The following is a 230686-nucleotide window of genomic DNA, read 5'->3' as shown; positions in this document are numbered from 1 at the left end:
TTGTTTTGCAGAATGGATCTGCTTCAAACGTATCTAGATGGATCACGAGCAGCAGCAGCAATCTACAACCTGGAACGAATCTCACTGTATCAGGCAATCATTTTTGGGCCCATCTTCCAGCTCAAAGCGTAACAACATTTGTTGTAAATCGTTAAGAGCACAAAGACACACATAAATAATAGAGTGTCTAATAATAGAGTGTCTGAATTGGCGATTTTCCGATTGGGAAATCGCTTTTTTATTTTGTTGCTGAATTACAGGAAGAAGAAAGGAGTATATAAAAACAGCAAAGCTTTAATCTTCATCTTTTTTAGTTTACATAATATATATTCTAGGAAGTAAACAAAATAAATAAATTTCTGTCTCAATATCAAAGTATACTTAAGTTAGTGAGACAGAAATTGAAATTTTGAAATTTTACTGCTGAATGACAAATCAAAAAAATGGTGTTGTCAATCCATAATAAACGGCTTCTAAATCCTCCAGCGTCATATCGCCATATGCGCATTTGATAACAGAATCAGCAAACACATCATAGTCATAATCTGTAGAAAATCCTTGCTGCAACTGTTTTTCGTAAACTTCGATCTGATCTTTTTGATGCTGGATGTCTTTTTCCTTACCTGGATAGTCCGGACCATTTATCATATTACTCATTTTTTTGTACAGCACCATATACTGTTTCAGTATTTCATCCACAACGCAAACCTCCTATTAGATGATAAAAACGGACATCGTTACTGATGTCCGCCAAAAAAAGCTTAACTAATTTGGTTCTGTTCCCCAAATCAGTTTTCCTTGATCATATAATGTGATTTTTTTCGTTGTTTTAAACGTATTTGATTTGAAAAAGGAATAATCGCCGCTTTGTGCATAATTGCTCCAGTCATCATTGTGAAGACGGAGCTGAATATTCCCTGTGCTTGCTCCCGGTGCCAACGTTCCGTTTTTAAATCCAAGTTCCAGATAGGTATCTGCACCTTGCTTTGGTTTATGCAACGTCACAAACTTGTGTGTCACATTGCCGCATCCAATCTGCGCGTAGTCACAGTCAAAGTTTTGGCCTTTGTTTTTCGCTTTATACCAGTAACGGGCAGTGACATCTTTTAAATCAACCGTGGTATTGCCGTTATTTTTTATTTGAAGCTGCGGACGGATTTGGTTGCTGTTCATACTCCCATCCCCTGCTCTGTACTGTACAGAAATACCATTTTCCTGTGTGGGTTTATCTTTTGATGGCGTTTCAGGAATGTCCTTCGTCGAATCTTTGGTGCCGAGAATGTTTTCTCTAACGAATGTTCCTGAAGCAGATAAATCTGACAACCGCCAGCCGCCTGTTTTAGATGCCCCCGGCTTTAAAGCTGAGGATGATTCCTGCTTATCAGAAAGATTCCAGTTCACCCAGCTGATGGTCTTGCTGTCGAGATATTTCAGCCATTCCCTCGATTGATCAAGGAATACACCGCCATTGCCAGACGCGTCGCTTGTTCCCCACTCTGTCACAAAAATAGGTGCTCCTTTGCTGAGTGCATAGTTTGCTTTATCCCGTAAAAACTGGCCGTGAGTACCGGCGTAAAAATGAAGCGCGTACATAACATTTGCATCTTTTAGCTGGTCATCGGCAGCATCATTCACATCCTGGCTCCATGTACCGGTTCCGACAATGATGATGTTGTCTGGATCATTTTTGCGGATAACGGAAATCACTTCTTCCGCATATGGTTTAATATCACGCTTCCAGTTCACATCACCGTTTGGTTCGTTTGCAATTTCATAAATGACGTTTGGCGTGTTTCCGTAAAGGCTTGACATTTCCTTGAAGAATTCTTTTGCCTTCTCTTTATTTTGGTTTGGATTACCGTCATTTAAGATATGCCAATCAATGATGACATATATCCCAAGCTCTTTTGCCGCTTCAACCGCTTCTTTTACTTTATTTTTCACGGACGGGTTGTCAATATAACCGCCATCTGCCGTATACATCGCTGCACGGAAAACGGTGATACCCCAATCGTCCCTCAGCCATTTTAAGCTGTCTTTATTGACATATTCTCCATACCATTGCAATCCGTGTGAACTGATCCCCTTCAGCTGTACCGCTTTACCGTCTCGGTTAACGAGCTGTGTACCTTTTATGCTAAGCTGGCCATTCTTGGCTACTGGCGTTTTTGTCCCTGCTGCTGATGCCGGCGAAGCTATCATGCCGCCCATTGTCAATAACGTAATCAATAAACACGTAATAAAAATAGAGATTGACCGTTTCATATCTGATCTTTTCCTCCTTCGCATCATTTTGGCTCTCCACTTCTTATGAGCACGAACTCATTGTAAAAATCTTTCTCATGATTGTCTATCAACCTAATTTCTTGTTTTTGGGAGGTTTAAAAGCCTGTCAATTTGCTCTACCTCCAATGAATAAGACATACATGACACATATAGAACAAAGAAAACTGGACTGAATTGGGACTTTACACGTCATTTTTCATTCGAGTCGAAAAATTAAATTTATTTCCAATAATGAAAAAGCTGCATTCAACTATTGAATGCAGCTTTGTTTTATATTTAAATTATGCTTCTTGTTTCTCATCTTCCCATGTTTCAGCGTTTTTCAGCCCTGGGATGTTTTTCGCTTTAAACACAGGATCAAGTCCTTGCTTACGCTGTTTCGCGTAATCTTTATACACTTTGTAAGCAACGTTTGACAGCAGCGTAATCACAATTAAGTTGATCAGCGCCATGATACCCATAAAGAGGTCCGCCATATCCCAAACGATTTGGAAGCCTGATAAAGATCCATACACAACCATAGCAATTACAGCGATACGGTAAATGTTCAGCCATGTTTTGCTTGTTTTAATAAATTCAATGTTTGTCTCGCCATAATAATAGTTGCCGACAACTGAACTGAATGCAAACAAGAACATTGCGACTGCGATGAAAGTCGGCGCCCAGCCTCCAATATGATGGTTAAGAGCAGCCTGTGTGACTTGGATGCCGTCGCCTTTTGGCGTTACACTGTACAGCAAAATAATAAATGCTGTGGACGTACATATGATAAATGTATCGAAAAATACGCCTAATGTTTGAATAAAGCCTTGCTTTGCCGGATGGGATACATGAGCCGTCGCAGCCGCGTTTGGTGCGCTCCCCATTCCTGCTTCGTTTGAAAAAAGTCCGCGCTGCGCACCGATAACGATGATGCCGCCTATTCCGCCGCCGACGACTTGTTCAAAACCTAAAGCATTTTTAACAATTGTAGCGATAACGCCAGGGAAAGCCGTAATATTCGTGATGACAACAAATAAAGCGATAAGAATATAAATGCCTGCCATAACCGGCACAATTAGCTGTGAAACAGCGACAACACGTTTTAAACCGCCGAAAATGATAAACGCAGTTAAAACCGCCAGAACTATGGCTACAACTATTTTATTCACATGGAATGCGCCATCCAATGCTCCAGCAATTGTATTTGTTTGAACAGCGTTAAAAATCAAGCCGAATGAGACGGTAATTAAGATTGCAAAAACGATGCCAAGCCATCTGGCTCCAAGACCCTTTTGAATGTAGTAAGCCGGGCCTCCGCGGAAATCCTCCCCGTCTCTCACCTTATAAAGCTGCGCTAACGTACTCTCAACAAAGCTTGAAGCCATGCCTACTGCAGCTACTACCCACATCCAAAATACAGCGCCTGGTCCGCCTGTCGCAATTGCTAAGGCTACACCAGTCAAATTCCCTGTGCCGACTCGGGATGCGGCCGAAATAAAGAATGCCTGCATAGATGAAACACCTTTATTTCCTTCCGGCTTCTCCCCTACTATTCTGAACATTTCAATAAAATAACGGAATTGGATAAAACCAAAACGTATGGTAAAAAATAATCCAAGCCCTATTAAAATATAAAATAGGTAATTCCAGATGAAATCACTTGGAATATTAATTAAACTATTGAAAAAAGACTCCATATTTACCTCCCGTTTTCATCAATTCAACACGAATTCGATTTTGATGTTAGATTTTTTAACATAACGAGTTTTATTATATCACAATATGACGAATTAGGAAGTTTTTTCGAGAAGAATATTGTCGTAGCCAGATGTTACTCTGTCGACCCCTTCTCTATTATTTTCCTACGAATAAAAACATTCCTTGCAAGCTGGCTTTTAAAAAAGAGTGCCCTATTAACAATGTAATCATTTCTTCTCATTCTCTTGCCTTTCCCTTTGATTTAACACATAAATAAAGTAATAAACCCTAAACAACAAACATATCATTTAAAATATGTTTTTATTCACACCATAAACCGGGTATACATACGCTAATAAAAGAAGTTTTCTCTTTCAAAAATAAGCAAAAAGATATATACTTAACAAGGTTAAATTTATTTTTAAATTTAATAAATCACGTTTACTTTTAGGATGGATTGGGGTATTATTATAAAAATATTCAGTAATATTAAAGGAGGGGGAGATCATTTGAAAAAAGTAACGATATTGAAAGCATCCATCTTATTCTTGGCGATTGCCAGTTTTCATTTGTTCTCAATTCCCCACGCCTTTGATATCGGCCATCATTATAAAGCCGTAGCCGACCAGCAGGAAATGCATGAGATGAAAGTCGGCCAAAATGCTGATGATGAGAAGAAATCCATCACAGGGGCATTTACGCTGACCGCTTTATGGGCAATGGCTGTTCTGCTGCTGACCGCTGAAAGCAAAAGTACGGGATACTCCCGCAGACGTCAGCGGAAAAAAAGCTTTATACTGGCCAAATTTTATCAATCGTCTTATTTCGGCAAACTTCATGTTCAACATCACCCGATTATGTAACGAAAATATGAGGAGGCTGTTAAACATGTTGTTTATCTTAAGAATGGTGATTTTAGGCTTATTTTCTTTCACAGCGCTGAATTTATTTGTATGGCAGGGAATTGAAGTCATTCATGCTGTAACAGATCTATTCACCAACCATGAAAGCTGATAAAAAACAAACGAAACCCGCTCATATAGTATGAGCGGGTTTTTTATTATTGTTCTGTATGAAGGCGCCAAACAGCTGTAACCTTACCTGATTCCTCTTCATCAAAAAAGAAAGAGCCATTGCTGTATCTGTCGTTTGTCCGCAACTCTTTTGCCTGCAGTTCTTTTCTGTCGCCTTTTTCTGTTTCTGCCATTAGCCGCTGTTCAAGACCGCAAGCGAACAGTGCTACAACACGGTGAGGATTCTTTTTCAGTTCCCTTAGCATTACGACACCGCGTTTTGCGCGGGATGTCTTCTCGAACTCAGAAAGACTCATGCGTTTTACCGCTCCCCGCTGTGTGAACAAGACAATTGAATCAGATTGCTGAAGGATCTCACCGGAGACAACAAAGTCATCCTCTTTTAAGTTAATCCCTTTGACACCTGCCGCACGTGCGCCAACTACATTCACTTCGTCTTCTCCAAACCATAGGCCGTACCCTAAGTGAGTGGCCATAAAGATCTGGCTTTCCCCATTTGTTACATGTACATCAATCAGTTCATCTTCACCCTTCAGATTTAAGGCCACAAGCGCCTTAGAATAACGCTGTGCTTTATAATGGGTGAGCTCTGTCTTTTTCACCATCCCGTTTTTCGTAAAGAATAGAAGATATGCCGACGGATCAAATTCTTTTATCGGTATGGCCTTTACAATCGTTTCATCACGGTCAATAGTGATCAGATTTGAAAAATGCTGGCCCATGTCCTTCCATCTGATATCAGGCAGCTGGTGAACAGGACAATAGATGTAGCTTCCTTTGTTCGTAAAGAGCAGCAGCACGTCTGTCGTATTCATTTCAAACTGATGCAGCATCCTGTCCGTATCTTTCATTCCGAAGTCCTGACCGTTGGAAGCGGCAAATGAGCGCTGGCTCGTCCGTTTTAGGTAACCATCCTTCGTAACGGTTACATATACATCCTCAGATGCAACCATGACTTCGAGATTGATTTTAATTTCTTCAATTTTTTCTTCAATCACGGAGCGTCTCGTATCTGCATATTTCTTTTTCAGTGCTTTTAAGCTGTTTGTAATCACTTTTAGCAGTTTTTTATCATTGCTCAGAATAGATTCGAGCTCTTCAATTTTTTTACCGAGCTCTTCTGCCTCTTCCTTAAGCGCTGTGATATCGGTATTGGTTAAACGATATAGCTGCAATGACACGATGGCTTCAGCCTGAGGCTCTGTAAATTCATATTTGGCGATCAAATTGTTTTTAGCGTCACGTTTATCGCTAGAAGAACGGATTGTTGCAATCACTTCATCCAAAATAGACAAAGCTTTCATGAGCCCTTCTACGATATGATGTCTGTCTTTAGCTTTTTGAAGCTCGTAAACGGACCGGTTTGTGACAACTTCCTTTTGGTGTCCGATATATGCATCCAAAATAGACGGCAGGCTCATCAGCATCGGACGGCGGTTATGGATAGCCACCATATTGAAGTTATATGTGATCTGCAAATCAGTATTTTTATATAAGAAATTCAAAATGCCTTTGGCATCAGCTTCTTTTTTCAGTTCAATGACCACTCTCAGCCCTGTTCGATCCGTTTCATCACGAACCTCTGAGATGCCTTCAACCTTTTTATCAATACGGAACTCGTCCATTTTTTTTACAAGGTTTGCTTTATTTACTTCAAATGGAATTTCAGTAATGACAATTTGTTCTCGTCCGCCTCTGATTGTTTCAATTTCAGCCTTTCCGCGGATAATGATTTTTCCTTTTCCGGTTTCGTAAGCTTTTCTTATCCCGTCAACGCCCTGAATAATACCGCCTGTCGGAAAATCAGGCCCTTTAATGACTTCCATGAGTTCATCAACAGAGCAAGATGGCATTTGAATACGCTTAATGACAGCATCAATGACTTCTCCCAGATGATGAGGGGGAATGTCGGTCGCGTATCCTGCTGAAATCCCGGTAGATCCGTTGACCAATAGGTTAGGAAACATCGCCGGGAGTACGACAGGCTCCTTGCTTGTATCATCAAAGTTCGGCACAAATTCAACCGTGTTTTTGTCAATATCCCGAAGAAGCTCAGATGCAATCGGAGATAATCGTGCCTCTGTATAACGCATGGCTGCCGGGGGATCTCCGTCGATACTTCCATTGTTTCCATGCATTTCGATTAACACATTACGAACTTTCCAATCCTGGCTCATCCGCACCATTGCTTCATAAACCGAGCTGTCACCGTGCGGATGATAGTTACCGATGACATTACCGACCGTTTTGGCCGCTTTTCTGAAGTTTTTATCAAACGTGTTTCCATCTGTATGCATCGCATACAGAATTCTGCGCTGTACCGGCTTTAATCCGTCTCTCGCATCGGGCAGCGCCCTGTCTTGAATAATATATTTACTGTAGCGTCCAAAACGGTCGCCGATCACCTCTTCTAATGGTAAATCATGAAATAATTCTGGCTGTGACAATCATTAAACCTCCTCAGCGACCGATAAGTTTTCATTTTCTAAAATATTGCTTTCTTCATCTAAGCCAAAAGCGACGTTTTTCTCAATCCACTTTCTGCGCGGCTCTACTTTGTCTCCCATTAACGTCGTCACACGTCTTTCTACACGTGCCGCATCGTCAATTTTGACCCTAACAAGTGTGCGGGACTCCGGATTCATCGTCGTTTCCCACAGCTGGTCTGCGTTCATCTCTCCAAGACCCTTATATCGTTGAATGGTATAGCCTTTGCCGACTTTTTTCAGGACATCACCCATCTCTTCATCAGACCATGCATATTCAATGATTTCCTTCTTCCCGCTTCCTTTACTGACCTTATATAAAGGTGGCAGTGCAATGAACACCTTGCCATGCTCAATGAGCGGTTTCATATAGCGATAGAAAAAGGTAAGAAGCAGCACTTGAATATGGGCGCCGTCAGTATCGGCATCGGTCATAATGATGATTTTGTCGTAGTTGATGTCATCGATTGAGAAATCTGCTCCGACTCCTCCGCCGATCGCATGAATGATCGTATTGATCTCTTCATTTTTAAAGATATCAGCAAGCTTAGCTTTTTCTGTATTAATGACTTTACCGCGTAAAGGCAGTACCGCTTGGAATCTGCGGTCTCTTCCCTGCTTGGCTGACCCGCCTGCTGAATCTCCCTCAACGAGATACAATTCATTTTTTGCCGGGTTTCTTGAACCCGCAGGCGTCAGCTTTCCGCTTAAAGTCGCTTCTGATTTTTTTCGTTTTTTGCCGCTTCTTGCTTCTTCACGGGCTTTGCGTGCCGCTTCGCGCGCCTGGCTCGCCTTGATTGCTTTTTTGACAAGAAGCGTTGCGGTGTCCCGATTTTCCTCTAAAAAGTAAGCAAGCTGCTCTGAAACAATCGCATCAACTGCTGATCTTGCTTCACTGGTACCGAGCTTTCCTTTTGTTTGTCCCTCAAATTGAAGAAGCTCCTCAGGAATGCGGACAGAAATAATGGCTGAAAGCCCTTCCCTTATATCGGTGCCTTCAAGGTTCTTATCCTTTTCTTTCAGCAAAGCCACTTTTCGCGCATATTCATTAAAAGCACGCGTCATCGCAGTTTTTGCACCTGACTCATGCGTCCCGCCGTCTTTTGTTCTGACATTGTTGACAAACGACAAAATATTTTCAGAATAACCATCGTTAAACTGGAACGCAAAGTCCACTTCTATAGAATGATGCTCACCCTCAAACGAGACCACTTCAGACAAGACGTCTTTTTCTTCATTTAAGTAAGCAACAAACGCTTCTATGCCGTTTTCATAATAAAAGACCTCATGCTGGTCATTGCGTTCATCAATCAGCTCAATTTTCAGTCCTTTTAACAAAAACGCAGACTCTCTTAAGCGCTCAGAGAGCGTTTCAAAATTATAAGTGGTTGTGCTGAACATCGTTGGATCTGGCTTAAAGTGTGTAAGAGTTCCCGTCTTTTTTGTTTTGCCGATCTTTTCGAGAGATGTAACCGGTTTTCCTCCATTTTCAAATCGCTGCTGATAGACAAAACCGTCCCGCTCAATGGTAACCGTCAGCCATTCAGATAAAGCATTCACGACTGATGCACCAACTCCGTGGAGCCCGCCGCTTGTCTTATAGCCGCCTTGGCCGAATTTTCCTCCGGCATGAAGCACCGTTAAAATCACTTCAGGGGTTGGTTTGCCGAGCTTATGCATTCCGGTCGGCATGCCGCGGCCTCTATCCTGTACAGAAATACTATTGTCTTTATGTATTTTGACGATTATGTGATCTCCATGGCCGGCAAGCACCTCGTCGACAGAGTTATCTACAATTTCATAAACCAAGTGGTGCAAACCCCGCGCGTCAGTAGAGCCAATATACATACCCGGCCTTTTCCTGACAGCCTCAAGGCCTTCGAGCACCTGTATGGCATCTTCGTTGTAATCAAATTGCTGTTTTCTAGCCAAACGTACAAACCCCTTTCAAAAACTAACATTGTCTTTCTCTTTTTCAGTGTTACACATCATTTGTATATAAGATATTTTTTATAAACCTCGCCTCGAGCCAGTACTGCCTTGGACTCCTCATTATAACCAATATGTTTGCAATCGCAACATAGAGCTAACGAATCAGTTCTTCTCAAAACATCGGCTAGTGCTGTTTTTACACCATAAGAACGTATGTTTGTTTATTATATATAAAGCAGCAGACCTTCGCAAATCGAACGGCCGAAACCCAGCTGGACAAGGTATTCAAAAAAAGCTGTTCAAGCTTTATTGTATCTGTTTCACCGTAATACGCAAACAATATCTTAAAATTAAAAAGCAAAAATCCTTGAATTTACAAGGATTTTTGCAGTTCTGCACCTATTTTGTTACAGCGTGTGCCACTTTTATGCACAGATCCATGATAACCGTTCTGCCTTTTTCTTTTAGCATCTGGTATGCTTCCTCATTAACTAGCCCTTGCTGTGCCCAAAATACTGGCGCATCTGTCTCTAAAAAATCTTCCGCCACTCCAGGAAGCTGTTCTGAGCGCCGGAATACATTTACGATGTCAATCGGACCGTCAATCTCTTTTAAAGATGAAACGGCTTTGACACCTAGGGCCTCATCAATTGTCGGGTTCACAGGGATAATTTCATAACCCGCGTCCTGCATTGCTTTTGAAACCATATGTGATGTTCTATCCGGACGGTCTGAAAGCCCTACTACCGCTATACGTTTGCTTCTTTGAAGAATCTCTTTAATTTCCGCTTTAGAAGGGTTTTGCATCGTGTGTCACTCCTTTTTTACTTATTTTACACGATCAAAACAGGAGAAATCAAAATATGATGCATGTTTGATTGGATTTGTAAGCAAACTTTACAAAAAAACTTATCATCAGATCATGACATCTCATGTTAAAATAAAAAGAAGGGAATTTGAAAAAGGAGAAATGTAGATGTTAATTGCTTTATTGATTATTTTGGCCTACTTGATAGGTAGCATTCCATCTGGCTTAATTGTGGGCAAGCTTGCCAAGGGAATTGATATTCGGGAGCACGGAAGCGGCAACTTAGGCGCTACCAATGCATTCCGTACATTGGGTGTAAAAGCTGGTTCGGTCGTCATAGCCGGAGATATTTTGAAAGGGACACTGGCAACTGCATTGCCTTTTCTCATGCATGTTGATATTCACCCGCTTCTTGCAGGAGTCTTTGCGGTTTTAGGCCACGTGTTTCCCATCTTCGCCAAATTTAAAGGCGGTAAAGCCGTGGCGACATCAGGAGGCGTTTTGCTATTTTACGCACCCCTGTTATTTATCACGATGGTTGCGGTATTCTTCATCTTTTTATACTTGACTAAATTTGTTTCTCTCTCATCGATGTTAACAGGGATCTATACTGTTATATATAGTTTCTTTGTCCATGATACGTATTTATTGATTGTCGTTACCCTGCTCACTATTTTTGTGATATACAGACACCGAGCGAACATTAAACGAATTATCAATAAAACAGAACCTAAAGTAAAATGGTTATAAGCTTAAAAAACTTCTCTTTTGACACAGAATAGCCTAATACGTTTATAATAGAGAAAATTCAAATGAAGAACAAAGGGGTGTTCTGTTATGAATATGACAATTAACGAAGACGCATTGAACTGGTATAAAGAAGAACTCGATTTGGAAAGCGGAGACCAGGTTCGCTTTTTCGTCCGCTATGGTGGCTGCAGCAACGTTCAAAAGGGTTTTTCTCTCGGTGTAGCGAAAGATGCCCCACAAGAGGCTGGAGTCACTGCAGAAGCTGACGGCATTACCTTCTTTATTGAAGAAAGTGATTTATGGTACTTTGATAACCACGACCTTCTCGTCAGCTATTCAGAAGACGCTGATGAACCGGTTTTTGAATACCAATAAAAAAGAACGCACATCATGTGCGTTCTTTTTTTACAAATGAAATCGTATAAGATGATCGGTTAGGTTTTCTTGTTCCAAAATATATTTTTGGGTCTCACCCAATAGATCAAAGTGAGGAAATTCACTTTTCTTATGGATCCATTCTTTTTTTAACCCGTATGCCGCTCCCCACTGAACCAGCTTATCAATGTCTGCACAGCCGACTTTTGTCACAGTCCTTGCTTCTGGAAATCGGTCATCCAGCCAGTAATGTGTTAAAAATGCGATTTCTCCTCTTTTCACTGCTTGTTTCCACCGGTTAAGTTCCTCCCGTTTCACACCAAACGCCATATCCCATTCACTTCCCTATTTTTTGGCCTTTTCATATGATGTGTGCCAATCAGGAAAAGCTTTGCGGAATTGAATTGGCTTAAAGCTTTCTTTATCCACACAAATATGAGATGAGGTGGCTTTGATGGAAAGCTCACCGGCCGGATTATAAATGTGATAACCATAGACGGTTTTAAAGCCGTTATATTCCTCTATCCATGTATGTACAACCGCGGTTTCTCCGTAATGAAGCGGCTTTTTATAGGAAATGTTGATATCAACGACTGGGGACAGAACGCCTCTTTTTTCCATATCACTATATAAAAAGCCTAAGTCCTTAATCAAGGCCGTTCTGCCGACCTCCATCCACACAAGATAATTTGCGTGATAGACAATTCCCATTTGATCTGTTTCTGCATAACGCACTTCTATTTCTTTTATTGATACATGCAAGATTACTCTGCTCCCTTAACGTCAATTTAGCCCCATTTTACCATAATCAAATCAGAAAGAAAAAAACCAGGTTTCCCTGGTTTTTTAAGAACGGTATCCGTTTTGTCTCGCTGCAGATTCGTCCTGTATTTCATTACGAAACGCTTCAATGCTCTGTTCGCGTCTTGCATTTTTTTCTTTGATACGCTGTTTATCTTCTCCTGAAGCAAACTCCATTGATGCTTCTGCTTCTTCTATATTTTCAATTGTATTTTGAACCATATCCTGCAATTTTTCCACATTGTCAGAGCGATCATCAGGATTAGGCTGCTGATATTGATTTTGGTTCTTTGTCATTCGGATGTACCTCCTAGAAATAAACTCGAATTTTCGCTACTCGCCTTTTGTCTGCATGATAATCGGCCGCTGTCCTGAAGTATCATGCATTTTTTCCCCTTTATTGGCTTTATATTTTACAGGCTTTGTACCCAAGTGGCTTGGAGCATATTGAGGCTGACCGTTTTTCTTGTTGTTTCCCATGTTTATCCCTCCTCAACAGATAGGTTTCTCAAAAGGAGGGGTAAACATGAATACAAATTAAAGGTTATTTTTGCTTAAATCGCTGTTCAAGCTTTTCCTCAAGCTGATTTAAATACTCTGTATTGGTCATAAGCTCTTTTTTGTTTTCCATGACGAGCTCATGAAAAGAACGTTTTCTCATCTTCTTCACGCTTCTCACCTCCGCATATTCTTTTATTTTTTCCAATTCTGAAAACTTGTAAGCATATCTGAGCATAAAAAAAACTGAATCTAATCAAGATCCAGTTTTCGTTCCATTTCTTTTTTTGTCATGGTGCCAACGTGTATGTCTTGGATAACACCTTTTTCATCTAAGATATATGTCGTTGGATATGACATCACGTTATAGTCAGCATTGATCCCTTTTTTATCAATCAGAATGGGGAATGTTAAATCATACGTATCAGCAAACGCTCGGACCTGTTTCTCACTTTTCTCAGCTGAAGTGAAATTTACCGCAACAACCGCAAGTTTGTCGGCGTACTCTTTTTGCAGCTTTTCCATCGCAGGCATTTCCTGACGGCACGGTTTACACCAAGTTGCCCAAAAATTGAGCAGCACTTTTTTGCCTTTTGCATCCTGTAAAGAGCTTTTCTCTCCTGACAGCGTTTTCAAAGAAAAATCAGGTGCTTGTTTCCCCTCTTGAATTCCGACTTCTTTTTTGCTGTATGTTTGATATAAATTCCATCCCGTATAACCGGCAAGCATGATAAGCAGGATCCCTGCGAGCCATTTTTTCAGCATATGCCACCTCCGCAGCACATTGTGTCATAAAAAGAAGAGAAAGCGAAATGCCTTCTCTTCCTATTGATTCATCAGGACTGCTTCATTTTTTCACGAAGCACCATTTGAAGGATGCCGCCATGGCGGTAGTAATCAATTTCAACTTCACTATCAAAGCGGACGACTGCTTCAAAAGTTGTTACATTGCCGTCTTCATTGATTGCTCTTACAGTTACAAGGTCACGAGGACGAACTGTTTCATCAACATCTACCTCAATGACTTCTTTACCCGTTAAGCCGAGTGTATCCGCATTTTCACCTTGTTTAAACTGAAGCGGCAGCACACCCATGAATACAAGGTTGCTTCTGTGAATTCTTTCGAAGCTCTCTGCAATGACCGTTCTGATGCCGAGAAGGTTTGTTCCTTTTGCAGCCCAGTCACGTGAAGATCCCATACCATAGTCTTTTCCTGCTAATACAACAAGACCAGTTTTATCTTCTTTGTATTTCATGCACGCATCATAGATGGATGTTACTTCACCAGTCGGCCAGTACGTTGTAAATCCGCCTTCTGTACCCGGTGCAATTTGGTTTTTGATGCGAATGTTTGCAAATGTTCCTCTCATCATGACTTCATGGTTTCCGCGGCGGGAACCGTAGGAGTTAAAGTCACGAGGAGAAACACCTTTTTCTTGCAAGTACTTTCCGGCAGGCGTATCTTTTCCGATTGCCCCCGCAGGAGAAATATGGTCAGTTGTGACTGAATCACCGAATTTACCGACAACACGCAAACCTTTTAATGGTTCAACCTTGCCCGGCTCAACAGACATTTCTTCGAAGAATGGCGGATTTTGAATGTAAGTTGACTCGCTATCCCATTTATATAAAGCTTCATCTGTTGTTTCAATTTCGTTCCAGCGCTTGTTGTCATCAAATACTGTTTCATACTCTTTGCGGAATAGCTCTGGCGTAACAGTTTGCTTAACAAGTGCATTGATTTCGTCCATTGACGGCCAAATATCATTAAAGTATACGTTTTGACCATCCTTGCCCACACCGATTGGATCGGTTTTCAAGTTAATGTTTACCGTTCCAGCCAGCGCATATGCCACAACAAGCGGCGGTGAAGCAAGATAGTTGCCTTTAACAAGCGGGTGAATACGTCCTTCAAAGTTACGGTTTCCGGAAAGGACAGACGTAATCAGAAGATCATTTTTCGCAACCGCTTCTTCAATTTCCGGTGAAAGCGGGCCTGAGTTCCCGATACATGTTGTACAGCCGTACCCAACGAGGTTAAAGCCAAGCTCTTTCATGTATGGAAGAAGGCCTGAATTCACAAGATATCCTGTAACAACTTTAGAACCCGGTGCAAGTGACGTTTTCACGTAATTAGGCACCTTAAGCCCTAACTCAACCGCTTTTTTCGCTACCAGTCCGGCGCCGATCAGAACGTATGGGTTTGATGTATTTGTACAGCTTGTAATCGCAGCAATGGCGATCGCACCCGTTTTCATAACTGTTTCTTCACCGTTAAGGAGTTTAAACTTAATTTCTTTATTTTCTTCCTCAGCATTTAAACCGAATCCTTGGTTACCTGCAGGGCTGACTAAGTGCTTTTTAAACGTTTCCTGCATAGCAGATAGCGGGATCAAATCCTGAGGACGCTTTGGACCCGATAAGTTTGCTTCAATTTGAGACAGGTCAATTTCAACCACATCAGTAAATTGAGGGTCTTCCGCATCTGGAGTGTAGAACAAGCCATTGCTTCTGCAGTATGCTTCAACAACATCAATATGTTCAGGATCACGGCCAGTCAGGCGCAGGTAGTTAAGCGCTTCTTCATCTACTGGGAAGAATCCGCATGTAGCACCGTATTCCGGAGCCATATTCGCAATTGTTGCGCGATCTGCAAGCGGCAGTTCAGCAATTCCCGGTCCGAAGAATTCAACAAATTTACCGACAACGCCTTTTTCACGCAGCACTTGTGTTACTTTTAACGCCAAGTCAGTAGCTGTTGTTCCGTTTGGAAGCTTGCCGACAAGTTTCGCGCCGATTACCTCTGGAACTGGGAAGTAAGAAGGCTGTCCAAGCATTCCCGCTTCAGCTTCAATTCCACCGACACCCCAGCCGAGAACACCGATACCGTTAATCATTGTTGTGTGTGAGTCTGTTCCGACAAGCGTATCAGGATACGTTACAAGCTCGCCGTCTTCTTCAATGGCATGGACAACACTTGCCAAGAACTCAAGGTTGACCTGGTGCACAATACCTGTTGCAGGCGGTACTGCCTGATAATTGTTAAACGCTTTCTTTGCCCAGCTTAAAAATTTGTAGCGCTCTGCATTTCTTTCGAATTCCAAGTCCATATTTACTGCTAATGCATCTTCTGTACCCGCTTTATCTACCTGTACAGAGTGATCGATAACGAGATCAACAGGAATTTCAGGGTTGATTTTATCAGGATCTCCGCCGACAGCTGCCATTGCTTTACGCAGTGAAGCCAGATCTACTACTGCCGGAACCCCTGTGAAGTCTTGTAAAATAACACGAGACGGTTTGAACGGAACGTCGATATCCTTTAATTCGGCAGTTCCCCATTTTGCCAAATTTTCCACGTGTTCTTTTTTGATAACGAAGCCGTCAACTTGACGCAATACTGATTCTAAAAGAACTTTGATGGAATAAGGAAGCTTCGAAACCTTTCCTATACCTGAATCTTCTAACGCTTTTAAAGAGTAGTAATGATATGTTTTCCCATTTGTAGTAAACGTTTTTCTCGCTTGGAAAACGTCTTTTGCTGCAGTTTTTTGCTCGTTTGCCATTCTCCAAAATCCCCCTTCAGATCAGATCATTCTCAGATGAACATTACATTCCATCACAATTTTCTCACAATTTCATATTAAAACAAAATCATACATAAGTAAATATCAATGTTTTTATTAAATACAATAAGTTCGACTTATGAGAAAAATGTACCGGTAATTTTTACTGTTTACGCTCTCTCATATAACACAATAAAAGAAGCCATATTATGATTGAGGTGATAATGATGGTCAAAAGAAAAGCGAATCACGTCATTAACGGAATGAATGACGCAAAAAGCCAAGGCAAAGGCGCCGGCTATATTGAAAACGACCAGCTTGTACTGACTGAAGCAGAACGCCAAAATAACAAAAAAAGAAAAACCAATCAATAACACCGAACTCTTTTAAGGAGGTTCTCATTTTATGACCAATAAGAATACAAGTAAAGATATGCATAAAAACGCCCCCAAAGGACACAATCCCGGCCAACCTGAGCCTCTAAGCGGAAGCAAAAAAGTAAAGAACCGAAACCATACAAGACAAAAGCACAACTCAAGCCATGATATGTAAGAAAAGCAGACCTTAGTGTCTGTTTTTTTATGCGTTCACCCATTTATAATCCACCGCATATGATGTTAAGCAAGGTTGATATGTGGAGGAATGCTTCCATGGACCATTCAAAACGCAACGATGCAAATGATTTCGATAGTATGGATGAATGGCTTCGGCAATTTTTTGAAGACCCCTTCGCCTGGTACGACGAAACATTGCCTATTGATTTATATGAAACAAGTCAGCAGTATATTATAGAAGCGGATCTGACTTTTTTACAGCCTACACAAGTAACAGTTACCCTTTCTGGATGCGAGTTCATCTTAACTGTCAAATCGTCAGGACAGACTTTTGAAAAACAAATGATGCTTCCTTTTTATTTTAATGACAAAACCATTCAAGCCGAATGCGAAAATCAAATACTCACAGTCGCCGTCAATAAAGAAACAGAAGATGGCTCTTCTTTTTCTCTTCAATTTCCTCTCAGCTAAACATAAAAAGTCACTTTCATCCCCTATTATGAAAGTGACTTTTTTTTCCGTCCATTTATCGTCAAATACCCTCTAGTGACTCTCCCATGGCCAAATAGCAGATTCACTATACAATAGAATATGATCTACTATCTCTTTTGACTAGACGTCTATCACTTTTTTCTATTCTTTTTTTACTGTGTTCTTCTAATCTCTCTTCGTATACAATATGGTTAGAATAAGGGGGAATGATTGATGCTGGAAGGATGGTTTTTATGGTTTATTCTGTTTTGGGTGATCATGATGGTAGTCTTATTATCAATCGGCGGTTTTTTCATGTTTCGAAAGTTTTTAAAGCGTTTACCAAAAGAGGACGGCAGATCAGAGCTTGATTGGCAGGATTACTATATTGAAAACAGCAGACATTTATGGAACGATGAAAACAAACAGTTTCTAGATGAATTGACTGCGCCGGTGCCAGAGCTGTTCAGAGATGCAGCAAAAGCCAAAATCGCAGGCAAAATCGGTGAGCTTGCAATAAAAGAAAAGGTAGCAAAGATTGATCAGCAACTTATGATCAAAGGCTATATTCTCGCAACTCCTAAAAGAGACCATACCTTCTTAAAAAGGCATCTGCGGGACAAAAAAATCGATTTGGAACCTTATCAGACCCTTCTCAAATAAAAAACCTTTCCTGACAAGAGGAAAGGTTTTTTAATTCATTTGAATATTAGATGACTGCAGCTCGTTATGAAGTTTTCGATATGATAAATACATGGCGATTCTCCAAGGCACAATCATACCGAAAGCCAGAATCCAAAACATTCCGCTCAGTGCACCATAATCAATTGATGTGCTCAAGATCGATTTCATCACGATTCTGATCACCAAAAGACCGACTAATATAAAAACAAATGCTTTAGAGCGTTTCATGTAAATTTCATTATTTTTAATTTCGAACTTAGAAGTTTTGATTAGAAAAATAGAGAAAATCACACCTAAAGTGAATGCTTCCAAAAACTCTGCACCAGTTACCCAAAATACCGGAAATAAAAACATTAACGCTCCCGTACTCATAAAAATCGGCGGGAGAATGATTTTTTTTGGTGAAACAGGCTTGTCAGAGGACTTTATTCTGACCACCATCACAGCTACAGCCATTAACACAGCAATAATCGATGAAACTATAATCATCATACTTATCATTCCTTTGTTTCTCGGAGTGTTGATACTATATACTATACTCCAAAACAATAAAAAAAACCATTTTGAAAAGAAATGACTTTAATGTCCCATAACGCGGCTTACAGCTTCCAGCACTTTTGTTTCCTCAAACGGCTTAACAATAAAATCCTTTGCCCCCAGCTCAATTGCTTCCGTTACAATTCTTTGCTGGCGCATGGCGGTGCACATGATGACCTTCGCTTTAGGATCAAAGGTTAAGATATCACGAAGCGCTTTTATGCCGTTTTTCACCGGCATTGTAATATCCATTGTCACAAGGTCCGGGCGCAGTTTTTTATACAGGTCAGCTGCTTGTTCACCGTCCGCCGCTTCGCCTGCGATTATGTAATTTGCCTCTTCCAAGATCTCTCTGATTTTCACTCTCATGAACTTGGCGTCGTCTACAACTAAAACTCTTGTCATATTCCCCTCCAACAATCGATTTCCACAGATAATAGTCTTATTGTACCAAAAACAAAAGGATTAGTAGTAGTACGAAAGTAATTTACCGTCAAAAACCAGTAAAGCCTCCAAAAAGATCTGACAGCAAAATAATGATCAGGCTCATCCAATTAAAGAATAACAGCACACCAATCACAATCATCAAAACGCCGCCAGCTTTCATAATGAAAAGCTGGTTCTTCCTTATCCACTTCAGCTTTGTGATAAAAAAAGACAATAAAAGAAACGGTACCGCAAAACCGAGTACATATAACATCATGTATGGCACCGCTGAGCCCGGATTGGTGCCTGCAAGTGTGATAACAGCAGCTAATATCGGACCGGTACATGGTGTCCATCCAGCTGCAAATGCCATTCCGATTATGACCGAACCTAAAAACCCGCTTGGTTTATGCTTAAAATGGATTCTCCGCTCTTTCATCATAGCCTCAGGCCGGAACACCCCGAGTGTAATGAAACCGAACAAAATAATAAGCAACGCGCCAATTTGCCGAATCGCATCGTGATAATCCCTAAACAGGCTGCCAATAAAAGATGTTCCATAGCCTAAAGCAATAAAAATGACTGAAAAGCCAAGCAAAAAACACAAAGTATGAAACAAGCTTCTTTTCTGCAGCAGCAGCTTTTCAGTTCTTACATCGTCCATGCTGACCCCTGTAATATATGACAAAAAAGCTGGGTAAAGCGGCAGGCAGCAAGGCGAAATAAAGGATAAAAACCCCGCTCCGAATGTCAAAAAATAATTCACGTCTCCCATGTCATCATCCCTTCATGATTTGACATTCCTTCAAGTTATGACAAAATCATTTCATTTTTTTAACACTTTCACTTGAAGGATTTCTATTTTCAGAAAAAACTTATATAATTTAATTTGACATTGAGACATTATACTCCTTCTCATTTGAAAATTAGTATAAATATGGATATAATATAAACATTCACTTTGAAGATCTAATGTATGAAAGGATACATCCCTGTGATTAGAGAGCATCTATTAAAAGAAATTGAAAAAAAAAGAGCAGAGCTGCTGCAAATTGTCATGGCGAACGGAATGACATCTCATATTACGATAGAGCTCAGTCAGGAGCTTGACCATCTTCTCATACAATATCAAAAGCAGCGCCTTCGAGCAGTAGCGGGTGATGAATGATTGCAAAATAAAAAACCCGTATAAGGGTTTTTTATTTTATAACCATGTTTCTCTATATCATAATCTTTACGTATTATTTCGTTTGATTATTCATGGCTTTCATCATTTGATTGATTTTCTTTTGAGAAGGTTTCATTCCCATTTGCATCATCATCATGCGTAACATTTGTTCATTAATAGGCGGATTCTTTTTCAGGTAGCTCATCATATATTTACGAGCAATAAAAAACCCGAGTGCAACACCTATGAGCAATGCAACAACGCCCACTAGGATGCCAACCCATAAAGTCATTTTATTTCCTCCTTCATGTTGTCTAGTTTAAAGTGTACTAAACCAAAAGCTATTATACAACATTTACATCTCTTTTTCTTCGGTTTTAGACAAAATTTCTTTCTTTCACCGGATTTAGCCATCCGTAACGCTTCGAATTGAAATCCATTGCTAAAAAGCAAGGGCTTACTTTTCTTAACACTTCAAAGAATATCGTTTCTGCCTCGTAATCTCCCGAAGCCACAATTTCTATCATGTGCTCCTTCATCATAAACGTCGCGTGGCCTTTTGCTTTCGGCAAAGCTATTCTATAAATATAATCCAGCTGCCTGTAATCCGTCTTGTTTAAATTCATTTTTAACCGCTGATGCATATGTAAAATAGGGATTGGCTGTGTAATATATTGAATCTGTTTCTCTGTCATTTCATACTGCTGCTTTTCAAGGCTTGTCCAATGATAGTCTTGAAACAGCTCAAACATAACCGATTCCCGGCCGAAATAGTGATTGGCAAATTCCTCTTTGATCAGGTACGTATAGTAGTGACGTTCCATCTTTTCATCCCCTTTTCCAGCAGCATTTCATTTGCTCTCTATTATACAAAAGAAGAAAAGAAAGAATTGTCTATTACTGTTAAACAGCCAATACTATTTTTGTCGGATAAACAAGAAAAAGAGGATGATTTGACTCATCCTCTTTCAAAAGCTTACTTATTGATTAATGCCTTAACTCGATTCACTACGTTCGGAACTGAGAAGCCGTATTCGTTAATGATGGTTTCACCAGGAGCAGATGCACCGAATCGGTCTATGCCGAGAACGTCACCTTCAAGCCCCGTGTATTTGCCCCATCCAAATGATGAGCCCATTTCAATTGCAAGACGTTTTTTCACATCTGCAGGAAGGACTTTGTTTTTGTATTCATCAGATTGTTTCTCAAAACGGTCCATTGAAGGCATGCTGACAACAGAAACATCGATATTTTCTTTTGCCAATTCAGCCTGCGCTTCAATTGCAAGACCTACCTCGGATCCGGAGGCAATGAGAAGAGCGTCAGGTGTTTCGTTTTTAGATTTAGAAACGACATATGCACCTTTTTCTACTCCTGCCAATGCTTCTTCAGCTGTTTGATCGATGGTAGGAAGGTTTTGACGTGTAAGCACTAGCGCTGTTGGGTGGTCAGTGCTTTGCACTGCAAGCTTCCATGCTGCTGCTGTCTCATTGCCGTCTGCTGGACGGATCAAAGAAAGGTTTGGCATCGCACGGAGTGAAGCAAGCTGTTCAACAGGCTCGTGCGTCGGACCGTCTTCACCAACCGCAATACTGTCATGTGTGAAGACATATGTCACAGGAAGGCCCATTAACGCTGCAAGGCGAATCGCAGGACGCAGGTAATCAGAGAAGACAAAGAAAGTTCCGCCGAATACACGAAGACCGCCATGAAGCGCCATACCGTTTAAGGCTGCACCCATCGCAAATTCACGTACACCAAACCAGAAGTTTTTGCCTGAGTAATCAACCGCTGTAAAATCACCGGCATTTTTAATAGTCGTTTTGTTCGATCCCGCTAGGTCAGCAGAACCTCCGACAAAGAAAGGAATTTTTTTCGCAAGTCCGTTGAGAACTTCACCGGAAGATGCACGGGATGCCAGGCTGCTTCCTTTTTCATACACAGGAACCTCTTGATCCCAGTCCTTCGGAAGCTCTCCTTTGATTGCCAGTTCAAGCTGTTCAGCAAGTTCAGGATAAACTTCTTTATATTTAGCGAATTGAGCATTCCATTCTTGTTCTTTTTTCTCACCTGATTCTTTAACAGCTGCAGCGAAATGCTCATAAACTTCTGACGGAACGTAGAAGTCTTCTTCATATGTCCACGCGTAAGCTTCTTTTGTTAATTTGCTTTCCTCTTTACCAAGCGGCGCACCGTGAACACCGGATGTACCGGCACGGTTAGGTGAACCGAATCCGATTGTCGTTTTCACTTCAATTAATGTAGGTTTCTTTTCATTTTGGCGTGCTTTTTCGATAGCCGCTGTTAATTCTTCAATATTGTTTCCATCCTCAACATAAAGAACTTCCCAATTCATTGCTTCAAAACGCTGTTTCACGTTTTCAGAGAATGAACGGTCGAGGTCTCCATCAAGAGAGATGTCATTAGAATCGTATAGTACGATCAGACGGCCAAGCTGAAGATGGCCTGCGAGTGAAGCGGCTTCAGAAGAAATACCTTCCATTAAATCACCATCACCGCAAATACTGTATGTATAATGATCGACTACGTTAAATGAATCGCGGTTGTATGTTTCCGCTAAATGGCGTTCAGCAATTGCCATACCGACTGCCATGGCAATTCCTTGGCCAAGCGGACCTGTTGTAGCATCAACACCGGCAGTATGTCCGAATTCCGGATGTCCTGGTGTTTTGCTGCCCCACTGGCGGAATCCCTTAAGATCTTCAATACTAAGATCAAACCCGCTTAAATGAAGCATGCTGTATAATAGTGCTGACCCGTGTCCAGCAGATAAAACAAAACGGTCACGGTTAAACCAGCCAGGGTTTGCCGGACTTACGTTCATAAATTTTGTCCACAGCGTGTATGCCATTGGAGCGGCTCCCATCGGCATCCCTGGGTGACCAGAATTTGCTTTTTCAATAGCGTCTATTGACAGTGTGCGAATGGTAGCAACTGATTTCTTTTCAATTGTATCCATAAAAATCCCCTTCCTTATGTGTTGTACCCTTACATCATAAATGTCTGACGACTTTTTCTCAACTGTTTCAGCTTAAATTTGAGAGAAACTTGTTGAATTTTGTCACATAAGAGTTTTGATTATAGTATATGCAAAAGAGGAATACGATATTGCCGTATTCCTCTTATATTAGTGAAGTTTGTTATTTCTTTGTTCTCTTTTTAGCTTTTCTGGTGTAACATCATTGCCTTCTGGGTCAATGATTTTCACACTTTTTAACGTGTTCTTCATAGAAGAACGAAAACCTTTCAAGTACTCTTGACGGAGCTTTTGCTGTTCGGCTTTTTCTTCTTCTGTAATAACGCCAGCTTTAGCTTTGGCAGCAAGTTCATTAATTCTGGCAATTTTCGCGTTTGAAATCATGTTAAACTCCTTTATTGCATTTTGTCTATATAGTACTAGATCAAAAAAAGTTTTACAACTGATTCACTCTGCTGTCTCTTCATTCTCTATGTATTCCTGAAAACGCCGGTGAACGGTTGCTTTAGAGACATCATAGCCAAACCCTCTTAGGGTAGCCGCGATTTCAGCAAACGTCAGTTTATTCGCTCTTAGGCGGACGATCTCAGAGATTGGCACCTCTATTTTTTCTTTTCCACTGTTCCCATGTTGGTTTTTTAAGTTTTTTTGCGGTTTAAAACCGTTTTTTACTGCACGTTTCATTCCCCGTCTGATTTTCATGTTGTGAATCTTTCGCTGATACTCTTCCACAATGCTAACGATTTCCAAGACCATTGAGTCAGCCTCCGATAACTCCAGTTCACCTCTATGAGCCGTTGTATAGACTTTCACACCTTCTCTATAAATACAATGAAGCAGTGCGATTTTTGCGTTTCCCCGTCCGAGCCTTGTCTCATCCTGAACCAAAATGACATCAATTCCAGCGTTCTTAATCTCATCAAGCAGCTCAAATACACCATCCCGATCCATTTCATATCCGCTGGCTTTTTCTGAAATCACTTTGACCACTTCCATGCCGTTCTCCGCTGCAATGGCCGTAAGCTCCTCCTCCTGCCGCTTTAATGACGTTTCCTGCTGTTCTTTATTTGTGCTTACACGGGCATAAATGAGTGCTTTCATTTTATCTCTCTTTCCTCTCTATCTTACAGTTGCTAATTCATATGCATCCTGATGCTTCTTTTTCAATGGGATCACTAACTCATCACCCGGCTGGATATCAGAGGTTTGAAGTTGATTTTTATCAGCTACCCATTCAATAAAATCATTTTTGTTTATCTTTTTTGTATCTGCTACCTGATCAGCAATTGACCAGAGTGTGTCGCCTTGCTGGACTTCTATTTTAACATACTGATTAAGCTCTTGGCCGCTGCTTGTATATGACAGCATAAGGATAACCGCGCTCAAAATCACTGTGAACAGACCGACAAAAATAATAGATTCTTTACTCATGATCATAACCTCCAACAGGAATGTTTGTTCGCATTTTTTATAATTTCAGTATATACGAACAAACGTTTCTGTCAATTGTTTTTTCGAACCTATGTTTGTACTGTAAGGAAAATCATGCTATAATCTTCTTAAAATCGACGTTTTGAGGTGCGAAAAATGACGAAGCTATCAAAAAGGCAACTTGATATCCTCCGTTTTATTAAAGCAGAGGTTAAATCAAAAGGATATCCGCCTTCCGTGAGAGAGATCGGAGAGGCTGTCGGGCTTGCGTCCAGCTCTACTGTCCACGGCCATTTGGCCCGCTTGGAAACAAAAGGGCTGATCAGACGGGATCCGACAAAACCAAGAGCAATAGAAATTCTTGATGAAGAAGTAGACATTCCGCAAAGCCAGGTCGTTAATGTACCGGTCATCGGGAAAGTCACGGCGGGATCTCCTATTACAGCAGTAGAAAATATTGAAGAATATTTTCCGCTCCCAGACCGCATGGTTCCTCCAGACGAGCATGTATTTATGCTGGAGATTATGGGAGACAGTATGATAGATGCTGGTATTCTCGATAAGGACTATGTCATCGTTAAACAGCAAAACACAGCGAACAATGGGGAAATTGTAGTTGCGATGACAGAAGATGATGAAGCAACTGTAAAACGATTCTATAAAGAGGATACCCACATTCGCTTGCAGCCTGAGAACCCAACGATGGAACCTATCATTTTGCAGAATGTCAGCATTCTAGGGAAAGTGATTGGCGTGTTCAGAACCGTCCATTAATCTATTGATCTATCAGATGCATAAAATAACCCCCTCTTCCTTTACGGAGAGGGGGTTTGTTGTTCAAAAAAAGCAGGCTCGCCCTGACTTTTGGGTGCGAGCCTGAATAGGAGGAAAAAGAACATCATGTTTACACCATAATTATCCACCAAAATATTGTTGAAGTCAAGAAATTTTCTTTCCTTTAGGAAACTTTTATCAAAATATGAACATTTAAAATATTAGACGCCATCTTCTTAAAAACGTTTCATTTTTTAGGTCGTGGAAGGATACGGTTTCATATTTATTAAGGGGCGAAGCAATTGAAATAACTGAAAATTTAGTACATAGTTTAGGTAGTTCAACACTCTGTTAAAACAGCTTGCTTTCTTCATATAAAATGTAATATGTATTTCAATTTCACCTTCACCCAATCACTTGTACAGTTCAAAAGATATGGCATCGTTGAACAAGTCGGGTAGAAACCTTCCCCAAACATAAAGTCTCCACCAACACCCTTCTTTAAATTTAACCTTATATGAAATATGGTTGTGATATCAAAAGGCCGTTTCATCATAAAAGTGCATATGCGTTTTTTCTTGTTTGTAATATCGAAGCCTGTCTTGAAGGGTTCCGGTATGAAACTCAAATTTGTGGCCGTCAGGGTCGGTAAAATAAATTGATTTTCGATCGCGTTCATCTCGTTCTCTGCCAGGCAGAATATTGACATGAAGTCTTTTTAATTTAGCTGACATCTCCTCAAATTCATGATCTTCAATTGTAAAAGCAATATGGGTATAAGAAAGCTTAATGTCATTTCTCGGGATGTCTGGTTCTTCATTAAGCGCTAGCCAGATGCCGTTCATATCAAAATATGCAGTTGTTCTTCCCTTTACCAAAAGCTTTGAACCAAACACTTTTTGATAAAAATCAATCGATGTATCCAAATGCGAAACTGAAAATAGCAAGTGATTGATTCCTTTTATCTCCACAAATCATTCCCCCCTTGAAAGCTGATCATCCACATATACGACTTTTTTCATAAGAAAGTTTCATACAGCTGAAAAAAATACCAGTGTAAACAAAAACGGACTGTTTAAAATAGTAACATGACCATTATGAATGGTTTTGAATTGCATTATTTATCATTTGTTTACGCCCAAGAATTTTCTTCAAAAAATAACAATTTAGGTGGTCAAATGAAACATATCATTGCGCTTGCTTCAAAGATTGCTTTCACTCTCGCCCTTTTATATGTGATTTTGGACAGAGTCTATCACGCATCCTTCTTAAGTGTGATGTTTATTGCACTTTTCTTAGGTTTTGTTTCCTATCTTTCTGGTGACATGCTCGTCTTACCCAGAACAAACAATATTACAGCTTCATTGGCTGACTTTGGCCTTTCATTCGTTATTCTTTGGGTATTTGTTTTAACCCAAACAAGAAACGATTTCTCACCATTTGGAGCGGCTCTCCTTTCCGCTGCCTGTCTTACTGTTTTTGAATACTTTTTTCATCGGTATTTACTGAAAAATGTGCTTGATGAAAATTTCCGAAATGAACTGTCAGCGAGAGATAACACGTTGCAGTATCAAACGGAAGCCGCGGACGAGCTGTTTCCCGAAACGAAAGAGAAGCATAAGGAATAGGAGGCTGTCTTATCGCCTCCTATTTTTCAGTAGCTATTTTTGAGAAAACGGAACATCACTTCTGTAAACTCATAAAACCTCTCATTTTGAGTAACAGCTCTGCTTTTTAAAGAAAAGATGCCGAACAAAGACTTTCGAAACCCTGTGCTCATTTCTATCTGAATACTTAAACCTGTTTTTGATTTATTTGCAATGTTATTCGGACTAACGCCCGCATGTGGATGGTCCGTATTGAGCAATACAGCAGGAAAACCGGCATGCTGCAATTTCTCAACTAAATCTGCCGCTCTTACGCGATCTGTACCGCCGACTTCGATCTGCTGATCTTCTTCTGCGTACCCGTGTAATGAAATGACATATTCATGATTTCCCGTCATTTTAAGGGCCCGAGGTTCATCAAAGTGCGTGCTCGTAATGTGCAGGACTGAGTTTCCTGCCGATTTTAAGCCTTCAAATAAATACATCGAGTACTCTTTGCTGAGCTCTCTCGCTACTTCACTTGTCCCGCCTTCAATACCTCCTCCGTGAATGGCTAAAACAAGAACAGGGCTTCCGGTTTCTTTCGTAACAACGCCGTAATCAGAAGGATCTTCATTGCTTTTTAATTCCTCAAAATTCTGATATACATCTTCAGCATAAATTGAAGAAATCGGAGTAAACACCATAAAAACCAACAATAATTTTACAATTTTAATAGTTGATGGAAAACGTTTGGCTATGTTACAATCAACATGCTTCAAGGAATGGAGCAAACGGCGGAGCAGGGATACTTTGGCCGGTTTCATCTACTCCGCCTCTAAGTCCAAATCAACAGGATGTAGGTCTCTTTGAGGCTTTAGCACGAATTCTCTCGTCCTCCTTGTTAAATTTTTGTTAAATTCACAATATTATATACCATTAGCCCGGGCGCTGTTCTTCTCATTTTTGAATTTATGAAAAGTAAGCTGGCACCACCTCTCCCATTTCCATACAAAACAAAAATGCACCTGCCCTTTGGCCTGTGCATTTTTTATTTTCTCTTCATTCTTCGTTTTTTTGCTTGATTTAATTTCATGATGTTTTTTTCAATTTTTCTTATGTTTCGCCTTTGCGGGATTGTTTTCATTTCATAATAAACAGAAATAAACCCGCTTACTGTCACTGCTGCAATATAAAGGACGCGCTGTTTGATCATCCGGTCAGCGTGTCCATGATCATTCGCTTCTTTTTCCAGTCTTTCGATCACAGCTTTATCAAACAGCTGATCGACATACACTTGTTTCATTCCCACTGCAAACCCCGCAGCCAGCCAAAGAATCAGAAATAAACTGATATAAAACACCATAAACCCTTCCTTTCCTGTCTTGATGCGGTGCAGAATTTTGAAATGCAGCAACTGGCAGACGAAGCTTCTTCTTTGTGTTAGGTTCTTTCAATAGGCTGGTTAATATGTGTAATGCTGTAATGAACAGTTAGAAATTTTAATCCAAACAGCCACATATGATGAACAGCGGTTAATTTGTTGTCATGTGCAGCTTCTATCAGAAAGGTTTCAGATAAAGGAAGCGGACAAGTTCCCGCTCTTGTTTGCAGATAAATCCCCTCATCCCCCGCTCTGCTTTTTCTCCGGCTGCTTGTTAAAACCAGCTTCTCCTGATGATGATATGGTTTTAAAACACCTGTCATGCTGCTGAATGGAAGCGGTAAAGAAATATTCATATACCCCTCTCCATTTGAACGATACACTGAATAAAGAGCGGTAAAAATGGTTTCGTTTTTTTCATTTGTTCTAATCCAGGCACGTACTCTTTCCCTTCCGTCTTTTTTAGAATGAACACCTCTTATCTTGCTGTACATCCTATACCAGTCAGGGTTCGTCGAAAGATGTATTTGACCGATTCTTCTGCTGAACCATTCGTAAATAATTGCAAGCGGCCGAAACCACGTGCTCCATGTTACTTTTGCTTTAATATTGTATTCGATGGTTTGTTCATAAAACGAAAGAATGAGCGGCGCCAGTTTTTCTGGTGAAAAATCTTTTGAACGCAGGCTGCCCATATCATCCACAAGTCCGCTGTACCGAGCGTTATTTTCAGCTTGAATACTAGCTAAAAATTCTTCTCCAATCTTTCTTTTTCCGTAGATACGGCTGAATGTCTTTACACTGTCTGCATCAAAAGGTTTCGCATCCTCTATTCTCCACCCTATGAGAGCGGGCAAGATAACACCAAACGCATTGACAAAACCGTGAATCCAAATCATCTGATTGATGGTCAATGTAACTTCTTGCCGAAATACACCAAATGAATAAATCATCGAGAAAGCAATCGTTATCATTAAAACAGCGGAAGAAAGCCGAATAAGAAATGTCCCCGTCTTGGTGCGAAAAGCTGCCGTGAACACCAAAAATGCATGAAGATAAATCGCCGCCATATAAATGCTAACCGCAATGACATCAAGTGTTTTTGAATATGTGATGCCCAGTGCGATAAGAAGGGGCGAAAGCAAAATCACCCATGTTATCCAACTGTACAACATCCGATGTTTTCTAATGGTTCTGCCGAGTAAACCGTTGAAGATCGGGATCAGAAAAGCAGAATAGTGAAAGTGGACAGCAGTCAGCAAAATGATGAGAGGGCCAAATTGCATGATCTGCAAATGGGCAGCATAAGCAAAAAACCAAAATCCTCCTCCCGCCAAATAAATAAGGCCGAACAAAACTGATGTCTCTTCGATTCTATGTATCTTTGTTTCCCAAAGGCGGAGGATCGCATACAATGCAATAAAAACTGTGTACATCCACCAGATAAGTGCGAAACCCCCAACCTCCGTCACTAGAGCCAGCACCGCAAAGAATGCGGCTGCCGGATACCACTGGATTAGCCCATATTCCATAAACTGAGCAGCACGAACCGGAGATTGACGAAAAACAAAAGGAAAAATTCCCGGCACGAAAAATAGAATGGATAACAAAACGAGTGCCTCTGCCACTGAAATATCCGGTGCTTCTGCTGCAAGAAATCCAATAAAACAAAGCGCACTGACTATGCCATTTCGTTTCATGATTCTCTCTCTTCCTCCTGAAACGTTCCTTTATAAAAGAAAAGAGTGCCAAGAATTGTATTTTGCACATGCACTTCAATGGTGAAACAATTCTTTTTTTCATCAAACGTTTCGCAAACTACGGATGTACCGGTCAGCCATTTCGGCAGCGGGATTCTTTTTCCGCATATTAATAGCCATTGCTTTCCCGATGTGATCGTAAGAGAGCCGTCATGAGATGCCTCGAACGTCAAAACAGACAGCAGCAGATGAGGTTTGCCGAAGAAATCAAGTATTCTATTTTCTTTCTCGTCATATATCATTAACGCATCAAAGAAACGTTTTTTGCCTTTAAAGAAAAATGTACGATTCCATTCTATTCCTGTATGTTGCGATTTCAAAAGACAAGTTCTATTTTGTATTGTAAATGGAATGTCTTTGCCTCTTTCTGAAAAGAAGCATCTGAAAAAAACACCCAGCTTTAACAGCATTCTAACCAGAAAAGAGCCTCCGCTTATTTCTGACATCGTTCCCGTCCCGCTGAATGTATGAGACCCGTCTAATTGGTACCGTTTCTGCAGCTTGGGATGCAGCAAATGATAGTTAATAATTGATTTTTCATAAATCGAACTCACAATGTCACTTCTTTCTCTTTCGTTTTGTGCGCCTGGCACTGGGGAGCTGCAGGCTAAGAGCGCCGCTTGCAGCGGAAAACACACTCAATAGAACCCACATGAATATTTCGGAACCTAGACAAGCAAACCCAGCAAAAATACAAGCCTGGACACCATGAATGATCCATTTTCTTTTTAAAGGAATCAGCCACAAAATAGCTAAGCCTATCTCCGCTGTTCCTGCCAATATGCTTGTCTCAACACCTGCAAAGCCTTGATAGAACCAAAACAGGCTGAAAAACAGACACATGAACACATAGATGATAGCGGATCGAATAAAGCGCTTCGGATGTTTATTTTGCTCTACCCAAAGCCTTAATGCATCAAAGCTCCAGGCAGTCGCCCAGCCAAGCAGCGGTCGAAATAATAAACGATCGATCCATCTTCCCGGCAGTCCGTAGGCTGTTTTGTATTGGTACTGTGTTAAAAACGTCATTTTCCCATTTTCTCTCTGTATATACTTCCAGTAGCCGCTTCCATGCCGAATCAGAGATAACGGATGATTAGAGCCAAAAGCCAGTGAAGAAGACCTTTCAGATGAACATTTGTTGAAAACACCGACGGTTTCTCCTGTACCTGACACCTTTAATCCAAAGCCTACCCTTGTTTCGTAAAGAAACTTCTGTTTTTCGCATGGCTGACTATTCAAATACGTAATATTTGAAAACCGGAGATCCCATTCCTTATGCAGTGATGGGTTTTGTGTATATTCCCAGAGTGTATCCAGATCAGATTTCATTTCGATTTCTACATAAATCGGTTTCTGCCTCACAGCCCCTTCTCCCTTCTATTTCAAGCAATTCCTATATTAGCATATTGGTCGATTCGAAAAGGAAAAGTGTATATCTCTCCAAAAAAAGTATCTTTATCCTAAAAAATGCATAAAAAGAGAAGAGAGGTTTCCTTCTCTTCCTTGGGATTCATTACTGAGTTTTAACCGTGCCGAAATGAGTAATTGTGATGTTCACACTGTATGTGATGTCGGCTTTACTGAAGGTGTCATCCCAGTTATTTTTCACCCTTTTCCATAAGTGAGGATATGTAAGTCTAAAAGATTCATCAAAACCCGCAACATCTGCTTTATAATCATGCTGAATTTTTTTTAATACCTGACCAACTATTTTCTTTACCTCGTTTTCAATAGTCGTTTCGAGACGATCTATAAACTGGGTGTCCAACGCCTCTTTTGTGTTCCAGTTTTCAACCAAATCGCCTTCTGATTCAATATCGACATGGAATGAAATATCTTTCCCTTTTACGATTGGCTGAATTTTGCTTTTGATTTTATTGATATCGTACGCTAATGTCTGTTGGCTCTTTTTATCATGGCTTTTGACAACTCCGCCTTTCCCTTCTCCTCTAATCCATGTAATCCCCTCAGTTTCATATTCATTTAAAGTGCCGATCATTTTTTTCGATTTTCCGTTGATTACAGCTGCTCCGGAATACTTGACCGCTCCATTGGCCGCAACCACATTTTGCAGTAAAAAGCTGCTGCCAGAATGCAGTTTTCCAATTAGTTTCGCGAGTGTTATAGGGGGAAGTATTCTGGAAACTTTATGTTCATTTTCACCTAATCCAATCAGCCGAAAAGCCGGGATTTCTCCGTTCTCTTTCAGCTGGAGAGCGTCTCTTGCTTCCCCTTTAGCAGATAAAACAAGACAGCTCAGCCTGATTTCATTATCACGAAAAAATTGATCCAGCATTTCGTCGATAGGAAATGTGTGCAGCACATCTTCACTCATGACAACAACTTTTAAATGCGGGCTAAACACTTCTCGGTCCCGTCTTAATGCAACCTCACTTCCGATCTGCTGTAATGAATCCCCTGTTTCACTTATATTAATGTACGCTTTTTGCGCTCCTTGTCCGCTACCGCCTCCCCCGCTTGTGCCCGCGCCTGCCGCTTTTTCATTAACAAATTGATAGGTCAGCGTAATGTTGTCTTTTTTCGGATAGCTCCCGCCCTCTTCTTTTAACTCTTTTTCAGTGTTCGTTTCTTTTCCTTTATCAATTGCGATAGCGAATGTGAGACCCAGATCTTCTATTTCCCGACTGCTCCAGCATCCTGTTACGCAAATCATCAGCAGACATACTATGACCATAGCAGGCAATTGACGTTTTAGTTTACTTTTCACCTCTTTTCCTCCATTTCGAAATGACTAACAGCAAAATCGGCAAAGCGCCAAATATATACAAAGCGATATGACTGACCGTATCGCCTAATATAAAGACGTCATTTTCATTTTTCGGCATGCAAGAGAGGATATATATAACAGGAAGCAGCCCAAACATACATGAAAGGGGTTTCTTTTTAAAAACTTGTGAGACTCCCAGGGAAGCTGCATAAAAAGTGATAATAAACGTGGCAAAAAGCTGCATAATCCAAATCACAAGCAGAAATGATTCAAACCGTTCAAATATTAAACCAGGTATTTCAAAACTTCTCATCAGGTCAAGCCCCGGCCATGTTCTCGTCACAACTCCCTCAACTGATAGTGCACCGATGACCATAATCATCGTAATCATATAAAAACTGGTCACAACGCTTGTCCCGATCACAACTGCTTTCACCGCATTTTTCGGCTTTTTCATAAATGCTACTAAAATGAACATAATTTCTGAACATGTAAATGAAAGGTTCGTTGTCTTTACACCTCTAAGAACCGGCATGATTCCATCACCTAATACAGGGCGCAAATTGTTGATCTCAAATATGCCTAAACTCATGAGGGCTATCGTTAAAAAGATGATGACCGTAATCGGAAAAATCATTTCAAAAAGCCGTGCAATCGGATCTAGGCCTTGTGTAATTGAATAAAGCCCAATCCAAAGAACTGTCATAATGATGGCCCAAGACGGTGTCCCTTCGAGGAGAAAAAAATCCACGATTTCGGACATGACTCTGACTTCAAATGCACCGAGTGCCAGAAAATAAGTAATAAAAACAATACTGATCAGATGCCCGAGCCATTTTCCTACAATATGTCGGGAGTATTCATAAAAGGTCTCCTTAGGATACTGCTGACTTAATTTAACTATCATCATCCCGGCTATTACCGCTAGGACCCCGCCTAATAAAACTGAAATCCATCCATCAGGAGATTGTGTTTGTTCTGTTACTGTCCGAGGGAGCGTAAGAACTCCGGCAGCAAGCATATAATTAATGATGATAATCGTTGCCTGAGCGGTTGTGATTTTACTGGTTGGGCTGAACATGAGACTTTATCACCATCCTGTCGAGTTCATCACTTCACCCGTTTTGTATTATCTGTATTCATCATTTTAGGCCGGCGCTTCATGACTAAAAGAGGCATTCTGATAACAAAGTCTTTCCAATCTTTTAAGTGATAGGGCACTGCCGGACTTGCGTATGGCACACCAAAGCTCTTTAGCTTTACGACATGGCTGCTTAGCAGCAGATAATACATAATGACTCCAAACAATCCAAACACCGCCGCACAAAACATCGCGCCAAACCGAAGCATCCGAAGTGCTATACCTGTGCTATAATGCGGGATGGCAAATGAAGAAATTGCTGTGAGCGCAACAACAATGACCATGATTGGACTGACAATCCCCGCCTGCACAGCTGCTTCCCCGATGATTAATCCGCCCACTATGCCTATTGCGGGTCCAATCGGTTTTGGCAAACGAAGCCCCGCCTCTCTTAAAATTTCAATCGCGACTTCCATAAATAAGGCTTCAATCAGAGATGGGAACGGAACACCTTGGCGCGTCCCGGAAATTGAAATCGCCAGCTTGGTCGGAATTAACCCAGGATGAAAAGAAATAAATGATATATATAAAGCGGGTGCGAATAACGTTATCATTGCTGCGATGAACCTCAGCAATCTGATGAGCGAGCTCGGGAACCACCGTTCATAATAATCTTCAGGCGATTGAAGCATCATGCTGAAAGTGACTGGAACAATCAAAGCAAACGGAGTGCCGTCAAGCAGAATGGCTACTCTTCCTTCCATTAATCCGCTTATGACGCGATCAGGACGTTCTGTACTCTGTACTTGCGGGAACGGGCTCAAATAATTATCCTCAATTAACTGTTCAACGTAGCCTGACTCCGGCAAATGATCGATCTCAATCCCTCTCACTCTTTTTCTTACTTCCTCGACTACTTTTGGATCTGCAATGTCATTCATATAAGCGATAATTAAATCCTTTTTTAATCGTGTTCCTACTTCAAATCTCTGCAATGTTAATTGATCATTTTTTCCTTGCTGTCTCAAAAGAGCTGTATTCGTACTCAACTCTTCTGTAAAGCCTGTGCGCGGCCCTCTGACAAGCGCTTCTGAAAGCGGCTCCTCGATACTTCGATTTTGTTTTTTTACAGTTCCCAGAAGAAACGCCTGCGGTATTCCATCAATGAGAAGCGCTGTCGAACCCATGAAAACATTCAACACGATATCACTGATTTTCTCTGATTCTATGACATCACCGATTGATACGATTTGATTTTTTATCTGTTTCGAAGTTAAAATACCTTTGCCGGATTGAGAAATTTCATCGTTTACCTGATTAGGTTGATTCATGACTAACACTGATAATCCTTTATTAATCAAATCCTGATCAGACAGTCCTTCAACAAAGATCAATGCCGCTTTCACATGTAAATGAGTGATTTCAAGCTCACGGAAATGAACGTCCCCGTTATGTCCTATTTTTCTTTTTACATGTTCTAAATCGTATCCGATGTTACCGGTTAACACATCCTGATCCTTTTCAGCTGTTGAATGATCTGATTTATGCTGCTTCTGTGTTTTGTACTGATTGCTCCGCCACCTCATCATTGCACCTTCTTATACATGAATCCAAGTAAACACTTTATAGATTGCATATGGAACGAGAAATACTACTAGCGCTTGAAACCACACATTCCAGTCAGTAAGTGTTGATATCATGTTATTCATCTGTCAGTTCCCCTCTCTCTAATAGGATTATTTTTCCCGTATACCTATTTTTTATGTTCGTCTTTTTTCTCAATAAAAAAAGCATGATGAACATTTCATCATGCTTTTAAAGAAATCAACCTGACCATTTTGCATAATTAAACACAAAATGAGCCTTTTAGCAGTCTGGGATAAACTAAAATTCCAGCTTGAAGCTTTCTGCCTGATCTGAAACTTCCACAGGAATCCCCATTATCGTTTTCGGTTTGGATACGTAAACAAAGCGCATTTCTTCCTCTAATTGCTGAAACGCTTTTTCACTAACTAAAATTCTGGCCGGCTTCCCTGGACTGTTATCAATGGCTGCTTTGATTTTTCCAAGCATAAAAAACCTCCTGTTTTAGAAAATGGATCATTTACTATTAAAACAAAAATCGCAAAATAAATTGGCTAAACAGGAATTCCAGTTCAAACATAACAGTTGCGGCTGAGCAAACAAGCATGAACGAAATGACAACATACACATCTCTCTCTTTCTCGAACATGCAGAATTCTCCCATTCACAGATCAGACTGGCAACTGACACGCTGTTGAACAGCAGCTCTAGCATAAATAATGCACGCTATGGACATGATCTTATTAGTTATTATATGATTGAATTGAAAAAAACATCATATGTCAAGAGGTAAACGAAATGGCTCAAAACAACGAAAATGCATTACCGGATATTACAAAAAGCATTACCCTGGAGGCTCCCATTCAGAAAGTCTGGGAGACAGTCTCTACTTCAGAAGGCATTGCCAAGTGGTTTATGCCCAATGACTTTCAGCTCAAAGAAGGACAAGAATTTCACTTACAATCGCCGTTTGGGCCGTCCCCTTGTAAAGTTTTGGCTGTTCAAGCTCCAACTGAACTTTCTTTTGAATGGGATACAGAAGGATGGGTCGTTACCTTTCAATTAGAAGACTTGGGGGAAAAGACAGGGTTTACCCTTATTCACAGCGGCTGGAAAGAGCCGAATGAAGTGATCGGCAAAGCAAACGAGAAAAGCTCCGTCGTTCGCGGTAAGATGGATGGCGGCTGGACCGGCATTGTAAATGAACGGCTTCGTAAGGCTGTCGAAGAATAAAAAAGAGAGAGGTATCTCTCTCTTTTTTATTTTTCCCAAGAGTTATACTTCACAATTTGAGTCCATCAATCATAAAACGTAACAGTTTTAGATTTACCAGAGTAATCGGTAACAAAGAACTCTGCCTTGTTATTGCTCCCATCTACAAATTTTCCAATACTGCCAAAGGTGTGGCATTCTCCGGGTGAAAAATAGTTTGCCCCTACATAATCATCAGGATTGTCACCGGGATCATCCTCATATAAGTGCAGTGAAACAGAAAAAGGAGTGCTTCCTGAAAGGCACACTCTAAAATCTCCTCCGGTCGAGTATACCGTCGGACTTGAGTAAGTATATGTGTAAGTCCCCAACTTATCCCACTCTCCAGCCCCCGCAGTTCCGGCTTTTTCTGCTTGTGCCGTTAATGGAAAAACCGCAGCCAACCCTAAAACAGACAAAAATCCAACTACCTTAGTGAATCTCATCAGCTACACCACTCCTCTATTTCAATGATAGCCGCAGATACGTTTGTATCATTTCCGGCAGAGCTACATAATTGATCCAGCCTGCCTCCCTGCTTCTTAGGCAGGTGGCATTGGACATTATATTCAGCAGCAGCCGTTTTATGAATCCGTCTTTGTCTGGTTTTAAAATGTTCAAAATAAATGCATTCCCATTTGTACTGATATCTCTTATAATTTGTTTAAAAGGTTGTACTTCAATCAGGGGGAAAAGGAAATGGAATTAAGCTTCACAAAAATACTCGTTATTTTGTTTGTGGGTTTTTTAGTATTTGGGCCTGATAAACTGCCGGCGCTTGGCCGTGCAGCAGGAAAAGCCTTATCAGAATTTAAACAAGCAACAAGCGGACTGACTCAGGATATCAGAAAAAATGACTCAGAAAACAAAGAAGATAAACAAATGTAGGATAAATCGTTTGGGCCGATGAAAAATCGGCTCTTTATTTTGTTTTGTTTCTGTGTCATCTGTCTTTTTTTATCATTTGGACAGCCCTTTTTTCCTTCTATGATTTTAACTGTCCAAGCCGCAAAATCTACTCGCCGTATAATAAAGCGTAGTAAAAATAAAGGAGGAGTATATATGGGTTATTACAAAAAATACAAAGAAGAGTATTATACGGTCAAAAAAACGTATTATAAGAAGTATTACGAATATGATAAAAAAGACTATGACCATTATGATAAAAAATATTATGACTGTGATTACGACAAAAAATATGATGACTATGATAAAAAATATTATGATCACGATAAAAAAGACTATGATTATGTTGTAGAGTATAAAAAGCATAAAAAACACTACTAAACGCCATTAACATCTCCTCGTTTTTACTTTCCCCCGGCTATTGCCGGGTCTTTTTTGTTTATGCACTATATGTATATTTTTGAAGCTTCCCTTTCTATGAAAACCTTGGTAACTGAATCTGAAAAAGAATAGTGAATATTTAGTACATAGTTTAGTTAGTTCATAAGTGAGCACATTCAATTTATTGCAGTTACAAAGAAACTTTTATAAACTCTTTGAGGATCCTACATAAAAGGAGAGGTTTTTTGTATAGAAACATCGTATTTTATCTCATTTTACTTTGTCTATTTATATCAGTTGTCATGAAAAGCTTTGAGGTGATTAGAACAATAGCCAATGTTATCTGCTTTGTTTTCGTATTGCTGTATTTTAAAGATGAAATGAAAACATACTCACGTAAAGCGTTAGCAATCCTAAGTATTTGTTTTCTTTTCTTAGTCGGTATCTGTGCTTTTATCATTTTACAAGGACAGACATTGATGAAACGTCACCTCTTTTTTACAGGATGGGAAACGATAGCGGGCATTCTTTTAATAATCGTTTCTTTAAGCATTTGTACTTTTATTTTGAGGAAAATTTCAAATCGGCTAAAACGATTGTGATCTCATTCTTTCCTCTGATAAAGGTATATAGCTTTCAGATTGGCGAAGCGTTTCGTCCCTTACTTCACTCAAAATGAAATATTTTGTCGATTTATATACATTAGTCCAGTTCCAAAATAAGGTATAATAAATGGCGAAACCACTATCTAAAGGGGGAATTTGGGTGAAAAAAGTATTGATTGCAGGTGCAGTAGGAACAGCAGTTCTTTTCGGAACCTTTTCATCAGGTATACCAGGCTTACCCGCGGCAGACGCTCAAGTCGCAAAAGCAGCATCCCAGCTGCCTAACGGAATCGGCGGCCGTGTCTACCTGAACAGTACGGGCGCCGTTTTTACAGCTAAAATCAATCTTCCTGACACTGTAAAATATGATACGGTCTCTACTCCTTATATTTATTCAGGATTTAGGGCAACAAGCGGAACTGAGGCCGATATCGGGCTTCAGTACAGCAAACAATACAACGTCTGGAAGCCCCTCATGAAGGTTGGGTCCAAAAATGAAGAAACGTACATCGAAGGAAAAGACAAATTCACATACAATAAAGGCTTCCGCCCTGGAAGCACAGTCCAAATGACAATCTATAAAAATTTAAGCGGCAATACGCGCATGACCCTTTGGGGAACGAACAATGACGGCTACACCGGACGGATTATCACAGAAATTCAAGGAACCAACATCGGCACGATTTCAAAATGGAAAACCCTTGCTACCGCGGCTGTTTCGTATGAAAGCCAGCGTGATGCGATCAAAGCAACCTTTTCGACATCTTTTAACAACATCACAATCGACAATAAAGCCGTCACTCCTGTGGTAGATACACAGGATTTCGCAAAGGTTTCAGTTGCAGGAAATAACGTTACGATCTCTGTTAATAAATAAACGAAGCAGCAAAAAGCCGCCAGCATTGTCTGGCGGTTTTATAATTAATTTTCCATCTCCATAAAAAACCGTGTCGGAATCCACTCCCTATATAGATTTACGAATAGTAGTACTTCCTTTTTATATGAAACTTTATTTGAACAGCGTTAGAATTAAGACATTTTTGTTTCGATGATAAAAACATCATAAGCAAAAGTTGAAATTTTGAAATAACTTTGGTATGATTAATTCAATTACTATAGAACTACATAAATTAAAAGCCCCTTATTTATGGGGCTTTCAATTATTTTTTAATTACAAAAATAACTAACTTGAAGCTTAAGTTGACAATTACACCAACAGAGGTTCAATGTTGGTCATTGCTTGATGATTGTAAAGTGAATTATCGAAATCTTCAGCTCCTTTGGTTATTTATCATATTTTAATATAGGGTGGAATTTGTATGAAATACGGAAAAATAGGTCTTTTTGGAATTATTTTAGTTATTATTGCTCTTCTGGTATCAATGTATTTTATGTTTAATACAAAAGCTTTGATACCTGCTGGATATGATTTGGCTATTCATGGAATTGTTATATCGAGAACATTAATGATTGCTTTCACTTTGTATCTCGTTTCAAAATTAGGATATTTTCTTCTTAATAAAAAAGATTAGCTTTTATAGCTAATCTTTTTTATATAAAATTAATAGTTTTTCAGTGCATATTCTCCATACATAGGTTTTTTAACTACGTATTTTTTCTTTGATACACATTTACCAGTAACTATATCCTTACGACAATTGTACCCTTCTTCTACATTATACCTAACTCTATATGCCATATAGACTCTTTTATTCGCTCCAACATTTAGAGTGTATCCTTTAGAACTAGCTACAGAGCCTGCAGTGGATATTCCTAAACCACTTATAGATCCGCTGACAGTTGTTGTAAAAGTAACTGTTTTGTTTGCAGTAATAGATCCTCCTTTACTCCCCGTTGCTATATTATCAGAAACTCTTTTAAAGCTAGACCAGCTTTTATATGTTTTTACATTCATCTTAACATTACGAAAATCATTCACAAATTGCGCAGTAAACTCCCCTCCTCCTAAGTTGCTTTTTACCCCAGTTGTCTCGTTTGCAAATACAGTATGCACTTGTGACTCAACGCCTTTAATTGAGACAGGTTTTTCTTCCCCTTTTTCAGCAGCTAATACATTGCCATTAGGAAGAGATAGGGTAAATAGAGCTATAGAACTAATGGCTAACTTACAAAAAACTTTTTTCATCGACAACAGTCCTTTCTATGTATTCATTTAGTACCATATAAGTATACAATTTCTAGAAATATATTTAAATGGTTATTTTAAAATATTATGAATTTTTCTAATAGAAATTCATTGGTATAGTATTATTTAATATAGTGCTTGTTCATCCCTACCAAATTTTAAGGCAATCCATCGCAGAAACACAATCATGGATAATTTCAATCTTTTCATTTTTAAGTTGAATTTTAGCCAGGGACCAAAAAGTTTCATAATAAAAACAAATAACCTAGAACTGCACAAAGTAATTGTATTCATTGCACGATGCTGGTCTTTTAAGGTGAAATATGTATATGTTAGTATTAGGTTTACAATTAAGCTATTCAAGTGTTTAAAAAACCTAGAAAGGTTGATGAAAATGAACCTTTATTTAATTATAGCTCTTGTTATTTCAGTTTTTTTTAATGTGATCTTATGTATCCAGTTAATAAAATACAAAACCAATCGATCCACTAATATAAATTGGAAAGAAAGGATGGGACTCAACAATCCTTTTACAGCTATAGTATGGGCTTTTCTTTTCATTACAATTTTCTTGAGCCTTATGATATTAATAGGAGGAATTAACACCTTATAAAACCAATGGCCTTTTCATATCGTTCGTTTAATTTTTCAGACCACGCAATCGTTGTTCACTTGTACTAAGAGAACCCAACGCTTCTAACAATCCTTTTGTTTCGCGTTGGGCTCCAATTTTGTTTACTATTTGTTTATAGAAATATGAAGAAGAAATTTCTTCATTTTTAGCCTAATGCCAGCTTATATTCTGAAAAATAACAATAAAAAGGCAGCATTAAACCGCTACCTCAAATAAAAGCTTGTCCCCATGTTTATAGTTGATTAACTTGAAATCATCGATGGTAAAGTCATAAAAATCTTTCACTTCAGGATTGATCCATAGTTCAGGTGCTTCAAACTGTTCTCTTTCCATTTGGATTTTCAAATTGTCTATATGACGTGTGTACACATGGCAATCCCCAATGTTAAAGATATATTCACCAAGCTCATAACCAGTCACTTGAGCAATCATGCGCTGCAACACATTATACTGGAATACATTGAATGGATTTCCCAATGCCATATCATTGCTCCGTGCTCTTACCTCAAGGTGGAGTTTCCCATGTTTAACGTACCATTGTGTCTCGTATACACATGGCGTTAAGGCCATTGCGTCTAATTCATCAGGATTCCACAGCATTGTAATGTGTCTGCGTGAAGATGGATTGTTCTTCAATTGATGAAGAAGATAGTCTACCTGATCCACTTTTTCTCCATTTAGACTTCTGTTTTTCTTCCCCAACTGAAATCCATATGCATGTCCGATGGTGCCGTCTTCTTGTTTCCATTGATCCCAAATATGTACGCTCATCTTGTTTAAATCATTAACATCATTAGATTTCAGCTGCCAAATCCAGAGCAACTCTTTAATGGCTGTTTTCCAGGCAAGCTTTTTTGTCGTTAAAATCGGAACCTCTGAGTTGTCGAATCTCATTTGCTTACTGATTACACTTAGAGTATGTGCCGGTGTTCCATCTGAGTCCCACTTGGTTCTTACATCAAACTCTTCGTCTGAGATTCCATTATTGATAATATCCTTTATAATTGAATTGTATTGTTTATCGAATTGCGTCATGACTATTCATATCCTTCTTTCATTTTCAGTTGCTAAGCATAATTTATTACGAATGCAATATTATCGCAAATACTAAGCACTTGCAGATAAAGTGAGGATCTTATTCCACTCACTGTGTGTTTAAAGAGGAGTTAATCCCCCCTCTTTTACACCTGTATTTCTCCATAACATAGTCTGTCACATAGCTCATAGTTACCGCCAGTTTGGTACATACACCGTTGATAACATTGTTGAGGATTATACGAAATGGTTTGATATTGCGGTACATAAAAATTCAAATAGTCAGGTGTTTGTGTATACCAAATTGGAAATTGTCTAAACACATTAAATCCTCCAATAGCTTTTTCTGATTTAATGCATTGTATTTTACCTCAATATCAATTGTCATTTGTCCATGTGCAATTGGGCTTTCTTTAAAATAAATTCTCTCTAATTTCATTCATTTGATCATTAACAACTTTTTTATGATATTTGGCAGCGGTTCATTCCTTATATGATCTGTTTCTAACCGGTTTTGCTGTTTGTTTTTGATGTCTAACTTTAAATCCTTCAAAAGCAGTGTTAAAAATCACATCATAGAGCTCTGAATCTTAACCATAACGTTCAAATATTCTTCAATGAGAAAGTCCCTTTTTACGTATATTAATCCTCTCTATACACTTTACTATTATTTTACAGTGATTGAGTGCTTTCTCTCGCTCTTGTTTTAATAAACAGCTATCCGTTTTGTTTTTCAGAAAGTGTTTTAAACAGCCTCTTTTTACTATTCTTATTTCATTTGACCATACCATATCATTTAAACTTCATAAATTAAATTCGAATAACATAAAGGAGGAATTTAATTGGGTTATTATAAAAAATATAAAGAAGAGTATTACACTTGGAAAAAAACATATTACAAAAAGTATTACGACAATGATAAGAAGCATTATGATTGCGACAAGTATTATGATCATGATAAAAAACATTATGATTACGACAAAAAGTATGATGACCATGATAAAAAGTATTACGATGATCACGATTATCATTACGAAAAAAAGTATTATGATGACGATGATCATTATTATGATTTTGTCGAATCATATAAAAAACATCACTAAATCTCTTAAACGTCTATTTATTCCCCGGCGACATACCGGGGGCTTTTTTATGATATTTATTGACGATACTCAGATTTTTTTGTGCTCATGGCTGCTGTAAATTCAATTATTAATGAACACATGTCATTTAACTTGGCTTATTATTAGTGGCATTACTAGTTTTTAGTTGCCTTCCCCTATTTATAAAAATTTAGATAAAAGTATTTCTTTATAGAGATGCTTGTTTCATCGACAACTCAATCCTAAATGTGGTAAAATCGATAAAAATGTAAAAACTGTAAATATAATAAAAGGAGCATCTTTATGTATATAAGTATTATAATTTTAGCATCCATGCTTTTATGGGGGGCAGTTATCCACGAGCTAAGTAAACCTTCAAAAAAGCAAAGCACCAGAAAAATTGTTTCTTTGACATCTTTAGGTTCTTTATCGACTTTAGTTATTACTATTTCACTTTTTCAAAACTTCCCTTTTTAAACTTTGTTTTTAATTAAATCCTTCGTATTAAAATATTCATTTTATACATAATATTTATATGTACCTTGGCTGAAACCTCCATTGATCAATCACACAGCATGAAGACAGCCAAGGATTTATTTTGTTTACTTAGTACCTGTTGAACCGAGTCCTCCTCTATCCTCGTTTCCCAAATGCTCGACTTCAACCAATTCAACCGCCGGCATTTTCTTCATGATTCTAAACTGGCAGATACGATCACCCTTCTTAATTTCAGTATCACGCAATGCATAAGCAGGAAAGAACCAGAAATCGTTGTCTCCGTTATATGACTCATCGATAACACCCATTGAATTTGTTTGAATAACGCCAAAGTTCTTATATGTACTTGAACGAGGGGCGACATGTGCTTCGTAACCTTCAGGCAGCTCCATTGCAACACCTAATGGGACAAGCTTAAATTCATCTTTTTTGATTGTTACATCTTCAGCTGCCCGAAGATCAATCCAGTCTCCCTGCTCAATTTTGCTGATCCTTGTTTGTGTTTCATCTAGATACTTGATTTTAATTTGCATTGTCATGTACTAGCTCCTTTAATTTTTATTGACTATCATACAGTAAGGCTTGTTCTTGTATCATTTTCATCAGTTATAAATTGAACGTCTTCAAAATCATTCTGTAAAGCATTGAAGTACAGTTTTTCAATGATTTTTTTGTTTTTACAGTAAATCGAAACGTAACTATTATCTGCTATCAAAAGGACAAGTTCGCAATCACTGTCAGCAAACTCTTCATATGTATTGACTTGATTAACCATTTTTCCATATGGGAATGCTTTCAGTTCAACGAAAATGGTATAGTACTGATTCGTTTTTAATTGTTGCTCAAAAACTGCCCCTTCAGCAATTGCGTAGTCATGAAAAAGCTCCTCATCCTCGAGCTCTCCTTCTACAACAAAATAAGATTCCCCACTCGTTTGCCACCTATAATTAGCTATTTCTACCGGCTGCAGTATTCTCCATAGAAAATTTCCATATTCATTCGGTATTTGAAAACTAACTCCCCTATCCATGTATACCCCTTACTTAAACGATTTTTGTGAATACGAGTTTAATTATATACTCTGATGTTAGGTTTATGGAACAAGGAATCGACTGCCTTTTCAACCGATTATCTTTTACAGAATTTCCTCAGCCCTTCTCATTTAAAAGGTTCTTCAATGTTCATAACAACGGTAAGTATTTCCTGATTAGATTTCTCGTTATCATCTACCCTTAGAAAAAAATGTCCCAAAACAAATAATCATTTTTGTAATCCTCGGTCGCCGCATCCATTAACACCCACTTACAAGCCTCATGTATCCCGTACTTGCTATTATTCGAACATTGATAGGCACCTTCTCGTATCACATGGATTTGCTGTTGAATGATTTCAAATAAAGTTGAATAAAATAAGATCGAATCATCCAACAATTAACATTTATTCTTGCGGCAATAGGTGGTATTTATAATCCATAAGAAGGAAGGAAGCGTTGATGATAAAGCTTTGCCGAGAAGTTTGGATCGAAGTCAATCTTGATGCCGTTAAAAAGAATTTGCGAGCGATCCGCCGTCATATTCCACATAAGAGCAAAATTATGGCTGTTGTAAAAGCGAACGGTTATGGCCACGGGTCTATAGAAGTGGCACGCCATGCACTGGAACACGGGGCGAGTGAGCTCGCTGTTGCCAGTGTGGAGGAAGGAATCGTTTTACGTAAAGCTGGGATTACAGCACCTATCCTTGTGCTTGGTTTTACATCCCTTAGTTGTGTAAAGAAGTCAGCAGCTTGGAATATAACATTATCAGCATTTCAGGTTGATTGGATGAAAGAAGCAAACGAGATATTGGAAAAAGAAGCGAGTGCTAACCGGCTGGCCATTCATATTAACGTGGATACCGGCATGGGACGATTAGGTGTACGCACAAAGGAAGAACTTTTAGAGGTAGTGAAAGCCTTAAAGGCAAGTAAATTCCTCAGATGGACAGGGATTTTCACACATTTTTCGACAGCTGATGAACCGGACACAACACTCACAAAGCTGCAGCATGAAAAATTCATCAGTTTTCTCAGCTTTTTAAAAAAACAGGGGATTGAGCTGCCCACCGTGCATATGTGCAACACGGCTGCAGCTATCGCTTTTCCGGAATTTAGCGCTGATATGATCCGTTTAGGTATCGGCTTATATGGTTTATATCCTTCAGCCTATATTAAACAACTAAATCTCGTTAAGCTTGAACCTGCGTTAAGTTTAAAGGCGCGCATCGCTTATGTGAAAACCATGCGGACAGAACCCCGAACCGTTAGCTATGGTGCTACATACGTCGCAGAGCCTAATGAAGTAATTGCTACACTCCCGATTGGCTATGCTGACGGCTATTCTCGTGCCCTTTCCAATAGCGGGTTTGTTCTTCATCGCGGAAAACGAGTGCCAGTGGCAGGAAGAGTAACAATGGATATGATCATGGTCAGTTTAGGAGAAAACGGTGAAGGTAAACAAGGAGAAGAAGTCGTGATTTACGGTAAGCAAAAAGGAGCCGAGATTTCCGTTGATGAAGTGGCTGAAATGCTCAATACGATTAACTATGAAGTCGTGTCTACATTAAGCCGCCGCATCCCTCGTTTTTATATAAGAGATGGCGAGATTTTTAAAGTATCAACTCCAGTATTATACGTGTAGAACATCTTAAAATGCTGAATCAAAATCCCTCTACCAGAGGGATTTTGTTTTTTCTGAAACTAAAAAAATCCCTCCTATAAGAAGAGAGATTTTCAACATATTTATACCTCAATAATTGATTGTTCAGGAGTATTATGATCGTGTCGAGAACGAAAATGCTCTTCTAATTCTTCAAGTGTACGCCCCTTTGTTTCCGGCATGAATTTGTATACAAAACCGATTGCCAATACACCTAAAGCCACAAATATAAAGAATGTAAAAGACAAACCTACAGAGCTAAGCAAGATCGGGAAAGCAAAACCGATCACAAAGTTTAATATCCAAAGGAAAAAAACACTTATCCCAGAACCAAGTCCTCTTAACCTTTGAGGGAATATTTCCGCTATGACAAGCCAAGTCACAGGTCCTACACACCCTTGCATAAAGGCAAGAAATAAAACGGTCAAAGAAAGCACTACATAAGGAAGTGCCATAGATCCATCAAGCACAATTGAGAAAATCGCAATCAATAGGAGCGCTGTAGTCGTCCCTGCCAAACCAATCAATAATATTGGACGCCGTCTCACTTTTCCGACCAGCCAAATCCCAAATATAACTGCAATAACTGATATCAGCCCATTTCCAATATTAGCGATTAAAGCCGCTTTTGTACCAAAACCAGATTCTTTAAGGATTTGTGTGCCATAATACATAATCGAGTTCACACCTGTAATTTGATTCACGATGGCAACACCGATTCCAATCCATAAAAGACGGCGCAGCCATGGTGTAGAAAAGTCCTTGAGTGATGCCTTTTCTAGTGCTGTATCTTTTTCTACCGCTTCTTGAATTTCTCTACATTCAGCTTCTGCACGTTTATCTTCTCGAATTTGTTTAAGAACTCGCAGCGCCTCACTGTTTTTGCCTTTGGAGATTAGCCATCGGGGGCTTTCTGGTACCTTAAGCATACTTGCAAATAACATGATAGCCGGTACAGCACAAATGACTAGCATGTATCTCCAAACATGTCCCGTATTTGCCATTGTTACACCGAGGATCGCATTAAAAACATATGCTAAAAATTGCCCGCCAACAATCATTAGTTCATTTTGGGTTACCATACGCCCTCTCTTTTCATGCGGTGCCATTTCTGCTAAAAAGGCCGGCACCATCGCCGAGGCTCCTCCAACAGCCAGCCCCAGTAAAAAACGAAAGACCGCCATGATGAAAACGTTAGGTGCTAACGCTGTTCCCAGTGATGCCAGGAAAAATAAAAAGGAAAGATTAAGGATCATTTTACGGCGGCCATATCGATCAGCCAATCTTCCGCATAACAACGCTCCAAACGCGGCACCTAATAAAAGAATACTCGTAACAAGCCCTTCTGTAACCGGTGTTAAATCAAGCTGATCTGGCCTTGCCATAAAAGGTAAAGCTCCATTTATAACTCCGGTGTCATATCCAAAGAGAAGCCCTCCAAAAGTTGCTGAAATCATTATTAATTTCAACCTTCGATTTCGATGTTCATTCATATCCATTTCCCCTGCCTTTAAGAATACTTAATAAGCTCTTTCAGTGTGGATATTGAGTCAAAACTAAAGTCATCTCTATCTTAGATTTTCGCCTCTGGATTTGTAACCGTTTACATTTTTAGCCAATAGAATAAACCTAAGCTATTAGTTGTTATGTTGTAGTAATGTCTTTGTCACATTATTGTCATTTCTCATATTATCATAATTCCAAAAGCATTTTCAGTCAATATTATTTTCAGAATTATTTATTTCCGCTATGTGATGGTTATGTTTTGATCACCTCGTTGTGAAGTTAACTATTGGCAATTTGGAGTGTTATAAGTTCCCTTGAAGTTTTCCATTCACAAAAAATGTCCATATCGTTATAATGATGATGTTTAATCGCAAAAAGAGAAAATGATAAAGAGGGAATCAATATGAAGAAGATTTTGATCAGTATGATCGCAATCGTTTTAAGTATTACTTTGGCAGCTTGCGGATCAAATCACGCAGCCAAAAACCATTCAGATTCTAATGGGACGGAGCAAGTCTCTCAAGATACTCAATCTAATGAATATAGTCAGACAGAACAAAAGGCTGGCACGCCTCATTCAAAAAATCATAAGAAATTGATCGATGTTACATTAGATAGAGCAATAGATGGAGATACGATTAAGGTTATTTACAACGGAAAGAAAGACACAGTTCGCCACTTGCTCGTTGATACACCTGAGACGAAGAAACCAAATTCTTGTGTTCAACCATACGGTGAGGATGCGTCGAAACGAAATAAAGAATTGGTCAACAGCGGTAAGCTACAGCTGGAATTTGATAAAGGCGATCGCAGAGATAAGTATGGAAGACTGTTAGCATACGTTTATGTTGACGGCAAATCTGTTCAAGAGACATTATTGAAAGAGGGATTGGCCAGAGTAGCATATGTATATGAGCCTAACACAAAATACATAGACCAATTCAGACTAGATGAGCAAGAAGCAAAATCAGATAAACTGTCAATTTGGAGTAAGAGCGGTTATGTGACGAACAGAGGATTTAATAGCTGTGTGAAATAGAAAAACACTGTTTGTTAAAAAAAGCAGCAAACCTAGCAGAATGCAGTTTCCAAAGAATTAGAAAGAGATGATGGCGTGTCTAGTTTCCATTCTGCTTATCAAGCTAAAATCATGCAACTAGCCTGTAAAATTCCCGCTGTATAGTAACAATAAAAAACACCCCTTCACGTCAATGTGAGGGGGTTATTTGTGTGTAAACATCCTTCCTATTTCATCATAAATCAAGAGATCCCTCTACCGTCGTTAGCGCAGTTTCATATATCTTACCCATTGGCATTCCTAAGCTTTCTCACTTCTTGAAGTGTTCGCTGACAGAATACGGTTCCGCTCGTTCGTTTTGTCTGCTGGACACTCCAATACTGTTTAAAGGTTGCGATACCTTATTCTCACCATCTTTTCAAAAGAAGGCAGCCATGTCATCAAAGGCCTTTGATGATGATTGATCATTAATTGTTCTTCGGTTGATCTCCAGACAATAACATCATTAGTTTTTTCGAAAGCTCTTCAAAGCTTGATTGAGATCCTTTGTGTGAGTATAAATGTTCTTATACAAATCAAATAGTGTTTTATATTTTTGAACATTTTGCGCCTTTGGATAAAATGCAGCAGCCTCACGAATGAACTGCTCTGCACATTCTTCAAGGGATTCAAACCATCCGCTTCCAAAGGCAGCCAGCATTGCAGCCCCCATAGCTGGCCCTTGTTCATTTTCTAACTTAATTACCCTCGTATTGAAAATATCAGCTTGCATTTGCAGCCACGTATCATTTTTAGCTCCCCCACCAATAGAAACAACAGTATGAACTGATTTTCCCGCTTCGCGGAATAGCTCAATTGATTCATGTAAAGAGAATGTGATACCTTCCATTATTGCCCTCAAAAAATGCTTTCTATTATGGGCTCCATCCATTCCGATCAAGCTTCCCCGAATAGAAGAATCAGCATGCGGCGTTCTTTCACCAACCAAATAAGGAGTGTATAGCAGTCCATTGGCTCCTATCGGAATAGCTTCCACCCCCTGCAATAATTGCTCAAACGATTCGTTTGGTGCAAACGTTTTTTTAAACCAGTCCAAGCTGTAGCCTGCAGCGAGCGTGACGCCCATCGTATAAAAAGAATCCTTTTTTCCATGATTAAAAAAGTGGACTTTCCCTTTAAAGTCTCTTTCTTTTTCTTCTTCGTAGGAAAGTATGACCCCTGACGTCCCAATACTGCATAAAGTTTTTCCAGAAGAAAGGATACCTGCTCCAATAGCGCCGCAAGCATTATCTGCTCCCCCAGCGTACACTTTTGTTTTTTCTAATAGCCCGGTCTTCGCGGCAACGTGCGGAAGCAGCGACCCTACACAATCATGAGATTCAACAAGCGGAGGACAAATATCTGCAGAAATACCAATTTGATTGCAAATATCATTGCTCCACTTCTTGCGAGTAATATGTAAAAGTAAAGTTCCTGCTGCATCGGAGTATTCCGTGTGAATGGCACCGGTCATACGGAATCGCACATAGTCTTTCGGAAGCAAAAACACAGCAGTTTTTTTAAAAAGTTCAGGTTCATGTTCCTTTACCCATAACATTTTAGGTAATGTAAACCCTTCTAAAACACGGTTTTTTGTGATGTCAAGAAGATGATCGCCAAATTTCTCGGTCATCCTTATACATTGAGGCGTTGTTCTGGTATCATTCCAAAGAATTGCATTACGTAACACCTGACGATCTTGGTCAAGCAGTACTAATCCATGCATTTGTCCCGAATAGCTTATCCCGTCAATATCCTTGGCTTGAACATTGGATATAGAAACCAATTCAGCCAATGCTTCAATTGTTTGCTGCACCCAGTCTTCAGGATTTTGCTCACTATATCCCGCCTTCTCTTGGATGAGCGGATACCTTTTGGACGTTTCTGCACAAACCTTGCCGTTTTGGTTAACTAAAATGGTTTTAACAGCACTCGTTCCAAGATCTATTCCAATGACATACTTCATTTTTTCACTCCTTGCCCTTTTAAAAAACCATTCACTCTAAATAAATCCTAATTATAGAAGTTACCCGTCATAACAACAAGCAATAGGAAAGGAATCATGACGGGTAATTCAGTGACTTGGTATTGATAGCAGGATCTGGAGCTTATCCTGTTATACTTCCAAAATGTATTGGTTCAATATCGCTTTTAATTTTTCCTGTCTTCCAGATTCGTTTTTAATTGATTTATGATTTAGCGCATATTGCTCAAGTGTGTGGAAATTAGCTCTTCCTTCTATAATTTCAAGACCAATCCCTTCAGTAAAGCTGCGGTAACGATGTTGAATCACATCTTCAAACACACGATCTTCGATTAATTTGTGGGCAACTTTCAATCCTCTTGCAAATGCATCCATCCCTGCAATATGGGCATATATTAGATCATCAGGCTCAAAAGAAGATCTTCTGACCTTCGCGTCAAAGTTTAATCCGCCGCTTCCTAAGCCGCCATTTTGCAGGATTTCGTACATTGCTAATGTCGTAGAATATAAATCCGTCGGAAATTCATCCGTGTCCCAGCCTAAAAGAGGATGACCCTGGTTTGCGTCAACAGAGCCAAGCAGACCATGTACTCTTGCCATGCGCAATTCATGTTCGAATGTATGCCCAGCTAATGTGGCATGATTGGCTTCAAGATTTAATTTAAAATGATTGTCTAAGCCATATTGTTTCAAAAAGGCAATGGTTGTTGCTGCATCTGTATCGTATTGATGGGTGGTCGGCTCTTTTGGTTTTGGCTCAATCAAAAACTGCCCTGTGTACCCGATTTCCTTCGCATAATCCACTGCCATATGCATAAATCTAGCCAAATTATCAAGCTCAAATTTTAAATCGGTATTTAACAATGTTTCATATCCTTCACGGCCGCCCCAAAATACATAGTTCTCAGCGCCAAGCTCTTTTGCTGTTTCTAACCCTTTTTTCACTTGTGCTGCAGCATACGCAAACACATCTGCATTGCAAGAAGTCGCGGCACCATGGACGAAACGGGGATTCGTAAACATGTTTGCGGTATTCCATAATAGCTTAACGCCGCTATTTCTCATGTAATCTTTAATCATGCCCACGATCATATCTAAATTTTGGTTTGTCTCTTTTAGCGTACTGCCTTCTGGTGCAATATCCCGGTCATGAAAAGCAAAGAATGGTGCATCTAGTTTTTCAAACATCTCAAATGCTGCTTCTACTCTCATCTTCGCTAGATCCATGCCTTTATAGTGATCCCATGGTCTTTGCATCGTAGCTGCTCCAAAAACGTCTGTACCATCAGCAGTAAATGTATGCCAATAGGCAATAGAAAATCGCAAATGCTCTTTCATCGTTTTTCCGCCGATTACTTCTTGAGGATTATAATATTTAAATGCTAAAGGATTAGTCGAATCTTTCCCTTCGTAAACCACTTTGTTTGCGCTTCCAAAATAGTTGGTTGAACTGGAATGAGATTGAGCCATGTGATTTCCCCCTTAAAAATAAATTCAAAACATGATCATTCAAATACAAATGCATTTTATTTCATATTGTAAGTTACCTATTAGTTTGTTGTTTAAACAAACTAACTTATTTTCATCTTATATAACCTCATCAGTATTTTCAATATTTTTTTTAGTTTTTTATGAACACATTAGATATAATAAAGGGAAGATTCGCTATGTACTATGTTCATACTTAATTTAAAGATTAAACAAATGGAGTGGATGAAGTGGATATCGCTGATCAAACCTTTGTCAAAAAAGTAAATCAAAAGTTATTATTAAAAGAAATTCTTAAAAATTCACCTATTTCAAGAGCAAAATTATCTGAAATGACTGGATTAAATAAATCAACTGTTTCATCACAGGTAAACACGTTAATGAAAGAAAATCTGGTATTTGAAATAGGTCAAGGACAATCAAGTGGCGGAAGAAGACCTGTCATGCTTGTTTTTAATAAAAAGGCAGGATACTCCGTTGGAATAGATGTTGGTGTGGATTATATCAATGGCATTTTAACAGACCTTGAAGGAACGATCGTTCTTGATCAATACCGCCATTTGGAATCCAATTCTCCAGAAATAACGCAAGACATTCTGATTGATATGATTCATCACTTTATTACGCATATGCCCCAATCTCCGTACGGGCTTATTGGTATAGGTATTTGCGTGCCTGGACTCATTGATAAAGATCAAAAAATTGTTTTCACTCCGAACTCCAACTGGAGAGATATTGACTTAAAATCTTCGATACAAGAGAAGTACAATGTGCCTGTTTTTATTGAAAATGAGGCAAACGCTGGCGCATATGGAGAGAAAGTATTTGGAGCTGCAAAAAATCACGATAACATTATTTACGTAAGTATCAGCACAGGGATAGGGATCGGTGTTATTATCAACAATCATTTATATAGAGGAGTAAGCGGCTTCTCTGGAGAAATGGGACATATGACAATAGACTTTAATGGTCCTAAATGCAGTTGCGGAAACCGAGGCTGCTGGGAATTGTATGCTTCAGAGAAGGCTTTATTAAAATCTCTTCAGACCAAAGAGAAAAAACTGTCCTATCAAGATATCATAGACCTCGCCCATCTGAATGATATCGGAACCTTAAACGCATTACAGAATTTTGGATTCTATTTAGGAATAGGCCTTACCAATATTTTGAATACTTTCAACCCACAGGCCGTAATTTTAAGAAATAGCATAATTGAATCGCATCCTATGGTTTTAAATTCAATGAGAAGTGAAGTATCGTCAAGGGTTTATTCCCAATTAGGCAATAGCTATGAATTATTGCCATCTTCCTTAGGACAGAATGCGCCGGCATTAGGAATGTCCTCCATTGTGATTGATCATTTTCTGGACATGGTTACAATGTAATTTTTATGGAATGTACAGCTCATCTTTAAAGATGAGCTTTTTTATTCAATAGTGACATAGGCACCTTCTCATATGAAAAAGGAGTTCTAAAATAGAAATCTCCTTTTTCATGTGCAAATTATTTTTCTTTATAACGAAAATATCTAAAGTCGGCCGGAATATGATTACCACTGGTATCTTGGCATTGCATCCCTACAAAGGCCCCTGTGAAGAATCCTCCCCCACGGATGTAATCATCTGATAATTTTTTCGATTCCAGTGCTATGTCAATTTTGTGCCAATCTTCTTTGTTAAAAGAATAGAAATAATAATATTTGTCTTTTTCAATATTTACTCTTAAATATACATACTTTACTTCACGAGGAATAACAATTTTATTATTTAATGGCTGTGAAAAAGAAAAGTTGTCACATATTGTTAATTCAAGAATGCGGCCAAGTTCTTCATCATGCGTGACTTGAAGAGCCGTCCAGTTCTCTGTATTGTAGTAATTCACCAATCCAGCGGCTTGTTGAAAATTTTCCGGATAAAACTCAACAGCAGTTTCGGCTTCAAAATGGAGACTTTGCCAGCGTCTGGCTACAAATGCCTGAGTAAATGTCGAGGTCAAAGATTCATGACCGAATAATCGTAAATGATTTGGCGCTTGAGTCAATGAACCTAATTCATTCGTGAATGGAATCCTTAAAGTTTGAAAATTTATATTTAATGTTGAATCCTCAAATTCATCAACTTCCGGGTACGTTGCTTCAAATATTGTTTCGGGTATAGAAGGTGCATCTACCTCCAAGCTTCCTTCTTTTCCACCTACTACATAGGGCCATTCATCTTTCCAGTAAAGTTTTTGAATAGCTGTTTCTCTGCCCAAAGGACAGTATCCTCTCTGCTGAAAAATTGAATCATCGTCAGGATGAATAGGACGTCCCGTTAAATGAGCTAAATACCACTCATCTGTATGTGTTTGAACAATGGAGGCATGACCGCATTTTTGCAATGGATTTCTTGGGTCATGCCATGACGTTAAGATTGGATTATCGGGATGAACTTCATATGGCCCCTCAATATTTGCAGAACGGGCAATTGTAGCAGCATGTTCGTACCGTGTTCCTCCTTCTGCAGTTAATAAATAATAATAGTTCCCGATATGATAAAGGTGCGGAGCTTCTGTCAGTTTTCTATCCGTTCCTTCAAATATAACTTTTGGTTTACCGATTAATTTTTGCTCTTTATCAGAATATTCCTGTATAACAATTCCTCCAAATGAGTGCCGATCAATACGGTGATCCCATAACATATTTAATAAATACTTTTTTCCATCCGTATCATGGAACAAAGAAGCATCAAACCCCGAGCTATTTAATGTAATCGGCTCACTCCAATCACCATTAATCGTTTCACAAGTAACTAAATAATTGTGACAATCTTTCCATGCGCCATCTACTACCTTAACATCCGTATAGATCAGCCAAAACTTCCCATCACTATAGCTTAAACATGGTGCCCAAACCCCACCTGAATTTGGATTTCCTTTCATGTCTAATTGTGAAACTCTCTGTAATGGATGTGCAACTAAGTGCCAATTTACTAAATCTTTTGAGTGGTGTATCTGGACTCCCGGAAACCACTCAAATGTAGATACAGCGATATAATAATCCTCTCCTGCCCTACAAATACTTGGATCGGGATTGAATCCTTTGAGTACTGGATTGGTAATCTTCATTTGGGACTCCTCCTCAGTTTATTTTCTTTTTTAAGCCTTGAAATCATCAATATGATCCAAATAAACTTTGTCTCTATTCTCTAATTCTCGAACCATGTTTTTATATTTTTTCTCATCTAAGTTATAGAAATTAATATCAATTAAAGCTAGAACAAGCAAGAACACGGGAATAATGGTTGTTGTAATTAAAATCCCCATTAATGCCGTCGGGGTTTGTGCCTGATTTGCTACATATCCAAACTTATCAAGAACCAGACCCGGAACAACTCCTCCTAAGGCCATACCAAACTTAAAGAAAAATCCGATTATAGCGTAAATGAGCCCACCCATTCTTTTCCCAGTCCTGTACTCTCCATATTCTATTGTTTCAGGAATAAGCGCCCACATATATCCCCCGGCAGTGAGACTTCCAGCAGCAGCGATTAATCGACAGAAAAGTATGAGGTAAACATTACTTGGCGGAACAAACAGTAAAGCTAAGAGGCCGATAATATTCAGTAATAATGCATAGTTTAGTAATTTCTTTTTCCCCAAAAATTGATGAAGCCTTGGAATAAACGGTAAAATGACCAAAGCGGGCAAACTTCCTATCAAACCGTACCACTTCACCAAATCCTCTCTTTCTACGTTATACGTTACGTAATAAATGCCAACCGAATTACTGATGGAATTCACTCCAAAAATAATAATAAAGAAAATACTTAATACAACAAGTGGACGATTAACACGAAACTGCTCAAATATATCCGTAAATTTAATTTTTTCTTCGGATTTTTGAAGAGTGACCCGCTCTTTTGTGGTTTTAAAACAAAAGATTAAAAGGCACCCGCCTATCATTCCCAAAATACCCATGGTTAGTTGCCAGCCAAGAGACTCGTTGCCGGAAGTATCGCTTAAATAAGCAGCCAGTAAGGGAACAAAAAATGCAACGACAAGTCCCCCAAGATTCGCAAATAACATGCGAACAGAAGTTATACTAACAACTTCTTGATTATTTCTAGTCATTGCAGAAGTTAACGCGCCATATGGAACGTTTATCGTTGTGTATGTAAGCGACAAGCCAACATAGGTTATATAGGCATATACTAATTTCCCCATATCCGAAAAGTCTGGGGTTGTAAAACAGAGTATTGCCAGTATGACAAATGGAAAAGCTCCGAATAAAAGATACGGTCTAAAGCGTCCAAATCTGCTGTTCGTTCTGTCAACTATTGTTCCGATAAAAGGATCAGCGAGAGCGTCGATTATTCTAACCACTAAAAACATAGTACCGGCTGCTGCTGCCGATAAACCAAAAACATCTGTATAGAAGAACAAAAGATACGTAGACACTGTTGCATAAATTAAATTACAAGCAAAATCTCCAGACGCATATCCAACTTTTTCAACCATGCTAATCTTCTTTACATTTTCACTGAGCATGATTTCTCCCCTTTTCGATCCTTTAATATGGAACAGTGTGAAACGGTATAACAATTTCTCGAATTTACGGTCAGTAAACTTTTATAAAAGCGCTTTCAAAACAATGCAAAAAAATATGGTGATCAGCAAGCAGAAAATTCATCTTTTTTGGTCATACCTTATATACCTGGAAAAGGATAAAAGCCTCATTCTTTCGTTTCTTATATTGTTTAGCTCCATTAAATCGATCCTCTTATCCCCCTTCCATCCATATTCAGTAAGACCTTATCTTGTGGATAATGAAAGTTCATCTTATTAGTTTGTTGATCAAACAAACTAACTTGTTTTAATATTATAAAATCCTTTCAACTTTTTCAACATCTTTTTCAGAAAGTTTAAACAGAATGAATTAAATATTGATTTTTGACTGTTTCGTTATATTCAGTGTCTCAAATATTTGCGAATGTCATGTATCAGTTAACGACGATTAGTCCAAAACAGATTCTTGTGTAAACACATGACAAAGATGATCTATGCGAAATAAGGAATTGGTTAGTGGTAAGTTGCATTTAAGAGTTTGATAAAGGTGATCACAGGATGTATGGAGACTGTTAGCCTAGATTTATGCTGATGGCAAGCCCGATCATGAATTGAAAGAACAGGAATGGCAGAATAGTTTATGTTATAAGTCCAACCCTACATACATATATCAATACAGGAAAGATAAATAAGAAGCAAAAATTGAGAAGCTTTTAACCGGAGTAGAAATGGCTATTTGACTGTCTGAGGATTAATGGCTATGTTAAACACTATGATTTATCCTTTCAAACTTATTTTAATCTTAAAAATTTTAATTGAGACTGGAAACCAAAAGAGAATACAGAAATTAATTTCGTATTAATTTATTCAATATGTTAATTTTACTTTGGTCTTTATGATTCTTCTTCCTTCTTCTATAACCATCTAATAAAGACTTTTTATAAATCTTGAGGTAATCATCAATCGTTAGCAAATGATATTTCGCTCCGCCATCTTCAAAAACCTTAGTCTACATCTGCAAATGGTTTTAAATCCTCAATGTAAGCAATGCCTATTTTTGTATTAGTTTTCTTAAATTCATGCTCATGTAAATCAACCATTTTGTATCCATGCAGTTCCATCACTTTTTTAGTTTTTCCCACTTTTCCTCTAAAAAAATTAAAGGAATAAGGAGATCAATATCTTCTGGAGAAAAGTCTAACCCAGTTACCTTTTCAAGACCTAAAGATCCATATAATAATGGAATTATGTCTAACTCTTTATTAAACGTTTTAGCTATATTGATAAATTCATTATACAATTTCATTTTTCATCCCCATTATTTGGTGATTAATTATTAAGATTCAACTGGCTCTTGAATTTTCATAAGTCCTTCAATACTTTCATGTGGTATATATCTCAAAGGGTTATTTTTTCAAACATCCTGAAAGTCATCTGTACAATATCTAAAAAGCCTTGAAAACTGAATTAAAGAAAAACATCAAAATGATAATGGCTAGCACAACAACAATTTCAAAAGTATGTGAACTGCCATCTTCTTTTTCTTGTTCTTTCTTCTCCCTCATTTGTTCCCTATATTTTCTTTGTATTTCATCCTTTTTCCTATCCACCTTACTCGACCCCTTTCAACATAAAGTAAAGCCAAGCAATTCTGAAATTCCTTCTTTTGACAAGTTCGAAAATACCAATGTATAAGCGTAATGCCTAATGGATTTTAAACTCAAAAAAACAAAGCCCCTCCGATAAACCAGAAAAAAGGAAATGGAAACATAATTGCATTTAAGACAATCCCATATACTGCACACCGTTTATTTGTCTTTATTGAAACGAACGCTAAAATGATTCCTATAGGAGAAAGTAATAATGGAAAAAACACCGGCATTCCTTGCCATGGAATTGACATAACTCCCGTAAAAAAATTAATAATTAAGATAGCTGAGATAATTGGAATCGTGATTGAAAAAATAGCTGCAGCTTTTCTAACATTCATATTGAAAGCAAGTCTCCGTTCTCTTTAAAATCGTAGTTTTATTTAGTCTTGAGAAAGTTGTCAAAATCTCTTTCTTTCATTTCAGGCAGAGTTATATCAATCCCTAACATTTTTATTAATTCTTGTACGTAGCTTTTTATTGCAAGCATATTAAATGGGAAATCGAAATCAAATTCCTCTTTAACGCTTAGAATATCCATTGCATACGAACAATTATGCTTCATACCCAAAAGATCATCATTAAAGCTTAATACATCTTTATACGACTGATCAGATAACTCAAAGTGAGTAACTAAATAAACACTAATATGGTTTCCACCTTGAGCATCAAAATCCACTAATCTTTCATCAAGTACTAATAAAAATGCAGATCTCTCAATAATCTAATTCTGCCTTTCCTGATATAAATCGTTTTATAAAAGAGTATTACATGCACTTATACTCTTCTACCCAGTCGTGATATTTTTCATAAAGTGGACGTATTCGTTTGAAATCAAGAGCTATGACTTCACATCCACGGTCATCATAGATAAAGAAAATAATGTTTTTTGTAATGTTCACAAAGAAAACATCAGGGTAATCAATAGAATAGCCTCCGAATTTCGGTTTCAATGGAAAATCTTCATTACTGGCTGCTTTAAGTAATTCAGTTACACGTAAGTCTCGAGGTTTGCATAACAAGGAAAATTGTTGCATCTCGTATTCTTCAGCTTTATTGATTTCGAAAGGGTAGGGATATGTCTTCACCAGAATTTGATTCAAATGATTTTTACACTTTAGAAACGGTTGATAGACCTTTAATTTTCTTATACATTTCTCTTTCTTGTGCTTATACATATTCGTCACAAGGAATATGTCATCGTTTTGTTTAAATAATTCATTAAAAATGATTGTTATTTGCTCATATACAACTTGGAACCTCTTAAGATTCAATTCTTCTTTCTCTTTGAGTTCATAGATATTTTCCCCAAGACAAAAATGGATTCCTATGCCCCATTGATTATAGATGCTAGGAATAAATTCGAGGTTTTGAAACCTTTCCTCCATATACTCCATTATCTTCATTTAGACATTCTCACTTTAGGAATATGATCTTTTTGGAATATCAACAACTCATGCAGTTCGATGTTTTGATAGGGCCAGACTTTATCAAACAGCTCTCTCGGATACCGCTCCATTTCGTTATTATATAGCTTTCTGACAGTTGGATACTCATGATCAATATCTCTGGAAAGTTTCCGGATACTGATCTTTCTTTGGTCTATAATCGTTTTTAACTTTGATTTAATCATATTCTCACCTTTTAGTTATTTTTGATCACTTAAAATGATCATTAAGTTTATAATGGATCCTTGACCTCGCTGAATTTAATAATCCCGCTCTTCATGTTCAAATCCATAAGTACCTTTTATCCACACATCGCCGCAGCCTGGACTTTTTGTTATTTCCAACTGATCACCTTCTACTCGGTCTGCTGCACTGTAGTCCAAATAACTTCCTGTGAATTCTTTCTCGCTCCTTGATAATATCCATCAGTTAGAGCTATTCTGCTAAGTTTCATATTTAGAGTACAGTCTTTATTATTGTGTATTGTGAATTTATAACCAAGTGAGGTCAAAATTCCGGTCGATCAAAACAAAGTCTACATTTGTTTAATCCACCGTTAGCTTTGCTTCAGCATTCGGAAGAGTAAAACTTGAGACTAAGCCTAAGCAAACCAAAGTTAAACGATTAACCCTTTTCATCCCTCTCTCCCTTTACCCTGTTGTGTCATAATTTGGTAAATGAAAGGGATTTTTGACCGTGCATAAGGAAAAGGATTGTGATGATTTAAGCTACGCTGCTACCCTCCCAATGTTTTGCAGAAAAACCGAGTCCCAGATCCAAAATATTACAGCAAATGAGACACTAAACAAGTATATTTCATATCCCATCAGAAAGTTTAAGGTGTTTTTTGGATCAGTAATGAAAGCGAAGAATAACCATACTAAGAAGGAAAAGAATATGTATATGAGTAAATATTTCGCGTTAAACCTTTTTGGATTGCGATTTAAGAAATATTGAACAGGTGCAGCAAAGATTAAATAAAAGATAAAGAGAAGAACACTTATTAGGAAGTATGGTATGTAGCCGTCATAACCAATGCCAAAAACATAAACAACAGCAGCTGATAACGCGGACAAGACATGAACAAATATGATCCTTAAAACTTGCATGTTTATAACCTCTTTCTTAATGAATGATTCTTCAACATTGTCTAGATCCTCCTTAAAATCACTTTAAAACTACTGTTCTACTCAGAAATTAAACATCTTGGTCGCATTTCTCATTCTTCCGCCATGGATTAGTATTTCGGCGAGTTATCGCAACAGGTATTAAGAGTAGAGTACCGACAATAAGCAACATAAAAAAGATCACAAACAGCGCACCTGTTCCCGGAACAATTTCTTCATAGGTAATAAAGCGCTTCTCTCCCTGCAGGACGAAGAACCGAGAATTTTCGAGAAAGACCAGATGAAAAGCGATAGACGTCCATAAGCTTCCTGTTACAATACGCAGGAGTTGAAGGATGCATCCAAAAGTCAACAATAAAACGATGTAATCTAATGTGATAGCAGGTGATTCAATTCCAACTATATATTGCAAAACACTTACAATTATTGGTGCAAGCACAAACAGGATTGGTTGTAGGAGTAAGGCCATAAAACAGTTCCAACGCTTATTTAGAGCATAGTACACCGTCCCGCGAAAAGTTAATTCCTCTGGAAAAGCTTCATAAAAGAAAGCGATAATCATATTTAAGAGCAATGCTGTCACTAAATGGACAGAGAAGTGGAATTGTGTAACTTTGATCCAGCCTAATAAATGGGCGATAGCGAAACCAGACCCGGATAATACAATCACATATATTGCTCCTATTATGGCTTTCGGAATGGCTTGCCGCCACTCAGACAGTCCTATAGAATAAAAGGGTCTACTAGACATCCGTTTAAGAAGAATGTAGAGCAACGGGACAGTTATTAATGTGACTAAACCTGCTTGGATGCCTTGCTTCAAAAGCTTGGAAGCTCCTGCTTGGCTAGCCATTGAACCGACTAAAGTAGCAAAAAACAAAGCAAATACGAATGTTCCCCAACTGAGCAAGACAGTTCCTAACCATTTATGATGATTGTCTTGTTTTCCGCTTTTGGTGAGATGAATTTGCATTTGGATACCCCTCTCACATCATTCATATTAAGCACTATAAGCCCTACTATCACTATACGTTCTATAGCTGTTATGGTTTCAAATTCCTGCATTACCCCTCTTACAATTCCACTCTTCCTCTAAAATAGCGTAATAATATTCATCCCACCATTCATTGCCTTTCGGAATACATTTTTTAAAAAATCCTTCTCTTCTCATTCCGATCTTCTCCATAACTCGGTATGAAGGAATATTCTCAGGTTGACACGTAGCTATAATCCTATGTAAGTTCATTTCTTTAAATCCATATTCCAAGATAGCTTGGGCTGCCTCAGAAGCATACCCTTTATTTTGATAATTGGGATTAAACACCCACCCAATTTCGTATGTATGTTCACCAAAATACTTATAAAAAACAATATGACCTATAAGAAAGTCTTCATCTATTAGTATGACAGGGAATTTTTCAGCGTTATCACCTTTGTTTTTATTTACAAATGCCTTTGCATCTTCTTCAGTAAAAACCCCTTCAGGTATATACTTCATTACATTACTATCAGATGTATACTCATATACAGCTTGCCAATCTTTGAATTCAAATTCACGTATCAATAACCTTTTTGTTGTGATATGCATTAAAGCAACTCCCCTCTAATATACTTAATCTTTATTTCAATATGAAGACAACAATAACCTCTTTAAAACTATCCTTATTCAACAATATTGCCTCTTACTAGAACAACTCAAGGATTACTGACTGTGAACAAGCAATGGAATATGATTCTCAAAAATAATTCCCTTATCCTTCTCTTAATTTTAACAGGAGGCTTTTTTGTTTTTTAAGATAACATTAATCTTCCTTATTCATTTAAATATGATAAAATATTACATATTTAATATAGGAGGGCTTGTGTTGGAGCAAATGATCTCTTCTTCTAAAGTCAGAGTAAAAATATTGGATATTTTATTGAGAAAGGCTCATTTGAAGTTGAAAGTAGAGGTCACACTTCTTAAATATGTATTATTCCCCCTCAAAAATTTTGAGGGGATTATTTTTATGATTTGTGTCCTCCAGTAAGCTTTACCGGCTTATAAGAGACTTAAATGAATCACTTAAATTGATTAACCATTTTAAGAATTAAACATTTCTCAAAAACAGATTTTATTTGTGGATTTACGACGCATCTCAAATAGTCTCGATAGCAATTCTTTGTTAAATTCAAGTGCCTCATAGACTAGAAGATCCATCTCTTCAATATGTTGCTCATCTAAGGACGGTTTTTCAATTTCTGATACTTCAATCAAATCTTATTTAAACTACGTTAAATGTTCTGGAAACACCATTGATGTCCATTTCATTAAATTATCATTGTTTATATGTACACGATGATTCTTTCTAAAGTAGTACCCAACTAGTTTGAGTTACAAAAAACATTCTATAAATCATAATTGATCCCTTTAAAGTCACGAAACCTATATAAAAATTTCTATCTGACCGATATTTCGTCCTTCTCCCCATCGGTATTCTCCTTTAAATATATAACTCCTAATTCACCATTTAATACAGAAAGAATTAAATATAACTTTCATACAAACTGGTTAAGGCAACTTCTCATCCCTATTCCCCTGAATTCCCCAACCTTGTTGATCCCCTTAAGGGAAAACTAAAGTAAAACAAATTCATCGACTTTTTCTTTAAAAAACCATTCACATTTTTACGTTTAAGCAGCATTCTCCTTTTTACAGGAAAGAATCATTCCGTCTGAACATTACGATATACATATAGTATCCGAATGATATGGCGAAGGGCGGAGGTTATAGTGAAAACGAGTATTATTGTTCTAACTTATAATCAATTAGCTTTAACAAAACAATGCTTGGAGAGCATATGGAAGCATACGAATAATGACTGTATAGAAGTAATTGTTATAGATAACGGCTCTCATGACGGTACACGTGACTACCTCAAACAGATAACTTCAATTAAGGCGATTTTTAATAAAACGAACGAAGGTTTCGCAAAAGCCTGTAATCAGGGTCTTGAAGTTGCCTCAGGGGACAATATTCTTTTTTTAAACAATGATACTGTTGTAACAAATCAATGGCTGGAGCCAATGATCAAGCTGCTTTATCAGGATGATAAAATCGGCATGGTCGGGCCTGTAAGCAATTATGTCAGCGGTCCGCAGCAAGTTCCCGTTAACTACACAAACGTTGAAGAAATTGAAGATTTTTCTCGTCTTTACTGTTTGCAGCAGCGAGGCAGGTCAAAAGCTGTATTGAGACTGGTCGGATTTTGCCTGCTTGTCAAAAAGAAGGTGTTGGATCAAGTCGGCGATTTTGATGAACGTTTTGTAGGCGGTTCATTTGAGGATGATGATTTAAGCCTCCGCGTACTGCAAGCGGGGTATCAGCTAAAAATCGCTCTTGATTCGTTTGTCCACCATCACGGTCATGCAACGTTTACAGGCAATCCAGATTTAAGCATCAGTCAATTATATGAAGAAAACCGGCAACGCTTCATCGATAAATGGAAGGTGGATGTAACAACATTCTTTGACTCCCAGCCCCAGCTGACAGCACTTGTGCCAGCGGAAGCCGACTCTATCTTACATATCGGTTGCGGCACGGGAGCTGCGGGGACAGAGCTTTTGAACCGGCAATCCTGTTTATTGTATGGGATTGAAATGGATGAGTTATTACAGACCATTGCAAGCCCCTATTACGAACAAGTCATTTCGGCAGATGTGGAAACATGCGACCTCCCTTACCCTGAGTCCTTTTTCGATGTCATTTTGATCGGTGACCTTTTAAACTGCTCAAAAAATCCCAGACATACAATTGAGACTCTTGCCGTTTATCTAAAGCCTTCTGGCTCGCTGATTTGCAGCATCCCAAATACTGCCTATGCAGATACATTTTTCTCTTTATTATGTGGTGCATCGACGTACACACATTTCATCACACCTCGCAACGTAAATACCCTATTTCCTGAATATCTTTATGACATAAAATCCATCACCTCCCATTCCTCCGATACTGAATCAAACATACAGCTCTTTTTACAAGAACTTCAATTCCTTGCCGGGCAATTTGGTTTGTCTTTGGATCACTTGTCAAAACATGCCCATATTGATTACATGTTTGTCCATGCCATAAAGAAAAAACAGAATAAAACGGAGGTGGCGATGTGATTTCAATCAGTTTATGCATGATTGTAAAAAATGAAGAGGCTGTTATTGGCCGATGCTTAGATTCTGTGCAGGAGATAGCTGATGAGATCAATATTGTGGATACCGGGTCAGTTGACAAGACGAAAGACATTGCTGCTCGCTATACAGACCGAATCTTTGATTTTAAATGGATTGACGATTTTGCGGCAGCCCGAAATTTTTCGTTTCAGCAGGCGACATCCGACTATATCTTATGGCTTGACGCGGACGACGTGTTTACCAAGAAAGATCAAGAGCTGTTATTGGATATAAAAAGAACGCTTGATCCGGATATAGACGCGGTCTCAATGAAATACCATTTGGCTTTTGATGAAGAAAATAACGTCACATCCAGCTTAAGGAGATACCGGCTCGTAAAACGGGAAAAGAGCTTTAAATGGATCGGCGCGGTTCATGAATACCTAGAAGTATATGGGAAACTTCACCACAGTGATGCAGCGGTTTCTCACCTGCCACTTAGTCATGACGCAGATCGCAACCTCCGAATTTATGAAAAAATGGCCTCGTCAGGAAAGGATTTTTCTCCAAGAGATTTATTTTACTATGCGAACGAATTGTGTGATCACGGAAAAATGGAGCAAGCGATTGAGTACTATTTACGTTTTTTACAAACGAAGCAGGGATGGGTCGAGGATAATATCAGAGCGTGCAATAAATTAGCAGACTGCTACCATTCACTGGGGCTGAAGGAAAAAGAATTAAGCTGGGTGCTCCACACGCTCGTCTATGGACCGCCTAGAGCAGAAACCTGCTGCAGGCTGGGATACTCTTTTTTAGAAAAAAACGATTTTCAGAGTGCGGTCTATTGGTATGAAAAAGCAATAGAAAACAAAGGAGCAGAAAACCTGGCTTTTCAAAACCGCGCCTGCGCGACCTGGCTTCCCCACCTGCAATTAGCCGTCTGCTACGATAAACTCGGCCAGCATCAGCTTGCCTATCAGCATAATGAATCGGCATTGCAATACCGTCCCCATGATTCAAGAATGCTAGCCAACAAAAAATATTTTGAAGATATTCTAAAGATGCAGACCGGCTCCGGGGGTGAACATCATGGAAATCAATAAAAATTCACTTGCTGATTCTATGAAAGAGTATGAGCTAAAAGATAAAGAGTATTACAAAGGCATCAACTGGCAGCTATTTGATCTGATAGAACCGCATGCGAAAACCATTCTTGAAGTCGGATGTGCTGAAGGCTTGTTTGGCGCAGCTGTGAAGGAAAAAACGAATTGCTCCTATTATGGGATCGAGTCTTATCCACCAGCTGCCGAAAAAGCAACACATTATATTGACGAAGTAATAACGGGAGACATTGAAACACTGAAGCTGCCTTTTCAAAAAAACACATTTGATCACATTATCTTCGGTGATGTTCTGGAGCACTTAATAGACCCGTGGGCAGTTTTAGGTAACATCAAGCCTTATGTAAAAGAAACAGGGAGTATCTTGGCAAGCATCCCGAATATCGGACATATCTCGATTTTCGAAAGTCTGCTGTCCGGCAAATGGACGTATATACAGGCAGGGCTGCTCGATAAAACACACTTCCGTTTTTTCACCTTGGAGGAAATGAAAAAGATGTTTCATGAAACGGGCTACAAGATCAGCCAAATCGAGCCTATTGTTTTTACGACTCATTATTATGAAAAAATGATCAGCAAACTTGCTTATGTCAGATCATGCATGGGAATTCACCATGCAGATCTTGAGGAGGAGGCCAGAGCCTATCAATATGTCATAAAGGCAGAGAAAAGATGAATCAGCATACAAACGAAAATTCAATTAGCTTCATTACATGCGTGAATGACGATACCCTTTATGATCTCTGTCTAAGACATATTCAGTCTCTTTCTGTACCGCCGCATATGAAGGTAGAATTAATCAATATCCGAGACGCAGACAGTATGGCGTCCGGCTACCAGGCGGCAATGGAGGACTCTGACTCAAAATATAAAGTGTATTTACATCAGGACACATTTATCATCAATCGTTCCTTTATTTATGATATTCTCCATGTCTTTCAGCAGAATGATCAGCTTGGCATGATAGGTGTCATAGGAGGTGAAGAAGTGCCGCAAAGCGGGATTTGGTGGGAGGCTTCTAAAAAAGCCGGAAAAGTCATTGAATACCGCAGTACTTACAGTTATTTATCATTTGATGAAATAGATGAAATTGTGAAAACAGTTCAAGCATTGGATGGTTTATTGCTAGCTACTCAGTACGATGTTCCATGGCGAAAAGATATTTTTGACGGATGGCATTTATATGATACTTCTCAATGTTTTGAGTTCAGAAAAAAAGGATATATAGTGGGCATCCCTCATCAGAAAGAGCCTTGGGTCTTACATGCATGCGGCAACGAGTTTGATACAAACCAGTATTCTTATTACCTCAAAAAATTTTTGGAGGAATATTCCGGAACATGATAAGGTTTCAATACCACGACAAAGAAACCTACTGTTTAAAAGTAGGTTTCTTGTTTCATATGCTTGAATTTTTTAAAAAGTGATTTTTTAATTCTCTATTATTAAGGGAACCTAATAGCATTTATATCTAGGTTTAGTGCGCTGCTGCCACTCACATTACTTACTGTTGTGAAGATTATCCTAATCTCATAAGAAGTCGTGCCTGTGACCGTTGTAGCATCTACATACGTTGTAGCAATTGGAAATCTTGACGTAATTGCAGCGTTGATATTTCTTTGGACGGAGCGTGTATCTACTAATACTCCATTTCTATAAATTCTGGTTTGAAAAGTAAAGTTTGAGTTAGCTGTCGTTGTAACATCTACAGAAATGGCAAGGTCTAATTTTATTAATTGTCCTGCGACTGTTGGCACACTTAAAGTACCAATCGACGTTTCAGTACCGTTAATAGCAACCGGAACGGGGCCTGCTATTTCACTGTAAAACAGCTGTGGATTTGCCCCGGTTGAACCGGTTGGTCCTGTTACTCCCGTGGCACCTGTTGCTCCGGTTGCTCCGGTTACTCCTGTTGCTCCGGTTGCTCCGGTTACTCCTGTTGCTCCGGTTGCGCCAGTTGATCCGGTTGCGCCAGTTGATCCGGTTGCACCAGTTTCTCCGGTTACTCCTGTTGATCCGGTTGGTCCTGTTGGTCCTGTTGCTCCCGTTGCACCAGTTAATCCTGTTACTCCTGTTACTCCGGTTGCTCCGGTTACTCCCGTTGCTCCGGTTACTCCTGTTGCTCCGGTTGCGCCAGTTAATCCTGTTGCACCAGTTTCTCCGGTTGATCCAGTGGCTCCGGTTACTCCTGTTGCACCAGTTTCTCCCGTTGATCCGGTTGCTCCGGTTGCTCCGGTTACTCCCGTTGATCCTGTTGGTCCGGTTGATCCAGTGGCTCCGGTTGCTCCTGTTACTCCCGTTGCTCCAGTTGATCCTGTTGATCCAGTGGCTCCGGTTACTCCTGTTGCACCAGTTTCTCCCGTTGCTCCGGTTGCTCCGGTTACTCCCGTTGCTCCTGTTGGTCCGGTTGATCCAGTGGCTCCGGTTGATCCTGTTACTCCCGTTGCTCCGGTTGATCCTGTTACTCCCGTTGCTCCGGTTGATCCTGTTACTCCCGTTGCTCCGGTTGATCCGGTTGCGCCAGTTGCTCCGGTTGCTCCTGTTACTCCTGTTGGACCGGTTGGTCCTGTTGATCCTGTTACTCCAGTTGATCCTGTTACACCTGTTACTCCTGTTGCACCAGTGGCTCCGGTTACTCCCGTTGCTCCAGTTGATCCTGTTGCGCCAGTGGCTCCAATTGCTCCAGTAACTCCGGTTGATCCTGTTGGACCGGTTACTCCTGTTGCGCCAGTTAATCCGGTTACTCCCGTCGCACCAGTTTCTCCTGTCGCACCAGTTTCTCCTGTCGCACCAGTTTCTCCTGTCGCACCAGTTTCTCCTGTCGCACCAGTTTCTCCAGTTGATCCTGTTAATCCTGTTGCTCCAGTTTCTCCCGTTGCTCCTGTTTCTCCTGTTGGACCGGTTGGTCCTGTTTCTCCCGTTACTCCGATTGATCCTGTTACTCCTGTTGATCCTGTTACTCCCGTTGATCCTGTTGGTCCGGTGGCTCCAGTTGATCCTGTAGCTCCAGTTGATCCGGTTGGTCCTGTTGGACCTGTTTCTCCGGTTGATCCTGTTGATCCTGTTACACCTGTTACTCCTGTTGCGCCTGTTGATCCTGTTGCGCCTGTTGATCCAGTTGATCCTGTTGCTCCAGTTGATCCAGTTGATCCGGTTGGTCCAGTTGATCCTGTTACTCCTGTTGCTCCCGTTGACCCAGTTACTCCCGTTGCACCTGTTGATCCTGTTGCGCCTGTTGATCCTGTTGGACCGGTTGATCCTGTTACTCCTGTTGATCCTGTTGATCCAGTGGCTCCGGTTACTCCCGTTGCACCAGTTACTCCCGTCGCACCAGTTTCTCCTGTTGGTCCTGTTGGACCGGTTACTCCTGTTGCACCTGTTACTCCAGTGGCTCCAGTGGCTCCGGTTACTCCCGTTGATCCTGTTGCTCCAGTTGATCCAGTTGATCCGGTTGGTCCTGTTGGACCTGTTTCTCCGGTTGATCCTGTTGATCCTGTTACACCTGTTACTCCTGTTGCGCCTGTTGATCCTGTTGATCCGGTTGGACCGGTTGGTCCTGTATCTCCAGTTGCACCAGTTACTCCAGTAGCTCCTGTTTCTCCTGTTACTCCAGTAGCTCCTGTTGGACCGGTTACTCCGGTTGATCCAGTTTCTCCTGTTTCTCCTGTTGCTCCCGTTGATCCGGTTGGTCCAGTTGATCCTGTTACTCCTGTTGCTCCCGTTGACCCAGTTACTCCCGTTGCACCTGTTGATCCTGTTGCGCCTGTTGATCCTGTTGGACCGGTTGATCCTGTTACTCCTGTTGCTCCTGTTGATCCTGTTGATCCAGTGGCTCCGGTTACTCCCGTTGATCCTGTTGGTCCGGTTGCTCCAGTTTCTCCGGTTGATCCTGTTGATCCGGTTGGTCCTGTATCTCCAGTTGCACCAGTTACTCCCGTTACTCCAGTTGCTCCCGTTGCACCTGTTGGTCCCGTTGCACCTGTTGGTCCAGTCGGTCCAATTCCCCCAGCAGACTCTATTAAAGAAACATCATCAATTAGAACAGACCCAAAAGTAGTTTTGCTTATTACCACTACTGCGTTTACTGCTTCAGCGGGGGTTTCAATTGTTCTATATATTTCATTCCATGTATTAAATGAGACATTTGGCAAATTTCCGGAAGCAATGATAATTTCCTGTCCGCCTTCAATCTCTTCGCCTTCACTGTTAACAAATAAAATTTGTATAGTTACTTGGGGACTTGAATTGTTTCCAATTCTCCCAAGCGAAACGATGAATATCAGAGATTGTCCAGAAACGACAGGCACGATCTGCCCTAAAAAAGCATACGGCTGGTTACTGAAAAACTGTGCGGAATATCTTCCAGAATGGGCAAAAGTATTAATAACGGACGTATTTGCAGAAGCCCAGCCCGTCAGATTGCCTGTTTCAAAACCTCCATTTACAATCACATCATTCACTCAACTTCATTCCCTGCCTTTTTGAATAGTTCCAGCTATTATATGCAGGAAAAATGCCATCGGTCTTTCACTTCGCTAGCTGAAATAAAAAAAAGATGAATGCCCCGAATCACTTTTTCTCCCAGACACTGTAAAGACCGGTACATGGAACCTGAAAAGAAGAAGCAGTAAATTAGCTTCTTAGACGGCCGAGAGAATGAAGTTTGGACTTGATTTAAAGACAGAAAAAGCTTTTCGGGAATTTGCAATGCGATTGAGGATTTCACATATCCTAGATTGAGAAGCGGACGCTAATGAAGAAGTTTTATCAGACTAAGAAAGAGCAACTCAAAGTCAAAAAAACGTTTTATAAAAGCTGCTGGCAAGGGTACCAACAGATTAGCTACTATTATCACAAGATTGCTATTTTATTTATTTAATTAAAGTTGCGCCTAACAAATCTTTGCTTGTCCCATTTCTTATATATTGGTGACTAGGAGATATCATAGTTCTTTCCCCTATTAAACGGGACATTAAGGTTTTTCTCTCTGGATTATCAAATGGATATAATTTTAAGTATAGACATAGTTATCACTAAACCTGAAAACAAATACTTAAACATTCATTTGGATTTTTAAATCTTTTGCAAACGTTTTGGAGCCTAATAGCCCTTTTAAATATTTCAATTCCTTTGACCAATTCACTTTTTTATCCTCTTAAGCTATTTATTCAATGATGTTATTCAGAATGTCTTTCATCGTTTTCTTTTGTTCAGACATAATGAATTTTGATTTTGTGTAATCGTTAGCCAGCTCATGTTTTAAAAAGGACTCTTCTATGTAAGCATCTTCACATCTTTGCACTTACAAGTTTTGCAGAAATGATGCTTAAGAAAGCAATTTCCATGTCAATCCGATCGATACATTGATCTGTAATGCCGGCATGATCAAGATAAAATGCTTTAATGTTGTCTGCACCCTTCCCGGAAAAGTAATTCTTAAACGCTTTTCTTAGCTTCATCAGTTGATTGAAAGCTCTTTGCGGCTTTCTTTTTTATTTCTCGAATTGTTTGTCATTGAGCAAAAATATTAGCGTCTCTTCAATTTCTTTTTCTAAATCATTATTATTTAAATCGAATAATGTTCCACAACCCGTCCCTTTATATCCACCGTAGTAATACCACAAATCCGTTGTGAAACAGTCTAATTCTTCATCACAGACTATTGCAGGTTGATAGTAATTAATTGCTATTTGTGAACGGTATTCTTTTTCAAAACTCTCTCAGCTGTAAAATCATTTAGCACATCTCCATCTATGTCTCTACAAACTTTGATGCTGAGATTTGGTTTATCCTGAGCTTCAAAAACACCTGCATACTTATTCTGCAGCTTTTTCGATACTACTTCCCCCAGGCTCTCCAACTCAAATATTACTTGCTTTAATTCTTGAGTTATATCCTTTTCTGGAATCTGTATATAACCCTCATCGAGTGGACTTTGATTTTTCTGTTTCTTGAGTAATTGACTAAAAGCTTTCCACACAGTATTGTCCTCCTATGATAGCTTCTTTAGACGTGCCTCTATGAAAATGGTCATTTGGTGATCAGCTTCACGAAATGTCTCAGCAAATGTTTCAATTCCGGTATCCTAGAAACATGGCGTTCGATAATCATGCCCACGGAAGCCCCAGCTGTGTGGACCAGTTGCAAGCATAAGCATTCTGCGATTCATTACCGACCTTGTCAAAGAAATACTAAATAAAAAAAGAACCTTTATTTTACCATTGGCTTACTTTTGAAAATTTATAAATTATTATTATATTGAAAAGTGTTGGTATGATGTATACAAGACCAGTTCCAAGTAGACCTATTACTGAACTAGCAATTAATAATATGCTGAAGACTGGTTTATTATTTGTCTGGATTGAAGCAAGCATGGTTATAATTCCCGCCAAAGCACCTAAAAACCATAAATTCCCCAAAGTGTAAGAGTCATCTATAACCGCAAACAGTTGAGCCAGTACAGAAAAAACCACTCCTAATCCCCCGGAAAAGATAGTCAATTTTTTCATAGAAATCTCCTTTTTGAAAATTGATTTAGATTTCAACGTAATTATGGATTTTTTTGGTTATGATGTCAATGATAATCATCCACCTTGCTCATCTTATTATTGCTGGTAGAAGTATTGAACAATGGAATTATCACAGAATTTGTCGAATTATTTATGCGTATTGCTTCCTTAAGCGTGGAATTATTTCCCTAATTGAAAATTTAGTACATAGAATTATTAGTGACATAGACTAAAAGTGACCCTGCTTTTTAGCAGTGCCGCTCCATAATTTATTACCTATTAACATAAAAAATCCCCTGACACCTTTAGTGCCAAGGGATTGAGAGATTAATACTGAGACATATATTGCTCGCGCTCCCAAGGATGAACTTGTGTGCGGAACATATCCCATTCGATTTCTTTTGCTTCGATGAAGTGTTCGAATAGGTGCTCGCCCAGCGCTTTTACCATGACTTCGTTTGATTTGAATTCTTCTAGCGCTTCCGCAAGTGTTGCTGGAAGGTCAACGATTCCGTTTTCCATGCGCTCTTCTTTGCTCATCACATAGATGTTGCGGTCGATTGGAGCCGGCGCTTCCAGTTTGTTTTTGATTCCGTCTAATCCTGCAGCAAGCAATACGCTAAGTGCAAGGTACGGGTTAGCAGCTGGGTCTACGCTGCGTACTTCAACACGTGTGCTGATGCCGCGGGAAGCCGGGATACGGATAAGCGGGCTTCTGTTTTGCGCGCTCCATGCTACATAGCAAGGTGCTTCATAGCCAGGAACAAGACGTTTGTAAGAGTTTACTGTCGGGTTTGTTACTGCTGTAAAGCTTGTTGCGTGCTTCACGATACCTGCAATGAAGTGTTTCGCTGTTTCACTTAACTGAAGATCTGCGTTTTCGTCAAAGAATGCGTTAACACCATTTTTGAAGAGTGATAGATTGCAGTGCATACCTGAACCGTTCACACCGAACAATGGTTTTGGCATAAATGTCGCATGCAGGCCGTGTTTGCGGGCAATTGTTTTAACAACTAGTTTAAATGTTTGGATGTCATCACAAGAGCGGACTGCTCCAGCATATTTAAAATCGATTTCGTGCTGACCAGGTGCTACTTCGTGGTGAGACGCTTCGATTTCAAAGCCCATCTCTTCAAGCTCAAGTACGATATCGCGGCGGCAGTTTTCTCCTAAATCAGTTGGAGCTAAGTCGAAATAACCGCCTTTGTCGTTTAGTTCAAGCGTTGGCTCGCCTTTTTCGTCCAATTTGAATAAGAAGAATTCAGGCTCAGGCCCAAGGTTAAAATCACTGAAGCCGAGGTCTTCCATTTCTTTCAGAATCCGTTTTAAGTTGTTTCGCGGGTCACCTTCAAAAGGTGTGCCATCCGGATTATAAATATCACAGATGAAACGTGCTACTTTACCTTTTTCAGCTGTCCATGGGAAGATAACAAATGTATTTAGATCTGGATACAGGTACATGTCTGACTCTTCGATACGAACGAATCCCTCAATAGAAGAACCGTCAAACATGACTTTATTATCAAGCGCTTTTCCAAGCTGGCTTACAGGAATCTCAACATTCTTGATTGTTCCAAGAATGTCAGTAAATTGAAGACGGATATACTTCACGTTTTCTTCTTTTACTAATTTTTCGATATCTTCTCTAGTGTACTTTGCCATTTGGTAAAATTCCTCCTCTTAAAAGGTAAATGTATATAGCAAAACAGTTGCTAACGGATTAATGAAAGAAGCGGGACATGTCGCCTTGACGGAATGTATTCCCTCTTTGAAAACGGCCGGCTTGCATGAGCTCGTTTTTCAGGAGCTGTCTCAGTTCGTCATCGGACAGATCATGTTTCATTGGTTTTTTCGTCTTCTCGTTTTGTTTTTGTTCTGGCTCGGCTTCGGCTTTCGCCAGAATCTGTTTAATTCCTGCCATGTTTACACCTTGTTCTATCAGGTGCTTGATTTCTAACAGTTTATCTACATCATGAAATGAAAATAATCGTCTATTTCCTTCACTTCTGGCTGGAAATATCAGTCCATTTTCCTCATAATATCGAATTTGTCTTGCTGATAACTCAGTTAACTGCATGACAATTCCTATTGGAAATAAAGGCATTGAGCGGCGAATATTATCACTCATCTCAATTTCCTCCTTTTCTTAACTTAGTTTCATTATAGGTGATGTTATATTATGTGTCAATATGATGTAAGGATTCTTAACATCAAATCCAGAGAAATTTTTAAAAAATTTAAATTAATTGCTTTTCCATCAATGAATCCACTGCACTGCATATGGCATTCTTCACATGCGAATAGGTTAATCCTCCCTGAACATACGCTACATACGGCGGGCGGATAGGGCCATCAGCTGATAATTCGATGCTTGCTCCTTGAATAAACGTCCCTGCTGCCATAATGACATCATCCTCGTATCCAGGCATGTAGGCTGGATAAGGCGTCACATGAGCATTGATTGGCGATGCAAATTGAATAGCCTGGCAAAAAGCAATCATCTTTTCTCTGTCAGAAAACTCAACGGATTGTATTAAATCCGTTCTTTTCGCATCCCATTTCGGGTTTGAAGTGAAGCCGAGTTTTTCAAGGAATCTCGCTGTAAACACCGCTCCCTTTAGACTTTGAGACACAACGTGAGGCGCCAAAAAGAAGCCTTGGTACATTTCTTGGAGCGAGTAAAGAGATGCCCCCGCTTCTCTGCCGATGCCGGGTGACGTCATACGGTATGAGCAAGCTTCAATCCATTTCGCTTTTCCGACGAGGTAGCCGCCTGTTTTCGCAAGGCCGCCGCCGGGATTTTTAATGAGAGATCCCGCCATCAGATCGGCTCCGACATGGCAAGGCTCAAGCTCTTCCACAAATTCTCCGTAACAGTTGTCCACAAAGACGATCAGGTTTTCATTGATTTCTTTTACAAAACGGATCATTTCTTTTATTTCACTAATTAAGAAAGAAGGGCGATTCGCATATCCTTTTGAGCGCTGAATGCCGATTACTTTTGTCTTCGGATTGATCGCAGCGGCGACTGCATCATAGTCTATCTTTCCGTCTTTCGTCAGATCAACCGCATTATAGCCGATTTGAAAATCCTTTAACGAACCAGCGTTTTCTCCACCCCTGACGCCCACAATTTCCTCTAGCGTATCATACGGCTTGCCCGTGATATAAAGGAGCTCGTCCCCCGGTCTGAGGACACCGAACAAAGCAATTGAGATGGCATGTGTGCCTGAAATGATTTGCGGCCTTACAAGCCCCGCTTCTCCGCCAAACACATCCGCATATATGCTTTCAAGCGTGTCTCTTCCGATATCATCATAGCCGTATCCAGTAGACGGCGTGAAATGAGTGTCGCTTACTTTGTGTTTTCTATAGCTTTGAAGCACTCTCCACTCATTTCGCTCGCTGATTTCTTCTATTTGTTTATGAATGCCGGCAATGTCCGCTTCCACTTCCATTGCCGTTTTCTTCAATAATTCTCCGTGTGTTAATGTGTCAAACATGTCTTTATATTCCCTTCCTACATATACTTCTTTAATTCACCGATGATACTTTGCTCTTCTTGGACATAGCCGGATATGTCATACTGTTCATTTTCTTCATTAAAATAGAAGCGGTCTACCATCGTTTCCGATTTGATTCTGGAAAGGAGCTTCCCTTCACTTGCCGGCACATGTGCTTCAAAAGACGTTAACAGTTCTTGGCGCAAATAGCGCTGAATCGCTTCTTTAAAGGCTGCAGCGTCGTCCTCAAATTTCGCACTGACCATAATGTGATCCCTTCCGGCGGACGGTATAAAATCAGGCAGTTTTTGATCACGTTTATTGTAAGCCGTCAGCATCGGGATATCATCTGCTTCAAGCTCCTCGAGAAGCCGAAGCACTGTTTTTTCATGTCCCGCATAATCCTCATTTGAAGAATCAATTAAATGCAGGATCAAATCCGCTTCTTTTACTTCCTCAAGCGTTGAGCGGAATGCAGCAATCAATGTCGTCGGAAGATCCTGAATAAATCCTACTGTATCTGAAAGAAGAACACTGTAGCCGCTTGGCAGGACCATTTTTCTGGTCATCGGGTCCAGCGTGGCAAACAGGAGATCTTCTTCATAGCTGTCAGCACTCGTCAGGCGGTTGAACCATGTTGATTTCCCTGCGTTTGTATAGCCGACAAGCGCAATTTGAAGCACACCGTTTTTCTTTCTTCTTTCACGGTATCGGCTTCTATGGCGAATGACAGTTGAAAGCTGTGTGTTGATTTCATGAATGCGATTTCTGATATGGCGGCGGTCGGTTTCCAGTTTCGTTTCCCCGGGACCTCTTGCCCCAATTCCTCCGCCTTGCCGGGAGAGATTGATCCCTTGTCCCGTCAGACGCGGCAGTGCATATTGCAGCTGAGCCAGCTCAATTTGAAGTTTGCCTTCTCTCGTTCTCGCCCGCTTTGCAAAAATATCTAATATCAATTGCGTACGGTCAATCATCTTCACTTCAATTGCTGTTGCCAATGACTTCAGCTGACTTGGCGACAGTTCATCATTAAAGATGAGGAGATCAGCTTCAAGCTCTTCCACCAGTGCCTTCAGCTCTTCTACCTTCCCTTTTCCTATATATGTAGCGGCGTCAGCCCTGTTCCGTTTTTGTATGACGCTGGTCAGTACTTTTCCGTCTGCTGTTTTTGTCAGAGATGCTAGCTCTTCCATAGAATTTTCAAAATGCTCATCCGTGATATGCGGCAGCTGACATCCGACTAAAATGGCTTTCTCCTGAATCGTTTCTTGTTCGTTCAAATGGATGTTCCTTTCTTTTGCATATTGGGCAGTAGTATTATCATACCAAACCCTGCATGTGTATACCACAAATCGATTGCTTTGAAAAGCGGAAATACGAGCAAAAAACAGACCTCTCAAAAACTGAGAGGTCTATGCAGATCCAGATGCTTCTTCTTTAATGGAAAGATCTTGGCTTTTGATGGTCATCAAGTCGCTTTTTAAGTATTGGTCTCCCATTAAAAGCCTCATGGCTTGTGCTCTGATCGATTTTTCGATCACATTTCTGACAAAACGTCCATTGCTGAATTTAATGGGACTTGTCGTGCTTTTCACTGTCATTAAGTAATCTTTCAATTTCCATTCCGCTTCTTGACTGAGCTGGTATTCCCTTTCATCGATCATTCGTTTCGCAATCTCCATGAGCTGGGTCACAGAGTAATCCGGAAAATCAATGGAGATGGGAAATCTTGATTGGAGTCCGGGATTTAACGAGAGAAAATGATCCATTTCCCGTGAATATCCGGCGAGTATCAAAATAAACTCATGCTGTTTGTCTTCCATATGCTTTACAAGTGTGTCGATCGCTTCTTTCCCAAAGTCCTTTTCGCCGCCTCTTGCCAGCGAGTAGGCTTCGTCTATAAACAAAATGCCACCTAATGACTTTTTGATTAAATCTCTCGTCTTTTGGGCGGTGTGTCCGATATACTCCCCGACCAGGTCAGCCCGCTCCGCTTCAATTAAGTGGCCTTTTGACAGGACATTCATTTCAAAGAACAGCTTGCCGATGAGCCGTGCAACCGTCGTTTTTCCCGTTCCCGGATTTCCTTTAAACATCATGTGCAGCGCTTGCTTTCCAACCTTCAAGCCTTGCTCCGCGCGTTTTTGGTTCACAAAAATCCAGGCGTATATTTCCTTGATGTTGCGTTTCATTTCCTCCATCCCAACTAATGCGCTCATCTCTTTTTCGATTTCCTTCAAAATGCCGTGCTTTGCTTCGTTTTTTTGCAATGCAGCCTGATATTCCGCCTCTGCCTCAGCATTCGTCAGCACCTGCTTTTGCCCGTTCAGAATAATGTTGATCTGTCCGTTGTTTTTATAAGTCACAGCGCGCTCCAACATCTTCACCTCTCTGTTCTCTCTATATGATATTCAAGCGGATGCCGATTGTGACAAACGCCTATCATGTGTCGAAACAATTGCTTTTTTCGGGAACAATAAGGAATCCTGCGCTTTCCCGAGAAATACTTTATTTCTTATTGTATTCACGGATATGGGGTGGACAAACCATGAGATTTTGTTTTTAATCATTTTGTCAGAGTATTATGGTGAACTTCTTTTTCATTATTTTCTCCATTCGCCAATCCTTTTTTCATGCAACGGGCTGTTTTTTGTACGAAGCGTATTACCCGCCCTAAGATACCTGAAGTGTTTTTCTTTTTTTCGATTTATAAAGTGGTGTCTTTAATGAAAGGAGCTTTTCTCATCAATTTACGTTTCAAATGCTTGATTTAATATGAACGCAAAGCTTAAAACCAACAGGAATCAGTGCAGGTTAACCGAACTCAAAGTACATACAAACATATGGCGTATGCACAGATTTCATGTCGGACCGTATCTGTTGTCGCTTCATGTTGAATTGTGCGCTTTCCCGAGAAATAATTTCTGGATGTGAAAGGGTTATTTCCTCATTTTTCAGTTGAATGATAATCGTACAAGCAGAAGCTGTGTTTTTTCATATCCTGTAATGAGGTGATGAAAAATGGTTAAAATTTTTATTGATCCTGGCCATGGCGGGTCTGATCCAGGCGCAACAGGTAATGGCCTTCAGGAAAAAACGTTAACCCTGCAAATCGCTTTAGCCTTACGTACGATATTAACTAATGAATATGAAGGCATTTCTTTGCTGCTGAGCCGGACAAGCGACCAATATGTCAGCTTAAACGACCGGACAAATGCCGCAAATAACTGGGGAGCAGATTTCTTTTTGTCCATTCACGTTAATTCCGGGGGAGGCACAGGTTTTGAAAGCTATATTTATCCAGATGTAGGAGTCCCGACGACGACTTATCAATCGACAATTCACTCTGAAGTGATACAAGCTGTCGACTTTGCCGATCGCGGCAAAAAAACAGCGAATTTCCACGTCCTAAGGGAGTCGGCAATGCCTGCCCTCTTGACCGAGAACGGTTTCATTGATACCGTTGCCGATGCAAATAAGCTGAAAACGAGCAGTTTTATTCAAAGCTTAGCGAGAGGACATGCAAACGGGCTGGAGCAAGCCTTTAACCTTAAAAAGACTTCAAGCTCAGGGTTATATAAGGTTCAAATCGGCGCATTTAAAGTCAAAGCGAATGCCGACTTGCTCGCAAGTAAAGCCGAAGCCAAAGGTTTTGACTCGATTGTCCTTTTAAAGGACGGATTATACAAAGTGCAGATTGGCGCATTTTCATCCAAAGACAATGCAGACACCCTCGCTGCCAGAGCGAAAAATGCCGGCTTTGAGGCTATTGTGATCCTAGAATAGCCGAGACGGGGACGAGCGTCTCATAAAAAAACCCGGCTCCTCATCACGAGAAACCGGGTTTTTTTATTCAAGAATATCAACAACAAACTGTGACCATGTTTCCAGACGGTTGTAGATGTCATCCTGTTTTAATTCAGAAACTTTCATCCATTTACCCGCAATTTGTTCTTTCTCCTTCACTTCCACTTGTGCGCCAGGCTTTAATTGAAGCGCAGAAAGAATACCGATATGCACTTTGCCAACACTGTTTTCATCATCATTGATCAATCCCAGTGTGACAATCGCCTGTTTATCTTCTTCATTTATTTGCAGTTCTTCCTCAAGCTCACGGTCTGTGTTCAGCTTTAAGACTTCAGCAAATGAAGCTGCCCCTTCGATGGCGTTCATATGACCGCCAAAGCCGAGAGAAAGCTTGTTGTGCAGTCGTGATTCACCGCCGCCAGCCAGCCGCTCGTAAAGAAAAACTTCATCTTCACGCTTAATGACGACATAAGGTATCGGCTGCTTGAAACGCGGATCTTCTTCTGCGTCCCCTCTTCTCATTTCACGATAGGCCGCTTCAATCTGAGCCATGATTTCGGCTACTCTGCTATCTTCACTGTACACGCCCTGGAAGGTTAAGCTTTCTTTTTTAAACACATCATCGCGTGGGGCAACTAAAATCATTTCGTCCATTTTTCCCATGGGTACTGCGTCCTCCTCATTTGAACCTTCAAGCCGAAAAGAGCAGATATTATATCTGCTCTTTTTCATCTTCAAAATAAAAGTCATCATCTTTGAGCGGCTCAACTGTCGCTTTTTTATAACCATTCCCCTTCATAGAGAAGAAGTCATGTGATTTTGTTTTTGTGTTTAATCCGTTTAAAACGATCGGATTAATATCTTCCTCTTCGAAGTATGGATCAAATCCAAGATTCATCAGCGCTTTATTCGCATTATAGCGGATGAATTTCTTTACATCGTGTGAGAGTCCGACTTGATCGTACAAGTCCTCTGTATACTCAAGCTCATTTTCATATAACTGATTCAGAAGGTCAATCGCAAATTCACGAAGCTCTGCTTTTTTCTCTTCTGTCTGTTTATTATAAATTTCCTGAGCAAGGAGACCGACATACACGCCGTGAATCGCTTCGTCACGAAGGATCAGGTTAATGATCTCACCGCTTTGCATCAGTTTTCCTTGTCCGTAGAAATATAACGGATAATAGAAACCGCTGTAGAAAAGGAAGCTTTCCAGATAGACGGAAGCAACCATCGCTTTGAACAGTGAAATTTCATCATCTTTTTGAATGGCTTTGTAAAGCCCGACAATCATTTGCGCTTTTTTCTGCAAATATTTATTTTGTTTAACCCATTCAAATACTTCATTGATCGTTTCAGTCGGTGCAAGGGTCATGAAAATATTAGAGTACGACTTCGCATGGACAGCGTTCTCCATCATCGCCATAAAGTTCAGCACCGCTTTCCGCTGGTGGCCGTCTACGTGTTCAGCCACGATCGGCATCCCCGTATTCCCCTGCTCTGTATCAAGAAGCGTAAGTCCGGCCAGTACCTTCATATAAGTATCCTGCTCATTTTTTCCGAGGTACTTCCATGTGAGGAGATCGCCGTTTAAAGCAATCTCTTCCGGAAGCCAGAACTGTTTCACGTTTTGGTTATAGAACATTTGGGTAAAATCGTCTTCATGCTTTGACCAGTTTGCTGCGTCATAAATTTTTGTCACTATAAACTCTCCTTTAATCAAACAACACAAGAAAGGCAGCTGTCTTGTCCAGTATCTTTCGTTCTTGCATAGTAAATGGTTTTAATTCCTCTGTGATGCGCATACAGATCGATTCGGTTTAAATCACGGGTCGTCATTGTGTCTTTTAAGAACAATGTGAAGCTGATTCCCTGATCAATGTGCTGCTGGATAGTGGCGATCATATCCACAACCTTGAACATGTCCATATCGTAGGCTTCTTTATAGAAGAACCAGTTATTAGATGCAAGCCCAGGCATTGGGTAGTACGTTTTTGAGTTGCCGTATGTTCGTTCTTCAATGCGTTCCATAATCGGCATAACAGACGCCGTACTTGATTGGACGTATGAGATAGAGCCTGTTGGCGCAATGCATAATCTGTAGCTGTGATACATACCGTGTTCAGCCACAAATGCTTTTAGCTTTTTCCAGTCCTCTGTCGTCGGGATATGCATACCTTCAAACAGATTAGCGATTTTTTCATATTTCGGTGAGAAATCAGTAGAAACGTATTTATCAAAGTATTCACCTGTCGCATAGGTTGAGCCTTCATATTGATCAAACGTTTCGCCCTTCTCTTTTGCGATTTCCGCAGAACGCTGGATGGAATAGAAGTTCACCATCATAAAGAACGTGTTTGCAAAGTCACGCGCTTCCGGACTTTCATACGCAATGCCGTTTTGCGCAAGGTAGCCGTGAAGGTTCATAGCGCCGAGGCCGATTGATTTCATCGCTTTGTTTGCCCGTCTTACAGCAGGCGCATTACGGATGTCAGTTGTTTCAGACACGTGTGTTAAAGAGTCTGTCGCAAGCTTGACTGTCTTTTCGATTGATTTATGCTCCATGACGTTCAGAATGTTAAGCGAACCCAGGTTACAGGAAATATCCAAACCGATTTCATCTTCTTCATCATAGTCTGTGTATGAAGAAACTTGAGATGCCTGCAGCACTTCAGAGCAAAGATTAGAAAATTTGACCTTGGAAATATGGTTATTCGCATGCACTTTATTGACGTTATCTTGGAACATGATGTATGGATAGCCTGATTCAGAACGAAGCATCGCTAATTTTTCAAGCAGTTTCCGCGGGTTGATTTTTTCCTTTTTCACCCGAGGGTTGTCGACAAATTTGTCGTACATTTCGTTCATGTCCATCTCATCCATGTGCTGGCCGTACTCTTTATAAATCGTGTGCGGGTAGAATACATAAGCCGCTTTGTCCTCGCGTGCAAGCTCAACGAACTTATCCGGAATGACAACACCGATCGAAAGCGTTTTGACACGTACATCTTCATCCGCAGAAATCTTTTTCGTATCAAGAAAATCATTGATATCGCGGTGGAAAATGTTTAAATACGCCGCGCCAGAGCCTTGTCTTTGTCCCATTTGGTCAGCGTAACGGAACGCGTTATCAAGAAGCTTCATGACGCCTACAACGCCTTTTGTGGCATTTTCAACATCTTTAATGGCTTCACCTTTCGCGCGAAGCTTGGACAGGTTAAGAGAAACCCCGCCGCCAAGCTTAGAAAGCTGCATGGAGATATCGATTGCTCTTGAAATGTCATTTAAAGAATCATTAACTTCCAGCAAGAAGCAGCTCACAAGTTCACCGCGGCGTTTTCTGCCGGCATTCAAAAATGTCGGTGTGCTCGGCTGATATTCTTGATTGATCATCAGGTTTACATATTCTTTTGCTTTCTCAGTGTCGCCGTTAGCGAAGAACAGCGCAACAATTGAGATCCGGTCCTCATAACGCTCGAGGATTTTTTTCTTGTCATTCGTTTTCAAAGCATAGTCATTATAGAATTTAAACGCACTCATGAAGGAAGGAAAACGAAACTTCTTAGCGTAAGCTGTCTTAAACACTTCTTTAATGTCTTCAAAAGAATAAAGGCTTAAGAATTCCTCTTCGTAGTATTGGTTTTCAACCAAATAATCCAGCTTCTCTTTTAAATCGTGAAAGAAGACTGTGTTTTGATTGATATAATCTACAAAATAGCTATGTACAGCCTCTTTATCCTTATCAAACTGGAATTTTCCATCTTTTTGGATCATGATTTCGTTATTTAACTGGATCCATTTTGGCACTTGATTTTGTGACAACTCTTTCTACCTCCTGAGTAAACAATTCAACGTCTTTAGATGTGCCGCTGAGTTCAAATTTGTGCAAGATCGGCACCTGATATTGTCTTGAAATGGTATCGGCGCTTTTTGCAAAGTTATCGCCCCATACTTTGTTGCCGCTCGCAGCGACTCCTAATAAGAGATGGGCATATTTTTCGAGAAATGATTGTGTTGATGCCGGTACCTGACCGAAGTTTGTCGTGTAGGTGACCAAAACAAACGGAGTGTCCACGTGGTCCATTTCGTCCACCTTGCGTATCTGCTGAAAGCCTGTTTTATTCACAAACCGCTGAACATTCCCTGTTTTCGAATCAAATATGATTTGTACCACGTTTTATCACGACCTATCAAAAAATATGAATCTCTCATCACTAACACTATATATAGTATACTACCCTCTAGCAAAAACACAATATATAGATTCGTTTTTATGAAAAATTCATATTTTGATCAAATCAGGCAAATGGGCAGACTCATTAGGGCCCAAAAAAGAGAGCAGAACGAGAATCATCTCTCATCCTACTCGGGGTGTCGTTTTTTAGCCGATGTTTATCATAACATGAAAAAAAACTGCTTAGTAGTCTAGATTTTTTTTTCTTAAGCTATCACAGCATTTTTCGCTCTCTACTGTTTCTTCTATTTCAACATCCGCGCCGATCTCTTCTAAAACCGCCTTCAAAGCAGTGATAATTGACGCTTCTCTGATTAATTCTTTTCCGTTCACAATGATACTTGTTCCGTATTCATAGCAAGAATCATCTTCGCAAATTTCTTCCCAATGATTCACGATCACTTTATGCTTCATGTTTTCACCCTCTGTTTGATCTGTGTCTGTATTTAGTTTAGCGGCTGGAATCCGCTTTGTAAATTCGAATGCTTGTGAATTTTATTCAAGCTCATCATCCGCGTATTCTTTCTTCAGCTTTACCTCATTGCGGGACTCATTATACTCATAAATTTTGATATAGCCGTCCTCCATAACGCCAAAATGGTTATGTTCAAGTGGAAACGAGGTGGGCTGAGGCGTTTCATAGTCTGAATTGCCGCTGTCTGTTTCAATAATGGTATCTTGATTCCCGCACGCCCCGAACAGTAAAAAGACAGCTATCCATACAAGTGCAATCCTGATTCGTCTCAGTTCTGCTTCACTTTCAAACAAGGTCGATCACTCCCAAATTCATTTTATACATAATATACCATTTTCACTTCCGTATGTTGTTCTCATAAAAAAAGACCGTGCCTTGGCATGGTCAGCTTACACAAAAAGCTTGGAGCAAAAGTGGATTCATGTTAAAAATGGCCGCCGGGAACCCCCGGCAGCCTTTCCTCATGTCTTGACATGGCATTTTTTGATCTATTCGAGTTCAAGCTGGACGTTTTTTTGCGGCGCAAACGTTGAGATCGCATGTTTATATATAAGCTGCTGCTTACCTTCCGATTCCAACAATACGGTAAAGTTATCAAAGCCTTTCACCTGGCCCCGCAACTGAAAGCCGTTCAGCAAAAAAACAGTGACATACGTATTTTCTTTCCGGATTTGATTCAAAAACTGATCCTGAATATTAATCGGTTTCATGTTTCGTCCTCCTTGATTCTCTATATCATACATTTTCGATTAAAGTTCGAGTTTTCCTGCTATATGTGTGAAAATTCCCTTTTTTTTCAGCTCCATATCAACAGGCGGTGTCATATCGAACCATGTGACCTGCATTTTGTTGCGAAACCACGTCAGCTGGCGTTTCGCATACCGCCTCGAGTTCTGCTTTAGCTGTTCGACAGCATCGGAAAGTGTCACAAAACCGTCAAAATATGCATACAGCTCTTTATAGCCTATCGCCTGTATTGATTGACAGTCTCTCACGTTCTTGTCGTATAAGCGTTTCACTTCCGGAAGAAGGCCTGACTCCATCATCATATCGACCCGCTGATTAATTCTTTCGTAAAGCGTGTCTCTATCCATTGTCAGGCCAATTAACACTGCATTGTACAGAAGTTCTCGTTTTTGTTCCTTCAAATGCTGGGACATCGTTTTTCCGGACGTATGTAAAATTTCCAGTGCGCGAATGACTCTTCTTGTATTATTCGGATGAATCGCAGCTGCTGCCTCGGGATCTGCTGCAGCAAGTTTGGCATGAAGAAAGTCAACGCCTTCCCGCTCAGCGGCCATTTGCATGCTCTCTCGAAACACGGGATCATTTGCCTCTTCCGTAAATGTATAATCGTAAAGCACAGATTGTATATAAAGCCCTGTACCGCCGACAATCATCGGAAGCTTTCCTCTATTTGCAATCTCGCTGATTTTATTTCTTACTAAGCTTTGATAATCGGCAGTAGAGAAAGAGTCTTGGGGATCTAAAATGTCAATCAGATGATGGGGCACTCCCTCCATCTCCTGTTCGGTAATTTTAGCTGTTCCAATATCCATCCCTTTATAAATCTGCATCGAATCTCCGCTGATAATTTCCGCGTTTAAGGATTTGGCTAGCTGAATACTTAAATTGGTTTTCCCCACTGCCGTCGGTCCGACTAAAATGACAACGGGCTGCTTCGTATTATTCAATATGTATCACTCTCTTTTATAAATCTCCCCCCATTATAGCATTCAACATGGACAACCACCTATCCATTTTGCCCTTTTTTTGCATCGGTAAACATCCTTCTACCAGCCGAGCGGCTCATTGCCGACAATTTCCCTTGTCTTTCCTTTCAGGGTATGACGATGCGTTTTTCTTCTGTCATCTCCGGGATCGTACACAACCCCTCCGTACTGGATCTCAATCGGCTCGTTATAGGCCAGATATGTCGTTTCTTCGATTTCATGATAATGTGTGCCATCTGCTAAGGGAATCGCCGGCCCTGAGATTCCGTAATACCGATGAAAATGGCCGTTTTCAAATGAAGTGATCCCTGTATAGTAATGTGTATGCTGATCGGTATTTGATCCGTTTGCCGGCTGAGTAAACCCTTCAATGAGATGATAATGGCCCTGTTCTCTCGTTGTTTTGACATGATAGGCATGTGCGTGGGGCGGTGCTTTTGACCAGTCAGACTGATACAGGCCCAATGTGTTCACATCCTCCTTTTTCTCGATTCGCCCAATCAAATCCGGGCAGGGTGAATACACTGCATCATCTACACTTTATTACAGGAGGAAAGAAAACATGAACGAGTTAGAGCATTTCAGCCCTGAAGATACAAGAATATTTGGAAGACCGTTCGGATTCGGGAGACCATTTGGGTTTGGAAGACCGTTCGGGTTCGGTTACGGGTTTGGAAGACCCGGATTTGGTTATGGGTTTGGCCGGCCATTCGGATTTTTTGGAGGACCGTTTATCGGCGGCCTTGCAGGCGGGCTTATAGGAAGCGCTTTATTTAATCCTTATTTGTATGGCGGATACCCCTATTATCCGTATGCCCCGTTCCCTTATTATTATTAAACGCAAAAGGCCCCTTAAAAAGGGGTCTTTTTAAGTGTGTGAAAATGAATCTCTTGACTCATACATAGGCATACACTAATATTTTTCTAGCTGAAGTTTTTTTTCTAATCTAAAAATATAGTGAGGAGAATTCATGATGTTGATAGGATATATATTCCTCACGATTGCCATATGTTCGGAATCGATAGGAGCAGCCATGCTGAAAGTATCTGATGGCTTCAAAAAGTGGAAGCCAAGTGCTTTGGTCGTTATTGGCTATTCCCTCGCCTTTTATATGCTGTCCCTGACTTTAAACCATATTCCCCTGAGCCTCTCCTATGCGACTTGGAGCGGGGCGGGCACGGTGCTGACGACAGTGATCGGAGTAAAATGGTTCAAGGAAGATCTGAATGCCAAAGGGCTTCTCGGAATTCTTTTATTACTATCAGGAGTCGTGTTACTTAATTGGCAGTAAAGGAGTGATGAAGATGAGAGGATTGCTTTATTTGGCTCTCGCCATTGTATCTGAAGTGTTTGGGAGCACGATGCTGAAGCTTTCAGAAGGATTTACACAAGCCTGGCCCATTGCCGGAGTCATAGTCGGATTTCTTTCTGCTTTTACGTTTCTAAGCTTTTCTTTAAAAACAATTGACTTATCAAGCGCGTATGCAACATGGTCGGGCGTTGGTACCGCGCTTACAGCAATTGTCGGGTTTTTGCTTTTTGGCGAAACCATCAGTTTAAAAGGTGTATTCGGTCTCACGCTTGTCATTGCAGGCGTGGTCGTGCTAAATCAATCGAAAGCCCACGCTGAAGATAAAAAACAGACGGTCTGTGAGTGACCGTCTGTTTTCTTTATTCTCCACCCAGTTTCACAGAGGCTTCAAGCTGCAGTTCGACATTTCCTTGAATTGCACGCGAAATCATGCATGACGACTCCGCTTTTTTACAAAGCTTGTGCGCCAATGCGACGTCGTCTTGTGAAGCATCATGTTTAAGCACGACAGAGGGACGGTGAATGATCTTTTTGTATGTAAAGACTCCTTTTGTGACGTCGACAATGCCTTCTGACTCCATCTGTAAGTCTTCTTTTTCCAGCCCGCTTCTCTCCATCATCGCTGCAAGTGTAATAATGTAACAGGTCGCTGCCGCCCCGAGAAGCATTTCATCTGGGTTGGTCCCTTCTCCCGGGCCATCCATTTCTTTAGGAATGGAAATCGATGTGATCAGGTTTCCGCTTTCAATCGTACCGACATCATTGCGGTTACCCGGCCAATTCGCTTTTAAATAAAAATGATGATCTGCCATTGTTTCGCCTCCTTTTTTATCCTATTTCAGTCTACTGATCTTCTCTTATTTTGTCTTCTGATCTGCTTGTTACGAATACTCTTTTTCCAGGACACCTTTGATCGCACTGACATAAGCATAAAATTCACTGTTCTTTGTGTATTTTCTATTTTTATAATAAAAATCATCAAAAAATGCTTCTCTCTGCTCACGGCTGATTTCCAGCTGGATACTTAGCCCCGTTTCCCCTTGGTTATTAATGTTTTCGGCATTCAATCCAGCAAGACCGCTTTTAGACGACGCTAACTCAGCGGAAAACCCTCTCCGCTCAAGGGCTCTCACAATCATTTTCGCCCGCTTTCGGTCTGTTCCCCCTACAAGGGTATTCTTGTTCTCTCCTTTATATCCGTGAAAAGCCACCACATATTGATGCTCCTTGATTTTCTTTTTTGCCAATGGCTCATCAAAGTTGGTGCTTGTAATGTGCAGCGTTTGGTTATCGTGGGACTTCAACCCTTCAAACAGGTATGTAGAGTATTCATTATTGAAATAACGAACAAGCTCACTTACTCCGCCTTCAATTCTTCCGCCATGCGGAGACATAATTAAGACTTTGCTTCCTTTTTTCTCATTATATGAAATATCGTAATCGGCTGGGCTCTCATTCTCTGCCAAGCTGCTGAAATTTGAATATGTATCTGGCTGATTTGATGGTTCAGGTTCCAATGAGTAATGAACATATCTCAAGAACAAGACAATGGCTAAGACTAATATGACATTTAGTAAAAATCTTCTCATGTTTAACTCCTTTCATAAGAATGGCGCGGTTCATTATATGAGGTTTAGCCAATAGGTTTTATCTTACCATTATATACACAATATCATCAGTGAAAAAGTTCCCGGTTTCAAAAAATCAATTGATTGTCACGGTTATTAGCGGTTCATTTCAAATAAGAGTGAAAAAAGGTTGAGAGGAAAGACAAAAAAGGTAGGAACAACCTCACTTGGCAAATAAATGTATATAGGTTTAAGGAGGGTTTTAGTAACAGGCTGCCCGGTTGCTGAGACGGACAGCTGTTACCGGCCTGCAGAATAGAGATTTTGCTTATTTGTTCTCACAAAATCACAGGAGAGGATAGAGTCCAATAAAAATGTTCTGATCTGTTGTTTCGAAAAACAAAATGCTTTGATTTTCGTTTTGCTTTTCTGTCTCACAATAATCGTTCTTTTACTAATCGTTCCGTCTTTCTTCATATATATAATGCTGATTGGCATTTGGCTTTCCAAAGAACGGTGCAAGTAGAAATTCATACGGTTGCTCTCCCCTTCCCAGTTTGATATGATCACATTATAATACGAACAAATGTTCTTTTTCAATCCCCAATGATTTCCTCAACTTCTGAATCTATCGTATCTAATGCGAAAGATTCAGAAAAACAAACTCTTGTCTGTCTCTTACAGAGGACAAACAAACTTACCAAACCTATCATCTGTTCATAGAGTATACAGAGAACCTTATAATAGGAGGAAAATACATGTTTGGGTACTCTATGGTACGAATGGTGAGAGCAAATGCTCACAAGCTAGATTGGCCGTTACGGGAAACCGTATTGCAGCTTTACAAGCCCTTCAAATGGACTCCTTGCTTCTTGCATAAATTTTTCGAAACCAAATTGCAAAACAGAAAAAAAATGTCAGTCATTATCGAATTTGAGGAAGGCTGTCACGAGACCGGCCTTCAAATGGCTGGAGAGGTGCTGCAAAAAGAAAAACGCAGCAAGCTAAAAAGCCGCTTCAACAAAATCAACTGCTGCAGCGCCGAGGTTACTCCTTCAGCATTACATTCCCTTCTCTCTGAATGCAGCAATATCCGTAAAGTGTATTTAAACCGCGAAGTCAAAGCGCTTTTAGACACGGCAACCGAAGCAAGCCATGCGAAGGAAGTCGTCAGAAACGGGCAAACCCTGACAGGAAAAGGTGTTACTGTCGCTGTTGTCGATACAGGAATCTACCCGCATCCTGATCTAGAAGGCAGAATTATCGGATTCGCGGACATGGTCAATCAAAAAACAGAGCCGTACGATGATAATGGTCATGGCACACACTGTGCAGGTGATGTCGCAAGCAGCGGTGCATCCTCTTCCGGTCAATACCGCGGACCTGCACCGGAAGCCAATCTCATCGGCGTAAAGGTATTAAACAAGCAGGGTTCAGGAACGTTAGCAGATATTATAGAGGGTGTTGAGTGGTGTATTCAATACAATGAGGACAACCCCGATGAACCGATTGATATTATTAGTATGTCGCTCGGGGGCGATGCCCTTAGATATGATCATGAACAGGAAGATCCGTTAGTCAGAGCGGTTGAAGAAGCGTGGAGCGCAGGGATTGTCGTCTGTGTCGCTGCCGGAAACTCAGGCCCTGATTCGCAGACCATTGCAAGCCCGGGCGTGAGCGAAAAGGTGATTACAGTAGGTGCGCTTGACGATAACAATACTGCAAGCAGCGATGATGATACTGTCGCTTCCTTCTCAAGCCGCGGCCCGACAGTATATGGGAAAGAAAAGCCCGATATTTTAGCGCCGGGTGTTAATATTATTTCCCTTCGCTCTCCGAATTCTTATATTGATAAGCTCCAAAAGTCAAGCCGTGTAGGGTCTCAGTACTTTACAATGTCAGGAACCTCGATGGCAACACCGATTTGCGCAGGAATCGCAGCTTTAATTCTTCAGCAAAACCCGGATCTTACCCCTGATGAAGTAAAAGAGCTTTTGAAAAACGGCACGGACAAATGGAAAGATGAAGATCCGAATATCTACGGAGCGGGCGCTGTCAACGCAGAAAATTCCGTTCCCGGCCAATAAACATCATCAAAAGCCGGCAATTCTCTCTCAGCAGAACTGCCGGTTTTGGTTTGAATATTCATAATCATAAGGTAAAATAATGGAAAATAGATGAAGGAAGTGAAGAAAGTGCCATATTATATCTGCAACACATGCGGTGTGCAACATGCACAGACTGTAGATCCGCCCAACTCGTGTCTGATTTGCGAGGATGAAAGGCAGTATATTCATCCCGATGGACAAAGTTGGACAACCCTTGAAGACATGCGTGAGAAAGGAAACCTTCAAAACATCCTCAAAAAGGAAGAAGAGCATCTTTACAGCATCAAAACTGAACCAGAGTTTGCGATCGGACAAACAGCCCATCTTATCCGGCATAAGGGCTTCAATGTGCTGTGGGATTGCATGACATATCTTGACCAAAATACAATTGACCAAATCAACGAATTAGGCGGTATTCAAGCCATCGCCTTGTCTCATCCACATTATTACTCTACTCAAGTTGAGTGGGCTGAAGCGTTTCAGGCGCCGATCTATATCCATGAGGATGATAAAGAATGGGTGACAAGGCCAAGCAATCACATTCACTTCTGGTCAGGGGAAACGCTCAACGTGAAGCCGGGACTGGACCTTTACCGACTGGGCGGACATTTTAAAGGCGGTGCTGTTTTGCATTGGAGCAAGGGCAATGAAGGGAAAGGCTGTCTATTGACCGGAGATATCATTACGGTTGCGGCGGACCGAAACTGGGTCAGCTTTATGTACAGCTACCCAAATCTCATTCCCCTTCCCGCCTCCAAAGTTGAAGAAATAGCAGCCAAAGTAAAACCGCTTCAATTCAACCGGCTTTACAATGCTTTTTCTAAAGTTGTCAAAGAAAATGCCGACGAAGCGGTCCAGCGTTCTGCCGTACGCTATATCAAGGCTCTCAACAGCGAATTGTTTCATACATAAAGAGTGAGGCGGCTCTTTCCCGTGTAAAAGATGCAGCAATTGGGAATAGTATCGTGTAGATCAAAAGGAGGAATATTGATGGCACACACGAATACACAGCTTTCTCAATGGCTGGAATCAAAAGTCGGCCAGACGCTTGATATTAGAAAAGGTGAATTGACCCATGATGAAGAGATATCAGACTTGGATCAGATTGTTCTCCACCTTCAAAAAGTGGCTATACGCAGTACGAATCATCCTGATGATTATGTTGCGAAAGAAGAGCTTGTTTTAGAAGGCGAAGGAACAACATTCACTGAGGACGGAAACGTACCGCTTCCGCAAAATGCCTATGAGATTCCTTTATTAGGTGACATTCATATTCACCAAGAAAACGAAGGATTGAAGGTCGTAACAGATCGTGCAGTATATACAATTGATATCCAGCACAGCTGAAAGCCACTTTCATCAAAATAATACAGCGTAGCGCCTTTGAGCTTTCGTTCAAAGGCGCTGCTTTATATCGAGCCGTTTTTTCACTTTTTTCGTTCTTCACCCTATTGAATGACTCCTAAAATAGATATATAGTTTTAGAGACAGGATTACATTTCAAATCATTCTGTTTTTTGTAAACTAGTTCAGCAATTTGATTCATCTATTTACCCTATTAGGCGAGGAGAATGCAAATGGAAAAATTGATGTTTCATCCGCATGGTAAAGAGTTTCATCACAATCCTTTTTCAGTTTTAGGACGATTTAGAGAGGAAGAGCCCATTCACCGATTTGAATTAAAACGGTTCGGAGCCACATATCCGGCCTGGTTAATTACCCGATACGATGATTGTATGGCCTTTTTAAAAGACAATCGAATTACAAGAGACGTAAAAAATGTGATGAACCAAGAACAAATCAAAATGCTCAACGTTAGTGAAGATATCGATTTTGTATCCGATCATATGCTGGCAAAAGACACACCTGACCATACCCGCCTGAGATCACTTGTTCATCAAGCATTTACTCCCCGAACCATTGAAAATCTGCGCGGCAGCATTGAACAAATTGCTGAACAGCTTTTAGATGAAATGGAAAAAGAAAATAAAGCGGATATCATGAAATCCTTCGCTTCCCCTTTGCCTTTTATTGTTATATCTGAATTGATGGGAATCCCAAAAGAAGATCGGTCACAGTTTCAAATCTGGACCAATGCGATGGTTGATACCTCTGAAGGTAATAGAGAGCTGACAAATCAGGCTCTTCGTGAATTTAAAGATTATATCGCCAAGCTGATCCATGACAGAAGAATAAAGCCAAAAGACGATTTAATCAGCAAACTTGTGCATGCTGAGGAAAACGGCAGCAAGTTAAGCGAAAAAGAGCTCTATTCGATGCTGTTCTTGCTCGTTGTAGCCGGCCTTGAAACAACTGTTAACTTACTCGGCTCAGGCACCCTCGCATTGCTGCAGCACAAGAAGGAATGTGAGAAGCTCAAGCAGCAGCCTGAAATGATCGCTACAGCGGTTGAAGAATTGCTGCGATACACCTCACCTGTCGTTATGATGGCAAATCGGTGGGCCATCGAAGACTTTACATATAAGGGGCATTCGATCAAAAGAGGAGACATGATTTTTATAGGCATTGGATCGGCCAATCGCGACCCGAATTTTTTTGAGAACCCCGAAATATTAAATATAAATCGGTCGCCTAACAGACATATTTCTTTCGGTTTTGGCATTCATTTCTGCTTAGGAGCGCCTCTTGCCAGGCTGGAAGGCCACATTGCATTTAACGCACTTCTGAAGAGATTTCCTGATATTGAACTTGCGGTTGCACCTGATGACATTCAATGGAGAAAAAATGTCTTTTTAAGAGGATTAGAAAGTCTCCCTGTTTCACTTTCAAAATAACATTCAAAACGCCCCCTTTTAAAAGAGGGGGCGTTTGTGTTTTCTCAGCGCTTCACCAATTCATCTGTTTCTTTTTCTTCCCTCGCTTCATGTTTCTTCCGAAAAGCCTTAAGGAAATTCGCATTCACTACTCCCCTGTTTGAATAGAGCTTTTCGCAAAATTCTAACATGGCTGTTGACGCTTTCGGTTCGGTTAATATCATGAAGTGGTTGCTTGAATCGACATCCACCAGGTGGAAATGAGGAATTTGCCGCTCCCATTCCTCCCAATAGGCAGCTTGATCAAACGGTTCTTTTTCATTTGATAAAGTGAAATAAGTGTCTAAATCACCAAAGAAAGACCTGCTTTTGTTGCGGAAATAATAACATTTTACCGTCTCAGGATCAGGGAGAGGCTTAACAGTGTACGACTCCAAATCATAGGCGCGCTGTGTTTTCATCATTTGCTGAGCCTGCGCACGTATTTGCTTATCTGGTTTGTTTAGCCCTCGTTCTTTTGCCAAGTCAATCAACTCAGACAGGAATTCTTCATCCTCTAAGCTTATGTCCACCTCTTCACGGCTGATGAGAACATCCGTAAGCTTTTCCCGTTTCGCAATCGATGCCAGCATCGTATTAATTGTTTGCAGCATTGACGTTTTCATAGATGCCTCATTCTCTTTTGTCTCGGAACGATATGGGGAGTCAATCATCACCATGCTTTTGACAGCAAGGCCTTGGCTTTGCAGCTGGCGAGTGACTTCATATGCAATCATCCCGCCTAAGGAATATCCGCCTACATCATAAGGACCTTCAGGCTGTATGGATCGAATGATCTCTATATAATAGGAAGCCATTTGTTCAATTCCGTGCAAAGGAGCAGAATCAGTCATGAATCCTCTGGCTTGAATGCCGTAAAAAGGGCGCTGGCTCTTTTGTGCAAATTGCTGATAGATTTCAACTCCTCCTACTCCGCCATGGAACCAAAAGACAGGGCGCCCCCGCTTGCCGTCATTTAACGGTATTAATTCCGGAAACGTGCGAGCTTGATCATTTTGTAAGGATGTATCCTCCTGTTTCTTTTTGATCAAGTCCATCATGTCCTGAACAGTATGGCATGCTTGAAGCTCCGTTAAGGCAATGAGAGGGTCCACCTTTGATTGCAATTGCTGTAATAACTGTATGCAAGAAATTGAATCAAATCCATACTGCTGCAATGGCTTATGAGACTGCAGTTCATCCGGAGCCATCCCTAGTACATTTGCTAATATGTGATGATCGCTGCTGTTGTTGATACGCTCATCCTGTGAAACAGAAGGCGTATTCTCTACTGCTTGAAAGCCGTTCCAGCAGCTTCTCTTTTCAAATGGATAGGTTGGCAACGGTATTCTGCGGGCACCTTTTCCTTGATAAAGCTTTTCCCATGGGATTTGCACCCCTTTTGTCCAGCAAAACGCGATCTTTTCAAGGTTGTTTTCAGACAACAAAGTCTCGATCACCATTTCTCTTAATGGACCATCCAGCAAGGCTTCGAGATCTGACGAGCCATTTTCTGCATTTCCGCTAAAGACAGGTACAGAACTCTTCGGCTTATCGCCTTTTTCTGCTAAGCAGGCTTGCAAGCCGATTACCAGTTCTTCTTTACTGCGGACGACGAGCGCCAGGCGGTCTTCCATTTCCTCTCGGCTGGTTTGAAGTGTATAAGCATAATCTTGTAATGACAGTTCTTGTTGTTTATTCACATAGTCAAGCTGCTGTTGAGCAATTGCTTTTAGCCTGTCTTGATTCTTTGCAGAAAGAACTACAATGTGGGCACCATTCTCACTCATACTAACCGGTGGTTTTGGTAAAGGAATATATTCTTCTAAAATGACGTGCGCATTTACGCCTCCAAAGCTATAGCTGTTGATACTCGCTCTGCGCGGAATTTTTTTGCCTGCATCGTCACTTAAATCCCTCCATTGCTGATTCTCGGCAGTCACTCGGAAACGGGTGCCCTTTATTGACACCTGGTCATTCAAAGACGAAAATCCGGATATGCCTGGTATTGTTTGATGCTTCATCGCCATGCTGACCTTCATAAGAGCAGCCATGCCTGAGACGAGTTCACCGTGTCCGATGCTCGGCTTTAAGCTGCTGATATAACATGGCGCTTCCTCCCGTACTTCCTGTGGAAGTTCCAATTCGAGTTGACTGCAGCCTGACTTTAACGCCTCTATTTCTATCGCGTCTGCCAATGGAGAGGCGATCCCATGCGCTTCTATATAGGTCACCGTTTTGGGATCAATTTGCGCTCCTTGATAAGCCTTCAGCATTGCATCCTTCATGCCGGCCGGATTTGGCGCGTGAAGTGACATTCCCCTGCCGCCATGCGATACACCTGAACCTTTAATAACCGAATAAATATAATCAGAATCTTCAATGGCTTTTTGCAATGGTTTAATGATGAGAACTCCTGCTCCTTCACTTCTGACAAAGCCATTTGCATCTGCTTGAAAGGATTTGGCCTGCCCTTTCTCACTCAAATAGCCCATTGAGTCGAAGCCAATAAAGCCTTTTGGTGAAAGCAGCAAATTCACAGCCCCGACAATGGCTTGCTCACATTCACCGTTTCGAATGGATTGTATAGCTCTGTGCAAAGCCACTAGAGTTGAGGAACAGGCAGCTTCATAATATTCACTTGGCCCTTTTACATCAAGTGCATAGGATATACGGTTTGGAATTAGGGAAGGAACCACAGCTGTATCGGTATTGCCGGCTGCGACAAATACACCTGTCGGGCGGCTGGATACAACCTGCCCTGTTAAGCCTGCATCTTCCATCGCCTTCCATGCATGTATCAAGAGCAGAAACTCCTGTGGGTCCATATGCGCCGCTTCTTTAGGCGATATGCCAAAAAACAGGGGATCAAACTCACCTATTCCTTCTATAAAACCGCCCCATTGAAGGCTTGATTGCCCTTCCTTATCGGCTGCGGCATATTTGCGCCAGTCCCAGCGTTCTTTCGGCACTTCAGAGACACAGTTCTTTCCTTGGATAAGGTTATCCCAAAATTCCGTTACGCTGTTTGCTTTCGGAAACTGTCCCGACATGCCGATAATGGCTATGCCGTCTGCCGCGTGTTCGATTGTTTTATCCGTGTTCGTCTCGTATGCCGGAATCTGTTTCATTTGGTTTTCGATTTGAGCTGGGCGTTCTTCCTGCTGATGAGCTTCACCAAACAGCTGAGCAAAAGATGCTTCATGTTTGTCCGCAAAAAAGGCGATTAACTCTTGAATAGTCGGATATTCAAAAAACAGAGTCGGATTTAATTCGATCTTTGTCTCTGCTTCCATCTCCCTTGTCAGTGCAACCAATTGAGAAGAATCAATTCCAAAATCCATGATATGCGCTTTTGCAATTGACAATTTTGACGGATCGGCCATGTATACTGCCAGTTTATCTGTTACATAGCTTCTGATACGATCTTTCAGATTGCTGGCTTTGATGGCCTTATTTTGATTTCCTCTTTGATTCGAAATACGAAGCTGTTTAAGCGAGTAGCCCGAGTAGTGCAGCACTGTTTCTGACGACTCATTGATCACATCTACATCAAACAGCAGCATGTCACCTGTATTCTTAACCAATGTAATCAAAAGCCAGCAATCCCCTTTTATCGTTTGCTTTGTAAACTGGATATCATTGATTCCAAACGGCAGGAAGCCGCCTGTCATGTCAAACTGCTCTAAGAAACTGAGGATAGCCAAGTACGCGCTGTTTGTCATCAATGGGCTTACAGTGTAATGGTGCCCGTTTGCCAGCCCGCTTTGGGGCAGGCGAATTTTTGCCAGTATAGACTTGTGATCTCTGTAGAGATGAGTAATTGTCTTAAATAACTCTCCCCATTCAGGACCGTTTCCGGTTTTATACATCTGATCGATGTGATGAAGCTTAGTTAATGAATGCTTAACGTTCTCGATATTGACTTTTTTGGGCTCAAAAGAACCGATTCCGCATTGTCCGATTGCGGCAGGCTTCCACAAACCAGAGGACGGCTCGCGATACATGATTTGCAGTTCTATGACTTGATCTTTTTGCAGCGGCTTTGCCTGAAGTTCAATGGTCTCGCCTTGTTTGATGACAATTGGACTGATATAACTTAATTTGCTGATACGGCCGCTGTTTTCCTCAGGGAACAGGTTAAAAAATGCTTCAATGGCCAGACTGCCATATGTGGCACCGACAAGCACCCGTTCATTGTTGAAGACGTGTCCTTGAACGTAAGGCTCATCATAAGTGAATTGATCTTGAATGACCGGCTGATTGATATTGTCTTCAACATCTGACGATTTCTCATTGATAGACGATACATCGAAATGAAATGATGTATTATGGTCAAATGCATAGTGAGGCAGATGAACCCAGCCTGTTCGGTTCCCTATATCAGCTTCTTTAAAAGCAATCGATGCCCCTTGTGCCCATTGCTCTGCTGCGTTTATTTCTCTATCCCTAGATGCTGATTCCGCACATGGCTGTAAATCGAATGATGTATAGATGCCTTGCTGGAGTGAGCTTTCTCTTGATGTTCGGAACACCTTTAGTTTTTCGATCAGCTCTTGAGTCGATGCCACTGTAAATGCAGCCCTATGCTCTAAATTATGGTTTCTCCTGTGTAAAGCCTGTACAACGGGTTCAATATCCAGAGAAGCTTCCTTCTCTAAAAACAATTGCATATTTTCTAGATAGCTAAGCAGGCTCCATTTTGTTTTGGCTGAAAAAACGGCAGTGAATTCCTGCTGGCGGGGAGCGATATGTTCTTTCTCAGGGGCCGTCTCCATATATTCTTCTATAATAAGATTGGCATAGGCTCCCCCCGCTCCGAAGGAATTGATCATGCTTCTGCGCGGCAATTGTTTTCCAGTTTCAGGATCATTCAAGCGATGCCATGGCTCTGTTTGTTCCTGAAGATAGAAAGCCGTGTGTTCCAGCTTAATATTTGGATTGACAGGCATCGCGTTAATTGTCGGCACCAGCGTCCCTTTCTTCATCTGCAGCAGCACTTTTGTCAGCTGAGAAATACCGGAAGCCGCCTCTAAATGCCCCAGATTGGATTTGACAGAGCCTATCGCACAAAACTGTTTCTTGTTTGTATATTGTTGAAACGCGTTTGTTAAGGCAATTACTTCAATAGGATCGCCCAGCGCCGAACCATTTGCCGCCGATTCAATATAGCCGATAGTCTCTGGATCAATGCCCGACTGCTGAATCGACTTGACAATTAACTTTGCTTGCTGCTTCGGGTCCGGAGCTGTATACATCTGTCTTCCGCCGCTATGGTTAGCAAAACTGCTTTTGATCACAGCGTAAATATGATCCTGATCTTCCATCGCCTTCGAAAGTGGTTTTAACAGGACAGCTCCGACGCCTTCCCCGGGAATAAGCCCGTTTCCGGTGCCAAAACTTTTGCTTTGATTGCCGCTTCCCAGCAGATTGGCACGCTCCAAAGAATCATATTTAGAGAGATCGAGTGTTAAATTGACACCTCCAGCAATCGCCATTGAGCAGTTTTTCAATTTCAGGCTTTCACACGCAAGATGTATGGCGTTTAATGAACTAGAGCATGCTGAGCTGACAGCGATACTCGGTCCGGTCAGGTTAAAAAAGTGGGAAACGCGATTTGCAATGTGCCAGTCTCCCCCATTTGAGCTGAGGACTGCCTGCTCTAAAGATGGGATATTCCAAAAATACTGGTTATACATATTCCCTATAAAAACACCTACTCCGTCATCATCCCGCAATTTATCCAGCCGGGTTCGCGTATAGCCGCCGTCCTCAAACGTTTCCCAGACGGTTTCTAAACATAAACGGAGTTCAGGTGTCATTTCCATCACCCGGTTTTGCTCCACCTCAAAAAGCTGATGGTCAAATGCCTCTATATCTTGTAAAAATCCGCCATAGCGTTTCTTATTTGCCGGCTTTTTTGGATCTTTTGATAATGTTTTCAATAAAGATGTGCGCCATCTGGATTCCGGTGCCTCTGTAATACAATTGTCTCCGGCGATTAAATGCCCCCAAAGCTCTTCTAAACTGTTAGACATCGGATAGCGCCCGCTCACCCCGATTATTGCGATATCTTCTCTACTAGAATCATTAAAATGTGTTCCTTGCAAATTACTTGTCTTTTCTTTTTTTGATGGTTCGGTATTTGCTAGCTGAGTTTCAGTGACTTCCTGCTCTGTAACAAAGCGGCGTGTATGAAAAGTAAATGGCTTATTAGGATCTGTACGCTCTGTTTGAAGTGGAGCTTCATTTTTTGCAGGCTTCGTTTTTTCCTTTAACAATGCTGTCCGGAGCTTATTTTCATGCCCCTTTACTAAATATTCGACGAGTTCTTTTGTGTTGTTATGTTCAAATAAAATGGTTTTTGGAAGCTCTCCCGTCACTTTTTCTAATTCACGAATGAAATTCACCTGCAAAATCGAATCAATTCCATACTTCTCAAATGTCGTATCTTCGTGAATACGTTCTGATGATAGTTTGATTGATTTTGCCAGCGTATGCTTCACAAATTGTGCCGTTTGTTCGATGAGAGAATCGCTTTCCTGTGAATGATCGATTTCAGCATTCATTTGTATATGGCTTGGATCTTCTTCTGCCCCCGTTCTCTTCTTTTGACGGACGACTCCGTTACTTTCAGCGGCAATGATCTGCTGGCCGAGCTGATGCGATTGTTCAGCCATAAAGGAAACATAGCGAAATCCTTCACTCTCAAGCACCATTTTCCAAGTGTCTGGATACAGGCCCGGGCAGCCCGGTATGCGGAGATCAGGATCCTCATACAGCCACCAGCCCTCTAAAAGGCCGAACGTCAAATGCGAATATATATTATGATTACTTATTTCATTTAAAAGGAGCAGCCCGTTTTTTTTCAAAACTGCTTTTGCATTTCGCAATGTCTGCCGGATATTTTTTGTGGCATGAAGCACATTTGCCGCGATGACCGCGTCGTAGCCTCCCGCATCAATATGCTGTTCAGACGCCGGCTCCTCGACATTAAATCGTTTATATGTCAAATATGGATTGTCAGGACCATACTTATTTTCTGCATGCATTAAAAAAGCTTTAGACAGATCTGTATAACAATATTCTTTTATATGTGTCTGCCATGCTTTCAATTTTTGAAAAACAGCCGCGCTTGTCCCGCCGGTCCCGGCTCCGATTTCTAATATTCGAATCTTCGCCTCAGGCTCTTGCTTCAGGCGTTCTTGCAGATAGGCTGTTAACGTATCTGCAAGCACATCATTAAAATAGTCTGCGACTTGATTGTTTTTATAGACCCCTTCTACTAAATCCATAGATGAATTCGGAAACAGGATATCGGTGGCTGACGCCTTGCCGGTCAGAATCTCCGGCAAGGCTTTAAGTGCTGTCTCCACCAATGTCACCATGGCTTTCATATTATTGTCTTGAAGCAGGTCAGATTTTTGTTCATTCCATTCTTTCCACAGCTCGCTCATGGTGCCTATTGAGCGTGTTGGAACATGTCCGTTCTCCGTTCGCTTGAGAAATTGATGCCGTTCTAAAATCGATTGGCTTTCTTCAAACCATCTGCCATAGAAATTCTCCAATACCGGCTGGGATTTACTTTCTGTGAAAAACCCTATGGACTGTAATTGTGCGAAAAGCATTTTACAGAGAATGTCTTCTGTGTTCAGCATTGGCGCTTCTCCTCCTATAACAGTTGTTGAATCTTTGTGCTGTCACCCGGGTGATAGCTTCGCAGCTTTTGCATGGCGGAGCCGTGAGTTTCCGGGTACACTTCAATCGTTTCTTCTGTCTGTTCCGCTTCATCATTCGTTTCGTTTGCCATTTTCATCATTACTAGCTGCTTCAGCGGTCCCCCGAGCAGCAATTCCAAAGCTTCCATTGCTTCAGGGGCTTCAATTGAGCCTATGCCTGCCTGAGCCATTCTCTTTTGGTAATCCGGTGATGAAACAACACCAATGCTTCCCCAATAACTCCAATTCATCACGGCTACTGTACAAGGCCATACGTGAGACAGCCGCTGTGCAAAAGCATCCTTAAAACTGCAGCCCGCAGCGTAATTGCTTTGTCCGGAAGCTCTTGCAAACGATTGTACGGAAGAGAAAAACAAAACAAAATCCAGTGGTTCATGCCGGAAAACTTGGGCCATTCGCACGCTTACATCAACCTTTGCAGCAAGAACGTTTCTGAAACATTCCTCACTCATATTCATCAGGCTTCGGTCTTGTAAGACAATCGCAGAATGGATGATGCCGTTGATTTCATGATGCGTTTGTTTCATTGTTTCATACGCGCGTTCTAATTCCTCTCGGTTAGCCGCATCTGCTTGAATGTAATACGGGGCTGGCCCTAGACGTGCAAGTCTGTCCAGCTTGCTTTGAATGGCTGCATCCTTTTTCCTTCTGCCAATCCAAACGATCTGCGCCTGATATGTTCTGATCATATATTCACTCCACGCCTCACCAATACCGCCAGCTCCGCCTATGACAACATAAACACCTCCGTGCTTATACTTCGTGTGCACCGGTTGATTGTTGTGTACTGGAATCAAACGAAGCTTATGCCAGACCTTGTCTCGATAGGCCCACGTATTCCCTTCTTGATCGGCAGGCAAGGAAAGGAGTTGAGATAACGGCAGGTCTTCGTATTTTTTAACATCGATCAGCTTTGTCTGCCAATTTGGATATTCTTTTGACATTGAACCGATCAGGCCGTGCACCCCGGCATCGACCGGATCGACAATATCATGCTGATCAACATATTGTGTGTTCACCGTCACGACCGTCCAGCTTATCTCCTTCTGTCCATAGCCTAAAGAAAGCATTGCCTTAATGAGCCTATACATTTGAATGACGTCTTGATCTTGGGCTTCAATCATTTCATCGCCGACTTCGCACTCTGTCACACGAGAAGGAGACATCCACACGATGTGGTCAAACGATCCGAGTGCTTCAAGCTGTCCTGCAATTCTATGAATTGATGCGTTCGGCTCAATGTACAGCTCCTTGGCAAATGGGATCTGCCTTTGAACAGCTTTTCTGCTGTTGTCATCCCCTCCGAGGATGACAACACGCTCATCAGCAGGCGAAATGATCCTCTTCTCCAGCTGCACTCGATCCCATATCGGCGCCATAAGAAGCGCTCCGTTAAGAGTTGCTTTGGAGTTTCCTAGTGATGTCGGCCCGTCTGGCGGTTGTATGCCTTCTTCCAGCAGCCTTGAGGTAATCCCCTTGATTCTTACACACACTCGGCCTTGTTCATCACACAAATCAATATCCAGTCTCTGTATTTTGTCCTCATTAGGACGAGATGTCACAGACACCCACATTTTATTTGTACACGGGCTGAATATTTCTAGCTCTTGCAGCGCAAAAGGCAGAGAAAGCTGCTCGTCACCGGAATTCAGCTTTAGCCCGATCGACGCTTGTAAAGCAGAATCGGCCATACTTGGATGAAGAACGAATTCATTCAGTGTGTGAGTTACACCAGCAGGCAGAGAAAGCTCTGCCAAGGCTTGATTGCGGCCGATGTAAAGCCGATCTATCCCTTGAAAACCAGGTCCGTAGTCAATGCCGATCGCCTTAAACAATTCATAACATTGGTCGTGTGAGAGTGTGCTTAAACTGCATTGGTCTTGAAGCACGCTGATATCCTGGACTGGAATGTCTCCTGCCCCGCGGATTGAAGCACTGCCTTGACAATGTATCTTTCGATCATTGTGTGCAGCCTCTGTATAGACGTTAAAAGCAATCTCGCCGTCCTGCTGGGGATTTAGACTGATATCCACTTGAACAGGCTGGCCATCCGCCACAATCGGCTGCACCCACACAACATTTTTGATGTGAATAACAGATTGTTGATCTTCGGTTCTTCTCACTGCTCTTGTAACGGCAGCATGAACCATCTCAAGATATGCCACGCCCGGCATAACCGGTTTTCCCTTCACCTTATGATCGGCGAAAAAGAACTCAGCACCTGTAAAGGCCGAGCTGAAACGCTGCTCTGACAAATCAGATGTGTTGACATGTATCAATGGATGCAAAGCTGCTGATTCGACTGTTTTTAAAGCTGTTTGATGGGCGGCTGCCTCCTCTTTCGTATCCGTTATCCAGTAGCGTTCTTTCGCAAATGGATAGGTAGGGAGGCTGATGCGTTTCGGCTGTTTGCCGTCATACAGTTTACTCCAGCCTATTTCCATGCCTTTTACCCATAAATCAAGCAGTCTTTCATATATGTGAGGCTCCCAGCTATTGTTGAGCGTTTTCTGTACTTCGTCATCTGATCTCAATGTTTGTGCGATACCTTTTTCTGCTCTGCCTCTGTACATGTACTTCGCATTGGTGCCTCCTTCTATAAAGAGGTTTAGTTTTTCCAGCAAGTCCCCAGTCGAGACAGCGATGATCCCTAATCTCTCCTCCATTGCATCACGCCCCTCTTGGAGTGTATAAGCAATATCAGTGAGGTCACGAGCAGTGATAGATCGCTTGCTGATAAAGTCTGCTAATTGCCGGGCTTGGTCTTTCAGACGATCTTCATCCTTTGCCGACAAAATAAAGATGCCCGGGTGCTGTGCTGTCACAGCTGGTGCTGTTGCAGGATGGGTTGTTTCTTTCGGAATATATTCCTCAATGACCACGTGGGCATTGACGCCGCCTATCCCGAACGAACTGATGCCTGCGCGGCGCGGCAGCTCTCGGCCGGCTTCATCCCGAAGCGCCTGCCACTCTCTCGATTCCTGCACAATATAAAACGGGCTGTCATCCAGTCTGATATATGGATTAACAGTTTCACTGTACAGACTTTTGACAAGCGTTTTATGCTTGAGCTGCAATAACACTTTAATGACACCCGCCACACCGGCCGCCAGCGATAAGTGACCGATGTTTGTTTTCGCTGATCCAAGTCCGCAATGGCTGCCATGAACAGCCGGGTCCCCCGTTTTTTCATACAGCTCTTTAAATGCCGCTTTTAAGCCGTTGATTTCTACTGGATCGCCCAGCTCGGTTCCAGTCCCATGCGCTTCAATATAAGTTACGGTTCTTGGATCAATTCCCGCTTTTTCATATGCTGTTTTTACGACATCCGCCTGAGCTTTCGGATTAGGAGTCGTTAGAGAATTTGCGCGGCCACCGTGGTTTACCGCACTTCCTTTAATGACACCGTAAATATGATCACCGTCTCGTTCAGCCGCTGTCAGCTTTTTCAGAAAGAGAATGCCGGCACCTTCACTGACTGCGAATCCATCGGCTTTGTCAGAAAATGTTTTGCATCTTCCTTCTTTGCTCAGCGCCCCGGCCTTATCATAGGCGATATGGCCTTGCGGAGTTACGACCGTGTTGACCCCTCCCGCAATCGCCATTTCACAGTTTCCATTTTCAATGGCGCAAACCGCATGATGAATGGCGACCAAAGAGCTTGAGCACGCAGTGTCGATCGGTTCACTCGGCCCATGAATGTTCAGGAAATAACTGACTCTATTCGGTCCTGCAGAAGGACTCATATTCGCAGCCGCTGAGCCTTCGATGTCTACATTTGACAGAAGTGAACTGTACCCTGTGTTTCCTGTCCCGATGAAGATGCCCGTTTTGGTTCCTGCCAGGCTTCTCGCTGAGTGTCCCGCTTCTTCTACCGCCTTCCACGCATAGGTCATTAACAGGCGCTGCTGAGGCTCCATCTGCTCAGCCTCCAGCGGAGATATGCCGAAGAACAATGGATCAAAGTCAGCTACTTCATCAATAAAACCGCCCCATTTGACGTTTGTTTTATTCGCTTCTTTCAGAGGGTCTCCGTAATACTCCTGCCAATCCCAGCGGTCTTTTGGAACCTCTGTAATACAATCTGTGCCCGATGACAGGTTCTTCCAATATTCCTCAACGTCTTTTGCCTTTGGGAAAACCCCGCTCATCCCAACAATCGCAATAGGCTCAGGCTTGTGATCAGCTTCCTTTTGCATTGGTGTTACCGAAGGTTTTACAAAGCGGTTTTCAGTCGAAAACGTCATATTTTTTATATTCTGTTCGACAGGCTGCATCAGCACCCCAGCTTTGGCAGGCGTTTGAGCTGTAAAAGCATTTGGATATTCTTCTGACAGATACCCTGCAAATGCATAAACAGTTGCGTGCTCAAAGAAGATCGTAGGCGTAAGATCCAGCTTGTACTTCTCATTCAGTGTATTTGCGAATTCAGTTAACGTAATCGAATCAAATCCATATTGATTAAACTCCATGTCCGGGTCGATCTCTTCAGGTTTGATTTTGAGCAATTGAGAGATTGTTTGCTTTAAAACTTCTTGAATGTGATCGAACATATTCCCTTGATCCATTCTTGCTTCAGATGTCACCGGTACTTGCACTGTTTTCATTGGCACTTCATCAGAAGACGGCTTTTGAGTCAGCTTTTCCCTCATCATGTCTTTGAATCCTTCCATGACGATGACTTGATCTTTGCCAAATGCCAAACCTTTATACAGCGCTTGAATGCCGGTCTCGGTCCGCATTGGAGTCACACCTGTGTTTTTCAACGTCATGTTTTCAATTTCTTTATTCGCGCGCATGCCGCCTTCTTTCCAGAGCGGCCAATTGATTGACAACGTTTGTCCGTGCCTGTACATGGCGGTTACAAGCGCATTTCGATAAGCAGCATAACTGTCCATAAATGCATTAGCCATTGCATAATCGGCCTGTCCCGCGCTGCCGGCAACACTTGATATTGAAGAAAAGAGGATAAAGAAATCTAACGCAAGATGCTCGGTTGCCTCATCCACATTCACAAGCCCTTTCACCTTAGGAGCGAGAACTTGTGTCAGCTCTTCATTGGTTTTGCTCATAAGATAGTTATCTTTAATCAGCCCAGCGCTGTGAATGACACCATTCAAGTCTTCGTAATCAGACGTAATGCTTGTGATAAGCTCGGAGGCTGCTTCCGTTTGTGTCACGTCAACCTGCCTGTATTCTGCGCGAGCCCCTAATTGCTGAAGTTCGTTAAGCTCCGCCTGCTGATCCGCATTCAACTCGGATCTGCCTGTCAGAATGAGCACAGGCTGTTCGGCTTGACGAGCAATTTCTTTTGCAAAAATAAACCCAAGTCCTCCTGCGCCGCCCGTGATGAGGTAAACACCTTTATCTCTCCACGGCATGCTTATTTCCCGATCATCTATTTGCATTTCATCCAGATCATTGATGTACCGTTTGCCTTTTTCATATTTGATGTGCTGATCTTCTGTGTGCCTTTTATTCTCTTTCAGTTTTTCTATTACACTTTCAATATTTTCATGTGAATCGATTTCAATCGTCTGGCCGATTAGTTTTTTATTCTCCAGGCCGGCGGTTTTAAGGAGCGCCGATAGCCCTGAGAATGAGTACTGCTTTCTTTGTGCAGAGGTAAGTAGCTGGATCAGAACATTGCCCTGAGGTCTGCTTTTGAGAAGACCCTGGACCGTCTCAAGCGCTTGTTCGGCATAATCTTGGAACCTCTCTGCAAGTCCTTCGCGGAATGACTCCAAAACGATGCATTCCGCTCCTGTCATTCTTGATTCAATGCGATCTTTTGAGAGGCCATTCATGTCGCAAAGCATGACAATGTGCCGTTCGTAATGAGGCTCAGGACTATCTTTTTTAAAATCCTTAGGCACCCATTTTTCTTCAAACATCAGGGTTGCCAGCGTTTGATCAGATTCCGCCGATCCAGAGCCGCCTTCTGCTGCTCTGAAAGATAATCCTTTCATCCGTACGCAAACATTGCCGCTCTCATCTAAAATATCAATATCGCGCTTTTGCACCTTATCAGTTGCCTTGCTGCCTTGGCTGTATCTTGCGTATACCCACATTTCTGACGAACATGCTCCGAAGACTTCAAGCTCCTGGACCGCAAAAGGCAGTGTCAGCTGGTTATCCCCGGCGCCTGTCAAAATGCTTGACGCCTGCAAAGCAGAATCCATCAGCCCAGGGTGCATTTTGTATTGGCTGAGCGTATCTGCAGCTGACGGATGCAATGACAATTTTGCCAAAACAAATTGTTCAGCTGTATAGATTTTTTTCACTCCGCGATAAGCAGGACCATATTCAAATCCAATCATTCGATAGGTGTCGTATACTTCGTTTACGCTGAAATGGCTTTCCTGACACTGCTCCCGCAGAGATTGCAAATCAACCGCCGGCAGATTTTCAGCAGGATTCAATACCGCGCTGCCTTGACTGTAGACGATTGACTGTTCGCCAGTAACGTCTGAATGACCATAGATTTCATAAGATATCTCACCATTTTCTCCCGGTAAAAGCCTAATGTGTACTTGCTGCGGCTGATCCTCTACAACAATAGGCCGCACCCACACCGCATTCTTTAGCTTCATGATGCGTGGTACACCTTGTACCTCTGCGGCCTGCTCAACAGCTGCCCGCGCCAATTCAAGATGAGCCACTCCCGGCAAAATCCGTTGGCCTTTCACAACATGATCAGCGAGGAAAAACTCTTCTCCCGTATAAATAGAGCTAAACCTTTGTTCCGAGAGATTCGATGTGTTTTGATGCATTAATGGATGCAGCACGGCTCCGCCAAGGCGGGAGGCTGCTTGATTTGCATCAATGCTGCTGCTTTTTTCAATATGATCAGAAATCCAATAACGGTCTTTTGCGAAAGGATACGTCGGCAAGCTGATGCGCTTTGGCAGATTCTCGCCATACAATTTCGTCCAGTCTACATCAAGCCCCTTTACCCATAATTCAAGCAATTTTGCATACTTTCCCCGTTCCATCCATTTCTCGACGGCTTCTTGAATCTCTTCGTCCTCTGTCAGCATTTGGAGTGTGCCTTTATCAATCCTGCCTTTAAATACATCCTCCACACCGCTTTTGCCTGCTGCAAATTCTTTTAACTTTTGCTGTACATCCTCAATGGAACCGGAGATAATCCCGAGACGTTCTTCCATCGCATCCCGTCCGGCTTGCAGTGTATAAGCGACTCGGGCGAGATTTACGTCACTATATGATTGCTTATCAAGCGCATCTGCCAGCTGCTGTGCATGTTCTTTTAGCCGCGCTTCATTTTTAGCCGATAAAACGAAGATACCCGGATGTTCCGGCGTGATGGATGGTATATTCTCATCGGATGCTTCCGGAATATATTCCTCGATAATCACGTGGGCGTTTACTCCGCCGATTCCAAATGAACTGACACCTGCCCGTCGAGGAAGCTCTTCTCCCCGTTCATTTTTCAGCGCTTTCCATTCTTCCGTTTCCCGTACGATATAGAACGGACTGTTTTTCAGCTGAATGTATGGATTCACGTTTTCGCAATGCAGACTTTTCACTAAGGTTTTATGCTTAAGCTGCAATAATATTTTAATAACTCCTGCTGCACCGGCTGCCAGCGATAAGTGGCCAATGTTTGTCTTTACAGAACCTAAACCGCAGTAAGGATTGGCTGATGTGTCTCCCTCATTTACACCCAATGCTTTAAAAGCTGATTTCAAACCGTTAATTTCAACCGGGTCTCCAAGCTCCGTCCCGGTTCCGTGGGCTTCAATGTAGGTCACGGTTTTCGGATCGATTCCCGCTTTTTGATATGCCGACTGAATAACATCTGCCTGCGCCTTCGGATTGGGAGTCGTTAAAGAGGCTGCACGGCCGCCGTGATTGATTGCACTGCCTTTTATGACTCCGTAAATGTGGTCTCCCGCTTCTTCAGCCGCTTTTAATTTTTTCAGGAACAGTATGCCGGCACCTTCCCCATGCGCAAAACCATCAGCTTGATTTGAAAACGTCTTGCATTTTCCTTCTTTGCTCAGTGCTCCCGCCTTATCAAAGCTGATATACACCTCAGGAAGGATAATCGTATTTACACCGCCGGCTAATGCCATGTCACAAGTGCCTTCCTCAATTGAAGAGATGGCATGGTGGATCGCCACTAGTGAACTAGAGCACGCTGTATCAATCGGTTCGCTCGGCCCGTGCAGATTAAGGAAATAACTGACACGGTTCGGACCGACCGATGGGCTCGTATTGGCTGCCGCTGATCCTTCTATTGCCGAGTTCGCTTTAGATAGAAGAGAGCTGTATCCTGTATTTCCCGTTCCGATGAAGACGCCGGTTTTTGTGCCTGACAACCTTTTCGCCGAATATCCTGCATCTTCGATCGCTTTCCAGGCGTAAGTCAGCAGTAAGCGCTGCTGAGGTTCCATTTGTTCAGCTTCACGTGGGGAAATGCCAAAGAATAATGGATCAAAATCTGCAATACCGTCAATAAAACCGCCCCATTTCACGTTCGTTTTATTGACTTCCTTCGCCGGATCACCTTCATATTCACGCCAATCCCAGCGATCTTTCGGGATTTCCGTCATGCAGTCTTTGCCCTCTTTTAAGATGTTCCAGTACGCCTCAACATCTTTCGCCATAGGAAAAATCCCGCTTATGCCCACAATGGCAATTGGCTCAGGCCCTGCATCACTCTGTATGGCGTTTGGCAGCATGACTTGCTGCTTTCTGCGTCTTTTAGCTTTGGTACGCACGGCTTGTTCCTGTCTCGCAGCAGGCTGAAGCTGAGCCGATGCAGCGCGCACAGCAAATGTCTTCGCAAATACCGATTGATATTCTTCTGACAAATGCTTACCAAACGCATGAATCGTCGGGTGGTCAAAAAATACGGTTGGCGTCAGCTCTAACTGATAGGCGCGATTGATATGGTTGGTGAATTCAGTCATGGAGATAGAATCAAAACCATACACCGTCATCTCGGCATGATCATCAATCGTTTCAAGCTTGACCTTTAACAGCTTGGCGATCTCTCGCTTTAACATCGCCTTTACTTTATCCAGCAAACTGTCTGTATCAATGCTATTTATTTGTTCAGTCATGTGTTCTGCTTCCTTCTTTTCCATAGGTGCTGAGGCGTTTTTGGCCAGCATGTTTTGTTTTATTTTCTGCACATCGCCTTCGATCACCATTACTTGGTTTGCCTCTGAATGAAGTGCTTGATATAATGCCTGAATTCCTTTTTCCGCCCTCATAGGAACAATACCGGCCAGTTGCACAAGCCTTTTCTCAGTTTCTTGATCGACCTGCATGCCTCCATCTCTCCATAAAGGCCAGTTTACAGAAAGCGTCTTCCCATGCCGCTGGCTGAGGTCGGCAAGCCGATTTCGATAGCCTGCATACATATCCATAAATACATTGGCTGCCGCATAGTCAGACTGACCAATGCTCCCTAAACTTCCTGAAAGAGATGAAAAGAGAATAAAGAAGTCTAAAGGCAAATCCTTACTCGCTTCGTCTAGATAAACAAGCCCTTTTACTTTAGGCGCCAGTACATCGTGCAGATCTTTTGCCTGTTTATTAACCAGGTAGCTGTCCTTGATGATTCCGGCACTATGAAGAATACCGTTCAGACGGCCATATCTTTTTTGAATGTCGTCAATGAGCTGATAGACTTCAATTTTATTGGTAACATCTGTTTGCCGGTAGGTGATGTCAGCCCCCTTGCTATGAAGCTCTTTCAGCTTTTTGCTTTTGCTTTCGCTAAGAGGTGAGCGGCCCGCCAGAATGACTGTCGCATTTTTCGTTTGTTCCGCAATTTCCTTTGCAAAAATATGACCTAGTCCGCCGGCACCTCCTGTAATGAGATAAACGCCATTGTCTTTCCACGGTTTGCTGCCGTCTCCTTTTGCCTGTTTGATTTCACGCCAATCAGCAATATACCGTGTCCCGTTTTGATATTTGACATATGAATCGCTGCTCATTTGATTTTCTAACAGTTTGCCAGCAATGCTTTCTCCACTTTCTTCACTGCTGACTTCAATCATTTGGCCGGTTAGTTTGGCATTTTCCTGACAAGCTGTTTTCAGCAGTCCTGTCAATCCTGAAAACAATTGCTGTTCTCCCTCTGCAGAGGTTACGATCTGAACGAGAATGCCGTCTTTCGGTTTCGTACGAATGATCTCTTGTACCTTTTTAAACACTTGTTCTGTATAAGAATGAAAACGCCCATCTACTGAAGAAGGCCTTGCTTCCAGGCTGTATACATGGACATCCTCGATAGCTGCTTCAATTTGTTTTCTCGTCTCATGATCATATTCACATAGGAATACGAGATGCTCTGCATATTTTTTTGCAGCTAAGCTGTCAGCAGCCTTTTGTTCTTGCCAAACGGGCTGAAGCAATAAAGTTTCAGCGTTGATTTTTGATGGTTCGGTTTGTATATCTGCCTCCATCACTCTCGTCGAAAATCCTTTCAGCCGCACGCAGATCATGCCATGCTCATCACATAGGTGAATATCGACTTTCTGTATCAAATCTCCTGGTTTGTTTTTCGAGTTGAATTGAACATAAACCCACATGTCAGAAACGCACTGACGAAAGACCTCAAGTTCCTCCAGGGCAAATGGCAGTGCTGCCTTAAAGTCTTCAGTGTCTGAAAGTTCCGCTCTGACGACATTTTGCAAATATTCAGCCGCCTGTAACGCCCCGTCCATTACACTTGGATGAAGAACATAATCGCCCAACGTATGTGCAACAGATTCTGGCAGTGATAATTTGGCAAGCAGCTGGCCGTCGCCTTTATATACGGCCTCTACACTCTTGTAACCTGGACCGTAATCGGCGCCGATCATCCCTTCATAAAACGAGGCAGCATCCATTCTGCTTTGATCACATTGTTTCTTGATCTTAGAAAGATCCAGTGCTTTTTCTCGCTTTAACTGAATCAATTCCGCTTTACCTTGGTTATATACAACTGGTTCTGCATCAGCGGATTCCGGATCACCATACATCCGATAAGCAATATGTTCGCCATCTTCATCGTAAAGTCCGATATTTACCTGAACCGGCTCACTTCCTGCTACAACCGGGCGAACCCACACGACATTTTTCAGCCTGATTCCAGTTTCATGATCCTCCAATCCGCCAATTCCTTGTTCTATAGCGGCTCTTGCCATTTCAAGCGTGACCGCCGCCGGCAAAATCGCCATGCCTTTAATGATATGCTCGGCAATAAAATACTCTTGTCCTGTGAAAATGGAGCTGAAACGCTGCTCTGACAGAACCGATGTATTATGGTGCACCAAAGGATGCAAGCGAGATGGTTCAATTGTTGTGATAGCGCCGGTGCTGCTTTCAGGCCAGTATCGTTCTTCGGCAAAAGGGTATGTCGGCAAGCTGATGCGGCGTGGCTTTGTATTTGGATAGAGCCTGCGCCATTCAACATGAAAACCATTTGCCCACATCTTGGCAAGCTTTCTCAATTCTTCTTTTGATATTCGTGATGAAGCCATATCATCTGCTTCAGCATTTCCAAGCAGCTGTTCAGCGGATGTCATTCTCGTTTTTTCTCCTTGAATACAGTCTTCTATGAGCGGCTTTCCAGTCACAAAAGCTTCCAGCTGATGTTTCCATTCTTCCAGATCGTTCACTATAAAAACGATCCTGTTATCCATTGCTTCACGGCCGACTTGGAAGGTATATGCAATATCTCTTAAAGAGAAATACCTTTGCTCGTCTTGCCTGATATAGGACAGCATTTCCTTCGCGTATACTTGGAGCCGTTCACTATTTTTAGCTGATATAGGAATGATGTAAGGCTGATTGCCTTCGTTTTCGGTACCTGCATCAGAAGTGTTTTCATATTGCTCAAATATTGCATGGGCGTTAGTTCCGCCAAGGCCGAATGAGCTCAGAGCCGCCCGATGGACACCTGCGTGTTTCTCTAACGATTTTCGTTCACGGACAACATAAAAAGGAGAGCTTTCAAACTTTATATCCGGATTCGGCTCCGTACAATTGATGGTCGGTGCAAGTTCATTATGGTATAAACTCATCGCAACTTTAATGCATCCGGCTAACCCCGCAGCTGTATCCAAATGGCCGATATTCGTTTTCACTGAACCGATTCCGCAAAATTGTGTTTTGTCGGTGTATTGCTTGTACACTTTATTTAGTGCAGACATTTCAATAGGATCGCCTAATTTCGTTCCCGTCCCGTGCGCTTCAATATAACTGACCGTTTCAGGATGGATCTTGGTTGTATCCAATACATGCTGTATTACTTCTGTTTGGCCTTTTACACTAGGCGCATAGAAGCCTGCCTTCTCTGCCCCATCATTATTGATGCCTATTCCGCGCATAATGGCATAAATATGGTCTCCGTCTTTTACGGCATCCACAGCTTTTTTCAGCAGGATGACTGCTACGCCTTCACCTCCGGCCATTCCGTCCGCCGAAGCATCGAACGCCTTCACATGCCCGTCGCTTGAAAAATTCAACCCGTTTTGGTGCACGTAGCCGATCGCTGATTGTGCGTGCAATGTTGCGCCCCCGACAAGCGCATATTGTGATTCGCCCGATGTCAGGCTTTTGTATGCTTGATATAAACCGACTAGTGATGAAGAACAGTTAGAATGAACAAAATAGCTTGGCCCTTTTAATCCGAGCTTATGTGAGATCATTGTGGGAATGGTTCCGCTTTGGGCTAAAACCCATGAGACATAGCCATCCGGTGATTCATGTCCTTCTGTTGTCTCCTTCGGCAATAACGTTCTATATGAATTGCTGCTTGCAGACATATATACACTTGTTGCCGGAATCTCCTTAGCCACATATCCTGCATCTTCAATCGCTTTCCAGGAGTGCAGCAATAAGAGGCGGAGCTGAGGGTCCATATACTCAGCATCTTTTGGCGAGATTTGAAAGAAACCGGGATCGAATAAGTCTTTCCCTTCGATCACAGATTGCACAGGCACATAGTCAGGATGCTGTATCAATTCTTCGGGAACTCCATTTGCGCGAAGCTCTTCTTCAGAAAAGAATCGTATGCTTTCTTTGCCTTCTTTGATGTGGTTCCAGAAGTCATGATGATTTTTCGCACCCGGGAACTGGCAAGATATCCCCACAATCGCAACACTGTCATCAAAATAAGGGGGAATCTTCTGTTCTAGGTGTTTTCTATCTTTTTTGATATCATAATGATCTTCATTTTGTGTCCCGGCTAGATCTGAGTTTTTCATCTCCAAAATATATTCACTGATTGCACGGATCGTGGAAAACTCAAACAGCTCAGTAACATGAAACTCACAATCGAATTCTTTTTTGATTCGTTCAGCCACAGCTACAGCCAGAAGCGAATCGCCGCCCGCATCGAAAAATCCGTCTTCCGGCCCAAATCCGCTGACCTTGAGCGTTTCCTCCCAAATACGCAGCACCTGATCCTCTATTTCCGTTAATTGCAAGTGATTTGGTTTCCTTCTGTTGAACACGATCTCGCGTTTTTCTAATTCTTTACGGTTCACTTTTCCGCTGGGCGATAATGGAAGCTCATCTAAGCGGATAAAGTGTGAAGGTATCATATATTCGGGCAGACTCGATTTTAGATGAAGGCGCAAATCTTTTGGATTGGCAGAGGCATGTCCGCTTTCCTCTGTATAATAAGCAGCGAGCTGTTGATGGCCCTCAAGCTGCTTCACCACTACCGCCTGATCTAAAATGCCCGGAAATTCACCCAGCTTTGTTTCTATTGCGCCCAGCTCGACGCGAAAACCGCGTATTTTGACTTGGCTGTCAATCCGTCCCAAGTATTCTATGTTGCCGTCAGGAAGCCACCTTGCTGAATCACCCGATTTATATAGCTTCGTCCCTGATTCAAAGGGATTATCAATAAATTTTTCAGCCGTAAGCCCCGGCTTTTTAAAGTAGCCTCTTGCTAAGCCGGCTCCAGCGATGCAAAGCTCACCTGGCTTTCCGATCGGGACAGGCTTCAAATGCTGGTCCACAATATAAATTTTCGTGTTGGAAACAGGCTTTCCAATCGGTGTATGGTGACTTGCGATATCTCCTTTTCCGCATCCGAAATACGCAGCGTAAATGGAGGCTTCCGTCGGTCCGTATATATTTTCAACACGGCAGTTTGTAAAGAGCGATACCGCCTTTTTCACTAATTCTTTAGGGAAGGCTTCACCTGCAACCATCATATACTTCAGCGGACCGTCCTCTGTGAATCGCTTGTTGTCTTTCGCCATTTCTAAAAAAACATGCAGCATGGCCGGCACAAAATTAATGTGAGTCACTTTATATGTTTCAATATAATCCATGCAAAGCTGCGGTGATTTCTCCCCATTAGGCGGAAGAATCACTAGACGGCCATCTCCAATAAACCATCCGAATAATTCTGAGATCGATACATCAAACACATAGTTCGTCTTCAATAAATATGCATCCTCAGCCGTTACAGGATAGTGAGATTCAAGAAAATTCAGGGTATTCATAATGCTCCGATGCTCTACCATAACCCCTTTAGGCTCTCCAGTGCTTCCCGATGTATAAATAATATAAGCGAGGTGTTCCGGTTTTACTTCCCGCTTTAAACCGCTGCTTTGCTGGTCTGTATAATCGTTTCGGCAAGCTAACTCGATATTGATCGCTTTTACACGGCTGCCAGTTAATCCGTTGATCCTATCATGAACGTTAGGTTGGTTGAGGACAATGGATGCCTGACTGTCTTTGAGCATGTACTCTAATCGTTCTTGCGGAAAACTTGGATCTAACGGCACATACGCTCCGCCAGCTTTCAGTATTCCTAAAATTCCGATGATCATATCAAACGAACGCTCTGCACAAATGCCAACGGGCTGTTCAGGTCTAACACCCTGATGTTGAAGGTAGACTGCCACAGATGTGCTTTTTTCATCTACTTCTTTATATGTAAGTGATCTGTCTTCAAACATCACAGCAACCGCATCGGGGGTTTGTTTCGCTTTTTCCTCAAACACCTCATGTATACACTTGTCATTTGCGATGTTTGTCCCTGTCGCATTCCATTGTTCCACCAAATTAGTTTGTTCTTGATTTAATCGCAAAGAGTAGGCTTCAAGCGGCAAAGACGGGTCCTCCATCATGTGCTGCGCGAGCTTCATATAGTTCTCCATCATGCTTTCAATGGAGGACAGTTCATACAAATCAGGGTTGTACAGAAGATGAAGCACTGTTTCATTTTCTTGCTCATATATTTCGAGCGCCAGCTCAAATTCACCCTCTTGCCGAATGTCTTCAATATATTCGATGCCAAGCGTTTGATACGGTTCGAGCACTTTTTGCAAGCCTGTTGCTTGAAAAAAGTTTTGGTACAGAAAAGCTGTTTGAAAAACCGGAGAATCCGCGGCCGAGCGGTCTACATTCAGCTCTCTTACCAATGCAGGGAACGGAAACGCCGCATGATCCAGGCCGTCAGCCACTGTCAGCTGCAGTTCCCGAATAAATGCTGTTAATGGCTGAGATCCGATATTCTTGCTCCGAACAGCCATCATATTGATAAAATAACCGATTAGGGTTTCAAATCTGTCTTCTTGCCGACCCATTGTCGGAACGCCAACAATGATATCCTTTTGTTTTGTATAATGATGCAGCAACACTTTGTAAATGGAGAGAAACACAACCGATTCATTCACATGATTGGTGCGGGCAAACGATTTAATTTGATTGCTCAGGTGATGAGGGAGCAAGCTTTTATAAGCTTGCCCCTTGAATTTTCGTGCTGAAGACCGCGGACGGTCAGCAGGCAAATCAAGAACTGGCAGACTCCCAGACAACTGTTCTTTCCAGTAAGCGAGATGCTCTTCCCCTTCTCTGCCAGTCAGCATCCGTTTTTCCCAATCGACAAAATCGTAATAATCAGCTGTTAATGGCTGCTGCAAGGGCTCAATCCCATTCAGCAATTGTTGATACGCTTCGAATAGCGCCGATATCAATGTCAGCATCGACACACCATCAAATATGATATGGTGAATTGTTATAAGAACAATGCATTCTTCTAACCGATGAAAAAGGTGTGTGCGCCATAACGGACCAGCATCCAACTGGAAAGGTTCTTTTGCTTTTTCTTTTAGAAAAGGAAAGATATCTGCTGATTTCATTGCTGATATATTCTCTTCCACAAAATAAAGATCCTTTGATAACTGAACCGATTGAAATGGAATGCCATTTTCTTCTTGAATCACACTGGCTAAGATCGGATATTGTCTCTGTACAAACAGAAGGGCTTTCTTGAACATCTCTGCATGTATTGGTTTGCTGAAGCGAAAGCATAAAGGAATATGATATGCACTCATCCCAGGAGACATTTTTTGAAGCATCCACAGCCCTTTTTGCCCTTCTGAAAGCGGGCTTTTCAACTGCCGCTTCATGCCTTTAAGATGTTCTTCCACCTCAGAAATGGTTAATTCTCCTGATCTGAAGGCATCGAGAATTTCTTTATGATTCATACGATTTACTCCCTTCTATGATGTTTTGCACACTCTTAAAATCCAATTTCCCTAGCGCCACCTCTTGCATCAATCCGATGATTTGCTCGTCTGTATACGTGTCCTTTATTTGATGTGCTGCTGCGCTATGATTTTGTTTTTCCGCTTTTAAGGCCAAATGGTCAGATAGAGCTTGGACTGTCTGACATTCAAGGATTTCCCGGCCGGCCATCTTCAGCTGCGTGGTTTTTTCGATATGCCGCATCAATTTTCGGCCAAGAATTGAATCCATCCCATAATCCAGGAAGTTTCTTTTGAAATTGATTCGATCCTCAGATATGCCCAATTCTCGTGCTAAAAATTGAACAATGATCTTTTGAATGTGGGTTTTGCCATTCGGCTCGTCAATCTCTGTTTTCATATCTTGTGAATGCTGTTTAACGGCCTCTGATTGCTGAGTGCCTGACGAAATCCAATACCGTTCCCTTGCAAATGGATAACCAGGTAAAGAAACCATCCGAACGTGATCGCCATCATGAAAGAGTTCCCAAGGAATCTGATATCCTTTCACCCAGCATTCCGCGATGTTTTCCAAATTTTTTTCTTTTGCGAGAGCTTGCAGAACTGCTTCATCTTGTTCTTCTAAAATCCCTTCTGTATATCCTGTATAAAGGGATCTCTGTTGGCCTGATACCCCACCATTCTTCATTGCTTCCACATATTCCTTCAATTTTCGCACCAATTGCTTCTGATTGTTTGCAACGAGCGCGAGCCTTGCTTCCATGGCTTTTCTCCCAACCTGAAGCGTATATGCCACATCAGGTAAAGAAAGGTTATGATTCTGCTCCAGATACGCAATCATGCGGCAGGCAGCATCCTGAAGCCGATCGTCATTTTGGGCTGAAAGCACAATGATCTGCGGTGACCCTTGATGCCGCTGTGTGGACGGCTGATCATCCGGGATGTATTCTTCAATGACTGCATGTGCATTGGTGCCGCTGATTCCAGTCGTGCTGATCGTTCCCATCCTCGGCTTCTGATTTTTCCTGATCCACGAACGGTTTTCTTTGCAAAGCACAAATGGGCTTTCTTTAAACGGAATATACGGGTTTTCCGATTCACAGTGATGAGTGGCCGGAATGATCTGGTTTTTCATAGCCATCAGCATACTGATTAAAGCAACCGTTCCTGACGCTGCAAATGTATGTCCGATTAAAGGTTTAATTGAGCTGATCATACAGAATTGCTTCTGCTTCGTATATTTGCTGAACACGCTCGTTAACGCTTGGACCTCAAGCGGATCACCAAGATTCGAGCCGGTACTGTGCGCCATCACATATTGAATATCGAGCGGATTGATTTCATTTTTTTCATAAATGTTTTCGATCAATTCTGCCTGGCTAAAAGGATTTGGCGCAGTAATGCCGTTGGTTTTGCCATCGTAATTCACACCGCTGGCTTTGATGCAGCCATAAATATGATCTTTATCTTCAATTGCCTTTGATAATGGTTTCAAGAGAACAGCAGCCACCGCTTCACCTGGCACAAGACCATTGGCATCCTGGTCAAACACTTTGCATTGTCCGTTCGGAGACAGCATTTCGGCCCTTGTCAGCGCCTCAAAAGACATGTGAGAAATATTCAAGCTGACGCCGCCGGCTAAAGCCATTTCACAATCCCCCTGACGCAGAGCTGAACATGCCTGGTGAATCGCCACCAGTCCAGATGAACATGCTGCTGTCAAAGCCATATTAGGCCCTTTTAAATCCAATGTGTATGCGATTCTCGCAGACAATGTGGCGTTTTGTGTTCCGTTAATGTAATCCGTATCTCCGGTTAGATGCGCATATTCCCCTTCTTCCACACCTACATAAACACCGCAGGATTTTCCTTTTATCCGATCTCCCATATAGCCGGCGTCTTCAAACGTGTGCCATGCTTCCTCTAGAAAAATGCGCTGGCGCGGATCCATGCTTTCGGCTTCTTTAGGCGATATTTGAAAAAACAGCGGATCAAACCGGTCTATGTCCTTCAAAAATGCACCCCACCTTGGCACTGCTTTTTCTGGATCTCTGTTAGCTCTCCCCCAGTCCCGGCGTTCGCCCGGAATGTCAGAGATACACGATTTACCGTTTTTCAGATTATCCCACAGCTCATGGACCGAATCAGCTTGAGGGAACCTGCCGCTCATGCCGATAATGGCAATAGGCTCATCGTGAACCTGCCGAATGCTTTTTTTACTGGCTTCTGGTTCTAAAGCTACAGGAATTGCTGCATAATCTTCAGGGGGCTTTTGCGCCTCTGATGCATCATCCCGGTAAAATGCTTCAATCAGCTCTTTATGATCGGTTAAGAAAAAGCCGATCAATTCTTGTAAAGTCGAATAGCCGAAAAATAAAGCCGGTGTCACTTCGATGTTGAAATGCTTTGATAACACATTCGAAAATTTAGCCAAATAGATTGAATCAAATCCGAAGTCGGCCCAATTTTTGTTCAAATTCAGCTTGTCCTTTGAAATCTTAAGCAATGTGTGAATATGCTCTTTCAAGTCGTGTTCTAAACGCTTTTCAATGCTTAACGTTTTTACCTCATCCTTGTTTTCTTGTGCTAGAGGGGCTTGAGTGGCCGGTTCTGGAATAGCTGGTTCAGTCATTCCTAAAAATCTGCTGACACGGCTGGGCTGACCGGCTATCACGAGATGCTGAGCATCCTGCTGAGCTAGGATGTGCTCAAACATACGGATGCCTTCCTCGGCTTCTAGGAAGCGTTGGCCGCTTGATTTCAGGTACATATCCGTTGTTTCCTCATCACCGATCTTCATTCCGCCATCCTTCCATACAGGCCAGTTGATGACAAACGTTTTACCGTTATGCAGCTCATTTCTGTATTGTGCGTAAGCCATCTGAAACCTATTGCCAATCGCATAATCACAACATCCAAAATCCCCTAAAACCGCAGAAGAAGAAGAAAAATAACACATAAAATCAAGGTCTTCATTTTTAAGCCATTCATCAAGCGCTATCGTGCCGTTGATTTTCGGTTCAATGATGCGCTGGAAGCTTTCGATCTTTTTGTCAAAAATAGCAGAGTCGCTCTCGATCCCGGCTGCATGAATGACACCGTTGATGGCACCGAATCGGTCTTTCCCTCTTTTTACGCAGTCTCCCATTGCGATAGGATCAGACACATCTGCTTCTGCATACATCGCTTCGCCGCCTAGATCCTTTAATTCTTTTATTTGCTTTTGCTTTTCATCATTAAAAGGCGACCGCCCTGTCAAAATCAGGTTTGCGGCATAGTTTTTGGCCAAATGCTTGGCAAATAAATAACCAAGCCCTCCTACACCGCCTGTAATCAGGTAAGTACCGCCAGACTTCAATTTGCTGTCGTCCGGTTGTATCGTTGTCTGTTCAATGTGATTTACATATCGTTTCGCATTCTGATACAAAACCGTTTGTTCAGCTGAAGCCTGTAATTCTGCCCATATATTACGTGTCCAATCATCCATCGATCCTTGTTCCGCGGGCTGAAAGATTCCAGTTACTTTTGTGTGCGGAAGGACAAGCCCGAGTGAACGTTCGAAGCCAATCCATGATTCCAGATAACTTCGGTCAAGACTATCTTCAAAACATCCTGCCAGCAGCAGCCGTGAAGGATGAAGCTTTGCTGCGGACATACCTTGTAATAGGTAAACAATACAGGAATGGTCCTTTATACAGCGCTTGTCTTCCATAGGCCACATATAGAGGATTGCATCTGGCTCTCCAAGTTCTTCTTTAATGCTCTGGAAGGCCTTTTCAAAAGTAACGGGTTCTTGCCGCACAATCTGGTAGCTATATTCAGACTGTTTGCTGTACACTTCGCCCTGTGATATAAAAATGACCTTGGTGTCTTGATCAACGTTTTTCAGGGCTGAAGCAAATGCGTTTTGCTTTTCTCTTTCAGTCAGAAAACAGATGAGCGTTTTGATACGTTTCGATGTGAGAGTCGCCGCCTCTTCTATCCACACTTCTTGAAAAGTCATAACCTTGAAAGGTTCTTCTGTTTGCTGATCATGATCCTGTTCTATAGACGCCGGGACCTTTGCCGCGCCTGGTGCCCAGTAACGCTCTTTCGCAAATGGATATGCCGGAAGACTGATCCGGACAGGCGTTTGGGTGCCGTACAGCATGCCCCAGTCGAAAGACAAGCCTTTCACCCAAAGATCCAGCAGTTTCGTGTATTTCCCTTTGCTCATCCATGCTTCTATGATTTTTTCCGTATCCTCATCCGCTGATAAGACTGCTAACGCTTTTTTGTTATCATCGATGCGATCCAGATACAGGCTGTCTGCTTTGTTTTCGATAAAATCGTTCAGCTTTCTCTCAAGATCCTCTAGTGATTCCGCTATAAAGGCCAGCCGTTCCTCCATTGCTTCACGGCCTGTTTGCAAGGTATAGGCAATCCTGATCAGGTCTGTTTCGCGGTACCTTTTTTGTTTGATGGCTGTAAGCAGCTGTTTCGCTTTTTCTTGCAAGCGTTCCATGTTTTTGGCCGACAGCACAATCAGCGCTGGAGGATGGTCTTTCGGCGTTTGCGTCCCCGTTCTTGGAATATATTCTTCCAGGATGATATGGGCATTGGACCCTCCGGCGCCAAAACTGCTCAAGCCAGCGCGCCTAGGCACCTCTTGCCCGCCAATCACCGGGCGTTTCCATTCACCAAGTTGCTGCTGAACGACAAATGGCGTATGGCTGAACTCGATGTTCGGATTCAACCGCTGAGCATGCAATGATGGTGCAATTTGGCTATATTTAAACTGAAAAAGTATTTTTGTCAGCCCTGCAATTCCGGCTGCACTTTCACAATGACCGATATTTGATTTGCTGGAGCCGATCGCACAAAACTGTTTCTCCTGCGTATCTTTCTCAAATGCTTTTGTTAACCCCGCTATCTCAATCGGATCTCCTAATGCAGTGCCTGTTCCATGCGCCTCTAAATAACTGATGGTTCGGGCAGGAATGTCGGCGCGCTCCATTGCTTCTTTAATTACCTGTGCCTGTGCATGAGGATTTGGAACCGTGTATCCATTTGTTTTTCCTCCGCTATTAATGGCACTTGCCTTTATCACACCGTAAATATGGTCACCGTCCGCTATTGCTTGCTGCAGCGGCTTTAACACAATGGCGCCTACGCCTTCACCGTCGACAAATCCATCTGCATCATCGCCGAATGATTTACATGTATCACTAGCAGAGAGCATATTCATGACAGATAAATTCTGATAGTGAACCGGGTCGACAACTAAATTGACACCGCCGGCAATGGCACAATCACTCGATCCGCTATAGATGCTTTCCAGCGCTAAATGAATCGCTGTCAGGGAGGATGAGCAGGCTGTATCGACTGCAAGACTCGGGCCTTGGAAATTCAGTAAATAGGATATTCTGTTGGCGATAGACCAATAGCCGTAGCCGGTCGGATAATTTTTGTTCATGACTCCGGCAAAGACGCCGATTTTTCTGCTTGAACAGAGCGAGTCAGGCGTGTATCCCGCGTCTTCAATACTTGCATAAGCGGTTTGCAGAAATAATCGCTCCTGAGGGTCCATTCTTTCTGCCTCAAGCGGAGAAATCTGAAAGAATAATGGGTCAAACTTGTCCATATCCTTGATAAATCCGCCCCATTTCGTATAAATTGATCCTTCTTTTCCTTTTTCTTTATCGTAATAAGCTTTCCAATCCCAGCGATCTTTCGGAATTTCCTCAATACAATTTCTTCCTTCTTTTAGGTTGTTCCAAAAGTCTTCTGCTGTTTCCGCCTGAGGATAGCGTCCAGAAATGCCGATAATGGCAACGTCACGGCTTACAAGAGTGTTTGTCGGTGTTTCTTTCTCCCCGCTGAAGCCAAGCTTGCGATAGCGCCGTGTTCTTTTAGCGGCCTGATCAGGTTTCTGTGAAGATTGGGTTCTGCTTTCGGCCGGTGTCTGTTGTAGAACTTGACGGTCAAGACCTGTTAATTTCATCAGCGCTTCTGTTTTTGTTTTGATGAAATGCTCCACTAATGCGTCAATGGTCTGGTACTCGAAAAATAAAGTGCTGCTTACATGGTCAAATTCTTTACGCAATGTATTCGTCAGCTGGACAACAACGATAGAATCAATCCCGTACTTTTCAAGCGGTTCAGATGACTCAATCTTTCCTGCAGGAATTTTCAACGTTTCCCCGATTAGTTTTTTCATATATTCTGTGCTTTTTACTCTTAGGAGAGCATGTTTTGATTGTCCAGCTTCCTCTGAATCTATGGTATGAATGTAGGCTGGCTCCTGATTAGACGCTTGTGAAACATCCTTCTCTGGCAAGACCACATTTTTCATCATACGGCGAACCAGCCCGTTGCTTGAGGCTGCGACGATTTGGTGACTCAGATCATGTGCCGCCTCGGCCGGGAAAAAGACAGATTCAAAGCCTTCGCTTTCAAGTGCCGCTTTCCAGCTGTCAGGATGTAAGCCTGGACAGCCGGGAATCCGCACTGCAGGATCTTCATACAGCCACCAGCCTTCCAAAAGACCAAAGGTGATGTGAGGGAACAGGCTGTTTCCCGCCATTTCATTCAGCAGCAGCATTCCGTTGTTTTTCATTACCGCTTTTGTATGCCGCAGTGTTTGACGGATATTTTTTGTTGCGTGAAGGACATTAGCGGCAATGACGACATCATAGCCTCCCGCTTCAAATTCCTGCTGATCAATCGGTTTTTCCACATCAAAAAGCTGATATGTCAGGTACGGATTTTCCGCCCCATATTCCTTTTCTGCATGCAGCAAAAATGCTTTAGACAGATCTGTATAGCAATATTCATTGATGTGCTTTTGATATGGTTTCAGTTTTTCAAAGATTCCGGCACTCGTGCCGCCTGTGCCTGCGCCTATTTCCATAATGCGAATCGATGCCTCAGGGTCGTGCTTCAGACGTTCATCCAGATAAGCTAATAATGTATCGGCAAGCACTTTATTAAAATAGTCTGCCACTTGGTTATGCTTATAAATGCCTTCCACCAGTTCCATCGAGGAATGCGGGAACATGATATCTGTTGCAGGGACTTTCCCTGTCAAAATATCCGGTAATGCTTGCAGCATGGCCTCTGCTAAGACAACCATCGCCTTTGTCTCGCTGTCTTTAAGCCACTTTTCTTTTTTCGCATTCCATTCTTGCCAAAGCAGCTCGATATCCTCTGCTTGGTCCTTCCTCACCAATGAATCTCCAACTTTCTTAAGATAGCCATGCTGCAAGAGAAATTCGCTGCTTTGCCGAATCCATTTTCCATAAAATTCACGAGTCTTATATTGTTGAAGACGTTCAACCGATAATGTATAACCATCAAACAGCCCGGCTGTTTGCAGCTGTCCTAACAACAGCCTGTAAAGAAGATCATCAAGCTCTTCAAGTGTCACTCTTTGAAATCGTGCCGTAGTCGGCAGACGCTCCATCAGGCTCTCTGCATCTGCTGAAGGTTGCTCTGGATAAAGAGTGATGAATTCATTCTGATTCACACCTTCGACTGCTACAGGCTTTGTCGTATGAATGAAAGCTGTTTGGCTGACTGGCCCAGAAAGCAGGGCTTCCAGCGCCTTCATAGCCTCCGCAGGCTCAATTAAACCTAAGCCGATTTGATTCATGAGCTGTACATAATGTTCATCCTCAGCCGCTTCACTATTCCCCCAATATCCCCAGTTCATGACTTTTACAGGGCATGCCCAGCTCTGAGAAAGCCGGTGAGCAAAAGCATCTGCAAATGTACAGCCAGAGGCATAATGGCTTTGCTTCACATTTTTGATATGGGCTACAAGCGAAGAGAAGAATAAAACAAAATCTACATTCTCCTGGCGGAACACTTGGGCCATCCGAATACTGACATCGATCTTCGCCGCCAGTCCAGCGGTGAATTCTTCCGGCTTCATTTTTTCCAGGCTTTGCTCAAATAAAACCATCGCAGAGTGAACAATCCCGTGAATATGAGGATGGCGCATTTTCACTTGATCATAAGCCTGCTGCAATGAATGCTTATCAGCTGCATCGGCTGCAATGTAGAAAGGCTCAGGGCCAAGCGCCGAAAGTCGGTCTATTTTTGACTGGATGGCAGCATTAAGTTGACTTCGCCCAATCCAAACGATTTGCGCCTGGTAGCGGCGGATCATGTACTCACTCCACGCCTCTCCGATATACCCGGCTCCTCCGATGACCACATAGACTCCGCCTTTCCGATATAGCGTGTCGCCTGACAGTGAGTGCCGATATGGGATCAATTGCTGCTGATGCCATTGCTGATTACGATAGGCCCAAGCATGGCCAAGGCGGTCAGCTGGGAGCGCAAACATGTGATTTACCGGCCATGTGCAGCCTTTTTCAAGATCGAGAAGACGGATTTTCCAGTGTGGATATTCCTTTGCCATTGTGCCGGCAAGCCCATGAATGCTTGCATGAGCGGGTTGTACTGCCTCATGTTGCGTAACCGGCTGCGCTTGGACGGTCACAAGAGACCATTCAAGTTGTTTCTCGCCATAGCCTAATTGCAGGCATGCTTTCAAAAACTTAAATAAGTGAAGAACAGCTTCTTCTTGTCCATCACTACCTATACTTCTCCGGTGTGACGGGGCAATCCACAATACATGGTCAATGCTTCCGTACGCTTGCAGTTTGACCGCTATTCCCTCAATGTCATCTGCAGGCCGGATATCGATAAAGGAAACTTGCGGATAATGATGCTTTATGAATGCCCGATCAGCTTCAGCAGCACCGCATAAAACAGCTCGTGTACCAGCAAACGAAGCATTATCCTCCGCTTCTAGAGAGACTGGTTCCCAGACGGGGATCATCATCGTATGCCCGGTCAGCTGAGAATCAGTTAATAGTTGCGGCTTTGAATGCTGCTCTCCATCAAGTGCCCGCATCGAGGCACCCTTCATTCGCACACAAACATGTCCGTTCTCATCACATAAATCAATATCATACTTTCTGACTTTGTCCTCCGCTTTACTGTCTGAACTGTATCGAATATAAGACCATATCTTCTCTGGACATGGGCTGAAAATATCAACCTCCTGTAACGCAAATGGAAGAGACAGCGTCTGAGCTTGTCCAGCGGCATTGACTGAGCTAACGATAAAACCGACTGTGGCATGGAACGCGGAATCCATCAAACTCGGGTGGAGCGCAAAATGCTGCTTGTCGTTTTTTAGAAAAGCGGGTAACGAGATTTTTGCAAGCAATTGATCTTTGCCGACATAGACTTTTTCAATCCCTTGATAGCCCTCTCCATAGTCAAGCCCAATCTTTCGAAACGCTGCATAGCATTGTTCTGACGTCACTGTGTCCAGGCTGCATTCTGTCTGTATTGATGAAAGGTTTAAAATGGAAGTGTCCGCTTCATCTGAAATGACAGCGCGGCCTTGGCAGTGTATCGTCAGGGCTTCTTCTTTATGTTCAGAGCTGCTATAAATGTCAAAGGAAATGTCCCCGTTATCCTCAGGAAAAAGGCCAATATGTATTTCTTTTGGTTCACTTTCTATCGTGATAGGACGCACCCACACAATGTCTTTAAGCGACACCACTCTTTGTTCGCCGTCCAGATCGCCTGCAGCTTTTTCCGCTGCTTCCCTTGCCATTTCTAAATAGGCAACGCCCGGCAAAATCTTCTGTCCCTGTACAACATGATCTGACAGGAAAAATTCCGTGCCTGTAAATACAGAGCTAAAGCGCTGCTCAGTAAAGTCTGATGTATTGCGGTGCACCAGCGGATGTAAGATATGATTCACAGTGCTGGTTTTCATTTCAGGAACCGGGATCCAGTAGCGCTCCCTTGCAAACGGATAGGTCGGAACACTGATCTTAAGCGGCTTGCGATCGCCGTATAGGTCGTCCCAGGTGACCCGCTTTCCTTGAACCCATGCTTTCGCCATTTCCATCATTTCACTGTCTGTTATCAAATTGTTATTCAGCGCATTTACCGATGCTAGCCCAGCCGCCTCCTGATTCTCCTTGGCTCGTCCGGTCCAGCAGCCCTCGATCTCATCTTCTCCATTGGCAAACGCCCGAAGTTTAGCCGTTAAATCTTTTATGTCTTTTACAATGAAGGCCGCACGCTCCTCCATTTCAACCCGTCCTGCCTGCATAGTATAAGCTAACGCTAAAAGATTGACGTCCTCGCTAAGAAAATCAAGAAGTTTAAGAGCGTAAGCCTGCAGACGATCTTTGTTTCTCGCAGACAAAGGTATCACTATTTCTTCATTTTTCGTTAAAATCGTTTCTGAATGGCTCTCGGCCGGAATATATTCTTCCAAAATAAGATGCGCATTTGATCCTGAAGCGCCAAACGAACTTAAACCGGCACGGCGGGGATATGTGACGTCCACCCCGTTTTCTGTAAAAGATGGCTGCTCCCATTCCTTTGTTTCATGCTGGACAAAAAATGGGGTTTGATCAAGCTTCAAATAAGGATTCAGCTCTTCTGAATGTAATGACGGCACCAAGGTTTTATGATGCAGCTGCAGGACAGTCTTCGTTAAGCCGCTAATGCCGGCTGCAGCTTCAGCATGGCCAATATTCGATTTAACAGAACCGATTGAACAGAATTGCTTGTCCTGCGTATTGCGGCTGAAAGCTTTTACTAACCCCTGTATTTCAATCGGATCTCCCAATGAGGTGCCAGTGCCATGGGCTTCAACATAGCTGATGGTGCGCGGATCAATTCCTGTTTTTTCTAGACACGCTTCGATAACATCAGCTTGAGCTACCGGGCTCGGTACTGTAATTCCGCTTACTTTTCCTACATGATTTATCGCACTTCCTTTGATGACAGCATAGATTCGGTCACCGTCCTGTTCAGCTTTTCGCAGCGGTTTTAGCAATACTGTCCCGACACCTTCTCCAGATACGTAGCCATCTCCGTCTTTGCCGAAAGTATGGCAATAGCCGTCACTTGAGTGCATTCCTACACTGCCATAGCTGATATATTTAGCCGGATGCAATGACAAATTGACGCCTCCGGCAAGCGCGGCCTCGCATTCTCCATTCCGGATGCTCTCTATTGCCAGATGAACCGCAGTTAATGAGGAAGAGCAGACCGTGTCCACCGCCATGCTTGGGCCGTGGAAATTACAATAGTAAGAGACCCTGTTGGCGATTTGCGCATAATTCAGCGATAAAGGAAATGGATTGTGTTCTGATAGAGCTTCAGCCCCTATAAGGGAATAGTCCTTATGCATTACGCCGGCAAACACACCGACATGCTGTCTTTTATTTTCTCCCTGCGGTGAAGCAATTGTCTCTGGTGTATAACCCGCATCTTCAATAGCTTCCCAGCATGTCTCTAAAAATAACCGTTCCTGAGGGTCCATCATTTCCGCTTCACGCGGAGAGATTCTGAAAAATTGAGGATCAAAGCAATCAGCCTCCTCGATAAACCCGCCCCATTTCGAGAGTGGCTTGCCTGCAGGTGAATCCTGTCCATTGTTTTCTTTCCACTCCCAGCGTGAGTTTGGAATCTCTGTGATGCAGTCGGTACCCGCTTTAAGATGTTCCCAAAATTCCTGTATGTTTTTTGCCTTAGGATAGCGTCCCGCCATTCCGATAATGGCAATGTCCTCCCCGATCTCTGGTGAAGAGGTAACACCATCAGGAGAATCCTTCATTGGTGAAGGAGATTGGCGGACAGCATCGTCCGCCTCTCCAATTGAATAGTGATCAGCAAGATGAGCAGCTAGTTCTGCAATTGTTGTAAATTCAAACAGCAGTGTCGGAGCAAGATCCGCTCCAATCTTATCTCCAATTTCCTGAACCACGGTAAGCAATGACGGAGAATCCAGACCAAGCTCATAGTACCCAGCGTGGATATCCATTTGTTCTGCCGGCCTTTCAAGCTGCTTAGCAAGCAGCTGACGCAAATACATTTCAAATGCGGGATAGTCCCGACTGATGTTCTGAGAGACAGCAGCTCTTTCTTCTTGAATTTCTTTTGCAGAATGAAAGGCTGACATATTCCGTACAGACTTGCCTGCAAATTGTTTCAGCTCGGCCACTTTTTGTCCTGCTGAATTAAAATATTCAATCGTCATATAAGTGAGTTCTTTCTTTTGGCGCACAGATGAGGAGAGGATCCGTGCTGTACATCCTTTTTGCAATCGTTCTGAAGCAGAAAACGATTCATAATACAATGGCAGGTACATCGTTTGATCTGAGATCAGGCAGCTTGAACCTATGCCGCTGCCGTCAATAAGCGTCGGATGAAACAGAAAAGCTTCAGAATGACACAACGCTTCCTGTCCGACTGCTAAATCAATTACAGCCCCCTCTTTGGTTTCATAAATCCGCCCTTTTGCCTTCATCATGCCGGTATGCACTAACTCCTTAGAGCGGCATTGTTCATATATTTCATCTAAATTCAGAATCCTGTCAGCTGTATTTTTCCACTGATTAAGGTCTATTGATTCGGCAAAAGAAGTTTGCTCTTTACGATGCATGTCAGCAGTCACATATTGTCTCTTGTCAGATAGTGATTCTCCATGCTGTTTTTGTCCGTCGATGATGATAGACCATGTCCCTTCCTTTCTTTCAGACACGTGAATGGTCAGGGCAATGTCATATGACTCATCTGCGATCAAAGGGTAAAAAATGGTCAGGTTTTTTAATTCAAGCTCTTGGTATGCATAACCATGTTCCTGGAATACTTGGTAGATTAAATCTATATAAGCAAGGCCGGGTAATAACGCTTGTCCATATACCTTGTGGTTGGACATGATTGGATTATTTAATGAAATGTGCAGTTGTTCAGTTATCATTTTCCCACTCCTCTCTTATTTGAAAGTTTTCCAAAACATATCTTTAGAAGCCCCCGTGTCTGAATGCACTTTTTTCTGCACGTTTTGAGCTGATGGTTTGATTAAAACGGGCTGCCTATTTAATTCCGGTAAAGGCAGAGGTTTTCTTCTAATTGAACGATCAACCAATTCTCTCCAGGCTTCTACAATGAGATGGGCGTTCGTTCCGCCATCTGCAAAACAATTAATTGCCGCAGCCGGCGTTGTCTCCTTCCACTCGGCTTGCGATCTGCTGAAATACAAATCTGTTTTTTCTATATCAAAATACGGCATATTTTCATTACCTGACAGGAACGGAACCAATTGTCTATGCTTCAGCATTAAAGCTACTTTAATCAGGCTCGCAATCCCCTCTGCACATAATGGATGGCCGATGTTAGGTTTCACCGATCCCAGCCCTAACGGAGCCTTTGATTCAGAACGGTAAATGGACTGGATTGCCTTTAATTCAAGTAAATCTGTTACTGCCGACCCCGATCCGTTCGCTTCAAGATAGCTGATCTCTTCAGTCTTTTTGCCGCTTTTTTCAAGCGCTGACAGCATGACGTCCTTTTGTGCCTCGAGATTCGGAGATGATGGGCCTGCCGTTCTTCCGTCATTATTAATCGCAGCGGCTTTAATGACTGCATATATGGAATCTCCGTCTTCAACCGCTTGGCTGACGGTTTTGACGAGAACCATGCCCACGCCTTCTCCTAAAATGACACCGTCTGCCCGCTTATCAAAAATATGGAATGACGGTTTGTCACATAAAAGTCCGCGCTCATAAAACATTCGATGCGCATCAGCATCAAGCAAACTGACGCCGCCTACAACCGCTGCCTCAATATCTCCGCTTCGCAGAGCCTGAATGGCCATATTCAGCCCCACCAGTGCAGAGGAACAAGCGGTATCCAGGACAATACTCGGCCCCTTCAAGTCAAAAAATTGTGAGATGTTAGCCGCTAAATAGTTTTGTCCGCCAGCGACTATCGGATTTCTTGCTTTTGAAAGACTGGCCGGATCAGGCTTGTGCTGGCTTCGGCCTCCTATATAAACACCAGCCCTCATGCCTTTCACTTCTTTCTCTGTATAACCGGCGTGATACCACAGCTTCAAGCTTTCCTCCAATACAGCCAAAGCTTGAGGGTCCATCGCTCTGACATCGTTTTCGGACATCATGAAGAAATCATGATCAAATCGGTTCATTTCATCAATGAGGCCCGCGTAATTTGAGCTGGAGTTCCCGAATCGTTCAGGCGGAACAGGCGCAATCGCAGACCGTCCATCACGTATTAGTTCCCAGTATTCCTCTAGGGTTTCTGCTCCTGGGAACCTGCAACTAAGACCGATGATAGCGATGTCCTCAGCAAGAAGTGCCGTTTTTTCATGGCTTATCTGTTGCGGCCGCTGTTCTGGCACCAGCTTCTGTTTCATCGCTGATTGCGGCTTGAGCGATGGCTGTTTCTCAGGAACAGATGGCTGTAAAACAGCTGATATGTCATATTTCGAAATGAGCCAGTGTGCAAAGGATTCTATTGTCGGGTATTCAAACAAAATTGACGGATCAATATCTCCATTTAATTGTTGGTTCATCTGCTGTACCAGCTGGGCCAATATAATCGAGTCGATTCCGTATTCTTGGAAAGGTTCATCCGTTTCAAAGTCTTCTGCAGCTATTTTCAGTTCATCTGAAAAAAGAGTTACGAGCCAGTCGACTGTTTCAGGGAACAGGTTGCGAGTGCTGGTTTGCTCTTTCATCTCAGGATGCGAGAGAGCTTCGACAGGCAATGACGGCTGCATCAGCTTATCCGGCTTCCAAACGTTTGTATCTGGTACTGCCGGCAGCACGACAGCATACTGTCTGTCTGATAGAATCTGGTCAAGCAGCTGTAATCCCTCGTCGTTTGTCAAACTGATCAATCCAGTTTGTTCTAAAGCTTTGCTTCGCACCTCGCCTAAACCGGTCTCCTTCCAGTTAGGCCACTGAATGCTTACAATGGGACATTTATCTTGATGAGCCTCCGCAAAATAATCCATAAAAGCATTTGCCATCGCGTAATCAGCTTGTCCTGCTGCTAGTGCAGGGATGGCCGCTGATACTGATGAAAACAAGGTGAAAAACGCCAATGGTTCATCTTGAAGCAGGTCAAACAACGTTTGCAGACCTTCGACTTTCGGTTCAAGCACCTGTCCGATCTCTTCTAGTGATTTTCTGATAAAAGCCGGGTTTTGTTTGTTCACCATCCCGGCACAATGGATGACTCCGCCAATCGCCCCCATTGTTTCGTGTATTGTCTTCAGGCTCTGTTCGACAGCAACCCTGTCTGTGAGATCCAGAGACAGCACCTGAACTTGCGCACCCATGTCTTCTAGCTCTTGAACGGCTTTTATTTTCTCGGCAAGCGAGGAAATTTTTACCGAATTCCACTGGTCACGCGGTGGAAGCTCTTCACGGCCGATAAGGACCAGCCGCTTAACGCCGTATGTTTTCACAAAATGCTGCGCACACAGCAAGCCGAGACCTCTTGTCCCGCCTGTAATGAGCAGGACTTTGTCTGTTGAAAACGATACTTGCTTATGACTTAGAGCGGCTTCTGCTGGCTGCTCTGTCAAATATGCGCGATATCGCTGTCCGTTTCGATAACAGACTTCTGATTCTGTGCTCTTGGCATAATATTCAACTGCAATCAGTCTGGCCAGCTCCCCATGAGAGGCTTCGCACTCCATATCTGCATGTCTTGAAGTAAGATGGCTGTACTCACTTTGAAGCATGCGGTATAAACCGGCCCGTGAAGCACCAGACAAAAGAACACCTTCATTTGCGTAGGCCTCCAGCCCCTTTGTTACACCCAAGATCGTCATATGATGCTTGCTTGTACGTCCTTGCTCGATCAGCTTTTGGAGCCAGTTTATCCAGCCCATAGAATGCTCATGGCTCGTTCCGCACCCGATCAGATCGATTGCTCCAGCAACGTGTTCATAGTCAGCAGCAGATACCCGATCCAGCTCTTGGCTGTCAAATATACGGTATGTCGAGAAATACGTCGAAAGCTCTTCCGCTAATGCCATTGTCTCCTCATTTGCCAAAATGGCGACGGTTTGATTCGTCATTTCTGCCGGTTCAATCGGACAAGGCTGCCACTGTTTACGCAGAAAGCAGCGCTTTGGCATCAGTTCGGAATGAGGGAGTGCTGTAGCAATGGTTTCGGGTTCACCTTCTTGAGTTGGCAGCCAGTAATACTCTTCCGCGAACGGATAAGCAGGCAGGCTGATTCGGCGAGGCGTGTATTCCCCATAAAGCTTGTTCCAATCTATCTGCAGCCCTTTCACCCATAGCTCTGCTACTTTCTCCAGCCTTTTTTTCTCTATCCATGTTTGCAGCAATGCTTTGGCATCATGATCCGTTTCAAACAGCTTGATTTCGCTCTTCTTCGTTTTCACGTGAGCAGCAAATATGCTGCCGTTCGGCATTTCAGCCAAATAATCATCTAAAGCTTTGATCAGCATTTCTCTCGAATCCGCCAAAAACGCCATGCGATAATCCATTGCTTCCCGGCCCGTCTGAAGTGTGTATGCCATATCCTCCAGATCGATATCTTCATTGGAAGTTACGAAATCTTTCATTGCTTCCGCATAGGCCTTCAATTGCTTCTCTTTTTTCGCTGAAAGTACAAATAATGCTGAGCGGTGCTGCTTTGTTAATGGATCGCTCCTCTTTTCAGGCTGATATTCCTCTATCACGATATGGGCATTCGTTCCGCTATATCCGAAAGAGCTCACACATGCTCTCCGCGGTTTTCCATCACCCGTTTCCCAAGGCTTAAGCTCCGTATTTACGTATAAAGGAGAATGCTCAAATTCAAAATGCTCATTCGGTGTCGTGAAGTTCAATGTCGGCACAAGTGTTTTATGATTCATGCATAATAACACTTTTTGAACCCCGGCTACTCCTGCCGCCGCGGATGTATGGCCAATATTGCTTTTGACGGAACCGATTGCGCAAAACTGCTTTTTGTCTGTTTTTTCTTGAAATACGGTGGACAGAGCTTCTAATTCAATTGGATCGCCTTGTTTTGTTCCTGTGCCATGCATCTCGACATAACTGATACTCTCAGGATGTATGCCGTATGTTTCATATATGTCTCTTTCCAGATCCATTTGGCTTTTTGCACTCGGTGCCGTGATTCCGTTTGTTTTCCCGTCCTGATTAATACCCGAGCCAATGATAATGCCATAAATATGGTCACGGTCCGCTTCCGCATCTTTCAGCCTTTTCAGAACCAGCGCACCCGCACCCTCGCCGGGCACAAAACCATTCGCGCTATTGTCAAATGCTTTACATTGTCCATCAGGTGAAAGCATGCCGGCCTCACACATACTCATGTAAGATTCCGGCGTCAGGTATAAGCTGACCCCGCCGACCAGCGCCATATCAATTTCTTTGTTTATAAGTGCCTGGCGCGCTAAATGTGTGCCGACCAATGAAGATGAACATGCGGTATCAATAGGAATCGCTGGCCCTTTTAAATTAAGAAAATACGGAATACGCGCCGCAGCGATCGCAAAGCTGTTCCCGGTGGCATTTGCTCTTGCCTGCCGGTTCAGCATGACCCCGTATTCATTGCTCATAATGCCGAGATATACACCGCATTTTTTCTCATTTAAAGTTCGGGCGTTGTACCCAGCGTCCTCAAAGGCTTTATAGCCTTCCTGCAAAAAGATTCGATGCTGCGGGTCCATCAGTTCAGCTTCTGATGGCGGAATATTAAAAAACAATGGATCAAAATGTTCAATATCATCCAGCATCCCCATTGATTTGCAGTAGACTTTCCCTTTTTTGTTGAGGACAGGATCATAGTATTTGTCTACATCCCACCGTGATGTTGGAATGTCCCGAATGGCATTTCTCGCATGAACCAGGTTATCCCAGTACTCTCTTACATTACGAGCGCCAGGGTATCTTCCCGACATCCCGACAATCGCTATCGCATCCTCCGGGCGGTCTTGAAGAACAGGAACCGTTTTCGTCACATGTTCTTTCTTTATTGGATGTTGAACAGGCTGTAGGGGCCGTTCTGCCGGCTTTGGATGAGATGGTGCTGCTGGCTTTTGCTGGGCTACTTCGAAAGAGTCAGTATGCTCTATCTTTCTATCAAGATGAGTTCCAAGCTCGGACTTTAGCATTTCGGCAAAAGCACGTATCGTTGGATAATCATATACTCTGGTTACCGTAAAAGACGTTCCGTATTGCTTGTTCACCGCTTTTATCCATTCGAGTCCGGTAATCGAGTCCATTCCGATATCTATGAACGCTTCGTCAATATCCACCTCGTATGGCTCCATGTATAACACGTCTGCTATGCTTTCCCTCAAGTTTTCATGCAGCGTTTCAATTGCTACAGCATATTGTCTTGATGCAGATATTTCTGCCGCTGCATATTGAATCGTTTCTTCAGCTTCCTCTTGCACTGGCTGATGATGTTCTAACGGCTGCAGAGATATATTAGCCGGTTTAGCAGCAGGTACCGCTGTTTTTTGTCTGATCGGCGTGTACGTCTCCGTTTGTTTTTTCTCCCCAGCTTGTGTGCTTAACTCGTGTGCTAAGTAAACAGCGAAATCACGTGTTGTCGGATAATCATATACCTTTGTGACATTTAGTGATGTGCCATACTGTTTATTTATTGCTTTTATCCATTCGAGCCCGGTAATCGAGTCCATACCGATATCTATGAATGCTTCGTCTGGATCAATCTCGTTTTGGTCCATGTACAGCACTTCCGCTAAGCCCGCTGTCAGTTCATCGCACAAGGCTTCCGCCGTGATCGTCTCTGTTTCTGTATCTGATGGAACACGCTCTAAACGATCCTGATTGGTCATTAAAGGCTGTAACGTAATATTGGCAGGCTTGCCACTGGCTTCTCTGTCTACAGACGGCTTCGGAATAACGGGCTGTACTGGAGCGAATGGCTCCTCCGTTCTTTTTTCCTCAGCCTTTGCATTTACGTCTATCCAATAGCGATCTCTTGAGAAAGGATAGGCAGGTAAACTGATGCGCCGCGGTTTTTGATCCTGATATAGCGTGCTCCAGTCGATTCGCAAACCTCTTACCCACAGGTCTAAAACCTTCGCATATTTTCCTTTTTGCAGCCATGCCTCAATTGTTTTTGACATATCCTCATCAGCAGCAAAAGCAGCAATGGCTTCTTTGTTGCTCTTTACTTGTCCGCGATAGACATATTCACGATTTTCTGTTCCGGAGATACATTCATACAGCTTTTCTTCAAGCTCTTGCATCGTTTCCGCAACGAACGCCAGCCGTTCTTTCATCGCTTCCCGGCCGACTTGCAGCGTATAGGCAATTCGGTGTAAATCTGCTTCAACATATGTTTGTTCACGAATGGCATGCAGCAATCGCTCCGCGCGTTTCTGAAGTCTTTCCTCATTTTTTGCTGAGAGCACAATGACAGCCGGCTGTTTCCTCGCTGGTAAACGTTCCTCCACAGGTTCCGGAGCATACTCTTCTATTAAAATATGGGCGTTCACACCCCCGGCACCAAATGAAGAGACTCCTGCGATTCTCGGTAATTCGATGTCTTTGCCATTGACACTGATGATCGGCCTCTTCCACTCTTCTAGCTCTTGCTGTACTTTAAACGGCGAGTTAAGGAAATCAATATTCGGGTTCAGCACGTTTGAATGCAGGGAAGGCGCAAGCTGCCTGTATTTCATTTGGAGCAATACCTTCGTTACTCCTGCAATACCTGCCGCACTCTCACAGTGCCCGATATTTGATTTGGCTGACCCTATTGCACAAAATTGTTTGTCATCGGTTTCTTGCGTAAACACTTTGGACAGCCCTGTGATTTCAATAGGATCACCGAGAGAGGTTCCCGTGCCGTGGGCTTCGATGTAACTGACTGTCCGCGGATCAACCTTCGCTTCCACAAACGCCTTTTTGATGACATCTGCTTGGGCATTCGGATTGGGCACTGAGTACCCGTTTGTTTTTCCCCCGTGGTTGATGGCTGTCCCCTTAATGATTCCATAAATGTGATCACCATCTTCAACTGCTTTAGACAATGGCTTCAAAAGCACTGCTCCAACGCCTTCCCCCGGCACATAGCCGTCTCCGCCCTGTCCGAAGCTTTCACATCGGCCTTTGCTGGACATAAATTTGTTCTGCCCGAGCATCAAATATTTATTTGGATGGATTGACACATTCACGCCGCCCGCGAATGCCGCCTCACATTCTCCGCGCTGCAGGCTTTGGCAGGCCAAGTGGATAGCCGTTAAAGAAGAAGAACACATGGTGTCTAAAGCAATACTCGGTCCGTGAAAATCAAAATAATAAGATACCCGGTTCGCGATGGATGATGGATTTCCCGTTAAAGCCAGAGACCTTCCCCGCACCTGCTCTTGTGCCCCGTACAGCTGATATTCTTCGTACATGACACCGACGTAAACACCGACGCTTCCGCCAAGCTCAGCATCACGCGTACGGCCGAGGTGCTCTCTTGTATAGCCTGCGTCTTCCATCGTTTCATACACGCACTGCAAAAATAAACGCTCTTGCGGGTCCATTAATTTTGCCTCACGCGGCGAAATATGGAAAAACTGCGGGTCAAACTTGTCTACATCCTTCATGAAGCCGCCCCACTTGCTGTAGGTTTTTCCAGGCTTGTCTTTATCTTCGTCATAATAAAGACTGTGATCCCAGCGGTCTGCAGGAATTTCCGTAATACAGTCTCGCCCGTCCCTCAGGTTTTCCCATAATTCATCAATGTTGTCTGCCTGCGGATAGCGACCTGAGATACCGATGATCGCAATTTCTTCCGTTTCCTTCTCTCTTACCTGCTTCTGCTCTTTATCTTGCAAAGGAAGAAATCCAGACTTTCTTGGGATAACTGGGATTTCTTGTTTTTCAGGTTCTGATTTTCTTTCAACAGAAGGTTTTCCCGTTTCAAATCCCAAGATGTCCAGCAGTTTTTCTCTGCGGGAATCAATAAAATACCGGGTTAATGACCGAATATCCTGGTATTCAAAGAACAGCGTCTTGGACAAAGATCCGAATACTTTTTCTAATTGACCCGTTACATGCATGATCATGATAGAATCGATCCCGTAATCCTCGAGAGGAGCTTCAGCATCAATCTGGCCAGCTGGCAGCTTAATCACCGAAGAAAGCACCTGTTTAAAATAGTTCTCCGCTTTTTCTCTTAGTATCTCTTCATCAATTTCCCCGATGATGTCTGCTTTTTCTGCCCCCTGATTGAGACTGCTTTTTTTGATATTGTGAGATTGGCCTTTGCCATGTCCCGTTTCATGTAAAAATGCACGAATCCGATCAGTAACACCGGAAGCAACTAACACTTGCGGGTTCCCTGACGTCCAGCCATGATATAGCGCCTGAATCCCACGATCTGTTTCCATGGCCACCATGCCTGTTTCTCTTTTCAGCATCCTTGCAGTTTCCGCATCAATTTGCATGCCCCCGTCTTTCCACAGCGGCCAGCACACTGAAAGAGTTTTTCCGTAACGCTTGTGCAGCTCTGCTTGGCCATTGCGATATTCGCTGAATGCATTCATAAATGCATTGGCCATTGCGTAATCAGCCTGTCCCGCGCTTCCTACTGCTCCGGCACCTGAGGAAAAAAGGATAAAGAAATCGAGCGGAAAATCTTTCGTTGCTTCGTCAAGGTGAATCAGTCCTGCTACCTTTGGAGCAAGAACGGTTTGAACCTCTTCTTTCTTTTTCTTTATAATGAAATTATCTTTTATTAAACCGGCGCTGTGAATGATGCCATCTAAGTCTCCATAAACGTTTTGGGTTTCTTTTAATAAGGCATCAACCGTTTGTTTGTCAGCCAGATCAGCTTGTCTGTAAATCGCTTGGATGCCAAGTTTCTGTAAGGCTTTAAGCTTCTTCTTCTTCCTTTCATCAAGCGGAGAGCGTCCTGTCAGGATCACAACCGCATCATTCGTTTGGTTTGCAATTTCAGTTGCAAAGATGAATCCAAGACCGCCCGCACCGCCTGTGATCAGATACACGCCTTTATCCTTCCATGGCATGTCAGCACTTAGGTGCTCACCAGACACTTCTTTCCACTTGCTTACAAATCGCTTCCCTTGCCAGTGGCGGATATGCGTGTCACGCGGATAGCGTCTGTTTTCCTCCAATATTTCGAATAGGTCACCAGCTGACATCCCGGTTTCTATTTCGATCAACTGTCCTGTCAGTTTTGGATTTTCCAGTTCAGCCGTTTTGAGCAATCCAGTTAAGCCGCTTAATAGCTGAGGCTCGTCCAACGCAGGCACCGCCACTTGAATGAATGTATGTCCTCCTGTTTTTGAGTGCATTAGCTGTTTGATTTCTTCAAATAACTGTATGGCATAACCTTCAAACCGTTCATCAATTGTCTCTGTATCATGCTGCAGAACTGTACAGTCAAGATGATTTTGGAGGCTTTCCATTTGTTCTCCAACATCACAGACAACGACTTTATGTGTGTCGTACTCTATGAGCTCTTGCCTCTCTGCAGCACGTTCTTCCCAAATATGTTCGAACAGTAGCGTGTCAGTCGCTTCAGAAGGACCTTCTTGATCTGTTTCTAACACTCTTGCAGAATAGCCCGTCAATCGCACGCAAACCTGCCCCTCTTCATTGCATAAATCGATATCAAGCTTCTGCATACGATCCCCAGCTGTACTGCCCTCGCTATATGTGATCCGCGCCCACATAGATGCCTCGCAGCCTTTGAAGATTTGGACATCCTGTATGGCAAAAGGCAGCATTGCCTTTCTGTCTTCTAAACTCGTAGCTCCTCCCAGCCTCAAACCGATAGATGCTTGAAATGCCGAATCTATCATGCTCGGATGCAGAATATATTGGTCTTCTGTATCAGAGATTACAGGAGGCATCGTCAATTTCACTAGAACTCCGTTTTCGCCTGCATATAGGCTGTCGATCGCTCTGTGGCTGTCACCATAATGAATACCCATTTCTGTATAAGCCTCGTAGCAATCAAAAGGTGACAGCGTCCGGCCATTATAGCTTGCCTTCAATTCTTCAATGTTGATAACCGGATTTTCACCAGCCTCACAAAGCACTGCACTCCCTTGCCCATATACAATCGGCGACTCCTCTGCGCTTTCAGGGTCCCGGCAGATTTCAAATGTAATCTCACTATTTTCCTCAGGATATAGACGTACATCTATATCTTTCTGCTGTTCCGTGACGGCGAACGGCCGGACCCAGACGATATTCCGGAGCCGGAATCCTGTCGGGAACTGATCCGCAGCTGCCCTTTCCACAGCTGCCCGAACCATCTCCAATAAAGCTGCGCCAGGTAAAACGTGTTCGCCCTTTATGACATGATCCTTCAAGAAAAATTCACGTCCTGTAAACGCTGAACGGAAGCGGACACCCGATATGTCGGACACATTTTGATGCAGAAGAGGATGCAGGATGTGTCGCTCCTCCTTTAAACGATCAGTCTTTTTCTCCGCTTTCGGCACCCAATAACGCACCCTCTCAAATGGGTAAGTCGGCAGGCTGATCCGCTTTGGTTTGTTTCCCTCGTAAAGCAGCTTCCAGTCAACACCAGATCCGTTCGCCCACTGCTCCGCAATTTGATCGAGTTTTCTTTGCTCCAGCAATTTATGTACCGATTCGCCGGGACGCGATGGTTCGCTTCCTCTTGACACGCGGCCCTTCCAGCAATGCTGAATGGTTTTTCGTCCTTCTATAAAAGCCTTCAATTGGTCGCTCAATTCTTGAATTCCGGATGCTAAGAAAGAAACCCGTTCTTCCATCGGTTCACGGCCTACCTGCAATGTATACGCCAAATCTCTAATCTGAATCCCATCATGAAGAAAATCCAAGAGACGTTTTGCATATACACGAAGACGTTCTTGATTACGGGCAGAAAGCGGAATAACTGCGGATATGTCAGAATCTGAGGACAAAGAAACGTCCTGCTCCGCTGTTTGAGGAATATATTCCTCAAGGATAATATGTGCGTTTGAACCAGTTGCTCCGAAGGAACTGATACCCGCCCGCCGCGGATAAGGGACCTCTTCCCCATTCTCCTTGATAACAGGCTGCTTCCACGTTTCTGTTTCATGCTGTACATAAAATGGAGACTTTTCAAAATCAACGTACGGATTCAGTTCTTCCGAATGCAAAGAAGGCACAAGTTTTTGATGGTGAAGCTGAAGGGCAACCTTGCTTAAACCGCTGATCCCCGCGGCGGATTCGGCGTGCCCAATGTTTGACTTTACAGAACCGATTGAACAGAACTGCCGATCCTGCGTATATTGGCGGAACGCTTTCACTAATCCCTGTATTTCGATCGGATCTCCTAAGGACGTGCCGGTTCCATGGGCTTCCACATAACTGATCGTCCGCGGGTCGATTCCCGTTTTCTCCAAGCATGTCTCAATCAGATCAGCTTGAGAAACAGGGCTCGGCACTGAAATGCCGCTTACAGTGCCCACATGATTCACAGCACTTCCTTTAATAACTGCATAAATGCGATCTCCGTCTTTCTCCGCCTGGCGCAAAGGCTTTAATAAAACCGCGCCTATACCCTCGGCAGGCACATAACCGTCCCCATCCTTTCCAAACGTACGGCAGTGCCCGTCAGTGGAAAACATATCCCAGACCCCGTATGTCATATATTTATTCGGGTGCAAAGACAGGTTCACTCCGCCTGCTAACGCAACATCGCACTCACCGTGACGTATGCTTTCCAACGCCAAGTGCACTGCGGTCAAAGAGGATGAACATACCGTATCGACAGCCATACTCGGACCGTGGAAATTACAAAAGTAAGAAACACGGTTGGCGATTTGCGCATAGTTGAGCGAGAGAGGAAACACGTTTTCTGCTGATGCTTCTTCAGCTCCGACTAATGTATAATCCTTGTGCATGACACCGGCAAAAACTCCTACATGCTGCCTTTTATTTCGTCCTTTAGGCTTCGCCAACGTCTTTGGCGTATAGCCCGCATCCTCAATCGTTTCCCAGCATGTTTCTAAAAACAGCCGCTCTTGAGGGTCCATTGTCTCCACTTCTCTTGGCGTGATTCTGAAAAATTGAGGATCGAAGCAGTCGGGGTCATCAATAAATCCTCCCCATTTGGAAATGTCCTTACCCGAAGGAGATGTGATTCCTTCAAGTCGCTGCCAATCCCAGCGCGACTCAGGAATCTCGCTAACACAGTCCTTTCCCTCTTTCAGATTGTTCCAAAATTCATGAATATTGGCTGCCTTCGGATACCTGCCCGCCAAGCCGATAATCGCAATATCGCCTGCTGCCTCAATAGGTGCAGGACGAGAAGCTTCAACAGTCTTACGATCGTTTATTGTGTCGGAAACGCGTGCTCTTTCATTCTGGCCAAGGCCAAGGGAACCAGCGGCACTAAAATGCTCAGCATATTCCTCGGCAAGAAACGCTGACAGCTCCGCTATGGTGGTATGCTCAAACAGAAGAGTCGGCGAAAGACTCTCACCGATCTTATCACTGATCGTTTCTACCACCTCAAGCAAGCCCGATGAATTCAGTCCCATTTGGTAATAACCGACCTGTTTTTCAACTTGTTCTACCGGCTTATTGATTTTCTCTGCGATTAATTGACTTACGAACTGTTCAGCCCCGCTATAGGAATTAACGGGAGAAGATACCATGTCAGCAGGTTTCTCACGCTCAGCAGTGTCCGCTCTTGTCATCTGTGTCTCCTGTGCATCTTGATGTTTTCCGCTAATCAGCTCCGCTTCTCGCACCAATTTGCTTGTAAAGTTTTTCAACTCAGCCACTTTTTCTCCCGACGCATTAAAAAATTCAAGTGTTACATAAATCAGCTCTTTTTCCCGCCGGACGGAGGAGCGCTTAATTCTCGTCATGCAATCCGACTGCAAAAGTGCAGAAGCGGAAAAGGATTCATAGAACAGAGGCAAATACAGCCTCTGTTCTCCTTTAAGCAAAGATGTGAGCAAATGATTGGCACCCACCCCGCTCCCGTCTATGAGAGTCGGGTGAAACATAAAGCCTTCTGCGTGAAGCATGGCTTCCGAACCGAGAGAAAGCTCAAGAAGGACGCCATTTTCCTCTTCATAGATGCAGCCTTTTGCTTTCATATATTCGCTATGCACCAATTCCTGACGTCTGCATTGTTCATATACATCATCAAGCTGAACAACGTTCTGTGCAGATGCTTTGATTTGACTGAGATCCAGTGTTTCTTCAAATATGGCTGGGGAGTCTGCGTACATATCAGCCTTCATATAGAGCTTTTCTTCTGAAACTTCTTTCCCATCACGTTTTTCAATTCCCTTGGCTGTGATTTGCCACTTTCCTTCTTTTTTCTCCGCGCATTGGATATTCAGAACAATTACTGCATCCTGGTCCGCCGTCAATGGCTGATAGATGGATAAATTCCGCAGCTGAAGCTCTGAGCAGGAGAAGCCGTGTTCTCTGAATATCTGGTAGATTATATCGATATAAGCCAATCCCGGCAGGACATTTTGTCCGTAAACCACATGGTGATAAATAAACGGATTTTTTAACGATAATGTGAGTTGTTTCGTTATCTTTTTCACGTTAGACCTCCACCTCATAAGTATCCCATATGTTTGCCGCAGTCATTTTCGAAGTCTCCGCTTCCAGCTTTGTCTCGCCTGGCGAAAGCATTCGTTTCTTTAATTGAGGAGGCGATTTTGGACTGCGCTTGATGGCGTGTTTTTCATCTTTTTCCCACGCCTCTACGATGACATGGACATTCGTCCCCCCATCGGCAAAGCAGTTAATAGCCGCAGTAGGCTGCGAATCTGTCCATTTTTCCAGGGCTCGGCTGAACGTGATGTTCGCTTTCTGTTGATCGAAATGCGCCATCTTTTTTTCACCTGATAAAAATGGGACAAAGCGGCGCTCTTTCAGCATCAGCACAACCTTAATGAAGCTGGCGATCCCTTCAGCACATAGCGGATGCCCGATGTTCGGCTTGATTGAGCCAAGAGAAAGAGGCGTTGAGTGCCCAGAACGGTACACTGATTGGATCGCTTTTAGCTCAAGGAGATCGGTTACGATTGAACCTGATCCGTTTGCCTCAAGATAGCTGATGTCCTCTGGTTTTTTTCCGCTTTTGAAAAGCGCATCTTTCATGACTTCCTTTTGCGCCTCAAGGTTAGGTGTTGCAGGTCCCGCCGTTCTTCCGTCGTTATTGACCGAGGCCGCTTTGACGACAGCATATATGGTATCTCCGTCTTCCAGTGCCTGTTTTACCGTTTTTAACATGACCATTCCGACGCCTTCACCTAACACAACTCCGTCAGCACGCTCATCAAACACATGGAAGAATGAATGCTTGCTTAAAATGCCGCGCCGGTCAAACAGCCTGTGAGAGGCATCTGAGCTCAGCAAGCTGACACCGCCGACTATGGCGGATTGAATATCTCCGCCACGCAGCGCCTGAATGGCCATATTCATGCCGACCAAAGCTGACGAGCATGCAGTGTCAACTACAACACTCGGGCCGCGGACATCAAAAAATTGTGAAAGATTAGCCGCTAAATAATTTTGGCCGACTGTCACGATCGGATTCTTGGCATGATCAAGGCTGTCTTCATCAGGTTTGTGCTGGCTTCTGCCTCCGATATAAACACCGACGGGCTTGCCCTTTATTTCCTCAGGTGTATAACCGGCGTGATACAAGAGCTTCAGACACTCTTCCAACACGAGCAGTGCTTGCGGATCCATCGCCCTTACGTCTTCTTCGTGAAGCAAAAAGAAATCAGGATCAAAATAGCTGACGCCATCTATCACGCCGGCATAATATGGCGTCTTACAGCCCCAACGCTTTGCCGGAATCGGGCCGATTGACGAACGCCCCTCGGATAGTAACGACCAATATGACTCCAATGTCTCTGCCCCAGGGAATCGGCAAGAGAGTCCGACAACGGCAATACCTTCTGCATGAGAGTCCGGTGACAAAATCGCTGGCGCCTGAATCTGAGGTGTAAGAGCTCGATCCTTCGCAGAAACAGATGCCTCCGCCTCTATTTTGTTCTCCAAAGGTGCTGATGCATCCGATATCCTGCCTCCGAATAAAGCGGACAGCCTTTCGGAATAAGAACCGATCAGCCAATCTGCGAACCTTTGAATTGTTGGGTATTCATATAGAATCGATGGATCGAGCGCTGCCTCTAATTTGCGGTTTATACGCTGGAGCACTTGTGCCAAAATGATCGAATCCACGCCATAATCCTGAAACACCCCGTCAACCTCGAAGTCTTCACGATCTATTCTCAGCTCTTCGGTAAACAGATCAACAAGCCAGGACTGTGTTTCAGATAATAACCCATCACATTTGGAAACTTCATCGGCCTCTTCAGTGTCTCTGGCTGGCGGGCTCTGTAAAGCAGCTTCCTGCAAACCGCCCTCATGCGGTTTCCTCCTTTTCATCAGCAGTTCCGGCTCCCAGTTTGTTTGATTCGCCATCGCAGGGAGAACAACCGGTCCGAACATTTTCGATACAATTTGATCTAGAAAACGTAAGCCTTCTGAATTCGTAATGCTCAACAAGCCGCTTTCCCGATACGCTTGATTTGTCACTTCACCCATACCGGTTTCTTTCCAGTTCGGCCACTGAACACTGATGATCGGCGCATGTTTCTGATGTGCTTCTGCAAAATAATCCATATAGCTATTGGCCATCGCATAGTCAGCTTGTCCCGCCGAAAGCTCCGGAATAATGGCTGAAACAGAAGAAAATAAGACAAAAAACTGTAAAGGCTCGTTACACACATGGCGATATAAGGTTGTAAGACCTGACACCTTAGGTTCCAGCACCCGCTGAATATCATCTGAAGTTTTTCGGATAAATGCCAGCGTATCCATATCCGTCAGACCTGCACAATGAATGACACCGCCAATCGGTCCTAATGTTCGCTTGATATGTTGCAGCGTTTGCTCAACCTGAGCATCATCAGATAACGTCAGCGACAGCATCTCCACCTGTACACCCTTCGCTTCCAGCTCCCGCACTGCCTGGATTTTCTCTGCCAATGATGTGTTTGATGTCTTAAAACGCGCCCACTCCTCTCGCGGAGGAAGCTGTTCTCGTCCGGTCAGCACCAGTTTTTTCACTCCATAGCACTCTGCAAAATGACGGGCGCATAATAGTCCGATGCCTCGTGTGCCGCCTGTAATGAGAAGCACATGATCTTTCGGGAAGACCGTGCTTTGTTCCGTGGCCTTACCTGTTTCCGGATGAGCTTTTAGAAAAGCTTGGTACCGTAAACCATCTCTGTAGCAAACCTCGGCATCATGAGAATCGGAATAAAACTCATCAGCGATCAACTTCGCGAGACGGCGATGATCAGTAACCTCCTCAGCATCCATATGCCTTGATATAAGATGGCTGTACTCGCATTGGAGCATTCGATACAACCCAGCCCGTGACGCACCAGCCATCAGGACAGATGTGTTTTGAAACGATTCGAGCCCCTTCGTCACACAAAGCAGCCTGAGCCCCTCTTTATGCCCGAATTCAACCAGTCTTTGCACCCATTCAATCCAATCCAGCCGGCCCTCATCATCCTTACCGCATCCGATGACATCCACTAGGCCGTCAAACTCTTTCCAATCAATGTCTGACTGATCATTTTCTATCCGGCTCACATCTAATAAGAGATGATTCGGAAAATACGAAGACACTTCTGCTGCTAAATCTGCTGTCTCTTGATTGCTCAGGATGGCAACAGTTCTTGTCCCCGGCACTGCTGAGCCAATTGGACTCAAACTCCATTGTTTCGTCAAAAAGCATGCAGCCCGATCTTCAATCGCATTAACCAGTTCTTTTTTGTCTCTTTCTGAATGTTCCTTTGCCGGCACCCAATAGTGATTCTTCGCAAACGGATATGAAGGGAGGCTGATCAGGCGCGGTTTGGTCTCTCCGTATAATGTGTTCCACTGGATTGAGACCCCTTTGACCCATAAATCAGCAAGTTTGGCGTATTTTCTTTTTCTGATCCAAGCATCAAGTGCCAACGCCATATCTTCATCCGCTGTAAAAATAGTCTGGGTCTCTTTATTTCGATGAGACTGTCCCCGGAAAAATTCGTCTGTTTCTTCCTTACCGTCAACAAACGCCTGCAGGTTCTTTTCAAGTTCCTGCATCGTCCCCGCAACACATGCCAGACGCTCATCCATTTCTTCGCGTCCGACCTGCAGGGTGTAAGCGATGCGGTGCAACTCCTGATCTGTATATTTTTTATTGCGAATCGCCTCAAGCAATTGCGAAGCACGATCCATCAGCCTGCTTTTATTTTTAGCCGACAGCACAATTACGTTTGGCTGTTCTGTAGCCGTGTGTTCTGAATTGGCTTTTGGCATATATTCTTCAATCACAATATGCGCGTTTACTCCGCCAATCCCAAACGAACTGATTCCGGCACGGCGCGGAAGCTCGTTTCCGTCGCGATCTGTGACAGACTTCCATTCCTGTTTTTCCTGAACGATGTAAAACGGACTGTCAGTCAGCTGAAGATAAGGATTAAGCGTCTCGCAATGCAGGCTTTTCACTAACGTTTTATGCTTCATTTGCAAAAGCACTTTGATCAAACCGGAAATACCTGCTGCTAGCTCTAAATGACCGATATTGCTTTTAACTGAGCCGATGCCGCAACGGTGATCCGGAACATCCGGCTGGCTCTCGCCTCTCATATTGGATAGTTCCTTAAACGCAGCTTTCAGCCCATTTATTTCAATCGGATCGCCCAATTCCGTCCCTGTTCCATGTGCTTCGATATATGTGACAGTGCTTGGATCTATGCCTGCTTGGCGATATGCACGCACCAACAAATCAGCTTGTGCTTTCGGATTAGGCGATGTCAGGGTATTGGCTCTTCCGCCGTGATTTTCCGCTGTCCCCCGAATAACGCCGTAAATATGATTTCCGTCGCGCTCGGCATCTTCCAGCTTTTTCAACATGACCATTCCGACCCCTTCGCCTCTGACATAGCCATTCGCATCGGCGGAGAAGGTTTTACACCTGCCGTCTGTGCTGAGCATCCCCGCCTTGCTGTAGCTAATATGCGCCTCCTCGGTTAAGATCGTATTCACGCCTCCAGCGATCGCCATCTCACAATCACCGTTTTGCATCGCAGTCACAGCACGGTGAATGGCTACAAGAGAACTGGAACAAGCCGTCTCTACTGGCTCGCTCGGACCATGAATATTTAAAAAATAACTCATTCTATTCGGGCCTACCGAAGGAATCATATGACCTGTAGCAGCATGGCCTTCAATTGGAAGATTCGCTCTATGGAATAGATCTTTATAACCGGTGTTTCCCGTACCGATAAAGATACCAGTCCCTGTCCCCGAAAGGCTTTGCGGCGAGCAACCCGCATCTTCCAATGCCTTCCACACGTATGTCATTAACAAGCGCTGCTGAGGGTCTACATAATCAGCTTCTCGCGGCGAAATACCAAAAAACAACGGATCAAACTCTGCGACACCATCTATAAACCCGCCCCATTTGATGTCGGTTTTATTGACGTCAGTGTCTGGGTTTCCATAATGCTCCCGCCAATCCCATCGATCTTTTGGAACTTCTGTGATGCTGTCTTTTCCTTCTTCTAGGTTTTTCCAAAATTCGTCTATATCCATAGCGCCAGGGAATCGGCCGCTGATGCCGACAATTGCAACCGGCTCAAAATCGGCAGCCTGCTTTTTGTTTCTTTCTGCTTTTGCAATAATAGGCTGTGTAAAGCGGCGCTTTCTACGTGATGTGATTTTCGGCGCTTCAGGGGATTTTGTCTGTAACTCTTCCTGCCCCTCTGGTTTTTCTCGCTCCTGAACCAGGGTGTCACCATGTTCAACGGTCAAATACTCAGCCAGGCTGTGGATGCTTCCATATTCAAAGAAAATGGTCGGCGTTAGCTCCAACTGAAATTCTTCGTTTATCTTGTTTGTAAAGACCGTAAATGTAACGGAATCAAATCCGTATTCACTCAGCTCTGTATTGACATCAATATCTTCACTATTTACTTTTAAAATTGCACTGACCATGTTGCTTAATGATGCCTCCAGGCTGCTTAAACTGTGCACTAAGTTTGTTCTTTCATCTATGCCTTTAGCAGTAGCATCTTGATTCCATTCGCCCTGATACGCAGCAACTACATATTCAGCCAGGCTTTGGACGCTACCATATTCAAAGAAAATGGTCGGTGTTAGCTCCAACTGAAATTTTTCGTTGATCTTGTTTGTAAAGACAGTGAATGTAACTGAGTCGAATCCGTACTCACTCAGCTCTGTGTTGACATCGATATCGTCTGTGTTTACTTTCAAAATTGCGCCAACCATCTGGATTAAGGCTGCTTCCAATTTTCTAGTTTGTCCTTGATCCTGATCCGCCTTTCTCTGATCGTTCCGCTTGGCTTTCGATCCTGCGGAAAGCAGTTTTTGCTTCATTTTCTGAAGCTGTCCTTCCATCACAAAAACTTGCGGCTTATCAGATGCTATCCCTTGATAAAATGCTTTCAAGCCACTATCTGTCGGCATCGGGACCATTCCCGTCGTTTTCAGCATTCTCTTTTCATCTTCAGCGCCGACTTGCATACCGCCTTCTTCCCATAACGGCCAATTGAAGGAAATGGTGGAGCCGAATCTCTTTTTTGATGCCGCAAGAGAACGGCGGTATTCAGCAAATGCATCCATAAACGAATTGGCTGCCGCATAATCGGCTTGTCCAGCGTTTCCTAAACATCCCGAAACAGATGAGAAGAAAATGAAAAAGTACAATGGGAAATCCTTGCTGCATTCGTCTACATGTAACAACCCGCTTACTTTAGGCTGCAACACTTCTTGAAACTCTTCATTCGTTTTATGAATGATGAAGTGATCTTTAATGCTGCCTGCACCGTGAATAATTCCATTGAGAGTGCCATATCTTTCTTTGATTTCCTCAAAAAGATGACGAACCGCATGCTGATCACTTACATCAGCCTCCCGATAGACAACCTCCGCTCCGATGCTTCGAAGAGCTTCCAGTTCGTTTTCCTTATCCTCACTTAAAACAGATCGTCCCGTCAGCACAATAGTAGACCGGCCAGTTCGATTGGCAATTTCCTTTGCAAACAGAAGGCCTAAGCTTCCTGCTCCGCCTGTGATTAGATAAACACCTTCGTCTCTCCACGGCATGTGAAGCGTATCAGCTGAAGGAAGCACCATTTCCCTCCAGCCTTTCACAAAACGGTATCCAGCCTCATATCGAATCTGTTTGTCAAATGGTCTCCGGCTGTCGTCTTTCAGCTTGAGGTGAAGGTCTATCATCTCTTCAGGTTTCTCAATTTCGATGACCTGAGCAGTCAGTTTGCTGAACTCTATTTCTGCTGTTTTAAACAGACCGGAAACGCCGGCAAACAATTGCTTCTCTTTTTCCAGCGGAACAATCGCTTGAATGATGATACGGCCTGCAGAAAGCTCACGGACCTTGCTTTGCAGGAGTTCAAAAATGTTCTGCATGTAACATTGATAACGTTCAGCAATATGTCCTTCAGCTTCGTTTAGAGTAATCACACGGACATCTTTCATGTGGGAGGCAATGCTGTCTGTGACACTTCGTTCAGTTTCGAAGAGAACAATGATATGCTCCGTGTACGAAGGATCTTCGTCCTCTCGTTCTTCATTCTGTTTTTCCCACACCGGTTCAAGCATTAAGCGTTCGTGCCGTGTTGAAGGCTTTGAAGGATGAACCTCCCCTTCTAATACTCTCGTTGAGAATCCTTTGATCCTGACACATACGCTTCCACCCTCGTCAATGACATCGATATCCGCTTTCTGAACAACCCCTCCGGAGTGATCGCTGTCACTTAAGCGGGCATAAGCCCACATAGAAGAAGAACACCCTTTGATCACCTCAAGCTCCTCAAGCGCAAATGGCAAAATCAGCTTTTGATCCGTCAATTCCTGCATGATGCATATTGTTGCTGTCTGCAAGGCGGAGTCCATGATACTTGGGTGCAGCACAAACTGTTCATTCGTTCCAGAAACGATTTCTGGAAGCTGCAGCTGCGCCAAAACCTCTCTGTTTCCTATATTCACATTCTTAATTCCTTGAAAGGCCGGGCCATGGAACATTCCTCTGCTTCTGCCTTCTTCGTAAAATTGATCAGGCGACATCTTTCCTTTGCCGCAGCGGCGTGATATTTCAATGAGATCTGCGACTGGCGTTTCGGCAGCAGATGCCAGCTCCGCACTGCCTTGACTATGAATAACAGGGTCGTCCCCGTCTTCCTGTATACTGTAAATGTCAAAGGTGATTTTTCCATCTTCTTCAGGAAAGAGACTGATATCCACTTGAGCTGAATGTCTGTCAACCACAACAGGCTGAACCCAGACTGTATGATTCAATCTGATTCTGACATCTTGGCCAATTTCACTTCCTGCCGCCTGGTTTATAGCCGCGTACACCATTTCAAGGTACGCAACACCAGGAAGCACAGGCTTTCCTCTTACCACATGGTCTCTCAGGAAGAATTCGTCACCAGTGAAAACCGAACTGAATTTCTGTTCAGAAAAATCAGATGTATTCTGATGAAGCAATGGATGAATAGAGCCGATCCCTGTCTGATTTCCGGATATCTGCGCCACCGGTTTGCGGTCATCCTGCGACGGCCAGTATCGTTCCTTTGCAAATGGATAAGTCGGCAGACTCATTCTGTTTGGGCGCTCACCCTTGTAAAGCTGCATCCAATCTATATGCGCTCCCTTGCTCCACATTTCTGCAAGCTTGTTTACTTTTCCTTTGGCCATCCACTTACGTATGAGTTCAGCGCTGTCCTCATCCTCCGTCAGCCATGAAACCTCCCTGGCATTGTGCTTACTCCCTTGAAAACAGCCTTCAATCGCTGTTTTTCCATTGATAAAATCTGTGAGCCTCTGTTTTAACTCATTTACATGATCGGCAATAAAGACAACGCGATGCTCCATCGCTTCGCGCCCCACCTGAAGGGTATACGCAAAATCAGGCAGCTGGCTGTTCTCAAGCCCTCTTCTTTCCAAATAGGCCAGAATGTCTTCTGCATACTCTTGCAGCCTCTCTTTATTTTTCGCCGAGATCGGGACGATGCAGGTTCCGTCTATCTTTCTCTTATCTGAATCCCTTTTGAATTGTTCAAAAATGGCATGGGTATTTGTCCCGCCAAGCCCGAACGAGCTAAGTGCAGCCCTGTGCGTTTTGATCTCACGGCTTAACGTTTTCTTTTGATCGACAACGTAAAAAGGAGAGCTGGCTAAGTCTGTATTTGGATTCGGCTCCCTATAATTAATACTCGGTGCAAGCTCTTGATGATAAAGACTCATCACGACCTTAATGCAGCCCGCAAGACCGGCGGCTGTATCTAAATGTCCGATATTGGTTTTCACCGACCCAATGCCGCAAAATTGCGTTTTATTTGTATATTGCCTGTAAACGTTTGTTAAAGCCGCCAGCTCGATCGGGTCCCCCAGCTTCGTTCCGGTCCCGTGTGCTTCTACATAGCAGATGGATTCAGGCTGTACCTTCGTTTGATTCATGACCTGTTGGACCACGTCAGCCTGGCCTTTAACGCTTGGAGCATAAAAGCCGACTTTGTCAGCGCCGTCGTTATTTACACCAATGCCTCTCAGCAAGGCATAGATATGATCCCCGTCCTTTACTGCATCAGCTGCTTTTTTCAGCAATACAACAGCAACGCCCTCACCGCCTATCATTCCGTCAGCTGAAGCGTCAAAAGCTTTAATATGTCCATCACTCGAAAAGTTCAGCCCCGGCTGATGCACATATCCGATATTTGACTCGGTATGCAGCGTTGCACCGCCAACTAAAGCATAATCAGATTCACCCGACAGGAGGCTCTTATAGGCAGAATGCAATCCAATCAGAGATGATGAGCAGTTGGCATGAACGAAATAGCTTGGCCCTCTCAGCCCGAGCTTATGAGAAATCATTGTCGGAATCGTCCCGCTCTGTGCAAGCACCCACGAAACATAGCCGTCCGGCGTCTCCAAGCTCTCTGTTGTATCTGACGGCAGCAGCGCGCGATAAGAATTATTGCTTGCCGACATAAAAACACTGGTTTGCGGAATCTGCCTCGCAGCATAACCGGCATCTTCTATTGCTTTCCATGAATGAGTCAGCAGCATCCGAAGCTGAGGGTCCATAAATTCAGCGTCTTTAGGAGAGATTTGAAAGAAGCTTGGATCAAATCTGTCTTTCCCCTCAATTGAAGCTTTAGCAGGGACATAGTCGGCATTCTCCGCTATCTCCTTTGAAATGCCAAAGCGCTGAAGCTCTTCTTTATTGAAAAACGCTATGCTTTCCTTGCCGTCTCTGAGGTTCTCCCAAAATTCATCATGATTTTTTGCCCCTGGAAATTCACACGATATGCCAATAATCGCTACACTATCGTCATAATAGTCTGGGAGATCACTCATCTCGGTAGACTGATCTTCTATATGAGCTGCCGGGTCTGTCGGCATATGGTCACTTGCATCGCCCATTCGCTGTTCAGTGATGTACTGGCTGATATTTTTAATCGTTGAATACTCAAACAGGTCTGTGACAGAAAACTCACAGGATAGTTCATGTTTGATACGATCAGCCACAGTGACCGCGAGAAGCGAATCCCCGCCCACATCGAAAAATCCGTCATCCCATTCAATGTCACTCGTTTTCAGCACTTCCTGCCAAATGGTAAAAACAGTATCCTGAATGTTCTTAGGAGAGGTCTGCCTTTGCTTTAGCTGCTCCCCTGATAAATCGATATTCTTAAGGCTGTTTCTATCTATCTTTCCGTTCGGAGTTAACGGCATATGATCAAGCTGAATAAAATAAGAAGGCACCATATAGGCAGGCAAAGCGTTTTTCACAAAATGACGCAGCTCTCTCGCTGTGAGAGAAGCATTTGCATGTTTAGCTGTATAATAGGCAGCTAGGTTATCCATATCTGCGACCACAACGCATTCCAGAATGCCGGGATGCTCACTAAGCCTGCTTTCAATATCACCAAGTTCAATACGGAATCCGCGGATTTTTACTTGATTATCGATGCGGCCTATATATTCAATTCGCCCTCCCGTAAGCCAGCGGGCCATGTCTCCCGTTCTATAAAGCTTAGACCCAGGCTCAAAAGGGTTGTCAATGAATCTCGAATCCGTTAATTCTTCCTTTTTGTAGTAGCCCTTCGCCACACCGTCTCCTGCAATGCACAGCTCACCTGGGACACCTGCCGGCACTGGCGCGAGCTGAGAATCCGTAATATAGATTTGTGTATTGGCGATTGGCCTTCCTATCGTGGCATGAGAGCATTCATCGTTAATGCGCTGAACCGCTGACCAGATAGTTGTTTCGGTTGGCCCGAACATATTCCAGGCTTCACTGCCCGTATCTAAGAAATATCGTTTTAATGTCTCAGGCAATGCTTCGCCACCGCATAAAATTTTCACGTTCTCTTCATTTTCCCAGCCTGAATAAAAGAGCATCTTCCACGTAGCGGGGGTTGCCTGCATCACTGTCGGTTTGATTGTGCGGATGTCCCGTTTCAGTTTTTCAACGTCTTTTGTATGCTCCGTTTGACAAATATAGCAGTGTGCGCCCTTTATTAAAGGCAAAAATAATTCCAGAACTGCGATATCAAAACAATAGGTTGTGACAGCAAGCATTTTATCCTCTGCCGTAAGACCTGGTGTTTCCCCCATCGAAACGAGAAAGTTTGTCAAAGCTTTATGCGGTATCATGACACCTTTTGGCTTTCCTGTGCTGCCGGATGTATAAATGACATATGCCAAGTTCTCTGGCGTGACAGTGCGTGTAAGCACTTTTCGATCAGAGGCTGTTTGAGCAATTTCATCCCAATCTTGATCTAAAAGAGCTGTTGTGACACCGTTCCAACTCAACGTATTTACTAATTCCGATGTCGTCAGTGTAATGAAAACTTCACTGTCCTCAAGCATGTATTCTAATCGTTCAGCCGGATAGGACGGGTCTAGCGGCACATACGCTCCCCCAGCCTTGAGGATCGCTAATAAACCCACTAGCATGTCCAGCGATCGATCCACATAGATCCCCGCCAGACGGTCAGGACCCACTCCATGCGCCTGCAAATAAATGGCCAGCTGTGTGCTTCTTTCATCAAGCTCCCGATACGTCAATGTTTGACCTTCATAGCTGACAGCCGCTCTATCATGCGTCTTTTTCGCCTGCTGCTCAAACAACTCATGAAAAGTTATATATGGATACGTTTTTCCTGTGGCGTTCCATGTTTTGAGAATCATCTGCTTCTCTGCCTCAGGTAATAAAGAATACTCTCTTAAAGGCTGAGAAGGATTCAACATCGCCTGCTCTGTTACATAAACAAAATGGTCGAACATGGCGGATATAGAAGCCGCATCAAACAGCCCAGTATTGTACTTGATGTTCAGCTCCATTTTTTCTTCTGTTTCCCACAGTTCAAATACTAATTCGTATTCGCCCTCTTGGTGAATATACTCAACGAAATCGACAGAAAAGAAGTCAGCATAGCGGCTCAGCAAGCTTTGATAGCTTCCGGATTGAAGAAAATTCTGATAGAAAAAAGCGGTTTGAAATACCGGTGAACCTGCTTGACTGCGAGGAATATTCAGATCCCTCACCATTTTTGGAAAAGGATATGCTGCATGATCAAGCCCATCCAATATCGTTAATTGCAATTTTGATATAAAGCTAGAAAAAGTGTCTGCCGGGTTCAGCTCACTCCGAATCGGGAGCATATTGAGAAAATGTCCAATGGCATCATCAAATCTTTCTTCCGGCCTCACCATGGCCGGCATGCCGACGATCTGTTCCTTTTGGCCGGTGTAACGGCCAAGCAGCATCATATAGCAGCTTAAGAATACCGTCGTGACATTTACAGAATGCTCTTTCGCAAACGTTCTGACCTGATTCATGAAGCCGCTGGACAGCCGCCTGGTGTATGTATCCTCTCTAAACTCAGAATCGACTGAACTTGCGCTGACATTAGGCAGCTGAAGATTCGGCAAAGTTCCCGATAGCTGTTTCTGCCAATATGTACGGTGCTTCACACCGTCTTTGCCGGCAAGCATGTTTTTCTCCCATGCCGCAAAATCATGATAAATGGCAGGAGAAACAGCTTTTTCCGGCTGCTGTCCTTTTAAAAGAAGCTGATAGGTATCAAACAGACTGCGTATAAATGTGACAGACGAAACTCCGTCAAAAATCAAATGGTGAATGACAACTAATAAAAAATGCTCTTGTTCAGATCTGGAAAAGCTCATGACACGCACTAACGGGCTGTTTTCCTTTACATACGGTTCCTTTACTTTCTTTCTAAGAAAAGCAGGAATATCAGACTCTTTCATACTTGAGATGTTTTCTGTCTTGATTTCAATTGAAAGTGCTGGCTCATTTTTAAGAAATGGCACTCCGTCTTTCTCTTGGATGACGTGCTTTAAGATTGGGTGCTGATTCAATACAAGGCCGAAAGCCTGCTGTAATGTTTCAAGGTGAAGCCCTGACGAAAATTTAAAACAGAGAGGTACGTGATATGCACTTTTTTCGGGTGACATTTTTTGCAATGTCCATAATCCTTTTTGAACCTCAGAGAGAGGCTGAAAAGTTGCCTGACTCCTTTCCGGTTCGGTTTTATATGTGTCCGTGCCCTTTTTGTCAGCAGACGAGCTGCTGAGGTCTTCATGTTCTGATAGATAGCTGGCTAAGCGTTCAATTGTAGGATATTGATGTATCTCTCTGGCTGTTAGTTTGATATGGTAGTTTTTCTCGATCGATCGAATGAGCTTCATCATCTTAATAGAATTCACACCAAGACTTTGGATATTTGCATTTGGCTCCACCCAATCGCGGGAAACATGCAGCTCCTCAGTCAAACAGGTGAGCAGATGCTCCTGTATTTCTTCCCTTACTCTTTTCACATGGTCTGCTTGCTGCATCTCCTCATCCTGGACCGCATCGTTCATCCGATTGGGTTTATGTAGCAAGTGGTCGAACTCTCCATTTTCAAATGAAGTTTTTAGCTGGGTGCGCTGGATCTTTCCAATAGCCGTTTTTGGAATCTCTTCTTTTTGTACAGGCAGCAAATATTCCGGGGTGACTCCGATCACCTGTGAGACATGGGATTGTATGTTTCTAAGAAGCTGAGACATCTGCTCATCATTTAATTTTGCGGAAGTAACAAAGAAGATAGCCAGCTGATCTGTTGAATTCTGGCCCAGACGGACAGCGCAAGCAGCAGTATAAGAAGTTTCAATTTCAGATAATTCTTCAACTGCAGACTCAATTGCATGACTGTAATAATTAATGCCGTTAATGATAATTGCATCTTTCGTACGACCTGTTATGGTTAAGCGCCCGTTTCGCAAAAAGCCAAGATCTCCGGTTTCAAACCAGCCGTCCTCTGTAAACACACTCTCATTCAAATCAGGCCGCTGGTAATAACCGCTAGTAACAGAAAGACCCGAGACTTGAAAACGGCCGATCTCGCCCTCTTCAACCAATTCATTATGGTCATTCACAATTCTCATAGAGAAGCCGGGGATTGGAGAGCCTATTTCAACAAAATGATCATCATCACTTGTTCCAGCCCGGGTAAATTCATGAGAAAAAATAACGCCCGATGAAGTTTCGGACATTCCCCATGCAGGTCGGATGGCGTCAGCAGGCAGTCCATGTGGTTCTAAAAGCTCAAGTATTCTGCGCCCTACCTTGGCTACCATTGCTTCACCGCCATTGAGCATGTATCGCATTGAAGACAGATCCCATTTCCTATCTTTTATTTCTTCTGCAAAATCAGTAACCAGGCCAAACGCAAAATTCGGCGCCCACGTAACAGAAGCTCGGTAATGATCAATCCAATCCAGCCATTTCAACGGCTCCATTAAGATTGTTTCGCTTGAGACGTTAATTTCCTGACAGCCAAGATAAACATCCCGCAAATGCAGCATTCCGATCCCTCCGACATGGTCAAACGGCATCCAGTTAAACGTAATATCCTCTCTGGTGAAGCCTTGCATTTGAATAATCCCTTTCACCATGCTCATAATGTTACGATGATTAAGCATAACTGCTTTGGGCGTTCCCGTACTGCCTGAAGTCAGCAATAAAAGCGCTAAGTCTTCAGGACTGGATTGATGCCAATCTGTGTCCGCTTCAGCGCTGAGCAGATCCTCTACAGCAATTGCCCTGAACCCTTCAAGCTCTTGTTCTTTTGCCCAATCGAGCATTTCCTGGTGCATCCCTCGGTCCGTAATCACCGCTGGCTTGTCAAGAAGCGTCCATGCGTCTTTCAGCTTTTGAGTGCCGCTGCTCGATTCAGCATACGTTGGCGGAACGGCTAATGGAGCCGGAACAACCCCTGTTAACACACACCCCCAGAACGCAGGGAGAAGCTGTGAATTGTCACCAAGCTGCAAAATCACGCTTTGTTTTGCTTTCAGGCCTGATTGGCGAAGCCCCTTCGCAATGCGCAATCCATCATCCCATAATCGTCTGTATGATTGGTAAACTTCAGTTCCATCCGGCTGCAAATAAATGATTCCCTTTGTATCCCCAAGCTCCGCCGCCGTTCTGTATAAAACTTCAGGTATTGTTGCCGGCTGCTTTTCAGATATATGTAAAGGCTCACCATGACTGACAGAAGGATTAGCTAATATGCGGATATTATCATTATTTCTCATCACGCTGCCTCCATTTCACCTGCAAAATTTTATATATATTTTCAGTTAATTACCATATAAGCCTTTGATTCTACTTTTGACTTCTTCATGATGAAATGTTTTCTCATGCATCATCAATTCCTGTTCAATGACGCGCGGCAGCTGATCGCGAAGCGGGGCAACCAAATGATCTTTCAGTGTAACCAGTGAGTTTCTCGGCTTTTCCGCAAGTTCTTGCGCCAGCTCCACTGCATAATCTAACACTTCTGCACGGGGCAGCACCTTAAAGGGAACCCCTCTTTTTTCAAGATCAGCTCCGCGGTAGCTGCCCGCATTCAATAATATTTCCTGGGCCAGGCTGAAACCCAGTTTTTTAGGAACGATAAAGGTAGCGCCCATTCCAGGCGTAAATCCGTATTTCATAAAATTAGCCGTATACACGCTTTCTCTGCTCAGAATGACAATGTCAGCAAAGAGCCCCATGACAAAGCCGCCTCCAATTCCATGGCCCTGCATTGCCGCAATAACTGGAATCTCACAATCCAGCGCCAGAGAATAAAGATTGTCATCAGTGAACTTGGTTAATCCCTGTTGAATTCGAAGCAGTCCTTCTTGCGTTCCTCCTGAAGCAAAATAATTATCATATCCTGTCAAAATAACCGCTTTGTATTTGGGGTTCTGCCGTATGTATTCAAACGCTTGAATTAGACCATCTGTAAGTTCTTGTGAAAACGCGTTTTTATGAGTGCGATCTTGCATCTTTACCTGAATAATGGCGGATTCAATTTCGATAAGCTCTACAACAGAATGCGTCATGATGTCCTCCTAACGGTTCTGATTGAAACGGTTACTGATCCTCCCATGGAAATTGTCCTGTTTCAACATACCTGATGATTCCCATTTGGTTTTGAGGATCAGAAAACATGTTTTGATTTGCAGTTAAAGCGGTAGCTTTCGCACGACTGACTTGATGATCAAGTGAGCTCATAAACTGTTTATAATGTGCGATTCCTTTTTTATTCAGCCTCCGCAAACGCAATAAATGCTTTCTCAGCAGCACGTCACTTTCAGCATCAAAAGCATCTATTAACCCCCATTCACTGGCTTCCTGAACGGAAATCGGCTTTGTCATAAGCGTCATATAATGCGCTTTCTGCCGGCCGATACGGCGAATCAGAAACGGTAAAACACAAGCAGGGTACAGGCCGAATAGCAGCTCAGAGAGACTGAATGACGCCGTCTGATCAGCAATGGCAATATCTGTGGCAGATACAAATCCTAGACCGCCGGCATTCACTTTTCCCCTGACATGCGAAATCGTGACATAAGGGCCGGTCTGCAATTTCAGCCACAAATCATAGAGAGGCTCTTGGGAGCTTGCCTGTTTTCTGCCCCTTTTCATTTCCTGATAGATTTCTTGAAAATCCGCTCCGAAACAAAACACCTCGGGAAGCCCCTCTAAAACGACAACCGTCACCGTTGATGTTTCACATTGGTTTAACACTTGCAAGCATTCTTCTATCAGCGTGTCATTAATCGTATTATTCGCTTCAGGACGGTGAAAGGTAATATAGCAAACCGACGCTTGAAAGCGGACCTTTATCGTTTGATAGGTCACGAGATCCACCTGTACTTCCGATGAAACTCAGAAATTTCTTCTAAAAACAAGCGCGGCTTCTCTTGAGTGGACTGCATGATGCCCGGTATCATCTCAAAGTCCAGCTTTACATTGCGCGTCCCAAACCGCACCATCCCGCTCCCCTTAAACAATAGCTCATACTCTTCCATGGAGAGCTGATACCGGCGATCCAAATGCTTCTCAATACCAAATGTTCGCTGACGCTCCTGGCCTTGCGGAGTTGTAATTCCGCTGTAAAATTCAGAACAGCAGCCGGATCCGTAGGAAAAACAGCCAATTCGTTTAGGCGTATCAAATCTCCCTTGGTCTATCGTGCTGGCCAATGCCAGAAACAAGGCTGCCCCCATAATATTTCCAACCCGTTGACAGTAGTTTAAACCTGGTTTTACCCGAGTTAAAAAATCCGTCTCAATCCCGGATGTTTTCACCTTCGCCACCTTACGCATCATTGTCCGGTGCGCACCTTTCACCATCCCGCCAAAGGGCGTATGGTAAGCAAGATATTGAAACGTGTCCTGATAATTGGCACCCGGTACACGCTTTTGATATTCCAGAAAGGTCTGTTCGCAGCAATCCAAATATGACATTAAAGACAGATCAGAATCTCCCGCTTCACTGTCGGGAATGGGGCGGCACGTGTCCATCACTTCATAGCCGTAATAACCATTTGCTCCGGGATCTATTTGAAACACCTCGGGATTTTCGCCAACTAAAACGGCCACCGCTCCCGCTCCGGCGCTCGGTTCCGCATAAGACCAATCTTCGCTTAAAGCGTCTCCGCCCTCAGCGATTAAAAAACGTGAAATATCACTGGCGATAACCAGTGCTTTGGCACCCGGAGAAGTCTGGGATAATATAAAATTCACCGCCATCTGAAATCCCGCTGTCCCTGAATAACACGCCTGTTTAACCTCAAACAAACGGCAGTTGCGGTTGAGACCTAAATATTCATGGATATATGTACTTAACGATTTCCCAAAGTCGATCCCGGATTCAGAGCAAGTGATCAGCAATTCAATCCGATCCTTCTCTGCTTCAGATAAAGCATCAATAATCGGCTTAGCTGCATTGACTCCGAAGGTCACGGGATCTTCATAAGGCAGTGCTACCGCTTTTTCTTTCATTAATAAGTTTTCAAATCTCGCAGTATCTAAGTGTCTGTATTGGGCCAGCTCCATGACATCAAGGTATGCCGTTCCGCCAAAGACATTCATCGCTTCTATTCCGGCTGAAACCATTTATGATTCGCCTCCACATTTCTCAATGTTTTGTATACAAACCGCGGTGTTCATTCCGCCAAACCCCATGCTTAAGCTCAGCGCATTTTTGATGCGGTATGAAATCGATTTCTCATTTACCCAGTGAAAGGAATCATCGATTGGATGATCCAAATTCCGGCTCGGATGCAGGGCAGATTTTTTCATTTGCAGCAAAACAGAAATAATCTCTACGATGCCCGCCGCACTAAGCCCGTGTCCGGTTATCGATTTTGTTGCATTGATATAAGCATGGGAAAGCCGGCATGCACGGAGCGCCTTTAATTCTATTTCATCTCCAATAAAAGAGCCTGTTCCATGAGGATTAATATAATCAATATCTTCTGGTAAAAGCCTGGCACGCTCCAGTGCCTGCTGGATGACATGAATCTCTCCTTCTAATGAAGGATCAGGATTCCGGTTTCCGTCCAGTTTGATTGACCAGCCAGACAATTCTGCATAAGGTTTGAGACCTCTTCGTAAAGCCGTCTCCTTTCGTTCTATTACCAATGCACCGCACGATTCTCCATAGATAAACCCGTCTCTGTTTTGATCGAAGGGACGGCACGCTTTTTCAGGTTCATCAGCATATTTGTCCGTCCCCATAGCGCCTAAAGCCCTTAGCGCCTCGCATTCCATATAAGAAAGATCCATTAAAGCACCAAGTGCTATGCAAGTATCAACTTCGCCTGACAGGACTTGCTGAATCGCATGAATGACTGCTAACTGGCCGCTGGCCGAGGCTCCTCCCACCGTATATGCTAATCCCGTGATGCCAAACTGATCTGTACATATCCCGCAAAGATCGCTGTCCATGAAAGACAGACCATACGCCGGAGAAATAAAACCGGAGCGGTCTTGATACCTTTCATAAACTTCAAAGTTTTCTCTCTGTTGAAAATTTGATCCGCCAACAACCAGTCCGATACGTGAGGAATCTGCATCGTCCAATTCAGCCTCCTCCCAAGCCTCTGTGAGAGTTACCAATGCAGCGCGGCTGGAGAATGATGCTTTTCGCAACATTTTTTTAGAGAGTCGGTCAGGATAAGACAATGACGCAATTTCGGCTCCGATAAACCGGCTGTCTTTTTGTCTGCCTGAACGCTTCATGACATCAAAGGCATGTTTGCCGGACAGCAGTGAGGAAGCAAAGTCCTCTTTCCCTTGACCGATAGAGGCCGTGACGCCTACACCGGTCACCACTACCTCAGGCAGATTGCACTTTGTCATAAAGCACCTCAGCTAATTCACCGATGTTTTTCACCCCGGATAGCTCAATGCGAGGGATTTTTAACGATAAATCCTCTAGCACCATCGTGATAATTTCAGCTCTGTCTACAGAGTCAGCTCCTAATTCAACTAACTGATCTTCAGGCTCAAATCTGTGTCCGTCTAATTCAGGAAGCACCTCGCAAATATTGGTGATTAGTACTTCAAAGATTCTCTGTTTATCCATAATGCGCTCTCTCCTTCAAGGGATTATTTTAATGATTTTTATAGGTATATTTTCATAATATTCAAACTTTTATTTTTATGTTGTCTGTTTCATGCGACGGCTGATACATCGATTGCATCCGTTCATGAAGCAATACTGCCGTTTCTGTCATTAATTTTTTCCCGATTTCATCCACATGGCGGTTTCGCCAATTTTCTAATTGCGACCCTTTAACCCATTGATTAAAGGCTCCCAGCGCGGGACCGCAGTGAATTTGATAATCGACCTTCGAATGTTCGCTTCCGCTGATTGCCAATTTTGAGCTGTATCTGAAGTACCATCGGAAAATCAAAGCCATTTTATGCTTCGGGTTTTGTTCAGCCTTCTCAATGTCTGCCGCGGGATAATGCAATGCAATATCTTTATATATGTCTTCTATACTGCGTTTAAAGTATTTCTCCTCAAGCTGGGCCAGCATCTTTGCATCCAGCTCACGTATAGACCCATACCGCTGGTACAGTTCATATAACTTGTTTGCCCGTGCGGGAAAGAACACGCCTTTCTTTAGCACCTGCACTTTACTGCCCGATTCAAACATATCACCTGCAGGCGCATAGGCTGTATCTTGTACATTCATCTGCTGAAGCAAATCCTTTACTTTATCACTTGTTGCCGCCTCAACCGTACATTGATTGATTGAGCCTGTTAGAATAAAATCAGCCCCTAGCATAAAAGCCGCCATCGCTGCCTCAGGTGTTCCAATTCCTCCAGCTGCACCAACTCTTATTTTTTTCCGGTATTGATATTTTTTCATCATTTCATCTCTTAAAGATGTCATCGCCGGCATCAGGCTGTATGCTACACCGCCATCTGTATGACCGCCTGAATCAGCTTCTACACAAATATCGTCAGCCATCGGAATGCACCGCAACAACTCAGCTTCGTTCATAGTGATTTTATTTTCTCCTAAAAGCTTTTGCAGCATATTCTCAGGCGCAGGACTCAGAAATGATTCTGCAACTTCCGGCCGTGATATTTTTGCTATGAGACGATTTGAGCATATAACGTCACCATTTTGATTTCGTTTCACTCCTTTTGCGCGGTACCTTACTAATGCGAGAGTGACACTTAAAAATGCTGAAGCCTCCACTATGCTCACTTGATTCCTCAATAAAAGATCGATCATTTTTTCTTCTGATTCAGTATGTTTCATATTGTGGACCAGATTGATGCCGTAGGCTTGTCCTTTCCCTAATTCACCTTGTATAGCATGGATCGCATCTTCAACCTCTTTCAGGCTCAGACCTCCTGTGCCAAAGAACCCCATCATTCCCGCTCTTGACAGCTTTACTACCATTTCTTTCGAAGCAATGCCGCGGTACATTCCTCCTGCAAGATAAGCATATGTAAGATGATAATCTTGTTTAAATTCAGCACTTCCTAAAGATTCTGCCGTAATCCCAGCTTGAACATTGCGTTGCTCCTTTAGATGCGCACTGATCGCGGGGTTCTTTTTCGGTATATATGTCAATGGTTCAGCTTCATTTTTAATCCGATGAATGAGACCGGTTAAAACAGTTCCAGGCCCAATCTCTGCAAACTCCATTTCTCCTCTTCCCATCAGAAAACGAATGCTGTCCGTCCATTTCACTGTGTTGTCCATTTGTTCAGATAATGTATCTTTTAATCTGTCTTGATGGTATGGCTCTGCGTAGACATTGGAGATAACCGGGATCGCCAAAGGTGCAAACTGGAATGAGTCAATATATTGCTTAAATACCTGTTTGGCTTCATTCATATATCTGGAATGAAAAGCTCCGCTCACATTTAATGGATGAAACAGCTTTACTTCCTTGGTGTTTTCAAAAACAGCCCGAGCTTTTTCAATCTCGTTTTTCGGGCCAGAAATCACAATTTGCCGGGGCGTATTTTCATTTGCCACATCAATGTCATAAAGACGGTGCTCTTCTAAAACGGCTGTAACTTGTTCCTTACTCAGGCCGATCACAGCAGCCATTCCGCCCCCTGTAATTCGTCCCATCAATTCTCCTCTTTTTTTGACGAGCCTTAATCCGGTTTCAAAATCAAAGGCACCGGCTGCCATCAGCGCATTGTATTCTCCTAAGCTGTGTCCTGCCGCAAAATCAGGTTTTCTGCCGGTCTCCTCCACTCTCTTCAAGTAACTGAGTGCATTAACAACATACAAAGCCGGCTGCGTGTATTCAGTATGATTTACATCCAGATATGATTTTTCGGTACATAGCTTCTCTATTGAATAGCCCAATATTTGATCTGCTTGATCTGTCAAATGCTGATACTGTTCAAATAGCCCTTGTCCCATCCCCTTTTGCTGGGAGCCTTGCCCTGGAAAGACATATGTAATCATCTTGTAAACTTCCTTTCTGGTGTACGGAAATACTCAACCGTATTCAGATTTTTCAGCTCCTGATGAAATGGTGTTATGATTGAGCAGCAACGGTCAGCTGAATCACCCGGAATCAGCTGTTTCACAAAAGCAGCTAAGGTGCCGGATGGCCCTAAATCGATAAACTTGCATGTATGCTGGCTTTCCAAATATCGAATCGCTTCACGAAACATCATTGGCTTTCTGACCGCATTCCAAAAGAAATTCTCGTCCATTACGTGAAGGCAGCTTCCCGTTAAGCTCGATACAATCGGTATTGACGGTTTTTGAAAAGATTTTGATCTTAAAAATTCTGCATAGGCACTCTCTGCCGGATCAATAAGCGAAGAATGAAAGGCATAGGACACAGGAAGCAGCTGGCAAAGAATCTGCTTCTCCTTTAAATCCTCCATAATCTTCCTTATATGATCTTCTTCACCAGAAATGACGAAGTGCGAATCATAATTGATAGAAATGAGTTCACTATTTCCAAACAGTTGCGGATAATCATTCAGCAATTGCGGTTTGTCCAGAATGGCCATCATTTTTCCTTTATCGCAGGAATTTTGGATGATAATAGCCTGTTCAAGTATGCAATCCAGTATATCCTCTGCGTCTGACACACCAGAAACTGCCGCTGCTGCGAATTCTCCCAGACTTGATCCCAATACGTAATCAGGATAAATTCCCCTGTCTTCCAAAACCTTATATAAGGAATACTCAATCATAAAAATGGCGGGGTGGGAAAAAAGAATACTGTCAAACGGATCTGACACACGTTTACCTGGATGGTAGATTTCTTCAACAATGGATGTGCCGATTCGCCGTGCTGCAATGGCATCCATTTCAAGCATTGATTGGCGAAACACGGTATTTTCCTTAAATAGTTCTTTCCCCATGTGATAGTATTGGGAACCTTGCCCGGAAAACATAAAAACAAGCGGTTCATTCATGTGTATAACCTTCTTTTTTTATATTTATGACGGCTATTGGATTTCTCATTTCCATGCATGTTGTTAAAGCACATAGCAGCGATTGAAATGAAATTAATAAACGGAAAAGACATATGTGAAAAAGTAAAGGAGATTCAACTTGGAAGGATTGCTATTGGTGCTCTGGATGCGGTTCATTTATGACGTGATCGTAGATGTATGTTGATATCTCAAAATTGATGTAACATGATAACAGGATCAGCAAAGAACATCGACTCTATGATTGGTGGGTGCGGTTAAAAAATGGACCATCTAGATGTGGGAGCGATGGTTTGACAGACCGGCTGACATAGTTCAAATGTCTAACTTAATTTATCAGCCTCTTTATGTAACAGTATATAAAGTTATTCAATTAGAAACAGTGTCAATCGAACGATTGAATCTTTAAAACTTTATACCTTAAATGAAAGGAAATCTGTGTTTAGACCTGATTGATGAGATACATGGCCATAGGGGCAAATGCTTTAGCTGGGCATTGCTTCCGCATCTTTCTTTATGCGATGAATTAACCCAGTTAAAACATTTCCAGGCCCTACCTCCTCAAACTCCATATGGCCTTTTTTCATTAAGTAGCTTATACTGTCAGTCCATTTCACTGAATGATTAATTTGATCAGCCAGCGTCTGTTTCATGAATTCGTATGTATACGGTTTGGCATACACATTAGAAATAACTGGGATAGACGGAGGCGAAAAATAAAAGGCATGAAGGAACTCCTCAAATTCTTCTTTTGCCTTATTCATGTATCTGGAATGAAACGCGCCGCTTACGTTTAAGGGGAGTACCATTGTAACTTCAGTCATCGTTTCAAAAAGAGATGCGGCTTTTTCAATCTCATCTTTTTTTCCTGAAATTACAATTTGATATGGGGCATTCACATTAGCGATATCAACATCATGTAAATGATATTCTTTCAGAGCCTTTGCAACCTGCTCTTCATTTAGTCCCATAACAGCTGCCATACCGCCGTTGCTTATCAGACTCATCAGCTCGCCTCTTTTTCTGACAAGCTGTAAACCTGTCTCAAAATCAAAGACTTCAGCTGCAAATAACGCATTGTATTCACCCAAGCTGTGCCCGGCGACAAAGTCAGGTTTCACTTCTTCATCCTTGATTTTTTTCAGATAGCTTAGTGCGTTTACCACATATAATGCCGGCTGAGTAAATTGCGTTTTGTTTAAATTGGAATAAGGATTTTCCAGGCAAAGACGTTTGATAGAATATCCTAAGATCTCATCTGCCTGATCCGTCAGTTCTTTAAATTCATCGAATAGGCCGCCGCCCATTCCCTGTTTTTGTGAACCCTGACCTGGAAAAACATATGTGATCATTCTCTCAAAGCCACCCTTCCGATTAGTAGATGTATTTCACTTCTGTATGATTTTATAATAGTGATGACCGGATAAATAGTAGCATGTTCATGTTGATGGTAACCTCTGTAAATATTATCCGTCAAGTTAATTTTTCCTACAGTTTGCTCGATTGTTTTTCTGCTTTTTTCCATTGAGGAATAAAGGATCAGGAGATATAACAGAACATAAGAAAAAAGACCCAGATCACGTATAGGGCGCCATATCATGATAATGCGCTTCATTTTCTTTCAAATGAGTTTTCAAAATAAATAACACCTTCTATGTAATCATTTTCGAAAATAAAAATCATTTAGATATTCGAAGAAAAATAGGATAATAGATTCAGAAGGATTATTTAAAATCAAAAATACCTTTTTGGTTTTTACGAGTGCGAAATTTCACAAAATATTCTTTTTTATCAATTTGAAAGTAAATATTATGCTGATAAAGATCCTTTATCGAATGGCCGGGCGATTTGCCAAATGAGTGACCAGGATACACCCGTACATGGGGTGAAACCTCCGACTTTATTCTTTGAATACTATCAAACATCTCTTCCGCAGAGCTGCCATCATCCTCACATATGCCGCACCCTTCTGTAAACACCGTATCTCCGGTAAAAATACTCTCAGAAAACAAATAACACATTCCGCCGGCTGTATGCCCCGGTGTGAGAAGGCATTGTGCTCTTGTGTTTCCTATGCTGATTGTCTGATGATCATCTAGGCTAATTAAATTTCTGCATCGGAATTGATAATAATCAATTTCTTTTTTTGACATATAAACTTGAGCGTTAAACATCTTCGTCAGCGGGTCTACCAAATTTACATGATCATAATGAGAGTGTGTCAATGCGACTGCCTTTAATTCCGCTTCGAGTTCAGAAAGTGTAGTGGTTATCTTACTCAATTCCCATGAGGGATCAACAACAATTGCAGATCTGCTTACAATATCTTCAATGATATAGCAATAATTCGTCCAGCCCTGATACCTTGTTTTAATTGGATGCACCTTGTAAGTAAGATTCATTTATACCATCCCTATCATGTAAAGTTCTTAAACGATGGACCAGTGTTCACCCCTCAGTCCGTCTTTCATTCCACTTTACCAAACAGCATGATTGTTTTCCATTTTTTTCAGAGATCCTTGTTCTTTGAAAATAAAAAAGCGACTCTTTTGGACGCATGCCCAACAAGAATCGCTTTTCGCACTAGTGCCTTAAGGATGTCGTTTTTGTGTCTCACGTGTATCTTCCACGCAAATTGACTCTACATGCTGCATAATGACCCGCTTGATTCGGTCTTTATTCACGCGCACAGGGTCAAGCATGGCATGTAAAGCCAAGCCGTCAACAAGCGCGTAAAGTCTCTCAGCTTCAATGTCTTTATCAGCATTCGGCTTCAGTAAATCGGATTCATCTAAATAGGCAATCAGATTCCGCATGCCGCTGAAAATCCCGTCATGATTCGCATCAAACATATCCTTTTTATGTCTGGCGTAAGCAGTAAAAGCAAACCAAACCTCCATCTCTCTAATCGTTTCTTCATTCGTCGGGACCATTTCAAGCAAAATTTGCAACACTTTTTCCTTAGGGAGCAAATCCCTCACTGCAATGTCCTTAATTCGGTCCGTCACCTTTTCTTGGACAAGTTTCATTGCAAAAGCAAGCAATTCATCCTGTGTAGAGAAATAATGGCGCAGCGCACCTAATGACAATCCTGCTTCCTTTGCAATATTTCTGGCTGATGCTCCCTCCATCCCTCGTTCTAAAATGACGCGCCACGTTGCTTCTGCAATTTGTTTTCTTCTTTTCTCATGGTCAATTTGTTTTGGCATAGCTTTATTGTAACAAGAAAAAAATGAGAGGGCAATTTTATAATACAGTTGTGTTACAAAAACAAAGATGGTAACATATTATTTAAATAATACAACTGTATTGAAAAGAGGGAAATGGATTGAACGGTATCGCATGGATGATTGTTTTCTGTGAAATTGCGTTTTGGGTTGTCATTGTTTTGGGGCTTGCTGTACGTTACGTATTCAAACGACATACATTAGGACTGCTATTCCTTGCCTTAACTCCAGTTATCGATTTGATTTTGTTAGCGGCAACTGGTGTGGACCTTTACCGCGGAGCCTCAGCGACCGCAGCCCATGGGATTGCAGCTGTTTACATCGGTATATCGATCGCTTATGGGAAACAAATGATTCAATGGGCAGATGAAAAGTTTCAATATTATGTGACAAAAAAAGGAACAAAACCGCTGAAACGTTTTGGAATGGACCATGCCAAGCACGGTGCGAAAGGCTGGCTAAGACATGTGCTGGCCTACTTAATTGGTGCGGGACTATTGGCAGGGATGATCTATTTTATCAATGACTCTGCCCGAACCGAAGCATTGAGCGGCATTCTTAAACTGTGGACTGTCATTATAGGAATTGACTTTCTCATTACAGCCAGCTATTTTATTTGGCCAAAAAAAGAGAAAGCTTCGGCGAATCTCAGGAGTTAACATGATGAAAAAGGCCCTTCCCCAGTGGAAAGGGCCTTTTTTGGTTTTGTTAAAATATGCTATACTATTTTCGTCAGAAAACAGACTTATAGATATTTTGGGCTGATTCAAGGGTGCTGTTTGTATGAGTAAGCAGGGGAAGGGAGTGTCATACTTGAACCATAAAGAACAGAACGAGCACTCTAAAGATTTTAACCTGAGATCAAAATTAATCGGAATTGTATCTATCATTTTTATCGCGGCCATTGCGCTTGCAGTCATCTTCGGCGGCTTTTTCTTCGGGATGAAAGGCTTATTCTCCATACTTGGCATCACATACGCTTCCAATCAAACATTAGCTTTATTTATTTTAGCCTGCTTTGCTGTAGGATTAATCATAGACCCACTCACAAAGATTATCTCTATCATTTTGGCAAAATCACTTTCATTGAAAAAGACTGCACTTTTTGCTTTTATACTGTATTTTATCAGCAATCTTATAACGATCTGTTTTGCAGATTACTTTATGCAGTCTATTTATATTCCAGATGTCTTGCTTGTTGTGATATCAGCTTTCATGGCTTTCATTGAACTTGCTTTTGATAACCAGCCTAATAGAGAAGCAGCTTAAAATGCCGATGGCAGATATGGAGAATTCATAACACCTTATATTTGGACACCACCAGTTATATAAACGAAAAAAACTCCCTGTTCACACGAACAGGGAGCAAAACACAATGTTGTAATTTAAATTCTGCATTCTAAAATGATTCTCAAATTTGGATCATCAAGTTCATCCAAAAAGATAATGATCTTCGGACCACATGCCATATGTTTCCACCCCCTCACCCAAAATATACATTAATCCTAATTTCCTGTAAATGTAAATTTTGTTATACAGAGGAACCATGAAGTATAATGCGTTAACACTGCTCACACGTTTACAACCGTTTCTTATAATCTGACACTCGAAGGAGTACAAAAAAAGCATTGATCCATTCAGAGAATGGATCAATGCCTACCACCCCCGCTACATCACGCGTTTGAACATCTTTTCCATCTCATAAGTGGAATGGTGTATGATGATCGGGCGGCCGTGCGGGCATGTAAATGGGTCTGATGTGCTTCGGAGGTCGTCCAGAAGCGCTTTGATTTCGTCGTTTCTGAGGTGGCGATTTGCTTTGATGGAGCCTTTGCAGCTCATCATAATCGCCGCTTCCTCGCGAAGTTTTTTAATATCTATATTTTTGGAGTCGAGCACCTGCTGAATGATTTCTTCTATGAGCTCTGCTTCTTCTCCCTTTGGAAACCAGGCCGGGTGGCAGCGGACGATGTAACTGTTAGAGCCGAATGACTCTAAAAAGACACCGACGCTTTCGAGCTCTTGTTTGTGCTGTTCAATAATCAAAGCCTCATTTGTGGAGTAGTGGAACGTCAGCGGTACAATCATATCCTGCACCTCAGGCTCAACCTCCCCCACCTTTTCACGAAAGTACTCATATTTAATACGTTCTTGGGCGGCGTGCTGGTCGATAATATACAGGCCGTTTTCGTTTTGTGCCAATATATAAGTCCCGTGCATCTGGCCGATCGGGTACATAATCGGAACCCGCTCAGACGCTGGCTGCTGCTGTTCCTCATGGCATTCCTGCTCAAATGTTTCAGGCAGTTCTTCTGAAACATCGGACACCTCAAGGGTTTGTTCCTGATCAACGATAGGAGGAGCATCAAATTGGAGAGGAGGCAATTCTTCCTCCGCATCAATCGGCTCTTTCACGACTGAGCTGAGCTTCATTGGTGAATAAGATGGCGCATGCGCTTTTTCCGGTACTTTTCTTTCCGGAGGCTTTTCATCAAAGGTTATGAACTGCTGCTCATTTTTGATAACAGGTGCCGATTTTTTCGGAAGCTGGGCACTCGGAATCAGCTGCTGCTGTTTAAATACATCTTTAATTCCGTCACGAATTAAGTCATGAAGCTCTGTTTCCTTGCTGAGCCGGACCTCAAGCTTCGATGGATGCACGTTGACATCGACTAAAATCGGGTCCATCGTAATTTCTATAAAAGTAATCGGATGGCGTCCGATCGGCAGAAGCGTATGATAGCCTTCATGAACCGCTTTGACGAGCGGGAAATTTTTAATGTAACGGCCATTGACCACAGACGACATATAGTTCCTCGACGCCCGTGTAATCTCTGGGAGGGCGATATATCCCTTTACTTCAAAATCCAAGGAGCTCACATGCAGCGGAAGCATTTTTTTGGCGACAGCCGTGCCGTAAATCGCTGCCAGTACATGGCGCACATCTCCGTTTCCGTTCGTTTGAAGCAGGTTTTTCCCATGATGGCGCAGGCGGATCGATACCTCTGGATGCGCCAGAGCAATACGGTTAACCACATCCGTAATGTTTCCAAGCTCTGTATGAACGGTTTTCATATATTTCAAACGGGCCGGTGTGTTAAAAAACAGGTTGGAAACGACAATTTCAGTTCCCTTCCTGCTTGAGGAACGCGATTCGGAAATGATGTTTCCTCCTTGGAGGACGAGCTTCGTCCCAGCTCCTTCACCAGTGCTTGTTTTAATCTCCAGATGAGAGACTGACGCGATACTCGGCAGGGCTTCTCCCCTGAAACCGAGCGTTCTCACCCTGAATAAATCATTTTCATCTTTTATTTTACTCGTTGCGTGGCGGCGGAAAGCTCGCTTGCAATCTTCATTCTCCATTCCTTCGCCGTTATCCAAGACCCGAATGGATGCAAGGCCTGCTTCCTCAATATCGATTTCAATGACTGTGCTGTCAGCGTCGATCGCATTTTCCACCAATTCTTTGACGACTGAGGCGGGCCGTTCCACAACCTCGCCCGCCGCTATTTTATTTGAAAGCTCATCTGACAGCTGGATGACTTTTGCCACATTCATCACCCCGTTTTAATGTAATTTCTTTTGCAGCTTGTACATTTCATTCATCGCTTCAAGCGGTGTCATATCAAGTATATTAAGTGATTTGAAAGCATCGATCACTTGCTTTTCTTTTTTTGAAAGCTTTGGTGTTTCAGCCGGCTTTTCCGCTTCGTCAAAAAAGGACAGCTGTGCCGGCTCTTCTTTCACCTGAGGTTTCTGCACCGGCACTTCCGGTTTGTTTCCTGAATGTTCAAGCTCTTTTAAAATATCTTGGGCGCGGGCAATCAGATCTCCCGGCAGTTCGGCAAGCTGAGCTACATGGATACCATAGCTTTTATCAGCGGCACCTTCTTTGATTTGATGAAGAAAGACAACCGTTCCGTTATATTCTTCAGCGCGAACATGAACGTTTTTCAGCTGGGGCAGCTTGTCCTCAAGAACGGTCAGCTCGTGATAGTGTGTGCTGAACAGCGTCTTGGCGCCGATATGATCGTGAACATATTCAATAATCGCCTGTGCCAGCGCCATGCCGTCATAAGTGGACGTTCCCCGCCCGATTTCATCAAACAGAATGAGGCTGTTTTTCGTCGCGTTGACAATCGCATTTTTCGCTTCAAGCATTTCTACCATAAATGTACTTTGTCCGGAAATCAAATCATCTGCAGCGCCGATTCGTGTGAAAATTTGATCAAAAATCGGAAGCACCGCTTTTTTCGCGGGTACAAAGCAGCCGATTTGCGCCATAATGGAAATGAGCGCGATTTGTCTCATATACGTGCTTTTCCCTGACATGTTTGGACCTGTAATGAGAAGCATTTGTCTGTTATCGCCCATCATACAGTTGTTCGGGACATATTCCTGGCTGTCCATGACTTTTTCAACAACCGGGTGTCTGCCTTCAATCACTTCGACTTCATCTTTAGAGAACTCCGGTTTCGTGTAGTGGCGATTTTCACTGATTGTCGCAAAGCATTGCAGTGCGTCCAGCTCGCTCATCTGTTTTGCAAGCAACTGTAGCCGCGGAATATACTGCTTCACTTTCTCGCGCAGCTCGGTAAACAGCTCGTACTCCAGCTCACAGATGTTATTTTCCGCCTCTAAAATGAGCGCTTCTTTTTCTTTTAATTCAGGTGTAATGTAGCGCTCTGCATTGGTTAACGTCTGTTTCCGCTCATAACGCCCTTCCTCAAGCAAATGCAAATTTGCTTTTGTCACTTCAATGTAATAACCGAAAACTTTATTAAAGCCAACCTTTAAAGAACGAATGCCTGTGTATTCCCGCTCCTGCTGTTCCAGGCGGGCAATCCAGTCTTTTCCGTTTCTGCTTGCATCACGATATTCATCAAGCTTTTGATTATAACCATCTTTAATCAGATTCCCTTCTTTTACCGATAAAGGAGGGTTTTCGTACAGCGCTTCTTCCAGCAGTTCAAGTACATCCCCGCAAGGGTCAATGCGCTCTGCACGTTCCTTGGCCTTGTCATGAGCCAGTGAAGCAACCAGCTGTTTGATGCCAGGAACTTGCTTTAACGATTCCTTCAGCTGAATCAAATCCCGGGCATTGACATTTCCGAATGCAACGCGGCCGGCAAGGCGTTCTAAGTCATATACTTCTTTTAAACGTTCACGCAGATCTTCCCGTTCAAAGAAATGGGACATTAATGTTTCCACCATTTCTTGGCGCTCTTCGATTTGATTGACTCTGATAAGCGGCCGGTCAATCCACTGTTTAAGCAGCCGGCCTCCCATTGCCGTTTTTGTTTCATCCAGCAGCCACAAAAGGGAGCCTTTTTTATTTTTCGAACGAATCGTTTCGGTCAGCTCCAGATTACGCTTTGAGTACAAGTCAATTTTCATCGCTTCCTCAAGCTCATACACCTGCACGGGCTGAAGATGATCAAGGCTGCGCTTTTGGGTTCTTTTCAAATACGTATATAAGCGCAGAAATGTTTTTGTTATATCTTCATTATTTAAGTGCTCAATGATCGTTACGTGTTCGTCTGTTTCTCCGTCTTCAATTGAAATTGTTGCACCGCACCGCTCTCTCAGCTGTGCCACTGTATCGGCATCCAAGCTTCCTGAAACCACGATTTCCCGTGCGCCGACTGAATAAATTTCTGATATGACGTCTTCAAGCCGTTCAATCAAAACAGCCAAATTTTCTCCCGTTGTTAAATCAGACAGCGCAAGTCCGTATCCGTTCGAGCAGGCTGAAACAGATGCGATAAAGTTATTTTCCGATTCATGGATGCCTTTGCCGTCCATTACAGTTCCGGGCGTAATCAGCTGAACCACTTCTCTTTTCACAACGCCCTTTGCGGCTTTCGGATCTTCCGTCTGTTCACAGATCGCCACTTTGTATCCTTTTTTAATAAGCTGTTCGATATACGCGGAAGCAGAATGATACGGCACACCGCACATCGGTATTTTTTCAGCCGCACCGCCATCTCTGCTCGTTAACGTAATTTCCAGCTCTTGTGACGCTTTTTTGGCGTCCTCAAAAAACATTTCGTAAAAATCACCCAGGCGAAAAAATAAAAAGGCATCCTGGTGCTCTGCCTTTATTTTTAAATATTGCTGTATCATAGGCGTATAACCGGCCATTGTTTAATCCCTCACTATGTATCAACGTTTCTATTTTCCAACCTTCATTATAACATAAACAAAAAGTGATAAAAGAATGATATATCAATATAAAAAAGAGACTTGGGGGTACTGTCTCCCCTAGTCCCTTTTTTATTCTTCAGGATCTCCCACTAAAAACTCCGGGTTGATGTCTTCAAGCTCTTCATCAAGCTCATCTTCCCAATCTTCCTCGTCATCCTCTTCCCAGTCAGGATTGACCTCAACAACTACCTTTGTTTCCCCTACCACTTCCGCCAAAAATTCTCTTTCTGCCTGCACAACGATTTTATTTCCATTCGGCGAAATGGTCACTTCAAGGCAGTTTGGCTGCTGAAGCACTTTGGCAATCACTTCATGCTCATCATCTAAGTAATTATTGTCTCTGTATCTGAGTTTAATGACATCTACATATTTTACCCGTTCTGTGACAACCTCTGTCTTTGTGTTGTCCGCGTAAGAGTACCATACGTTTATATCATAATACCCTTCAATTTCTACCGTTTTTCCAATTTTTTCAGCGTCATACTTGTGGTTAATAATCCAACCACCCAAAATGCTGCTCGGTTTTTTCTCAGGCGAGATGGTGTTGGTGCATTGGGTGAATTTTCGGCCTTTCGCTACTACTGCCTTCGTAATAATTTCCCTGTATTCAGACATTCCGGCATGCCTCCTTGTTCTTCTTCGTGTTATCTTATGCTGGGCATTTGTCTAGTGTGCATTTTTATAAATAAAATATAAAAATACAAAGTTTCTGTTCCATTGTATGCAGGTGTGCCTAGAAACTTTACTTATAAGTGCGATAAAGTTTACACGCGGCTGAGCACAGAAAAACCAATTGAATATTTAGTACATAGATTATTTAGTTCATTTATAACCGCACAAATGATGAAAAAACACGGGCCTGTTAAGGCACCGTGTTTAGAGAGAACAGCTGTTATTTGAATGCTTCACCTTTGAACCGGTTTCCCCTTTCAGCAGGTCGCCTCCGGTTGATGTGATGATTTCATTTGTGACTTGGTTGGAAATGGTGTGTGCAACGAGCTGCAGTAGGTCATTTACTTCCATCTGCGAGTCTCTGAATTCCTGGATAACAGGAATCTCTTCAAGCTCTTCTTGCAGCGCGTCAATTTTTGCTTCTACTTGTTTGAGCGCTTCATGCTTTTCATAATGCTTCAGATTGACAGCCTGCTTTTGCAGGGCTTTAATCTGATTAACGATTGTGGACACTTTGTCATTCTCATTGATTTGCGCTTCAGCCCGTTTGAAAAAATCAACCTCTTCTGTTTCAGAAATCATTTTTGCAAGGTTTCGTGCCTGCTGCACAATGTCTTTTTTTGAGTAGAGCGTCATCTTATTTCACCTCGATTGCTTCTCCTACCATTTCTCCGTCAAGCGACCATGTTTTCGCTTGCTGGATTTTCACGCGGACGATTTTGCCGATGGCTTCCTTCGGCCCTTTGAAATTGACAAGCTTGCTTTTTTCCGTATAGCCGGCAAGAATATCAGGGTTATTTTTGCTTTCACCCTCAACTAATACTTCGACAACCTTGCCTTCGTATTCCTTCATTTTTTTAGCAGAAATTTCATTCACCAGTGCGTTTAGACGCTGCAGGCGTTCTTTTTTCACACGCATCGGTACATTATCTTTCATCTTAGCAGCCGGAGTGCCCTCACGCGGAGAGTAAATGAACGTATAGGCGCTGTCAAACTCCACTTCACGGTATAGAGAAAGCGTTTCTTCAAACTGTTCGTCCGTTTCATTTGGAAATCCGACGATAATGTCCGTTGTCAAAGAAGCGTTTGGCATCGCTGTCTTTATTTTTCGCACCAGCTCCATGTAACGCTCTCTGTCATATTTGCGGGCCATCAGCTTCAGAACTTCTGAGCTTCCTGATTGAACCGGAAGATGAATGTGATCAAGCAGATTTCCGCCTTTTGCCAGCACTTCAATGAGGCGGTCGTCAAAGTCGCGCGGATGACTCGTTGTAAAACGGATTCTCGGGATATCGATTTTTCTCAGTTCATCCATCAAATCACCAAGTCCGTACGTCATATCTTCAAAGTCTTTTCCATACGCGTTTACGTTTTGGCCTAACAGAGTAATTTCCTTATAGCCTTCACTTGCGAGCCTTCTCACTTCCTGAATGATATCTTCAGGGCGGCGGCTTCTTTCTTTCCCGCGTGTGTAAGGCACAATGCAATACGTACAGAATTTGTCACAGCCGTACATGATATTGACCCAGCCCTTAATTTTTCCATTTCGGACTTTTGGAAGGTTTTCAATAACGTCCCCTTCCTTAGACCAAACTTCTACAACCATTTCTTTTGAAAGGTATGCTTCTGACAAAAGCTCCGGCAGGCGATGAATGTTATGCGTTCCGAAAATCATATCGACAAACGGATGTTTTTTCAAAATACGGTTCACGACTGATTCCTCTTGGGACATACAGCCGCACACGCCTAAAATCAGATCGGGATTGTTTTTTTTCAGTGCTTTTAAGTGCCCAAGCTCACCAAACACCTTGTTTTCAGCATTTTCACGGATTGCACATGTATTTAACAAAATGACATTGGCGTCGTCAACAGAGTTTGTCGCTTCGTAACCGAGCGCCATAAAGATCCCTGCCATAACCTCTGTATCGTGTTCATTCATTTGGCAGCCGTACGTACGGATATAGAACTTTCTTCCGTCTCCCAATCCTTTAAATTGTTCAGAAATTTTAAAGTCATTATGATAAGTAACGGCTTCCTTGCCTCGTTTTTTCGCGTCTTTTAAAGAAGGCGGAATGTAAACAGCTTCAAAGTACTTGCTGTAATCCTTCTCGGATTTTTTGTCCGATGGATTAACTTGTCCGCTCTCTAATTTTTGTTTTTCATTCATGTCATATTTTCTCCTTTCAAACCAAACTTCCACCCTTCAGTATAAAGGTTATTGAAGCTCTGCACAACTGGCAACCTATCATTGTACACTCATTGAGAATAATAATCAATAAGGAATCAAAAGAGGAAGAGTAAACTCTTCCTCTTGTTACAATAGCTGGAGCTCCTTTGCCGTCTTTTCGATGACATCAAGCGCCTGATCCAGTTCATCTTTAGTGTGCTCTGCTGTTATAATCGTGCGAATTCTGGCTTTTCCCTTTGCTACAGTCGGGAAAACGATACTTTGGGCAAAAACACCGTGAGAAAGGAGCTGATCTGAAAATTGCTTTGCCACACCTTCATCACCTATTAAAATAGGAAGAATCGGCGTTTCACTCTTCGTGAGAGTCAGGCCCATTTTCACAAGCATTGCTTTAAAATAGGCAGTATTCTCCCACAAGCGCTCCATATGCTCCGGCTCTTCAAGCAAGACATCAATCGCTTCCATACAAGCTGCAGTGACAGCCGGCGGATGAGATGTGCTGAATAAAAATGGACGGCCTTTATGGCGCAAATAATCGATCAGCACCTTTGAACCTGCAGCGTAGCCGCCGAGCACTCCGATTGCCTTGCTTAATGTTCCGACCTGAATATGCACTCTGCCGTCAAGACCGAAGTGATTCACCGTTCCCCTGCCGTTTTCGCCAAGTACTCCGGATGCATGGGCGTCATCCACCATCACAAATGCGTCATATTTCTCAGCGAGCTCTACAATATCAGGCAGAGGAGCTATGTTGCCATCCATGGAAAATACGCCGTCTGTCACAATCAGACGCATCCGATAATTCATTGACTTTCTCAGCACCCGCTCTAAATCACTCATATTGACGTGCTGATACACCTTTTTATCCGCCTTTGTCAGTCGAATTCCGTCAATAATAGAGGCATGGTTCAATTCATCTGAGATGACAATGTCCTCTTTTGATAGAATACTTGAAAGTACGCCTTGGTTTGTTGTGAAGCCTGATTGGAATACAAGTGCCGCCTCCGTTTTTTTAAAGGCTGCCAGCTTTTTCTCAAGCTCTTGATGCATTGTAAATGTACCGGCAATCGTTCTCACTGATCCGGTGCCGGCTCCATACTGCTGAACGGCCTCCTGTGCGGCGTTGATGAGTCTAGGATGTGAAGTGAATCCGAGGTAATTATTAGAAGATAGCTGAATGACTTTTTGGTGATTCACTGTGACAGAGGGGCCCTGCATAGATTCAAGCTGTTTTATGTCTTGCCATGTATGGTTTTCTTTCATACTATCAAGCTCTGCTTTTAAAAACTCAAATTCCTTCGTCATGTTTATCCCCCTTTATGGAATTAAAATTACTTTTCCGCACTGCCCGCTTCTCATCAGTTCGAAACCTTTTTCAAACTCCTCTAACGGAAACTGATGGGTAATAACAGGTTCAAGATCGATCACGTTTGAACTGATCAACTGAGACACCTGGCGCCATGTTGAAAACATTTTTCTTCCTGTGATTCCTTGGATGGTAAGCCCTTTAAATACCACTTTATTCGTCAAATCAATTGTCACCGGATGTTCCGGCAAGCTGAGAATATGAAATCTTCCGCCATTTGCAGCCATCGCAAGACCTTGGGCAATCGCTGAGGGATGTCCCGACATCTCACAAACAAGATCTGCTCCTTCCCCACTCGTTAAAGCGCTTACAATTTTGAGCGGGTCTTCTTTTTCAATAGAAACAGTACAAGTCGCTCCCATTTGTTTTGCAAGCCTCAGCCTGTATTCATTCTTATCAATCGCTATCACCTGAGAAGCTCCTGCTGCTTTTGCAACCGCAACAGCCATAAGACCAATCGGTCCGCATCCAATCACTGCAGTCGTTCCTCCTGCAGGCTGGCTCTCGAGTACGGTATGAACTGCATTTCCTAAAGGCTCTTGAATGGAAGCAATCGACGGGTCCATATCAGCGGGATTTCTCCAAATATTATCAGCTGGAACTTTTACATACTCCGCAAAACAGCCTGCCGTGTCCACTCCGATTATAGCAGTATTGGTACACACATGAGATTTTCCTGTTAGGCAAGGGACACATTCACCACAGACAATGTGTGTTTCCGCAGACACATACTCTCCCACTTTTACACTGCTGACATTCTCTCCCACGCCCTCTACGATGCCGCTGAACTCATGGCCGAAAACATAGGGTGTTTTGATTCTCTGACGTGCCCATTGATCCCAATTATAAATGTGGACATCCGTGCCGCATATGGAAGCGGCTTTCACTTTTATGAGGACTTCATGTTTATCAATCTCAGGAATGGGAACTTCAGTAAGCACAGCACCGAACGCCCCGTCCTTTTTCATTAGAGCTTTCATCTTTCCACTCTGCATGTACAATCCTCCTTGAAAAATTCTTGTTATATTCGGATTGTACCATGATATGGAATAAGCGTAAACAGCACTGTCTTTTCCAGAAGGACAAAAGTATCTGTCTTGAAAAATGGGCGGAAATTTTTTTTGAAACGTTTTAGCTCATTTCTGATTTTGTATATTCGCTCATTTATGTGCTAAAAATACTATCGGGAGAAAATATCACAATAAATGAAAAACAACCTGTTTGCATTACGCAAACAGGTTGAGAATGCTTTATTTGTTTTTAGCGAGGCTCCACGATTAATTTAATCGCTGTTCTTTCTTCCCCATCGATTTGAATATCTGTAAAAGCCGGAATACAAATCAAATCAACGCCGCTAGGCGCCACAAATCCCCTGGCAATCGCCACAGCTTTTACAGCCTGGTTTAATGCACCCGCTCCGATCGCTTGAATCTCGGCGGCTCCTCGCTCTCTCAACACGCCTGCAAGCGCACCTGCCACTGAATTTGGACTCGATTTTGCTGAAACTTTTAAGATTTCCATTTCTGCTCCCCCTTAGTTTTACAATGGATAAGTGAGTGTTCATTAGAACAATCATTATTAGATGTTGCTATCCAAAAAGCCATCCCCACAATGCTTTTCAAAAATAGCGGGCTACCTTCCATTTTTACTATATTCACTAAGGAGTTGCTATATTCCTGCTTTTCTTTTTAATATTTTTATAAAATAACCATATGTTCAACTATTCAAAGAACATGTGATCATCGTTGATTAAAATACGCTCAATTTTCACGGCTTTTTTCGTTTGATCGTCAATGTCAATGACAACTCCGCTGAGCGTTGTTTTTCCTTCAGCGACAGTAAACCGGACTGGAAGGTTCGTTTTGAATCGCTTAATAATCGTCTCTCTGTCCATCCCCAGTATACCGTCATACGGGCCAGTCATTCCCACATCAGTAATATATGCCGTTCCCTTCGGCAAAATGCGGTTATCCGCTGTTTGCACATGTGTATGAGTTCCTACTACAGCCGACGCCCTTCCATCCGCATACCAGCCAAGTGCGAGCTTTTCACTTGTCGCTTCGGCATGAAAGTCGATAAAAATGTACGGTGTTCTTTTCGCAGCTTCTGCGATCAATTCATCCGCTTTTAAAAACGGGTCATCAAGCGGCGGCAAAAACGTACGTCCCTGCAAATTAATGACTGCTAGTTCTTTGCCGTTTGCTTTCACATATGTGATCCCTTTCCCCGGTGTTCCTTCAGGAAAGTTTGCCGGGCGAACCAAGTTCGGAACGTCATCTATAAAATCAAATATTTCTTTTTTGTCCCATGTGTGGTTCCCCATTGTGATTGCATCTGCGCCGGACTGGATTAAGCTGTGATAAATTTTTTCCGTCAGGCCTTTTCCATGTGCGGCGTTTTCACCATTAATAATGGTAAAGTGAGGCTTATATTTTGTTTTTAGCTTTGGTACATATTCTTTGACCATGTCACGGCCCGGTGAACCGACAACATCTCCGATAAATAAAATTCTCATTTTGTAAATCCTTTCTTCTTGAAAATTCCTTGCCGTCAAAAAAATAAAGTGATGCTTAGCGCATCACTTTATTTTGCATACTCTACGGCTCGAGTCTCTCTGATTACTGTCACCTTAATATGACCTGGATAATCGAGCTCGTCCTCAATTCGCTTGCGGATATCTCGCGCCAGTCGATGAGCCTCAAGATCATTAATTGAATCCGGCTTCACCATAATACGCACTTCGCGTCCAGCCTGAATGGCAAATGATTTTTCAACACCTTCGTAGGACTCAGAAATTTCTTCGAGTTTTTCAAGTCTTCGAATATAATTCTCGAGCGTCTCACTTCTTGCGCCAGGTCTTGCAGCGGAAAGCGCATCTGCTGCAGCTACCAGTACAGCAATAATGGAAGTCGGCTCCTCATCCCCGTGGTGTGATGCAATACTGTTAATCACGACTGGGTGCTCTTTATATTTGGTCGCAAGCTCTACCCCGATTTCAACGTGGCTTCCTTCTACTTCATGGTCAATTGCTTTCCCGATGTCGTGAAGAAGACCCGCACGTTTAGCAAGCTTTGCGTCTTCACCAAGCTCCGATGCCATTAGACCGGCCAAGAATGCGACTTCCATGGAATGCTTAAGCACATTTTGACCGTAGCTTGTACGGAACTTTAAGCGGCCGAGGATCTTGATGAGATCTGGGTGGAGGCCGTGAACGCCAACCTCAAATGTCGTTTGCTCACCCATCTCACGAATATAGTCATCGACCTCGCGGCGAGATTTTTCAACCATTTCTTCAATCCGTGCCGGATGAATACGGCCATCCTGAACGAGTTTATCAAGAGCAATTCTGGCTGTCTCACGTCTGATCGGATCAAATCCGGAAAGAATGACAGCTTCAGGCGTATCATCAATAATCAGGTCAATTCCTGTCAGCGTTTCAAGCGTACGAATGTTACGCCCTTCCCGTCCGATGATACGTCCTTTCATCTCATCATTTGGAAGATTGACAACTGATACCGTTGTTTCGGCAACGTGGTCCGCTGCGCAGCGCTGTAAGGCGAGTGAAAGAATGTTTTTCGCTTTCTTATCCGCCTCTTCTTTCGCACGGTTTTCAGTTTCTTTTGTCATGATGGCGATGTCATGTGAAAGCTCGTTTTCAACCCGCTCAAGAATGATTTGTTTCGCTTCATCACGAGTCAGACTCGAAATTCGTTCCAACTCAGACTGCTGCATACGAATCATCTCATCCACTTTGCTTTCCATCTCTTCAATATGTTGTTGTCGTTCATTCAGAGAATGATCTTTCTTCTCCAACATCGCTTCCCGTTTATCAATTCCCTCATGTTTGCGATCAAGGTTTTCCTCCTTTTGGAGTAAACGGTTTTCTTGTTTTTGAAGCTCATTTCGTCTTTCACGAACTTCCTGTTCAGCATCTATTCGAAGTTTGTGGATTTCATCCTTTGCTTCAAGCAGAGCTTCTTTTTTCAGTGCTTCAGCATCACGCTTCGCATCTTCAAGAATTTGCTCGGCTGCACCGCGTGCGCCCGCAATTTTCGCTTCGGCAATGGTTTTACGAACAAAGTAGCCAACAACTAAACCGAGTAGAATCAGCAAAATGGAGATGAGAACCATCATAATTGGGGTCATACTTTCACCTCCTCTTGCTATGAACTTGGTTGTTGCTTAAAAAGTGTCGGCATGTACATTGTCTAGTTTTCTCAACATACAGAACCTTCACAGGGAATGAGAGTGTTCATCGCCCTTGTCAAGTTTAAATGGTTTAACAATCATGTTAAAAAAACAAATGTTACAACTTCATTGTAAATGTGTCGGAAATACTTGTCAAGCTTGCCATCTTAACGTTTGCAGGCCATTCGTCTTTTCACGTGCCGAATGCAATTCATCCAAAAGAAGATCGCCAATCATTCTTGATTTAGAAGCTGGTATATTTTATTGTTCACTTGGCCCAATTTAGCATTATTTTGAATGTTTGAGAACAAAATAACAATGGTTTGCCCAGATTTGCTAAAGCTGTTCAAGATATTGAAGCCCGGCATAACACCATGGTTTGAATAGCTTCCGGGAGCAACATAAAATCCCATGCCGTATGTGGAGCTGCTCCCTGGCGTAAACATCTTTTCATAGCTTTTTTGCGAATACAGTTTTCCGTCTATCAGCGCTTGGTCAAATTTGTACATATCTATAGCGCTCATATAAATATCACCGGCTCCATACAGCTGGGATAGATCAGGTATATACGGTGTAACTGTTTTGCTGCCCTCCATCTTATACCCGACAGCAGGATAAGGTTCTTTTTCATATGTTTTGTAAAAGCCTGCATGCGTCATTCCCGCAGGTTTAAAAATATGATTCTTTATGTACTGTTCATAGGGCTCACCGCTTACTTCAGCAATAATATAAGCGAGAACAGAATAGTTGGAATCCTTGTAGTCCCATACGCCCGGCTGACGTTTGATTCCCTGAAGTTCTATGTCTTTTATTAAATCGTCCGGAGTAATGGCGCCGTTTCCTTCAATATGTCCGTTTATCCCCGATGTATGTGTAAGCAGATTCTTCAAAGTAATCGTTTGTCCGTTGGGAAAATGAGGTAAATACGTGCTTACCGGATCACTTGTCTGAAGTTTCCCCTTTTCCTCAAGCTGCAAAATAGCAGTTGCAATCAGCGCTTTTTGTGATGAACCGACATAAAAAGATGTCAATGGATTATTTTGAATATAGTGTTTACGGTCAGCATAGCCAAAACCTTTATTTGTTACGATTTCTCCATTTCTGACAATCATGGCTGTTCCGCTGAAACCGATCTCTTCTAAATAATTGCTGATTTTTTGATTTCGATCCACTGTTTTGATTTGTTCCTCTGATTTTTTGGCAGTTTTCTTTTTGACCTCTTTTTTCTGATCGGTATTTGAAACCGCTGCAGTTTCTTGAGATGGCTCGTTTTCTTCACTATTTCGATGAAGAGCATTCCAAATCGTAATGCAAACCATCACTGCTAAAAGACCAAGCAACAGTTTTCCTCTTTTATTTAGTTTTCTCCGTCTGCGTTTCGCAGTTCTTCTGCGGGTTGGGCTTGTCATTCATTTTTTCCTCCCAAAATAAATTCCATTTTGCACACGTTTTGTTAGACGAATAAAGCCCTAAAAAAGTTGTCAAAAAAAGCAATATTTTTATCATTTTTTTGCAAAATACAAAAAAGCTGAGTTTTTCACTCAGCCTTTTGTATCATTTGAAACTTATTTTATTTTTATTCTTCAAATTCGAGTTCTTCTTGTGTCTCTTCAGCTTGCTGCTGCACTACTCCGTTATTATCCAAGCCGTAATGTTCGCGAATTTGCTCCTGGATCATCAGCATGATATCTTTATTTTCTTTCAGGAATTGTTTTGCATTTTCACGGCCTTGGCCAAGACGCTCTTCTTCATAAGAGTACCATGAACCGCTTTTTTGCACGATATCAAGTTCAGTTCCTAGATCAATGATTTCGCCTTCTTTTGAAATGCCTTCTCCGTACATAATGTCAACCTCGGCTGTACGGAACGGCGGAGCCACCTTGTTTTTCACGACTTTGATTTTCGTTTTGTTCCCCATTACGTCGTTGCCTTGTTTCAGCTGTTCAGCACGGCGCACTTCAAGACGCACGGAAGAGTAGAATTTCAACGCACGGCCTCCAGGAGTTGTTTCCGGGTTCCCGAACATAACGCCGACTTTTTCACGAATTTGGTTAATGAAAATCGCGATTGTCTTCGATTTGTTAATGGCCCCTGAAAGCTTACGAAGCGCTTGAGACATTAAGCGTGCTTGTAAACCGACATGAGAATCTCCCATGTCGCCTTCAATTTCCGCTTTCGGAACGAGAGCGGCTACAGAGTCGACAACGACAATGTCAACTGCCCCGCTTCGAACCAATGCTTCCGCAATTTCAAGCGCCTGCTCGCCTGTGTCAGGCTGAGACAGTAAAAGCTCTTCGATGTTAACACCGAGCTTTTGCGCGTATACCGGATCTAACGCATGCTCCGCATCGATAAACGCGGCTTGTCCGCCCTGCTGCTGAACTTCAGCAATCGCATGAAGCGCCACAGTTGTTTTACCTGAGCTTTCAGGACCGTATACTTCAATAATCCGTCCGCGAGGATATCCGCCAATTCCCAGTGCTGTATCAAGGGCTAGGGAGCCGCTTGGGACAGTAGAAATTCTTGTATCTGTCTTTTCTCCCAGTTTCATAATGGAACCTTTGCCGAACTGTTTTTCTATTTGTTTAAGAGCCATATCTAAGGCTGCCTGACGATCACTCATTCTATTTTTTCCTCCTTTATGTTACCACTACATATACTATACCCTGTTTGAAGGGATTTGCCAAGAAAAAAGCGAACGCATATTCGGATTTTTTCTTAGCGTGATTCCTATCAAAATATCATAATGTATCAGAGAAATCATGTTTTCTTAGGAGGATAATGTGCTGAAAATATTATTTTTGCTCTAAAAGCTTTAAGATTAAATGGCAGCCGTATTTAGCGCCGCGTTTTCTGATCCCCGTTCTGGAGCCCGCAAAGTGAAACTCGTGAACCTCTTCTTTACCGTTTGCGGAAATGCCGATAAACACATGCCCAGGCTCATGCCCTTCTTGAGCATCAGGTCCTGCTACACCAGTAAAGCTAATGCCGATATCGCTGCCAGTGAGTTTTTGAACACCCTTAGCCAGTTCTGATGCGCATTCCTTGCTGACCGCCCCAAAACGATCTAATGTTTCCTTCTTGACACCAAGCACATTCTGCTTCACGTCGTTTGTATAGCAAACAACGCCCCCGGCAAATAATTTTGAGGCACCGCTATGATCCGTCAGCCATTCAGAAAACAGCCCTCCGGTAAAGCTTTCTGCCGCAGAAATTGTAATGCCTTTTTCCTTACACGCTATAGATAGCTCTTTTACAAGAGAAGTATCATCGTAACCATAGAAAAATTCACCGACACGCTCTAAGATAACGGCCTCTGTTTCTTTTAACAGACGCTCTGTTTCCTTTTCATCGGCGTGTTTGGCTGTCAGACGCAGCGTCACCTCTCCATCAGCCGCCAAAGGCGCAATTGTCGGATTGGTTTGTGCATCAATAATATCTTCCAAATCGGCTTCAAGCTGAGATTCACCGATACCGAAAAAGCGAAGAACAGTTGACACAATTTTTTCATTTGAACCCATCTTTTTCAGCAGAAGAGGCTTTGCCTCGTTTTCAAACATTGGACGCAATTCGCTCGGCGGTCCAGGAAGAAGCATATAATAGCGCGATTCATGCTCTGTGAGCATTCCCGGGGCCATTCCAAAGTGATTCGCCAGCACGTCAGAGCCTTCGATCACAAGCGCCTGTTTTCGGTTATTAGGTGACATCGTGCGTTTTGTTCGTTTGAAATAGTCCTCAATGGATTGGAATGCCTCATCATTTAACACAAGCGGACGTCCCAGCGTATTTGCAATCGTTTCTTTCGTCAGATCATCTTTTGTGGGTCCAAGCCCTCCTGAAAAAATAATGAAGTCAGAGCGTTCTTCAGCAATGCGGATGACCTGCTTCAGCCGCTCCGGGTTATCTCCGACCGCTGTATGATAAAATACGTTGACCCCGATTTCAGCGAGCTGTTTGCTGATAAATTGAGCATTTGTATTGGCGATTTGGCCAAGCAGCAGCTCTGAACCGACTGCAATTATTTCTGCTTTTTTTGGAAATTCCATGACGAAGTCCTTCTTTCTTAGTTAGATGTTTTTAACGCTTCCCAGTTTTTAGAGAAATATTCCCAGCCTGAAACGACAGTAAAGAAGACGGCTACCCACAGCGCCAAGTCCGCAAACGGGAATGACACAAGTTCAAATGGAAGATTATGAAGAAGCAATGCGGATACCGCAATAATCTGTGCCCAGGTTTTGATTTTACCAAGCATGTTAGCAGCTACGACTTCTCCTGTTCCGGCCAAAACAAGCCTTAAACCTGTCACGGCAAACTCCCTGCTGATAATCACAATGACCATCCAAGCTGGAGCGAGATCAAATTGAACAAGGATAATTAACGCTGCGGATACGAGCAGTTTGTCCGCAAGCGGATCAAGAAATTTCCCGAAGTTTGTTACGAGATTCAATTTTCGGGCATAATACCCGTCCACCCAGTCTGTTGTAGATGCAATAATAAATAGAATGGCCCCCGCCAAATGTGCGACCGGGATTGATTCGTCTCCAACTTCGAGCCTGCCCCAGTCAAACGGCGCCAGCATGATAATCATGAAGATTGGGATTAATGCGATTCTAGCTAGTGTGATTTTATTTGGTAAGTTAAACATAAAGCCCCTCCAATTTCATACTCGGACGTGAAGAAAAGTCATCTGATAATTAAGATGACTTTTCTTCCTTTTTATTTACAATCTTTATGGTTTGTGCCATCACTTTTTTCGGATCAAGTTCATATGAAAGAACCTTACCGTTGATTTTTATTTTCAGATTAGGTGCATATCCGGTGCGGATATCAACTTGTTTCTGATCAGTTATGTCTTTTTTATAGGTTTCGTCTTTTTTCAGCGTTCCTTCTTTTAAAGAGCTGCTGTTTTCATCGCGCACTCGAATCCACGAGCTGTCTGATGCCTTCAGTTCCAGCTCGATTTTATCAGCGCCGGACACTTCATAAGTCGTTAACGATCCTTCAGTGCCAGCAGCTTTAATCTCCAGCTTCTCACTGTCATTTTCTTTTTTCTTATCTTCGTTTTCTTTCGTTTCTTTTTTAGTGTCTGTCTCTTTTTCAGAGCTGTTATTTTGATTCTCTTTCAGCGTTGAATCTTTAGGGATTTCGTATTTGCTCTCACTTTGCGTAATTGCTTTTTCTGATGCCGCATTGTGATCATCACTGTTTTTGTGATTGGCAAATTGAATGATCGCGTACACAATGGCAATCACGACAATCACGCCGAGAATAACAAGTATTGTTGGCAGCAGCTCCAGCGCCTTAGATGCTGGCTTTGGCATTTCCTTTTGAAGATTCATGCCGGAGATCTTTTCAGACACATCATCATGATACGTATTAGGGATATCTTTTTTATGCTCCTCAAACAGCTGATCCGCATCAAGCCCAACGGCTTCTGCATATTGCTTGATGAATGCCCGAACATAAAACTTCCCCGGAATAATGTCATAGTTTCCTTCCTCCAAGGCGGTTAAATACCTTTTTTGAATCTTTGTTGCCGCTTGGAGATCATCCAATGACATTGCTTTTTCCTCTCTGGCTTCTTTGAGCCGGATTCCTAGTTCAGTCACAACAAACACCTTCCAATTTTAAAAATCAAAGCTTGAAAACCCGGATTGATCAAACATTTGGGGTTCCTCGGCATGTTCATATGTAATAACCTCATCAGGGTCATTTCTCAGTTCAATAATATAATCAAAGTCATCTAGTGTATACTCTGTATTTTGAACGAATATGTCCGGATGCTCCACCACTTTTGTTGCAGGCAGCCGCATGATTTCTCGGACCAGCTGGAGATGGCGTTCTGATCCTCTTCGTGTTGACACAATTCCGTCAACGATAAAGACATTTTCAGTGCTGTATTCATCGGCAATCAGCTGGCTTCTTATCGTCTGCTTCAGCAAGGTTGATGACACAAACAGCCACCTTTTGCTTGCACACACACTAGAGGCTACAATCGATTCCGTTTTCCCGACTCGTGGCATACCTCTGATTCCGATTAATTTATGGCCTTCTTTTTTGAACAATTCGGCCATAAAATCGACTAATAAGCCAAGCTCGTCCCGTTCAAAGCGGAACGTTTTCTTGTCATCGGCATCCCGTTGAATATAACGGCCGTGGCGTACGGCAAGACGGTCGCGAAGCCTCGGTTCTCTAAGCTTCGTTACTTTAATTGTTTCCATCGTTTTTAAGATTGATTCTAATCGTTTAATTTGATCTATATGGCGGCACCTGAGGAGCATTCCCCTTCTGGAAAGATCGACGCCGTTTATCGTTACGATGTTGATAGAAAGCATCCCAAGAAGAGATGAAATATCCCCGAGCAGTCCGGGGCGGTTCACTTGAATTTCATATTCAAAATACCATTCGAGCTTTGCCAAATGATATACCCCCTTCATTGTGGCAAAATTTTACCTTCCTTTATCATAAAGCATTTTTCTCTAATTAGAAAGAAGAATGTTGCTGTGATGAGGAAAACATAAAAAAGAGAGGAAAAATCCCCTCTCTTCCTAGTGAGTGCTGTTATTTTCAACAAGCTTAACCATCATATTGGCAATGGCGTGCTGTTCATCTTTTGATGCTACACTCCAAAGATCTGCCAGCACTTTTTCCTGCTCGTTCTTAGATTCCACTTCATTAGCCAAGTAGCTGCCGATTTCTGTCGCAAGATCTGTAATCGTATCCTGGCTCATACCTTTATCTTGCGCATAGTTTAGACGGTCGCCAAGGAAGTTTTTCCAGCTATCCCAGTTTTCTAATACTGACATGCTTGTTTCCTCCATTTCATGTGAAGTTACAAGATTATTGTGTCCTTCGCAAAAGAAACTATACACCGAATATTTTCGGATCAGCAGTGCCAGCCGCCATTCACCGACAGAATTTGGCCGGTGATATATGACGCTTTTTCAGACAGGAGAAAAGCTGTTGCATCCGCAATTTCTTGCGGCCGGGCCAGCCGGCCGATCGGAATCTCATCAGCGATCTCTTCTTTTTCAGCCGGGGTAAATTGATTCATCATATTTGTATCAACTGCACCTGGCGCTACTGCGTTTACCCTGATTCCGCTTGGCGCCAGCTCCTTAGCCAATCCTTTTACAAACGAATGCTGAGCTCCTTTTGCCATGCTGTACAGCACTTCACAGGATGCCCCAGTCTCTCCCCAAATCGAGCTGACAGCCACAATCGCTCCCGATTTATTCCGAATCATGCCTGGCAGAAGGTTTCTCGTCAGCATATACGGACTCGCTACATGAAGCTGAACCATTTCCTGAACCGTTGCGTTATCTACATCCGTAATCAGCCCAAAATGGCTTCGTCCGCTGTTTAAAACAATCGCATCAACCGGCTGAACAATTGAACTTGTCAGCTTATCTGCTCCATCTTGCGCGGACAGATCAGCTTGTAATATCTCCGTATTTACGCCAAACATCTGACTTAGTTTTTCAGCAAGCTCCGCTGCCGCATTTTGATTTGTATTGTAATGCAGCAGCAGATTGTACCCCTTAGCCGCAAGGGTTTCGCTGATGCTTTTGCCAATGCCGCCGCTTGCTCCGGTGATTAGTGCTGTTTTGTTCATTCTCTTTCCTTCTTTCCGCAGAAAAACACCCCTCACACTGGAGGGATGTTTTGTTTATGATTTAGGAACAACCTTGCAGACAGTCAGCCTGTCTGCAGCGATTTCCTCTTGTATTACGTTCTGGACATCCTCGAGGGTAATCTGCTCGAGTACCGTTACAACGTCAAACAGGCTCATATCCAAGAACGCATAACGGGTAAATTGATTGGCGATGTATTCAGGGGAATTCAGCGCTTTTAAGAATGTGCCGATCTTTTTCTTTCTGGCAAGTTCAATCTTTTCAGCAGTAATCAGTTCACCGGCGCGCAAAAGCATGCTTGAAATGTCTTCAGCTAATTGATCAGGCTCAGGCGTATCTCCGCCGATCGCCGCAAAACCGAACCCATATTCAGCAGTAAAATCAAAGCTAAACGTTTCGTCAATATATCCTTTTTCATAAAGTGATTCATACTGGGCAGAGCTTTTGCCAAAAAGAGCTTCAAGCAATAAGTTCATTGAAAGTTCATGCTTTAAGAGCTCTTTGCCTAATTTAAACGGATTTTTGGATTTCAGCCCAACAAGGCATTTCGGTCCCTGCACGTTCATTTTGATCTCTTTTTCTTTTCGGAAAAACGCTTCTTGCTCTTTCACTTCTTTCCGTTTGATCTCCGGCTGATCAGTATACGGCTTTTTCCCCTGGTTTTCTCTTACCTGAGAAATAATCGCTTCAGGATCTACAGGGCCGACAATGAAAAGGAGCATGTTACTCGGGTGATAAAACGTTTCATAGCATTCATAAAGAAGGTCTTTTGTAATATGTGAAATGCTTTCCACTGTTCCCGCTATGTCAATTCTGACAGGATGCTCTTTGTACATGTTTTCAATGACCCCGAAGTAAAGCCTCCAATCAGGGTTATCGTCGTACATATTAATCTCCTGCCCGATAATCCCTTTTTCCTTTTCAACCGTTTTTTCAGTAAAATATGGGTCCTGTACGAAATCGATAAGCGTCTCTAAATTGCGTTCAACATTTGATGTGCTTGAGAAAAGGTAAGCTGTTCTTGTAAATGACGTAAACGCATTGGCAGAAGCCCCCTGTTTGCTGAAATCTTGAAAAACGTCTCCGTCCGCTTTTTCAAACAGCTTGTGCTCAAGAAAGTGAGCAATCCCGTCCGGCACGTGAACCATCTCGTTTTTACCTAAAGGGACAAACCGGTTATCTATCGAGCCGTACTTTGTTGTAAAGACTGCATATGTCTTGTTGAAGCCTTTTTTCGGCAAAACGTAAACATCAAGGCCGTTGGACATTTTTTCATGATACAGCGTCTCCTGAAGCTGTTCATATTCGATTGGTTTGATCAAGATGCACCCTCCGTCCCTTTTAAGAAATAAGTCGTATCAAGCTGAATCTTTTCGCCGGCTTTAATGATATCCTCTTTTGTGACATTCTCAATATTGGCAAGAAAGTCTTCGATAGGAATCTCGACTTGAGCAGCAGCCTGCTGATATAAAAATTCAGATAAACCGTATGCTGTATCAATCGTTTCCAGCACTTGATTTCGAATGACGGCCTTTGTCTGTGCTATATCCTGCTCACTGAAATCGCCATTTTTCATTGCCTGGAATTGCTCAGCAATAATCGAAACCGCCTGTTCAAAATTTTTCACTTCAATGCCTGACATCACCATTAACAAGCCTTTAAAACTTTCTATACGCGAAGCCGCGTAGTAAGCAAGACTGGCTTTTTCCCGAACATTAATGAAAAGTTTAGAATGAGAGAATCCGCCGAACAATCCGTTAAACACTTGTAAAGCAGGATAATCCTGATCTGTATAAGTGATGCTGGTGCGGTAGCCGATATTCAGTTTTCCTTGCTTGACATCCTCTTCATCAATTACTTCTTTTGGCTGAACTTTTTCATCAGCGTGATTGTTTTCAATCGTGCCAAGAGTTCGCTCTTCTGTTTTGAAATACTTATCAATTGCCGAATGTACCTGGTTACTGTCCACATCGCCAACTACATATAAATCAAGCTGGTCTTTTTGGATAGCGCTTTGGTATGTTTCGTATAATTGCTCTGCCGTAATGTCATCGACATCGTCGATTTCACCATTGACATGAAGCGCGTAAGGCTCATTTTTGCACATTTCCTGTATCAGCCTTAAATTCGAATAGCGCATTTTATCATCATAGACGGCTTGGATTCTTTGCTTAAGCGTCCGTTTTTCTTGAGCCACATATTGTGACTGAAAAGCGTCTCCCTCCAAAGCAGGTGAAAAGACGATTTCTGCGAGAAGCTGGAGCCCTTTCTCAAGTAGCGGCGTTTGGTCTTTTAAATATTTTTCATTCGGAATTTCAAGCCTGAACGTAATGACGTGCCGCTCTCCTTTTTTCGTAAGGTCAGCCGATACTGACGTGCCGTACAGCTCATCCAGGTATGAACGCAATTCTGCGGTTTTCGGATGGCTTTTCGTTCCGCGAAGAAGCACATGCGGGAGCAGCGCTCTTTTGGTGACTTGATCCTTTGTCAGCGGCGCAAGCATCTTAAAAATAAGCGAGACGGTTTTGAATTTTTCTGTTTTTACAATGTGTGCGGTTAAACCGCCGTGCTTTGATTTGAGTTCATTAACATATGACATATGGAACCTCCTTCGTTCATTTCTTAATTAGTATGTATTATGACCAATTTTCAGCATCCGCAGAAACACTCTTTCATGTAATTATAGCAACTGTAGGATTTATAAGGAAACAATAACCTCCGCATGCTGTATAGGTACAGTTGTAAACTGTGCAAGGAAGCGCAAAAAAAGACGGCTGGCTAGACCGTCCCTAAGTTTTTTTCTTCTTCTTCACTTTTTTTAGCATCTACAGTAAAGAGCACTAAAAATAAAGAAACGATGCTGCAAAACGCCGAGAGTATGAAAATAATCCAGTTTGCATTAGACATTAATGCAGCAAAAACAGGTGGACCGAGAGCTACTCCTATAAAGCGCATGCTATTGTAAAAGGAGGAAATGGTTCCGCATTGTTCACTTTCAATCCCTTCGGTTATCAATGCATCTAAAGCAGGAAGAGCCATTCCAATCCCAATCCCGCCAAAGCTTAAAAAGACAAATAAAAAATAAAAACTGTGGTTCCACCACAAGGCAATAAACGAAAGGGTTAACAGAATCATTCCTGTAACAACGCAAAATTTCATTCGGCCTTTATCTTTACCGATCTTTTTGCCAGCTATAAAAGAACTGGTTGACAAAAACAAAAGTGGGATTGCCAGTAATCCGCCTTTAGCTACTCCGTCAATAGCATACTTGTTCTCCAGCGTATCTGATAAATAAAATAATACGCCAAATAACAAAAACATAATGACACACCCGATAATGAAGACCGTATAAAGCCAGCGACCATCCTGTTTAAAAATTTTCTTCACACTCTTAATAAACTCAGAAACAGCAGGCGCATCTTCATCTTCTTCAGGCTTGGCCACCAAAAACAATACGAGCAAAAAGCTGATCAAACAGAAAAACGGAATAAACCAAAATGGTACAAACCAATACCAAGAAGCCAGTAAGGCTCCAAGTATGGGACTCAGTACCTTCCCTGACGTGTTGGCGGTTTCAATATCGCCAAGACCGGCGCTGACCTTTTCATCGTCTCCTTTAAACAGGTCGCCGATAAACGGCATGACAATCGGAGCGGCACCTGCAGAACCGATGCCTTGAAGAACCCGCCCCGCCAAGATCATAGCATAAGGATTTTTCATATAGGTCGAGGCAAAAGCAGCTACCGCTCCCCCCAATCCTGCAATAAGGAGGCATGGAAGCAATATTTTTTTTCTCCCAAAACGATCCGACAAATATCCGGCAATCGGAATGCAAATAATTGCTACTACTGAATATACAGTAATGATTAAAGATACTTGAAATGAAGTCACAGACAGCTTTTTCTCCATCATCGGAAGAACAGGAATCAGCATGGAGTTCCCGAGTGTCATCACAAGCGGGACAGAAGACAATGCAATAATATTTTTCATTCCATTTTTCTCTCTCAACATTTTCACCCATTCACTTTCTTGTCATCCCTTATATATTGCGTTAACCGGAATGAAAGTATGTACAAAGAAACATGAATCAGTGCAAATAAAAAAACAGACACATACAGGCGTCCGTTTTTAGAATCGTTTACGCAAAACATGAAATCTGAATTTATCTGCTCTAAAATAATTTAAAGAATAAAGCACCGGTTTATCGTGCTGATCGTAATGGGTTTGTTTTAACAGCAAAAGGGCTGTTTCAGGATCGCATTCAAGCACTGGAGAAATGGTATCGTGATAGCCGATCGGTTCTATATCAGTTACTGCATAGCTGATTACGGAGCCTGAATTTTTCTCAAGAAGGTCAAACATAGATTCTTGCTGATGAGAAAAAGAATTCGGCAAAATATTCATCGGAATTTTGTCTATACAATACACAATCGGCTGTCCGTCAGCTGTCCTGACTCGTTCAAGGTAAAAAAGTTCTTGCCCTTCTGCCAAATGAAATCTCTTCGTATCATCTTCAGACGGCATAAGCACTTGTGATGATAGAAAAATCGTGCCAGGGGTCATATTCGCCTGTTCTATCATCTTGGTTACACTGTTCAGCTGTTCAATGCCCGAAAGAAATAACGGCTTAGAATGGACAAAAGTGCCTACACCATGCCTTCTGATAATCACATGCTCTTCTTCCAGTATCCGCAAGGCTTCTCTTAGCGTCGCTCTGCTGACACCAAGCTTTTTGGAAAGCTCAAATTCAGAAGGCAGCTTTTCCTTCTCAGTGTAGATCCCATTTTTTATATCCTCTTTAATTCGTTCAATTACTTTCAAATACAAGTGCCGATTATCAGCTTTTGTAGACATGTTTCCCCTCCGTAAACCACTTTCGATAAAAATTATTGAACAATTGGGACAACTATATCATGTTTTGTCAAAAAAATAAATAGAAAGGTGATCAGTTTACATAATGTTATTATTGACGACTACATAAAGCGGAACTCCCTTCATTAAGAAGAGAGCTCATCATATTTCTCTTTTGATAATAATACTTCCCTAGGTTTGCTGCCTTCATACGGTCCGACAACACCGCGTTCCTCCATTGCGTCAATCAGGCGCGCCGCTCTCGTATAGCCGATTCTGAATCTTCTTTGCAACATTGAAACAGATGCCGTCTGCATGCCGACGATTAATTCAACAGCTTCATCATAAAGTTCATCAGTAACCTCGGAATGAGTTTCTGTTGTCTCCTCAGGAATCATTTCTTCTTGATATTGCGCTTTCTGCTGCGTAATCACATGGTCGACGACCTTCTCCACTTCGTCATCCGACAAAAATGCTCCCTGCACACGGACAGGTTTGTTAGCCCCTACAGGTAAAAACAGCATATCGCCGCGGCCAAGAAGCTTCTCAGCGCCACCCATGTCAAGAATGGTCCTTGAATCCGTCTGTGAAGATACGCTGAACGCGATTCGTGACGGAATGTTCGCTTTGATCACCCCTGTGATAACATCCACCGATGGCCGCTGTGTCGCAATAATAAGATGGATGCCGGCAGCCCGCGCCATTTGGGACAATCTCGTAATCGAATCTTCCACATCAGATGAAGCGACCATCATGAGATCGGCAAGCTCGTCCACAATGACAACAATATAGGGCAGCTCTGGCTGTTTCGCTCCTTCTTCATTGTTGGCGCGTTTTATATAATCATTGTATCCTTCAATATTTCTTGTACCCGTATGAGAAAATAATTCGTACCGCCGCTCCATTTCATTGACAACCTTTTTCAAAGCCTGCGACGCTTTTTTCGGGTCGGTTACAACCGGAGCAAGCAAATGCGGAATCCCATTGTAGACATTGAGCTCTACCATTTTAGGATCGATCATCATCATTTTCACTTCATGCGGTTTCGCGCGCATTAAAATACTTGTAATAATGCCGTTGACACAGACACTTTTCCCGCTACCGGTTGCGCCTGCGACCAAAAGGTGGGGCATCTTGTTTAACTCCGCCAATACAGCTTCACCTGAAATATTGCGGCCGAGTCCAATTAACAGCTTCGCATCCGGTCTGTCATTCAATTTAGACTCCAGCACTTCTTTCAGCGAAACCATTGCCACTTCTGCGTTTGGAACTTCAATTCCGATTGCTGATTTACCTGGTATAGGCGCTTCGATCCTGATATCCTTCGCAGCAAGCGCAAGCGCTAAATCATCGCTTAAATTGACAATTTTGCTAACCTTCACTCCGACATCAGGATATACTTCATATTTTGTTACGGCCGGTCCGAGATGAACCTGTGTAACTTTCGCCTTTACGCCAAAGCTTTGGAATGTGCGTTCAAGCTTTCTCGCATTTTCATAAATATTCTTTTTATCAGCCTGCTGGCCGGTATGCTTCGGATCTGCCAGCAAATCCAGTGACGGCATCTCGTAATCCTTATTTTCGAGCTCTGTAAAGGTCATAGGAGGAGCAGAAACAGTTTCCTGATCACCTGTCTCCGGTTGGATGTCCTGAAGCGGCTTCGACACAGGTTCGGCGCGCTTTTCTATAACTGGAGACTCTTCCTCTTCATTACGATCAGAAAAGCTTGAGATAATCGGCTCTGAATGAATAAGAGGCGATACTGTTTCATAATCCCCCTCTTCATCAGGAGGCTCCGGTTCCATTTGCTGTTTTTTGCGGACCGGTTTTTGTTTTTTGCTCGGCGCTTTCGTTTTTTTCGATGACTGCATATTTGATTTGAAGGATTTCATATCATCAATAAATGCTAACCATTGTTCTTTTATAAAACGTCCAATCGGGCTCATCCACTTTTTTAGCGTTTCTTGTAGCGAGCGTCCTGTTACTAAAATCATTCCGATCAAAATCATGACAATTGCCATGATCTGAGAACCAGTCGACGCAAACAAAAAGTGTGAAGCCGCAAACAGCAGCGCACCGATCATCCCTCCGCCTAAATCAGGTGAAGCAGAGCTGCCATTCATGTCCATTAAAAACAATTCCCACGTATTGCGCACCACGCTTGCGGACTCAATAGACCCTTTGTGAGTCAAATTTTTAAATAGCTGCACGTGAGAAAGCAGCAATATGCTTGCGATGATACAGTACAACCCGGCCTTTCGTCTCGTTAAAAGGCTTGGGGTTTTTTTCTTCCAAAACAGTGAGACTCCTAACACCAATAAACCTAACAAGCATAAAATAAACCACTCTCCAGCAAAAAAGCGGAACAAATAGATAAACGTTTGCCCGACTACCCCCAGCTGCAAGATTGCGATAATTGAAATGGCTATACACAGCAATCCGTTGAGCTCGTATTTTATATTGAGCTGTTTCGCCTGTTTTTTTCTTGATTTTCGTTTTTTCTTTGCCACACTCATCACCTTACTGCGTTAAAAAATGTAAGTTCATACATAATGAAGAAAGCAGCCGTTTACAGGCTGCATTTTTTCTGTAGGATTCCCCTATTATAGCATATTTTGCCCTTAAAAAAGGGTTGGATTCTTATACGTTTAATTTCAGCTTTTGTCCCGGTGAAATGTCCGGATGCAGAAAATGCATTGGATTGGTGCTCATGATTTGAATGACTTCCGCTTCATTCCCTTTCATTTCGACTAGAAGCGGTACACCTTTATATTCAATTTGCTCATGTGCGCTTTTCTCTTGGTTCTGTTCTGCAAACACAATTTCCTGCGGCATCACGGTATAAAGAATCATTGAATCATCCGTCCTTCTTCTTTCCTTGCTTCATCGATGAGCTCATTCAGTTTATTGATTGCCTGTCCGACACCGCCTGCGTGATCGATCAATCCGTATTTAACTGCATCCTTACCGACCACATTTGTTCCGATATCGCGTGTTAAGTTTCCTTTTGAAAACATTAGCTCTTTAAACTTCTCTTCGGTTATATTGGAATGGCTTGTGACAAATTTAACAACTCTTTCTTGCATCTTATCCAGGTATTCAAACGTTTGCGGCACCCCGATGACCAGCCCGGTGAGCCTAACTGGATGAATCGTCATCGTTGCTGTTTCGGCGATATAGCTGTAATCACAGGATACAGCTATCGGAACGCCGATGGAATGTCCCCCGCCAAGCACGATAGAAACGGTCGGTTTCGATAAAGATGCAAGCATTTCCGCTATTGCAAGACCAGCTTCAACATCTCCTCCGACAGTATTTAATATGATCAGCAAGCCTTCAATTTTAGGATTTTGTTCAATTGCCACAATCTGCGGGATGACATGTTCATATTTTGTTGTTTTGTTTTGCGGAGGAAGCTGAACATGGCCTTCAATTTGTCCGATAATGGTCAGACAATGAATATTTGTATCTTGGGGCAGCTGCGGAAGCGTCGTTTCACCAAGCTGCTGTATTTTATTCATAATGCTGTCCTTCGCATCATTTTTTTCAGGACGCTCTTCTTCTGTGTTTTCCATACGATGATCCATCTCGCTTTCATCCTTTCCGAGTTTCTCTTTGTATTATGAACAAAGATACTTCATTCAATCCCGGCTTGAAGGACAAAAAATAAAGACCGGAGCAGCTCCGGTCTTTAGTCAGTCATTATACTTCCATAATAATTGGGATGATCATCGGTTTACGTTTCGTTTTTTCATAAAGGAATTGGTTCAAAGCATCCCGCATTGCCTGCTTCAACGTTGACCATTCGACATTTGATGTTTCAGTCGCTTCTGTCACGATAGACCGGACAAGCTCAGTAGCCTGTACGATAAGACCTTCAGACTCTCTTACATAAACAAAGCCGCGAGTGATAATTTCTGGTCCTGATACAAGATGTTTCTTTTGTTTATCAAGTGTAATGACAACGATTAAAATTCCGTCCTGTGAAAGCAAGCGGCGGTCTCTCAATACGATATTGCCGATATCACCGACACCTAAACCATCAATTAAAATATTGCCGTAAGGAACTTTATCCCCAATTTTTACGTTTTGGCCGCGGAATTCAACGACGTCTCCTTTTTCAATTAAGAAGATGTCACTGCGCTTCATGCCGGTTTCTTCAGCGATTTTTGAATGAGCTTTTTGCATTCTGTATTCGCCGTTTACAGGAATCAAATATTTTGGTTTAAGCAGGTTGATCATCAGCTTTAACTCTTCTTGTGAGCCGTGTCCTGATACATGAACACGCTTTTGGGCAAAGATGACTTGTGCACCGGCTCTCGCAAGAAGATCTACTGTTTTAGAGTAAATGAGTTCCTGCCCGGGAATCGGAGTTGACGCAATGACCACCGTATCCCCTTCTTCAATGTTCAGCTGTTTGTGAGCTTTGTTTGCCATTCTTGTCAAAGCAGCTAATGGTTCACCTTGGCTTCCGGCTGTAATAATGGCCACTTCGCGCTTCGGATATTTTTTGACATCCTGTACAGAAATAAACAATTCATCATCTGCTTCAATGTATCCTAACTTTCTCGCGAGCTGCAGGACAGATTGAAGATTTTTTCCGGCTACGGCAATCTTTCTGCCATTTTGAGCCGCTGCATGAATGACTTGCTGAATCCGGTTAATATTGGATGCGAAAACAGCAATAATCACCCGGTTCTGTGAATTATACAGCGCATCCGAAATTTCTCCGCTGACAGCCGCTTCCGAAGGGGTGTAACCCGGCCGTTCCGCATTTGCACTGTCAGAAAGCAGAGCGAGCACGCCGCTATTGCCGATCTTGGCGATCTCGCCAATGTCGCACGTCTGATTAAGTGCAGGAGTTTGGTCAAATTTGAAGTCTCCCGTGCATACAATAGATCCAAGTGATGTTTTAAAGCTCACACCTACAGAATCAGGAATGCTGTGAATCGTTCTAAAGAACGATACCTTTGTTGATTCAAATGTAATGACAGATTTGGAGTGAATTTCTCTTAAATCAGTTTTTCGGTTATGTCCGTATTGTTTTAATTTCTCTCTTAACAGTGCAAGCGTCAATTTTGTTCCGTACACTGGAACGGACAGCTTGTTTAATAAGTAAAAAACGCCGCCGATATTTTCATCGTGCCCATGCGTTAAAAAGATTGCCTTGACGCGGTCAGCCCGTTCAATCAAATATGATATGTCAGGAATCACTACATCAATACCGAGCATTTCGTTTTCTGGATGCATAAGGCCGGCATCAACGACAAATATGTCTGAGTCAATTTCAATGACATAAAGGTTCTTCCCAATCTCTCCGACACCGCCAAGGGCGATAATTCTAACGTTTTCTGTATTTTTCTTTTTCAAAATCTATATCCTCCTAGTCTCATACCCGTCCATCATCACTTGTTCCTATTATAACTGAAAGTAAATTTAGAAAACAAGATAAAGCAGAAGGTTTAGGGAAAACCAATATGTAAAAGAAACGGTCAAACTCAGCTGAATGTGAGAATGACCGCGTTTGTTTCACTGTATGAAATTTTCTTACAGTTCGCTGATCGTGCTGCTTAAGCTCAGACGTTCATCCTCAGTTAACGGGACTAGAGGCAGACGCACAGAACCGACATCAAGACCTCTCAGCTGAAGCGCTGTTTTGACTGGAGCAGGATTAGGCGCTTTAAACAGTTCCTTCATAATCGGCAGCAGTTTCTGATGGATCAGTGCCGCATTAGCTGTTTGCCCATTCGTATAATTTTTGATCATTTGCTGCATATCAGTGCCTGCAATATGGCTCGCCACTGACACAACTCCTCTTCCTCCAACTGAAAGAATTGGAAGCGTCAGAGCATCATCCCCTGAATAGACATAGAAGTCTTCAGGTGTTTCAGCAATAATTTTTGTAATCGCTTCGAGGTCTCCGCTCGCTTCTTTAATCGCAACCACATTCGGAATGTCTGCCGCCAAACGGATCGTCGTTTCAGGAGCAAGAGAAGCAACCGTACGGCCAGGAACATTATAGAGCATAACCGGAAGAGATGTCTCTGCCGCAATTGCTTTAAAATGCTGGTACATTCCTTCTTGAGAAGGTTTATTGTAATACGGGGTAACAAGCATAACAGCGTCCACGCCCGCTTCCTCAGCTTTTTTTGTCAGCTTAATGGAATCTTTCGTGTTGTTGCTTCCAGTACCAGCGATAACGGGCACCCGTCCGTTTACTTCTTTTACTGTATATTCAAAAAGCGCAATTTTTTCTTCAGTTGAAAGGGTCGGAGATTCTCCAGTTGTTCCCGCTACTACTAAAGAATCCGTTCCGTTTTTCAACAAGTAATCAATCAGTGTAGACAGTTTTTGAAAGTCTACGTTCCCTTTATTGTCAAAGGGTGTAATCATCGCTGTAGACACATTTCCGAAATTCATTTTATTCACCTCATCATGATTCAATCACATTTACTTCGAAAGTTCAAACACTTCATGCAAAGCGTTTACAGCAGGAACCATATCCGCTTCATGGACGAGCACCCATATCGTCGTATGGCTGTCAGCCGACTGAAGGATCGGAATTTCTTTTTCTGAAAGAGCCGATACAATTTTGGACGTAACACCGGGAACACCCATAATGCCCGCGCCGACCGCCGATACCTTCGCGCAGTTTCTCGTCACCATTGGATCATAGCCCATATCCATTAAAATACGCTGAGCTGTTTCTGTTTTATTTCCGGCTACCGTATAGACGATTTCACTAGGTGTAATGTTAAAGAAATCGACACTGATTCCAGCGTTTGCCATAGCCTTGAACACTTCAGTCTGAACGTTATACTGGCCGATTTTCGCAGGCACTTTGAACTGCGTGACATCTTTGACATGGGCGATCCCCGTAATCAGCCTTTCAAAAACATCACTGCCGACCTTGGAAGAGTGATGTGATGTCACCAATGTACCTTTATCATTCGAATAAGTCGAACGGACGCGGATCGGAACCTTGGCCTGCATTGCGATTTCCACAGCACGCGGATGAATGACCTTGGCCCCCTGATACGCCAGATTGCAGATTTCCGTATACGTCACAACAGGAAGCGGTTTTGCATTTTCCACCACTCTTGGGTCAGCAGTCATCACGCCTTCTACATCGGTGAAAATATCGATGTATTCCGCATCAACAGCTGCTCCGAGTGCGGCTGCAGACGTATCGCTGCCCCCTCTGCCGATTGTAGTTGTATCACCCTTTTCAGTTGCGCCCTGGAAGCCTGCGACGACTACTGCATCATGATTGGCGAGCACACTGAATAAACGCTCCGGTTTCATTTCAATGATTTTCGCATTGGTATGCTGATCATTCGTTAAAAAGCCAGCCTGAGCCCCTGTCAGCGCAGCTGCTTTCACACCGTTATCAAGCAGCATACTTGTAAAGACGACAGAGGAAATAGTCTCTCCGCAAGATAAAAGCAAATCCTGCTCCCTAGGAGAAATCGCTGACTGATCGCCGTAAAGCAGCCCGAGCAAAGAATCTGTTGCATACGGGTCTCCTTTTCGGCCCATCGCTGAAACGACAACGACAACCTTATATCCTTCACTGATTGCTTCTTTAATATGCCCTAAAGCCAGTTTGCGGCCTTTATCATCTTTTACTGATGTTCCGCCGAACTTTTGAACAATTATCTTCACTGTTTTCACTCCAAATTATTCGGACGTAACAGAAGAGAGCAGGCTGATAGCGCCTTACTCTCTTCTATTCGTCTTTAGAAAATTCTCTCTTTTATACGAGGTTTAGTTTTTTCAGGCTTTCTGCAATTTGAACAGAGTTCCATGCCGCGCCTTTTAATAGGTTATCAGAAACAACCCATAAATGAAAACCGTTTGCTCTGTCCAAGTCTTTACGGATGCGGCCCACAAACACATCGTTTTTGCCGACAGCATCAGCAGGCATCGGATAAAGCTGCTGGCTTGGATCATCCTGAAGTGTCACGCCCGGAGCTTCTTTCAATAGATTTTTAATATCTTCAACTGTAGCGTCATCACGGTCTATTTCGATGTAGACGGACTCTGAGTGCCCAGTTTGGATTGGCAGTCTCACACATGTAGCCGCAACTTGAAGGTCAGGCATGTGCATGATTTTTTTCGTTTCATTTATCATTTTCATTTCCTCAAACGTATAGCCGTTATCTTGGAATTTATCGATTTGCGGAATCGCGTTGAAGGCGATTTGATAGTGTTTTTTGTCACCTTTTACAGGCATGATCTCAGGCTCTATTTCTTCTTTATTTAAAATCGCCTGTGTTTGGCTGTAAAGCTCTTTTACAGCTTCATTACCCGCTCCTGATACTGCCTGGTAAGTTGATACGATGACTTTGTTTAAGCCATATGCTTTGCGGATCGGTTCAAGAGCCGCAACCATTTGGATTGTAGAGCAGTTTGGATTGGCAATAATGCCGTTGTGTTCATGCAAGTCTGCCTCATTCACTTCTGGCACAACAAGCGGTGTATTTTCATCCATGCGGAACGCGCTCGTATTATCTATAACAATAGCGCCGCGTTTTACAGCTTCTGGTGCCAATGCTTGTGATACGCTTCCGCCGGCGCTGAACAAAGCAATATTTACCCCTTCAAAGCTCTCAGGAGAAGCTTCCTGAACAGTCAGCTCTTGGCCTTTAAACGTGACTTTTGTCCCCGCAGAGCGTTTTGAAGATAGCAATGTAAGTGTGTCCATTTCAAAGTTTCTGTCTTCAAGTGTTTTAAGCATTTGTTGTCCCACAGCCCCTGTCGCTCCGACAACAGCTACGTGTAAACCTCTTCCCATCTGTAAAACTCCTTCCGCCAATCAGCTTCATTGAATTGATTTGACTATGATTTTACGTTTTATTTTACCATAGAATATGCGGGTGATGACCGAATTTTTTAGTTTGGGAAAGATTTTCTGTAAATTTAGTCATTTCCCTGATAATTCTCAACTAGAATCGGCTGAAGCTGCTGGTGCATGAGTGCCTTTTCAATCGTTTGCGGTAGCAGATCCATTTTGGCTACCATTGAATTCGGTTTTTTAAATGGATCGTCTTGCCCGAATGGAATAAAAAAGATATTTTTTGTTGACATGAGCCTCATTAAATTTGTTCCGTTTAAACCAAGAGCATCATTTGTCGATATACCCAGAACGACAGGCCGATTGTTTCGGATTGTCGCTTTTGCCGCCATCAGCACCGGGCTGTCCGTCATGGCATTTGCCAGCTTGCTCATTGAATTGCCTGTTAAAGGCGCAATGACCATGCAGTCAAGGGGCAGCTTCGGCCCAAGAGGTTCTGCCTTTACAATCGAATCAATGGCCTCATATCCAGTCAGGTCTTCAATTTTTTTAACCCATTCTGCGCCCTCTCCAAATCGGGTATTTGTAGATTTTACATTAAATGTGACAACCGGACGGACTTCAGCTCCTTCGTTGACCAACGCCTCAATTTGCGGGAAAACCGCTTCATATGTGCAATGCGACCCGGTCAGCCCAAACCCGATTCTTTTTCCTTTTAATGACGACATCCTTATTTCCCCTCCTCAGCTTGTATTTCAGCCAAAAGCTTGCTCAAGACGTTTGCAAGGATTTGCCCAGCTGTTTTAGGAGCGACAATCCCTGGAAGCCCGGGAGCAAGAAGTGCTTTAATCCCTTGTTTCTCGGCATATTTAAAATCCGTTCCCCCGGGACGTGAGGCCAGATCCAATATTAAGGTTTTTGGTGTCATGCTAGAAAGTACCGTTTGATTTAAAATCATACTCGGTATGGTATTAATGCAAATATCTATATCTTTTACATGCTCTTTCAGCTCATCGGTATGAAAAGGAACGAGCCCCATTTCAGTGATACGTGCCAGATGCGCTGAACTTCTTGCCCCCACTTTTACATTCGCTCCGAGCGCGGCAAATGTACGGGCAATCGTCATCCCGGTGCGCCCCAGACCGAGAACGGCCACCTGTGATCCGTGTATCGTATAATCCGTATGCTGAATAGCCAGCATGATCGTTCCTTCTACTGTCGGAATAGAGTTGTATATCGCAATGTCATCCCGCTCAAACAGTTTTACAAGTTTTCTTTTTGCCTGAGCTGCAATGTTTTCTAAATAGGCGTTAGAAATTCCTGAGAAAATGACACAATGTGCAGGCGTTCTGTCGAGATGGTCCTGTTTTAACACAACTTCTTCATTAGAAAATACAGTTGATACGACACCTTCTCCTGTTGTCGCGGATACTGGAAGAATGATGCTGTCTATTTGCTGAAAAGGAATTTCATCAATATTGCATTTTACTGCCCCGGTAAAACCGTGATCCAATTGGTCAAAACCGACAAGATAGATGTCAGCCTGCTGTTCAGTGAGCTTTCTTATAATTTCGAGCTGTCTTGCGTCACCGCCGATAACTGCAATTTTCAATCCGGTTAACATTCTAAACGTTCACCTTCTTTGTATATACTGGATCTCTAGTTGTTAAGCTCCCCTTCATCTTATGATCAAAAGGAAATACCGGTGAATATAAAAGATGCGCTTTTTCCATATAAAAAAACATCGGCTCCGGCAGCCGATGTTTCAGATGTTTTCTTTAGAGCCCGCTTCACAGTCAATTGGGCTATTTACTCTTGTCGAGGAGGCATTTCCTCAGGTACATCTAATATAATCATATCTGAACCGATCTTTTGAATATGGTGCCATGGGACACGAATGTCATGACCTTGCTTTCTCAAACCAAACCACTTAACTGTGGGAATGAGGAGTGCTGTAATCTGTCCATCCTGTTCATTGATTTCCAAATCGGTCTGGCCGAGCACTCCGAGCCGTTCAGCTCTTTTGATGTCTACAATTTCCTTTCCTGATAATTCACTGAGCCGCATGTCTGTCACCCCCTTGTACTATGTATGATGAAAGGGATTAAAAAATGCCTGCTCCATTATGGAGCAGGCTTTCCTTTTTAAGACGGCATATTGCCGGAAGGGCTGATAAGTGCTAATGCATAGTCTTCGGTAAACAATTGTCTGGCAAGGCCGTTAACACGCTCTAAGTTCACGGCGTTTAATTCATTGATGATTTCATCTAATGTTTTATGTTTGCCGAGCAGCAGTTCATTTTTTCCGTTTCGGCTCATTTTGCTGTTTGTGCTTTCTAAGCTCAGCATTAAGCTTCCCTTCATTTGCTCTTTGCTGTTTTCCAGTTCTTTCGAGGTAATGCCGTCACGTTTTAATGTAGCAAGCGTTTCTTGAATTGTTTCCGACAGCTGCTGAAGCTGATTTGCACCCGTTCCGCCGTAAATCGTTAGCATTCCGCTGTCTTCATATGAGCTGTGATAGCTGTAAACAGAATAAGCAAGTCCTTTATCTTCACGCACATCTTGGAACAGCCGGCTGCTCATGCTGCCTCCGAGCACATTGTTGAGGACGATTAAATCATAAATACGTTCATGGCCAACCTCTAAGCCTTTAAATCCAAGGCACAAATGAGCCTGCTCTGTTTCTTTTTTTCTCGTCAGTTTTTCCGTGTGGAACTCAGGCTTCTCAAGGCCTGTCGCTTTGCCCTTCGCCTCGTATGACCCGAACCATTTTTCTACATCTTTGATAAAACTGTCAGATATATTGCCCGCTACCGAAATCACCACTCGGTCCGGCGTATAATAATCATGCATGTATTGTCTGAGAGAGTCACCGTTAAAGGAAGCAAGCGTTTCTTCCGTGCCTAGAATTGGGTAGCCTAAAGAATGATTGCCGTAAGTGGCTTTGCTCAGTAAATCATGTACAATGTCGTCCGGCGCATCTTCATACATTTTAATTTCTTCATATACTACATTTTTCTCTTTTTTCAGCTCGTTTTCATCAAACGTTGAATGAAAGAACATATCTGCTAATACGTCCAGCGCGTAATTCGCATGCTCGTCAAGCACCTTTGCATAGTAGCAGGTATATTCCTTTGAAGTAAACGCATTGACCTGGCCGCCAATACGATCAAAAGATTCTGCTATCTCGCGTGCAGATTTTGTGCTCGTCCCTTTAAAGAACATGTGCTCTAAAAAGTGAGAAATTCCGTTTATCTCCGGCGTTTCATGTCTCGAACCTGTGCCGATCCATACGCCGATCGCAACAGAACGGACTGTCGGGTTATTTTCCAGCACAATTCTTACACCATTTTGACACGTATATCGTTTAATCAAATTTGTTCCTCCTATTCAAAGACAAGCTGCCTTCATCTGTTACTTCAATAGTCTTGTTTCATCCATTAGTTCAGTGACTGTTCCAAGCGCATATCCTTTGTCTTTTATCTTTGTAATCAGCGCTTCAAGACTTTCCGTCGTAGGGTCAGTCGGATGCATTAAAATCATGGCACCATTATGTATCTTGCTTAACACTCTCGTCTGAAGTACAGACGGAGCCGGCTTTTGCCAATCGATTGTATCAACTGTCCACATGACTGTTCCCATCTGTTTCTCTGCTGCAATGTCGATAACCGCTTTTCTGAAACTTCCGCTTGGCGGAGCGAACCACTTTGGCTTAACGCCGATCGTTTGTTCTATTTGTTCATTAGTCTTGTCGAGCTGCTCGGAAATTCTTCCTGTAGTCAGTTTGCTCATATCCGGATGATTGTATGAATGATTTCCGATTTCATGTCCGTCTTTTGCAATCTTCTTAGCGAGCTGTACATTGTTTCTCACCCAATTGCCTTCTAAAAAGAACGTAGCTTTAACCTGGTGCTTTTGCAGAATAGGGAGCATTTTTTCCAAATACTCATTTCCCCATGCCACATTGATTAAAAAAGCCACCATCGGTTTGTCAGGATTTCCTTTATAAATAGGCTCAGGCTGAAGTGACTCAAGATGAACACTTGGTTTTACTTGACTGTACACCAAATCTTTTTCCCGAAACTCACCATGCTTTTTCATTTTTTTATATGATTGTTCAATATTGACCTTTAATCCATTGTAGCCTGGAATGCTTTTCCACACTTTATCAATTCTTGCATTCTGGGGCTTAACTTCGTACTCCGGCGCTTTTTGAAGCAATTCTTCATATAATTGGTCTTTTGACGCCGTGACAGTCACCGTATCTTTTTTCATTGCCCCTATATAATCAAGTGCATGCGGATTTTCCATCATCTCAAATGAGACAAAAAAAAGAAATAAAAAAACGGCAAACGGTACAAATTTTTTGTACATGTTCTGTCCCCCCTCATTTCACATTATGAAGGAGAGGGACAAGGTAGAACCCGCCTGCTTTTGAAAAGCTTCAAAATAAAGAAGCCGGGTCTCCCAGGCTCCTTTTATGTTTTCATTTAAGATTGTTGTTCTTCTTTTTCTTTCTCTTCACGGAGCACCGCTTTGCGGGATAAATTCACTCGTCCTTGTTTATCAATTTCAGTGACTTTGACAAGAATCTCGTCTCCGATTTTTACAACATCTTCAACTTTCCCTACGCGTTCAAGCGCAAGCTCTGAAATGTGCACCAAACCGTCTTTTCCGCTGAAAATTTCAACGAAAGCCCCGAATTTTTCAATCCGTTTCACTTTACCTAGGTAAAGTTGGCCGACTTCAACCTCTCTCACAAGGTCTTCGATGATTTTTTTCGCTTTTTGGTTGCCGCTTTCATCTGTAGAGGAAATAAAGATTGTGCCGTCCTGCTCAATATCAATTTTAACACCGGTTTCTTCGATGATCTTATTGATTTGTTTTCCGCTTGGTCCGATGACATCGCGGATTTTATCAGGATTAATGGTCATTGTTAAGATCTTAGGCGCATATCGAGAAAGCTCTTTTCTTGATTCGCTTAATGTTGCAAGCATGCTGTTGAGGATTTCCATTCTGCCCTTTTTCGCCTGCTGAAGCGCTTCTTCAAGAATCTCTCTGGAAAGGCCTTCAATTTTAATGTCCATTTGCAGGGCCGTTACGCCTTTTTCAGTTCCCGCTACTTTAAAGTCCATATCTCCGAGCGCGTCTTCCATGCCTTGGATGTCAGTCAAGACAGTGTAATGTTCGCCTGATTTGACAAGACCCATCGCAATACCAGCAACTGGCGCTTTAATCGGTACACCGGCATCCATCATTGCAAGTGTGCTTGCGCAAATGCTTGCTTGAGATGTAGAACCGTTTGATTCAAGCACTTCTGAAACAAGACGGACAGTATAAGGGAAGTCTTTTTCAGACGGAATAACTGGCTCAAGCGCACGCTCACCCAGTGCTCCGTGTCCGATTTCACGACGTCCCGGTCCGCGCATCGGTCCTGTTTCCCCAACGCTGAATTGCGGGAAGTTGTAATGATGCATAAACCGTTTTGACTCTTCGACACCTAAGCCGTCAAGGATTTGCACATCTCCCAGAGCACCTAGCGTACAAACGCTGAGGGCCTGAGTTTGTCCCCTTGTAAATAGACCTGAACCGTGCGTTCTTGGCAAGAGGCCAACCTCTGAAGAGAGCGGACGGATTTGATCGACACCGCGGCCGTCCGGTCTTACTTTCTCTTCAGTAATCAGGCGGCGAACTTCATTTTTCACAAGCTTGGATAAAATCTGCTTCACTTGCTTGATTGTGTCTTCATCATGTTCTTCATCCTCGAATTTTGCCACAACTGCGTTCTTCACTTCGTTAATGGCATCTTCACGGGCATGCTTTTCATGAACTTGGATGGCTTTCAGCAGATCCTCTTCTGCCAAAGCTTTTACTTTTTCATTAAGCTCTTCATCAATTTCAAAGAGCTTAATTTCAGATTTCTCTTTGCCGACTGCTGCAACAATTTCTTCTTGGAATGCAATCAGGCGTTTAATTTCTTCATGGCCGAACATAATGGCTTCAAGCATGATTTCCTCAGGAACTTCGTCCGCTCCCGCTTCTACCATGTTAATCGCATCTTTCGTGCCGGCAACGACAAGATTGATGTCGCTTTTTTCAAGCTGATCGACTGTCGGGTTAATGATAAATTGATCATCAATGCGTCCGACAGTAACCCCTGCAATCGGTCCTTCAAACGGAATATCCGATACAGAAAGTGCAAGAGATGAACCGAACATGGCAGCCATTTCTGAAGAGCAGTTTTGGTCAACACTCATGACAATGCTGATGACTTGAACTTCATTACGGAATCCATCGGCAAACAAAGGACGGATCGGACGGTCAATTAAACGGCTGGCAAGAACCGCTTTTTCACTTGGACGTCCTTCTCTTTTAATAAATCCGCCCGGAATTTTCCCTACCGCATATAATCTTTCTTCATAGTTTACAGTAAGAGGGAAGAAATCAAGCGGTTTAGGTTCTTTTGAAGCGGTTGCTGTACTAAGTACTGCTGTATCACCGTAGCGGATCATCACAGCACCATTTGCCTGTTTGGCAAGCTGGCCGGTTTCAACAGTAAGCGTTCTTCCGGCCCAATCTATGGTAAAGACATGTTTTTCTTGTCCCATACAATTACGAACTCCTCTCTTCGTTGTGTGAAATAATCAATTACTCCTATTATGAACGAAATGAATTGAACATATCAATGTCAAAGTAGTATGTAAAAGGATTTCAATGATTTGTTATAAGAAATTTCGCTTTAATACGATAAAAAAGCGGGAATCCTCCCGCTTTTTACGATTATCGACGTAAGCCTAGTTTGTTAATTAACTCACGGTAACGAGTTACGTCTTTATTACGCAGATACGTAAGAAGATTACGACGCTTACCTACCATTTTAAGAAGACCGCGACGTGAGTGGTGGTCTTTCTTGTGAGTACGTAAATGCTCGTTCAAGTTGTTAATTGAGTCAGTTAGGATAGCGATCTGAACTTCTGGAGATCCAGTATCAGATTCGTGTGTTTTGAACTCATTGATGAGTTGGTTTTTACGCTCTTGAGTAATTGCCATCCTGTTTCACCTCCAAATCATATTTAGCCCCAGTTACCTAGCAACCGTCGGTGACTTCGGATTGCCAAGCAATGGTTTTAAGACTACGAAAACTATCATACTAAAAATCGTGCCTATATGCAAATATTTTAGAATAAAATTTGCGTGCGTTGCAAGTTATTTCCGCAAATTGCTGAAATAACGGATGGCTTCCTGCTTATCTTTCTCAATTTGCTCTGTTAATTCTTTGATGCCATTGAATTTCCGCTCGCTCCGAATCCGTTTGTACCATTCGATTTTTATAGCGGCTCCATATACCTCTTGATCGAAATCAAACAGATTGACCTCGATGGAAGGCTGCTCTGGGCGCTTTTCATAAAACGTTGGCTTATAGCCAATATTGCAAACACCATTGTAAACTTCGCCGTTCACTTCCGCTTTTACGGCATATACACCTGTGGGCGGAACGATATAGCTGTTATTTAAACCGACATTTGCTGTCGGAAAACCGATGGTCCGCCCTCTTTTATCACCATGAATGACAATTCCTTTAATAAAATATGGCTGTCCAAGCAAGACATTCGCCAATTCAACATCTCCGTTTTGAAGCGCGGTACGGATATACGAAGAACTGATTTTTTTATCCTGCTCCGTCAATTTTTCTACCATTGTGCACCCAGCTTTTCCGTCTAAATCATCCGGCATGGTCTCCATTGTTCCCTTGCCGTATTTTCCGTACGTAAAGTCAAAGCCTGCCACTGCGTGCCGCACATTAAGGCCGATAATATACTGGTCTATAAACTGCTTAGGAGAAAGAGAAGCAAACACTTCATTAAATTTAACGACATACAGAACTTCTGTGCCTAATTGTTCAATTTGGTTTATTTTGTCTTCAAGAGGCGTAATCAGATCCTTTGGTTCCTTATCTCTGCCCAACACGTGAGAAGGATGGGGATGAAAGGTCATCACAGCTAATGTCAGACCTTTTTCTTCGGCTATTTGCTTCGCTGTGCCGATTACCTTTTGATGCCCGAGATGAACGCCGTCAAAATATCCTAACGCCATCACTGATTTAGCCTGCTCCTCTTTTATTAAATGATGAGGATGTGTAATATGTATCGTCTTCACAGAACGGTCACCTTTTTTCTATTGTTCGCTTTTTTGCATCAATACTTTTGCCGGCTTTAACAGCCCATTTTTTGTAGGATGAGGGAAATAGATCGCCAAGCATGTTCCGGATTCAGTAAAGACGGCGATACGCTCTTCACTTGTCATTTCAGAAAACTGCTCGGGCGTCTCAAGCAAAGCCCCATTTTCTACTTTCTTAGCTAATGTATCACTTATGATCCATTTCGGCAAATGATTGAGCGCACGTTCAATAGAAACTGTATGCTCTTCCACGGTCCCGGATTGGGCCTGTGCTTCGAGCTCATCAAAAGTAAAGCATTCGTCGAGAGAAAAATCTCCGGATGCCGTACGGATTAAATGAGACATATGAGCCGGATATCCGAGCTTTTCCCCGATCATGACCGCCAGCGTCCTTACATAGGTCCCTTTGGAGCAAGTCACTGTAAACCGGAAGCTTGCGGTTTCTCCATGATGTTTAATCTCTGTCGTCAGGGCAATGTCTTCAATGGTTATCATACGTTTCGGACGTTCTACTTCAATCCCTGCTCTTGCGTATTCGTATAATTTTTTGCCGTTTACTTTTACAGCGGAATACATGGGCGGAATTTGTTCTTGTTTACCCTTTAAACTGTTTAAAACCTTTTCTACATCCGCTTTATCAATGTCGTGATTGACAGGCTTTGTTTCCACCGTTTCTCCGGTTTGATCCTCTGTTGTGGTTGAAAAGCCCAACATTATTTCTGCATCATACGTTTTAGATTTTTCAGTTAAGTATTCGACTATTTTTGTCGCTCTTCCTACACAAATCGGAAGCACGCCTGATACTTCCGGATCGAGCGTTCCTGTATGTCCTACTTTTTTTGTTTTTAACAGCTTTCGGATCTTCATGACACAGTCGTGCGATGTCATGCCAACAGGTTTATGTAAAAGGAGAACTCCGTTAACCATTTGCCTTTCACTCCTTCTTTTGAGTTTTTTTCTTATAAACGAAGAAAGAGGACAGACGATATACGCCTATCCTCTCTTTTTTTATTCAGATGGTTTCTCTGAATGTAATTCGTGAATCAGTGTTTCGATCCGATTCCCGTAATCGATTGATTCATCGAACTCAAATTCAATTTCAGGCGTTTTTCGAAGTCTGATGCGGCTGCCGATTTCGGATCGGATAAATCCTTTCGCTTTTGCCAGCCCTTTCAGCGCTTCTTCCCGTTTTTTCTCGTCACCGAGAACCGAGATATACACCTTTGCAATTTGCAAATCACCTGATACACGTACATCCGTTACTGTCAGAAAACCAATTCTCGGGTCTTTCAGCTTGCGGCTGATAATATCACCGAGTTCTTTTTTCATTTGCTCGCCGACACGGTTTGCTCTCATACTCAATTCAATCACCTCTAAGTTAAAACCACTCTGTCCTAGTGATCGCCCGTTCAATTTCAGGAAAAGAATCGATAAACGCTAGGACGCGCTGCAGTTCTTTTTCTGTTTGAACGCGAGAGGAAGAAACAGCGGCGATTCCGAAGCTGGTTCTTTGCCAAGTGTCCTGATAGCCAATCTCCGAAATCGAAACATTGAACTTGTTTTGAACCCTGGTTAAAACCCGCTTCAGAACGGCACGCTTTTCTTTTAGCGATCCTGCATCATAAATGATGCATTCACACTCCGCAAATCCGATCACGTTCTTTCAATTTCTTGCATGACAAACGCTTCAAGGATGTCACCTTCACGAATGTCATTGTATTTCTTAATTGTAATACCACATTCATAGCCTTGTGAAACTTCTTTCACATCGTCTTTAAAGCGTTTCAGAACATCTACTTCGCCTTCAAAGATGACGACGCCGTCACGAATTAAACGGAGGCCGCTGTCGCGCGTAATGGTTCCTTCAGTAACATATCCGCCGGCAATTGTACCGATTTTAGATACTTTGAATGTTTGGCGTACTTCTACTTGACCAATTACTTTTTCTTCATATTCAGGATCAAGCATACCTTTCATGGCAGCTTCAATCTCGTCGATTACTTTGTAAATGATACGGTGAAGTCGAATATCTACATTTTCAGCTTCAGCCGTACTCTTAGCATTTCCGTCCGGTCTCACATTAAACCCGATAACAATTGCATTGGAAGCAGATGCCAAGATAATGTCAGATTCAGTAATCGCACCAACGCCTGTATGGATGATTTTCACTTTAACGCCTTCTACTTCAATTTTTTGAAGCGCAGCCGTTAAAGCTTCAGCAGATCCTTGAACGTCAGCTTTTACGATGAGGTTGATGTCTTTTACATCACCTTGCTTAATTTGCTCGAATAAATCATCAAGACTGAGCTTCGCTTTATCGCTGCGCTGCTCTTCAAGCTGTTTCGAAGCACGGGCTTCACCGACAGAACGAGCTGTTTTTTCATCCTTAAAGACAAGGAATTGGTCTCCCGCTTGAGGGACATCATTCAAACCGGTAATTTCAACCGGAGTTGACGGGCCGGCAGTTTTCACACGGCGGCCAATGTCGTTGACCATTGCACGGACACGACCAAATGTATTGCCGACTACGATCGGATCACCGACATGCAGTGTTCCAGTCTGTACGAGCAACGTCGCAACTGACCCTCTGCCTTTATCGAGTTCAGCTTCAATAACCGTTCCTTTTGCCTGACGGTTCGGATTCGCTTTCAGTTCCTCTACCTCACTGACAAGCAAAATCATTTCAACGAGCTCATCAATGCCTTTTCCAGTTAAAGCGGAAAGCGGCACAAAAATGGTTTCTCCGCCCCAAGCTTCAGGGACAAGTCCGTATTCCGTCAGTTCTTGCATTACACGGTCAGGGTTTGCGGATTCTTTATCTATTTTATTCACAGCAACGATGATTGGAACCTCTGCTGCTTTTGCATGGTTAATCGCTTCAACTGTTTGCGGCATGACACCGTCATCGGCAGCTACGACAAGAATCGTAATATCAGTTACTTCTGCACCGCGTGCACGCATTGTTGTAAATGCGGCGTGGCCCGGTGTATCCAAGAACGTGATTTTCTTGCCGTTCTCTTCAATTTGATAAGCGCCGATATGCTGAGTGATTCCGCCTGCTTCTCCTTCAACAACCTTTGTTTTACGGATGCTGTCAAGAAGCGTTGTTTTCCCATGGTCAACGTGACCCATGATTGTCACGACAGGAGGACGAATTTCAAGATCCTCTTCATTATCAGGCTCTTCGTATTTTTCCAGCTCTGTTTCTTCAAGCACAATGACCTCTTCTGTTTCAACACCATATTCTGATGCAATGAGTTCGATTGTGTCTTTATCAAGCTCTTGGTTAATGGTTGCCATTACGCCAAGAAGCATTAGCTTTTTAATGATTTCTGAAGGCTCTTTGCCAAGCTCTTCAGCAAGTGCGCCAACTGTTAAAGTGCCAGAGAATGTAATTTTCTCAGGAAGCTCTTTTTTCGGCTTTACAGGCTTTTGCTGATGTTGGTTTTTATTGTTGTTGTTGTTGCGTTTATTTTTTTTGTTGTTGTTATTCTTCTTGTTTTTGTTAAATTGATTATTCTGCACGTCATTCTTCTTTCCGTCTCGAATTTTATTTGGTTGATTTCCAGCTGATTGCTGATTAACCCCTTGTGGCTGTTTGTTTTTGTTCGTTTCTGCTGGCTTTTGAGATTTAGCAGCTGCGCCGCCTTTTTTATATTTGGCATCAAGCTTTTTAATGGCCTTTTCTTCAAGCATGGCCATGTGATTATTCACTTCTAAATCCATGTTCTTCAGTGCGGTCAAAATTTCCTTACTTGAAACATTTAACGCTTTTGCATATTCGTATACTCTCATTTTAGCCATTCGTTCACCCCCAAAAATATTAATCGAGCAAGCTGATCAGCTTATTCGCAAAACCTTGGTCAGTGACGGCGACAACGACACGGGCTTCTTTACCGATAGAGCGTCCAAGAACCGCGCGACTCTCGACTTTTTTATAAGGGACTTTATAATAATTGCACTTGTCAGTTACTTTTTTTGCTGTGTTAGATGATGCATCCTCTGTAAGCAGGACAAGCTTTGCACGCGCATTCCTGATTTCTTTTATTACCAAGTCTTCGCCTGACACGACCTTACGAGCTCGATTGGCCAGACCCAGCAAGGGAAACCATTCCATTCCAGACATTTTATTTTTTCACCTTTTCCGCCAGTTCCAGCAATTCATCGAAAATCTGGTCATCGATTTGTGATTGAAATTGATTTTGCAAAGTGTTTTTCTTTTTTGCTGCTAAGATGCACTCTTTATCCAGCGTTAAATAAGCACCCCGCCCATTCTTTTTTCCGGTCGGGTCTACTGAGATTTCGCCTTCTTTCGACCGTACAACTCGGATCAGTTCCTTTTTAGGCTTCATTTCACCAGTCACTACACATTTGCGTAATGGGATCTTTTTGTGTTTATTCACCTAAAGTCACCTCTTATTCATCCGATTCAGCAGTTTCAGGCTCCGTAAAGAGCGGCTCATCATCTTCTTCAAGTTCTCTCGGATAGATTCCAAGTTCTCTTGCGTCCGTTTCGCTCTTAATATCAATCTTCCAGCCTGTCAGTTTAGCAGCTAAGCGTGCGTTTTGTCCTCTTTTGCCAATTGCCAGAGACAGCTGGTAATCAGGAACAATAACAGTTGTCGCTTTTTCTTCTTCATTAACAATGACATCAAGCACTTTGGAAGGGCTGAGCGCATTCGCGACAAATTCTACAGGATCACTGGACCAGTTGACAATGTCAATTTTTTCACCTTTTAATTCATTGACGATTGCTTGCACACGCTGGCCTTTAGGCCCTACGCATGAACCGACAGGATCAACGTCAGGATCATCTGTGCGAACAGAAATTTTTGAACGGTCGCCGGCTTCTCTGGCAACAGATTTTAGCTCGACAGTTCCATCATAAATTTCAGGCACTTCAATTTCAAACAAACGCTTTAACAGGCCTGGATGTGTTCTTGACACATAAATCTGCGGGCCCTTCGTTGTTTTTTCTACTTTTGTGATATATACCTTAATGCGGTCATGAGGCTTGTAGCTTTCATTCGGCATTTGCTCATTAACCGGCAGCAAGGCTTCTATTTTGCCTAAAGACACGTAGATAAATTTATTGTCCAGACGCTGGACGATCCCTGTCATGATGTCTTCTTCACGGTCGATAAATTCAGAATAGATCACACCGCGCTCAGCTTCGCGCACACGCTGTGTGACGACCTGCTTCGCTGTTTGAGCAGCTATGCGCCCGAAATCCTTAGGTGTAACTTCGATTTCGACGACATCGCCGACCATATATTCCGGATGGATGCCCTGCGCCTCTTCAATTGAGATCTCTAATCTCTGGTCGTATACTTCGTCAACGACATCTTTTCTTGCAAATACACGGATGGAGCCAGTTTCACGGTTTAGATCCACCCGTACATTTTGCGCTTGATTAAAATTCCGCTTATAAGCAGAAATTAACGCAGCTTCGATTGCTTCGATGATAATTTCTTTACTGATGCCTTTTTCTTTTTCAAGAATCGTGAGAGCATCTAATAATTCACTGCTCATTTAACGGTCTCCCCCCTTAAAACATTTGTATTCATTAGAATGTAACAGCTAATCTTGCATTAGCTATCTTTTCATACGGAATATTGATCCGTTTCTTTCTTGTTTTGATCGTGATCTCAACTGTCACTGTTTGTCCATCAAATTCAGCCAGTTCACCTTCAAACACTTTTACGCCGTCAATAGGCTCATACGTCTTAATGTATACGTTTTTTCCTAGTGATTTTTCGAAATCGGCTTTTTTCTTTAGCGGACGCTCAGCTCCTGGAGATGAGACTTCAAGAAAGTAATTTTGGCTGATTGGGTCTGCCTCATCAAGCTTTTCGCTTAAAGCTTCGCTTACTTTGGCACATTCCTCAATATCCACACCGTCATCGGAATCAATAAACACGCGAAGGAACCAGCTTTGGCCCTCTTTGACAAATTCAATGTCAACGAGTTCCAGCTGAAGGCTGTCTACGATTGGCTGAGCCATTTCTTGAACGGTGTCAGTCACTTTTTTGCTCATGTTCTTCCTCCTTGTGCTGTCGATCTCATATTCGTCTCGTCACTCTGCATAAAAACCCTGCTTCAAAAGAGCAGGGGCTAAAAAGTAAACGATGAACATGTCGAGACAAAATTCTCCTGTTCAATACAAAAGAGCGGGTTTCCCCACTCTTTGCCTCGGTAATCGTTAGCATTTCCAATAAAACTATACCATAACCATATTTTTATTGCAAATGGATATACGCTTACCTTCATACCTAAGCAAGTGACAGAAACTCTAATATTACGATGGCACTTTTTGCGCTTATGTATGCATAGAAGCAGAATTTCTGAGAAATTCTGCTTTCCATATTAGAACAGTGACAATTGGTTTTGATCAGGCAGTGATTCCAGACAGCCGTGGCGATCTAAGTACTCTAAAATCGTTTTTGATACTTTCCCTCTCTTTTGCAAATCTTCTTTTGAGAGGAATTCGCCTTCTTCGCGAGCTTTTACAATGTTCAAAGCAGCGTTCGTCCCTAACCCTGGAATAGAGTTAAACGGCGGAATAAGACTGTTGCCGTCAATAATAAACTCTGTGGCGCTGGAGCGATATAAATCGACTTTTTGGAATGAATAGCCTCTCTCACACATCTCAAGCGCTAATTCTAAAACAGTCAGAAGGTTCTTTTCCTTCGGTGAAGCATCAAGTCCTTTAGAGTTTATATCCTCCATTACCGCTCTGATTGCTGTAGAGCCCTTGATCATTGTATCAATATCAAAGTCATCTGCACGAACGGTAAAATAAGCCGCATAATACAAAAGAGCATGATGCACTTTAAAGTAAGCAATGCGGACTGCCATTAAGACATATGCCGCGGCGTGGGCTTTCGGGAACATGTATTTAATCTTTTTACAGGAATCAATATACCAGTCTGGGACATTGTTATTTTTCATTTCTTCTTCCCATTCAGGCGTTAATCCTTTTCCTTTACGCACGAATTCCATGATTTTAAAGGCAAGGGACGGCTCAAGGCCTTGATAGATTAAATAAACCATAATGTCATCACGGCAGCCGATAACCTCACTCAGCTCACAAATATTATTGTGGATGAGCTCCTGTGCATTGCCAAGCCATACATCAGTTCCGTGAGACAAGCCTGAAATCTGAACGAGCTCAGAAAAAGTGGTCGGCTTTGTATCTTCAAGCATCTGCCGGACAAATCGGGTTCCGAATTCAGGAATTCCAAGAGTGCCCGTTTTACAGCCAATCTGTTCTTCAGTCACACCGAGTGATTCGGTTCCCTGGAAGATCTTCATCACTTCAGGATCATCCGTCGGAATTGTTTTCGGATCTATTCCGCTTAAGTCTTGAAGCATCCGAATAACAGTCGGGTCATCGTGTCCGAGAATATCAAGTTTTAACAGGTTGTCATGGATGGAGTGGAAATCAAAATGAGTCGTTTTCCACTCTGAACCTGTGGCATCTGCCGGAAACTGGATCGGTGAAAAATCATAAATATCCATATAATCCGGAACTACGATAATACCGCCAGGGTGCTGTCCAGTTGTACGTTTTACACCCGTGCATCCCTGCACGAGCCGATCTATTTCGGCACCGCGCATATGAAGATTGTTGTCTCCAGCATAGCCTTTTACATAACCGTAGGCTGTTTTTTCTGCCACCGTGCCTATTGTTCCCGCACGATATACATTGTCTTCTCCGAACAATACTTTTGTGTAATTGTGTGCTTGCGGCTGATATTCCCCTGAGAAGTTCAAATCGATATCAGGTACTTTGTCCCCTTTAAATCCTAAGAACGTTTCAAATGGAATATCATGGCCGTCTTTTTTCAAAGGCGTTCCGCAATGAGGACATGTCTTGTCAGGCAGGTCAAAACCAGAACCGACAGAACCGTCATTAAAGAACTCAGAATGCTGGCACTCAGGACAAACATAGTGCGGCGGCAGCGGGTTTACCTCAGTAATCTCAGTAAGTGTCGCAACTAATGAAGATCCTACGGAACCACGGGAACCAACGAGATACCCATCATCTAGTGAACGTTTTACAAGTTTGTGAGAGATCAAGTAAATAACAGCAAATCCGTGGCCAATAATACTCTTTAACTCTTTTTCAATCCGCGCTTCGACAATTTCAGGCAGCTCTTCCCCGTAAATGCTTCTTGCACGCTGATAGCTCATTTCTCTGATCTCTTCATCAGCGCCTTCGATTTTCGGCGTATATAAATCATCTTTAATCGGCTTGATGTCATCAACTAAAGAAGCAACCTTTTGGGTATTGGTGACTACGATCTCCTTCGCTTTTTCTTCACCTAAGAAAGAAAAAGCTTCAAGCATTTCGTCTGTCGTTCTGAAATGCACTTTCGGCAGTTCATGCCTATTCAGCGGATTTGCCCCGCCTTGTGAGGATATTAAAATCTTTCTGTAGATTTTATCCTCATCATTCAAGTAATGAACATTTCCCGTAGCAACAACCGGTTTATTAAGCTTTTCCCCCAGCTTCGTGATATTCGCAATAATTTCTTTCAGCGCTTTTTCATCACGGACCAGTTCAAGCTCCAGCAAGTGACGATACACTTCAGGCGGCTGAACCTCAAGGTAATCATAGAATGACGCGATATCTTCCACCTCTTCAGGCGATTTTTGCATCATTCCCTCAAAAACCTCTCCCCTGTCACAGGCAGAACCGATCAGCAGCCCTTCCCTGTATTTCTCAAGCTGAGATCTCGGAATACGCGGCACTCTGTAAAAATAATGAATATGAGAAAGTGACACAAGCTTAAATAAATTTTTAAGTCCCGTGCTGTTCACTGCAAGTAATGTTGCATGATACGGTCTTGATCTTTGATAAGCATTGGACTGACCCATATTTTCATTCAACTCATCATGGTACTGAATGCCTTTTTCAGCTGCGTCTTTCAGCATTTTCAGAAGCAAATAAGCGGTTGCCTCAGTATCATAGATCGCACGGTGATGCTGTGTGAGTTCGATATCAAACTTTTTACAAAGTGTGTTCAACCGGTGGTTCTTAAATTCCGGATAGAGAAAACGTCCAAGTTCAAGCGTATCAATGACTGGGTTTTTAGCTTTATCGACTTCAAGAAGCTTTTTATAGGCTACATTTAAGAATCCCATATCAAAGCTTGCATTATGAGCGACAAGGATATCATCGCCAATCCATTCTCTGAAATCTCTTATTACATCTACGACATCCGGAGCGTCTTGTAGCATATCATCAGTGATCCCTGTCAGCTCTATGATTGTGGCGGAAAGCGGACGATGCGGGTTCGCAAACGCCTCAAATTTATCAATAATTTCTCCGCCTTTTACTTTTACTGCAGCCAGCTCAATAATGGTATCGTATACAGCAGACAATCCTGTTGTCTCAACGTCAAAAACAACATATGTTTCTTCTTCGAGCAGACGATGTGCGGCATTATAAGCAATTGGCACGCCATCATCCACGAGATTTGCTTCCATCCCGTAAATCATTTTAATTCCATGCTTTTTGGCCGCAGAATACGCATCAGGGAAGGACTGAACGACAGCATGGTCAGTCAAAGCGATGGCCTCATGCCCCCATTTTTTCGCCTGTTCGACAAGCTTTCCGATACCCGTAACAGCATCCATTTGGCTCATTGGGGAATGAAGATGCAATTCCACTCTTTTTTCTCCTTCAGGTGCTGAATCTTCACGGGTTTTTGCTTTTATTTCGTTTACGTCATTTGCGATCATGACAAGGTCTCTGACAAATGTATCATTTTGAATGCTTCCGCGTGCTTTTACCCACATTCCTTTTTTCAGAGACTTCATCAGTGCCGCATCTTCTTTTTCACGTGCAAACATTTTGATCAAAATACTATTTGTATAGTCTGTAATTTTGAAGATACACAGCGTGCGCCCGCTCTTCAGCTCGCGCGTCTCCACATCAAACACATAACCTTGGACCGTAATTCTCCGTTCTTCGTCCATGATGCTGTCAAGCGTCCGGATTTCCTCGTTATCTTTAATTTGATAACCGATAACAAGAGGACCAGATGGTGCTTGGTCTTCATCACTTTCTTTATCTTTCTTCTCCATTTCAATCAAGGCCTGCATAGCACGCTCTTGGTCTTCCGCAAGCTTTTGCTCCCGAAACTTTTGAACTTCCTGCTCGGATACAAATATTTCAGCATCAAGCTGAAGATCCGGAAAGCCAAATTGACGGTAGCCTGCTTGAATCATGGAACTGTATTTGTTTTTTAGCGCAGCCGCTTCTGTATCCGTTTTGGTTTTGACAATCAGTTTATTGCCCTTCAGCTTCGGTTTTTGCTGGTTTAAAAGACTGATAATCGGCGGCGAAATGCCCTGCAGTTCTTCTATGCAGCGTGACCAGTAGTCTTGAACGATACTTTCACTGACCTCGGCATCCTGAACTTCAATTGAAGATGTCACTTTTGCTATGTGGGCAAACGATTGCGTCAGCCTCGTTGTTAATGTGTCATATATTTGAAAAGGCAGCAAAGATTTAAATTGAAAATGAAAATGCCAAGACTTAGAAGCTTTGTGAATTGTCAGCTTTTTAATCTCGCCATGTTCAAAGTATGTCATGAAGGTATCATCTGTCATATTAATCTGCTGCAGAAGAATTTGAAACTGCCTTCTGTTTACTGATAACTGTTCCATTAAGACAGTATCCCTCCCTAAAAACATCATAAGTGAAGGTACCTCAGGCAATGAGGTACCTTCTATTATTTCTATTTTAACATGTTTTTTGATAAATCGTTATGGTGATTACTGCTTGCTGATAAACGCAGATAATTCGTCTACTGAAATCTCAGTTGACTCACCAGTTTGACGAATTTTCACTTCGACGATTCCTTCGTCAGCTCGTTTTCCGACAGTGATGCGGATTGGAAGGCCGATTAGATCTGAATCAGCGAATTTTACACCGGCACGCTCAGCACGGTCGTCATAGAGCACTTCATAGCCTTCCGCTTTTAAATCGGCATACAGCTTTTCAGCAAGCTCTCTTTGCCCATCGTTTTTCATGTTCAATGCAAGAATATGAAGATCGTACGGGGCAACGCTTTTTGGCCATATTAATCCTTTTTCGTCGTGATGCTGTTCAGCAATAGCAGAAAGCGTTCTTGATACACCGATTCCGTAACAGCCCATCAGCATTGGCTGCGCGCGTCCGTTTTCATCTAAATATGTCGCATTCATCGCTTCTGAATAGCGTGTTCCGAGCTTAAAGACTTGTCCGACTTCGATTCCCTCAGCAAAACGGATCGTTCCCTTGCCGTCTGGTGAAGGATCACCTTCTTTAATAAAACGAAGATCAGCAAATTCTTTAATTTGCGCGTCACGATTCACATTGACATTTTTATAATGATGATCTCCTTCATTTGCCCCGGCAACAGCATTGACCATTGCTTTCACAGCTTGATCGGCATATACTTCCACATCCTGATGAATACCGACAGGGCCTACAAAGCCTGGCTCTGTTCCGAGCTGCTGAATGACCTCTTCATGTGTGGCAAGCTCTACAACTTCTGCATGAAGCAAGTTTTTCACTTTAATATCGTTAACTTCATGATCTCCTCTTACAAGCACTAAGACAAAACGGTCATCAGCTTTAAACAATACTGACTTAATGCACGCTTCAGCCGAAACCTGTAAGAACGCAGTCAGTTCTTCGATTGTTTTCACGTTAGGCGTATGAACCTTCTCTAGAGCTTTAGGCTCTTCATCTGAAGGAACTTCCTGGTGAAGAACTTCAGCCATCTCGATATTAGCCGCGTACTGTGATTCATCAGAATACGCAATCGTATCCTCTCCGATCGCAGAAAGTGCCATAAATTCGTGCGTATCCTTTCCTCCCATTGCGCCTGAATCAGCGATAACAGGTCTTACATTAATGCCGCAGCGTGCAAAAATATTAGAATAGGCCTCGTACATTTTTTGATACGTTTCATCCAGACTCTCTGCAGATGCATGGAAAGAGTACGCATCCTTCATAATAAATTCGCGGCCTCTTAACAAACCGAAGCGAGGACGTTTCTCATCTCTGAACTTAGACTGAATTTGATAAAGAGTCAGAGGGAGACGCTTATAAGATTTAACCTCATCGCGAACAAGCGAAGTGATAACCTCTTCATGCGTTGCCCCTAAAGCAAATTCACGGCCATGACGGTCTTTTAGTCTCATCAGTTCGGGACCATATGTATACCATCTGCCTGATTCCTGCCATGTCTCTGCCTGCTGCAATGCGGGCATGAGCATTTCTACGGCATCAATTTTCTCCATTTCCTCTCGAACAATCTGCTGAATGTTTTGAATCACCTTATACGCAAGAGGCATATAGCTGTATACCCCGCTCGTATTCTGTCTGATAAATCCTGCTCTCAGAAGAAGCTGATGACTTTTTGCTTCGGCATCAGCTGGAACTTCACGGAGCGTAGGAATAAGCGTCAAGCTTTGTCTCATTTCTTCGCACCTCTGATTGATTTACTTTTCGTTTACAAAAACAGCCGCTGGATATCGTTCCATGTGACAACCAGCATAAGAAGCATTAAGAAAGCTACTCCGATAAACACAACAAATGCTTCTTTTTCCCTGTTAATCGGTTTGCCCCGAATCGCTTCAATAAATAGAAACAACAGTCTTCCTCCGTCAAGTGCCGGAATCGGAAGCAGGTTGACAATCCCAAGGTTAATGCTTAAAAACGCCGCAAACTGAAATAAGTTCACGATCCCTGTTTTCGCCACTTGGTCTGTCATGTCATATATGCCGACAGGACCTGACAGCATATCGAGTTTAAATTGGCCTGTTACTAATTTGCTCAGATTGGTTAAAATGGCTTTGGTGACATCAACTGTTGATGTCGCGCCGTAAGCAACCGCTGAGAGTACGCCTTTTTCAGTCGGCGCATAGGAACCGAAACGTCCGATTGTTTTTTTGTTCTCATCTTTAACAGCTTCCGGAGTCACCGAAATATGAAGCGTTTTGTTATCTCTTTTTACTGCAACGTCCATTTCTTTCTCCGGGTTTTCTTTTACAGCGGAGACAATGTCAGTCCAAGACCTCATTTTCTCTCCGTTAATGCTTTGGATATAATCCCCTTCTTTTAGCCCTGCTTCAGCCGCCCGTCCATTGTCTGTCAGCTGCCCGAGCATAGGTTCATTTGACGGTACGCCTTGAATCAGCCCAAGCATCACTAAAATGACGTAAGCTAAAATAAAGTTCATAATCGGCCCTGCAGCAATTGCTTTAATCCGCTGCCATACAGGTTTGGAACCAAATTGGCGATTATACGGCGCAATCTGCACTTCTTCTCCGTCTACAATAAAAAAGGATGTTTCGCTGACAGTAAAGCTGGAAAGTTCGTCCTCTTTCCCCTGTTCATAACCGGTGATCTTCATGTCATGCTCTAGATCCGCTGTTTCCACTTCAATGACTAATGCATCCGGATATTTTTCCTTTTGATTGATGATGACTTTCTCAACTTGATCTTCCTTATTAAACAGAAGCCCGACCGTGTATCCGGGTTTCACCTCAATCATTTCCGGATCTTCGCCGGCCATACGAACAAATCCGCCGACCGGAAGCAGCCTGATCGTATAAACTGTTTCATTTTTTTTGAAAGAAAAAATCTTTGGACCGAAGCCGATCGCAAATTCACGGCAGAGAATTCCCGCTCTTTGGGCTAGCAATAAATGGCCCAGTTCATGGAAGAAAACGAGCGTTCCGAAAATAATGATAAACGCTATAACTGTATTCACGAACATACCACCTTATGTGAGTATTGAATTGACGTATCCCCGGGTATCTTTGTCCACTTCTTGAATGTCCGCCAGGCTCGGTTTTTTCAGTAATTGATGGCGGGTTAGTGCCTTTTCGATACAGTCTTCAATAGCCAAAAACGGTATCTTGCCAGCTAAAAAGGCAGCGACAGCTACTTCGTTTGCCGCATTTAGCACTGTCGGCATTGTTCCTCCTATTTTACCTGATTCAAAAGCAAATTGTAAGCATCGGAACCTGTCAAAATCAGCTTTCTCAAAATGAAGGCTGCCGATTTCCCATAATTCAAGCCTTTTCGCATCTGGTAATGGCAATCGGTCAGGATAAGTGAGCGCATATTGAATGGGGACTCTCATATCCGGAGTTCCGAGCTGTGCGATCACACTTTTATCATGGAACTCAACCATTGAATGGATGATGCTCTCCTTATGTAAAACCACATCAATTTGTTCATAAGGTATATCGAAAAGCCAGTGTGCCTCGATCACCTCTAATCCCTTATTCATCATTGTAGCCGAATCAATTGTAATTTTTGCACCCATTGACCAGTTTGGATGTTTTAATGCATCTTCAACTGTTACTGATTCGAGCTCCTCCCGCGTCTTGTCCCGAAAACTTCCGCCGGATGCCGTAATGATGAGGCGTTCAATGTTTTTAGCCTGTTCGCCTTGAAGAGCTTGAAAAATGGCTGAATGCTCACTGTCAACAGGCAGCAGCGGAACATCATATTTCTTAGCATGTTCTTTTACTATATGCCCTGCAGTGACAAGAGTTTCCTTATTTGCAAGCGCAATTGTTTTTTTCTGTTCAATTGCCTTTAATGTCGGGATAAGACCGACGCTTCCAAGCAAAGCGTTGACAACAATGTCAACCTCCTCCATCACTGCTGCTTCTATCAGTCCTTCTTCTCCCAGCCCGATTTGGCATTCAAAAGAAAAAGACATTTGTTTTAATTTATGATATGTATCCAGATCACCGACAGAGACAAACTTCGGCTGAAAGACCTCAATCATTGGAACGGCCTTATCAATATTTCTGCCAAACGACATAGATACCAGCTGAAATTGGTCTTGATGTGCACGCAGTACATCAAGAGTCTGTTCGCCGATTGATCCTGTTGCTCCTAAAAGACAAATATTTTTCAAAGTTGCCACTACTCCTATTCTTATTGCTGCATGATCAGTCTCATATTCATATTAGACTTTTTTATGAAAAAAGGGCAAGCAGAAAGTACAAGAAAGGCATGACAAACAAGAAACTGTCAAAACGGTCTAATATACCGCCATGCCCGGGAAGAATATTCCCAGAATCCTTTACATCGTAATGTCTTTTCAAGGCGGATTCCACTAAATCTCCAAGTTGTCC

At 42.6% G+C, this 230686-nt stretch carries 173 protein-coding genes and 7 pseudogenes (2 of these 180 running past the window's edge); 36 read left to right on the top strand and 144 right to left on the bottom strand.

Translation table 11 applies throughout. The features are described from left to right. Positions 1–155 carry the 3' end of a glycoside hydrolase family 30 beta sandwich domain-containing protein gene (locus tag NSQ83_RS09985; protein ID WP_198879134.1) on the top strand. It extends 1114 nt beyond the left edge of the window, so only the last 155 of its 1269 coding nucleotides appear in the window; its start codon lies off the left edge, out of view; it ends in the stop codon at positions 153–155. Between the two features lie 280 nt (positions 156–435). On the opposite strand, the gene NSQ83_RS09980 is transcribed toward NSQ83_RS09985, so the two are convergent. The 3 genes from NSQ83_RS09980 to NSQ83_RS09970 all read right to left on the bottom strand — a co-directional run bounded on the left by NSQ83_RS09980 (position 436) and on the right by NSQ83_RS09970 (position 3965). After that, on the bottom strand, positions 436–699 hold the full coding sequence (locus NSQ83_RS09980) for a YnfE family protein (RefSeq protein ID WP_003231535.1): 264 nt from the start codon (positions 697–699) through the stop codon (positions 436–438). A 66-nt stretch (positions 700–765) separates the two neighbouring features. After that, positions 766–2265, bottom strand: a complete 1500-nt coding sequence (gene eglS / locus NSQ83_RS09975; RefSeq protein WP_003231540.1) for an endo-1,4-beta-glucanase EglS — start codon at positions 2263–2265, stop codon at positions 766–768. A 302-nt stretch (positions 2266–2567) separates the two neighbouring features. Continuing rightward, the gene (locus tag NSQ83_RS09970; RefSeq protein WP_015383775.1) at positions 2568–3965 is read right to left on the bottom strand and encodes an alanine/glycine:cation symporter family protein; all 1398 of its coding nucleotides are present in this window, start codon (positions 3963–3965) and stop codon (positions 2568–2570) included. A gap of 510 nt (positions 3966–4475) precedes the next feature. Here NSQ83_RS09970 and NSQ83_RS09965 point away from each other — a divergent pair. Together NSQ83_RS09965 and NSQ83_RS09960 are read left to right on the top strand one after the other, a co-directional pair. Continuing rightward, positions 4476–4829: a hypothetical protein gene (locus tag NSQ83_RS09965; protein ID WP_198879135.1), complete on the top strand. Its 354-nt coding sequence runs from the start codon at positions 4476–4478 to the stop codon at positions 4827–4829. A gap of 25 nt (positions 4830–4854) precedes the next feature. Then, the gene (locus tag NSQ83_RS09960; RefSeq protein ID WP_003231548.1) at positions 4855–4980 is read left to right on the top strand and encodes a hypothetical protein; all 126 of its coding nucleotides are present in this window, start codon (positions 4855–4857) and stop codon (positions 4978–4980) included. Positions 4981–5026: 46 nt separating this feature from the next. On the opposite strand, the gene parC is transcribed toward NSQ83_RS09960, so the two are convergent. From parC to NSQ83_RS09945, 3 genes are all read right to left on the bottom strand, one after another. Continuing rightward, positions 5027–7447 carry a DNA topoisomerase IV subunit A gene (parC, locus tag NSQ83_RS09955; RefSeq protein ID WP_014479945.1) on the bottom strand — a complete coding sequence of 807 codons (2421 nt, stop codon included), beginning with the start codon at positions 7445–7447 and terminating at the stop codon, positions 5027–5029. A gap of 3 nt (positions 7448–7450) precedes the next feature. Beyond that, the gene (gene parE / locus NSQ83_RS09950; RefSeq protein WP_014479944.1) at positions 7451–9418 is read right to left on the bottom strand and encodes a DNA topoisomerase IV subunit B; all 1968 of its coding nucleotides are present in this window, start codon (positions 9416–9418) and stop codon (positions 7451–7453) included. A 399-nt stretch (positions 9419–9817) separates the two neighbouring features. Continuing rightward, positions 9818–10225: a CoA-binding protein gene (locus NSQ83_RS09945; protein WP_198879136.1), complete on the bottom strand. Its 408-nt coding sequence runs from the start codon at positions 10223–10225 to the stop codon at positions 9818–9820. Between the two features lie 169 nt (positions 10226–10394). Here NSQ83_RS09945 and plsY point away from each other — a divergent pair, with 169 nt between their 5' ends. Then, positions 10395–10976, top strand: a complete 582-nt coding sequence (plsY, locus tag NSQ83_RS09940; protein WP_003231560.1) for a glycerol-3-phosphate 1-O-acyltransferase PlsY — start codon at positions 10395–10397, stop codon at positions 10974–10976. 87 nt (positions 10977–11063) lie between these two features. Then, the gene (locus NSQ83_RS09935; protein ID WP_003231562.1) at positions 11064–11351 is read left to right on the top strand and encodes a HesB/YadR/YfhF family protein; all 288 of its coding nucleotides are present in this window, start codon (positions 11064–11066) and stop codon (positions 11349–11351) included. Between the two features lie 30 nt (positions 11352–11381). Here NSQ83_RS09935 and NSQ83_RS09930 read toward each other — a convergent pair whose 3' ends face one another. The 7 genes from NSQ83_RS09930 to acnA form a co-directional block, all read right to left on the bottom strand. Next, entirely contained in the window at positions 11382–11681 is a 300-nt protein-coding gene (locus tag NSQ83_RS09930; protein ID WP_080529366.1) for a hypothetical protein, read from the bottom strand. Between the two features lie 15 nt (positions 11682–11696). After that, positions 11697–12113, bottom strand: coding sequence for a YbgC/FadM family acyl-CoA thioesterase (locus NSQ83_RS09925; protein ID WP_029726675.1), 417 nt, complete (start codon positions 12111–12113; stop codon positions 11697–11699). Positions 12114–12197: 84 nt separating this feature from the next. Then, complete coding sequence (gene tlp / locus NSQ83_RS09920) at positions 12198–12449, bottom strand: small acid-soluble spore protein Tlp (RefSeq protein WP_003231568.1); 252 nt, start codon at positions 12447–12449, stop codon at positions 12198–12200. 36 nt (positions 12450–12485) lie between these two features. Further along, a complete protein-coding gene (gene sspN / locus NSQ83_RS09915) occupies positions 12486–12632 on the bottom strand; it encodes an acid-soluble spore protein SspN (protein ID WP_003231569.1) in 147 nt (48 codons plus the stop codon). A gap of 64 nt (positions 12633–12696) precedes the next feature. After that, positions 12697–12822, bottom strand: a complete 126-nt coding sequence (locus NSQ83_RS09910; RefSeq protein ID WP_003244964.1) for an FbpB family small basic protein — start codon at positions 12820–12822, stop codon at positions 12697–12699. A gap of 80 nt (positions 12823–12902) precedes the next feature. Beyond that, on the bottom strand, positions 12903–13415 hold the full coding sequence (locus tag NSQ83_RS09905; protein WP_029726674.1) for a redoxin domain-containing protein: 513 nt from the start codon (positions 13413–13415) through the stop codon (positions 12903–12905). A gap of 71 nt (positions 13416–13486) precedes the next feature. Then, a complete protein-coding gene (acnA, locus tag NSQ83_RS09900; RefSeq protein ID WP_021479772.1) occupies positions 13487–16216 on the bottom strand; it encodes an aconitate hydratase AcnA in 2730 nt (909 codons plus the stop codon). Positions 16217–16443: 227 nt separating this feature from the next. On the opposite strand from acnA, the gene sspO reads away from it, so the two are divergent. The 4 genes from sspO to yneK all read left to right on the top strand — a co-directional run bounded on the left by sspO (position 16444) and on the right by yneK (position 17904). Continuing rightward, positions 16444–16590, top strand: coding sequence for an acid-soluble spore protein SspO (gene sspO, locus NSQ83_RS09895; protein ID WP_003244839.1), 147 nt, complete (start codon positions 16444–16446; stop codon positions 16588–16590). Positions 16591–16621: 31 nt separating this feature from the next. After that, a complete protein-coding gene (locus NSQ83_RS09890) occupies positions 16622–16768 on the top strand; it encodes a small acid-soluble spore protein P (protein WP_003221237.1) in 147 nt (48 codons plus the stop codon). A gap of 80 nt (positions 16769–16848) precedes the next feature. Continuing rightward, on the top strand, positions 16849–17241 hold the full coding sequence (gene cotM, locus NSQ83_RS09885; protein WP_072174018.1) for an outer spore coat protein CotM: 393 nt from the start codon (positions 16849–16851) through the stop codon (positions 17239–17241). A gap of 234 nt (positions 17242–17475) precedes the next feature. Next, positions 17476–17904 carry a DynA interaction protein YneK gene (gene yneK, locus NSQ83_RS09880; RefSeq protein WP_015251998.1) on the top strand — a complete coding sequence of 143 codons (429 nt, stop codon included), beginning with the start codon at positions 17476–17478 and terminating at the stop codon, positions 17902–17904. 30 nt (positions 17905–17934) lie between these two features. On the opposite strand, the gene NSQ83_RS09875 is transcribed toward yneK, so the two are convergent. The 3 genes from NSQ83_RS09875 to ccdA all read right to left on the bottom strand — a co-directional run bounded on the left by NSQ83_RS09875 (position 17935) and on the right by ccdA (position 19663). Then, entirely contained in the window at positions 17935–18426 is a 492-nt protein-coding gene (locus NSQ83_RS09875; protein WP_010886519.1) for a CcdC family protein, read from the bottom strand. A 78-nt stretch (positions 18427–18504) separates the two neighbouring features. Beyond that, positions 18505–18867 carry a response regulator gene (locus NSQ83_RS09870; protein WP_003245707.1) on the bottom strand — a complete coding sequence of 121 codons (363 nt, stop codon included), beginning with the start codon at positions 18865–18867 and terminating at the stop codon, positions 18505–18507. 88 nt (positions 18868–18955) lie between these two features. Continuing rightward, entirely contained in the window at positions 18956–19663 is a 708-nt protein-coding gene (gene ccdA / locus NSQ83_RS09865) for a cytochrome c-type biogenesis protein CcdA (RefSeq protein WP_198879137.1), read from the bottom strand. Between the two features lie 219 nt (positions 19664–19882). On the opposite strand from ccdA, the gene ynzD reads away from it, so the two are divergent. After that, positions 19883–20056, top strand: a complete 174-nt coding sequence (ynzD, locus tag NSQ83_RS09860) for an aspartyl-phosphate phosphatase YnzD (protein WP_010886518.1) — start codon at positions 19883–19885, stop codon at positions 20054–20056. Between the two features lie 73 nt (positions 20057–20129). On the opposite strand, the gene NSQ83_RS09855 is transcribed toward ynzD, so the two are convergent. The 6 genes from NSQ83_RS09855 to yneA form a co-directional block, all read right to left on the bottom strand. After that, positions 20130–20348 (bottom strand): YneF family protein, encoded by a 219-nt coding sequence (locus NSQ83_RS09855; RefSeq protein WP_003221221.1) that lies wholly within the window; start codon positions 20346–20348, stop codon positions 20130–20132. Positions 20349–20433: 85 nt separating this feature from the next. Further along, positions 20434–20880 (bottom strand): sporulation inhibitor of replication protein SirA, encoded by a 447-nt coding sequence (gene sirA, locus NSQ83_RS09850; RefSeq protein ID WP_003231591.1) that lies wholly within the window; start codon positions 20878–20880, stop codon positions 20434–20436. A gap of 152 nt (positions 20881–21032) precedes the next feature. Then, positions 21033–23036, bottom strand: coding sequence for a transketolase (gene tkt, locus NSQ83_RS09845; protein WP_033885144.1), 2004 nt, complete (start codon positions 23034–23036; stop codon positions 21033–21035). A 168-nt stretch (positions 23037–23204) separates the two neighbouring features. After that, positions 23205–23438 carry a DUF896 domain-containing protein gene (locus tag NSQ83_RS09840; RefSeq protein ID WP_003231595.1) on the bottom strand — a complete coding sequence of 78 codons (234 nt, stop codon included), beginning with the start codon at positions 23436–23438 and terminating at the stop codon, positions 23205–23207. Between the two features lie 63 nt (positions 23439–23501). Further along, the gene (locus NSQ83_RS09835) at positions 23502–24155 is read right to left on the bottom strand and encodes a recombinase family protein (RefSeq protein WP_015714011.1); all 654 of its coding nucleotides are present in this window, start codon (positions 24153–24155) and stop codon (positions 23502–23504) included. An 18-nt stretch (positions 24156–24173) separates the two neighbouring features. Further along, the gene (gene yneA / locus NSQ83_RS09830) at positions 24174–24491 is read right to left on the bottom strand and encodes a cell division suppressor protein YneA (protein ID WP_003231598.1); all 318 of its coding nucleotides are present in this window, start codon (positions 24489–24491) and stop codon (positions 24174–24176) included. Between the two features lie 150 nt (positions 24492–24641). Between yneA and lexA the strand changes: the two genes are divergently transcribed. Next, entirely contained in the window at positions 24642–25259 is a 618-nt protein-coding gene (gene lexA / locus NSQ83_RS09825; RefSeq protein ID WP_003238209.1) for a transcriptional repressor LexA, read from the top strand. 351 nt (positions 25260–25610) lie between these two features. On the opposite strand, the pseudogene NSQ83_RS09820 reads toward lexA, so the two are convergent. Together NSQ83_RS09820 and fosB are read right to left on the bottom strand one after the other, a co-directional pair. After that, positions 25611–25887: pseudogene (locus tag NSQ83_RS09820) on the bottom strand (hypothetical protein). Further along, positions 25796–26230 carry a metallothiol transferase FosB gene (fosB, locus tag NSQ83_RS09815; protein ID WP_198879138.1) on the bottom strand — a complete coding sequence of 145 codons (435 nt, stop codon included), beginning with the start codon at positions 26228–26230 and terminating at the stop codon, positions 25796–25798. The pseudogene NSQ83_RS09820 and the gene fosB overlap by 92 nt, the downstream one beginning before the upstream one ends. A 207-nt stretch (positions 26231–26437) precedes the next feature. Between fosB and NSQ83_RS09810 the strand changes: the two genes are divergently transcribed. After that, a complete protein-coding gene (locus NSQ83_RS09810) occupies positions 26438–26887 on the top strand; it encodes a YndM family protein (protein ID WP_003245454.1) in 450 nt (149 codons plus the stop codon). A 26-nt stretch (positions 26888–26913) separates the two neighbouring features. On the opposite strand, the gene pghL is transcribed toward NSQ83_RS09810, so the two are convergent. The 10 genes from pghL to NSQ83_RS09760 form a co-directional block, all read right to left on the bottom strand. Further along, positions 26914–27672: a gamma-polyglutamate hydrolase PghL gene (pghL, locus tag NSQ83_RS09805; protein ID WP_088326114.1), complete on the bottom strand. Its 759-nt coding sequence runs from the start codon at positions 27670–27672 to the stop codon at positions 26914–26916. A 224-nt stretch (positions 27673–27896) separates the two neighbouring features. Beyond that, complete coding sequence (locus NSQ83_RS09800; protein ID WP_003245621.1) at positions 27897–28211, bottom strand: hypothetical protein; 315 nt, start codon at positions 28209–28211, stop codon at positions 27897–27899. A gap of 77 nt (positions 28212–28288) precedes the next feature. Then, positions 28289–29929 carry a YndJ family protein gene (locus tag NSQ83_RS09795; protein ID WP_038429036.1) on the bottom strand — a complete coding sequence of 547 codons (1641 nt, stop codon included), beginning with the start codon at positions 29927–29929 and terminating at the stop codon, positions 28289–28291. Then, entirely contained in the window at positions 29926–30543 is a 618-nt protein-coding gene (locus NSQ83_RS09790; protein ID WP_038429035.1) for a DUF4166 domain-containing protein, read from the bottom strand. The genes NSQ83_RS09795 and NSQ83_RS09790 overlap by 4 nt, the downstream gene beginning before the upstream one ends. A 4-nt stretch (positions 30544–30547) precedes the next feature. Further along, positions 30548–31354 carry a hypothetical protein gene (locus tag NSQ83_RS09785; protein WP_160221612.1) on the bottom strand — a complete coding sequence of 269 codons (807 nt, stop codon included), beginning with the start codon at positions 31352–31354 and terminating at the stop codon, positions 30548–30550. 151 nt (positions 31355–31505) lie between these two features. Then, positions 31506–32720, bottom strand: coding sequence for a Ger(x)C family spore germination protein (locus NSQ83_RS09780; RefSeq protein ID WP_204551500.1), 1215 nt, complete (start codon positions 32718–32720; stop codon positions 31506–31508). After that, on the bottom strand, positions 32710–33801 hold the full coding sequence (locus tag NSQ83_RS09775) for a spore germination protein (RefSeq protein ID WP_038429032.1): 1092 nt from the start codon (positions 33799–33801) through the stop codon (positions 32710–32712). Before NSQ83_RS09775 ends, NSQ83_RS09780 begins: the two co-directional genes overlap by 11 nt. Positions 33802–33830: 29 nt before the next feature. Continuing rightward, complete coding sequence (locus NSQ83_RS09770; protein WP_082200950.1) at positions 33831–35390, bottom strand: spore germination protein; 1560 nt, start codon at positions 35388–35390, stop codon at positions 33831–33833. A 295-nt stretch (positions 35391–35685) separates the two neighbouring features. Then, positions 35686–35874, bottom strand: coding sequence for a hypothetical protein (locus NSQ83_RS09765; RefSeq protein ID WP_003231626.1), 189 nt, complete (start codon positions 35872–35874; stop codon positions 35686–35688). A 37-nt stretch (positions 35875–35911) separates the two neighbouring features. Next, a complete protein-coding gene (locus NSQ83_RS09760) occupies positions 35912–36034 on the bottom strand; it encodes a hypothetical protein (RefSeq protein WP_015713998.1) in 123 nt (40 codons plus the stop codon). A 149-nt stretch (positions 36035–36183) separates the two neighbouring features. Between NSQ83_RS09760 and NSQ83_RS09755 the strand changes: the two genes are divergently transcribed. Next, positions 36184–36618: an SRPBCC domain-containing protein gene (locus tag NSQ83_RS09755; protein ID WP_003231627.1), complete on the top strand. Its 435-nt coding sequence runs from the start codon at positions 36184–36186 to the stop codon at positions 36616–36618. Between the two features lie 65 nt (positions 36619–36683). Here the strand turns inward: NSQ83_RS09755 and NSQ83_RS09750 are convergent, their stop codons facing one another. Both NSQ83_RS09750 and NSQ83_RS09745 read right to left on the bottom strand, forming a co-directional pair. Further along, positions 36684–37082 (bottom strand): hypothetical protein, encoded by a 399-nt coding sequence (locus tag NSQ83_RS09750; RefSeq protein ID WP_009967329.1) that lies wholly within the window; start codon positions 37080–37082, stop codon positions 36684–36686. A 16-nt stretch (positions 37083–37098) separates the two neighbouring features. Further along, positions 37099–37264, bottom strand: a pseudogene (locus NSQ83_RS09745) (hypothetical protein). Between the two features lie 71 nt (positions 37265–37335). Between NSQ83_RS09745 and tatAC the strand changes: the two are divergent. The 5 genes and pseudogenes from tatAC to NSQ83_RS09720 form a co-directional block, all read left to right on the top strand. Beyond that, the gene (gene tatAC, locus NSQ83_RS09740) at positions 37336–37524 is read left to right on the top strand and encodes a twin-arginine translocase TatAC (protein WP_003231634.1); all 189 of its coding nucleotides are present in this window, start codon (positions 37336–37338) and stop codon (positions 37522–37524) included. 174 nt (positions 37525–37698) lie between these two features. Further along, positions 37699–37923, top strand: a complete 225-nt coding sequence (locus NSQ83_RS09735) for a hypothetical protein (protein WP_038429029.1) — start codon at positions 37699–37701, stop codon at positions 37921–37923. 245 nt (positions 37924–38168) lie between these two features. After that, positions 38169–38525: a YoqO family protein gene (locus NSQ83_RS09730; RefSeq protein WP_198879144.1), complete on the top strand. Its 357-nt coding sequence runs from the start codon at positions 38169–38171 to the stop codon at positions 38523–38525. Positions 38526–38655: 130 nt separating this feature from the next. Continuing rightward, a complete protein-coding gene (locus NSQ83_RS09725) occupies positions 38656–39405 on the top strand; it encodes a YrpD family protein (RefSeq protein ID WP_198879145.1) in 750 nt (249 codons plus the stop codon). Between the two features lie 463 nt (positions 39406–39868). Next, a pseudogene (locus NSQ83_RS09720) lies at positions 39869–40060 on the top strand (hypothetical protein); the annotation flags it as partial. A gap of 29 nt (positions 40061–40089) precedes the next feature. Here the strand turns inward: NSQ83_RS09720 and NSQ83_RS09715 are convergent. The 3 genes from NSQ83_RS09715 to NSQ83_RS09705 all read right to left on the bottom strand — a co-directional run bounded on the left by NSQ83_RS09715 (position 40090) and on the right by NSQ83_RS09705 (position 42782). Beyond that, the gene (locus NSQ83_RS09715; protein WP_038429025.1) at positions 40090–40674 is read right to left on the bottom strand and encodes a hypothetical protein; all 585 of its coding nucleotides are present in this window, start codon (positions 40672–40674) and stop codon (positions 40090–40092) included. An 829-nt stretch (positions 40675–41503) separates the two neighbouring features. Next, the gene (locus NSQ83_RS09710; protein WP_038429023.1) at positions 41504–42343 is read right to left on the bottom strand and encodes a thymidylate synthase; all 840 of its coding nucleotides are present in this window, start codon (positions 42341–42343) and stop codon (positions 41504–41506) included. 274 nt (positions 42344–42617) lie between these two features. After that, entirely contained in the window at positions 42618–42782 is a 165-nt protein-coding gene (locus NSQ83_RS09705) for a hypothetical protein (protein WP_003231643.1), read from the bottom strand. 403 nt (positions 42783–43185) lie between these two features. Here NSQ83_RS09705 and cotU point away from each other — a divergent pair, with 403 nt between their 5' ends. Continuing rightward, positions 43186–43446 carry a spore coat protein CotU gene (cotU, locus tag NSQ83_RS09700; RefSeq protein ID WP_003231648.1) on the top strand — a complete coding sequence of 87 codons (261 nt, stop codon included), beginning with the start codon at positions 43186–43188 and terminating at the stop codon, positions 43444–43446. A gap of 602 nt (positions 43447–44048) precedes the next feature. Here the strand turns inward: cotU and dutA are convergent. Beyond that, on the bottom strand, positions 44049–44483 hold the full coding sequence (dutA, locus tag NSQ83_RS09695; protein WP_198879146.1) for a dUTP diphosphatase DutA: 435 nt from the start codon (positions 44481–44483) through the stop codon (positions 44049–44051). A 29-nt stretch (positions 44484–44512) separates the two neighbouring features. Then, positions 44513–44974 (bottom strand): DUF2691 family protein, encoded by a 462-nt coding sequence (locus tag NSQ83_RS09690; RefSeq protein WP_198879147.1) that lies wholly within the window; start codon positions 44972–44974, stop codon positions 44513–44515. Between the two features lie 462 nt (positions 44975–45436). Between NSQ83_RS09690 and alr the strand changes: the two genes are divergently transcribed. Beyond that, positions 45437–46621, top strand: coding sequence for an alanine racemase (gene alr, locus NSQ83_RS09685; protein WP_029726905.1), 1185 nt, complete (start codon positions 45437–45439; stop codon positions 46619–46621). 101 nt (positions 46622–46722) lie between these two features. Here the strand turns inward: alr and NSQ83_RS09680 are convergent, their stop codons facing one another. Then, the gene (locus tag NSQ83_RS09680) at positions 46723–48138 is read right to left on the bottom strand and encodes a sugar porter family MFS transporter (protein WP_153256767.1); all 1416 of its coding nucleotides are present in this window, start codon (positions 48136–48138) and stop codon (positions 46723–46725) included. Between the two features lie 410 nt (positions 48139–48548). Between NSQ83_RS09680 and yncB the strand changes: the two genes are divergently transcribed. Further along, the gene (gene yncB, locus NSQ83_RS09675; RefSeq protein ID WP_198879148.1) at positions 48549–49184 is read left to right on the top strand and encodes an endonuclease YncB; all 636 of its coding nucleotides are present in this window, start codon (positions 48549–48551) and stop codon (positions 49182–49184) included. Between the two features lie 214 nt (positions 49185–49398). Here the strand turns inward: yncB and NSQ83_RS09670 are convergent. From NSQ83_RS09670 to xylA, 3 genes and pseudogenes are all read right to left on the bottom strand, one after another. After that, a pseudogene (locus NSQ83_RS09670) lies at positions 49399–49564 on the bottom strand (glycoside hydrolase family 11 protein); the annotation flags it as partial. 104 nt (positions 49565–49668) lie between these two features. Further along, a complete protein-coding gene (xylB, locus tag NSQ83_RS09665) occupies positions 49669–51168 on the bottom strand; it encodes a xylulokinase (protein WP_128992900.1) in 1500 nt (499 codons plus the stop codon). A gap of 150 nt (positions 51169–51318) precedes the next feature. Beyond that, a complete protein-coding gene (xylA, locus tag NSQ83_RS09660; protein WP_185184374.1) occupies positions 51319–52656 on the bottom strand; it encodes a xylose isomerase in 1338 nt (445 codons plus the stop codon). A gap of 248 nt (positions 52657–52904) precedes the next feature. Here xylA and NSQ83_RS09655 point away from each other — a divergent pair, with 248 nt between their 5' ends. Next, entirely contained in the window at positions 52905–54059 is a 1155-nt protein-coding gene (locus NSQ83_RS09655; RefSeq protein WP_198879149.1) for a xylose repressor, read from the top strand. A 118-nt stretch (positions 54060–54177) separates the two neighbouring features. Here NSQ83_RS09655 and xynB read toward each other — a convergent pair whose 3' ends face one another. The 12 genes and pseudogenes from xynB to NSQ83_RS09595 all read right to left on the bottom strand — a co-directional run bounded on the left by xynB (position 54178) and on the right by NSQ83_RS09595 (position 63700). Further along, entirely contained in the window at positions 54178–55779 is a 1602-nt protein-coding gene (xynB, locus tag NSQ83_RS09650) for a xylan 1,4-beta-xylosidase (protein WP_198879150.1), read from the bottom strand. 30 nt (positions 55780–55809) lie between these two features. Further along, entirely contained in the window at positions 55810–57201 is a 1392-nt protein-coding gene (locus NSQ83_RS09645) for an MFS transporter (protein WP_198879151.1), read from the bottom strand. An 865-nt stretch (positions 57202–58066) separates the two neighbouring features. Next, a pseudogene (locus NSQ83_RS09640) lies at positions 58067–58525 on the bottom strand (hypothetical protein). 139 nt (positions 58526–58664) lie between these two features. Further along, positions 58665–58829, bottom strand: a complete 165-nt coding sequence (locus tag NSQ83_RS09635; RefSeq protein ID WP_047182651.1) for a hypothetical protein — start codon at positions 58827–58829, stop codon at positions 58665–58667. Positions 58830–58939: 110 nt separating this feature from the next. Next, positions 58940–59209 (bottom strand): hypothetical protein, encoded by a 270-nt coding sequence (locus NSQ83_RS09630; protein WP_198879152.1) that lies wholly within the window; start codon positions 59207–59209, stop codon positions 58940–58942. 38 nt (positions 59210–59247) lie between these two features. Next, positions 59248–59592 (bottom strand): hypothetical protein, encoded by a 345-nt coding sequence (locus NSQ83_RS09625; RefSeq protein ID WP_198879156.1) that lies wholly within the window; start codon positions 59590–59592, stop codon positions 59248–59250. Between the two features lie 43 nt (positions 59593–59635). Beyond that, on the bottom strand, positions 59636–60274 hold the full coding sequence (locus NSQ83_RS09620) for a DUF3885 domain-containing protein (RefSeq protein WP_198879153.1): 639 nt from the start codon (positions 60272–60274) through the stop codon (positions 59636–59638). Beyond that, positions 60271–60501, bottom strand: coding sequence for a helix-turn-helix transcriptional regulator (locus NSQ83_RS09615; RefSeq protein ID WP_003231687.1), 231 nt, complete (start codon positions 60499–60501; stop codon positions 60271–60273). The genes NSQ83_RS09620 and NSQ83_RS09615 overlap by 4 nt, the downstream gene beginning before the upstream one ends. Before the next feature lie 543 nt (positions 60502–61044). Next, on the bottom strand, positions 61045–61425 hold the full coding sequence (locus NSQ83_RS09610; RefSeq protein ID WP_029726895.1) for a UPF0715 family protein: 381 nt from the start codon (positions 61423–61425) through the stop codon (positions 61045–61047). An 88-nt stretch (positions 61426–61513) separates the two neighbouring features. After that, positions 61514–62416 carry a CPBP family intramembrane glutamic endopeptidase gene (locus NSQ83_RS09605; protein WP_172480892.1) on the bottom strand — a complete coding sequence of 301 codons (903 nt, stop codon included), beginning with the start codon at positions 62414–62416 and terminating at the stop codon, positions 61514–61516. Positions 62417–62494: 78 nt separating this feature from the next. Then, on the bottom strand, positions 62495–63031 hold the full coding sequence (locus tag NSQ83_RS09600) for a GNAT family protein (RefSeq protein WP_015483262.1): 537 nt from the start codon (positions 63029–63031) through the stop codon (positions 62495–62497). Positions 63032–63544: 513 nt separating this feature from the next. Then, positions 63545–63700 (bottom strand): YolD-like family protein, encoded by a 156-nt coding sequence (locus NSQ83_RS09595; RefSeq protein ID WP_231940250.1) that lies wholly within the window; start codon positions 63698–63700, stop codon positions 63545–63547. A gap of 512 nt (positions 63701–64212) precedes the next feature. Here NSQ83_RS09595 and NSQ83_RS09590 point away from each other — a divergent pair. The 4 genes from NSQ83_RS09590 to NSQ83_RS09575 are packed head-to-tail and all read left to right on the top strand — an operon-like array spanning position 64213 to position 68054. Then, the gene (locus NSQ83_RS09590; RefSeq protein ID WP_088467671.1) at positions 64213–65589 is read left to right on the top strand and encodes a glycosyltransferase; all 1377 of its coding nucleotides are present in this window, start codon (positions 64213–64215) and stop codon (positions 65587–65589) included. Then, on the top strand, positions 65586–66692 hold the full coding sequence (locus NSQ83_RS09585; RefSeq protein WP_046663163.1) for a glycosyltransferase: 1107 nt from the start codon (positions 65586–65588) through the stop codon (positions 66690–66692). Before NSQ83_RS09590 ends, NSQ83_RS09585 begins: the two co-directional genes overlap by 4 nt. After that, entirely contained in the window at positions 66679–67386 is a 708-nt protein-coding gene (locus NSQ83_RS09580) for a class I SAM-dependent methyltransferase (protein WP_071578101.1), read from the top strand. The genes NSQ83_RS09585 and NSQ83_RS09580 overlap by 14 nt, the downstream gene beginning before the upstream one ends. Continuing rightward, positions 67383–68054, top strand: coding sequence for a glycosyltransferase family protein (locus tag NSQ83_RS09575; protein ID WP_198879154.1), 672 nt, complete (start codon positions 67383–67385; stop codon positions 68052–68054). Before NSQ83_RS09580 ends, NSQ83_RS09575 begins: the two co-directional genes overlap by 4 nt. A 101-nt stretch (positions 68055–68155) precedes the next feature. Here the strand turns inward: NSQ83_RS09575 and NSQ83_RS09570 are convergent, their stop codons facing one another. The 9 genes and pseudogenes from NSQ83_RS09570 to spoVK form a co-directional block, all read right to left on the bottom strand. Next, on the bottom strand, positions 68156–71170 hold the full coding sequence (locus NSQ83_RS09570; RefSeq protein WP_339239186.1) for an NTTRR-F1 domain: 3015 nt from the start codon (positions 71168–71170) through the stop codon (positions 68156–68158). 713 nt (positions 71171–71883) lie between these two features. Continuing rightward, a pseudogene (locus NSQ83_RS09565) lies at positions 71884–72178 on the bottom strand (T7SS effector LXG polymorphic toxin); the annotation flags it as partial. A 24-nt stretch (positions 72179–72202) separates the two neighbouring features. Further along, positions 72203–72690, bottom strand: a pseudogene (locus tag NSQ83_RS09560) (hypothetical protein). Between the two features lie 235 nt (positions 72691–72925). Further along, positions 72926–73219, bottom strand: a complete 294-nt coding sequence (locus NSQ83_RS09555) for a hypothetical protein (RefSeq protein ID WP_174223215.1) — start codon at positions 73217–73219, stop codon at positions 72926–72928. 327 nt (positions 73220–73546) lie between these two features. Next, complete coding sequence (glnA, locus tag NSQ83_RS09550; RefSeq protein ID WP_003231737.1) at positions 73547–74881, bottom strand: type I glutamate--ammonia ligase; 1335 nt, start codon at positions 74879–74881, stop codon at positions 73547–73549. A gap of 58 nt (positions 74882–74939) precedes the next feature. After that, positions 74940–75347: a transcriptional repressor GlnR gene (gene glnR, locus NSQ83_RS09545; protein WP_003238341.1), complete on the bottom strand. Its 408-nt coding sequence runs from the start codon at positions 75345–75347 to the stop codon at positions 74940–74942. Between the two features lie 109 nt (positions 75348–75456). Next, positions 75457–76722 (bottom strand): aminotransferase class I/II-fold pyridoxal phosphate-dependent enzyme, encoded by a 1266-nt coding sequence (locus tag NSQ83_RS09540; protein ID WP_029317829.1) that lies wholly within the window; start codon positions 76720–76722, stop codon positions 75457–75459. Between the two features lie 17 nt (positions 76723–76739). Continuing rightward, entirely contained in the window at positions 76740–78002 is a 1263-nt protein-coding gene (gene hflX / locus NSQ83_RS09535) for a GTPase HflX (protein WP_128480787.1), read from the bottom strand. A 132-nt stretch (positions 78003–78134) separates the two neighbouring features. Continuing rightward, positions 78135–79103, bottom strand: coding sequence for a stage V sporulation protein K (gene spoVK / locus NSQ83_RS09530; RefSeq protein WP_003231746.1), 969 nt, complete (start codon positions 79101–79103; stop codon positions 78135–78137). 640 nt (positions 79104–79743) lie between these two features. On the opposite strand from spoVK, the gene cwlC reads away from it, so the two are divergent. After that, positions 79744–80508, top strand: coding sequence for a sporulation-specific N-acetylmuramoyl-L-alanine amidase (cwlC, locus tag NSQ83_RS09525; RefSeq protein WP_198878796.1), 765 nt, complete (start codon positions 79744–79746; stop codon positions 80506–80508). A 63-nt stretch (positions 80509–80571) separates the two neighbouring features. Here the strand turns inward: cwlC and NSQ83_RS09520 are convergent, their stop codons facing one another. The 9 genes from NSQ83_RS09520 to NSQ83_RS09480 form a co-directional block, all read right to left on the bottom strand. Next, on the bottom strand, positions 80572–81192 hold the full coding sequence (locus tag NSQ83_RS09520) for a hypothetical protein (protein ID WP_003245105.1): 621 nt from the start codon (positions 81190–81192) through the stop codon (positions 80572–80574). Positions 81193–81241: 49 nt separating this feature from the next. Further along, positions 81242–82231 carry a class 1b ribonucleoside-diphosphate reductase subunit beta gene (gene nrdF / locus NSQ83_RS09515; protein WP_003231754.1) on the bottom strand — a complete coding sequence of 330 codons (990 nt, stop codon included), beginning with the start codon at positions 82229–82231 and terminating at the stop codon, positions 81242–81244. 17 nt (positions 82232–82248) lie between these two features. After that, positions 82249–84351, bottom strand: a complete 2103-nt coding sequence (gene nrdE, locus NSQ83_RS09510; RefSeq protein ID WP_014479842.1) for a class 1b ribonucleoside-diphosphate reductase subunit alpha — start codon at positions 84349–84351, stop codon at positions 82249–82251. Next, the gene (gene nrdI, locus NSQ83_RS09505; protein ID WP_003231758.1) at positions 84311–84703 is read right to left on the bottom strand and encodes a class Ib ribonucleoside-diphosphate reductase assembly flavoprotein NrdI; all 393 of its coding nucleotides are present in this window, start codon (positions 84701–84703) and stop codon (positions 84311–84313) included. Before nrdI ends, nrdE begins: the two co-directional genes overlap by 41 nt. A 243-nt stretch (positions 84704–84946) precedes the next feature. Further along, positions 84947–85177, bottom strand: coding sequence for a hypothetical protein (locus tag NSQ83_RS09500; RefSeq protein ID WP_003245262.1), 231 nt, complete (start codon positions 85175–85177; stop codon positions 84947–84949). 81 nt (positions 85178–85258) lie between these two features. Further along, entirely contained in the window at positions 85259–85531 is a 273-nt protein-coding gene (locus NSQ83_RS09495) for a YmzC family protein (RefSeq protein ID WP_014479841.1), read from the bottom strand. A gap of 195 nt (positions 85532–85726) precedes the next feature. After that, positions 85727–85948, bottom strand: coding sequence for an RNA chaperone Hfq (gene hfq, locus NSQ83_RS09490; protein WP_003221097.1), 222 nt, complete (start codon positions 85946–85948; stop codon positions 85727–85729). Between the two features lie 39 nt (positions 85949–85987). After that, on the bottom strand, positions 85988–86932 hold the full coding sequence (gene miaA / locus NSQ83_RS09485; protein WP_198878795.1) for a tRNA (adenosine(37)-N6)-dimethylallyltransferase MiaA: 945 nt from the start codon (positions 86930–86932) through the stop codon (positions 85988–85990). 99 nt (positions 86933–87031) lie between these two features. Further along, positions 87032–87445 carry a YmaF family protein gene (locus tag NSQ83_RS09480; RefSeq protein ID WP_003231769.1) on the bottom strand — a complete coding sequence of 138 codons (414 nt, stop codon included), beginning with the start codon at positions 87443–87445 and terminating at the stop codon, positions 87032–87034. Between the two features lie 88 nt (positions 87446–87533). Between NSQ83_RS09480 and NSQ83_RS09475 the strand changes: the two genes are divergently transcribed. The 3 genes from NSQ83_RS09475 to ebrB all read left to right on the top strand — a co-directional run bounded on the left by NSQ83_RS09475 (position 87534) and on the right by ebrB (position 88630). After that, complete coding sequence (locus tag NSQ83_RS09475; RefSeq protein ID WP_089172555.1) at positions 87534–87809, top strand: hypothetical protein; 276 nt, start codon at positions 87534–87536, stop codon at positions 87807–87809. A 136-nt stretch (positions 87810–87945) separates the two neighbouring features. Then, the gene (gene ebrA / locus NSQ83_RS09470) at positions 87946–88263 is read left to right on the top strand and encodes a multidrug efflux SMR transporter subunit EbrA (RefSeq protein WP_015715925.1); all 318 of its coding nucleotides are present in this window, start codon (positions 87946–87948) and stop codon (positions 88261–88263) included. 13 nt (positions 88264–88276) lie between these two features. Next, entirely contained in the window at positions 88277–88630 is a 354-nt protein-coding gene (gene ebrB, locus NSQ83_RS09465; RefSeq protein WP_014476870.1) for a multidrug efflux SMR transporter subunit EbrB, read from the top strand. A gap of 13 nt (positions 88631–88643) precedes the next feature. Here ebrB and NSQ83_RS09460 read toward each other — a convergent pair whose 3' ends face one another. From NSQ83_RS09460 to NSQ83_RS09450, 3 genes are all read right to left on the bottom strand, one after another. Further along, a complete protein-coding gene (locus NSQ83_RS09460) occupies positions 88644–89096 on the bottom strand; it encodes an OsmC family protein (protein ID WP_003231775.1) in 453 nt (150 codons plus the stop codon). A 69-nt stretch (positions 89097–89165) separates the two neighbouring features. After that, a complete protein-coding gene (locus NSQ83_RS09455) occupies positions 89166–89873 on the bottom strand; it encodes a poly-gamma-glutamate hydrolase family protein (RefSeq protein WP_003245758.1) in 708 nt (235 codons plus the stop codon). A gap of 279 nt (positions 89874–90152) precedes the next feature. Continuing rightward, positions 90153–90386: a hypothetical protein gene (locus NSQ83_RS09450; RefSeq protein ID WP_014476869.1), complete on the bottom strand. Its 234-nt coding sequence runs from the start codon at positions 90384–90386 to the stop codon at positions 90153–90155. Between the two features lie 224 nt (positions 90387–90610). Here NSQ83_RS09450 and aprX point away from each other — a divergent pair, with 224 nt between their 5' ends. From aprX to NSQ83_RS09430, 4 genes are all read left to right on the top strand, one after another. Further along, positions 90611–91939, top strand: coding sequence for a serine protease AprX (aprX, locus tag NSQ83_RS09445; RefSeq protein WP_198878794.1), 1329 nt, complete (start codon positions 90611–90613; stop codon positions 91937–91939). Between the two features lie 108 nt (positions 91940–92047). Further along, positions 92048–92872 (top strand): hypothetical protein, encoded by an 825-nt coding sequence (locus tag NSQ83_RS09440; RefSeq protein WP_198878793.1) that lies wholly within the window; start codon positions 92048–92050, stop codon positions 92870–92872. A gap of 78 nt (positions 92873–92950) precedes the next feature. Continuing rightward, positions 92951–93307, top strand: coding sequence for a hypothetical protein (locus NSQ83_RS09435; RefSeq protein ID WP_003231786.1), 357 nt, complete (start codon positions 92951–92953; stop codon positions 93305–93307). A 230-nt stretch (positions 93308–93537) separates the two neighbouring features. Further along, on the top strand, positions 93538–94755 hold the full coding sequence (locus tag NSQ83_RS09430) for a cytochrome P450 (RefSeq protein ID WP_080529341.1): 1218 nt from the start codon (positions 93538–93540) through the stop codon (positions 94753–94755). A gap of 44 nt (positions 94756–94799) precedes the next feature. Here NSQ83_RS09430 and NSQ83_RS09425 read toward each other — a convergent pair whose 3' ends face one another. The 16 genes from NSQ83_RS09425 to NSQ83_RS09350 all read right to left on the bottom strand — a co-directional run bounded on the left by NSQ83_RS09425 (position 94800) and on the right by NSQ83_RS09350 (position 171426). Further along, positions 94800–102431, bottom strand: a complete 7632-nt coding sequence (locus tag NSQ83_RS09425; protein WP_198878792.1) for a beta-ketoacyl synthase N-terminal-like domain-containing protein — start codon at positions 102429–102431, stop codon at positions 94800–94802. A 14-nt stretch (positions 102432–102445) separates the two neighbouring features. Further along, a complete protein-coding gene (locus NSQ83_RS09420) occupies positions 102446–118912 on the bottom strand; it encodes an amino acid adenylation domain-containing protein (protein WP_339239232.1) in 16467 nt (5488 codons plus the stop codon). A gap of 67 nt (positions 118913–118979) precedes the next feature. Beyond that, on the bottom strand, positions 118980–131780 hold the full coding sequence (gene pksM / locus NSQ83_RS09415; protein WP_198878791.1) for a polyketide synthase PksM: 12801 nt from the start codon (positions 131778–131780) through the stop codon (positions 118980–118982). 15 nt (positions 131781–131795) lie between these two features. Further along, the gene (gene pksL / locus NSQ83_RS09410; protein WP_198878790.1) at positions 131796–145418 is read right to left on the bottom strand and encodes a polyketide synthase PksL; all 13623 of its coding nucleotides are present in this window, start codon (positions 145416–145418) and stop codon (positions 131796–131798) included. After that, positions 145402–160533 (bottom strand): non-ribosomal peptide synthetase, encoded by a 15132-nt coding sequence (locus NSQ83_RS09405; RefSeq protein WP_204551499.1) that lies wholly within the window; start codon positions 160531–160533, stop codon positions 145402–145404. The genes pksL and NSQ83_RS09405 overlap by 17 nt, the downstream gene beginning before the upstream one ends. A 45-nt stretch (positions 160534–160578) precedes the next feature. Next, entirely contained in the window at positions 160579–161328 is a 750-nt protein-coding gene (locus tag NSQ83_RS09400) for a polyketide synthase (protein WP_015715915.1), read from the bottom strand. 31 nt (positions 161329–161359) lie between these two features. After that, positions 161360–162139: an enoyl-CoA hydratase/isomerase gene (locus NSQ83_RS09395; protein ID WP_128740340.1), complete on the bottom strand. Its 780-nt coding sequence runs from the start codon at positions 162137–162139 to the stop codon at positions 161360–161362. Next, on the bottom strand, positions 162127–163389 hold the full coding sequence (pksG, locus tag NSQ83_RS09390; RefSeq protein ID WP_204551498.1) for a polyketide biosynthesis 3-hydroxy-3-methylglutaryl-ACP synthase PksG: 1263 nt from the start codon (positions 163387–163389) through the stop codon (positions 162127–162129). Before pksG ends, NSQ83_RS09395 begins: the two co-directional genes overlap by 13 nt. After that, on the bottom strand, positions 163390–164637 hold the full coding sequence (gene pksF, locus NSQ83_RS09385) for a beta-ketoacyl synthase N-terminal-like domain-containing protein (protein WP_204551497.1): 1248 nt from the start codon (positions 164635–164637) through the stop codon (positions 163390–163392). It abuts the gene before it with no gap. After that, complete coding sequence (locus tag NSQ83_RS09380; RefSeq protein ID WP_003231809.1) at positions 164615–164863, bottom strand: acyl carrier protein; 249 nt, start codon at positions 164861–164863, stop codon at positions 164615–164617. The genes pksF and NSQ83_RS09380 overlap by 23 nt, the downstream gene beginning before the upstream one ends. Positions 164864–164924: 61 nt before the next feature. Then, a complete protein-coding gene (gene fabD, locus NSQ83_RS09375) occupies positions 164925–167228 on the bottom strand; it encodes an ACP S-malonyltransferase (RefSeq protein WP_160221595.1) in 2304 nt (767 codons plus the stop codon). Continuing rightward, positions 167225–168199 (bottom strand): acyltransferase domain-containing protein, encoded by a 975-nt coding sequence (locus tag NSQ83_RS09370; protein WP_038428989.1) that lies wholly within the window; start codon positions 168197–168199, stop codon positions 167225–167227. The genes fabD (NSQ83_RS09375) and NSQ83_RS09370 overlap by 4 nt, the downstream gene beginning before the upstream one ends. Before the next feature lie 503 nt (positions 168200–168702). Continuing rightward, positions 168703–169569: an ACP S-malonyltransferase gene (fabD, locus tag NSQ83_RS09365; RefSeq protein ID WP_339239178.1), complete on the bottom strand. Its 867-nt coding sequence runs from the start codon at positions 169567–169569 to the stop codon at positions 168703–168705. Next, positions 169566–169832: a hypothetical protein gene (locus tag NSQ83_RS09360; RefSeq protein WP_120028100.1), complete on the bottom strand. Its 267-nt coding sequence runs from the start codon at positions 169830–169832 to the stop codon at positions 169566–169568. Before NSQ83_RS09360 ends, fabD (NSQ83_RS09365) begins: the two co-directional genes overlap by 4 nt. Before the next feature lie 109 nt (positions 169833–169941). Continuing rightward, positions 169942–170619, bottom strand: coding sequence for an MBL fold metallo-hydrolase (locus NSQ83_RS09355; protein ID WP_003231824.1), 678 nt, complete (start codon positions 170617–170619; stop codon positions 169942–169944). Positions 170620–170808: 189 nt separating this feature from the next. Then, positions 170809–171426: a TetR/AcrR family transcriptional regulator gene (locus NSQ83_RS09350; protein ID WP_029317807.1), complete on the bottom strand. Its 618-nt coding sequence runs from the start codon at positions 171424–171426 to the stop codon at positions 170809–170811. A 119-nt stretch (positions 171427–171545) separates the two neighbouring features. Here NSQ83_RS09350 and NSQ83_RS09345 point away from each other — a divergent pair, with 119 nt between their 5' ends. Both NSQ83_RS09345 and NSQ83_RS09340 read left to right on the top strand, forming a co-directional pair. Continuing rightward, a complete protein-coding gene (locus tag NSQ83_RS09345; RefSeq protein WP_086343851.1) occupies positions 171546–172103 on the top strand; it encodes a hypothetical protein in 558 nt (185 codons plus the stop codon). A 154-nt stretch (positions 172104–172257) separates the two neighbouring features. Beyond that, positions 172258–172713: a regulatory YrvL family protein gene (locus NSQ83_RS09340; RefSeq protein WP_198878788.1), complete on the top strand. Its 456-nt coding sequence runs from the start codon at positions 172258–172260 to the stop codon at positions 172711–172713. 399 nt (positions 172714–173112) lie between these two features. Here NSQ83_RS09340 and mutL read toward each other — a convergent pair whose 3' ends face one another. The 50 genes from mutL to cdsA form a co-directional block, all read right to left on the bottom strand. After that, positions 173113–174996 (bottom strand): DNA mismatch repair endonuclease MutL, encoded by a 1884-nt coding sequence (gene mutL, locus NSQ83_RS09335; RefSeq protein ID WP_198878787.1) that lies wholly within the window; start codon positions 174994–174996, stop codon positions 173113–173115. 15 nt (positions 174997–175011) lie between these two features. Then, positions 175012–177588 carry a DNA mismatch repair protein MutS gene (mutS, locus tag NSQ83_RS09330; protein ID WP_029726481.1) on the bottom strand — a complete coding sequence of 859 codons (2577 nt, stop codon included), beginning with the start codon at positions 177586–177588 and terminating at the stop codon, positions 175012–175014. 132 nt (positions 177589–177720) lie between these two features. After that, on the bottom strand, positions 177721–178266 hold the full coding sequence (cotE, locus tag NSQ83_RS09325; protein WP_003231833.1) for an outer spore coat protein CotE: 546 nt from the start codon (positions 178264–178266) through the stop codon (positions 177721–177723). Between the two features lie 261 nt (positions 178267–178527). Beyond that, entirely contained in the window at positions 178528–178959 is a 432-nt protein-coding gene (ricA, locus tag NSQ83_RS09320; RefSeq protein ID WP_003231834.1) for a regulatory iron-sulfur-containing complex subunit RicA, read from the bottom strand. 1 nt (position 178960) lies between these two features. Then, positions 178961–180490 (bottom strand): tRNA (N6-isopentenyl adenosine(37)-C2)-methylthiotransferase MiaB, encoded by a 1530-nt coding sequence (gene miaB, locus NSQ83_RS09315; RefSeq protein WP_014479820.1) that lies wholly within the window; start codon positions 180488–180490, stop codon positions 178961–178963. Positions 180491–180637: 147 nt separating this feature from the next. After that, positions 180638–181816, bottom strand: coding sequence for a glycine C-acetyltransferase (locus NSQ83_RS09310; protein ID WP_014664025.1), 1179 nt, complete (start codon positions 181814–181816; stop codon positions 180638–180640). Between the two features lie 12 nt (positions 181817–181828). After that, positions 181829–182872, bottom strand: coding sequence for an L-threonine 3-dehydrogenase (tdh, locus tag NSQ83_RS09305; protein WP_029726482.1), 1044 nt, complete (start codon positions 182870–182872; stop codon positions 181829–181831). Positions 182873–183137: 265 nt separating this feature from the next. Continuing rightward, on the bottom strand, positions 183138–183398 hold the full coding sequence (gene spoVS, locus NSQ83_RS09300; RefSeq protein ID WP_003154135.1) for a stage V sporulation protein SpoVS: 261 nt from the start codon (positions 183396–183398) through the stop codon (positions 183138–183140). A gap of 199 nt (positions 183399–183597) precedes the next feature. Beyond that, entirely contained in the window at positions 183598–184392 is a 795-nt protein-coding gene (gene ymdB / locus NSQ83_RS09295) for a 2',3'-cyclic-nucleotide 2'-phosphodiesterase (RefSeq protein ID WP_029726483.1), read from the bottom strand. A 68-nt stretch (positions 184393–184460) separates the two neighbouring features. Beyond that, complete coding sequence (rny, locus tag NSQ83_RS09290; protein ID WP_003221010.1) at positions 184461–186023, bottom strand: ribonuclease Y; 1563 nt, start codon at positions 186021–186023, stop codon at positions 184461–184463. Positions 186024–186298: 275 nt separating this feature from the next. After that, on the bottom strand, positions 186299–187474 hold the full coding sequence (locus tag NSQ83_RS09285) for a serine hydrolase domain-containing protein (RefSeq protein ID WP_029726484.1): 1176 nt from the start codon (positions 187472–187474) through the stop codon (positions 186299–186301). A gap of 167 nt (positions 187475–187641) precedes the next feature. Next, a complete protein-coding gene (gene recA, locus NSQ83_RS09280) occupies positions 187642–188688 on the bottom strand; it encodes a recombinase RecA (RefSeq protein WP_003245789.1) in 1047 nt (348 codons plus the stop codon). A gap of 172 nt (positions 188689–188860) precedes the next feature. Next, positions 188861–190111: a competence/damage-inducible protein A gene (locus tag NSQ83_RS09275; RefSeq protein ID WP_003231847.1), complete on the bottom strand. Its 1251-nt coding sequence runs from the start codon at positions 190109–190111 to the stop codon at positions 188861–188863. Positions 190112–190128: 17 nt separating this feature from the next. After that, a complete protein-coding gene (gene pgsA, locus NSQ83_RS09270) occupies positions 190129–190710 on the bottom strand; it encodes a CDP-diacylglycerol--glycerol-3-phosphate 3-phosphatidyltransferase (RefSeq protein ID WP_003244753.1) in 582 nt (193 codons plus the stop codon). 49 nt (positions 190711–190759) lie between these two features. Beyond that, positions 190760–191626 carry a cell shape determination protein RodZ gene (gene rodZ, locus NSQ83_RS09265; RefSeq protein WP_010886511.1) on the bottom strand — a complete coding sequence of 289 codons (867 nt, stop codon included), beginning with the start codon at positions 191624–191626 and terminating at the stop codon, positions 190760–190762. 66 nt (positions 191627–191692) lie between these two features. Continuing rightward, complete coding sequence (locus NSQ83_RS09260; RefSeq protein ID WP_003220998.1) at positions 191693–192484, bottom strand: YmfK family protein; 792 nt, start codon at positions 192482–192484, stop codon at positions 191693–191695. 129 nt (positions 192485–192613) lie between these two features. Continuing rightward, positions 192614–192871, bottom strand: coding sequence for a DUF3243 domain-containing protein (locus NSQ83_RS09255; protein ID WP_003245199.1), 258 nt, complete (start codon positions 192869–192871; stop codon positions 192614–192616). Positions 192872–192951: 80 nt separating this feature from the next. Then, positions 192952–193680 carry an EF-P-5 aminopentanone reductase gene (gene efpI, locus NSQ83_RS09250; protein WP_015715897.1) on the bottom strand — a complete coding sequence of 243 codons (729 nt, stop codon included), beginning with the start codon at positions 193678–193680 and terminating at the stop codon, positions 192952–192954. Positions 193681–193734: 54 nt separating this feature from the next. Next, positions 193735–195021 (bottom strand): pitrilysin family protein, encoded by a 1287-nt coding sequence (locus NSQ83_RS09245; protein ID WP_339239175.1) that lies wholly within the window; start codon positions 195019–195021, stop codon positions 193735–193737. Continuing rightward, positions 195018–196298, bottom strand: a complete 1281-nt coding sequence (locus NSQ83_RS09240; protein WP_015715896.1) for a pitrilysin family protein — start codon at positions 196296–196298, stop codon at positions 195018–195020. The genes NSQ83_RS09245 and NSQ83_RS09240 overlap by 4 nt, the downstream gene beginning before the upstream one ends. Before the next feature lie 179 nt (positions 196299–196477). Beyond that, positions 196478–197689 carry a bacillibactin exporter BcbE gene (gene bcbE / locus NSQ83_RS09235; protein ID WP_031600514.1) on the bottom strand — a complete coding sequence of 404 codons (1212 nt, stop codon included), beginning with the start codon at positions 197687–197689 and terminating at the stop codon, positions 196478–196480. 138 nt (positions 197690–197827) lie between these two features. After that, positions 197828–198553 (bottom strand): GntR family transcriptional regulator, encoded by a 726-nt coding sequence (locus NSQ83_RS09230; RefSeq protein WP_003245732.1) that lies wholly within the window; start codon positions 198551–198553, stop codon positions 197828–197830. A gap of 143 nt (positions 198554–198696) precedes the next feature. Next, the gene (gene spoIIIE / locus NSQ83_RS09225) at positions 198697–201060 is read right to left on the bottom strand and encodes a DNA translocase SpoIIIE (protein ID WP_198878786.1); all 2364 of its coding nucleotides are present in this window, start codon (positions 201058–201060) and stop codon (positions 198697–198699) included. A 130-nt stretch (positions 201061–201190) separates the two neighbouring features. Continuing rightward, complete coding sequence (gene tepJ / locus NSQ83_RS09220) at positions 201191–201403, bottom strand: TepA modulator TepJ (protein WP_047182622.1); 213 nt, start codon at positions 201401–201403, stop codon at positions 201191–201193. Further along, the gene (tepA, locus tag NSQ83_RS09215; RefSeq protein ID WP_003245712.1) at positions 201400–202137 is read right to left on the bottom strand and encodes a translocation-enhancing protein TepA; all 738 of its coding nucleotides are present in this window, start codon (positions 202135–202137) and stop codon (positions 201400–201402) included. The genes tepJ and tepA overlap by 4 nt, the downstream gene beginning before the upstream one ends. Positions 202138–202252: 115 nt before the next feature. Beyond that, a complete protein-coding gene (rnjB, locus tag NSQ83_RS09210; RefSeq protein WP_003231875.1) occupies positions 202253–203920 on the bottom strand; it encodes a ribonuclease J2 in 1668 nt (555 codons plus the stop codon). Between the two features lie 177 nt (positions 203921–204097). After that, entirely contained in the window at positions 204098–204970 is an 873-nt protein-coding gene (dapA, locus tag NSQ83_RS09205) for a 4-hydroxy-tetrahydrodipicolinate synthase (protein ID WP_003245816.1), read from the bottom strand. A gap of 30 nt (positions 204971–205000) precedes the next feature. Then, positions 205001–206215 carry an aspartate kinase gene (gene dapG, locus NSQ83_RS09200; protein ID WP_015483233.1) on the bottom strand — a complete coding sequence of 405 codons (1215 nt, stop codon included), beginning with the start codon at positions 206213–206215 and terminating at the stop codon, positions 205001–205003. Between the two features lie 91 nt (positions 206216–206306). Further along, positions 206307–207347 carry an aspartate-semialdehyde dehydrogenase gene (gene asd / locus NSQ83_RS09195; RefSeq protein WP_003244674.1) on the bottom strand — a complete coding sequence of 347 codons (1041 nt, stop codon included), beginning with the start codon at positions 207345–207347 and terminating at the stop codon, positions 206307–206309. Between the two features lie 125 nt (positions 207348–207472). Then, positions 207473–208075 carry a dipicolinate synthase subunit B gene (gene dpaB / locus NSQ83_RS09190; protein ID WP_003231884.1) on the bottom strand — a complete coding sequence of 201 codons (603 nt, stop codon included), beginning with the start codon at positions 208073–208075 and terminating at the stop codon, positions 207473–207475. Between the two features lie 2 nt (positions 208076–208077). Further along, on the bottom strand, positions 208078–208971 hold the full coding sequence (dpaA, locus tag NSQ83_RS09185; protein ID WP_003231888.1) for a dipicolinic acid synthetase subunit A: 894 nt from the start codon (positions 208969–208971) through the stop codon (positions 208078–208080). A 185-nt stretch (positions 208972–209156) separates the two neighbouring features. Continuing rightward, entirely contained in the window at positions 209157–209414 is a 258-nt protein-coding gene (locus NSQ83_RS09180; RefSeq protein ID WP_003231890.1) for a YlmC/YmxH family sporulation protein, read from the bottom strand. 77 nt (positions 209415–209491) lie between these two features. Beyond that, complete coding sequence (locus tag NSQ83_RS09175) at positions 209492–210721, bottom strand: pitrilysin family protein (RefSeq protein WP_003245717.1); 1230 nt, start codon at positions 210719–210721, stop codon at positions 209492–209494. A gap of 39 nt (positions 210722–210760) precedes the next feature. Continuing rightward, complete coding sequence (locus tag NSQ83_RS09170; RefSeq protein WP_198878785.1) at positions 210761–211720, bottom strand: polysaccharide deacetylase family protein; 960 nt, start codon at positions 211718–211720, stop codon at positions 210761–210763. Positions 211721–211836: 116 nt separating this feature from the next. Continuing rightward, positions 211837–213954, bottom strand: a complete 2118-nt coding sequence (pnp, locus tag NSQ83_RS09165; protein ID WP_003231897.1) for a polyribonucleotide nucleotidyltransferase — start codon at positions 213952–213954, stop codon at positions 211837–211839. Between the two features lie 172 nt (positions 213955–214126). Then, positions 214127–214396: a 30S ribosomal protein S15 gene (gene rpsO, locus NSQ83_RS09160; protein WP_003220957.1), complete on the bottom strand. Its 270-nt coding sequence runs from the start codon at positions 214394–214396 to the stop codon at positions 214127–214129. A gap of 156 nt (positions 214397–214552) precedes the next feature. Further along, on the bottom strand, positions 214553–215503 hold the full coding sequence (gene ribF / locus NSQ83_RS09155) for a bifunctional riboflavin kinase/FAD synthetase (RefSeq protein ID WP_032725707.1): 951 nt from the start codon (positions 215501–215503) through the stop codon (positions 214553–214555). A gap of 18 nt (positions 215504–215521) precedes the next feature. Beyond that, the gene (gene truB, locus NSQ83_RS09150) at positions 215522–216451 is read right to left on the bottom strand and encodes a tRNA pseudouridine(55) synthase TruB (protein WP_198878784.1); all 930 of its coding nucleotides are present in this window, start codon (positions 216449–216451) and stop codon (positions 215522–215524) included. Between the two features lie 81 nt (positions 216452–216532). Beyond that, positions 216533–216886 (bottom strand): 30S ribosome-binding factor RbfA, encoded by a 354-nt coding sequence (gene rbfA, locus NSQ83_RS09145; protein ID WP_009967251.1) that lies wholly within the window; start codon positions 216884–216886, stop codon positions 216533–216535. A 16-nt stretch (positions 216887–216902) separates the two neighbouring features. Further along, positions 216903–217181, bottom strand: a complete 279-nt coding sequence (locus NSQ83_RS09140; RefSeq protein ID WP_198878783.1) for a DUF503 domain-containing protein — start codon at positions 217179–217181, stop codon at positions 216903–216905. Continuing rightward, on the bottom strand, positions 217178–219328 hold the full coding sequence (gene infB / locus NSQ83_RS09135; RefSeq protein WP_014479801.1) for a translation initiation factor IF-2: 2151 nt from the start codon (positions 219326–219328) through the stop codon (positions 217178–217180). The genes NSQ83_RS09140 and infB overlap by 4 nt, the downstream gene beginning before the upstream one ends. A gap of 19 nt (positions 219329–219347) precedes the next feature. After that, positions 219348–219650 carry a YlxQ family RNA-binding protein gene (locus tag NSQ83_RS09130; protein ID WP_003220946.1) on the bottom strand — a complete coding sequence of 101 codons (303 nt, stop codon included), beginning with the start codon at positions 219648–219650 and terminating at the stop codon, positions 219348–219350. A gap of 1 nt (position 219651) precedes the next feature. Next, positions 219652–219927, bottom strand: coding sequence for a glucose-induced regulator RulR (gene rulR / locus NSQ83_RS09125; protein WP_009967250.1), 276 nt, complete (start codon positions 219925–219927; stop codon positions 219652–219654). Between the two features lie 13 nt (positions 219928–219940). Then, positions 219941–221056 carry a transcription termination factor NusA gene (gene nusA / locus NSQ83_RS09120; RefSeq protein WP_003231912.1) on the bottom strand — a complete coding sequence of 372 codons (1116 nt, stop codon included), beginning with the start codon at positions 221054–221056 and terminating at the stop codon, positions 219941–219943. A gap of 34 nt (positions 221057–221090) precedes the next feature. Next, positions 221091–221561 (bottom strand): ribosome maturation factor RimP, encoded by a 471-nt coding sequence (gene rimP, locus NSQ83_RS09115; protein WP_003231915.1) that lies wholly within the window; start codon positions 221559–221561, stop codon positions 221091–221093. Positions 221562–221890: 329 nt separating this feature from the next. Further along, positions 221891–226204: a PolC-type DNA polymerase III gene (locus NSQ83_RS09110; protein ID WP_029726487.1), complete on the bottom strand. Its 4314-nt coding sequence runs from the start codon at positions 226202–226204 to the stop codon at positions 221891–221893. Positions 226205–226312: 108 nt separating this feature from the next. Further along, positions 226313–228007: a proline--tRNA ligase gene (gene proS, locus NSQ83_RS09105; RefSeq protein WP_003231918.1), complete on the bottom strand. Its 1695-nt coding sequence runs from the start codon at positions 228005–228007 to the stop codon at positions 226313–226315. A 32-nt stretch (positions 228008–228039) separates the two neighbouring features. Continuing rightward, the gene (gene rseP / locus NSQ83_RS09100) at positions 228040–229308 is read right to left on the bottom strand and encodes an RIP metalloprotease RseP (RefSeq protein ID WP_010886508.1); all 1269 of its coding nucleotides are present in this window, start codon (positions 229306–229308) and stop codon (positions 228040–228042) included. Positions 229309–229314: 6 nt separating this feature from the next. Further along, positions 229315–230466: a 1-deoxy-D-xylulose-5-phosphate reductoisomerase gene (dxr, locus tag NSQ83_RS09095; protein WP_003245155.1), complete on the bottom strand. Its 1152-nt coding sequence runs from the start codon at positions 230464–230466 to the stop codon at positions 229315–229317. Positions 230467–230527: 61 nt separating this feature from the next. Next, a protein-coding gene (gene cdsA / locus NSQ83_RS09090; protein WP_080481272.1) for a phosphatidate cytidylyltransferase crosses the window boundary here: on the bottom strand, positions 230528–230686 show its 3' end. 651 nt of this gene lie beyond the right edge of the window; 159 of the gene's 810 nt are visible here — the last part of the coding sequence; the start codon falls outside the window, past its right edge — the gene reads right to left on this strand; the stop codon is at positions 230528–230530.

Source organism: Bacillus sp. PS217 (assembly GCF_037963535.1).
In the GTDB taxonomy this organism is placed as follows: Bacteria; Bacillota; Bacilli; order Bacillales; family Bacillaceae; genus Bacillus; species Bacillus subtilis.
Note: the sequence above shows the minus strand (reverse complement) of the source record. Positions and strands in the feature narration are given on the sequence as shown.

What these genes read in the sequence shown, in the direction of transcription:
- eglS (WP_003231540.1), bottom strand. Translation starts at nt 2,265, where the DNA reads ATGAAACGGTCAATCTCTATTTTTATTACGTGTTTATTGATTACGTTA.
- NSQ83_RS09970 (WP_015383775.1), bottom strand. Translation starts at nt 3,965, where the DNA reads ATGGAGTCTTTTTTCAATAGTTTAATTAATATTCCAAGTGATTTCATC.
- NSQ83_RS09960 (WP_003231548.1), top strand. Translation starts at nt 4,855, where the DNA reads ATGTTGTTTATCTTAAGAATGGTGATTTTAGGCTTATTTTCTTTCACA.
- NSQ83_RS09945 (WP_198879136.1), bottom strand. Translation starts at nt 10,225, where the DNA reads ATGCAAAACCCTTCTAAAGCGGAAATTAAAGAGATTCTTCAAAGAAGC.
- plsY (WP_003231560.1), top strand. Translation starts at nt 10,395, where the DNA reads ATGTTAATTGCTTTATTGATTATTTTGGCCTACTTGATAGGTAGCATT.
- NSQ83_RS09935 (WP_003231562.1), top strand. Translation starts at nt 11,064, where the DNA reads ATGAATATGACAATTAACGAAGACGCATTGAACTGGTATAAAGAAGAA.
- NSQ83_RS09930 (WP_080529366.1), bottom strand. Translation starts at nt 11,681, where the DNA reads ATGGCGTTTGGTGTGAAACGGGAGGAACTTAACCGGTGGAAACAAGCA.
- tlp (WP_003231568.1), bottom strand. Translation starts at nt 12,449, where the DNA reads ATGACAAAGAACCAAAATCAATATCAGCAGCCTAATCCTGATGATCGC.
- sspN (WP_003231569.1), bottom strand. Translation starts at nt 12,632, where the DNA reads ATGGGAAACAACAAGAAAAACGGTCAGCCTCAATATGCTCCAAGCCAC.
- NSQ83_RS09905 (WP_029726674.1), bottom strand. Translation starts at nt 13,415, where the DNA reads ATGCTGAAAAAATGGCTCGCAGGGATCCTGCTTATCATGCTTGCCGGT.
- acnA (WP_021479772.1), bottom strand. Translation starts at nt 16,216, where the DNA reads ATGGCAAACGAGCAAAAAACTGCAGCAAAAGACGTTTTCCAAGCGAGA.
- sspO (WP_003244839.1), top strand. Translation starts at nt 16,444, where the DNA reads ATGGTCAAAAGAAAAGCGAATCACGTCATTAACGGAATGAATGACGCA.
- NSQ83_RS09890 (WP_003221237.1), top strand. Translation starts at nt 16,622, where the DNA reads ATGACCAATAAGAATACAAGTAAAGATATGCATAAAAACGCCCCCAAA.
- cotM (WP_072174018.1), top strand. Translation starts at nt 16,849, where the DNA reads ATGTGGAGGAATGCTTCCATGGACCATTCAAAACGCAACGATGCAAAT.
- yneK (WP_015251998.1), top strand. Translation starts at nt 17,476, where the DNA reads ATGCTGGAAGGATGGTTTTTATGGTTTATTCTGTTTTGGGTGATCATG.
- NSQ83_RS09875 (WP_010886519.1), bottom strand. Translation starts at nt 18,426, where the DNA reads ATGATAAGTATGATGATTATAGTTTCATCGATTATTGCTGTGTTAATG.
- NSQ83_RS09870 (WP_003245707.1), bottom strand. Translation starts at nt 18,867, where the DNA reads ATGACAAGAGTTTTAGTTGTAGACGACGCCAAGTTCATGAGAGTGAAA.
- ccdA (WP_198879137.1), bottom strand. Translation starts at nt 19,663, where the DNA reads ATGGGAGACGTGAATTATTTTTTGACATTCGGAGCGGGGTTTTTATCC.
- NSQ83_RS09855 (WP_003221221.1), bottom strand. Translation starts at nt 20,348, where the DNA reads ATGACTTTATGGGTTGGCATCCTAGTGGGCGTTGTTGCATTGCTCATA.
- sirA (WP_003231591.1), bottom strand. Translation starts at nt 20,880, where the DNA reads ATGGAACGTCACTACTATACGTACCTGATCAAAGAGGAATTTGCCAAT.
- tkt (WP_033885144.1), bottom strand. Translation starts at nt 23,036, where the DNA reads ATGGATACAATTGAAAAGAAATCAGTTGCTACCATTCGCACACTGTCA.
- NSQ83_RS09840 (WP_003231595.1), bottom strand. Translation starts at nt 23,438, where the DNA reads ATGATTTCAAACGCGAAAATTGCCAGAATTAATGAACTTGCTGCCAAA.
- NSQ83_RS09835 (WP_015714011.1), bottom strand. Translation starts at nt 24,155, where the DNA reads ATGAAAGCACTCATTTATGCCCGTGTAAGCACAAATAAAGAACAGCAG.
- yneA (WP_003231598.1), bottom strand. Translation starts at nt 24,491, where the DNA reads ATGATCATGAGTAAAGAATCTATTATTTTTGTCGGTCTGTTCACAGTG.
- lexA (WP_003238209.1), top strand. Translation starts at nt 24,642, where the DNA reads ATGACGAAGCTATCAAAAAGGCAACTTGATATCCTCCGTTTTATTAAA.
- NSQ83_RS09810 (WP_003245454.1), top strand. Translation starts at nt 26,438, where the DNA reads ATGAAACATATCATTGCGCTTGCTTCAAAGATTGCTTTCACTCTCGCC.
- pghL (WP_088326114.1), bottom strand. Translation starts at nt 27,672, where the DNA reads ATGAAACCGGCCAAAGTATCCCTGCTCCGCCGTTTGCTCCATTCCTTG.
- NSQ83_RS09800 (WP_003245621.1), bottom strand. Translation starts at nt 28,211, where the DNA reads ATGGTGTTTTATATCAGTTTATTTCTGATTCTTTGGCTGGCTGCGGGG.
- NSQ83_RS09795 (WP_038429036.1), bottom strand. Translation starts at nt 29,929, where the DNA reads ATGAAACGAAATGGCATAGTCAGTGCGCTTTGTTTTATTGGATTTCTT.
- NSQ83_RS09775 (WP_038429032.1), bottom strand. Translation starts at nt 33,801, where the DNA reads ATGTTCAGCCCAACCAGTAAAATCACAACCGCTCAGGCAACGATTATC.
- NSQ83_RS09770 (WP_082200950.1), bottom strand. Translation starts at nt 35,390, where the DNA reads ATGATGAGGTGGCGGAGCAATCAGTACAAAACACAGAAGCAGCATAAA.
- NSQ83_RS09765 (WP_003231626.1), bottom strand. Translation starts at nt 35,874, where the DNA reads ATGCTTGGAAAAATCAAAGCAGCCATTGATAACAGTCCAGGGAAGCCG.
- NSQ83_RS09760 (WP_015713998.1), bottom strand. Translation starts at nt 36,034, where the DNA reads ATGTTCGAGAAAGAGAGAGATGTGTATGTTGTCATTTCGTTCATGCTT.
- NSQ83_RS09755 (WP_003231627.1), top strand. Translation starts at nt 36,184, where the DNA reads ATGGCTCAAAACAACGAAAATGCATTACCGGATATTACAAAAAGCATT.
- NSQ83_RS09750 (WP_009967329.1), bottom strand. Translation starts at nt 37,082, where the DNA reads ATGAGATTCACTAAGGTAGTTGGATTTTTGTCTGTTTTAGGGTTGGCT.
- tatAC (WP_003231634.1), top strand. Translation starts at nt 37,336, where the DNA reads ATGGAATTAAGCTTCACAAAAATACTCGTTATTTTGTTTGTGGGTTTT.
- NSQ83_RS09735 (WP_038429029.1), top strand. Translation starts at nt 37,699, where the DNA reads ATGGGTTATTACAAAAAATACAAAGAAGAGTATTATACGGTCAAAAAA.
- NSQ83_RS09725 (WP_198879145.1), top strand. Translation starts at nt 38,656, where the DNA reads ATGGCGAAACCACTATCTAAAGGGGGAATTTGGGTGAAAAAAGTATTG.
- NSQ83_RS09715 (WP_038429025.1), bottom strand. Translation starts at nt 40,674, where the DNA reads ATGAAAAAAGTTTTTTGTAAGTTAGCCATTAGTTCTATAGCTCTATTT.
- NSQ83_RS09710 (WP_038429023.1), bottom strand. Translation starts at nt 42,343, where the DNA reads ATGACGCAATTCGATAAACAATACAATTCAATTATAAAGGATATTATC.
- NSQ83_RS09705 (WP_003231643.1), bottom strand. Translation starts at nt 42,782, where the DNA reads ATGAAATTAGAGAGAATTTATTTTAAAGAAAGCCCAATTGCACATGGA.
- dutA (WP_198879146.1), bottom strand. Translation starts at nt 44,483, where the DNA reads ATGACAATGCAAATTAAAATCAAGTATCTAGATGAAACACAAACAAGG.
- NSQ83_RS09690 (WP_198879147.1), bottom strand. Translation starts at nt 44,974, where the DNA reads ATGGATAGGGGAGTTAGTTTTCAAATACCGAATGAATATGGAAATTTT.
- alr (WP_029726905.1), top strand. Translation starts at nt 45,437, where the DNA reads ATGATAAAGCTTTGCCGAGAAGTTTGGATCGAAGTCAATCTTGATGCC.
- NSQ83_RS09680 (WP_153256767.1), bottom strand. Translation starts at nt 48,138, where the DNA reads ATGGATATGAATGAACATCGAAATCGAAGGTTGAAATTAATAATGATT.
- yncB (WP_198879148.1), top strand. Translation starts at nt 48,549, where the DNA reads ATGAAGAAGATTTTGATCAGTATGATCGCAATCGTTTTAAGTATTACT.
- xylB (WP_128992900.1), bottom strand. Translation starts at nt 51,168, where the DNA reads ATGAAGTATGTCATTGGAATAGATCTTGGAACGAGTGCTGTTAAAACC.
- xylA (WP_185184374.1), bottom strand. Translation starts at nt 52,656, where the DNA reads ATGGCTCAATCTCATTCCAGTTCAACCAACTATTTTGGAAGCGCAAAC.
- xynB (WP_198879150.1), bottom strand. Translation starts at nt 55,779, where the DNA reads ATGAAGATTACCAATCCAGTACTCAAAGGATTCAATCCCGATCCAAGT.
- NSQ83_RS09645 (WP_198879151.1), bottom strand. Translation starts at nt 57,201, where the DNA reads ATGCTCAGTGAAAATGTAAAGAAGATTAGCATGGTTGAAAAAGTTGGA.
- NSQ83_RS09630 (WP_198879152.1), bottom strand. Translation starts at nt 59,209, where the DNA reads ATGAATGTTAGAAAAGCTGCAGCTATTTTTTCAATCACGATTCCAATT.
- NSQ83_RS09620 (WP_198879153.1), bottom strand. Translation starts at nt 60,274, where the DNA reads ATGAAGATAATGGAGTATATGGAGGAAAGGTTTCAAAACCTCGAATTT.
- NSQ83_RS09615 (WP_003231687.1), bottom strand. Translation starts at nt 60,501, where the DNA reads ATGATTAAATCAAAGTTAAAAACGATTATAGACCAAAGAAAGATCAGT.
- NSQ83_RS09610 (WP_029726895.1), bottom strand. Translation starts at nt 61,425, where the DNA reads ATGCAAGTTTTAAGGATCATATTTGTTCATGTCTTGTCCGCGTTATCA.
- NSQ83_RS09605 (WP_172480892.1), bottom strand. Translation starts at nt 62,416, where the DNA reads ATGCAAATTCATCTCACCAAAAGCGGAAAACAAGACAATCATCATAAA.
- NSQ83_RS09600 (WP_015483262.1), bottom strand. Translation starts at nt 63,031, where the DNA reads ATGCATATCACAACAAAAAGGTTATTGATACGTGAATTTGAATTCAAA.
- NSQ83_RS09580 (WP_071578101.1), top strand. Translation starts at nt 66,679, where the DNA reads ATGGAAATCAATAAAAATTCACTTGCTGATTCTATGAAAGAGTATGAG.
- NSQ83_RS09575 (WP_198879154.1), top strand. Translation starts at nt 67,383, where the DNA reads ATGAATCAGCATACAAACGAAAATTCAATTAGCTTCATTACATGCGTG.
- NSQ83_RS09555 (WP_174223215.1), bottom strand. Translation starts at nt 73,219, where the DNA reads ATGAAAAAATTGACTATCTTTTCCGGGGGATTAGGAGTGGTTTTTTCT.
- glnA (WP_003231737.1), bottom strand. Translation starts at nt 74,881, where the DNA reads ATGGCAAAGTACACTAGAGAAGATATCGAAAAATTAGTAAAAGAAGAA.
- glnR (WP_003238341.1), bottom strand. Translation starts at nt 75,347, where the DNA reads ATGAGTGATAATATTCGCCGCTCAATGCCTTTATTTCCAATAGGAATT.
- NSQ83_RS09540 (WP_029317829.1), bottom strand. Translation starts at nt 76,722, where the DNA reads ATGTTTGACACATTAACACACGGAGAATTATTGAAGAAAACGGCAATG.
- spoVK (WP_003231746.1), bottom strand. Translation starts at nt 79,103, where the DNA reads ATGTTGGAGCGCGCTGTGACTTATAAAAACAACGGACAGATCAACATT.
- cwlC (WP_198878796.1), top strand. Translation starts at nt 79,744, where the DNA reads ATGGTTAAAATTTTTATTGATCCTGGCCATGGCGGGTCTGATCCAGGC.
- NSQ83_RS09520 (WP_003245105.1), bottom strand. Translation starts at nt 81,192, where the DNA reads ATGGGAAAAATGGACGAAATGATTTTAGTTGCCCCACGCGATGATGTG.
- NSQ83_RS09500 (WP_003245262.1), bottom strand. Translation starts at nt 85,177, where the DNA reads ATGAAGCATAAAGTGATCGTGAATCATTGGGAAGAAATTTGCGAAGAT.
- hfq (WP_003221097.1), bottom strand. Translation starts at nt 85,948, where the DNA reads ATGAAACCGATTAATATTCAGGATCAGTTTTTGAATCAAATCCGGAAA.
- NSQ83_RS09475 (WP_089172555.1), top strand. Translation starts at nt 87,534, where the DNA reads ATGAACGAGTTAGAGCATTTCAGCCCTGAAGATACAAGAATATTTGGA.
- ebrA (WP_015715925.1), top strand. Translation starts at nt 87,946, where the DNA reads ATGTTGATAGGATATATATTCCTCACGATTGCCATATGTTCGGAATCG.
- ebrB (WP_014476870.1), top strand. Translation starts at nt 88,277, where the DNA reads ATGAGAGGATTGCTTTATTTGGCTCTCGCCATTGTATCTGAAGTGTTT.
- NSQ83_RS09460 (WP_003231775.1), bottom strand. Translation starts at nt 89,096, where the DNA reads ATGGCAGATCATCATTTTTATTTAAAAGCGAATTGGCCGGGTAACCGC.
- NSQ83_RS09455 (WP_003245758.1), bottom strand. Translation starts at nt 89,873, where the DNA reads ATGAGAAGATTTTTACTAAATGTCATATTAGTCTTAGCCATTGTCTTG.
- NSQ83_RS09450 (WP_014476869.1), bottom strand. Translation starts at nt 90,386, where the DNA reads ATGAATTTCTACTTGCACCGTTCTTTGGAAAGCCAAATGCCAATCAGC.
- aprX (WP_198878794.1), top strand. Translation starts at nt 90,611, where the DNA reads ATGTTTGGGTACTCTATGGTACGAATGGTGAGAGCAAATGCTCACAAG.
- NSQ83_RS09435 (WP_003231786.1), top strand. Translation starts at nt 92,951, where the DNA reads ATGGCACACACGAATACACAGCTTTCTCAATGGCTGGAATCAAAAGTC.
- NSQ83_RS09430 (WP_080529341.1), top strand. Translation starts at nt 93,538, where the DNA reads ATGGAAAAATTGATGTTTCATCCGCATGGTAAAGAGTTTCATCACAAT.
- NSQ83_RS09425 (WP_198878792.1), bottom strand. Translation starts at nt 102,431, where the DNA reads ATGCTGAACACAGAAGACATTCTCTGTAAAATGCTTTTCGCACAATTA.
- NSQ83_RS09420 (WP_339239232.1), bottom strand. Translation starts at nt 118,912, where the DNA reads ATGAAGCGGCAGTTGAAAAGCCCGCTTTCAGAAGGGCAAAAAGGGCTG.
- pksM (WP_198878791.1), bottom strand. Translation starts at nt 131,780, where the DNA reads ATGATAACTGAACAACTGCACATTTCATTAAATAATCCAATCATGTCC.
- pksL (WP_198878790.1), bottom strand. Translation starts at nt 145,418, where the DNA reads ATGAGGTGGAGGTCTAACGTGAAAAAGATAACGAAACAACTCACATTA.
- NSQ83_RS09405 (WP_204551499.1), bottom strand. Translation starts at nt 160,533, where the DNA reads ATGAGAAATAATGATAATATCCGCATATTAGCTAATCCTTCTGTCAGT.
- NSQ83_RS09400 (WP_015715915.1), bottom strand. Translation starts at nt 161,328, where the DNA reads ATGACGCATTCTGTTGTAGAGCTTATCGAAATTGAATCCGCCATTATT.
- pksG (WP_204551498.1), bottom strand. Translation starts at nt 163,389, where the DNA reads ATGGTTTCAGCCGGAATAGAAGCGATGAATGTCTTTGGCGGAACGGCA.
- pksF (WP_204551497.1), bottom strand. Translation starts at nt 164,637, where the DNA reads ATGACAAAGTGCAATCTGCCTGAGGTAGTGGTGACCGGTGTAGGCGTC.
- NSQ83_RS09380 (WP_003231809.1), bottom strand. Translation starts at nt 164,863, where the DNA reads ATGGATAAACAGAGAATCTTTGAAGTACTAATCACCAATATTTGCGAG.
- fabD (WP_160221595.1), bottom strand. Translation starts at nt 167,228, where the DNA reads ATGATTACATATGTCTTTCCAGGGCAAGGCTCCCAGCAAAAGGGGATG.
- NSQ83_RS09370 (WP_038428989.1), bottom strand. Translation starts at nt 168,199, where the DNA reads ATGAATGAACCGCTTGTTTTTATGTTTTCCGGGCAAGGTTCCCAATAC.
- fabD (WP_339239178.1), bottom strand. Translation starts at nt 169,569, where the DNA reads ATGATCACATATGTTTTTCCAGGTCAGGGTTCACAAAAACAGGGAATG.
- NSQ83_RS09360 (WP_120028100.1), bottom strand. Translation starts at nt 169,832, where the DNA reads ATGAAGCGCATTATCATGATATGGCGCCCTATACGTGATCTGGGTCTT.
- NSQ83_RS09355 (WP_003231824.1), bottom strand. Translation starts at nt 170,619, where the DNA reads ATGAATCTTACTTACAAGGTGCATCCAATTAAAACAAGGTATCAGGGC.
- NSQ83_RS09350 (WP_029317807.1), bottom strand. Translation starts at nt 171,426, where the DNA reads ATGCCAAAACAAATTGACCATGAGAAAAGAAGAAAACAAATTGCAGAA.
- mutS (WP_029726481.1), bottom strand. Translation starts at nt 177,588, where the DNA reads ATGGCCGGTTATACGCCTATGATACAGCAATATTTAAAAATAAAGGCA.
- cotE (WP_003231833.1), bottom strand. Translation starts at nt 178,266, where the DNA reads ATGTCTGAATACAGGGAAATTATTACGAAGGCAGTAGTAGCGAAAGGC.
- ricA (WP_003231834.1), bottom strand. Translation starts at nt 178,959, where the DNA reads ATGACGCTCTACTCAAAAAAAGACATTGTGCAGCAGGCACGAAACCTT.
- miaB (WP_014479820.1), bottom strand. Translation starts at nt 180,490, where the DNA reads ATGAATGAAAAACAAAAATTAGAGAGCGGACAAGTTAATCCATCGGAC.
- NSQ83_RS09310 (WP_014664025.1), bottom strand. Translation starts at nt 181,816, where the DNA reads ATGACGAAGGAATTTGAGTTTTTAAAAGCAGAGCTTGATAGTATGAAA.
- tdh (WP_029726482.1), bottom strand. Translation starts at nt 182,872, where the DNA reads ATGCAGAGTGGAAAGATGAAAGCTCTAATGAAAAAGGACGGGGCGTTC.
- spoVS (WP_003154135.1), bottom strand. Translation starts at nt 183,398, where the DNA reads ATGGAAATCTTAAAAGTTTCAGCAAAATCGAGTCCAAATTCAGTGGCA.
- ymdB (WP_029726483.1), bottom strand. Translation starts at nt 184,392, where the DNA reads ATGAGAATTTTATTTATCGGAGATGTTGTCGGTTCACCGGGCCGTGAC.
- rny (WP_003221010.1), bottom strand. Translation starts at nt 186,023, where the DNA reads ATGACCCCAATTATGATGGTTCTCATCTCCATTTTGCTGATTCTACTC.
- NSQ83_RS09285 (WP_029726484.1), bottom strand. Translation starts at nt 187,474, where the DNA reads ATGACAAGCCCAACCCGCAGAAGAACTGCGAAACGCAGACGGAGAAAA.
- recA (WP_003245789.1), bottom strand. Translation starts at nt 188,688, where the DNA reads ATGAGTGATCGTCAGGCAGCCTTAGATATGGCTCTTAAACAAATAGAA.
- NSQ83_RS09275 (WP_003231847.1), bottom strand. Translation starts at nt 190,111, where the DNA reads ATGGAATTTCCAAAAAAAGCAGAAATAATTGCAGTCGGTTCAGAGCTG.
- pgsA (WP_003244753.1), bottom strand. Translation starts at nt 190,710, where the DNA reads ATGTTTAACTTACCAAATAAAATCACACTAGCTAGAATCGCATTAATC.
- rodZ (WP_010886511.1), bottom strand. Translation starts at nt 191,626, where the DNA reads ATGTCATTGGATGATCTCCAAGCGGCAACAAAGATTCAAAAAAGGTAT.
- NSQ83_RS09255 (WP_003245199.1), bottom strand. Translation starts at nt 192,871, where the DNA reads ATGTCAGTATTAGAAAACTGGGATAGCTGGAAAAACTTCCTTGGCGAC.
- efpI (WP_015715897.1), bottom strand. Translation starts at nt 193,680, where the DNA reads ATGAACAAAACAGCACTAATCACCGGAGCAAGCGGCGGCATTGGCAAA.
- NSQ83_RS09240 (WP_015715896.1), bottom strand. Translation starts at nt 196,298, where the DNA reads ATGTCATATGTTAATGAACTCAAATCAAAGCACGGCGGTTTAACCGCA.
- bcbE (WP_031600514.1), bottom strand. Translation starts at nt 197,689, where the DNA reads ATGAAAAATATTATTGCATTGTCTTCTGTCCCGCTTGTGATGACACTC.
- NSQ83_RS09230 (WP_003245732.1), bottom strand. Translation starts at nt 198,553, where the DNA reads ATGTCTACAAAAGCTGATAATCGGCACTTGTATTTGAAAGTAATTGAA.
- tepJ (WP_047182622.1), bottom strand. Translation starts at nt 201,403, where the DNA reads ATGATTCTTTATACCGTGATGCCGCAGGAAATTGTGTTTGCAGAACAG.
- tepA (WP_003245712.1), bottom strand. Translation starts at nt 202,137, where the DNA reads ATGGATCATCGTATGGAAAACACAGAAGAAGAGCGTCCTGAAAAAAAT.
- dapA (WP_003245816.1), bottom strand. Translation starts at nt 204,970, where the DNA reads ATGAATTTCGGAAATGTGTCTACAGCGATGATTACACCCTTTGACAAT.
- asd (WP_003244674.1), bottom strand. Translation starts at nt 207,347, where the DNA reads ATGGGAAGAGGTTTACACGTAGCTGTTGTCGGAGCGACAGGGGCTGTG.
- dpaB (WP_003231884.1), bottom strand. Translation starts at nt 208,075, where the DNA reads ATGTCGTCATTAAAAGGAAAAAGAATCGGGTTTGGGCTGACCGGGTCG.
- dpaA (WP_003231888.1), bottom strand. Translation starts at nt 208,971, where the DNA reads ATGTTAACCGGATTGAAAATTGCAGTTATCGGCGGTGACGCAAGACAG.
- NSQ83_RS09180 (WP_003231890.1), bottom strand. Translation starts at nt 209,414, where the DNA reads ATGCGGCTCAGTGAATTATCAGGAAAGGAAATTGTAGACATCAAAAGA.
- NSQ83_RS09170 (WP_198878785.1), bottom strand. Translation starts at nt 211,720, where the DNA reads ATGTACAAAAAATTTGTACCGTTTGCCGTTTTTTTATTTCTTTTTTTT.
- pnp (WP_003231897.1), bottom strand. Translation starts at nt 213,954, where the DNA reads ATGGGACAAGAAAAACATGTCTTTACCATAGATTGGGCCGGAAGAACG.
- rpsO (WP_003220957.1), bottom strand. Translation starts at nt 214,396, where the DNA reads ATGGCAATTACTCAAGAGCGTAAAAACCAACTCATCAATGAGTTCAAA.
- truB (WP_198878784.1), bottom strand. Translation starts at nt 216,451, where the DNA reads ATGGTTAACGGAGTTCTCCTTTTACATAAACCTGTTGGCATGACATCG.
- infB (WP_014479801.1), bottom strand. Translation starts at nt 219,328, where the DNA reads ATGGCTAAAATGAGAGTATACGAATATGCAAAAGCGTTAAATGTTTCA.
- NSQ83_RS09130 (WP_003220946.1), bottom strand. Translation starts at nt 219,650, where the DNA reads ATGTCTGGAATGGAATGGTTTCCCTTGCTGGGTCTGGCCAATCGAGCT.
- nusA (WP_003231912.1), bottom strand. Translation starts at nt 221,056, where the DNA reads ATGAGCAGTGAATTATTAGATGCTCTCACGATTCTTGAAAAAGAAAAA.
- rimP (WP_003231915.1), bottom strand. Translation starts at nt 221,561, where the DNA reads ATGAGCAAAAAAGTGACTGACACCGTTCAAGAAATGGCTCAGCCAATC.
- NSQ83_RS09110 (WP_029726487.1), bottom strand. Translation starts at nt 226,204, where the DNA reads ATGGAACAGTTATCAGTAAACAGAAGGCAGTTTCAAATTCTTCTGCAG.
- proS (WP_003231918.1), bottom strand. Translation starts at nt 228,007, where the DNA reads ATGAGACAAAGCTTGACGCTTATTCCTACGCTCCGTGAAGTTCCAGCT.
- rseP (WP_010886508.1), bottom strand. Translation starts at nt 229,308, where the DNA reads ATGTTCGTGAATACAGTTATAGCGTTTATCATTATTTTCGGAACGCTC.